This window comes from Allobosea sp. NPDC003192, from assembly GCF_050275675.1.
In the GTDB taxonomy this organism is placed as follows: domain Bacteria; phylum Pseudomonadota; class Alphaproteobacteria; order Rhizobiales; family Beijerinckiaceae; genus Allobosea.
In genome coordinates this window covers 1-226,575 of record NZ_JBNNPK010000007.1, presented here as the reverse complement: position 1 = coordinate 226,575, position 226,575 = coordinate 1, and the positions used below count along the sequence as shown (strand labels likewise).

At 66.1% G+C, this 226,575-nt stretch carries 200 protein-coding genes, 6 tRNA genes and 1 pseudogene (1 of these 207 only partly in view); 96 read left to right on the top strand and 111 right to left on the bottom strand.

From position 1 onward, the window contains the following. The 4 genes from ACQKLX_RS12385 to ACQKLX_RS12370 all read right to left on the bottom strand — a co-directional run. Positions 1-566 carry the beginning of an ABC transporter substrate-binding protein gene (locus ACQKLX_RS12385; RefSeq protein WP_427361871.1) on the bottom strand. Its footprint begins 973 nt before the window's first position, so the window shows 566 of its 1,539 coding nt (coding positions 1-566); the start codon lies at positions 564-566; its stop codon lies beyond the left edge, outside the window. 35 nt (positions 567-601) lie between these two features. Beyond that, entirely contained in the window at positions 602-2,110 is a 1,509-nt protein-coding gene (locus ACQKLX_RS12380) for a M81 family metallopeptidase (RefSeq protein WP_427361870.1), read from the bottom strand. Positions 2,111-2,296: 186 nt separating this feature from the next. After that, complete coding sequence (locus ACQKLX_RS12375; protein WP_427361869.1) at positions 2,297-3,601, bottom strand: alanine racemase; 1,305 nt, start codon at positions 3,599-3,601, stop codon at positions 2,297-2,299. After that, the gene (locus tag ACQKLX_RS12370; RefSeq protein WP_427361868.1) at positions 3,592-5,052 is read right to left on the bottom strand and encodes a M81 family metallopeptidase; all 1,461 of its coding nucleotides are present in this window, start codon (positions 5,050-5,052) and stop codon (positions 3,592-3,594) included. Before ACQKLX_RS12370 ends, ACQKLX_RS12375 begins: the two co-directional genes overlap by 10 nt. Before the next feature lie 184 nt (positions 5,053-5,236). Between ACQKLX_RS12370 and ACQKLX_RS12365 the strand changes: the two genes are divergently transcribed. Continuing rightward, positions 5,237-6,736 carry a M81 family metallopeptidase gene (locus ACQKLX_RS12365; RefSeq protein WP_427361867.1) on the top strand — a complete coding sequence of 500 codons (1,500 nt, stop codon included), beginning with the start codon at positions 5,237-5,239 and terminating at the stop codon, positions 6,734-6,736. A 120-nt stretch (positions 6,737-6,856) separates the two neighbouring features. Here ACQKLX_RS12365 and ACQKLX_RS12360 read toward each other — a convergent pair. Beyond that, a tRNA-Asp gene (locus ACQKLX_RS12360) sits at positions 6,857-6,933 on the bottom strand. A 313-nt stretch (positions 6,934-7,246) separates the two neighbouring features. Here ACQKLX_RS12360 and ACQKLX_RS12355 point away from each other — a divergent pair. After that, a tRNA-Val gene (locus ACQKLX_RS12355) sits at positions 7,247-7,322 on the top strand. Positions 7,323-7,436: 114 nt separating this feature from the next. Here ACQKLX_RS12355 and lon read toward each other — a convergent pair. The 5 genes from lon to ACQKLX_RS12330 all read right to left on the bottom strand — a co-directional run bounded on the left by lon (position 7,437) and on the right by ACQKLX_RS12330 (position 14,159). After that, positions 7,437-9,863, bottom strand: a complete 2,427-nt coding sequence (lon, locus tag ACQKLX_RS12350) for an endopeptidase La (RefSeq protein WP_427361866.1) — start codon at positions 9,861-9,863, stop codon at positions 7,437-7,439. A 336-nt stretch (positions 9,864-10,199) separates the two neighbouring features. Continuing rightward, positions 10,200-11,468: an ATP-dependent Clp protease ATP-binding subunit ClpX gene (clpX, locus tag ACQKLX_RS12345; RefSeq protein WP_427361865.1), complete on the bottom strand. Its 1,269-nt coding sequence runs from the start codon at positions 11,466-11,468 to the stop codon at positions 10,200-10,202. Between the two features lie 324 nt (positions 11,469-11,792). Next, positions 11,793-12,413, bottom strand: coding sequence for an ATP-dependent Clp protease proteolytic subunit (locus ACQKLX_RS12340; protein ID WP_346363876.1), 621 nt, complete (start codon positions 12,411-12,413; stop codon positions 11,793-11,795). 143 nt (positions 12,414-12,556) lie between these two features. After that, on the bottom strand, positions 12,557-13,990 hold the full coding sequence (tig, locus tag ACQKLX_RS12335; protein WP_427361864.1) for a trigger factor: 1,434 nt from the start codon (positions 13,988-13,990) through the stop codon (positions 12,557-12,559). 84 nt (positions 13,991-14,074) lie between these two features. Next, positions 14,075-14,159, bottom strand: a tRNA-Leu gene (locus tag ACQKLX_RS12330). 167 nt (positions 14,160-14,326) lie between these two features. On the opposite strand from ACQKLX_RS12330, the gene ACQKLX_RS12325 reads away from it, so the two are divergent. The 3 genes from ACQKLX_RS12325 (at position 14,327) to ACQKLX_RS12315 (ending at position 17,909) form a co-directional block, all read left to right on the top strand. Beyond that, positions 14,327-15,760 carry a multicopper oxidase family protein gene (locus ACQKLX_RS12325; protein ID WP_427361863.1) on the top strand — a complete coding sequence of 478 codons (1,434 nt, stop codon included), beginning with the start codon at positions 14,327-14,329 and terminating at the stop codon, positions 15,758-15,760. Between the two features lie 66 nt (positions 15,761-15,826). Next, the gene (gene kdsA, locus ACQKLX_RS12320; RefSeq protein ID WP_427361862.1) at positions 15,827-16,696 is read left to right on the top strand and encodes a 3-deoxy-8-phosphooctulonate synthase; all 870 of its coding nucleotides are present in this window, start codon (positions 15,827-15,829) and stop codon (positions 16,694-16,696) included. Further along, a complete protein-coding gene (locus ACQKLX_RS12315; protein WP_427361861.1) occupies positions 16,689-17,909 on the top strand; it encodes an MFS transporter in 1,221 nt (406 codons plus the stop codon). The genes kdsA and ACQKLX_RS12315 overlap by 8 nt, the downstream gene beginning before the upstream one ends. A gap of 59 nt (positions 17,910-17,968) precedes the next feature. Here the strand turns inward: ACQKLX_RS12315 and queF are convergent, their stop codons facing one another. Then, on the bottom strand, positions 17,969-18,424 hold the full coding sequence (queF, locus tag ACQKLX_RS12310; RefSeq protein WP_092154312.1) for a preQ(1) synthase: 456 nt from the start codon (positions 18,422-18,424) through the stop codon (positions 17,969-17,971). Between the two features lie 157 nt (positions 18,425-18,581). Here queF and eno point away from each other — a divergent pair, with 157 nt between their 5' ends. After that, positions 18,582-19,865, top strand: a complete 1,284-nt coding sequence (gene eno / locus ACQKLX_RS12305; RefSeq protein WP_427361860.1) for a phosphopyruvate hydratase — start codon at positions 18,582-18,584, stop codon at positions 19,863-19,865. Between the two features lie 78 nt (positions 19,866-19,943). Then, positions 19,944-20,867, top strand: coding sequence for a DMT family transporter (locus tag ACQKLX_RS12300; RefSeq protein ID WP_427361859.1), 924 nt, complete (start codon positions 19,944-19,946; stop codon positions 20,865-20,867). Here ACQKLX_RS12300 and ACQKLX_RS12295 read toward each other — a convergent pair. From ACQKLX_RS12295 to ACQKLX_RS12285, 3 genes are all read right to left on the bottom strand, one after another. Next, positions 20,838-21,632, bottom strand: a complete 795-nt coding sequence (locus ACQKLX_RS12295; protein WP_427361858.1) for a hypothetical protein — start codon at positions 21,630-21,632, stop codon at positions 20,838-20,840. The genes ACQKLX_RS12300 and ACQKLX_RS12295 overlap by 30 nt on opposite strands. Then, entirely contained in the window at positions 21,629-22,753 is a 1,125-nt protein-coding gene (gene tgt / locus ACQKLX_RS12290; protein WP_427361857.1) for a tRNA guanosine(34) transglycosylase Tgt, read from the bottom strand. The genes ACQKLX_RS12295 and tgt overlap by 4 nt, the downstream gene beginning before the upstream one ends. Before the next feature lie 71 nt (positions 22,754-22,824). Then, positions 22,825-23,175 carry an ArsC family reductase gene (locus ACQKLX_RS12285; protein ID WP_427361856.1) on the bottom strand — a complete coding sequence of 117 codons (351 nt, stop codon included), beginning with the start codon at positions 23,173-23,175 and terminating at the stop codon, positions 22,825-22,827. 236 nt (positions 23,176-23,411) lie between these two features. Here ACQKLX_RS12285 and ACQKLX_RS12280 point away from each other — a divergent pair, with 236 nt between their 5' ends. Beyond that, complete coding sequence (locus ACQKLX_RS12280; RefSeq protein WP_427361855.1) at positions 23,412-23,996, top strand: phosphoribosyltransferase family protein; 585 nt, start codon at positions 23,412-23,414, stop codon at positions 23,994-23,996. Here the strand turns inward: ACQKLX_RS12280 and ACQKLX_RS12275 are convergent. Continuing rightward, positions 23,993-24,640 (bottom strand): 2'-5' RNA ligase family protein, encoded by a 648-nt coding sequence (locus ACQKLX_RS12275; RefSeq protein WP_427361854.1) that lies wholly within the window; start codon positions 24,638-24,640, stop codon positions 23,993-23,995. The genes ACQKLX_RS12280 and ACQKLX_RS12275 overlap by 4 nt on opposite strands. 40 nt (positions 24,641-24,680) lie before the next feature. Further along, a complete protein-coding gene (locus tag ACQKLX_RS12270) occupies positions 24,681-25,556 on the bottom strand; it encodes a helix-turn-helix domain-containing protein (RefSeq protein WP_427361853.1) in 876 nt (291 codons plus the stop codon). A gap of 127 nt (positions 25,557-25,683) precedes the next feature. Here ACQKLX_RS12270 and pobA point away from each other — a divergent pair, with 127 nt between their 5' ends. Continuing rightward, on the top strand, positions 25,684-26,853 hold the full coding sequence (gene pobA / locus ACQKLX_RS12265; protein ID WP_427361852.1) for a 4-hydroxybenzoate 3-monooxygenase: 1,170 nt from the start codon (positions 25,684-25,686) through the stop codon (positions 26,851-26,853). A gap of 39 nt (positions 26,854-26,892) precedes the next feature. Here pobA and ACQKLX_RS12260 read toward each other — a convergent pair whose 3' ends face one another. From ACQKLX_RS12260 to ACQKLX_RS12215, 10 genes are all read right to left on the bottom strand, one after another. After that, a complete protein-coding gene (locus tag ACQKLX_RS12260) occupies positions 26,893-28,293 on the bottom strand; it encodes a mannose-1-phosphate guanylyltransferase/mannose-6-phosphate isomerase (protein WP_427361851.1) in 1,401 nt (466 codons plus the stop codon). Positions 28,294-28,447: 154 nt separating this feature from the next. Continuing rightward, positions 28,448-29,860, bottom strand: coding sequence for an HlyD family type I secretion periplasmic adaptor subunit (locus ACQKLX_RS12255; protein WP_427361850.1), 1,413 nt, complete (start codon positions 29,858-29,860; stop codon positions 28,448-28,450). 8 nt (positions 29,861-29,868) lie between these two features. After that, positions 29,869-31,608 (bottom strand): type I secretion system permease/ATPase, encoded by a 1,740-nt coding sequence (locus ACQKLX_RS12250; protein ID WP_427361849.1) that lies wholly within the window; start codon positions 31,606-31,608, stop codon positions 29,869-29,871. Between the two features lie 233 nt (positions 31,609-31,841). After that, entirely contained in the window at positions 31,842-34,112 is a 2,271-nt protein-coding gene (locus tag ACQKLX_RS12245; protein WP_427361848.1) for a right-handed parallel beta-helix repeat-containing protein, read from the bottom strand. A gap of 431 nt (positions 34,113-34,543) precedes the next feature. Beyond that, a complete protein-coding gene (locus ACQKLX_RS12240) occupies positions 34,544-34,843 on the bottom strand; it encodes a hypothetical protein (RefSeq protein WP_427361847.1) in 300 nt (99 codons plus the stop codon). Further along, positions 34,840-37,002, bottom strand: coding sequence for a GumC family protein (locus ACQKLX_RS12235; protein WP_427361846.1), 2,163 nt, complete (start codon positions 37,000-37,002; stop codon positions 34,840-34,842). Before ACQKLX_RS12235 ends, ACQKLX_RS12240 begins: the two co-directional genes overlap by 4 nt. 112 nt (positions 37,003-37,114) lie before the next feature. Beyond that, entirely contained in the window at positions 37,115-38,590 is a 1,476-nt protein-coding gene (locus tag ACQKLX_RS12230) for an exopolysaccharide biosynthesis polyprenyl glycosylphosphotransferase (RefSeq protein WP_427361845.1), read from the bottom strand. A 46-nt stretch (positions 38,591-38,636) separates the two neighbouring features. Further along, positions 38,637-39,647 carry an NAD-dependent epimerase/dehydratase family protein gene (locus ACQKLX_RS12225; RefSeq protein WP_427361844.1) on the bottom strand — a complete coding sequence of 337 codons (1,011 nt, stop codon included), beginning with the start codon at positions 39,645-39,647 and terminating at the stop codon, positions 38,637-38,639. A gap of 106 nt (positions 39,648-39,753) precedes the next feature. Continuing rightward, positions 39,754-40,551, bottom strand: a complete 798-nt coding sequence (locus ACQKLX_RS12220) for a WecB/TagA/CpsF family glycosyltransferase (protein ID WP_427361843.1) — start codon at positions 40,549-40,551, stop codon at positions 39,754-39,756. Beyond that, complete coding sequence (locus ACQKLX_RS12215) at positions 40,551-41,534, bottom strand: UDP-glucuronic acid decarboxylase family protein (RefSeq protein WP_427361842.1); 984 nt, start codon at positions 41,532-41,534, stop codon at positions 40,551-40,553. Before ACQKLX_RS12215 ends, ACQKLX_RS12220 begins: the two co-directional genes overlap by 1 nt. A gap of 290 nt (positions 41,535-41,824) precedes the next feature. Here ACQKLX_RS12215 and ACQKLX_RS12210 point away from each other — a divergent pair, with 290 nt between their 5' ends. The 7 genes from ACQKLX_RS12210 to ACQKLX_RS12180 all read left to right on the top strand — a co-directional run bounded on the left by ACQKLX_RS12210 (position 41,825) and on the right by ACQKLX_RS12180 (position 58,440). Then, on the top strand, positions 41,825-43,156 hold the full coding sequence (locus tag ACQKLX_RS12210) for a polysaccharide biosynthesis/export family protein (protein WP_427361841.1): 1,332 nt from the start codon (positions 41,825-41,827) through the stop codon (positions 43,154-43,156). 31 nt (positions 43,157-43,187) lie between these two features. After that, positions 43,188-44,597, top strand: a complete 1,410-nt coding sequence (locus ACQKLX_RS12205; RefSeq protein WP_427361840.1) for a mannose-1-phosphate guanylyltransferase/mannose-6-phosphate isomerase — start codon at positions 43,188-43,190, stop codon at positions 44,595-44,597. 65 nt (positions 44,598-44,662) lie between these two features. Then, the gene (locus ACQKLX_RS12200) at positions 44,663-45,094 is read left to right on the top strand and encodes a hypothetical protein (protein WP_427361839.1); all 432 of its coding nucleotides are present in this window, start codon (positions 44,663-44,665) and stop codon (positions 45,092-45,094) included. 39 nt (positions 45,095-45,133) lie between these two features. Then, positions 45,134-45,955: a methyltransferase, TIGR04325 family gene (locus ACQKLX_RS12195; protein ID WP_427361838.1), complete on the top strand. Its 822-nt coding sequence runs from the start codon at positions 45,134-45,136 to the stop codon at positions 45,953-45,955. A 268-nt stretch (positions 45,956-46,223) separates the two neighbouring features. After that, positions 46,224-48,233: an amino acid adenylation domain-containing protein gene (locus tag ACQKLX_RS12190; RefSeq protein WP_427361837.1), complete on the top strand. Its 2,010-nt coding sequence runs from the start codon at positions 46,224-46,226 to the stop codon at positions 48,231-48,233. Then, entirely contained in the window at positions 48,226-56,178 is a 7,953-nt protein-coding gene (locus ACQKLX_RS12185) for a hybrid non-ribosomal peptide synthetase/type I polyketide synthase (RefSeq protein WP_427361836.1), read from the top strand. Before ACQKLX_RS12190 ends, ACQKLX_RS12185 begins: the two co-directional genes overlap by 8 nt. 6 nt (positions 56,179-56,184) lie before the next feature. Continuing rightward, positions 56,185-58,440: a condensation domain-containing protein gene (locus ACQKLX_RS12180; RefSeq protein ID WP_427361835.1), complete on the top strand. Its 2,256-nt coding sequence runs from the start codon at positions 56,185-56,187 to the stop codon at positions 58,438-58,440. 25 nt (positions 58,441-58,465) lie between these two features. On the opposite strand, the gene ACQKLX_RS12175 is transcribed toward ACQKLX_RS12180, so the two are convergent. Together ACQKLX_RS12175 and ACQKLX_RS12170 are read right to left on the bottom strand one after the other, a co-directional pair. Continuing rightward, positions 58,466-59,164 carry a 4'-phosphopantetheinyl transferase family protein gene (locus ACQKLX_RS12175; protein ID WP_427361834.1) on the bottom strand — a complete coding sequence of 233 codons (699 nt, stop codon included), beginning with the start codon at positions 59,162-59,164 and terminating at the stop codon, positions 58,466-58,468. Then, complete coding sequence (locus ACQKLX_RS12170; protein WP_427361833.1) at positions 59,161-60,456, bottom strand: lipopolysaccharide biosynthesis protein; 1,296 nt, start codon at positions 60,454-60,456, stop codon at positions 59,161-59,163. Before ACQKLX_RS12170 ends, ACQKLX_RS12175 begins: the two co-directional genes overlap by 4 nt. Before the next feature lie 198 nt (positions 60,457-60,654). Here ACQKLX_RS12170 and ACQKLX_RS12165 point away from each other — a divergent pair, with 198 nt between their 5' ends. The 9 genes from ACQKLX_RS12165 (at position 60,655) to ACQKLX_RS12125 (ending at position 71,570) form a co-directional block, all read left to right on the top strand. Then, complete coding sequence (locus tag ACQKLX_RS12165; protein WP_427361832.1) at positions 60,655-63,594, top strand: right-handed parallel beta-helix repeat-containing protein; 2,940 nt, start codon at positions 60,655-60,657, stop codon at positions 63,592-63,594. Positions 63,595-63,725: 131 nt separating this feature from the next. Further along, positions 63,726-64,376, top strand: a complete 651-nt coding sequence (locus tag ACQKLX_RS12160; RefSeq protein ID WP_427361831.1) for a class I SAM-dependent methyltransferase — start codon at positions 63,726-63,728, stop codon at positions 64,374-64,376. Continuing rightward, entirely contained in the window at positions 64,373-65,251 is an 879-nt protein-coding gene (locus ACQKLX_RS12155) for a glycosyltransferase family 2 protein (protein ID WP_427361830.1), read from the top strand. Before ACQKLX_RS12160 ends, ACQKLX_RS12155 begins: the two co-directional genes overlap by 4 nt. 961 nt (positions 65,252-66,212) lie before the next feature. After that, a complete protein-coding gene (locus ACQKLX_RS12150; RefSeq protein ID WP_427361829.1) occupies positions 66,213-66,770 on the top strand; it encodes a methanogen output domain 1-containing protein in 558 nt (185 codons plus the stop codon). After that, complete coding sequence (locus ACQKLX_RS12145) at positions 66,745-67,926, top strand: sensor histidine kinase (protein ID WP_427361828.1); 1,182 nt, start codon at positions 66,745-66,747, stop codon at positions 67,924-67,926. Before ACQKLX_RS12150 ends, ACQKLX_RS12145 begins: the two co-directional genes overlap by 26 nt. Then, positions 67,923-68,582, top strand: coding sequence for a response regulator transcription factor (locus tag ACQKLX_RS12140; protein ID WP_427361827.1), 660 nt, complete (start codon positions 67,923-67,925; stop codon positions 68,580-68,582). Before ACQKLX_RS12145 ends, ACQKLX_RS12140 begins: the two co-directional genes overlap by 4 nt. 256 nt (positions 68,583-68,838) lie before the next feature. Continuing rightward, positions 68,839-69,519, top strand: coding sequence for a LuxR C-terminal-related transcriptional regulator (locus tag ACQKLX_RS12135; RefSeq protein WP_427361826.1), 681 nt, complete (start codon positions 68,839-68,841; stop codon positions 69,517-69,519). A gap of 454 nt (positions 69,520-69,973) precedes the next feature. Continuing rightward, complete coding sequence (locus ACQKLX_RS12130) at positions 69,974-70,726, top strand: LuxR C-terminal-related transcriptional regulator (RefSeq protein ID WP_427361825.1); 753 nt, start codon at positions 69,974-69,976, stop codon at positions 70,724-70,726. A gap of 31 nt (positions 70,727-70,757) precedes the next feature. Beyond that, complete coding sequence (locus ACQKLX_RS12125) at positions 70,758-71,570, top strand: glycosyltransferase family 2 protein (protein ID WP_427361824.1); 813 nt, start codon at positions 70,758-70,760, stop codon at positions 71,568-71,570. Positions 71,571-71,707: 137 nt separating this feature from the next. Here ACQKLX_RS12125 and ACQKLX_RS12120 read toward each other — a convergent pair whose 3' ends face one another. The 6 genes from ACQKLX_RS12120 to ACQKLX_RS12095 form a co-directional block, all read right to left on the bottom strand. Next, positions 71,708-71,935, bottom strand: a complete 228-nt coding sequence (locus ACQKLX_RS12120) for a hypothetical protein (protein WP_427361823.1) — start codon at positions 71,933-71,935, stop codon at positions 71,708-71,710. Between the two features lie 149 nt (positions 71,936-72,084). Continuing rightward, positions 72,085-72,633 carry a hypothetical protein gene (locus ACQKLX_RS12115; protein WP_427361822.1) on the bottom strand — a complete coding sequence of 183 codons (549 nt, stop codon included), beginning with the start codon at positions 72,631-72,633 and terminating at the stop codon, positions 72,085-72,087. 11 nt (positions 72,634-72,644) lie between these two features. Then, entirely contained in the window at positions 72,645-72,953 is a 309-nt protein-coding gene (locus ACQKLX_RS12110) for an I78 family peptidase inhibitor (RefSeq protein WP_427361821.1), read from the bottom strand. Between the two features lie 137 nt (positions 72,954-73,090). Continuing rightward, entirely contained in the window at positions 73,091-74,668 is a 1,578-nt protein-coding gene (guaA, locus tag ACQKLX_RS12105) for a glutamine-hydrolyzing GMP synthase (protein ID WP_427361820.1), read from the bottom strand. 74 nt (positions 74,669-74,742) lie between these two features. Continuing rightward, positions 74,743-75,054: a putative quinol monooxygenase gene (locus tag ACQKLX_RS12100; protein WP_427361819.1), complete on the bottom strand. Its 312-nt coding sequence runs from the start codon at positions 75,052-75,054 to the stop codon at positions 74,743-74,745. Positions 75,055-75,176: 122 nt separating this feature from the next. Next, positions 75,177-76,475, bottom strand: coding sequence for an RsmB/NOP family class I SAM-dependent RNA methyltransferase (locus ACQKLX_RS12095; protein WP_427361818.1), 1,299 nt, complete (start codon positions 76,473-76,475; stop codon positions 75,177-75,179). Between the two features lie 156 nt (positions 76,476-76,631). Between ACQKLX_RS12095 and ACQKLX_RS12090 the strand changes: the two genes are divergently transcribed. Continuing rightward, a complete protein-coding gene (locus ACQKLX_RS12090) occupies positions 76,632-76,769 on the top strand; it encodes a hypothetical protein (protein WP_171019471.1) in 138 nt (45 codons plus the stop codon). Between the two features lie 155 nt (positions 76,770-76,924). Here ACQKLX_RS12090 and ACQKLX_RS12085 read toward each other — a convergent pair whose 3' ends face one another. Continuing rightward, complete coding sequence (locus ACQKLX_RS12085; RefSeq protein WP_427361817.1) at positions 76,925-77,641, bottom strand: pentapeptide repeat-containing protein; 717 nt, start codon at positions 77,639-77,641, stop codon at positions 76,925-76,927. A gap of 133 nt (positions 77,642-77,774) precedes the next feature. Between ACQKLX_RS12085 and ACQKLX_RS12080 the strand changes: the two genes are divergently transcribed. Continuing rightward, positions 77,775-78,938: a glycerophosphodiester phosphodiesterase gene (locus ACQKLX_RS12080; protein WP_427361816.1), complete on the top strand. Its 1,164-nt coding sequence runs from the start codon at positions 77,775-77,777 to the stop codon at positions 78,936-78,938. Positions 78,939-79,080: 142 nt separating this feature from the next. Here the strand turns inward: ACQKLX_RS12080 and ACQKLX_RS12075 are convergent, their stop codons facing one another. The 8 genes from ACQKLX_RS12075 to ACQKLX_RS12040 all read right to left on the bottom strand — a co-directional run bounded on the left by ACQKLX_RS12075 (position 79,081) and on the right by ACQKLX_RS12040 (position 87,297). Next, the gene (locus tag ACQKLX_RS12075) at positions 79,081-79,350 is read right to left on the bottom strand and encodes a hypothetical protein (RefSeq protein WP_126112072.1); all 270 of its coding nucleotides are present in this window, start codon (positions 79,348-79,350) and stop codon (positions 79,081-79,083) included. A gap of 128 nt (positions 79,351-79,478) precedes the next feature. Then, positions 79,479-80,177 carry a hypothetical protein gene (locus ACQKLX_RS12070; protein ID WP_427361815.1) on the bottom strand — a complete coding sequence of 233 codons (699 nt, stop codon included), beginning with the start codon at positions 80,175-80,177 and terminating at the stop codon, positions 79,479-79,481. Between the two features lie 222 nt (positions 80,178-80,399). Continuing rightward, a complete protein-coding gene (locus tag ACQKLX_RS12065; protein ID WP_427361919.1) occupies positions 80,400-81,188 on the bottom strand; it encodes an amino acid ABC transporter ATP-binding protein in 789 nt (262 codons plus the stop codon). A gap of 18 nt (positions 81,189-81,206) precedes the next feature. Continuing rightward, positions 81,207-82,586, bottom strand: a complete 1,380-nt coding sequence (locus ACQKLX_RS12060) for an amino acid ABC transporter permease (protein ID WP_427361814.1) — start codon at positions 82,584-82,586, stop codon at positions 81,207-81,209. A 10-nt stretch (positions 82,587-82,596) separates the two neighbouring features. Beyond that, positions 82,597-83,787: an amino acid ABC transporter permease gene (locus tag ACQKLX_RS12055; RefSeq protein ID WP_427361813.1), complete on the bottom strand. Its 1,191-nt coding sequence runs from the start codon at positions 83,785-83,787 to the stop codon at positions 82,597-82,599. A gap of 144 nt (positions 83,788-83,931) precedes the next feature. Continuing rightward, on the bottom strand, positions 83,932-84,954 hold the full coding sequence (locus tag ACQKLX_RS12050) for an amino acid ABC transporter substrate-binding protein (RefSeq protein WP_427361812.1): 1,023 nt from the start codon (positions 84,952-84,954) through the stop codon (positions 83,932-83,934). A gap of 151 nt (positions 84,955-85,105) precedes the next feature. Beyond that, entirely contained in the window at positions 85,106-86,125 is a 1,020-nt protein-coding gene (locus ACQKLX_RS12045; RefSeq protein ID WP_427361811.1) for an amino acid ABC transporter substrate-binding protein, read from the bottom strand. Positions 86,126-86,271: 146 nt separating this feature from the next. Continuing rightward, positions 86,272-87,297 (bottom strand): amino acid ABC transporter substrate-binding protein, encoded by a 1,026-nt coding sequence (locus tag ACQKLX_RS12040; protein WP_427361810.1) that lies wholly within the window; start codon positions 87,295-87,297, stop codon positions 86,272-86,274. 273 nt (positions 87,298-87,570) lie between these two features. Here ACQKLX_RS12040 and metC point away from each other — a divergent pair, with 273 nt between their 5' ends. Next, on the top strand, positions 87,571-88,761 hold the full coding sequence (gene metC, locus ACQKLX_RS12035; protein ID WP_427361809.1) for a cystathionine beta-lyase: 1,191 nt from the start codon (positions 87,571-87,573) through the stop codon (positions 88,759-88,761). Positions 88,762-88,788: 27 nt separating this feature from the next. Here the strand turns inward: metC and ACQKLX_RS12030 are convergent, their stop codons facing one another. The 3 genes from ACQKLX_RS12030 to ACQKLX_RS12020 form a co-directional block, all read right to left on the bottom strand. After that, a complete protein-coding gene (locus ACQKLX_RS12030) occupies positions 88,789-89,133 on the bottom strand; it encodes a lipid-A-disaccharide synthase N-terminal domain-containing protein (protein WP_427361808.1) in 345 nt (114 codons plus the stop codon). Next, positions 89,133-89,885 carry a glycosyltransferase family 2 protein gene (locus ACQKLX_RS12025; protein WP_427361918.1) on the bottom strand — a complete coding sequence of 251 codons (753 nt, stop codon included), beginning with the start codon at positions 89,883-89,885 and terminating at the stop codon, positions 89,133-89,135. Before ACQKLX_RS12025 ends, ACQKLX_RS12030 begins: the two co-directional genes overlap by 1 nt. A gap of 67 nt (positions 89,886-89,952) precedes the next feature. Further along, positions 89,953-91,641, bottom strand: a complete 1,689-nt coding sequence (locus ACQKLX_RS12020) for an ArnT family glycosyltransferase (protein WP_427361807.1) — start codon at positions 91,639-91,641, stop codon at positions 89,953-89,955. A 231-nt stretch (positions 91,642-91,872) separates the two neighbouring features. Here ACQKLX_RS12020 and ACQKLX_RS12015 point away from each other — a divergent pair, with 231 nt between their 5' ends. The 4 genes from ACQKLX_RS12015 to ACQKLX_RS12000 all read left to right on the top strand — a co-directional run bounded on the left by ACQKLX_RS12015 (position 91,873) and on the right by ACQKLX_RS12000 (position 94,728). Continuing rightward, entirely contained in the window at positions 91,873-92,154 is a 282-nt protein-coding gene (locus tag ACQKLX_RS12015; RefSeq protein WP_427361806.1) for a hypothetical protein, read from the top strand. A 106-nt stretch (positions 92,155-92,260) separates the two neighbouring features. After that, positions 92,261-92,428: a hypothetical protein gene (locus ACQKLX_RS12010; protein ID WP_427361805.1), complete on the top strand. Its 168-nt coding sequence runs from the start codon at positions 92,261-92,263 to the stop codon at positions 92,426-92,428. Positions 92,429-92,691: 263 nt separating this feature from the next. Further along, positions 92,692-94,317 (top strand): caspase family protein, encoded by a 1,626-nt coding sequence (locus tag ACQKLX_RS12005; protein ID WP_427361804.1) that lies wholly within the window; start codon positions 92,692-92,694, stop codon positions 94,315-94,317. 162 nt (positions 94,318-94,479) lie between these two features. Beyond that, the gene (locus ACQKLX_RS12000; protein ID WP_427361803.1) at positions 94,480-94,728 is read left to right on the top strand and encodes a hypothetical protein; all 249 of its coding nucleotides are present in this window, start codon (positions 94,480-94,482) and stop codon (positions 94,726-94,728) included. 175 nt (positions 94,729-94,903) lie between these two features. Here the strand turns inward: ACQKLX_RS12000 and ACQKLX_RS11995 are convergent. From ACQKLX_RS11995 to ACQKLX_RS11975, 5 genes are all read right to left on the bottom strand, one after another. Continuing rightward, positions 94,904-94,980, bottom strand: a tRNA-Arg gene (locus ACQKLX_RS11995). 50 nt (positions 94,981-95,030) lie between these two features. After that, the gene (locus tag ACQKLX_RS11990) at positions 95,031-95,336 is read right to left on the bottom strand and encodes an ETC complex I subunit (RefSeq protein WP_326873943.1); all 306 of its coding nucleotides are present in this window, start codon (positions 95,334-95,336) and stop codon (positions 95,031-95,033) included. Positions 95,337-95,372: 36 nt separating this feature from the next. Beyond that, positions 95,373-95,449 (bottom strand) — tRNA-Pro (locus ACQKLX_RS11985). 122 nt (positions 95,450-95,571) lie between these two features. Continuing rightward, a complete protein-coding gene (locus ACQKLX_RS11980; protein ID WP_427361802.1) occupies positions 95,572-96,723 on the bottom strand; it encodes a M24 family metallopeptidase in 1,152 nt (383 codons plus the stop codon). Between the two features lie 10 nt (positions 96,724-96,733). After that, complete coding sequence (locus ACQKLX_RS11975; RefSeq protein ID WP_427361801.1) at positions 96,734-97,528, bottom strand: transporter substrate-binding domain-containing protein; 795 nt, start codon at positions 97,526-97,528, stop codon at positions 96,734-96,736. 157 nt (positions 97,529-97,685) lie between these two features. Here ACQKLX_RS11975 and ACQKLX_RS11970 point away from each other — a divergent pair, with 157 nt between their 5' ends. After that, positions 97,686-98,402 (top strand): IclR family transcriptional regulator, encoded by a 717-nt coding sequence (locus ACQKLX_RS11970; protein WP_427361800.1) that lies wholly within the window; start codon positions 97,686-97,688, stop codon positions 98,400-98,402. 24 nt (positions 98,403-98,426) lie between these two features. Here ACQKLX_RS11970 and ACQKLX_RS11965 read toward each other — a convergent pair whose 3' ends face one another. After that, a complete protein-coding gene (locus ACQKLX_RS11965) occupies positions 98,427-98,915 on the bottom strand; it encodes a DUF192 domain-containing protein (protein ID WP_427361799.1) in 489 nt (162 codons plus the stop codon). A gap of 290 nt (positions 98,916-99,205) precedes the next feature. Between ACQKLX_RS11965 and ACQKLX_RS11960 the strand changes: the two genes are divergently transcribed. The 3 genes from ACQKLX_RS11960 to ACQKLX_RS11950 all read left to right on the top strand — a co-directional run bounded on the left by ACQKLX_RS11960 (position 99,206) and on the right by ACQKLX_RS11950 (position 102,703). Beyond that, complete coding sequence (locus tag ACQKLX_RS11960) at positions 99,206-101,110, top strand: hypothetical protein (RefSeq protein ID WP_427361798.1); 1,905 nt, start codon at positions 99,206-99,208, stop codon at positions 101,108-101,110. Positions 101,111-101,198: 88 nt separating this feature from the next. Next, positions 101,199-101,804 carry a CatB-related O-acetyltransferase gene (locus ACQKLX_RS11955; protein ID WP_427361917.1) on the top strand — a complete coding sequence of 202 codons (606 nt, stop codon included), beginning with the start codon at positions 101,199-101,201 and terminating at the stop codon, positions 101,802-101,804. Between the two features lie 80 nt (positions 101,805-101,884). Continuing rightward, complete coding sequence (locus ACQKLX_RS11950) at positions 101,885-102,703, top strand: class I SAM-dependent methyltransferase (RefSeq protein ID WP_427361797.1); 819 nt, start codon at positions 101,885-101,887, stop codon at positions 102,701-102,703. On the opposite strand, the gene ACQKLX_RS11945 is transcribed toward ACQKLX_RS11950, so the two are convergent. From ACQKLX_RS11945 to aspS, 4 genes are read right to left on the bottom strand one after another with little or no spacing between them, the layout of a single operon-like run. Further along, entirely contained in the window at positions 102,669-103,592 is a 924-nt protein-coding gene (locus tag ACQKLX_RS11945) for a glycosyltransferase family 2 protein (protein WP_427361796.1), read from the bottom strand. The genes ACQKLX_RS11950 and ACQKLX_RS11945 overlap by 35 nt on opposite strands. 43 nt (positions 103,593-103,635) lie before the next feature. Beyond that, positions 103,636-103,935 (bottom strand): hypothetical protein, encoded by a 300-nt coding sequence (locus ACQKLX_RS11940; RefSeq protein ID WP_427361795.1) that lies wholly within the window; start codon positions 103,933-103,935, stop codon positions 103,636-103,638. 6 nt (positions 103,936-103,941) lie between these two features. After that, positions 103,942-104,313, bottom strand: coding sequence for a hypothetical protein (locus tag ACQKLX_RS11935; protein ID WP_427361794.1), 372 nt, complete (start codon positions 104,311-104,313; stop codon positions 103,942-103,944). 6 nt (positions 104,314-104,319) lie between these two features. Further along, positions 104,320-106,098, bottom strand: coding sequence for an aspartate--tRNA ligase (gene aspS, locus ACQKLX_RS11930; protein ID WP_427361916.1), 1,779 nt, complete (start codon positions 106,096-106,098; stop codon positions 104,320-104,322). Positions 106,099-106,238: 140 nt separating this feature from the next. Between aspS and rnd the strand changes: the two genes are divergently transcribed. Next, positions 106,239-107,378 carry a ribonuclease D gene (gene rnd / locus ACQKLX_RS11925; protein WP_427361793.1) on the top strand — a complete coding sequence of 380 codons (1,140 nt, stop codon included), beginning with the start codon at positions 106,239-106,241 and terminating at the stop codon, positions 107,376-107,378. A gap of 113 nt (positions 107,379-107,491) precedes the next feature. Continuing rightward, complete coding sequence (locus ACQKLX_RS11920; RefSeq protein WP_427361792.1) at positions 107,492-108,268, top strand: bestrophin-like domain; 777 nt, start codon at positions 107,492-107,494, stop codon at positions 108,266-108,268. A gap of 53 nt (positions 108,269-108,321) precedes the next feature. Here ACQKLX_RS11920 and ppx read toward each other — a convergent pair whose 3' ends face one another. Further along, positions 108,322-109,884 (bottom strand): exopolyphosphatase, encoded by a 1,563-nt coding sequence (gene ppx, locus ACQKLX_RS11915; RefSeq protein ID WP_427361791.1) that lies wholly within the window; start codon positions 109,882-109,884, stop codon positions 108,322-108,324. Then, positions 109,820-112,036, bottom strand: a complete 2,217-nt coding sequence (locus ACQKLX_RS11910; RefSeq protein WP_427361790.1) for an RNA degradosome polyphosphate kinase — start codon at positions 112,034-112,036, stop codon at positions 109,820-109,822. Before ACQKLX_RS11910 ends, ppx begins: the two co-directional genes overlap by 65 nt. Before the next feature lie 248 nt (positions 112,037-112,284). On the opposite strand from ACQKLX_RS11910, the gene ACQKLX_RS11905 reads away from it, so the two are divergent. Further along, a complete protein-coding gene (locus ACQKLX_RS11905; RefSeq protein WP_427361789.1) occupies positions 112,285-113,520 on the top strand; it encodes an acyl-CoA desaturase in 1,236 nt (411 codons plus the stop codon). Between the two features lie 4 nt (positions 113,521-113,524). On the opposite strand, the gene ACQKLX_RS11900 is transcribed toward ACQKLX_RS11905, so the two are convergent. From ACQKLX_RS11900 to ACQKLX_RS11890, 3 genes are all read right to left on the bottom strand, one after another. Then, positions 113,525-114,223 (bottom strand): P-loop NTPase family protein, encoded by a 699-nt coding sequence (locus tag ACQKLX_RS11900; RefSeq protein ID WP_427361788.1) that lies wholly within the window; start codon positions 114,221-114,223, stop codon positions 113,525-113,527. Beyond that, positions 114,210-115,304, bottom strand: coding sequence for an AI-2E family transporter (locus ACQKLX_RS11895; protein ID WP_427361787.1), 1,095 nt, complete (start codon positions 115,302-115,304; stop codon positions 114,210-114,212). Before ACQKLX_RS11895 ends, ACQKLX_RS11900 begins: the two co-directional genes overlap by 14 nt. Positions 115,305-115,377: 73 nt before the next feature. Beyond that, entirely contained in the window at positions 115,378-115,908 is a 531-nt protein-coding gene (locus ACQKLX_RS11890; RefSeq protein WP_427361786.1) for a CDP-alcohol phosphatidyltransferase family protein, read from the bottom strand. Between the two features lie 135 nt (positions 115,909-116,043). Between ACQKLX_RS11890 and purM the strand changes: the two genes are divergently transcribed. Together purM and purN are read left to right on the top strand one after the other, a co-directional pair. Beyond that, positions 116,044-117,114 (top strand): phosphoribosylformylglycinamidine cyclo-ligase, encoded by a 1,071-nt coding sequence (gene purM / locus ACQKLX_RS11885; protein ID WP_427361785.1) that lies wholly within the window; start codon positions 116,044-116,046, stop codon positions 117,112-117,114. After that, positions 117,111-117,731 carry a phosphoribosylglycinamide formyltransferase gene (gene purN, locus ACQKLX_RS11880; RefSeq protein ID WP_427361784.1) on the top strand — a complete coding sequence of 207 codons (621 nt, stop codon included), beginning with the start codon at positions 117,111-117,113 and terminating at the stop codon, positions 117,729-117,731. Before purM ends, purN begins: the two co-directional genes overlap by 4 nt. 129 nt (positions 117,732-117,860) lie before the next feature. On the opposite strand, the gene ACQKLX_RS11875 is transcribed toward purN, so the two are convergent. After that, complete coding sequence (locus ACQKLX_RS11875; protein ID WP_427361783.1) at positions 117,861-118,598, bottom strand: helix-turn-helix transcriptional regulator; 738 nt, start codon at positions 118,596-118,598, stop codon at positions 117,861-117,863. Positions 118,599-118,721: 123 nt separating this feature from the next. Between ACQKLX_RS11875 and ACQKLX_RS11870 the strand changes: the two genes are divergently transcribed. Then, positions 118,722-119,438 carry a glutathione S-transferase family protein gene (locus ACQKLX_RS11870; RefSeq protein ID WP_427361782.1) on the top strand — a complete coding sequence of 239 codons (717 nt, stop codon included), beginning with the start codon at positions 118,722-118,724 and terminating at the stop codon, positions 119,436-119,438. Between the two features lie 12 nt (positions 119,439-119,450). On the opposite strand, the gene ACQKLX_RS11865 is transcribed toward ACQKLX_RS11870, so the two are convergent. Together ACQKLX_RS11865 and ACQKLX_RS11860 are read right to left on the bottom strand one after the other, a co-directional pair. Continuing rightward, a complete protein-coding gene (locus tag ACQKLX_RS11865) occupies positions 119,451-119,741 on the bottom strand; it encodes a hypothetical protein (RefSeq protein ID WP_427361781.1) in 291 nt (96 codons plus the stop codon). A gap of 193 nt (positions 119,742-119,934) precedes the next feature. Continuing rightward, positions 119,935-122,025 carry a molybdopterin-containing oxidoreductase family protein gene (locus tag ACQKLX_RS11860; RefSeq protein WP_427361780.1) on the bottom strand — a complete coding sequence of 697 codons (2,091 nt, stop codon included), beginning with the start codon at positions 122,023-122,025 and terminating at the stop codon, positions 119,935-119,937. Between the two features lie 226 nt (positions 122,026-122,251). Between ACQKLX_RS11860 and ACQKLX_RS11855 the strand changes: the two genes are divergently transcribed. Continuing rightward, a complete protein-coding gene (locus ACQKLX_RS11855) occupies positions 122,252-123,076 on the top strand; it encodes a MipA/OmpV family protein (RefSeq protein WP_427361779.1) in 825 nt (274 codons plus the stop codon). 81 nt (positions 123,077-123,157) lie between these two features. Here ACQKLX_RS11855 and ndk read toward each other — a convergent pair whose 3' ends face one another. Further along, the gene (gene ndk, locus ACQKLX_RS11850) at positions 123,158-123,580 is read right to left on the bottom strand and encodes a nucleoside-diphosphate kinase (RefSeq protein ID WP_326873968.1); all 423 of its coding nucleotides are present in this window, start codon (positions 123,578-123,580) and stop codon (positions 123,158-123,160) included. Between the two features lie 90 nt (positions 123,581-123,670). Beyond that, entirely contained in the window at positions 123,671-123,940 is a 270-nt protein-coding gene (locus ACQKLX_RS11845; RefSeq protein WP_082613718.1) for an SEL1-like repeat protein, read from the bottom strand. A gap of 362 nt (positions 123,941-124,302) precedes the next feature. Between ACQKLX_RS11845 and ACQKLX_RS11840 the strand changes: the two genes are divergently transcribed. After that, positions 124,303-124,677, top strand: coding sequence for a DUF2147 domain-containing protein (locus ACQKLX_RS11840; protein WP_427361778.1), 375 nt, complete (start codon positions 124,303-124,305; stop codon positions 124,675-124,677). A 96-nt stretch (positions 124,678-124,773) separates the two neighbouring features. On the opposite strand, the gene ACQKLX_RS11835 is transcribed toward ACQKLX_RS11840, so the two are convergent. The 4 genes from ACQKLX_RS11835 to gatB all read right to left on the bottom strand — a co-directional run bounded on the left by ACQKLX_RS11835 (position 124,774) and on the right by gatB (position 128,241). Beyond that, on the bottom strand, positions 124,774-125,481 hold the full coding sequence (locus ACQKLX_RS11835; RefSeq protein WP_427361777.1) for a glutathione S-transferase N-terminal domain-containing protein: 708 nt from the start codon (positions 125,479-125,481) through the stop codon (positions 124,774-124,776). 106 nt (positions 125,482-125,587) lie between these two features. Then, a complete protein-coding gene (locus ACQKLX_RS11830) occupies positions 125,588-126,073 on the bottom strand; it encodes a GNAT family N-acetyltransferase (protein WP_427361776.1) in 486 nt (161 codons plus the stop codon). 183 nt (positions 126,074-126,256) lie between these two features. Beyond that, a complete protein-coding gene (locus ACQKLX_RS11825) occupies positions 126,257-126,763 on the bottom strand; it encodes a GNAT family N-acetyltransferase (protein WP_427361775.1) in 507 nt (168 codons plus the stop codon). Further along, on the bottom strand, positions 126,760-128,241 hold the full coding sequence (gatB, locus tag ACQKLX_RS11820) for an Asp-tRNA(Asn)/Glu-tRNA(Gln) amidotransferase subunit GatB (RefSeq protein WP_427361774.1): 1,482 nt from the start codon (positions 128,239-128,241) through the stop codon (positions 126,760-126,762). Before gatB ends, ACQKLX_RS11825 begins: the two co-directional genes overlap by 4 nt. Before the next feature lie 250 nt (positions 128,242-128,491). On the opposite strand from gatB, the gene ACQKLX_RS11815 reads away from it, so the two are divergent. The 3 genes from ACQKLX_RS11815 to ACQKLX_RS11805 all read left to right on the top strand — a co-directional run bounded on the left by ACQKLX_RS11815 (position 128,492) and on the right by ACQKLX_RS11805 (position 133,622). Continuing rightward, positions 128,492-129,625 (top strand): efflux RND transporter periplasmic adaptor subunit, encoded by a 1,134-nt coding sequence (locus ACQKLX_RS11815; protein ID WP_427361773.1) that lies wholly within the window; start codon positions 128,492-128,494, stop codon positions 129,623-129,625. A 73-nt stretch (positions 129,626-129,698) separates the two neighbouring features. Continuing rightward, a complete protein-coding gene (locus ACQKLX_RS11810; RefSeq protein ID WP_427361772.1) occupies positions 129,699-132,884 on the top strand; it encodes an efflux RND transporter permease subunit in 3,186 nt (1,061 codons plus the stop codon). A gap of 12 nt (positions 132,885-132,896) precedes the next feature. After that, positions 132,897-133,622: a glycine-rich domain-containing protein gene (locus ACQKLX_RS11805; RefSeq protein ID WP_427361771.1), complete on the top strand. Its 726-nt coding sequence runs from the start codon at positions 132,897-132,899 to the stop codon at positions 133,620-133,622. An 8-nt stretch (positions 133,623-133,630) separates the two neighbouring features. Here the strand turns inward: ACQKLX_RS11805 and ACQKLX_RS11800 are convergent, their stop codons facing one another. Next, positions 133,631-134,221 (bottom strand): hypothetical protein, encoded by a 591-nt coding sequence (locus ACQKLX_RS11800; protein WP_427361770.1) that lies wholly within the window; start codon positions 134,219-134,221, stop codon positions 133,631-133,633. 143 nt (positions 134,222-134,364) lie between these two features. Here ACQKLX_RS11800 and ACQKLX_RS11795 point away from each other — a divergent pair, with 143 nt between their 5' ends. Continuing rightward, positions 134,365-135,822 carry a cryptochrome/photolyase family protein gene (locus tag ACQKLX_RS11795; protein ID WP_427361769.1) on the top strand — a complete coding sequence of 486 codons (1,458 nt, stop codon included), beginning with the start codon at positions 134,365-134,367 and terminating at the stop codon, positions 135,820-135,822. A gap of 9 nt (positions 135,823-135,831) precedes the next feature. Continuing rightward, on the top strand, positions 135,832-136,644 hold the full coding sequence (aac(3), locus tag ACQKLX_RS11790; RefSeq protein WP_427361768.1) for an aminoglycoside 3-N-acetyltransferase: 813 nt from the start codon (positions 135,832-135,834) through the stop codon (positions 136,642-136,644). 52 nt (positions 136,645-136,696) lie between these two features. On the opposite strand, the gene ACQKLX_RS11785 is transcribed toward aac(3), so the two are convergent. Next, positions 136,697-137,506, bottom strand: coding sequence for an SDR family NAD(P)-dependent oxidoreductase (locus ACQKLX_RS11785; protein WP_427361767.1), 810 nt, complete (start codon positions 137,504-137,506; stop codon positions 136,697-136,699). 158 nt (positions 137,507-137,664) lie between these two features. On the opposite strand from ACQKLX_RS11785, the gene ACQKLX_RS11780 reads away from it, so the two are divergent. Continuing rightward, a complete protein-coding gene (locus ACQKLX_RS11780) occupies positions 137,665-138,381 on the top strand; it encodes an alanyl-tRNA editing protein (RefSeq protein WP_427361766.1) in 717 nt (238 codons plus the stop codon). Between the two features lie 48 nt (positions 138,382-138,429). After that, positions 138,430-139,284: a 3-mercaptopyruvate sulfurtransferase gene (gene sseA, locus ACQKLX_RS11775; protein ID WP_427361765.1), complete on the top strand. Its 855-nt coding sequence runs from the start codon at positions 138,430-138,432 to the stop codon at positions 139,282-139,284. A 59-nt stretch (positions 139,285-139,343) separates the two neighbouring features. Here the strand turns inward: sseA and ACQKLX_RS11770 are convergent, their stop codons facing one another. After that, positions 139,344-140,267, bottom strand: coding sequence for a glutaminase (locus tag ACQKLX_RS11770; RefSeq protein WP_427361764.1), 924 nt, complete (start codon positions 140,265-140,267; stop codon positions 139,344-139,346). 128 nt (positions 140,268-140,395) lie between these two features. Here ACQKLX_RS11770 and ACQKLX_RS11765 point away from each other — a divergent pair, with 128 nt between their 5' ends. Beyond that, entirely contained in the window at positions 140,396-141,145 is a 750-nt protein-coding gene (locus ACQKLX_RS11765) for a proteasome-type protease (protein ID WP_427361763.1), read from the top strand. On the opposite strand, the gene ACQKLX_RS11760 is transcribed toward ACQKLX_RS11765, so the two are convergent. Both ACQKLX_RS11760 and ACQKLX_RS11755 read right to left on the bottom strand, forming a co-directional pair. Beyond that, positions 141,146-141,781, bottom strand: a complete 636-nt coding sequence (locus tag ACQKLX_RS11760) for an ankyrin repeat domain-containing protein (RefSeq protein WP_427361762.1) — start codon at positions 141,779-141,781, stop codon at positions 141,146-141,148. Positions 141,782-142,097: 316 nt separating this feature from the next. Next, positions 142,098-142,304 carry a TOBE domain-containing protein gene (locus tag ACQKLX_RS11755; protein ID WP_427361761.1) on the bottom strand — a complete coding sequence of 69 codons (207 nt, stop codon included), beginning with the start codon at positions 142,302-142,304 and terminating at the stop codon, positions 142,098-142,100. 116 nt (positions 142,305-142,420) lie between these two features. Here ACQKLX_RS11755 and modA point away from each other — a divergent pair, with 116 nt between their 5' ends. The 3 genes from modA (at position 142,421) to modC (ending at position 145,269) form a co-directional block, all read left to right on the top strand. Further along, positions 142,421-143,239 (top strand): molybdate ABC transporter substrate-binding protein, encoded by an 819-nt coding sequence (gene modA, locus ACQKLX_RS11750; RefSeq protein ID WP_427361760.1) that lies wholly within the window; start codon positions 142,421-142,423, stop codon positions 143,237-143,239. 243 nt (positions 143,240-143,482) lie between these two features. Then, a complete protein-coding gene (gene modB / locus ACQKLX_RS11745) occupies positions 143,483-144,181 on the top strand; it encodes a molybdate ABC transporter permease subunit (RefSeq protein WP_427361759.1) in 699 nt (232 codons plus the stop codon). Continuing rightward, a complete protein-coding gene (gene modC, locus ACQKLX_RS11740) occupies positions 144,178-145,269 on the top strand; it encodes a molybdenum ABC transporter ATP-binding protein (protein ID WP_427361758.1) in 1,092 nt (363 codons plus the stop codon). Before modB ends, modC begins: the two co-directional genes overlap by 4 nt. Before the next feature lie 4 nt (positions 145,270-145,273). Here the strand turns inward: modC and ACQKLX_RS11735 are convergent, their stop codons facing one another. From ACQKLX_RS11735 to ACQKLX_RS11725, 3 genes are all read right to left on the bottom strand, one after another. Then, positions 145,274-145,672 (bottom strand): winged helix-turn-helix domain-containing protein, encoded by a 399-nt coding sequence (locus tag ACQKLX_RS11735; RefSeq protein ID WP_427361757.1) that lies wholly within the window; start codon positions 145,670-145,672, stop codon positions 145,274-145,276. 26 nt (positions 145,673-145,698) lie between these two features. Beyond that, positions 145,699-146,334: a pyridoxamine 5'-phosphate oxidase family protein gene (locus tag ACQKLX_RS11730; protein ID WP_427361756.1), complete on the bottom strand. Its 636-nt coding sequence runs from the start codon at positions 146,332-146,334 to the stop codon at positions 145,699-145,701. Between the two features lie 84 nt (positions 146,335-146,418). Then, on the bottom strand, positions 146,419-147,246 hold the full coding sequence (locus ACQKLX_RS11725) for a phosphogluconate dehydrogenase C-terminal domain-containing protein (RefSeq protein ID WP_427361755.1): 828 nt from the start codon (positions 147,244-147,246) through the stop codon (positions 146,419-146,421). Between the two features lie 220 nt (positions 147,247-147,466). Between ACQKLX_RS11725 and ACQKLX_RS11720 the strand changes: the two genes are divergently transcribed. From ACQKLX_RS11720 to ACQKLX_RS11710, 3 genes are read left to right on the top strand one after another with little or no spacing between them, the layout of a single operon-like run. Next, the gene (locus ACQKLX_RS11720; RefSeq protein ID WP_427361915.1) at positions 147,467-148,660 is read left to right on the top strand and encodes a CaiB/BaiF CoA transferase family protein; all 1,194 of its coding nucleotides are present in this window, start codon (positions 147,467-147,469) and stop codon (positions 148,658-148,660) included. Positions 148,661-148,670: 10 nt separating this feature from the next. Further along, positions 148,671-149,453: an enoyl-CoA hydratase/isomerase family protein gene (locus ACQKLX_RS11715; RefSeq protein ID WP_427361754.1), complete on the top strand. Its 783-nt coding sequence runs from the start codon at positions 148,671-148,673 to the stop codon at positions 149,451-149,453. Further along, entirely contained in the window at positions 149,450-150,331 is an 882-nt protein-coding gene (locus ACQKLX_RS11710; RefSeq protein ID WP_427361753.1) for an NAD(P)-dependent oxidoreductase, read from the top strand. The genes ACQKLX_RS11715 and ACQKLX_RS11710 overlap by 4 nt, the downstream gene beginning before the upstream one ends. Positions 150,332-150,527: 196 nt before the next feature. On the opposite strand, the gene ACQKLX_RS11705 is transcribed toward ACQKLX_RS11710, so the two are convergent. Next, positions 150,528-151,256, bottom strand: coding sequence for a GntR family transcriptional regulator (locus tag ACQKLX_RS11705; RefSeq protein WP_427361752.1), 729 nt, complete (start codon positions 151,254-151,256; stop codon positions 150,528-150,530). A 117-nt stretch (positions 151,257-151,373) separates the two neighbouring features. Here ACQKLX_RS11705 and ACQKLX_RS11700 point away from each other — a divergent pair, with 117 nt between their 5' ends. The 8 genes from ACQKLX_RS11700 to ACQKLX_RS11665 all read left to right on the top strand — a co-directional run bounded on the left by ACQKLX_RS11700 (position 151,374) and on the right by ACQKLX_RS11665 (position 159,988). Then, on the top strand, positions 151,374-152,045 hold the full coding sequence (locus ACQKLX_RS11700) for a cyclase family protein (protein ID WP_427361751.1): 672 nt from the start codon (positions 151,374-151,376) through the stop codon (positions 152,043-152,045). A 39-nt stretch (positions 152,046-152,084) separates the two neighbouring features. After that, positions 152,085-153,482 (top strand): flagellar biosynthesis protein FlgA, encoded by a 1,398-nt coding sequence (locus tag ACQKLX_RS11695; protein WP_427361750.1) that lies wholly within the window; start codon positions 152,085-152,087, stop codon positions 153,480-153,482. Positions 153,483-153,647: 165 nt separating this feature from the next. Then, positions 153,648-154,613: an amidohydrolase family protein gene (locus ACQKLX_RS11690; protein ID WP_427361749.1), complete on the top strand. Its 966-nt coding sequence runs from the start codon at positions 153,648-153,650 to the stop codon at positions 154,611-154,613. Beyond that, positions 154,613-155,155, top strand: coding sequence for a TRAP transporter small permease (locus ACQKLX_RS11685; protein WP_427361748.1), 543 nt, complete (start codon positions 154,613-154,615; stop codon positions 155,153-155,155). The genes ACQKLX_RS11690 and ACQKLX_RS11685 overlap by 1 nt, the downstream gene beginning before the upstream one ends. Then, the gene (locus tag ACQKLX_RS11680) at positions 155,155-156,438 is read left to right on the top strand and encodes a TRAP transporter large permease subunit (protein ID WP_427361747.1); all 1,284 of its coding nucleotides are present in this window, start codon (positions 155,155-155,157) and stop codon (positions 156,436-156,438) included. Before ACQKLX_RS11685 ends, ACQKLX_RS11680 begins: the two co-directional genes overlap by 1 nt. Positions 156,439-156,476: 38 nt before the next feature. Next, positions 156,477-157,472: a TRAP transporter substrate-binding protein gene (locus tag ACQKLX_RS11675; protein WP_427361746.1), complete on the top strand. Its 996-nt coding sequence runs from the start codon at positions 156,477-156,479 to the stop codon at positions 157,470-157,472. Positions 157,473-157,758: 286 nt separating this feature from the next. After that, positions 157,759-159,084 (top strand): LLM class flavin-dependent oxidoreductase, encoded by a 1,326-nt coding sequence (locus ACQKLX_RS11670; protein WP_427361745.1) that lies wholly within the window; start codon positions 157,759-157,761, stop codon positions 159,082-159,084. 412 nt (positions 159,085-159,496) lie between these two features. Further along, the gene (locus ACQKLX_RS11665) at positions 159,497-159,988 is read left to right on the top strand and encodes a GAF domain-containing protein (protein ID WP_427361744.1); all 492 of its coding nucleotides are present in this window, start codon (positions 159,497-159,499) and stop codon (positions 159,986-159,988) included. A gap of 190 nt (positions 159,989-160,178) precedes the next feature. Here ACQKLX_RS11665 and ACQKLX_RS11660 read toward each other — a convergent pair whose 3' ends face one another. Together ACQKLX_RS11660 and ACQKLX_RS11655 are read right to left on the bottom strand one after the other, a co-directional pair. Then, the gene (locus tag ACQKLX_RS11660) at positions 160,179-161,225 is read right to left on the bottom strand and encodes an aldo/keto reductase (RefSeq protein WP_427361743.1); all 1,047 of its coding nucleotides are present in this window, start codon (positions 161,223-161,225) and stop codon (positions 160,179-160,181) included. A gap of 137 nt (positions 161,226-161,362) precedes the next feature. Further along, complete coding sequence (locus ACQKLX_RS11655; protein WP_427361742.1) at positions 161,363-162,133, bottom strand: DeoR/GlpR family DNA-binding transcription regulator; 771 nt, start codon at positions 162,131-162,133, stop codon at positions 161,363-161,365. Positions 162,134-162,422: 289 nt separating this feature from the next. On the opposite strand from ACQKLX_RS11655, the gene ACQKLX_RS11650 reads away from it, so the two are divergent. From ACQKLX_RS11650 to ACQKLX_RS11630, 5 genes are all read left to right on the top strand, one after another. Next, on the top strand, positions 162,423-163,337 hold the full coding sequence (locus ACQKLX_RS11650; protein WP_427361741.1) for a PfkB family carbohydrate kinase: 915 nt from the start codon (positions 162,423-162,425) through the stop codon (positions 163,335-163,337). A 189-nt stretch (positions 163,338-163,526) separates the two neighbouring features. Continuing rightward, the gene (locus ACQKLX_RS11645; RefSeq protein WP_427361740.1) at positions 163,527-164,933 is read left to right on the top strand and encodes a class II fructose-bisphosphate aldolase; all 1,407 of its coding nucleotides are present in this window, start codon (positions 163,527-163,529) and stop codon (positions 164,931-164,933) included. Between the two features lie 86 nt (positions 164,934-165,019). Then, entirely contained in the window at positions 165,020-166,300 is a 1,281-nt protein-coding gene (locus tag ACQKLX_RS11640; RefSeq protein ID WP_427361739.1) for an ABC transporter substrate-binding protein, read from the top strand. A gap of 111 nt (positions 166,301-166,411) precedes the next feature. Continuing rightward, entirely contained in the window at positions 166,412-167,305 is an 894-nt protein-coding gene (locus tag ACQKLX_RS11635) for a carbohydrate ABC transporter permease (protein WP_427361738.1), read from the top strand. After that, the gene (locus ACQKLX_RS11630; protein WP_427361737.1) at positions 167,302-168,195 is read left to right on the top strand and encodes a carbohydrate ABC transporter permease; all 894 of its coding nucleotides are present in this window, start codon (positions 167,302-167,304) and stop codon (positions 168,193-168,195) included. Before ACQKLX_RS11635 ends, ACQKLX_RS11630 begins: the two co-directional genes overlap by 4 nt. A 131-nt stretch (positions 168,196-168,326) precedes the next feature. Here the strand turns inward: ACQKLX_RS11630 and ACQKLX_RS11625 are convergent, their stop codons facing one another. Continuing rightward, complete coding sequence (locus tag ACQKLX_RS11625) at positions 168,327-168,806, bottom strand: Lrp/AsnC family transcriptional regulator (protein ID WP_427361736.1); 480 nt, start codon at positions 168,804-168,806, stop codon at positions 168,327-168,329. 117 nt (positions 168,807-168,923) lie between these two features. On the opposite strand from ACQKLX_RS11625, the gene ACQKLX_RS11620 reads away from it, so the two are divergent. Both ACQKLX_RS11620 and ACQKLX_RS11615 read left to right on the top strand, forming a co-directional pair. Next, entirely contained in the window at positions 168,924-170,120 is a 1,197-nt protein-coding gene (locus ACQKLX_RS11620) for a diaminopropionate ammonia-lyase (RefSeq protein ID WP_427361735.1), read from the top strand. Continuing rightward, a complete protein-coding gene (locus ACQKLX_RS11615; protein ID WP_427361734.1) occupies positions 170,120-170,749 on the top strand; it encodes a glutathione S-transferase family protein in 630 nt (209 codons plus the stop codon). Before ACQKLX_RS11620 ends, ACQKLX_RS11615 begins: the two co-directional genes overlap by 1 nt. 3 nt (positions 170,750-170,752) lie before the next feature. Here the strand turns inward: ACQKLX_RS11615 and ACQKLX_RS11610 are convergent, their stop codons facing one another. Further along, entirely contained in the window at positions 170,753-171,382 is a 630-nt protein-coding gene (locus tag ACQKLX_RS11610; protein ID WP_427361733.1) for an FMN-binding negative transcriptional regulator, read from the bottom strand. 50 nt (positions 171,383-171,432) lie between these two features. On the opposite strand from ACQKLX_RS11610, the gene pdxR reads away from it, so the two are divergent. Beyond that, entirely contained in the window at positions 171,433-172,899 is a 1,467-nt protein-coding gene (gene pdxR / locus ACQKLX_RS11605) for a MocR-like pyridoxine biosynthesis transcription factor PdxR (protein ID WP_427361732.1), read from the top strand. 2 nt (positions 172,900-172,901) lie between these two features. Here pdxR and ACQKLX_RS11600 read toward each other — a convergent pair whose 3' ends face one another. The 3 genes from ACQKLX_RS11600 to ACQKLX_RS11590 all read right to left on the bottom strand — a co-directional run bounded on the left by ACQKLX_RS11600 (position 172,902) and on the right by ACQKLX_RS11590 (position 175,990). Then, on the bottom strand, positions 172,902-173,702 hold the full coding sequence (locus ACQKLX_RS11600) for an aldolase (RefSeq protein ID WP_427361731.1): 801 nt from the start codon (positions 173,700-173,702) through the stop codon (positions 172,902-172,904). Positions 173,703-173,771: 69 nt separating this feature from the next. Then, positions 173,772-175,166, bottom strand: a complete 1,395-nt coding sequence (locus tag ACQKLX_RS11595; protein WP_427361730.1) for an ATP-binding protein — start codon at positions 175,164-175,166, stop codon at positions 173,772-173,774. Then, positions 175,163-175,990, bottom strand: coding sequence for a response regulator (locus ACQKLX_RS11590; protein WP_427361729.1), 828 nt, complete (start codon positions 175,988-175,990; stop codon positions 175,163-175,165). The genes ACQKLX_RS11595 and ACQKLX_RS11590 overlap by 4 nt, the downstream gene beginning before the upstream one ends. A 111-nt stretch (positions 175,991-176,101) precedes the next feature. Between ACQKLX_RS11590 and ACQKLX_RS11585 the strand changes: the two genes are divergently transcribed. Genes ACQKLX_RS11585 through ACQKLX_RS11565 form a run of 5 tightly spaced genes read left to right on the top strand, consistent with a single transcriptional unit; the run spans position 176,102 to position 180,104 of the window. Next, positions 176,102-176,317 (top strand): hypothetical protein, encoded by a 216-nt coding sequence (locus ACQKLX_RS11585; protein WP_427361728.1) that lies wholly within the window; start codon positions 176,102-176,104, stop codon positions 176,315-176,317. 53 nt (positions 176,318-176,370) lie between these two features. Beyond that, entirely contained in the window at positions 176,371-177,837 is a 1,467-nt protein-coding gene (locus tag ACQKLX_RS11580; protein ID WP_427361727.1) for a TolC family protein, read from the top strand. Positions 177,838-177,858: 21 nt separating this feature from the next. Then, entirely contained in the window at positions 177,859-179,295 is a 1,437-nt protein-coding gene (locus tag ACQKLX_RS11575; protein WP_427361726.1) for a multicopper oxidase family protein, read from the top strand. Positions 179,296-179,323: 28 nt separating this feature from the next. After that, positions 179,324-179,803 (top strand): cupredoxin domain-containing protein, encoded by a 480-nt coding sequence (locus ACQKLX_RS11570; RefSeq protein ID WP_427361725.1) that lies wholly within the window; start codon positions 179,324-179,326, stop codon positions 179,801-179,803. Between the two features lie 22 nt (positions 179,804-179,825). Then, positions 179,826-180,104 (top strand): copper-binding protein, encoded by a 279-nt coding sequence (locus ACQKLX_RS11565; RefSeq protein ID WP_427361724.1) that lies wholly within the window; start codon positions 179,826-179,828, stop codon positions 180,102-180,104. A 277-nt stretch (positions 180,105-180,381) separates the two neighbouring features. Here ACQKLX_RS11565 and ACQKLX_RS11560 read toward each other — a convergent pair whose 3' ends face one another. The 3 genes from ACQKLX_RS11560 to ACQKLX_RS11550 all read right to left on the bottom strand — a co-directional run bounded on the left by ACQKLX_RS11560 (position 180,382) and on the right by ACQKLX_RS11550 (position 184,669). Continuing rightward, positions 180,382-181,479 (bottom strand): ABC transporter ATP-binding protein, encoded by a 1,098-nt coding sequence (locus ACQKLX_RS11560; protein ID WP_427361723.1) that lies wholly within the window; start codon positions 181,477-181,479, stop codon positions 180,382-180,384. A gap of 2 nt (positions 181,480-181,481) precedes the next feature. Further along, positions 181,482-183,197 (bottom strand): ABC transporter permease, encoded by a 1,716-nt coding sequence (locus tag ACQKLX_RS11555; RefSeq protein ID WP_427361722.1) that lies wholly within the window; start codon positions 183,195-183,197, stop codon positions 181,482-181,484. Between the two features lie 143 nt (positions 183,198-183,340). Beyond that, positions 183,341-184,669: an ABC transporter substrate-binding protein gene (locus ACQKLX_RS11550; protein ID WP_427361721.1), complete on the bottom strand. Its 1,329-nt coding sequence runs from the start codon at positions 184,667-184,669 to the stop codon at positions 183,341-183,343. 161 nt (positions 184,670-184,830) lie between these two features. Here ACQKLX_RS11550 and ACQKLX_RS11545 point away from each other — a divergent pair, with 161 nt between their 5' ends. Beyond that, positions 184,831-185,475, top strand: a complete 645-nt coding sequence (locus ACQKLX_RS11545; protein ID WP_427361720.1) for a DUF47 domain-containing protein — start codon at positions 184,831-184,833, stop codon at positions 185,473-185,475. A 17-nt stretch (positions 185,476-185,492) separates the two neighbouring features. Then, positions 185,493-186,506, top strand: a complete 1,014-nt coding sequence (locus ACQKLX_RS11540; protein ID WP_427361719.1) for an inorganic phosphate transporter — start codon at positions 185,493-185,495, stop codon at positions 186,504-186,506. Positions 186,507-186,518: 12 nt separating this feature from the next. On the opposite strand, the gene ACQKLX_RS11535 is transcribed toward ACQKLX_RS11540, so the two are convergent. Beyond that, entirely contained in the window at positions 186,519-187,349 is an 831-nt protein-coding gene (locus ACQKLX_RS11535) for a TIGR01459 family HAD-type hydrolase (RefSeq protein WP_427361718.1), read from the bottom strand. A gap of 197 nt (positions 187,350-187,546) precedes the next feature. Here ACQKLX_RS11535 and phnD point away from each other — a divergent pair, with 197 nt between their 5' ends. The 4 genes from phnD (at position 187,547) to ACQKLX_RS11515 (ending at position 192,704) form a co-directional block, all read left to right on the top strand. Further along, positions 187,547-188,593 (top strand): phosphate/phosphite/phosphonate ABC transporter substrate-binding protein, encoded by a 1,047-nt coding sequence (gene phnD / locus ACQKLX_RS11530; protein WP_427361717.1) that lies wholly within the window; start codon positions 187,547-187,549, stop codon positions 188,591-188,593. Positions 188,594-188,613: 20 nt separating this feature from the next. After that, on the top strand, positions 188,614-189,405 hold the full coding sequence (gene phnC / locus ACQKLX_RS11525) for a phosphonate ABC transporter ATP-binding protein (protein WP_427361716.1): 792 nt from the start codon (positions 188,614-188,616) through the stop codon (positions 189,403-189,405). Next, the gene (gene phnE, locus ACQKLX_RS11520; protein WP_427361715.1) at positions 189,402-191,033 is read left to right on the top strand and encodes a phosphonate ABC transporter, permease protein PhnE; all 1,632 of its coding nucleotides are present in this window, start codon (positions 189,402-189,404) and stop codon (positions 191,031-191,033) included. Before phnC ends, phnE begins: the two co-directional genes overlap by 4 nt. Positions 191,034-191,354: 321 nt before the next feature. Continuing rightward, the gene (locus ACQKLX_RS11515; RefSeq protein WP_427361714.1) at positions 191,355-192,704 is read left to right on the top strand and encodes a tyrosine-type recombinase/integrase; all 1,350 of its coding nucleotides are present in this window, start codon (positions 191,355-191,357) and stop codon (positions 192,702-192,704) included. A gap of 96 nt (positions 192,705-192,800) precedes the next feature. On the opposite strand, the gene ACQKLX_RS11510 is transcribed toward ACQKLX_RS11515, so the two are convergent. Both ACQKLX_RS11510 and ACQKLX_RS11505 read right to left on the bottom strand, forming a co-directional pair. Then, entirely contained in the window at positions 192,801-193,925 is a 1,125-nt protein-coding gene (locus ACQKLX_RS11510) for a response regulator (RefSeq protein ID WP_427361713.1), read from the bottom strand. Next, positions 193,922-196,114: a sensor histidine kinase gene (locus ACQKLX_RS11505; protein ID WP_427361712.1), complete on the bottom strand. Its 2,193-nt coding sequence runs from the start codon at positions 196,112-196,114 to the stop codon at positions 193,922-193,924. The genes ACQKLX_RS11510 and ACQKLX_RS11505 overlap by 4 nt, the downstream gene beginning before the upstream one ends. A 396-nt stretch (positions 196,115-196,510) precedes the next feature. On the opposite strand from ACQKLX_RS11505, the gene ACQKLX_RS11500 reads away from it, so the two are divergent. From ACQKLX_RS11500 to ACQKLX_RS11485, 4 genes are all read left to right on the top strand, one after another. Further along, positions 196,511-197,080, top strand: coding sequence for a recombinase family protein (locus tag ACQKLX_RS11500; protein WP_427361711.1), 570 nt, complete (start codon positions 196,511-196,513; stop codon positions 197,078-197,080). Between the two features lie 1,076 nt (positions 197,081-198,156). After that, complete coding sequence (locus ACQKLX_RS11495; RefSeq protein ID WP_427361710.1) at positions 198,157-198,519, top strand: hypothetical protein; 363 nt, start codon at positions 198,157-198,159, stop codon at positions 198,517-198,519. A gap of 20 nt (positions 198,520-198,539) precedes the next feature. After that, a complete protein-coding gene (locus tag ACQKLX_RS11490; protein ID WP_427361709.1) occupies positions 198,540-198,914 on the top strand; it encodes a BRO family protein in 375 nt (124 codons plus the stop codon). 461 nt (positions 198,915-199,375) lie between these two features. Continuing rightward, positions 199,376-200,332 (top strand): HNH endonuclease, encoded by a 957-nt coding sequence (locus ACQKLX_RS11485; protein WP_427361708.1) that lies wholly within the window; start codon positions 199,376-199,378, stop codon positions 200,330-200,332. Here ACQKLX_RS11485 and ACQKLX_RS11480 read toward each other — a convergent pair. From ACQKLX_RS11480 to glpK, 5 genes are all read right to left on the bottom strand, one after another. Beyond that, positions 200,323-201,540: a type II restriction endonuclease gene (locus ACQKLX_RS11480; protein ID WP_427361707.1), complete on the bottom strand. Its 1,218-nt coding sequence runs from the start codon at positions 201,538-201,540 to the stop codon at positions 200,323-200,325. The genes ACQKLX_RS11485 and ACQKLX_RS11480 overlap by 10 nt on opposite strands. Further along, positions 201,518-201,982: a very short patch repair endonuclease gene (locus ACQKLX_RS11475; protein WP_427361914.1), complete on the bottom strand. Its 465-nt coding sequence runs from the start codon at positions 201,980-201,982 to the stop codon at positions 201,518-201,520. The genes ACQKLX_RS11480 and ACQKLX_RS11475 overlap by 23 nt, the downstream gene beginning before the upstream one ends. Positions 201,983-201,986: 4 nt before the next feature. Continuing rightward, positions 201,987-203,198 carry a DNA (cytosine-5-)-methyltransferase gene (gene dcm / locus ACQKLX_RS11470; RefSeq protein WP_427361706.1) on the bottom strand — a complete coding sequence of 404 codons (1,212 nt, stop codon included), beginning with the start codon at positions 203,196-203,198 and terminating at the stop codon, positions 201,987-201,989. 632 nt (positions 203,199-203,830) lie between these two features. Further along, positions 203,831-203,904, bottom strand: a tRNA-Gln gene (locus ACQKLX_RS11465). Between the two features lie 168 nt (positions 203,905-204,072). After that, the gene (glpK, locus tag ACQKLX_RS11460; protein WP_427361705.1) at positions 204,073-205,575 is read right to left on the bottom strand and encodes a glycerol kinase GlpK; all 1,503 of its coding nucleotides are present in this window, start codon (positions 205,573-205,575) and stop codon (positions 204,073-204,075) included. A gap of 234 nt (positions 205,576-205,809) precedes the next feature. Here glpK and ACQKLX_RS11455 point away from each other — a divergent pair, with 234 nt between their 5' ends. Both ACQKLX_RS11455 and ACQKLX_RS11450 read left to right on the top strand, forming a co-directional pair. After that, positions 205,810-206,910: a Ppx/GppA phosphatase family protein gene (locus ACQKLX_RS11455; RefSeq protein ID WP_427361704.1), complete on the top strand. Its 1,101-nt coding sequence runs from the start codon at positions 205,810-205,812 to the stop codon at positions 206,908-206,910. Continuing rightward, positions 206,907-207,623 carry an RlmE family RNA methyltransferase gene (locus ACQKLX_RS11450; RefSeq protein ID WP_427361913.1) on the top strand — a complete coding sequence of 239 codons (717 nt, stop codon included), beginning with the start codon at positions 206,907-206,909 and terminating at the stop codon, positions 207,621-207,623. Before ACQKLX_RS11455 ends, ACQKLX_RS11450 begins: the two co-directional genes overlap by 4 nt. A gap of 7 nt (positions 207,624-207,630) precedes the next feature. Here ACQKLX_RS11450 and ACQKLX_RS11445 read toward each other — a convergent pair whose 3' ends face one another. The 3 genes from ACQKLX_RS11445 to ACQKLX_RS11435 are packed head-to-tail and all read right to left on the bottom strand — an operon-like array spanning position 207,631 to position 210,575. After that, on the bottom strand, positions 207,631-208,308 hold the full coding sequence (locus ACQKLX_RS11445; RefSeq protein ID WP_427361703.1) for an ABC transporter ATP-binding protein: 678 nt from the start codon (positions 208,306-208,308) through the stop codon (positions 207,631-207,633). Then, positions 208,305-209,552 (bottom strand): ABC transporter permease, encoded by a 1,248-nt coding sequence (locus ACQKLX_RS11440; protein ID WP_427361702.1) that lies wholly within the window; start codon positions 209,550-209,552, stop codon positions 208,305-208,307. The genes ACQKLX_RS11445 and ACQKLX_RS11440 overlap by 4 nt, the downstream gene beginning before the upstream one ends. A 3-nt stretch (positions 209,553-209,555) precedes the next feature. Then, on the bottom strand, positions 209,556-210,575 hold the full coding sequence (locus ACQKLX_RS11435; protein WP_427361912.1) for an efflux RND transporter periplasmic adaptor subunit: 1,020 nt from the start codon (positions 210,573-210,575) through the stop codon (positions 209,556-209,558). Positions 210,576-210,713: 138 nt separating this feature from the next. Between ACQKLX_RS11435 and ACQKLX_RS11430 the strand changes: the two genes are divergently transcribed. Continuing rightward, on the top strand, positions 210,714-211,403 hold the full coding sequence (locus ACQKLX_RS11430; RefSeq protein ID WP_427361701.1) for a TetR/AcrR family transcriptional regulator: 690 nt from the start codon (positions 210,714-210,716) through the stop codon (positions 211,401-211,403). Positions 211,404-211,409: 6 nt separating this feature from the next. On the opposite strand, the gene ACQKLX_RS11425 is transcribed toward ACQKLX_RS11430, so the two are convergent. The 4 genes from ACQKLX_RS11425 to dctP form a co-directional block, all read right to left on the bottom strand. Then, positions 211,410-211,850: a type II 3-dehydroquinate dehydratase gene (locus ACQKLX_RS11425; protein ID WP_427361700.1), complete on the bottom strand. Its 441-nt coding sequence runs from the start codon at positions 211,848-211,850 to the stop codon at positions 211,410-211,412. 17 nt (positions 211,851-211,867) lie between these two features. Then, positions 211,868-213,163, bottom strand: a complete 1,296-nt coding sequence (locus ACQKLX_RS11420; protein WP_427361699.1) for a TRAP transporter large permease — start codon at positions 213,161-213,163, stop codon at positions 211,868-211,870. Next, entirely contained in the window at positions 213,160-213,678 is a 519-nt protein-coding gene (locus tag ACQKLX_RS11415) for a TRAP transporter small permease (protein ID WP_427361698.1), read from the bottom strand. The genes ACQKLX_RS11420 and ACQKLX_RS11415 overlap by 4 nt, the downstream gene beginning before the upstream one ends. A gap of 102 nt (positions 213,679-213,780) precedes the next feature. Then, the gene (gene dctP, locus ACQKLX_RS11410; protein WP_427361697.1) at positions 213,781-214,764 is read right to left on the bottom strand and encodes a TRAP transporter substrate-binding protein DctP; all 984 of its coding nucleotides are present in this window, start codon (positions 214,762-214,764) and stop codon (positions 213,781-213,783) included. A gap of 177 nt (positions 214,765-214,941) precedes the next feature. On the opposite strand from dctP, the gene ACQKLX_RS11405 reads away from it, so the two are divergent. Further along, positions 214,942-215,616 carry a GntR family transcriptional regulator gene (locus ACQKLX_RS11405; protein ID WP_427361696.1) on the top strand — a complete coding sequence of 225 codons (675 nt, stop codon included), beginning with the start codon at positions 214,942-214,944 and terminating at the stop codon, positions 215,614-215,616. 75 nt (positions 215,617-215,691) lie between these two features. Here ACQKLX_RS11405 and glpX read toward each other — a convergent pair whose 3' ends face one another. Next, positions 215,692-216,690 (bottom strand): class II fructose-bisphosphatase, encoded by a 999-nt coding sequence (gene glpX, locus ACQKLX_RS11400; RefSeq protein WP_137880319.1) that lies wholly within the window; start codon positions 216,688-216,690, stop codon positions 215,692-215,694. Between the two features lie 96 nt (positions 216,691-216,786). Then, entirely contained in the window at positions 216,787-218,127 is a 1,341-nt protein-coding gene (locus tag ACQKLX_RS11395; RefSeq protein WP_427361695.1) for a homoserine dehydrogenase, read from the bottom strand. A gap of 106 nt (positions 218,128-218,233) precedes the next feature. On the opposite strand from ACQKLX_RS11395, the pseudogene ACQKLX_RS11390 reads away from it, so the two are divergent. After that, positions 218,234-218,359 (top strand): annotated as a pseudogene (locus ACQKLX_RS11390) (VOC family protein); the annotation flags it as partial. On the opposite strand, the gene ACQKLX_RS11385 reads toward ACQKLX_RS11390, so the two are convergent. From ACQKLX_RS11385 to ACQKLX_RS11370, 4 genes are all read right to left on the bottom strand, one after another. Continuing rightward, positions 218,360-218,791 carry a hypothetical protein gene (locus ACQKLX_RS11385; RefSeq protein WP_427361694.1) on the bottom strand — a complete coding sequence of 144 codons (432 nt, stop codon included), beginning with the start codon at positions 218,789-218,791 and terminating at the stop codon, positions 218,360-218,362. 345 nt (positions 218,792-219,136) lie between these two features. Next, positions 219,137-220,357, bottom strand: a complete 1,221-nt coding sequence (locus tag ACQKLX_RS11380) for an LL-diaminopimelate aminotransferase (protein WP_427361693.1) — start codon at positions 220,355-220,357, stop codon at positions 219,137-219,139. 150 nt (positions 220,358-220,507) lie between these two features. After that, positions 220,508-221,134 (bottom strand): glutathione S-transferase family protein, encoded by a 627-nt coding sequence (locus ACQKLX_RS11375; RefSeq protein ID WP_427361692.1) that lies wholly within the window; start codon positions 221,132-221,134, stop codon positions 220,508-220,510. A gap of 79 nt (positions 221,135-221,213) precedes the next feature. Next, positions 221,214-221,579 (bottom strand): hypothetical protein, encoded by a 366-nt coding sequence (locus ACQKLX_RS11370; protein ID WP_427361691.1) that lies wholly within the window; start codon positions 221,577-221,579, stop codon positions 221,214-221,216. A 182-nt stretch (positions 221,580-221,761) separates the two neighbouring features. Here ACQKLX_RS11370 and ACQKLX_RS11365 point away from each other — a divergent pair, with 182 nt between their 5' ends. Next, positions 221,762-223,528 (top strand): PHA/PHB synthase family protein, encoded by a 1,767-nt coding sequence (locus ACQKLX_RS11365; protein WP_427361911.1) that lies wholly within the window; start codon positions 221,762-221,764, stop codon positions 223,526-223,528. Between the two features lie 142 nt (positions 223,529-223,670). Here the strand turns inward: ACQKLX_RS11365 and ACQKLX_RS11360 are convergent, their stop codons facing one another. After that, on the bottom strand, positions 223,671-224,999 hold the full coding sequence (locus ACQKLX_RS11360) for an OmpP1/FadL family transporter (RefSeq protein ID WP_427361690.1): 1,329 nt from the start codon (positions 224,997-224,999) through the stop codon (positions 223,671-223,673). 576 nt (positions 225,000-225,575) lie between these two features. Between ACQKLX_RS11360 and ACQKLX_RS11355 the strand changes: the two genes are divergently transcribed. Beyond that, positions 225,576-226,424, top strand: coding sequence for a fumarylacetoacetate hydrolase family protein (locus ACQKLX_RS11355; RefSeq protein WP_427361689.1), 849 nt, complete (start codon positions 225,576-225,578; stop codon positions 226,422-226,424). The last annotated feature ends 151 nt before the right edge of the window (positions 226,425-226,575 follow it).

Genomic DNA, 226,575 nt, shown 5'->3' with positions numbered 1-226,575 from the left:
GGGCCGGTGCCGGCCGGCACCGTCTCGACCGTGTCGATGCCCTTGGCCTCGATCGGGATCAGGAACTGCAGGAGATCGAGGATCTGGCGCTCGGGCGCCGGGGCCTTGAAATTGATCACCACCGTGCGCTCGTCCGGCGCCGACCAGTCCTTCACAATCGACATGGTCGAAAAGACGTTCTTGCCACGCTTGGGATCGGCGCCCTTCTGCAACGTCGCCAGCACGGAATCGGACTTGAACGGCGCGCCGCTATGGAAGGTGACCCCGTCGCGCAAGGTCAGGCTGACCGAGGTCTTGTCCGGCGCGATCTTCCATTCGGTCGCGAGGCTCGGCTGCGGCTTTCCCTCCGGCGTGTACTCGATCAGGCTGTCATAGAGGTTCTTGATGACGTGGAAATTGACCGTCGAGAGCTGCTGCGGGTCGAAATTGGCGAGTTCGCTGAGCACCGCGACACGCAAGGTGCCGCCCTTGAGCTGCTGGGCGGAGACCGGGCCGGTGGCCAGCAGCGGCGCTGCTCCAGCCAGAGCGAGACCGGTCATGCAGAATTGACGTCGCGACAGCTTCATCATCGCTCTCCCCTCGTTTTTTGTCAGGTCGACAATCAGCCCGTTCCCACTCCCGGCTGGGACGAATGCGCCCGCCAGTCGCTTATTGTTTCCAGTGGATAGACCGGCCGCGGAATGCGCTGCCACGGCAGGGTGAAGACATCGGATTGCCCCGGCCCGCGCGTGTCGGCGCGGATCACATGCGAGGTGATTGGGGCGAAATACTGGAAGTTCGAGGCCGTCTTGAGCACCGCCATCTTGTAGTCGGCGAGATCGATGCCGAAGGCCTCGTAGACACCCGGCACATTGCCGGCGACGCCGCGCAGTTCGCTGATCAGCAAGGTCACCGGCCCGACATCGAAGATGACGACCCGGCCCATGTCGACCTCGGGCTGGTGGTTGTAGTCCAACTTGACCGGGCCGCCGCCGATCTTGCGCACCTGCCCGGTCACGGTCAGCGGCCTGAAGAAGGCGATCGCCGCGTCGCCGCCGAGCGGCAGGGTCACCTCGGCACCCTCGCCGGCCGCGACCAGCGTCGCGACCGCCTGAGGCGAGATCAGCGGGATCAGAGTCCGGCTGGTCGTGCCCTGCCGCAGGATCGACTCCAGAATCAGGTTGCTGTCGCCGGCGGCGCCGCCGAAGACGGTGTCGCCGGTGTCGCTCAGCACGATCATACCCCGATCGGCAGCGTCGCCGGCTCGCACGGCCTCGTCGACCGAGACCGCCTCCCGCACCTGGAAATCGTCGCGCATCGACCAGGCTAGGTCGGCGAGCTCATCCGCCAATCGCTCGGCGAGCGCCCGGTCGCCATCGGTGACGACGATGGTCGACCAGCCACCCTCGGCAACGTCGAGCCAGGGCTGCATCGGATAGTTCGAGGCCTGCAGCACGCGCGGGTCGGCCTCCAGCGCTCTTGCCCGGTCGAACCAGCGCTTCATCGGGCCCTTCGAGGTCAGGAACTGCTCCTGATGCGAAAGCAGCGGGATCTTGCGCCAGGCCATCATCGGTTTCAGCTTTCCGGTCAGGATGCGCAGCAGCACCTGCGTGCCGACCTTGCCCGTGTCGAAGACGTCGTGCGGCTGGGTCCGATGCCCGACGATCGCCGTGCAATTGGCCATGATCTTGTGGGTGACATTGGCGTGATGATCGAGCCCGAGCAGGATCGGGACATCAGGTCCCAGGATCTGCCGGCAGAGCTCGGCCTGCTCGCCCTCGACATCGTCGATGCCCTCGGCGGCGCAGGCGCCGTGCAGATGCAGGACGAGTCCGTCGATCGGCCCGATCGCTTCGAGGCCGATCCGGATCTTCTCCTGGAAGAAGTCGAAGGCCTCGCGCGAGATCCGGCCGCCCGCCACCGCCCAGGCGCGAATGATCGGGATCGTCTCGATGGCGAGACCCGACTCCCGGACGGCGGCATAGTGGCCACCGATCTGGCCGATCTCGCCGAAATGCCGGGCGATCTCCTCGCCTTCATAGAGGCCGAAGGCCTGGAAATCCGCGAGCGTCGTCAGCACCGGATTGAAGTCGTTGGTCTCCTGGACAATGTGGATCAGGGCCAGACGCACATCGACCTCCCGGACATCGGCTACCGCCGCCGGACCACCGATCACATGCGGTGGTCCGCAACCTCTCCAATCTCGCTTTGGCAAAGCCCATTCGCCGAGACGGGAGGCTCGCAACCTGGCCAAAAGCGTAGTTGCCGCGGTTATTTCGCGTCAAGGATCGCCGGTTTCACGACAAGAAACATAGGTTCAGAAGAAGGTCCGGATCGCTCCCGTGACGCGATAGTCATCGTCGACCAGCATCAGCAGCCCCCATTTGTCGAAGGTCGTGCAGGGATGGCCGATGCCGAAGGCGACGATGTCGCCGACTTGCAGCGGGCTCTCCAGCGGCGTGCCGAGATGGCAGTGCTGGTCGTTGAGCGCGAGGACCGTGTGCCCGGCCGGCATCGGCTCGGGCCGCACCATCGCGCCGCCCGGGCGATACCAGCGCAGCGGCACCGGAAAGCCGGAATCGAAGCTGATGTCGCGCTTGCCGACGGTGAGCAGGCTGCGGCCGCGCTCGGGCCGCGACTGGACATAGGCCCAGACTTCCAGCGCCGGCTCCAGCCCGCCCGGCGGCAGCGCCAGGCTGGTCTCCATGGTGATCCGACGGAACGAGGCCGTATAGGTCGTCGAGTCATGAGTGAGATAGCAGCCGGAGCGCAGCAGCTTGAGGATCGGCCGCGTAAATGACGCGGCGTTGAAGCACTCGCCGGCGCGGTCGAACAGCGAAGTGCCGCCGGCACTCAGCACCATCGACTCGGGGCCGAGCAGCCCCTCGGCTTCCGCCGCCGCAGCCGTCGCGACCACTTCGTCGAGCAAACGATCGACGGCCTTGGGCTCGCTGAGCAGCCCCTCGAAGCATTCGAAGCCGGAGAGCCGCAGGCCGGGCGACGCGGCGATGACGCGCGCCACCGCCAGCGCCTCCTCGCGGCTGCGCGCACCGGTGCGCCCACCCATGAAGCCGATCTCGACGAGAATGCGCAGCGGGTTGGCGTTGCGATGCCTTGCGGCCGCCTCCGCCAGCAACGCGACGCCAGCGGTGCTGTCAGCAAGGCAGTAGAGCTCGAAGCCCGGCTCCCTCAGGGCCTCGAAGCAGGCCGTGATCTCCTGCCTGCCGACCGGCTGGTTGGCGAGAATGACGCGCTTGACGCCATAACGTCGGCAGACGGCGAGCTGCTGCACGGTCGCGACCGTGATCGCCCAGGCGCCATCGGCGATCTGCAGGTCGAAGAGCTGCGGCGCCATCGTGGTCTTGCCGTGCGGCGCGATCAGCAGGTCGTTGGCGGCGGTGAAAGCGCCCATCCAGGCGCTGTTCGCCTTGAGCACGCTCTCGCGGATGACGGCGAGCGGCAGCGGCATGTCGCCGGCGAGGACGTTCCAGCCCTGCTTGCCGACATCGGACAACCGCAGGGATGCTCCGAACGGCAGGCCCTTGCTCGTCCCGTCGAGATGCAGATCCTCGATTTCGCCCAGCGACAGACGTGGCAGGGAGGCGGAAGCAGTCAGAGCCATGGGTTCGGATCCAGCGGTGAGAAGGGGCGCTTGACCTTGGTATAGGGGATCTTGCTGGCGTCGGGCGGATAGGGCCCGCCGCTGTCGAGATAGAGCACGCTCGCGGCGATTGGCGCGAAGGCGGCGTGGAAATGGTTGGAGGATTTGACCACGACCAGCGTCTTCGCGGCGAGGTCGATGCCGAGATCGGTGAAGACCGGCGGGCTGAAGGTCTGGGCGCGCGCCGAGGCCAGGACGATGTCGAGAAGGCCGATGCGGATGGCCGCCGCCGGGCCGAGCGAGACCCAGCTCTGCTCGAACGGGATCAGCAAATCCGCCGTCGTCCCGATCACCTGCACCACGGCATCGATCGGCCGGCCGGAGGACGGCGCAGCCTTGCCGGCAAAGCGCAGCGCAATCTCGGCGCCGACGCCGGCGGCCCGGCAGAGGCTGACCGCGACCGGATCCCAGAGCGCGCCGATCGCCGCCGGAATTTCGGGATGACGCAGCAAAGCCTCGACCATCACCGAGGAATCGCCGGCGACGCCGCCGCCGGGATTGTCCCAGCGATCGGCGAGGACGACAGGCTTGCCCGGCTCGGCCAGTTCGATCGCCGCCGCGATGCCCTCTGCCGGCTTGTAGTGCCTGGGCGAAGCGCCCTGCCCCCAGCCGAGGATTTCGAGCCCGAGCCGCTTCGCCAGCGCCGCAGCTTTGGCCGCGTCGCCATCGGCGATGACCAGCACCTTGCTGCCGACATCGGCGACATCGGCCGCCTGGAAGCCATGCGCGACGGAGATGCTGAGGATGCCATCGCGGCCTTCCACCGCCTTGATGCGATCGACGAAGCCGCGGCCGGGTTCGCGGCTGGTCATGAAGGCGGCGAGGCCGCGACAGTCGAAGACGGCGCTCACCGGCTTCACCTCGCCACGTGCCGTCCGAAGGCAGAGCTCGAGCAAATCCTCGGCCCGGGCCAGGAAATCGGTGTGCGGGAATTCCTTGAAGGCGACGATGATGTCGGCGCCCTCGACCATCTCGGCGCTGAGATGGCAGTGCATGTCGAGTTCGGCGCCGATGACGCAGTCCGGCCCGGCGAGGGCTCGCACCTTCGCGATCAGGTCGCCTTCGCAATCGTCATAGCCCTGCGCCACCATGGCGCCGTGCAGGCCGAGGAGCACGATGTCGACCGGCAGCGCCGCCCGGAGCTGGCCCAGGATTTCGTCACGCAGGCTCTCATAGCCGTCGCGCGAGACGAGGCCCGCCGGCTCGGCCCAGGTCGCCGTTCCCTCGACCAGCTCATAGCCCTCGCTGGCGGCGCGGCGGCGCGCCGCGATGATCGGGGCCGAGCACAATGTCGGCGTGTCCGGATGCGTGCCGGGCGGGCAGTAGAAGGCGCTCTCGAAGGCGCTGCGGTCGACATAGAGCGGCGCGAAAGTGTTGGTTTCCGTCGCCAGCGAGGCGGTAAAGACGCGCATGCGAATATCGTCCCGAGCAGCGCCGGCGCCTGCCCCTCCGGCTGCCGGCGCGATCATGAAACCGGGAGTGGGCTTCGCCTGTCAAAGGACCCACGTTCCCTGCAATGGAACAATGCAGGCTTGATCCAGAACGAACGAGCCGCCGAGATGCTGCTGCTTCGCCCGCAGGGAGCTTGCCGGGACCATGTCGCAACGCCGCCGCATCCTGCTCGGGGCACTCTTCCACGAGACGCACAGCTTCGTCGACGAGATCACCGGCCTCGCCGACTTCACCGTCCGCCGGGGCGAGGAGCTGCGGCGGCGGCGGGGCGACGGTTCGACCGTGGACGGTTTCCTTGAGGTCGCAGCGGCGGAAGGCTGGGAGGTCGTGCCGACAATCGACTACACCGCCCTGCCCGCTGGCACCGTCGATCACGCCGTGTTCGCGGACTTCCTCGATGAGTTCGATGCAGGGCTGAAAAGCGCACTTGCCTCCGGCGGCCTCGACGGCATCTGGCTGGCGCTGCACGGCGCCATGGTCACGACCGAGCGTCCCGATCCCGAGGGCGCATTGCTCGCCCATATCCGCAAAGTGCCGGGCTGCGAGACGCTCCCGGTCTTCGGCGTCTTCGACCTGCACGCCAACTTCACCGCCGCCATGGCTGAGCATGCCAATGCCCTCGTCGCCTATCGCAAGAACCCGCACATCGACGCACGCGACTCCGCTATGCGCTCGGCAGGACTGCTGGCGCGTGCCCTGAACGAAAGCGAGCTGCCGCGCATGGTCTCATGCAATGCGCCGGTGATGTGGCCGCCAACCGGCACCGGCACGGCCGACCGGCCGATGCAGGACCTGGAAGCGCTGGCGCGCCGGATCGAGCAGGAGAATCCGGCGATCTGGGTCGCGAACGTCGTCGGCGGCTACTCCTTCTCGGACGTTCCCGAAGCCGGCGTCGCCTTCGCAGTGGCCTTCACCGGGCCGGAAGCGCCAGCCCTCGATGCACTCGCCCGCTTGAGCGCTATGGCGACGGAACTGCGCGAACTCGGCCGGCCGGCGGAATGGGACATCGACCAGGCCATCGCCGAGATCCTGCGCTCGCCGGGCGGGCCCTACATCGTTGTGGAGCCGGCCGACAATATCGGCGGCGGCGCGCCCGGCGACGGCACCTCGGTGCTGCGCGCCTTCCTGCGACACGGCGTCGAGAACTGCGCGGTCGCCATCGCCGATCCAGCCGCCGTCGCAGCGATGTCCGGTGCCGGGCCAGGCGAGGTCCGCACACTCTCTATCGGCGGCAAGGGCAGCGCGATCGCCGAGGGGCCGGTCGAAATCGAGGCCGCCTTCGTCAGCGCCAGCGATGGCGAATTCGCGCTCGAGGACCTGAACAGCCATCTTGCGGCATCGCAGGGCTCGCGCTTCAGCATGGGGCCGAGCGTGGTGGTGCAGGCTGGCGGCGTCACCATCCTGCTGACCAGCCGCAAGACGCCGCCTTTCGATCTCGGGCAATTGCGCTCGCAAGGCATCGAACCGGAGAAGCTCAAGGCCATCGGCGTCAAGGCAGCCGTGGCGCATCGGCGCGCCTATGACAGAATAGCCAAGGGCAGCTTCACCGTGGCGACACCCGGCTCTTGCACCAGCCGCATCGAGACCTTGCCCTTCAAGCGGCTGCGGCCTGGCGTCTTTCCTATCGACGACACGTCTGCCTGACGACCTGTGGCAAACGACAGGAACACGTTCTCAACGTGGGGAGGAAGCAAAGCTGCATCGAGACAGCTTCGACACAACATGAAGATGCTACTTCAAGATACTGAAACTGTTTGTTGAAAATGGCGCGGGCGACGGGGCTCGAACCCGCGACCTCCGGCGTGACAGGCCGGCACTCTAACCAACTGAGCTACGCCCGCGCGGGCGGCGGAGGAACTCGTCCCCGGCGGCGTTGGGATTATGGCCCCCGGCCCTGACTGTCAAGCACCGAAGCCGTCAAAATGTCGATCAATGCCGAAGTGCTGTGAAAAGGGCAGAAATCGCGCAATCTCCGGCTCCCAAGCCGATGCGCTACACGAGCGCCTCTCACGAGCTTGCCCATCGACGGCGAATCTCGGCGCCATTTCGGGCAAGTGATTTCCGATCCTGTGCGCAGGTAACCGCTGACAGAATGGTGGGCGAAACCGCCCTCCGGCTTGCGAAGACCCCCGCATGGCCTTAAACGGCGGACAAGGGCGGTTAGCTCAGTCGGTAGAGCATCTCGTTTACACCGAGAGGGTCGGCGGTTCGAGCCCGTCACCGCCCACCAGCGCGCCAGGCCTGGCGCGGCATAGCTGCCCACAGGGCGCGCATATCTTCCGAACCGGAATAAAAAAGGCCGCCGGGGATACCGGCGGCCCCTTTATCTTCGCGAGCGCTGGGCTCAGTGGGCGACGACGCCTGCGGCGGCATCGTCCTCGGCGGCCTTGGGGGTCGCCTTGAGGTCCTCTTCCCAAACGATCGGCGTCGGCTGGCGCACCAGCGCGTGCTGCAGCACCTGGTCCATCCGCGAGACCGGGACGATCTCGAGCCCGTTCTTCACGGACTGGGGCAGATCGACCAGATCCTTGGCGTTGTCCTCGGGGATCAGCACCTTCTTGATGCCGCCGCGAAGCGCCGCCAACAGCTTCTCCTTCAGGCCGCCGATCGGCAGAGCCCTGCCCCGCAACGTGACCTCGCCGGTCATGGCGACGTCACGACGGACCGGGATGCCCGTCATGACCGAGACGATCGCCGTCGCCATGCCGATGCCGGCCGACGGACCGTCCTTCGGGGTTGCCCCTTCGGGAAGGTGGACGTGGATGTCGCGCCGGTCGAACAGCGGCGGCTCGATGCCGAAATCGATGGCGCGGGAGCGGACATAGGACGCCGCCGCCGAGATCGATTCCTTCATCACGTCGCGCAGATTGCCGGTGACGGTCATCTTGCCCTTGCCGGGCATCATCACGCCTTCGATCGTCAGCATCTCGCCGCCGACCTCGGTCCAGGCCAGGCCGGTGACGACACCGACCTGATCCTCGGTCTCCGCCATGCCATAGCGATAGCGCGGCGGGCCGAGATAGTCCTCCAGCACCGCCGGCGTGACCGCGACCTTCTTCTTCTTGGTCAGCACGATCTCCTTCACCGCCTTGCGGACGGTGTTGGCGATCTCGCGCTCGAGGTTACGGACACCGGCCTCGCGGGTATAGCGCCGGACCAGCGTCGTCAGGGCCTCGTCGTCGATCGACCATTCCTTGGACTGCAGGCCGTGCTTGGCGATCGCCCCCGGGATCAGGTGGCGGCGCGCGATCTCGGCCTTCTCGTCCTCGGTGTAGCCGGCGATACGGATCACCTCCATCCGGTCCAGCAGGGCCGGCGGGATGTTCAGCGTGTTCGCCGTGGTCACGAACATCACGTTCGACAAGTCATAGTCGACCTCGAGGTAATGGTCGTTGAAGGTCGAGTTCTGCTCGGGATCGAGCACCTCGAGCAGGGCCGCCGACGGGTCGCCGCGGAAGTCCTGGCCCATCTTGTCGATCTCGTCGAGCAGGATGAGCGGGTTCGAGGTCTTGGCCTTCTTCATCGACTGGATGATCTTGCCGGGCATCGAGCCGATATAGGTGCGGCGGTGACCGCGGATCTCGGCCTCGTCACGCACGCCGCCCAGCGACATGCGCACGAACTCGCGGCCGGTCGCCTTGGCGATCGACTTGCCGAGCGAGGTCTTGCCGACGCCCGGAGGGCCGACGAGGCACAGGATCGGGCCAGCGAGCCGGTTGGCGCGCTGCTGCACGGCGAGATATTCGACGATGCGGTCCTTGACCTTGTCGAGGCCGAAGTGATCGTCGTCGAGCACCTGCTGGGCCGCGGCGAGGTCCTTCTTGATCTTCGACTTCTTGCCCCAGGGTATGCCGAGCAGCCAGTCGAGATAGTTGCGCACGACCGTGGCCTCGGCCGACATCGGCGACATCTGCCGGAGCTTTTTGACCTCGGCCAGCGCCTTGTCGCGCGCTTCCTTGGTCAGCTTGGTCTTGGCGATGCGCTCTTCCAGCTCGGCCAGCTCGTCGCGGCCTTCCTCGCCGTCGCCCAGCTCCTTCTGGATCGCCTTCATCTGCTCGTTGAGATAGTACTCGCGCTGGGTCTTCTCCATCTGGCGCTTGACGCGCGAGCGGATGCGCTTCTCGACCTGCAGCACCGACATTTCGCTCTCCATCAGGGAGAGCACCTTCTCGAGCCGGTGGGCGACGTTCATCACCTCGAGCACGGCCTGCCGGTCGGCGATCTTGACCGCGAGATGCGAGGCGACCGTGTCGGCGAGCTTGGCCGGCTCGTCGATCTGGGAGACCGCCGCGACGATCTCGGGCGAGATCTTCTTGTTGAGCTTCACATAGTTCTCGAACTCGCTGACGACCGAGCGGGCGAGCGCCTCGACCTCGACCTTCTTGCCAGCCTCCTCGGCCAGCGCCTCGGCCTGAGCCTCGTAGAAGTTGTCGGTCGCGGTATAGGTCGTCGCCTTGGCCCGGCCGATGCCCTCGACGAGCACCTTCACGGTCGAGTCGGGCAGCTTGAGCAGCTGCAGCACGCGGGCGAGCGTGCCGATTTCATAGATGTCGCCGGTTTCCGGATCATCATCGCCGGCGTTCTTCTGCGTGGCGAGCAGGATCAGGCCATCGTTCTTGACCACCTCCTCGAGCGCGCGAATGGACTTCTCGCGGCCGACGAAGAGCGGCACGATCATGTGCGGAAAGACGACGATGTCGCGCAGCGGCAGGACCGGATAGGTGTCGGTCGTGCCGGGGACGAGCGGAGCGCGGGGCGTCGAGCCAGTCATGTCTAGTCCTTCAAGTTTTCGCCCGGCCGACCCCTGGAAAGGCAATCGAGCGGACGTACCGCGCGGCGCGACCATTCGCGCCAGGCGCCCCCGCGAACCGCGCCCTCGACAGGCACGCGAGTCTCGCAGGTGATCCTAAGGTGGATGTTTCGACGCCGGCTTTCAAGCGACGGCGACGCGAAGTCCACCACAGCTTCCGCCGCCGCCGGCACACGAGGCCGTGAGGGATCCGGCAAGGCGAAAACAATGTCCGGGCAGTCGTATCCACCAAGGCTCACAACGCAAAACGCGCGCCAACAGGCGCGCGTTCCGAATTGAACCAGAATCCGGCTTCGCTCAGGCCGAGGCCGACTTGGCCTCTTCTTCGCGGTCCGCATAGATGAACAGCGGGCGCGACTTGGATTCGACCGCCTCGGGTCCGATGACGACCTGCTCGACGCCTTCCAGCCCCGGCAGTTCGTACATGGTCTCGAGCAGGATGCCTTCCATGATCGAGCGCAGGCCGCGGGCGCCGGTCTTGCGCTCGATCGCCTTGCGGGCGATCAGGCTGACCGCCTCGTCGGTGAAGGTGAGCTCGGTGTCCTCCATCTCGAACAGGCGCTGATACTGCTTGACCAGCGCGTTCTTCGGCTCGGTGAGGATGGTCTTGAGCGCGGCTTCGTCGAGATCCTCCAGCGTCGCCAGTACCGGCAGGCGGCCGACGAATTCCGGGATCAGGCCGAACTTGAGCAGGTCCTCCGGCTCGACCTCGCGGAAGATCGCACCGGTGCGCCGGTCGTCGGGAGCCTTCACGGTCGCGCCGAAGCCGATCGAGGTGCCCTTGCCGCGGCCGGAAATGATCTTGTCCAGCCCGGCGAAGGCGCCGCCGCAGATGAACAGGATGTTGGTGGTGTCGACCTGCAGGAACTCCTGCTGCGGATGCTTGCGCCCGCCCTGCGGCGGCACGGAGGCGACGGTGCCCTCCATGATCTTCAGCAGCGCCTGCTGCACGCCCTCGCCTGAGACGTCGCGGGTGATCGAGGGATTGTCCGACTTGCGGCTGATCTTGTCGATCTCGTCGATGTAGACGATGCCGCGCTGGGCCCGCTCGACATTGTAGTCGGAGGCCTGGAGCAGCTTCAGGATGATGTTCTCGACGTCTTCGCCGACATAGCCGGCCTCGGTCAGCGTTGTCGCATCGGCCATGGTGAACGGGACGTCGAGGATGCGGGCGAGCGTCTGCGCGAGCAGCGTCTTGCCCGAGCCGGTCGGCCCGATCAGCAGGATGTTCGACTTCGCCAGCTCGACGTCGTTGTGCTTCGTCGCGTGGCTGAGCCGCTTGTAGTGGTTGTGGACCGCGACCGAGAGGACCTTCTTGGCGTGGTCCTGACCGATGACGTAATCGTCGAGAACCTTGCGGATCTCCTTCGGGGTCGGCACGCCGTCCTTGGACTTCACCAGCGCGGACTTCGACTCCTCGCGGATAATGTCCATGCAGAGCTCGACGCATTCATCGCAGATGAACACGGTCGGGCCCGCGATCAGCTTGCGGACCTCGTGCTGGCTCTTGCCGCAGAAGGAGCAGTAGAGCGTGCTCTTGGAATCGCCGCCGCTGGCCTTACTCATCGTGATTCTCCATCTCGGAGGTCGAAATCCGCCACCGAAAAACGGCGGGCTGATGTCGTCTCCCCGTCATAATAGGCGCTCAGATCACGATTATTAGGTTAACGCGTCGCTCTGGCGCAGGCGGCGACGAAACTGACCCAAAATCGGACCGCTCGAGCGCCTTACCGCGCCCTTCAGATGCCCCATGCAAACATGGGGCCTAGTCTCAAGGCAATATGGCCCTTCGGGAGCCGCTCGCCAACCCACAGGCGCGTGTACCTTTGGGCGGCCTTTGTGGGGCATCGGCTTTGTCCGAAAACCGGTGCCCACTTTTCGGGCCGATGCTCAGGCCGCCTCGTCCGCGCGCTTGTCGATGACCTTGTCGATCAGCCCGAACTCCTTGGCCTGGTCGGCGGTCATGAAATTGTCGCGCTCCAGCGCCCCCTCGATGTCCTCGTAGGAGCGGCCGGTGTGCTTGACGTAGATTTCGTTCAGGCGCCGCTTCAGGCTCTCGACCTCGCGAGCATGGATCAGGATGTCGGTGACCTGGCCCTGGAAGCCGCCGGAGGGCTGGTGGACCATGATGCGGGCGTTCGGCAGCGCAAAGCGCATGTCCTTGGCGCCGGCGGTCAGCAGCAGCGAGCCCATCGAGGCCGCCTGGCCGACGCAGAGCGTCGTCACCGGGCAGCGGATGAACTGCATGGTGTCGTAGATCGACAGGCCCGAGGTGACCACGCCGCCGGGCGAGTTGATGTAGAAGGAGATTTCCTTCTTCGGGTTCTCGGCTTCGAGGAACAGGAGCTGCGCCACGATCAGCGATGCCGAGTAGTCCTCGACAGGACCGGTCAGGAAGATGATGCGCTCGCGCAGCAGGCGCGAATAGATGTCGAAGGCGCGCTCGCCGCGGCTCGACTGCTCGACCACCATCGGGACGAGATTGTTATAGGTCTCGATCGGGTCACGCATCATCGTCGGTCCTTGAGGTCAAAGCGGGCGGGAATCAGCCGGGATCGGCGAAACCCCACATAAGCATGCCGGCGGCAGCTGAAAAGGGAAACGCCGCCAGCAGAGTGCAGGCGGCGCCGACATCCTGGATCAGGTGGTGAGGATCAGGCCGAAGCCTCGTCCGCCGCCTCAGTCGCAGCCTTCTTGGCCTTCTTCGCCTTGGCGGCCTTCGGCTTGGCCTCGGCGGCGCCCTCGTCCTCGTCATCGGCGAAGAGCGCCTCGCGCGAGACCGACTTGTCGGAGACCTTCACCTGGCCGAGCAGGTGGTCGACGACCTTCTCCTCGAAGATCGGGGCGCGGATCTCGGCGAGCGCCTGCGGGTTCTTGCGGTAGAACTCCCAGACTTCCTTCTCCTGGCCCGGGAACTGGCGGGCGCGCTGGATCAGGGCCTGCGTCACCTCGTCATCCGAGATCTGGACCTTGGCCTGCTCGCCGATCTCGGCCAGCACCAGGCCGAGGCGGACGCGGCGCTCGGCGATCTTGCGATACTCGGCGCGAGCCTCGTCCTCGGTGGTGTTCTCGTCGGCGAAGGTCTTGTTGGCGTTCTTCATGTCCGCCTCGACCTGGCTCCAGACAGCGGCGAACTCCTGCTCGACCAGGGTCGGCGGCAGCTCGAAGCTGTACTTGCCGTCGAGGGCATCGAGCAGCGCCTTCTTGACCTTGCGGCGTGACTGCTCGCCGAACTCGCGGCCGATCTGCTCGCGGATCGCGGTCTTGAGCGCCTCGAGCGACTCCATGCCGAAGCCCTTGGCGAGCTCGTCGTCGATCTTCAGCGCGCCGGGAGCCTGGACGTCGTCGACCGTGACGGCGAACTCGGCCGGCTTACCGGCGAGATGGGTCGCGGTGTAGTTCTCGGGGAAGGTCACCGATACGGTGCGCTGCTCGCCCTTCTTGACGCCCTCGAGCTGTTCCTCGAAGCCCGGGATGAACTGGCCGGCGCCGAGCTCGAGCGGGATTTCCGAGCCGGTGCCGCCATCGAAAGGCTTGCCCTCGAGCGTGCCGACGAAGGAGATCAGCAGGCGGTCGCCCTTGGCGGCCTTGGCGCCGTCCTTCTTCGACTCGAAGCTGCGGTTCTGCGAGGCCATGCGCTCCAGCGCGGCGTCGACATCGGCCTCAGGGACCTCGGCGACCGGCTTGTCGAGCGCGACATCGGAGACGTCGACGACCTCGATCTTCGGCAGCACCTCGAGCGCAACGGTGAAGGCGAGATCGCCCTTGGCCTCCATCGCGGCCTCGATCTCGTCCTTGTCCTCGGGGAACTTGATCTGCGGCTCGAAGGCGAGCTTCAGGCCGTTATCCGTGACGATCTTCTGGTTCGCCTCGTTGACGGCGTTCTGGACGACATCGGCCATGACCGAGCGGCCATAGAGCCGGCGCAGATGGCCGACCGGGACCTTGCCGGGGCGGAAGCCGTTGATGCGGGCCTTGCCCTGCAGGCCGGCAAGGCCGTCATCCAGCCTGGTCTTGAGGTCGGTGGCGTTCAGCACCACCTGAAATTCGCGCTTGAGGCCCTGGGACAGGGTTTCGGTCACGTTCATCGTTCTGATCCGCCAACAGCTCTTTACTTCAATGTCCAAAGCGCGACGCCGGGGATCCGCCGCCGCGCTCACGAAACTCGATCCTGGTGCGGGCGAAGGGACTCGAACCCCCACGACTTGCGCCGGCGGAACCTAAATCCGCTGCGTCTACCAATTCCGCCACGCCCGCCGACCTGGTGCGCCGCACCGCGGTCGTCGCGACAGCAGCACCGTTAGGCCGCGCCGCTATAGCATTTCGGGCGCGTCATGCAGCAAAAAAATGCGACATTTCTGCGAAGGCCGCTCCCGCATGCCTTTGCGCTCGCCAGAAACGCCCCGTCCAGCTATGTCCCGAGCATGAGCAAAGACGCTTCGCCGACGCCTTCGAGCCCTCATCCCAGCCGCCGCCGGGTCATCGCGCAGGGCGCCGGGTTCGCGACCTTGCTCTCGCCGCTGTCCGCCCTGGCACAACAGGCGCCGGCGGCTTCGGCCGGCGCTGCGCGTGAACTCGTCGCGGCGTCCTCGAAACTACGCCTGCGGCCGGCGCCGGCGCCCGAAACCGAGATCTGGGCCTTCGACGGCGCGGCCCCTGGCCCCGTGCTCAAGGTGAAACACGGCGAGACCCTGAAGCTCAATCTGCAGAATCGCACCGACAAGCCGCTCTCGCTGCACTGGCATGGCCTGCGCGCCGACCACGCCATGGACGGCGTCGGCGGCTTCAGCCAGGAGCCGGTGCCGCCAGGTGGGCAGTTCGAATACCGCCTGACGCCGCCCGATTCCGGCACCTTCCTCTACCGACCGATGCTGCTCGGCGGCTCGTCCGAGCCGGCCGGGCGCGGGCTTTCCGGCGTGTTGATCGTCGAGGAGAAGGAACCTCCCGCGGTCGATCTCGATCTGCCGACCCTGATCGGCGACTGGCTGCTCAGCGACGACCAGAAGCTCCTGCCTTTCGCGGCCGACGGGCAGGACGGCGCTGCCGCCGGCCGCCTCGGCAGCTGGCTGACCGTCAACGGCAAGCCACCGCCGCTGCCAATCAGGCTGCCGCCGAGCTCCCGCGTCCGCCTGCGGCTCGCCAATGCCTGCAATGCCCGGATCATGCGGCTGCGCTTCGACGAGATGAAGGCCTTCGTCGCGGCGGTCGACGGCCAGCCGACCGACACCTTCGAGCCGGTCCGGGCACAACTGCCCTTCGCACCGGGCACGCGCTACGACGTGATCTTCGATATGCCGGAGACGGCCGGCGCCGCCGCAAGCGTCACCGCCCTGATCGGCCCCGGCGTGCCGCTGGTGCGCTTTGTCAGCGAGGGCATGGCCAAGTCGGCGCGCCCGGCGATCACCGGAATGCCGCTCAATCCGGCGCTGCCCGCAGCGGTGCGGCTCCAGGACGCCCGGCGCAGCGAAATGATCATCGAGGGCGGCGCGAAAATCACACCGGACAACAAGCTCGATCTCACGGGGCTCGACCTTGCGAAGCCCTGGACGATCAATGGCGGCCAGGGCGACCCAAGGGCTAAGCCGCTGTTCAGCGTCAAGCGCGGATCGCCGGTGGTGATCGCCATCACCAACAAGACCGCCTTCCTGCAGCCGCTGCATGTCCACGGCCACAGCTTCCGCCTGCTGCACCCGCTCGACGACGGCTGGGAGCCCTATTTCCTCGACACGGTGCAGATTCCCGAGGGCAAGCGCCTGCACGTCGCCTTCATCGCCGACAATCCCGGGCGCTGGCTGATCTCCTCGACCGTGCTGGAGCGCTTCGACCGCGGCTTGTGGAGCTGGTTCGAGGTGACGTGACGCAACGTCGGCTTGTCACGACGGCGGGCCGCTTCTAAATCGGCGGCCTTGAGCAAGGAGCCCGCCATGACTGCCAACGCCATCGTCACCGTGGGTGCCGACCTCGCCAAGCCCGTCCGCTTCGGCAACGGGCTGCCGCTCGCCTTGATCGCCGGCCCCTGCCAGATGGAGAGCCGCGACCACGCGCTCGAGGTCGCGCTGGCGCTGAAGGAGGTTTCCGACAAACTCGGCATCGGCCTCGTCTTCAAGACCTCCTTCGACAAGGCCAACCGCACCAGCGTGAAGGGCCAGCGCGGCGTGGGGCTGGACGCCGCCCTGCCCGTCTTCGCGGAAATCCGCGAACGCACCGGCCTGCCCGTGCTGACCGATGTGCATGACGCCAGCCAGTGCGCGCCGGTGGCCGAGGTGGTCGACGTGCTGCAGATCCCGGCCTTCCTGTGCCGGCAGACCGACCTGCTCGTCGCAGCCGCCAGGACCGGCCGCGTCGTCAACGTCAAGAAGGGCCAGTTCCTGGCTCCCTGGGACATGGTCAACGTCGCCGCCAAGGTGACCGAGAGCGGCAATCCCAATGTGATGCTGACCGAGCGCGGCGTCTCCTTCGGCTACAACACGCAAGTCACCGACATGCGTGCCCTGCCGATCATGGCCGAGATCGGCGCTCCCGTGATCTTCGACGCCACCCATTCGGTGCAGCAACCCGGCGGCAAGGGCGCCTCCAGCGGCGGCCAGCGCGAATTCGTGCCGGTGCTGGCGCGTGCTGCGGTCGCGGTCGGCGTCGCAGGCGTCTTCATCGAGACCCATCCCGACCCCGACAATGCCCCCTCAGACGGGCCGAACATGGTGCCGCTGCGCGACTTCCATGCGCTGATTGCAGAGCTGCAAGAGTTCGATCGGCTTGCCAAGCGCAAGGCGCATTCTACGCTGGCGTATGTCTGAGACGCCCACCAGTCCGATTCCTCCCGCTGCGCCACCGCAAAGCTCGCTGAAGTCGCTCATCCTCGTGCTCGGGGCGTGCGGCTTCGCCTCGACCTTCACCATGCGCCTGCTCGATCCGCTGGTGCCGACACTGGCGGTGGAGTTCACGCGCAGCATCGCCCAGGTCGCCGCGGTCGCGACAGCCTTCGCTTTCGCCTATGCCGTCGGTCAGCCCTTCCTCGGCCCTATCGCCGATTCGATCGGCAAGCTCAGGACGATCGCGATCTGCCTCGGCGCGCTAGCCCTGCTATCGCTCGTCGCCGGCCTCGCCGGCTCGTTCGAGATACTGACGGGGGTCCGCACGATCGCCGGCGTCGCGGCCGGCGGCGTCATTCCCGTCGCGATGGCGGCGATCGGCGACCGCGCCCCCATGGCCGAGCGGCAGATCATGCTCGGCCGCTTCCTCGTGTTGATGATCGTCGGGCAGATGGTCGGCGCCGCCTGCTCCGGGCTGATCGCCGAGCATCTCGGCTGGCGCTATGTCTTCGTGATGGCGGGCGCGATCGCCGGAATCGCCGCGATCCTGGTCGTGCTGGTGCTGAAGCCGAGACCAAACGCGCTGCGGCCGCCGCTCAGCTTCAAGACCGCGCTGGCGAGCTATGCCGCCGTCTTCGCCAATCCGCGTTCGAAGCTGCTTTATGGCCTCGTCGTGGTCGAGGGCAGCCTGATCTTCGGCATGCCGCCCTATATCGCCGCGATCCTGCGGGAGCGCGCCGATGTTGGCCCGTCGCAGGCCGGCCTCGTCATCGCCGGCACCGGGCTCGGCGGCATCATCTATGGCGTGCTGACCCGCATCCTGGTCGAGCGGCTCGGCCCGACCCGGATGACCACCCTGGGCGGCATCGTCATGGGCCTGGCCTACGCCTTGTTCTCGCTGCACTTCCTGCCCTGGTGGAGCGCCATCGCGATCTTCACGCTGAGCGGATTCGGCTTCTTCCTGATGCACGGCACCTTCCAGGCACAGGCGACCGAGCTCGCGCCGACCGCGCGCGGCTCGGCCGTCGCGCTGTTCGCCTGTGCGCTGTTCTGCGGCCATGCGCTCGGGCCGGTGCTGATGGGCGCCGCCTTGCACCTGTTCGGCACCAGCGGCGCCATCCTGATCTTCGCGGCCGGCATCGCGGTACTTGGCGTGCTGGCACCGCGCATCATGCCGCTCTCCGGCAGCAGAACCTGAGTTGCTCTTGAGCGTGCCGTAGTCCGAAAACCGCTTCGCACTTTTCGGCGGCAAGCTCCTCAGCGCCCGCGATAGGGCGCCACACCTTGGTCGGGCAGCCACAGGCCCTTGGGCGGCTCGCCAGTCTGGAAAAAGACGTCGATCGGGATGCCACCGCGCGGATACCAGTAGCCGCCGATGCGGAACCATTTCGGCTCTAGCAGCTCGACCAGCGTCTTGCCGATCCCGACGGTGCAGTCCTCGTGGAAGGCTCCGTGGTTACGGAAGGCACCGAGATAGAGCTTGAGCGACTTCGATTCGACCAGCCAGTCACCCGGCAGATAGTCGATCACCAGGATGCCGAAATCGGGCTGGCCGGTGACCGGGCAGATCGAGGTGAATTCCGGGCAGGTGAAGCGGGCGAGATAGTCTGTACCGGCATGCGGGTTCGGCACGCGGTCGAGGCGGGCTTCCTCCGGCGAGCGTGGCAGTTCGCTTGCCTTGCCGAGCTGGAGGGTCGAGGCGTCGATGGTCATGGCGTCATCCTGAACAAGTGGCGCCCGTCGATGACGGGCGCTGAGTTGCCGCGGCTTTTAATGCCGGGCCCGGATAAACGCCACCGCCCCTTCCCGTCGCCGCCTGTCTTGTCTAGAAGCGCGGCATCGCTTGCCCACTTCAGCTCCGGAGCCTGACATGACCGCGATCATCGACATCATCGGCCGCCAGATCCTCGATTCCCGCGGCAACCCGACGGTCGAGGTCGATGTCGTGCTCGAAGACGGCTCGATGGGCCGTGCCGCCGTCCCGTCCGGCGCCTCGACCGGCGCGCATGAGGCGGTCGAGCTGCGCGATGGCGACAAGAGCCGCTATCTCGGCAAGGGCGTGCAGAAGGCGGTCGAGGCCGTCAATGTCGCAATCGCCGAGGCGCTGGTTGCGATGGACGCCGAGGACCAGACCGCGATCGACCAGGCGATGATCGAGCTCGACGGCACGCCGAACAAGAGCAAGCTCGGCGCCAACGCCATTCTGGGCGTCTCGCTCGCCGTCGCCAAGGCGGCCGCCGAATGCTCCGGCCTGCCGCTGTATCGCTATGTCGGCGGCACCTCTGCTCGCGTCCTGCCCGTGCCGATGATGAACATCGTCAATGGCGGCGCCCATGCCGACAACCCGATCGACTTCCAGGAATTCATGGTGATGCCGATCGGCGCGCCCTCCTTCGCCGAGGGGCTCCGCATGGGCGCGGAGATCTTCCACACGCTGAAGAAGGCGCTGCACGACGCCGGCCATAACACCAATGTCGGCGACGAGGGCGGCTTCGCGCCCAACATCAAGTCGGCGGAAGCAGCGCTCGACTTCGTCATGCAGGCGGTGGAGAAGGCCGGCTACAAGCCCGGCGAGGACGTCGCGCTGGCGCTCGATTGCGCTACGACCGAATTCTTCAAGGACGGCTCCTATGTCTATGAAGGCGAACGCAAAACCCGCGATCCGAAGGCGCAGGCCAAGTACCTCGCCAAGCTGGTCGCCGGCTATCCGATCGTCTCGATCGAGGACGGCATGGCCGAGGATGACTGGGAGGGCTGGAAGGCGCTGACCGATCTCGTCGGCAACAAGTGCCAGCTCGTCGGCGACGACCTCTTCGTCACCAACGTCACCCGCCTGTCGCAGGGCATCAAGGCGAAGACGGCCAACTCGATCCTGGTCAAGGTCAACCAGATCGGCACCCTGACCGAGACGCTCGCCGCCGTGGAGATGGCCCAGCGCGCCGGCTACACTGCGGTGATGTCGCACCGTTCGGGCGAGACCGAGGACGCGACCATCGCCGACCTCGCCGTCGCGACCAATTGCGGGCAGATCAAGACCGGCTCGCTCGCCCGTTCCGACCGGACGGCGAAGTACAACCAGCTGCTGCGCATCGAGGAAGAGCTCGGCACCCAGGCGATCTATGCCGGTCGCTCGGCGCTGAAGGCCCTCGCCTGACGCCATGCTGCGCCGCAATAGGCGGCGCCATGCGGTTTGGCCCCTAACGGCAGCTCCGGCATCACGCTAAGCCGGAGCATGCATCAAGCCGTTCCGCTTTCCGACGAGAAGCTGCGCCGGCGCCGGCAACTCGCCTTCGCCGGCATGGCTTTCGCCATGGTGATCTTCGGCGCGAACTTCGTCGTCAGCCGCCATGCGGTGCTGAACGGCCTCTCCTCGCACGACATGCTGGCGCTGCGCTTCGTCACCGCCGGCTTCCTGCTGCTGCCCAGCTTCATGCTGGCGGGAGGCCTACGCGACTGCGCCGGCCTCGGCTGGAAGCGTGGCCTCGTCCTGGCGGTGATGAGCGGCTTTCCGATGAGCTTCCTGCTCATGACAGGCCTGACCTTCGCCCCCGCCGCCCATGGCGCGGTGATCGGCCCCGGCACCGTCACGGTGATCGGCATCGTCGGCAGCGTCGTCCTGTTCGGCGCGATGCTGACCCGACAACTCGTGCTCGGCGTCGCGGCCGTACTCATCGGCCTCGCCTGCCTCGGCATCGCCGGCACCACCCACGCCAATCCGGGCATCGTCTTCGGCGATCTCTGCTTCCTCGGAGTCGGGCTGGTCTGGGGCGGCTATCCGCTCCTGATCCAGCTCTGGCGCGTCGACGCGCTCAAGGCGACCGCCGTCGTCTCCGTGCTGTCCATGGTCTATCTGCCGATCTACTTCGCCTTCTATTTCCGCGGCTTCGACGTCGCGCCCTGGTGGGTGCTGCTGCTGCACGCGATCAATCAGGGCGTGCTCAACGTCATCGTCGGCCTGTGGATCTGGAGCTGGTCGACGCCGGTGCTCGGTCCCTCGGTCGCCGGGCGCTTCCCGCCGATGATCCCAGTGGTCGGCACGCTACTCGCCATCCCGGTGCTCGGCGAGATCCCGAGCGGATTGCAGATCGGCGGCATCGCGCTGATCATCGGCGGATTGTTCATCGCCTCATGGCGCCGTGCGGCGACGGCGCGCTAATCCCATCAGGCCGAGATTCCAGACGATACAGACCAGCAGGCCGAGGCCGAGCGCCGGCCAGGAGCCGAGCGGCACGGCCGCGACATGGACCAGCGCAATCGCCAGGCCGAAGCCGAGCAGCCCGAGCAGGCCATTGGCGATGACCGCGGCGCTGGCCGGTCCGCCGATGCGCGGCTGCAGGATCGCGATCAGGCTCGACAGCACAATCGGGAAGGTCGCCAGCACGCCCGACCAGGCCGGGCCGACGCGGGCGCTGATGGTGGTGACGGTGCCGGCCAAGGCTGCAACCGCAGCGGCGCGCAGGGGAATCGCATACCAGGGTCGCCGCGGCGTGATCGCAGGACGCGCCGCGAGGTAAGGACGGACGATGCGGTGCAGGACCAGGAAGACGACCGGCGTCGCCGGCAGAAGCACGGCGAAGGGCAAGGCCAGCGCCTGCAGGCTCGAAACCATCAGGAAGAAGGTCAGCAGCGCAAAGGCGAGGCAGATCACCGTGCCGAAGCGCTGGGCCAGCAGCACGTAGACCAGCGACAGCCCGGCATTGGAGAGGTTGGAGCTCATGCTGCCGAGCGCACTCGCCGAGATAAAGGCGGCGTCGTGGTCGAGCGCAAGGAAGACATAGACCGGCCCAGCCGATATCGGCAGCGTTGCAATCATCGCCGCGAGCAGCGGCCCGCTTCGCTCCGCCAGCAGCGAGCAACTGACGACGATAGCGGCGGCAACCGCCATCTTCATCAGCAGCAGGCCGAGGCCGGGGTCGATCACGCCGGCTCGCCCTTGGCCCAGCCCTCTTTCGTTTCGGCGATGAAGTCTTCCAGGCGGCCGGCGGCAATGGCGGCGCGCAGGCCGGCCGTCAGATCCTGGTAGTAGGCGAGGTTCACCCAGGTCAGCAGCATCTTGCCGAGCATCTCCTCGGCCTTGACCAGGTGATGAAGATAGGCGCGCGAATAGGTGTTGGCCGCCGGGCAGGTAGATTGCGGGTCGATCGGCCGGGCATCCTCGGCGTGCTTGGCGTTCTTGAGGTTCATCCGGCCGAAGCGGGTGAAGATCTGGCCGTGGCGGCCAGCCCGCGTCGGCATCACGCAGTCGAACATGTCGACGCCGCGCCGGACCGCCTCGACGATATCGTCCGGCGTGCCGACCCCCATCAGATAGCGCGGCTTTTCCTGCGGCAGATGCGGCTCGACCGTCCCGATCATCGCCAGCATCACGTCCTGCGGCTCGCCGACCGCCAGGCCGCCGATGGCGTAGCCCTTGAGGTCCATGGCGGCGAGCTCGCGGGCGCTTTCGACACGCAGGGCGGGCACGGCGCCACCTTGCACAATGCCGAACAGCGCCCTCCCCGCCGGATCGCCAAAAGCCTTCCTGCAGCGCTCGGCCCAGCGCAGCGACAAATGCATCGCCTTCTGCGCGACCTTGTCCTCGCAGGGCAGCGAGACGCATTCGTCGAGCTGCATGACGATGTCGGAGCCGAGCAGGTTCTGGATCTCGACCGAACGCTCCGGCGTCAGCACATGCTTCGAGCCGTCGATATGCGACTGGAAGGTGACGCCCTCTTCGGTCAGCTTGCGCAGATTGGCGAGCGACATCACCTGGAAGCCGCCGGAATCGGTCAGGATCGGATGCGGCCAGTTCATGAATTTATGCAGGCCGCCGAGCTTCGCGACGCGCTCGGCGCCCGGCCGCAGCATCAGGTGATAGGTGTTGCCGAGCACGACATCGGCGCCGAGCGCCTTGACCTGCTCGGGATACATGCCCTTGACCGTGGCTGCGGTGCCGACCGGCATGAACGCCGGCGTGCGGATCACGCCGCGCGGCATGCGGACCTCGCCGGTACGGGCTGAGCCGTCCCGGCCGAGGAGATGGAAGCTGAAATCCGTCGTCATGGACGCCGGCCTAACCCAGCGCTGGCTTGGGCGGAAGAGCCTTGCGCGCCGGGCGGGGCTGTGCCGGCAGCTCAGCGCTTGGCGAAAGCGGCCTCGTAGACATCCGGCTTGAAGGCGAGGATGCGGCGGTCGCCGAGATCGAGCACCGGGCGCTTGATCATCGTCGGCTGCGCCAGCATCAGCGCGATCGCCTTCTTCTCGTCGAGGCCCTGTCTGTCGGCCTCGGGCAACTCGCGGAAGGTCGTGCTTCCCTTGTTCAGGACCTTCTCCCAGCCGAGCTCCCGGCACCAGGCCTCGAGGTTCGCCTTGTCGATGCCGGAGACGCGATAATCATGGAAGGCGTATGGAATCTTGTGCGCGTCGAGCCAGCTCCAGGCCTTCTTCATCGTGTCGCAGTTCTTGATGCCGTAGAGCGTGACCATCGTCCCGACCGATCGCTTGAGTATCGTCGGCGCCGGGGGTGGCATGGGGCCGAGCGGAGATCAAGCGCCCCCACCGCTTGGCACCAGACTGCGGCGAAGAAAGCTGAGTGTTTCGAGCAGGCATGCGTTGCCATTGCCGATCGCAGCGCGGACAATCGGGGCGTCTCTTGCGTTCTGTCATCCGGCCGGCAAGCGCGGCGCGTATCGGGCGAGCAGGGAATCGGGTGGGCCGCGCCATGATCGATCAATTGCAGCAGGCCGCGACGAACGACGATGAGCTCGAAATCCCCTTCCGCCCCTGGAAGGACCATACCGCAGCCGGCGTGGACTTTCCCGATATCTCGATCACGACCAGCGAAGCAGCCCTGACCCGCCCCATCATCGATGCGCTAGCATCGCGGATTCCCGCCGATATCGAAGTACTAGCCGGCATCGATATCGGCGGGCTCGGCCTCGCCGGGGCGCTGGCCTATCGCAACGGCCTCGGCTTCATCGATGTCCGCAAGGTCGATTCGCTGCGCAACGGCGTGATGCGCAGCATCATGGCGAATTACGAACTCGGCGAAGGCGTGGTGATCTCGAAGGGCTCGCGGCTGGCGGAGCGCAAGGTCGCGATCGTCGACGATTGCCTGATCTCCGGTGGCACGGCGCTAGCGGCGGCGCGGCTGATCCGTCGGCTCGGCGGCTATTGCCGCTTCGCGCTTTTCGTCTTCGATATCGAGGGCATGGGTGGGCGCGAGCGCCTCGCCCAGGCTGGCATCACCGCGGAAGTGTTGCGTACCGTTCCGCGGATAGCGTCGGAGAATGCAGAGGGCGTCTAGGCTACGTCGGCATGATCGCGCAGCGGCCAGCGAGCGAGATGGTCGTGATGGCTTGCGCCATGGACACTGCGGATGAGCACGAACTCCCGGACTGGAAAGCTCGCAGGTGGAATTATCGGCTTGTCGAATGGGCATTCATCGTAGAGCAGCGTTACGTGGGGTCGAAATTTGGATGGCGTCCGAAAGCCTCTCGCCCGCATCTCGCGACGCAGGCTCTTTTGAAGCCTGTCGAGGATTGGGAATGTCTGGCTCGTTTCCAGAAAGATCGCTTGTCGATCGCCAAGGCTGCCATGCCCCGCGACGTGATCGAAGGCGACGGTGAATCTCGTCGCGACCACGGAAGCGGCAACCTTCTCCAGGGCCGCGATCTCCTCGCTAGCAGATCCACCGTATCGCTCGATGCCGCACAAGGTGAGGTGATAGCGCTCCGGTCCGATTGGCCACCCGCGCAGGCCGTGCGATCTGCGCAGACCATGCGCGAAATCATGGATTGCCGCGGCATGCTCAATCGGCGGCGCCAGCGCGAAGAAGTATCTGACCCAACCGGGTGCAATGAGGGTTTTCGACCAGTCGCTGTCCGCCGCGATCCCATACCGGGGACCCCAGCCGAACAGATCTGGTTGATCTGGAGAGGGCCTTCCCATCTCCAGTATCTGGAACAAATAAAGAACAAATACAATCCCCCTACCCCGCAGCCCGGTACTCCGACGGCGACATTCCCGTCCGCGCCGCGAAGAAGCGGGAGAAATAGGCCGGGTCGGAAAAGCCTAGTCGGAAGGCGATCTGCGAGACCGGCGAGCGCGTGTAGACGAGGTCGCGGCGGGCTTCGATCATCAGCCGGCCCTGGATCACCCGCATAGCGGAATGGCCGAGGAGCTCGCGGCAGACGCGGGTCAGATGCGGGCCGGTAACCCCAAGCGCCTCCGCATAGGCATCGAGTGGCTCGTGCGTATGGAAATGACTCTCGACGCGCTCGATGAAGCGCCGGACCAGTAGAGCGCGCGCATCGTTCGAGCCGCTGTTCGCCACCGCATGCGAGCGTGCGGTACGCGCGAACCAGATCGCGATCAGTCGCGCATGGGCGGCTAGCGCGAGCTCGCGGCTGCCCCGGTTGCGGCCGAACTCGACCAGCGCCGCTTCCATGCTCGCCGCAAGTTCGGCGATGCCGGCGTCGCCCGGCCCTAGCCTGTCGACGAAGGCCTCGCTCAGCACGGCCCCGAGCGCGGGCTCGGCCTCGATCAACGGCGTCAGCGTCGAGGTCGTGACGCTGGCGACGAAGCCCTCGGTGTCCGGATTGAACCGGAACTCGTGGATCGCCAGCGGTGGCAGCAGCAGGACCGTTCCAGGAATCAGGCGGTGCTCCACACCGTCGATCCGCACCAGTCCGCCGCCCGAGGCGATCAGGAAGAACTGGGCCATGTCCTGATGGCGATGCGGCTCGATCCGCCAGTCGCGCGGGGCGCTGCGGGCGCTGATCCGCTCGATATGCAGCGGATCCGGGAAACGCTGCTCGCGCGGCTCGTCATAGAGCCAGTAGGCGGGCACCGAAGCGAGTGTCATCGCACAACCCAATGTTCGTTTTGTCCAAGAGGTTGGGTGAAAGCTCCATTCCGGTCAAGCAGATTGGATGGCAGATTCGCGTGAAAGTACCGGGCCCCACGCCCGCATTGAATCATGGGAGGGCGCCATGCGCACGCAGGTCGTCATCGTCGGCGCCGGGCCGTCGGGCCTCTTGCTCGGCCAGCTGCTGAGCCGCCAGGGCATCGACAACATCATCCTCGAGCGCAAGAGCGCCGACTATGTCCTCTCGCGCATCCGCGCCGGCGTGCTCGAGCGGGGCACGGTCGATCTGCTGCACGAAGCCGGAGTGGGCGCACGGCTCGCCGAAGAGGGCCTGCCGCATGACGGCTTCTCGCTTGCCTTCGAGGGACGCCTGCAGCGCGTCGACCTCAAGCGCCTGACCGGCCAACAGGTCACGGTCTATGGTCAGACCGAGGTGACGCAGGACCTGATGGAGGCAAGGCAAGCCGCCGGCACCACCACCTTCTACGAGGCTGAGGACGTCGAGCTGCATGATTTCGACGGTACTTCGCCGCGCGTCAGCTTCACATTCGAGGGCAAGCGGCGCGAGATCGCCTGCGACTTCATCGCCGGCTGCGACGGCTTCCACGGCATCTGCCGCGCCTCGGCACCACCAGGTGCGATCAAGACCTTCGAGCGCGTCTATCCGTTCGGCTGGCTCGGCCTGCTGGTCGACCAACCGCCGGCGGCGCATGAGCTGGTCTATGCCAGTTCGCCTTTCGGCTTCGCGCTCTGCTCGATGCGCTCGCAGACCCGCAGCCGCTACTATGTCCAGGTGCCGCTCGACGAGAAGGTCGAGGCCTGGTCGGATGCCCGCTTCTTCGACGAGTTGCGCCGGCGCGTGCCGGACGAGGTCGCCGCGGCGGTGACGGCTGGGCCGTCGCTGGAGAAGAGCATCGCCCCGCTGCGCAGCTTCGTCGCCGAGCCGCTACGCTTCGGCCGGTTGTTCCTCGCCGGCGATGCCGGGCACATCGTGCCGCCGACCGGCGCCAAGGGGCTGAACCTCGCCGCCAGCGACGTGCACTACCTGTTCGAGGCGCTGCGCGAGCACTATGCCGAGCGTTCGAATGCCGGGCTCGACGCCTATTCCAGCCGGGCGCTGGCGCGGGTCTGGAAGGCGGTGCGCTTCTCCTGGTCGATGACCAACCTGCTCCACCTTTTCCCCGGGGCGAGCGCCTTCGACCAGCGCATCAGGCGCGCCGAATTCGACTATCTGGCAAGCTCGCAGGCCGCGCTCACCAGCGTGGCGGAGAACTATGTCGGCCTGCCCTATTGAGGCACCTTCGCGGCCATGTGAATCCCGATCAGGCCCATCTCAGCAGCGCTGGTAGATGTCCTCGATGCGAATGATGTCGTCCTCGCCGAGATAGGAGCCGACCTGCACCTCGATGATCTCGAGCGGGATCTTGCCCGGATTGGCCATGCGGTGGACGCAGCCGATCGGCAGGTAGATCGCTTCGTTCTCATGCACCAGAATGGTCTCGTCGTCGCGTGTCACCTGCGCTGTGCCGCGGACCACGACCCAGTGCTCGGCACGATGATGGTGCTTCTGCAAGGACAGGACGCCGTTCGGCTTGACCGTGATACGCTTCACCTGATGGCGATCGTCGAGATCGACGGAGAGGTATTTGCCCCAGGGCCGGTGGATCTCGCAGTGACTGGCGGCTTCCGGCTCGTGGTTCGCCGCGATCACCGCGACGACGTCCTTGACCTTGTCTGCCTTCGCCTTCGGCGTCACCAGGATGGCGTCGCGGGTGGCGATGACAGCGACATCGTCCAATCCGACGACGGCGACGACTGCGCCCTCGGAGCGGACCAGGTTGTTGGCACCATCGAGCACGTAGCCGCGGCCCTGGACGACATTGCCGTCCGCGCCCTTCTCGGAGAGCTGCCAGACCGCGCTCCAGTCGCTGACATCCGACCAGCCGAAATGGCCGGCGATCACCGCAGCCGTCTCGGCGTGCTTCGGGGGAGGCGGCTCTACCGCCAGCGCCGGAAGACCGGCGAGACCATCGGCTTCGAGCATGCGGATCCCGAGATGGGCCATCATCGTCGCGGCGTTGCCGATCGCACCCATGGCAGCCGCCCGGAGCCTGGCCTGCATCGTCGCCGCATCGAAGACGACATTGCCCGAATTCCAGAGGTAGCCGTCGGCGAGATAGCGCGCCGCCAGCGCCGCATCTGGCCTCGCCGCGACCTCCTCGACCTCGCGCACGCCCTCGCCGATCTCCACCCCCGGGCGGATATAGCCATAGGCGGTCGCCGGATGGCATGGCGGTATTCCGATCGCGACGATGCGCCCCTGCGCCGCGACGGCTGCGGCCCTGGCGCAGGTCTCGACGAAGAGCCTGCCATCCTGCACGACATGATCGGCCGGGAAGATGCCGACAAGCGCGGCAGCGCTGCGCGCCAGGCCAAGCTCGGCCGCGATCGCGGCCGCGGAATGTGCGCCATGTCCGGCAGGCTCCGGCACGATCTCGGCGCGCAGGTCGATCGCCTGCAACTGGTCGGCCACGGTGAAGCGATGCTCGGCGCTCACCACCACGATCGGCGCCTCGAACACGTCGGTGTCGGACAAGAGCCGGAGCGTGCGCTGGAAGGTAGAGTCGCGTCCGAACAGTGGGATGAACTGCTTGGGCATGGTGTCGCGGGCGGCCGGCCACAGGGCAGCACCATGTCCCGTGCACATCACGACGGGGATGATCTTGGACGGCATGGGGCGGCTCCCGAAAACGGCTGCTGATCGCGCCGCAATTCTGGAAAAGAATCGAGCGCGCTCAAGCGGCCATCTCGGCTGATCTCCGAAGCGAAGAGACCGTCCCTTTCGGCGGGCGGCCCACTCCCTCGGCCTACCCCATCCGCGCCCGGTTTCATTCCTCCCTGAAGCTGGAGCGCATCGAGTCGGCCAGCGGTTGCATCAGATAGGCGATGGCGGTGCGCTCGCCGGTCGGCACATAGACCTCGGCCGGCATGCCAGGCCGGAGCTTGGCCCTGACCTTGGGCGGGAAGCCCGAGGCGGAGACGCTGACCCGCAGCTCGTAGACCATCTGCTGCAGGACCTCGTCGCGCAGCGCGTCGGCGGCGACCGATTTGACCTCGCCGACGGTAAAGGGCGTCGCCCGGCCCTTGAAGGACGGCAGGCGCACTTCGGCGACCATGCCCGGATGGAGGTTGTTCACATCCATCGGGGAGACCTTGGCGGTGACGATCAGGTCGTCGTCCTGCGGCACGATCTCCATCAGGGTCTCGCCGGGCTTGACCACCGCTCCGACGGTATGGACCTTCGAGGCCACGACCCGCCCGGCGCGTGGCGCCCGAACCTCGGCGCGCGCCAGCACGTCCTCGGCGATGCGCAGCTTCTCCCTCGCGTCGGCGAGCTTCACCCGGCATTCGGCGAGCCTGGTCGAGGCCTCTTCCGTGGCGCGCAAGCCGATCTGGTTCATCTGCAGCCGGATCTCGTCATTGGCGACCGATAATCGCGCCATGTCGGCCTCCAGCGAGCCCATGCGGCCCTGCAAGTCGGTCAGCGATCGCTTGAGCGGGTTGATCCGCGTCGCGGCGACATAGCCCTTGTCGGCAAGAGGCCGCAGGTTGCTGAGCTCGTCATTGATGCTCGCCGCCTGCCCGATCGCAGCCTCGCGCTGCGCCTCGCTCGACTGGTACTGCTTCTCGGACTGCGTCAGCCGCTCCTTGAGGATGGAGACTTCCAGCTTCTGGGCGGATTGGCGTTCCTTGAACAGGCGTTCCTGGTCGAGCATGATCCGGCGCGCCTCCTTGCTCTCGGCCGCCTCCACCAGCTCGCTCGGGAAGGTGATGTGGTCGAGCCGGTCGATCTCGGCGATGAAGCGCGCCTCCTCGCCCAAGGCTTGCAGCACACCGAGCCGCGCCACGCTGCGCTGGGCTGCCGCATGGGTCGAATCGAGCCGCAGCAGGATTTCCCCCGCCTTGACGTCGGCGCCGTCCCGCACCGCGATTGCCTCGACGAGGCCGCCTTCGAGATGCTGGACCGCCTTGCGGTCGCTCTCGACGACGACGCTGCCATGCGCCACGACGGCGCTGTCGAGACGCGCGGTCACCGACCAGAGCCCGCCGGCCCCGAGCACGAGCACGACGACGATGTAGCCGCTCCGGACCGGCGCGCGCCAGTCGCCACCCTCGACAGGCGCGCCGGTACGGCTGAGCCATCGTCTCGCAACCGCCCGCAGGACCGCGACACGCCGGCGCCAGGCCGGGCTGTTCAGGGCGAGCTTCATCTTGTCGAGGAGAGGCTTCATCGTGCTCATGAAGGAGTTCATCGCCGCGCCCACCTTGCTGCCGAAAGCGGCTCGACCTGGCCCGTCTGGCCGCGCTGCGGCGGGTGGATGCGTGCGCCGCTGCCCGGCTGCAGCAGCACCGGCAGAATCTCGTCGCGCCCGCCGACCCTGACCGCCTGGCCCTTCTGCATCAGGATGATCTTGTCGACCTGGGAGAGCAGTTGCGGACGATGGGTGATCACGACCACGATCGCGCCGGCCTCGCGCAGGCCCGAGAGAGCACGCGCCAGCGCGGCATCGCCATCCATGTCGAGATTGGCGTTCGGCTCGTCGAGCACGACCAGCGCCGGCTGTCCGTAAAGCGCCCGCGCCAGCCCGATGCGCTGGCGCTGCCCGCCGGACAGGGTCGCTCCGCCCTCCCCGATCTGCGTCGCATAGCCGTCCGGGAAGCCCTGGATCAATTCATGCGCGGAGGCGGCCGAGGCGGCGGCAACCGCGGCCTCATCCGTCGCGTCGGGGTCGAAGCGGGTGACGTTGTCGCGCACGCTGCCGGCAAACAGCTCCACATCCTGCGGCAGATAGCCGAGAATGCGGCCGCGCTGCTCGTCGGGGAAATGCCGGATGTCGTTGCCATCGAGCCGCACGACGCCCTGGACCGGCTGCCAGACCCCTACCAACGAGCGCGCGAGCGAGGACTTGCCGGAACCGGTCAATCCGACCACCGCCGCGATCTCGCCAGGTTCCACCTCGAACGAGACATTGTGCAACAGCAGGGCGTTCCCGCTCGGGGCACGCACGCTCAGCCCCTCGACACGCAGCGCGCCGGCCGGCTGCGGCAGCGTCATCGGCCCGGCGTCCTGCGACGGCGCCTTCAGGGTGGTGCTCAGCCGCTGGAAGGCACTGCGAGCCGAGACGAAGCTCTTCCACTGGCCGACGGCGCCCTCGATCGGCGCGAGCGCCCGGCCCATGATCAGGGACGCGGCGAACATCGCGCCCGCGGCCATGCTCTGATGGATCGCAAGATAGGCACCGACGCCCAGGACCGCGCATTGCAGCGCGAGCCGCAGCAGTTTCGTCACCGCCAGCAGGGTCCCGCCCCGGTCCGCGGCAGCGGTATGGTGGATCAGCGCCTGCCCGCGCTGGCGCTGCCATTCGCCGCGGATCGGTTGGCCCATGCCGAGAGCCTTGATGACCTCGGCATTGCGCAGCGAGGCAGTCAGTCGCTCGTTCGCGCCATGGCCGAGCTCGGAGGCCCGGATCAGGGAACCCTTGGTGATGCGTTCGTTGAGCAAGGCGACGCCCAGGATCGCGATGGCGCCGAGCGTGGCGACCGCGCCGATCGCGGGATGCAGGATGAAGCAGAGGCCGAGATAGATCGGGATCCAGGGCGCATCCATCAGCGCCGGCACGAGGCTGCCGGAGAGCGTCGCCCGCAAGGTCTCGACATCGCGGATCGGCAGGGTCGGCGAACCCTTCGCGTCAAGCGCACCGCGAAAGGCGGCTTCGAACGCCGGTTCGGACAATGCCCGGTCGACGCACAGGCCGAGCTGGACGAGTGCGCGGCTGCGGAAATGCTCGAGCGCGGCATAGGCCGCGAACAGCACGAGCACGATCAGCGAGAGCATGGCCAGGGTGGTGCCGTTCCGACTCGTCAGCACCCGGTCGTAGATCTGCATCGTGTAGAGGGGGGACACGAAGACGAAGAGATTGAGGACGAAGGAAAGCCCGAAGAGCGAGGCAAATGCGGGCGTCAGTTTGCGGACCGTTTGCGAGAGCATTCGTCGGTTTCCATGCGCGATCGCGACCGGCAGCAGAGCCGACATCGCGCGGGTCGATCGTGGGATGGGTTCGAGACGCGACGCGACTGACCCTGGACGGCGGCAACCCGGCCGCGAAGGCCGGGTTGCCTCTGAGCCCGTTCCGATCGGCTCGTGCCGCAAGCCGATCGGTAAGACGGTCTCCGAGTTGAGGATGAGGGCCGGTTTCCGGCTCTCCAGGCAGCTCCCGAAGGCTACCAGTGCCAGTGCGAGAACCGGTGACTGTGGTCGTTGTCGCCATCGTCATGGCGCCATTGGTTGCCACGCCAGTCGCCGCGGCCACCCACCTGGTTGCCGGTGTCGTCATCGACCGCCAGGGTCTCGCGTTGAGCGTCCCGCGACCCGTTGCGACCGCCCCGATCATCATCGTCGTCGCGCCGCGCCCAGATCTCCTGGAACCAGTTGCGACCGCCGCCGTGACCGCCCCAGCCATGGTGGCCGCCCCAGCCCGAGCCCTGGCCCGGATTCGACGGAGTACCCGGTTCGGGCTCCGGCAGTGACGGGACCTCCGGGATCGTGATCACATCCGGGTCTTCCCCCGGATTCGTCACGGGGATTTCGGTCGATGGCGTCTCGGGTTCTGCCGTGACCGGCGGGGTCTCCGTCGTGGGCTCGTCCGGTCCCGCCGTGACCGGAGGCGTCACCGGCGTTTCGGGCTCGGCGGTGACCGGAGGTGTGACAGGCGTTTCCGGCTCGGCAGTGACCGGCGGCGTCACCGGTGTCTCCGGCTCCGGCGTGACCGGCGGCGTCACAGGGGTGTCGACGTCAGGCACGGTGCCGGCGAGGGACGATCCGATCGAGCCGAACGGCGCGGATTCGACACCATGCGCCTGCGCCGCCGATCCGGAGACGAAGCTGTAGTTGCCGCCCGCGGCATCGGCGAAGCCGGCCTGGCTGGTCATGACGCTGCCGGCATCGCCACCACGCTGCTGGAAGCCGGCCAGCGAGAGATCGGCGACCGTCAGCTCCCCGCCATTGGGATTGTAGTAGACGTTGTCGTGGATCAGGCGCGGATCGGTCTGATCGGTATCGATCGTGTTGCTGCCATCTCCCGAGACTTCGATGAAGTTCTGGTAGGTCTGGTTGCCCGTGATCGGATGGTCGTCGGCAACGATCGTCGAGATGCCGTACTTCCCGTTGTCCAGCAGCGTGTTGTCGTGGATCTGGTTGTTTGACCCGCCATGGATGAGAATGCCGCTGAACGTCGTTCCCTGGACGAAGTTGCCGTAGATCTGGGCGTTGCTCGCCATGTTGTCGAGATAGATGCCGGAGCTCCAGTTCTCGGCGAAGCCGCCGTCCTTGGTGTTCAGGCCGCCGGTGTCGACGATGTTGTTGTAGCGGATGATGTCCCCCGCCGCCCCGGAATCATCGGCCGAGAACAGGTAGATGGCGCCGACATCCGGCGTCTGCTGCCCGGAATGGCGGATATCGTTGTACTCGATGACATTGCCGCCCGACGGATTGCCAGGATCGTAGTTGATCTCCGCGATGCCGAAGCGCGGCACATTGGTGATCGTGTTGTGATCGATCTGGTTGCGGGCCGACTCCTCCATGGAGATCGAGCCGTGCTGAACGAAGGCCTCGTTCGAGCGGTCGATGACGTTGTTCGAGATCTGATTGCCGCTGGTTCCCGGCGTCAGCGCGATGGCACTCGACCAAGTATGCTCGAACCTGTTGTCCGAGATCACATTTCCGCTGCTGCTGCCGTGCAGCGCCACGCCGACGCCGACATTGACGAAGTGGTTGCCTTCGATCTTCAGCCCGGCCGCGTCATGCGCCTCGATCGCCGCAGTCTCGGGGTCTCCGGTCTTCGCCGCGGTATCCGCGAAGGTCAGCCCCTTGAAGCTGACATTCTTCGCGCCGTCGACGACGAACAGGCTGTGGTCGTCGGAGACGACGGCGCCCTCACCGGTAAAGCCCTCGGGAGCCTTGTAGCGGACAGTCTGCGTCGCACTGTCGTAGGACCACTCGCCGACATCGTCCGGTGTCTTCTCAGAGACATAGAAGCGGCTTGCAGGACCGAGGTCGTAATTGGCTTCCGAGGTGAAGGTGACCACATTACCCTGCACCGAGGCGATGGTCAGCTTGTCGTTGGCATAGCCGTTTTCCGAGAAAACGGTGATCGTCTGGCCGACTTGCGGGGCATGGCCCGCCGGAAAGTCCGAAGGATCGAACGCCATCGACTTCTGCGGGTCGTACCCGTTCGGCAGATCCTGCCCCCAGAGCCAGCCGCCCTTGACCGGATCGTTGGGATCGACGTCGGGGAAGCGGCTCTGGGTCTGCTGCACGCCATTGACCGTGAGCTGCTGAACCTGGTCGGCATCGACATGGGCCGTCCAGATGCCGTCGGCACCCTTGGTCCAGCCAGTCACCGGCGTGCCGCCGCTGATGACGACCTCCTGCCCGGACATCGCCAGGAAGGAAGACCCTGAATCGGCGGAAGTCAGCTTGAGGGCGTCGTCCACATGGTAGGTCCCTCCAGCAAGGTAGACCGTGTCCGCTCCATTGCTCTGGTGCATGGCTTGGATCGCCCGCTCCAGCGTTTGGAAAGATGACGTCCCATCTAATCCTGTATTGTTGTCGTTTCCAGTTGCCGAGACGTAAAATGTGGCCATAAAGGGGCTCCTTTTTTGGCTGGAACACTCTAAGTGATCGCAGCCTAGATACCCTTCCGGCGTGATTCGGTTCTACCCAGCCCAATGAATCCTTACTCTGAGGGATTAGTTCATTCGGACTAATCGTCTTTTTTTGGCACAATATATCAATGGATTGTTTCTTGCTCGCGGCAGCGCCAGCCCTGTTGATGAAACCGCATCGCCAGCCGAATCCGTCCGCAGGCGCCGCGAATCGAGCCACCAAACAGCCTCAATCCTGAAACCTGAGGTTGGCCTGACGATCAACTCGACACGGCCTGATCGTGTCCACCCTCCGAGTCGGAGTGGCAGACCGTCAGGTGATGGTCGCAGAACCGGGCGCTCGCAGCGAGCCGATCGACATAGGCCCGGAAGGCGGCCAGGGTCGCGACCGGGCGCTGGCAACCATCGCAGATGACGAGCGCCTCGGCCGACAGATCGCTCGGCAGATGGACGGCGGGCGAGCCGCAGGCCTGGCAGCTGAACCCACCGCTCGGCGGTGCCGGCGCGCCAAGGTCCGGGGCCGCGAGCAGCGCCGCATAGCGATGCAAACGACTGCTCATGCCGAGGCCTGATAGAAGGACTTGTAGTTGCGATAGACGCGGCCGCGGTCGGAGACGTCGTAGCGGCCCTGCTCTTCGAGATCGACGCCGTTGAGAACGACACCCGCGACGTCCAGCCCCAGCCTGGCGAGGTGGTCGAGCGTCGCGGAGACCGTGCTCTTCAGCGTGTCGTTCCATCTGACGACGTGCAGCACCGTATCGGCGTGCTCCCGCAGCAGGGCGCTGTCGGCCGAGAGCAGCACGGGCGCCACCTCGAACAGGATGACGTCGTAGCGCGCCCGCGCCTCGCGCAGCATCGCCTCGAAAGCCGGATTCGAATAGACGTTCTGGCTGTCGCGCAGGCCGGAAGCGCGCCGAACCGTGGCGACCGGGCTGGTGCCCGGACCACCGGCGTCGCCGACCTGGGGCAGGCACTGGTCGAGCAACGCCTCGTGCGGGAAATTCTGGCCTAGCAGCAGGCGCCGGGGCGAGCCGTCGACCACCAGCACGCGCTGTCCCATCATCGCCAGCACGCGCGCCATGGCGGAAGCGACGAAGGACTTGCCCTCCCCCGGCGCGGACGAGGTGATCAGCACGAATTTGGGCGGATTGCTCGGCGGGAACAGCTCAGCCACCATCGAGCGCACCGCCTCGGCGAAAACCAGGCTCTCCAGCCCGCCTGGGTAGTGCTCCAGATTCGGGAGGAGCCCGACGCAGTTGGTCCGTGTTTCCGCGGCGAACTCGTTCTCGCTGCGGAAGCCGCGATCGCGCTTCTCCAGCAGATAGGAGAGTCCGGCCCCGGCCATCAGCCCGCCGACCGTGGCGAGACCGAGTACCAGCGAGGGCTTGGCCGAGCTCGGCAGCGAAGGGACATCGGCCGGCGCCACGATCTGGGCGATGATCGGCCGCAGCTCGCTCACGGCGCTGGCCTGCTGATGGGCGTCGGAGAGCTGCTTCAGCCGGTCGCGCGCCGCCGTCGCTTCAGCCTGCAAGGTGCGCAGCTGGCCCTCGAGCCCCCTCGCCTCGATCGACTTGGTCTGCAGCGCCGCGACGCGATCGCGCAGCGCCGACTCGGCGGCGCGCGCGGCCTGGACGTCGGTCTCGATATTGGCGACGGATTGCGCCAGCTGCTTCTGCAGCCGCTCCTGCACGGCGGCAAGCGACAGCCGCAGCCGCTGCACGGCGGGATGACGCTCGCCGGAGACCGCCACCATCTCGTCGAGAGCCCGGCGCGCCTTGCCCTCCTCGTCGAGGAGCTGCTGAACCACCGGCGAGCCGCCTAGGTCGCTGGTCTGCGGGATGTTGCCCGCGGCGAGGGAGACCTGCGCGCGCTGCAGGCGGGTCTCCTCGGCGAGCCGCGTGGCGGAGGTCGCGTTGAGCTGGGTCAGCATGTCGCGAAGCTGCTGCTGCTGGATATCGGCACCGTCCTGTCCCAGCTCGACGAAGCCAGTCCGGACCCGGAAGGCCTCGATCTCCTTCTCGATCCGTCCGAGATTGGCGCGGGCCTCCTGGGCCTGTGCGCCATACCACTGGCTGGAGCGCTGCGAGGCGCTGGTGGTCGCCTCCATCTTGCGGCGCAGATATTCGTTGCCGAAGGCGTTGACGATCAGCGCCGCGCGATCGGGATCGGTGTCGCGATAGGTCAGCGTCACCAGATAGGCCTTGGCATCGTTGCTGACGCCGAGCGCGCCGAGCAGTTTCTGGGCGGCGACATCACGTGCGGTCGGCTCTGCCGATCCGCCGCCGAAGCCGGAGAGATTGCGCAGCGTATGGCGTACCGAGGAGGGAAACACGAGTTCGGCGGCGCCCGTGAACAGCCTGGAGACCGCCGATGGCTGGCTCGGTGTCGCCTGGTCGAGACCGAGGCGCGCGGCGACCGCGCGAGCCGTGGCGAGCGAGCGCATGATCCGCGCTTCGCTTTCCACAAGCGTGGACGCTTCGAGCGCGACGCTGCTGACCTTGCCGCCGCCGCCGTTGTCTTCCCGCGTGAAATCGAACTGCAGCACCAGGTCGGCGGTGTAGCGCGGCGGGGTCACCGTCAAATAGAGCGCGGCCGCCAGTGCCGTTGCGCAGGTTACGGCGAGGATCAGCAGCCGCCGCCGCCAGAGCATGGAGAGGAAATCGAAGGTCACCGCATCGTAATGCTTGGCGAGCGTCGCCGGAGGACGGTGGCTTCGCATGTCACTGAAGAGATCCATGATCCCGTGCCTCGCCTGCTGATTGAGCCGAGATGACGATCGGGGCTGGCCGGCGCTGCGCGGACGACCAGCTCGAACGGAATTGGCCTGCGCGCTATTTCGCGCCCCGCCCGTGGAGAACGGCGGGAACGGTCTGCAGCAGGACGTAGAAATCGAGCCAGAACGACCAGTTGTGGATGTAGAAACTGTCCTGGCGCTTCTGGACCGCGAGGTCACCGTCGCTGCGATCCGTCACCTGCCAGAGACCGGTCAGACCGGGCGGCACGCTGGTCCGCAGCGCCTGGAAGGCGGTGTCGAAGCATTGATTGTGATAGGCCGGGAACGGTCGCGGTCCGACGATGCTCATATCGCCGCGCAGGACGTTCCAGAGCTGTGGCAGCTCGTCGAGGCTGGAGTGGCGGATGAACTGCCCTATCCTCGGCAGGATCCGCGGATCGTCCGAGAGCTTGAAGAAGCGCTCCCATTCCTGCCGTGCCGCGCTGTCGGCCTCCAGATGCGCGGCGAGCCGCGCCTCGGCATCGGCATACATGCTGCGCAGCTTGTAGACCTTGAAGACGTGGCCGTTACGGCCGATCCGCGGCTGGGCGTAGAAGGCCGGCCCGTTGTCGACCGCCTTCACCGCGAGCGCGAGCAGCGCGACCACCGGCACGGCCGCAAGGGCGATCGGAACCGCGACGATCAGATCGAGCATCCGCTTCAGGCGCAGATTGCGCGGCCTGTGGATGGCGCTGCATAGCTCGAGCCCGAGCAATCCACCCATGGCCCGCAGCTGCGGATTGAGGACCTGGAGCGTCGAGGCGTCGTGGACGACGAAGATCTGGCGCAGGGGCAGGCGCGCCAGCCAGTCCGCCTTCTCGACGTGCAGGTCGCCAGAGGCGCACAGCGCAACCTCGATCCCCGGCGAGATGATGTTGGCCTGGCCGCGGGTGATCACCGGGAGGTCGGCGATCTCCGGAGCATCCGAGAGCGTATCGTCCTCATCGTCGGTGAGGATCGCGACCGGCTTCAGGCCGAGCTCCGGCCGCGAGGCCAGATCGCGCGCCAGGGCCAGGCACGCCGGCATCGTGCCGTAGAGCACGGTGGGAGCGGACCACAGGTCGCGCCGCACCAGCGAACCGCGGATCAGCGCCTCGACATAGTAGCCGAGCAGTACCGTCAGACCCGCGCCGGCAATCACGAGGCCCCAGAGATGATTGGACGGCCTGGCGACGAGAAGCCAGGCGAGCACGACGGCAGCGGCGACGACATTGCCGAGCGTACGCCGGCGCAGGCGGTCAACCGGTTCGGCCCGTTCCGAACCGTACAGACCATAGCCGGCCAAGGAGCAGCACAAGGCCAGCGCCCAGACCAGGACCAGGCTCGCCATGTCGGTGTCCGTATCGGACGCTGCGACGACCGCGCCGAGCTGCAGGACGCCGGCGACGATCGTCAAGGTGACGAGATCCCCCACCAGCAACGCGGCGGCGACCAGCCGCCTCCGCGTCGCCGGATTGACGTTGGCGCCGGGCCGCCGGCCCGGCTTTGCCATGCCGATCGAAACGGGCACGACAGTCGTGATGACATCCGGCATGGCAAGCTCCCGGGATCTCGGTCGGCTACGGCGAAGTGCGGACGCGCTACTGCGCCGCGATCGTGGGGATCGTCTCGATGCCAGCCTCGCGCTCGGCCCTCGCCTTCACCTCGCCCGCGATCCAGGCATAGGTCGGGATCAGGCCTTGGCCGAGATGGATCGATGGCTCCCAGCCGAGCACTTCGCGCAGGCGGTTGTTGTCGCTGTTGCGCCCGCGGACGCCTTGCGGGCGATTGGTGTTGAAGCGCTTGTGGATCGTCTTGCCGGCGATCCCGGCGATGATGTCGACCAGCCCGCTGACATCGACCAGTTCGTCCGTGCCGAGATTGAGCGGCTTGGAATAATCCGAGCGCATGATGCGGTAGATGCCCTCGACGCAGTCGTCGATGTACATGAACGAGCGGGTCTGCTTGCCGTCGCCCCAGACCTCGATCGCATCGCCCGATTTCGCCATAGCGACCTTGCGGCAGATGGCGGCCGGCGCCTTCTCCTTGCCGCCGTCCCAGGTGCCGAGCGGCCCGTAGACATTATGGAAGCGGACCAGTCGGGTCTGGAAGCCGTAGTCCTCGGTGAAGTACTCGCACAGCTTCTCGGTGTAGAGCTTCTCCAGCCCGTATCCCGGCTCGGGATCGGCGGGAAAGGCATCATCCTCCTTCAGTGGCACGACCGAGGGCACATCCTGGAGATATTGCGGATAGACGCAGGCCGAGGAGGAGAACAGGAAGCGCTGGACCTTGGCGTCATGGGCCGCCTTCAGCATGAGCGCGCTGATCATCGTGTTGTTGAAGGTGATCGAGGCGTGCGCGCCGGAGATGTAGCCGATGCCGCCCATGTCCGCGGCGAGATTGTAGACCTCGTCCATACCGCGGACGGCCTCGCGACAATCGTCCATCTCGCGCAGGTCCAGAATGCGGAATTCATCTGCCGAGCTGGCTTGGTACTCCGGATCCTTGATATCGACGCCTCGGACCCAATAGCCTCGATCCTTGAGGTAATTCACAAGATGGAAGCCGATAAAGCCACCAGCGCCTGTAACCAGCACAGATTTTCTGGACATTACTTCGCTCCACTGAAGAATGGAGCTCAGTGATAGCGTTTTTATCTTTTTAAATCAGGTGGTTAAACCGAACTATACCCCTTTTGAGACGACCTGTCTCTTGGGGTTAGGCCTCCCTCTTGGGGGCAACCGCGAGCGCTGTCTTCTGCCGGAGCAGTTGCAGGCTGGCGCCGACCATGAACTGCGGCACGATCTTGCCATAGCGCCGCCAGAGCCGGCGTGGCTCCGACAGCAGCCTGAACAGCCATTCGAGGCCACGCTTCTGCATCCAGGCCGGGGCCTGGCGCTTGGTGCCGGCCAGGAAATCGAAGGCCGCGCCGACGCCGATCATGACCGGCGCCTCGATCCGGTCGAGATGTCCGGCCATCCAGTATTCCTGCTTCGGCGTGCTGAGGCCGACCCAGACGATGTCCGGCCGGGCCGCGTTGATCATCCGCACGATCTCCTCGTCCTCCTGCGCCGACGAAGGCCGGAACGGCGGCGAGAAGGTGCCCGCAACGGCAAGGCCCGGAAAGCGCGTGGTGAGGCGATCGCGCAGACGCTCGGCTAGGCCGGGCGCACCGCCGAAATAGTACTGGCGGTACCCCTTCTCGGCCGACAGCTCCGTGAGGCGCAACATCAGATCCGGGCCATAGACCCGTTCAGTCTGGCCATGGCCGAGCTTGCGCGTCATCCAGACCAACGGCATGCCGTCCGGCGTCACCATCCCGGCACGCTCGTGGATCGCCATGAGCCGGGCATCCGACTGGCTCTCGATCACGCCATGGACGCCGGTGATGCAGACATAGTTGCGCGCCCTTCGGCCGATCCAGTCCTCGACCGTGCGCAGGGCGTCCGCCATGGTGATAGCGCTGACATTGACGCCCATGATGCGTGCGCGGGGAAGCGGGTCTGCCGGCGCCATCAGCTCGCCCTCGCGACCTCGACCCGCCGCACGGGGTCGTGCATCGCCGACAGGACGCCGTCGAAATAGGCGATCGTCCGCTCGAGCCCCTCCTGCAGCGGCACTTTCGGTACCCAATGCAGCAATTCCTGCGCCTTGCTGATGTCGGGGCAGCGCTGGCGCGGATCGTCCTGCGGCAGCGGCCGGTAGACGATCTGCGAGCGCGAGCCAGTCAGCGTGACGATCAGCTCGGCGATCTCGGCCATGGAGGTCTCCACCGGGTTGCCGAGATTGACCGCGCCGTCCAGCGGCCGGGTCGCGTTCATCAGGCGCATCAGTCCCTCGACCAGGTCGTCGACGAAGCAGAAGGCGCGGGTCTGGCGGCCATCGCCATAGAGCGTGATCGGCTCGTTGCGCAGCGCCTGGACGATGAAGTTCGAGACGACGCGGCCATCCTCGAGATTCATGCGCGGCCCGTAGGTGTTGAAGATGCGGGCGATGCGGATCTCGACGCCATGGCGCCGCTGGTAATCGTAGAAGAGCGTCTCGGCGCAGCGCTTGCCTTCGTCATAGCAGGCGCGCGGACCGCTGATGCTGACCAGTCCGCGATAGTTCTCGACCTGCGGATGTACATCCGGATCGCCGTAGATTTCGCTGGTCGAGGCCTGCAGGATCGGGATGCCGAGCCGCTTGGCCATGCCCAGCATGTTGATCGCGCCGAGCACGCTGGTCTTCGTCGTCTGCACGGGATCGCGCTGGTAGTGCACTGGCGAGGCCGGGCAGGCGAGATTGTAGATCTCGTCGACCTCCAGATAGAGCGGGAAGGTCACATCGTGCCGCAGCACCTCGAAATTGGGCTGGCCCAGCAGCGCGCTCAGATTCTCGCGGCGCCCAGTATAGTAGTTGTCGACCGCCAGGACCTGATGCCCTTCGGCGACCAGGCGCTCGCAGAGATGGCAGCCGAGGAAGCCGGCGCCGCCTGTGACGAGGATACGCTTCTGCATGTCTGAGCTCCGCCGGATCGTGCACGGGAAGGAGCCGAAAGCTTTGCTGCAAGCGCCGCATTCTCAAAGGACGCTTTGGGAGGTGAGCGCCGCGGCGACAACAAGGAAGGGCTACTTCCCACGCGACGCGAGGCGGCACCCCGGCGCGGCGACGGCTGCCGGGCTCGACTATGGGATTAATCCGGTGGCGACGCGCCTTGGCCCGAATGCCGAAGCGGAAAACGCCGCTGGTCCTGACATCCTGCCCGCATCGCAGCGCCATGCTTTGGGCAGGACGGTCGGAGCTAGCCTTGGACGCGTCAATTCAATCCCGCAACTTTCGCCCCGCATCCGGAACCCTGGCGCTTGCCGCGCCCTCGGAACGACGTCGGCTCGGGCCATTCGTCCTGGCGCTGATCGCCTGCGTACTGGTCCTGATCGCGACGGCCTCGGCCGCAGAGCGCGAGGCCGCCGACACGCTCTCGATCGGCGACAAGGTGACGATCTCGGTGTTCGGCCAGACCGACCTTTCCGGAGACTTCGTCCTGGACGGGTCGGGCGCGGTCAACATGCCGCTGGCCGGCCGGATCAGGATCGCCGGGCTCTCGGCGCCTGAAGCGGAAGCCCGCATCCGCAGCGCGCTGATGGACGGCTATCTGCGCGATGCCGTGGTCAGCCTGCGGGTCGCGGAGCTGAAGCCGGTCTACATCATGGGCGAGGTGCGGTCGCCGGGAACCTATCCGTTCCGGCACGGCCTCAACGTTCTCGGCGCGGTGGCGCTCGCCGGCGGCTACCGGGTCGGCGACGAGTCGCTCGCCGTGCTCAAATCCGAGCTCCTGCTCGCCGACGAGCGCGAGCAGTTGCTGAACGCCTCGCTGCAGACGCTGATGGCAAGGCGCATGCGACTGGAAGCCGAGCGCGATGGCGTGAAGCAGCTCGTACCCGACGCGCGCATCTCGGGCAGCGCCCAGATCTTGGCCGGCGAGCAGGAGATCCTCGACTTCCAGCGCCGGGCTCGCGAAGGCGAGCGCGACTTGCTGAGTCAGCAAGTCGCGCGTCTCCAATCCGAAAAAGCCGCTCTGACCGAGCAGGCCCGACTGGTCGAGCGCCAGGTCGAGCTGACGCGCGAGCAGTCGAGCGAATACAACAAGCTGGCGACGACAGGCCATGGCCTGCGCACCGTCCAGGTCGAGCGCGAGCGCGACTATGCCCGCACGCAGGGCGAAGCCGCGCGCCTGCGGGCGGAACTGGCCAAGAGCGAGACGGCGCTGGGCGAGCTGATGCTGCGGCTCCGCGAGCTCGACACCACCTATATGCGCCGCGTCGTCCTGGAGCTCCAGGAAACCAGGCAGAAGATCCTCGAGGTCGAGCGCAGCCTCCCGACCGCGCGCGAGATCGCCGAAAGCCGGCGCCGCAGGGTGGTCGCGAGCCAGGGCTCCAGCGTGGCAGCGGATTGGGACATCCAGATCACGCGGCAGGCCGGGCTCACGCCGGTGACACTCCAGGCGAAGTTCGAAACACCGCTGCAGCCAGGCGACATCGTCCAGATCGCTCCGAAGGCGAGGTCGATCGAGGGCGCGCTCCCCGGAGACCAGGCGAAGCCGCCGATGCGCCAGATCACGGGTCTCGCCAGCCAGCAGTGACTCCGTTGCAGCTCACGCCGAGAGGGTCGACATGCCCGCGAAGATACGTCCGATCATCATGTGCGGCGGCGCTGGGACGCGGCTGTGGCCGACCTCGCGCAACTCCCTGCCGAAGCAGTTCGCCATGCTGCTCGGCGAGCGCTCGACCTTCCAGGACACGGTCCTGCGCCTGCGTCACAAGCTGTTCGATCCGCCGCTCGTCCTGACCAACCGCAATCACCGCGTCCTGGCCGAGCGGCAACTGGCGGATATCAGCGCCGAGGCCGAGATCGTGCTCGAGCCCGACCGGCGCGATTCCGGCCCCGCCATCCTCGCCGGCTGCCTGCTCGCGGAACGTCGCGAGGCGGAGAGCACCGTCCTCGTCGTCGCCTCCGATCATCTCGTGACCAATCGCGCAGCCTTCCGGCACGCCGTCGTCAGCGGCCTTCCGGCCGCCCGCGCCGGGCGCCTCGTGACTTTCGGCGTGGCGGCGCAACATGCCTGCACGGATTATGGCTGGATCGAACCCGGGATGGTGCTCGAAGGTGAAGCCCGGCATGTCGATCGCTTCACCGAAAAGCCGGATGGGCACCGCGCCGCCGAATATCTGCGCCGACGCTGGCTGTGGAATTCCGGCAATTTCCTGTTCGGCGCGCGCAGCCTGATCGAGGAGTACCGCACCTTCGAACCGGCGACAGTGAGCGCGGTCGAAGCGGCCGTTGCGAACGGGGCTGACGAGGCCGGCGCCTTTGCACTGGCGTTGGACGGGTTCGTCACGGCGCAGAGGCGCTCGATCGATTTCGCCGTGATGGAACGCACAGACCGGGCCGCTGTCGTCGCCATGGCCTGCGGCTGGTCCGACATCGGCAGCTGGGATGCGCTCTGGGCGCTGAGCGACCATGACGGCAGCGGCAATGCCCGCCGCGGCAATGTCGAATTGGTCGACGCGCACAACTGCCTGGTCTCGACCGACGGGCCGATGACTTCCGTCCTCGGCGTCGAGGACCTGATCGTCGTGGCGAACCGTGATGCTGTGCTGGTCGCCGACCGCAACCGTGCGGGCGAGGTCAAGCAGGTCGTCGAGCTGCTGCGCAGCAAGGGCTGCAGCCAGGCCGAGACGCATGCGAGCGTCCACTGCTCCTGGGGCTCCTACCAGATCGTCGATGCCGGCGACGGCTTCCAGGTCAAGCGCATGATCGTCGCGCCCAAAGGGCGCCTGCTGCTGCAGAAGCACCGCTTCCGTTCGGAACATTGGGTAGTCGTGCGCGGAACCGCCACCGTGACGGTCGGCGAGACCATCGGTCACTTCGGCAAGAACGAGCATATCTTCATCCCGCTCGGAGCGGTGCACCAGCTCGAGAACAGCGGCTCCGGGCCGCTCGAACTGATCGAAGTGCAGAACGGCAGCTATCTCGGCGAGGACGACGTCATTCGCGTCGACGAGGTACGGCCGCAGATCTGAAGGCGATGCCCGAACCCGGCCGAGCGAGGAGAGACGGCTCTCCACCGGCCAAAACGGAGGGATCCTTGACCAGTTCGGAGAAGCACAGCCGGGACGATGGCAGCAATGCCCGTACCGCCCCGTCGCTTCCGGCGGTCCGGCATTCCGCCTTCGCGAAACACTGGCTCGCGGTTGACGACGGCGGCGCCGAGCTGACCAAGGCGGTGTTCGGCGCGCCCGCCCGGCGGGTGCCGCCGCGGCCTGCCCCGAACGAGCCGCCGATCTCCCGTTCCCCGCCAGCCACGGCGCAGGGCGCGTCGGCCCCCGGCCGCCTGCGAGCGACGGTGGCGCTGGTGCTGTTCGTCCTGGCAGTGCTGTTCGCAGAACCCGCTGCCAGGCTGCTGGGGCTGGCGCCGCGGCCGGAAACCTCTGGGACGGCCGACGTCTCGCGGCCGGGCAAAGCACCCGCGTCGAAGCCCGGGGCTCGCCCCGAGGCGAAACGCGCTGGCGAGGCCTGAGCGATGTCGGCCATGGCAACATGGAAACAGAGCCTACGCGTGACGGCCCGCACGGCGTCGACGCGCTGGCCGGGCATCACCCAATTGCGCCGGAAGCTCTACGAGGCCCACTTCCGCGCCGGGAGATATCACTGCGGCTACAGCGGCAGATATGCGAGCTTCGAGGCAGCTGAGCGCTCACTGCCAACCGGGCTTGCCGGCTTCGACCATGACGCAATGGCGGATATCGACCACTACACCACCTTGTCCGGCGGCATCGAGCCGATGCCGGCGACCGAGTACCCGGTGCTGTTCTGGTTGCGTAGAGCGCTCGACGACGGCGCCAGGACACTGCTCGATCTCGGCGGCTATGTCGGGCACGCCTTCCATCAGTACGACCAGTACCTTTCCTTCCCTGATGACTTCCGCTGGACCGTCTTCGACCTTCCGCACATCATCCGGGCCGGACAGGCACTCGCCGCGCAGCAGCCGACGCCGCGCCTGAGCTTCACCAACAGTGTCGACGACGGCTGCGGCATGGACATCCTGCTTGCGGCAGGCTCGTTGCAATACCTGCCCGAACATTACCTGCACGAGCGTTTGAACGCCTGGCGGAGGCGCCCGCGGCACCTGATTGTCCAGCGCCGGCCGCTCCATGCGTGGCATTCCTTCGTGACGATCCAATCGGTGATCACACGAACAGGACAAGTCTCGTTCTGCCCCTACAGCATTCCGGCGCGCACCGAGTTCATCGATGGCCTCGTCGCGCTCGGCTATGAGCTCGTGGATTCCTGGGAGAAGCCACGCAGCCTCGACGTGCCGTTCCATCCCGAATGCCATGTCGAGACCTATTCGGGGCTCTACTTCCGGCTGAGACCCTAGGCAGCCTTGCGCCCGACAGACCAAGATTCGATCCAACATATTGTTATCAAATATGAATTTCTAAAATTCCGACCCTCATTTCGGCCCGAAGCTTTGGCCCCCGCTCACCGCGCTCCACCCGCATCCACAGCTCTTTCGAGCATGCCTCGCCCGGCCAGAAACTCTGACCTTACGTCATCTGCGTGTGGCGCACGGCAATTCTGGGAAGATGGCGTTACTCCAACTGCTCCAATGTTGTCGCGCGGACTTGGCGCATAGCCTTCCCAGCATGACACAGACCATCGACAGGAAAGCTGCCCGTCAGGCCCCGCGTCGTAGCCGGCCTCGGGCGTCCACCGCTCCCGAACCCACCGGAGCCGCCCGCCAACGAGCCGCTCGGAGGGAGGCGCCGCGAACCGCTACGTCAGCGCCGGCGACCCTGGTCGATCTCTTCGCCGCGCAGGTCGCCGCCCAGCCGCGCGCCATCGCGCTGTCGCTGGGCCCGGCCCATCTCTCCTATGCCGAGCTCGACGAGCGCGCCGAACGGTTGGCCGAGCGACTGACCATGATGGGTGCCGGTCCAGGCGCGATCGTCGGGCTGTGCCTGCCGCGTTCGCTCGACCTGGTCGCGGCGCTGCTCGCGATCCTGAAGAGCGGCGCCGCCTATCTGCCGCTCGATCCGGCCTATCCGGGCGAGCGGCTCGCCTTCATGGTCGAGGATGCCGGTGCGTCGATCATCATCGCCTCCGACCACGCCGACTGGCTCCCGCCCGGCCGGCAGCGGCTCGATCCGCATCAGCCTGGAGAGGCGAAGGCGGTACCTGGCTCGCAGGCCCGCCGCGCGGCGGCGGCCAGCGACCTCGCCTATGTGATCTACACCTCCGGTTCGACCGGCAAGCCGAAGGGCGTCGCCATCGAGCATGCCGCCGTGACGCGGCTCTTCAGCGCGACGCAAGCCTGGTTCGGCTTCAGGTCCAGCGATGTCTGGACCTTGTTCCATTCCGTCTCGTTCGACTTCTCGGTCTGGGAAATCTGGGGAGCTCTGCTCCACGGCGGGCGTCTCGTGATCGTGCCGGAGAGCACGACGCGGGACCCCGCCGCTTTTTTGCGCCTGCTCGCCGACGAGGGCGTCACGGTGCTCAACCAGACGCCGTCGGCCTTCGCCGCCCTCGACCGTGCCGATCAGGATCGCGGCGGGCGCGACCGGCTCATCCTGCGGCTCGTCATCTTCGGCGGCGAGGCGCTCGACCCGCGCCGCCTCGCCGGCTGGTACCAGCGCCGCGGTGAGCACGCGCATCTCGTCAACATGTACGGGATCACGGAAACGACGGTGCATGTCACCTATCGCCCCCTCACCCAGGCCGAGACCCACCAACCTTCGAGCCTGATCGGGCGGCCGATCCCGGACCTCAAGCTCCTGCTGCTCGACGGCGAGACCATGCGCCCGGTGCCCCGCGGCGAGATCGGCGAGATCTTCGTCGCGGGAGCCGGGCTCGCCCGCGGTTATCTGAACCGGCCCGAACTCAACGCCGTTCGCTTCGTGCCGCATCCGGACGAGCCCGGCGCCCGGCTCTACCGCTCCGGCGACCTCGCCCGCCAGGTCGACGACGACGATTACGAATATCTCGGCCGCGCCGATCAGCAGGTGAAGATCCGCGGCTTCCGCGTCGAGCTCGGCGAGATCGAGACGGCCCTGATGGCCCATCCCGGGATCAGGCAGGCTGCGGTGCTGCTGCGTTCCGACGACGGTAACGAGCGGCTCGTCGGCTATCTGGTGGCTGATGGCGCGGACCGCCCCTCCCCCGCGGCGCTGAAAGCCCGCCTCGCGGAGACCCTGCCGGCGCATATGGTGCCGGCCGCCTTCGTCTTCGTGCCCGACATCCCGCTGACCGTGAACGGCAAGCTCGACCGCGCCGCGCTGCCGGCGCCCGGCCGGGCACGGCCGGAGGCGGCGGCACCCTATGCTGCCCCGCGCAGCGCACTGGAGCGCCGGTTCGCAGAGGCCGTCGCCGATGTCTTCCAGATCGACCTCGTCGGCATCGACGACAACTTCTTCGACCTCGGCGGCAATTCCCTGCTCGTCGCCGAGCTACACCGGCGCCTCGTCCGAGACCTGCCCTGGTTCGCCCTGGTCGACCTCTACCGCTTCCCGAATGTGCGGGCGCTGGCCGGCCATCTGACGCCGCAGAAGCCTGGCGCGCTCGGCAGCCTGGCCGCGGCGCGCGAGCGCGGCCTGCGCTCGCGCGGGTTGCCCGCATCCTTCCCCGAAAGCGCGTCGATAGGCGGCTCCCATGACTGACCCCCTCCCCGAGCGCGCCGTCGCGATCGTCGGTCTGGCCGGCCGCTTCCCCGGCGCACCGACCATCGGCACGTTCTGGCGGAACCTGCTCGAGGGCGTGGAATCGATCACCTCCTTCGCGCCTGCAGAGCTTGAGGACAGCTTCGACGCGGCGACCCGCGCACTCCCGAACTTCGTTTCGATGAAGCCGGTCCTCGACGGCGTCGATCTGTTCGATGCGCCGTTCTTCGGCATGCTGCCGCGCGAGGCGGCGCTCACCGATCCGCAGCAGCGCCTGCTGCTGGAATGCGCCTGGGAAGCGCTCGAGGATGCCGGCTACGACCCCGCCGCGCCCGGCCAGTGCATCGGCGTCTTCGCCGGCGCCACCTCCAGCACTTATCTGCTGCAGAACCTGCTGCACGACCGCTCGGCCATCGCCGACTACACCTCGGGCTTCCAGATCGGCAATCTGCCGCTGCTGGTCGGCTCCGCCGCCGATTTCACGGCGACACGGATCGGCTACAAGCTCGGTCTCACCGGCCCCTGCGTCGCCGTCCAGTCGGCGTGCTCGACCTCGCTGCTGGCCGTCGCCCAGGCCGTGCAGAACCTGCTCTGCCACGGCTGCGACATGGCCCTGGCGGGCGGCGTCTCGATCACCTTCCCGCAACGGCGCGGCTATCTTGCCCAGGAGGGTGGCATCGTCTCGGCGGACGGCCATTGCCGTGCCTTCGATGCCAGCGCCAGCGGCACGATCTTCGGCAGCGGCGCCGGCCTCGTCGTCCTGAAGCGGCTGGAGGATGCGGTTGCGGATCGCGACCAGATCTACGCCGTCATTCGCGGTGTCGGCGTCAACAATGACGGCGCCGGCAAGGTCGGTTTCACCGCGCCGAGCGTCGACGGCCAGGCCGCGGCGATCGCCATGGCGCATGCGGCCGCCGACGTCGATGCGCGCTCGATCGGCTATGTCGAATGCCACGGCACCGGCACGCCGATGGGCGACCCGATCGAGGTCGCCGGCCTCACCGCCGCCTTCCGGCTGACGACCGAGGATCGCGGCTTTTGCGCGCTCGGCTCGGTCAAATCCAATATCGGCCATCTCGACGCCGCCGCCGGCGTCACCGGGCTGATCAAGGCGTCGCTCGCGGTGAAGAGCGGGATACTGCCGGCGAGCCTGCACGTCACGCGGCCGAACCCGGCGCTGGAGTTGCCGGAAAGCCCGTTCTTCATCGCTGACCACAGGCAGGAATGGCCAGGGCATGAAGGGCCGCGCCGCGCCGGCGTCAGCGCCTTCGGATTCGGCGGGACCAATGTCCATCTCGTGCTGGAGCAGGCCCCCGCGAGCGAAACCGTGGCACCAGCCCGCCGCAACCAGCTCCTGACGCTCTCCGCCCGCAGCGCCGCAGCGCTCGGCACGGCGCGGGACCGGCTGGTGGAGCATCTCGAAACCCAGCCCGAACAGAGCCTCGCCGACATCGCCTTCACCTTGCAGACCGGGCGACGGCCTTTCCCCTACCGCCTCGCCGTGGCCACCGGCAGCCATGCCGAGGCGGCTGCCGCCCTGCGCAAGCAGAACACCGAACGCGCCGCCGCGGTGACCGGCGTCGGCGATCTCATCTTCATGTTCCCCGGCCAGGGCTCGCAATATCCGCAGATGGCGCGGGAGCTTTATGCCGGCGAGCCGGTCTTCCGCCGGACGGTCGATCTGTGCTGCGAGTTGCTGAAGCCCGAGCTCGGGCTCGACCTACGCAGCCTGCTCTATCCGAGCAATGGCGGCGACCCGGAGAAGCTCTCGGCGACGCTGCTCGCGCAGCCGGCGATCTTCACGGTCGAATACGCGCTGGCGCAGCTGCTGCTGAGCTGGGGCCTGCAGCCATCGGCCATGATCGGCCACAGCGTCGGCGAGTTCGCCGCCGCCTGCCTCGCCGGCGTGTTCTCGCTCGAGGACGCGCTCTCGCTCGTCGCCAGGCGCGGCCGGATGATGCAGGAATTGCCCGGCGGCGCGATGCTGGCCGTGCGCCTGCCCGATGCCGAGACCGCGGCGCTGGTGCGCAATGGCGTCAGTGTAGCGGCGGTCAACGCGCCCGGCATGAGCGTGCTGGCCGGGCCGTTCGAGGCGGTCGAGGCGCTAGAAGCCGAGCTCGCGCAGCGCGGCGTCACGCATCGCCGCCTGCAGACCTCGCACGCCTTCCACTCCGCCATGATCGACCCGCTGGTCGCGCCTTTTACCGAGGCAGTCGCGGCCATCCGCCTCAATGCGCCGGAGCTGCCCTACATCTCCGGCGTGACCGGCGACTGGGCCAGCGCCGAACAGACCACCGATCCCTCCTATTGGGCGCGGCATGCGCGCGAGCCGGTGCGCTTTGCCGACGGCATCGCGACGCTGGCGCGCAGCCTCTCGCCCATCCTGCTCGAAGTGGGACCCGGCGCCGCGCTGGCCAGTTTCGCGTTGCAAGGCGCTGGCGCGGGCCGGGCCGCCATCTCCTGCCTGCCTGATGCGCAGGGCGATGCCGAGAGCATGCTGGCCACAGCCCTTGGCCGCCTCTGGACCGCTGGCATTGCGCCGGACTGGTCGGCCTATCAGGCCGGCGGCCAGCCGCGCCGCGTCTCGCTGCCGACCTATCCATTCGAGCGCAGCCGGCATTGGGTCGAGACGCCAGTCGCCTCTGTCGCCGCCCCTGCGGTCGCCCCCGTTCAACCTCTTCCCACTCAACCCGAGCAGGAACCGGCCATGCCTCCCCATGCTGACACCGACATTCCCCTGGGCCGTTCGGACCTCGGCGGCCGGGTCGCAGCGATCTTCGAGAACCTGTCGGGACGGCCCTTCGGCGCGGACGAGACCGGCGCGAGCTTCCTCGAGCTCGGCTTCGACTCGCTCCTGCTGACCCAGGCCGCACAAGGCCTGCAGACGGCCTTCGGTGTCCAGATCCGCTTCCGCCAGCTGCTCGACGATCTGCCGAGCGTCGACGACGTCACGCGCCATATCGCCGAGCTGTGCCCGCAGGAAACGGCGAAGCCGGCTCCGGTGGTTCCGGCGGCGGCGCGGGTCGCGCCCGCGCCTGTCACGCCGGCGCCCGTCTCGGCCGCGCCCCCAGTCGCCAGCGCGCAGCCGGCCGGCTCGGGCCTGGACGTGCTGATGCGCGAGCAGCTCGACGTGATGTCGCGGCTGATGGAGCGCCAGCTCCAGGCCCTGAGCGGCCAGGCGGCAGCGCCAGCCAATGCAACCATAGCGCCGGCCTCGCAGCCCTCGCCCGCCCCTCAGCCGCTGGCGGCCGTGCAGCCTCAGCCAGCCTCAGCTTCCCCGGCCGCCACGAGCAGTGCCGCCGGCTCGACGGCGCGCTTCAAGCCCTTGATCCGGACCGGGAACGAGAGCCTGACCGAAGCCCAGCGCGCTCATATCGCCCGGCTGACGAAGCTTTATGTCGGCAAGACCGCGACCTCGAAGCGGCTCGCCGATCAGCATCGTCCGGTCCTGGCCGATCCGCGCACCGTCTCCGGCTTCGCCGCCGACTGGAAGGAGATGGTCTATCCGATCGTCTCCGCCCGGGCGAAGGGCGCCCGGATCTGGGATGTCGATGGCAACGCCTATATCGACCTGGTCAACGGCTACGGGCAGACCGCCTTCGGCCATGCGCCCGATTTCGTCGTCGAGGCGGTCCAGGCCCAGCTGACGGACGGCTTCGCCATCGGTCCGCAATCGCCGCTCGCGCACGAGGCCTCGACGCTGTTCTGCGAGCTGACCGGCCACGCCCGCGTCGCCTTCTGCAACACCGGCTCCGAAGCGGTGATGGCGGCGATGCGCGTCGCTCGCACCGTCACTGGCCGCGACAGAATCGTCGCGTTCTCAGGTGCTTATCACGGACAGTTCGACGAGGTCCTGGTCCGCGGCGTCGGCGCGCAGCACCGCTCGGTGCCGGCGGCTCCCGGCATCCCGGCCGAGGCCGTCGGGCGCATGACCGTCCTGGATTACGGCACCGACGAGAGCCTCGCCTGGCTGCGCGAGCACGCGCATGAGCTTGCAGCGGTCTTGGTCGAGCCAGTGCAGAGCCGCCGGCCGGGCTATCTGCCCATCGCCTTCCTCAAGGAAGTGCGCGCGATCACTGAGAAGGCCGGCACGGCACTGGTGCTCGACGAGGTCGTCACCGGCTTCCGGGTCCATCCCGCCGGCGTGCAGGCCCTGCTCGGCATCAAGCCGGACATCGCGACCTATGGCAAAGTCGTCGGCGGGGGCCTGCCGGTCGGCCTCTTGGCCGGCACACCACGCTTCATGGATGCGCTCGATGGCGGCGCCTGGCGCTTCGGCGACGACAGCGTGCCCGAGGTCGGCGTCACCTTCTTCGCAGGCACCTTCGTCCGGCACCCGCTTGCTCTGGCGGCGACGGTCGCCGTGCTCAGGCACATCAAGGAGAACGGGCCGGCGCTGACCGGCGCCCTGACGCAGCGCATGCAGGGCCTGGTCGAGGCATTGCGGCGCGCCTTCGCCAAGGTCGGCTGGGACGTGCCGATCGAGAGCTATGGCAGCGTCGCCTATTTCGAGCCGGGCCGCGATCATCGTCTCGGCAGCCTGCTGCACTACCACTTACGCGCCCGCGGCATCTTCATCCAGGAACATTATCCCTGCTTCCTGACGACCCAGCATGGCGATGCCGAGATCGCAGCGATCATCGCCGCCTTCGAGGACAGCCTCGCCTTGATGCGCCGGGACGGGATGTTGCCCGGAACGGCCGCCGAGAGCCTGCCGCCGGACATGCCCGCCGCTCCATCGGAGATCGAGCTGCCCCTGACCGAGGCCCAGACCGAGATCTGGTTGTCGGACCAGACCGGCCCCGAAGCCAGCGCCGCCTTCAACGAATCCGTCAGCCTGACGCTGGACGGCCATATCGATGCGCTGCGCCTCGCCGAGACGGTCAGGCAGGTCGCCGCTAGGCACGCGGTCCTCCACGCACGCTTCTCCGCCGACGGCGAGACGATGCAGCTCTCGACCTCGGGGGTGTTCCCGGTTGCGATCAGCGACCTGCGCGGCGAGCCTGATCCGCAAGCAGCCCTGCAAGCCTTGATCGAGGGTTATGCCAGCCGCCCCTATGATCTCGTGCAGGGACCGGTGGCGGAAGCCGAGATCATCCGGCTCGCCGAGCACAAGCATGTCCTGATCCTGTCGGCGCATCACATCGTCTGCGACGGCTGGTCGACCAACATCCTGCTCGACGAGATCGCAACGGCCTACCGCTCCGGCGTCGACGCCTTGCCGGCAGCAATGCCCTTCGCGGACTACGCCTCGGAAACCCGGCAGGATCCGCGCGCGAAAGAGGCCGCGGCCTACTGGACCAAGATGTTCAAGGAGCTGCCAACCCCGCTCGAGTTGCCGACCGACCGGCAACGGCAGGCGCCGCGCAGCTTCAATGGCGGCACGCGCACGAGCTTCATCGAGGCCGAGCTCTATCGCAAGGTGAAGGCGGCGGGCGCAAAGCAGCGGCGGACATTGTTCGCCACGCTCTTCGCCGCCTTCCAGGTGCTGCTGCTGCGGCTCTCGGGCCAGAGCGACCTCGTCATCGGCGTCCCCGCCGCCGGGCAATCGCAGCTCGAAGGTCCCTCGCCCGTCGGCCATTGCGTCAACTTCCTGCCGATCCGCGGCGGCATCGATCCGGCCGAACCGTTCTCGACCCATCTCGACAAGGTCGGGCGCATGGTCCTCGACGCTTACGACCATCAGAGCTTCACGCTCGGCGCGCTGCTGAAGCGTCTGCGCGTCCCGCCCGTGTCCGGGCGGCTGCCGCTTGTCGAGGTGCAGTTCAATCTCGAAAGGCTGGCCGGCAATCTCGACTTCGGCGCGGGTGTCAAAGCCAGCGCCGAGCCGAACCCCAAGGCCTTCTCGACCTTCGATCTCTATTTCAACATTGGCGAATCCGACGAGGGCCTGCGAATCGACTGCTGCTACGGCGCCGACCTCTTCGATGCGGCAACGATCGACCGCTGGCTCGGCCATTATCGCACGCTGCTCACGGCCTTCGTCGCCAACGCCGACATGGTCATCGCGGCGATGCCGCTGATCGAGGGCGACGAGCGCCAGCGGCTCGTCTCCGACATCAACGACACGCAGGTCGCGCTCCAGAGCGACGACGGTACGATCCAGGCCTTCGAACGCCAGGTCCAGCAGCAGCCCGAGGCGATCGCCGTCTCCTGCGGCGAGCAGCAGATTTCCTACGCCGCGCTGAACGCCTGGGCTGACCGGATCGCGGCGGAGCTCATGGCGCGCATCGACGCTCCCGAAAGCCGCGTCGGCCTGCTGATCGAGCGCTCGCCCGCGCTGATCGCCGGCATGCTCGGCGCGCTCAAGGCGGGCTTCCCCTATGTGCCGCTCGATCCCGTCATGCCGAAGGCGCGCATCCAGCGCATCCTCAGGGATTCCGAAGCCGTCGCGCTCCTGACCGCGGGTCCGCTCGACCCCACCATCGTCGAACCGGACGAGAGCGTCATGCTGATCGATGTCGACCGGACCACGGCGAACCTCGCCGGGATCCGGACGGCGGCGATCGGCCCCGAACAGCTCGCCTATGTGATCTACACCTCCGGCTCGACCGGTGCGCCCAAGGGCGTCGAGGTCACTCACGGCGGGCTGTCGAACCTGCTCTTCGCCATGGCACGCGAGCCAGGCTTCTCCAGCTCCGACACGATGCTTGCCGTCACGACGGTGACCTTCGACATCGCCGCGCTGGAATTGCTGCTGCCGCTGCTCCAGGGCGGCCGGGTCGCGATCGCGACTTCGGACGAAGCCAAGGACGGCGCCGAACTGCTGTCGCGGCTGGAGCAAAGCGGCGCCAACGTGCTGCAGGCTACGCCGATGACCTGGCGCCTGCTGCTCGAAGCCGGCTTCCGCTCGCGGCCAGGCCTGCGCATGCTCTGCGGCGGTGAAGCGTTGCCGCTCGACCTCGCACGCAAGCTGCTCGAAGGCGGCGGCGAACTCTGGAACATGTACGGGCCGACCGAGACGACGATCTGGTCCTCGGTCGCCCGCATCCAGCCGGAGGACGAGGTCATCACGATCGGCCTGCCGATCGCCAACACGCAGTTCTATGTCGTCGACGGCAACAACGAGCCCGTCGGCGTCGGCATTCCCGGCGAACTGCTGATCGCCGGCTCGGGCCTGGCGCGCGGCTACGCCAACAACCCCAGGCTCACCGCCAGGAGCTTCATCGCCAACCCGGTCGATCCCGCCACGAGCGCGAAGGCCTACCGCACCGGAGACCGCGCCAAGTACCTGCCCGACGGCCGCATCCTGCATCTCGGGCGCCTCGACCACCAGGTGAAGCTGCGCGGCTTCCGCATCGAGCCCGGCGAGATCGAGGCCGTCCTCGCCCGCAAGACCGGCATCGTCTCCGCCGTAATCCTGCGCGAGGACGTTCCGGGTGAGCCACGACTGGTCTGCTACTACGTCACCAGCGCGGACAGTCCGCCGCCGGCCGAATTGCGGGCCGCGCTGGCGCAGGAGCTGCCGGACTACATGGTCCCGACCGCCTGGATCGGCCTGCCGGCCTTGCCGCTGAACCAGAGCGGCAAGCTCGACCGAGCCGCGCTGCCGGCGCCGGATACCCAGAGCGCCCCCAAGGTCGAGAAGCCGGACGACAGGACCGCGCCGCGGACACCGGTCGAAGAGACGCTGATCCGGATCTGGAGCGAGGTGCTGCGGCGCGAGGACATCGATGTCCACGACGACCTCTTCGACCTCGGCGCCGATTCCCTCAGCATCTTCCAGATCACCAGTCGCGCCCGCCGCGAGGGGCTCAAGGTCGCCGCGCGCGATTTCTTCCGGAACCGGACGATCGCCGCCGTCGCAGCCGCGCTTTCCGACGACGCCGTCGTGGAAGCCACCGCGCCTGCCGCGACCTTCTGGAAGCGGCCATGGCGACGCCCGCGCGACGGCGCGCAGCAGCCAAACGAGCCGAGCGCCGTCTCGCAGCGCGAGAGAAGGTGAAGGGTCATGGCCAATCAGTTCACCCGTGAACCGGAACAGCATTTCCGCGAGCCAGACCGCATCGTGATGACGGCCAGATGCTCGCCGGCGCAAGAGCGCTACTGGGCGATCGACGGCAGTGATCCCGGCATGCCGGCGCTCAACATCGCCGTCAAATGGAGGATCCGGGGGCACCTCGACGCGCCCCTGGCGCAGGACGCCTTCCAGGCGATCCTGGATCGGCATGAATCGCTGCGGACGGCGATCCGGCTGGCGGATGGGCGGCCCGTCCAGGCGATTGCCGAGCATGTTCCTTTCAAGCTGCCGGAGATCGACCTGTCCGGCCTGCCTGAGGCGGACAGGGCCCGGGAGACCGATCGCATCGCCCAGAGCGAAGCCTGCACGCGCTTCGATCTCGCCGAACCGCCCCTGCTGCGGGCGACGCTGTTGCGCAAGAGCCGCGCCGAGGCCGTGATCCTCGTCGTCGCCCACCACATCGTCAGCGACGGCTGGTCGATGGGGATCATCGCCAGGGATTTCGTCGCGGCCTATCAAGCCCTCGGCCGTGGCCGCGAGCCAGTGCTGCCCGAGCTTTCCCTGCAATATTCCGACTTCGCCGAGGGCAGCCAGGACAGCATGGAAGGCGGCGTGCTCGCGCGCGAGGAAGCCTATTGGCAGCGCAAGCTCGCAGGGCTCCCAATCGTCGAAGTGCCAGGCGATCGCCCGCGCCCCGCGACGCGCAGCACCCATGGCGCTTCGCTGTCGCGGCTGCTTTCCCGCTCGCTGACCGCCGGGCTTTCCGATCTGGCACGCAAGGAAGGTACGACTTTCTTTTCAGTTGCTTACGCCGTTCTTCTGACCTTGATTCGGCAACGCACCGGTGCCAACGACATCGTGCTCAGCACGCAGATGGCGAACCGCGACGATGTCGAGCTGGAAGGGCTCGTCGGCCCCTTCGTCAACACGCTCGTGTTGCGCACCGCAATCTCGGACGATCAGAATTTCCTCGATCTGTGCCAGGCCGCGCGCGACACCTTCGAGGAAGCCGTCGATCATCACCAATGGCCGTTCGACAGGCTGGTGGCACTGTTGCCGAGCAACGGCGATGCCAGCCGGCCGCCGGTCTCGATCAATTTCATCGTCCAGCGCGCCTTCATCGGCGAGCTCGCCAATGACAGTTTTCAGCTATCAGGAATTCCATCGCCTTTGCCCGGCGCGCTCTATGACCTCAACTTCATCCTGGTCGAGCGCGAGGAAGGCTGGCGCCTGACCTGCGAATACCATCGCGATCTTTATGACCAGGAGACCGCGAGCGAGCTGGCAGCGCAGTTCGAGAGCCTGGCGGGAGCGCTCGTCGCCAACCCGGCCGCACATCTGCCGCGGCCGGTGCCGACCTCCCTGCCAATCGCATCGCCGCTTTGGCTGCCGGCCACCCCGGCGCTGCCGCCGGTGATCGACGCAACGTCGCTGCGCCGGACCTGGCTGCAGAAGACCGGCACGCAGCCGACCCTGTTCGCGCTCAACCACACCGCCCATAACCTGCGCCTGTATCGGCCGCTGTCGCAGGAGCTCGGCCCCGACCAGCCTTTCGCCGCGCTGCAACTGCTCGACCCGATGGTGAACGGGGTTGCGCCGAACTCGATCGAACAGCTCGCAGCGGCCTATTGCGAGGCGATCGTCGCGACGAAGCCCGATGGCCGCTACCGGCTCGCGGGTTTCTGCCGCTCCGGCGTGATCACCCTGGAGGTCGCCAGGCAATTGGAGGCGAGCGGCAGGCAGGTCGATCTGGTGATGCTGATCGATTGCTGGGCGCCGGGTTACTTCCTGCGGCAGCCCTATGTCACGCGCCTACGCTTCAGACTGAAGCGCGCGGGCCGATTCGCCCGCCGGTTCTGGCAGGCCGGCCCGCGCAGCTTCGTGACGCGGATGTCGTTCTGGCTGCAATCGACCGCCGCCGTCCGGCAAGCGAAGCGCCTGATCTTCTGGCGCCCGGCCGAGGAAGCAGCCGACGAGGCCGATTTCTGGCGGACGACCGACGAGCTCGAGGCGCTGGTCCAGCGCTATGCGCTGCCGAACTATGACGGGCGCGTCCTGATCTTCCGGAGCGGCGCGATCCCGGCCGGCTGGCCGCCCGATGCCACCCTCGGCTGGGCTGGACATCTCAGGCCCGACACGCCCTGCTTTTCGGTCGATGGCGAGGGCCATGAAGGCGCCTTCTCCGAGGCAGGCTCGCGGACGATGGCCGAGCGGATCCTCGAGGCCACGGCGCAGACCCGGAGCTGACCCGGACACCGTTCCGCCGGCGAGGCTATGGCCGGGCCATCCAGACCGGGGACCAGCCGCGATGACGCGCGGCCAGCGTGCCGCAATAGCCCGGTGCCGGCTCGATATCGGCGAGCTGCCAGAGATCGGCTTCGGCCTGGTCGGATTCGACCGCCAGGAGCCGCGCCCTGAACGGATCGAGCGAGACCTCGAAGCTCGATGGCGAGCCGTTCAGGCCGACGCCGATCGCCTTCAGGCACGCTTCCTTCCGTGTCCAGCAACGGATGAAGGATTCCTCGCGCAGCTCCGGCGTCAGAGCCGCGAGCATGGCGAATTCCCGCGGCGCGAGACACCCGGCCAGGAGATCGGCCGAGACCGGCCTGATACGCTCGATATCGACGCCGACAGACATGTCTTCCGCGACCGCGACGATCGCGAGATCGCCGGAGTGGCTGAGATTGAAGGCGATGGGCCGTCCGCCATACTCGTTCGCGAGGAACGGCTTGCCGAATGCGGTCTCGCCGAAGCGAAGCTGCGGCGGCACGATCGGGATGTAGAGCGCCAGGACGCGCCGCAGCCAGTTCCGGGCCACGATGAATGCGATCCGCGCCTTCGCGTCGTGGAAGCGGTCGGCACGTGCGCGTTCCTCGTCCGACAGGATCCCGCGCCGCCCGGCCGCCTCGGTCGCACTGAGATCGAGGCGGCAGCACCAGAGGTGCACCTGCGAGGATGGCAGTGGCATCATGGCGAGGGCACCGTCATCATGTGCCCGGCAACCGGTGCGGCCGGCGGGCTCGCGAGCAGGCCGGGGACCCGGAGCGCGAGCATGACCAGCACGATCAGGGCCGCGAGCTCCGACAGGAGCGTGACCGCGATCAGCCCGGCCACGCCGAAGACGAGCGCCGCCGGATAGACCGCCAGCAGGTTGAGGCAGCCGCCGACGAGCGCCGCGACGAAGACCGGCCGCGTGCGCTCGAGCGCCCGGAAGGCGCAGCCGAGAACCAGGCTCAGCAGCGCCATCGGGAAGGCGAAGGCGTACCAGATGATCACCCAGTCGAATTCGAGGATCTCGCCACCATAGAGGCGATGCAGCAGCCAGGGACCGAACAGCCCCAGGCCGAGAACGGCCACGGCTCCCGTCAGCCCTGCGAACAGCATGGCGCGGCTCAGCATCCGGTGAAGGCCTTGGATGCCACCCTCGGCAAGCGCCTTGCCTGCCAACGGCGGGACGATGTTCTCCAGCGCCTCGCGCACCACGTTGAGCACCGCGAGCAGGCTCTGCGCCGCCCGGAGGGCGCCGAGCACCTTCGGCCCGAACAGGCCGGCCGTCACCAGGAGGCCGCTATAGCTGAGCACCCACTGGACCGAGCCGGTGAGGACGAGCCATCGCGCCGAGCGCCACTGCCGCCCAGTGACGCTGGTCAGGATCTGTCGCCGCCACAGCAGTGGCCCGGACATGCCCAGGCCGCAAAGCGTCGAGACCGCCGCGGCACCAGCGACGGCCCATAGCGCGGTGGTGACGTCGAGCGTCCCCGCCCGCCAGAGGATGGCGAGCGTGCCGAGCTTGAGGAGCTGATTGATCGCGTCGATCAGCAGGATGCCGGCCGGCCGGCGGCGGGCGAAGAGGTAACGGCGCAGGAAATCCTGTGTTAGATAGGAGGCCGCTGCCATCGAGCCCGGCAAGGCCGCATCGGCAAGCGGCGAGTGCGTGCCCGTCGCAAGCATCAGGACGGCGAAGATCGCAATGGTCGCGACGACGACGAAGCCGGCCTGGTGCAGGAATACGACGGTGTAGTAGGCCTCGGCCTCGGTCCCCTGCTCCTTGGTGCCGATGCTCATCATCGGGCTGACGATGAGGCCGAGCTGCAGGCTCATCGCGAAATAGAGCGCAAGCCAGACCATCGTGTAGAGGCCGAAGGCTTCGAGGCCCAGCGCCCTTGCGAGCAGGATCGTCGTCAGGAAATTGCAGGCGCTGGACAGCGCCTGGTCACCGAAGGACAGCGCCGGATCGCGCATGGCGCGGAGCCGCCCCCTCATGCCCGTCCATGCCCCGCCCCCGGGCCGGAACACCCAGCCGATCTTGCCCGCGCGCTGCATTCCATCGTGCCTCAGCTGGCGATCGCCCGGCCACATCTTCAGCCGAAGTCTAGCGTCCTCCTTGCGCGGGCCCCGCTGGGCATCGGGACTGCCCAGAAGGAAGATGGGCCGGCGGCCTCGCCGGCATGGCTACCCCGGATGCCCAGCCCGCCCGGGCCGGTCCGGGCGGTAAGCTCCTCGCACAACGGCTTTGCAGCACGGACCGAGGTGGCGGTGAAGGGACGATCACGAGCACCGACTGGCGCCTCGACCGACCGGCGGGCGACCGATCGCTATCTCCCGCTCCTGGCGCTGGGCTTTGCCGGGTACGTTATCTTCGGCAAGAGCTTCGCCTATCTCGGCCTGCCACCGCTTTTCGTCGGCGAGATCCTGTTCGCGCTCGGCCTGCTCGCCTTCCTCGCCTCAGGCAGCACGACGGCGCTGCTCACCACGATACCGGCGATCAGCGCGGCCCTGCTGATGGGCTGGGTGCTGCTGCGGACACTGCAAGGCATCGGAGCCTATGGGGTCGACGCGCTGCGGGACGGCGCGGTCGCGCTCTATGCCGGCTTCGCCTTCATCGTGGCCGCCCTGGTGGTCGAGCGCCCGATCCGCATCGCCGAGATCGTCGGCTATTTCAGGGTGCATGCGCGCGTGCTGATCCCGATCGCGATCATCCTCTATCTGATCGCACGGTTCTTCGGCGCCTCGATCCCCAAGCTGCCCGGTCAGAATGTCGAGATCATCTCGGTGCGCTCGGGCGAGCTGGCCGCGCATCTGTGCGGCGCGCTCGTGCTCGTCCTGGTCGGCCTGTGCAAGGTCAGCCGGACCTGGCTCGTCGGCGCTCTCGGCGCGGCACTGCTCGTCGCCAGCCAGAGCCGCGGCGGCATGCTCGCCTTGCTGGTGCCGCTGGTCCTCGCCATGGTCCTGACCGGCCAGGTCGGCCGCCTCGCCTCCATCACGGCCGGGCTCACGCTGGCCCTGCTCGTGGCCTACGCAGTGGGTTTCGAGATCGACCTGCCCCGAGGCGAGCGACCAATCAGCGCCGTCGCCGTCGTCGAGAACCTCGCCAGCATCGCCGGATCGAGCGATGCCAACAATCTCGACGGCACCAAGCTCTGGCGGTTGAGCTGGTGGCAGGCGATCCGCGACTACACCATCCACGGCCCCTATTTCTGGACCGGCAAGGGCTTCGGCATGAACCTGGCGGAGGCGGACGGTTTCGTCGTCGGCCTCGAGCGCGGTGGACCGACGGTCCGCAGCCCCCATAGCGTGCACATGACCTATCTCGCCCGTGGCGGCGTCACCGGTCTCGCCCTCTGGCTCGTCACCATCGGTAGCTGGACCCTGGCGCTACTGCGGGCCGCCCATCTCGCCTGGCGGCGCGGCGACCACGATTGGGCGCGCTACTTCGTCTTCCTGGTCTGCTATCTCGCCTCGATCGTCATCGATGCGTCCTTCGACGTCGCGCTCGAGGGACCGATGCTCGGCATTCCCTTCTGGATCCTGTTCGGAATCGGCTTCGGTTCGTTGATGATCTACCGCGCCTGGCATCTGGTCGAGACACCCCCTCGCTTCGGGCGGATGGCGCGCAGTGGCGCACGCATCGCCGGCGCCACTCTCCTGGGGGCGATGATGCTGCTGGGCAGCCCGCGCTCCGAGGCCGCCGAGACCGCCCCCTGCCCGCCCGGTGCGATTCCGGTTCCGGTCGGGGCCGCGATTCAGGCGATCGTCGAGAAGGCGCCTCCGGGTGCGAGCTTCTGCCTCGCCGCCGGCGTCCACCGGGCCCAGCTTATCGCCCCCAAGGACAGACAGGTCTTCATTGGCCAGCCCGGCGCGGTGCTGAACGGCGCCGAGCTGGTCACAGATATTCGCCGGAAAGGCGCCTTCTGGGCGACAGCCACATCGAAACTCGAGATTCGGCCGTTCGGGACCTGCCTGCCCCATCGCGCGCGCTGCAACGATCCGCGGCGCTTCTTTCTCGACGGACGACCGCTGGAGCCGGTCGCCGACCGCGCCGACCTGCAAGCCGGGCGCGTCTATTCCGACGCCGCCACCGGAATGAGCTATTTCGCCGACGATCCGCGCGGGCGGACTCTGGAGAGGACGCGACAGCTCTATGCCTTCAACAACGAGGGCGCGCGCGGCATCACCGTCAAAGGCCTGATCGTCGAGAAATACGCGACGCCCGCCCAGCAGGGCGCGATCTTCGGCGACGAGAATGCGCGTGCCACCGATTGGCTGATCGAAGGCAACGAAGTCCGCTTCAACAGCGGGTCAGGCATCGCGACCGGCGACAGGAGCATCGTGCGCGGCAACAAGGTCCACAACAACGGCCAGCTCGGGATTTCGCCCAACGGCACCGACGTCCTGATCGAGAACAACGAGATCTACGAGAACAACACCCATGGCTTCGATGCCGGCTGGGAGGCCGGCGGTGTCAAGGCGGGCAAGGTCGAGCGCCTGACGCTGCGCGGCAACCATGTGCACGACAATTACGGCTCGGGACTGTGGTGTGACGTCGACTGTCGCAACGTCGTGTTCGAGAACAACCTCGTCGAGCGTAATTCAGACGCCGGCATCTTCTACGAGATCAGCTTCGACGCCATCATCCGCAACAATACCGTGCGCCTGAACGGAACGGGGCGCGGCGGCCAGCAGGGCAGCTTCTGGGTCTGGGGCGCCGGCATCCAGATCGCTGCGTCCGAAGGCGTGCATGTTTACGGCAACACGGTCACCGTGGCCGAAGGCAGCACCGGGATCGTCATCGTCGACCAGGGGCGCGAGCGGGTCGATCAACCCAGGCGGAAAGGCGGCGAGGGAAAGCTACTCTACAGGACAGCTCGCAACACAGTGCACGACAACGAGATCGTCTACGAGGGCGACACGGGCCTCTCCGGCGGGGCCAGCGACGTTCCCGCGTCGAATCCGAACTTCAGGATCATCGAAACGGGCGGGAACCGGTTCGATCGCAATACCTATGTCCTGCGCCGGCCGACCGATGCGCCCCTCTTCATCTGGGGGCAGGAGCCGATCTCCTACGACATCTTCCGCAGTCTCGGCCAGGAGGCCGGTGGCCGGATCGTGCAGCCCGACTAGCTCTCTCCCGAACGGCTTAGTCCGCAAGCTCTAGGCGCTCAGTCCTCGGACCAGGCTGCCGGCCGGACGACCATCGCTAGGATCGTCTCGTCACAACCGGCACGGCATCGCGAGGCCAAGAGCTCATGAACATGATCCCGCGATCGTTCCGCCGCTCGCAATTCCGCGAGGAACGCTTCAGGACCTATGTCCGCCCGATCATCGACGCGCTGGTCAGCAAACGGGGATCGTGCCGGATTCTCGATCTGGGCGGAGATGCCGACTACTGGCGGTTCGACCTCCCCGCTTCGGGGGTCGAGATCTGGCTCCTGAACATCGAGGCCAAGCCGCCATCGCCCGACCCGCGCTTCCACGTCGTCCAAGGGGACGCGCGCGACGTCCGTGAGTTCGACGATCTCAGCTTCGACTTCGTCCACTCCAACTCACTGATCGAGCATGTCGGTCGCTGGGCCGACATGAAGCGCGTCGCAGCCGAAATCCGGCGGCTCGCTCCAGCCTACTACGTGCAGACGCCGAACTTCTGGTTTCCGCTCGATCCGCATAGCAATGCGCCGATGATGCATTGGCTGCCGCAGCCGCTGCAGCGGAAGATGGTGTCGAGCAAGGCGCGGGGCTTCTACGCCAAGGCAGCCTCCCTCGACCAGGCCATGCAGATCGTCGAAGGCACCTCGATGCTCGATCGGGCCCAGCTTGCCGAGCTCTTTCCGGATGCGGAGATCCTGACCGAGAATGTCCTGTTCCTGCCGAAATCATTGATCGCCATCAGGACGCCGGAGCGGTGAGGCAGGAGGAGACCGCACAGCCGGATTTCGCCTTCCTGGCTCTGGCCAGGGACTGCGCGGGCACGATCCCGCGTTTCCTCGAACTGCTGGAGACGCTGAGGCATAGCGGCTCGCGCATCACCGCCTTCGTCGGCGAAAACGGTTCGCGCGACGGAACGCGCGCGCTGCTTCAACGCGCAGAGGCGCGCGGAGAGATCGCCGTCGTTCCGACCGATTTCATGGCCGGCGAGCCCGATCGGCTCAGGCGGATGGCGCTGGGCCGCGAGCGGCTCAAGAGCGAGCTCGAATGCTCGGGCATTTCTCCGCGCTTCGTCTGCGTTCTCGACATCGACAACGTCATCGCGGCACCGCCCGCAGTCACCGCCCTGCTCGGCGCAGCCGAGAAACTCGATCGGCCCGGCATTTTCGGCGTGTCGGCGACCTCGCGCCCGCACTATTACGATCTTCTGGCCTTCGAGGACGGGCAGCGATCCTTCGTGACATTGCTCGATGATCTCGCGACAAGCCGGACCGGCATCGTGAGATATTACCGGTTCTTCTGTTCGCGGATCTATCCGGACCAGAGGGCGCTGACGAGCGATCACGAGATCAGATGCGCCTCGACCTTCAATGGCCTGTGCCTCTACCGCGCCGACAGCTATCGCCTCGGCAGCTACCTTCAGGCTGGCCCCGCGCTCTGCGAACACCTCGTCTTCAATCGCCGCCTCGCCGCGCTGACTGGCGAGACGATGCTGATCGATCCAGACCTGGTGTTGCGCACGCCCGTAGACCATGCCGCGCAGAGCTTTCTGCCCTTTGCCTGGCGTCGGCTTCGCAAGCTGCTCGCTTTACCCTTCCCTCGCCGGATTCAGCGGCCAAACCTGTTCGCCAAATGACTGCTGCCGGGAGTCTGCCGCAGCCCCAAGAATGTGAACAGCCGTCAACAATGACCTTTGGTCAAGCCTTCGATTTAAGCACGCCCTGCGCGCGCTCGACGACAATGCGTCGGCCGATACAGACGATCACGAATTTATGACCAAGACACCGATTACATAGCCGGCGATTTGTTCGCGTACATACGAGAGGTTTTTTATCGACCAGAACGAATGTTTGAATTCATCTTGCAATTTCATATGGACTAAAATTAACAAGAGCTGCCACCTTCAACTCAGCATTAACAATTTGAATCTTGTTTCAAATATTATAATCACCGCACTACAAATACACCTCTTCCATAAAATTTTATAAAACTGCCAAATCTCCCGTACGAGTTAAGGGCCCGTCGAATCCAGCGAAACAAGGCCGCGCAATGACTACAACTTATATTAGAATTTCGATTTCAAAAAAGCCAATTAAGACAGGGCAACTCAATTTCAGGCGGACAATTCGCGGTAATGTGCTATTATCGCGGGGAAGGTATGCATTTTGAGGTGGGAGATCGCACTCTACTTGGCCTCTGACTACCCGGCCTATCAGCGTTCTTTTTTACGTACCGCGCCTATCAATCTTTGTGGAGACCGAAGAAGACCGAAATCAACAGAAAACGTAAAAATCTCCATTTCCTTCTCTACCACTTCCTTAATATCAAATACGATAATCCGTAACTTGCCATATTATCGTATTGCTCATAATATAAGTCCTTAATGCACATATATAAAACAGACCATTTTTTTGAATATTCAACGAACAACAAGCTCAAACAACAAAAAACAACACACAGTCTGAACCGAAACCGGACGGCCAAGAGCCGACATCGAGAAGGATTTCGATAACACACCGAACAGCCTTGTACGAGTTCCACGCCGGGCCGGTAGACTTCCGATCGACGCGGCGATCAACCCAGGAGGGCTAGCCAGCGTGACTCCATCCGTTGCCAATGCAGCACTGCCGAATATCGGCGCGCTCGACATCGATTTCGACCACGATGGGCTTTTCAACACCTTGGTGGCGGACATGGCCGAGCTGCTCGAAACCATCGCCGGCGTCGACGATGCATGCGCCTATGTCAGCAGCATCGCCGCGCGCCTGGGAACGGATATAGAGAAGCAGTACAAGACGGCGCTGGGTCTCCAACATCTCAACCGTAATCAGTTGATCGAGATCCTGGTCGACCTGAAGAATCGCGCCGGCGGCGCGTTCTCCGTCATCGAGCAGGACGAGGACCGGGTCGTTTTCGGCAATTGTACATGTCCGCTCGGACAGGCGGCCGCGAACCACCCCTCCCTCTGCATGCTGACATCGAACATCTTCGGCCGCCTCGCCGCCAATGCGGTTGGGTACGCAGCTGTTGATCTGGAGGAAACGATCGCCAGAGGAGCGGCCGGGTGCCGCGTGATTCTCCATCTGAAGCGAACAGAAGTCGGACCGGATACGAGGGAATACTTCCGCGATGATGCATCTGCAGCTCCGGCATGAGCTAGACCTCGAAACCTATTTCGAGCCTGCCATCATCGCCCTGAGCGACGGAAGCATCCACGCGCTCAACCGCGCCGCAAGCCAAGTTCTCGTCGCCAGCGGCTCGCTATCGTCGCTGCTCGACCTGTGTACGAGCCAGATCGAAACCTTCCGGACCTATCTCCTCGCCTGCTCCGGCTCGCGCCAGCCATTGATCGAAAAGGTTCGGTTCGACAGCCCCAGCGGCACCACCGATTATCGCTGCTTCGGCAATGTCCTGGTTCCACGGCGCAAAAGCCGGCCCGCCACCCTGCTGCTACGTCTGTTTCCCGCGCTCGACGCACGTTTCTCCGCCACAGCCGAACGCATGAAGCGCTTGACGGCGGAGCGGCAGCGCCGCTTCGCCATGCAGCAATTCGACGAACTGCGCAGCGACCGTTTCAGATTGGTCGAGCAATACTGCTGCGTCGCCGAGGCGTTGCGCGTCGTGGAAGCACGTACGCATGAGCTTCAGGACGAGCTCAGCCATATCCGCGCCGACGAGCGCGAGCGCATCGCCCAGGACTTGCACGATCATGCAGGGCAAGAGATGGCTCTCGTGCTGGTCGAGCTGAGAGAGCTGCAGGAGCGCGCGCGAGGACTGACGAGACGGCGCCTCGACGAGATCGTCGCGCATGTCGCCGGGGTCGGACGCAAGATCCACCACGCCGTCGTCAGCGGCCGGCCGCGCATCATCGAAGAGCTCGGATTCAGCCGTGCTATCCAAACCCTGGCGGCCTCCTTCGCCGCGGATGGAAGGCTTGGCCTCATCTTCAGGAAGAGGGGGGCCGAACCCGGGTTGCTGCCCGTCGCCGTCGAGAGCGCGCTATATCGTGTGGCGCAGGAAGCGCTGACCAACGTGCTCAAGCACGCGCGGGGCGCGCGGAAGCTCGATGTCACCCTGGAGTTCGCGGGCAAGTCGATCTCACTCACGATCGCCGATGACGGGGCCGGCTTCCCGCCCGACGAAAAGCCATTGGACGACGCTGGCCCTTGCGGCATCGGACTTCGCGGAATGCATCAGCGCATGAACGATATCGGCGGGACGCTGAAGGTCGGTCCGCGTGCGAGCAAAGGCATCGTCATAACGGCCGTAGCCCCCCTCTCCTGCGAGCCACCACGGAGCATCCCGCCGTGACGGCTCGGATCGTCCTGGTCGACGATCATCCGGTCGTGCTGGCGGGGCTGCAGGCCCTGGTGCTCGGCTTGCCGGATCTCGAACTGGCCGGGCTGGCGAGTTGTGCGGCGGAAGCGCTCGCGCTCGTGCGCGGGGAGCGCCCGGATATCGTCGTCCTCGACATGGGGCTGCCGGGCATGAGCGGCCTGACGCTGGCCGAGCGCATCCTCGAGGAGAGGCCCGCCACCCGGATCGTCATGCTCACCCATTACGAAGAGCCCAGCTACGTCCAGAAGGCCTTGCGGATCGGCATTCGCGGCTATGTCCTCAAGGCTTCGGCCGGGGAGAAGGTGGCGCAGGCGATCCGGTCGGTCCTGAGCGGCGGGGTCTATATCGATTCCGAGCTAGAGGACTTCCGCTCGGAATGGATTCGCAAGCTTTGCCCGATCGCCGGCGTGACCACGGCGACGGCGAGCGACACGCTGACCTATCGCGAGATGCAGGTCCTGCGCCTGGCCGCTGTCGGTCATTCCAACAAGGAGATCGCCCGGCGCACGGGTCTCGGCATCAAGTCGGTCGAAACCTACCGCTACAGGGCCTGCAAGAAACTGATGCTGCACTCGCGCCTCGACATCATCAGATACGGCGCCAGCCATGGCTGGATTCTCGACGTCTGACGGCCTGACTAAGCCGTTGGCGCGCTGAACTGCGGCACCTGGCCCTGTGCGGAGTACTCAGCTTGGCGTGACCGGCACAATAATGGCCACCCTCCCCTAACGACATCTCCCGAAGAGCGTCGCGACTTGAGGGGCCGTTCCCGTTACCACAATCGCCGGGGATAGGAGGTTGCACTCGCAGCCCGTCAGCAATGACGGAGCCCGACAACGCGGTCGCATCCCCCACCGAAAAGGCGATCAGAGCGGCGGCACGACCATGGCAAGGATTCTCGTTGCCGACGAACATGCGCTCTACCGCACCGGGCTGCGCACGATCCTGCAGGCCGCGCTGCCCGATGCCGAGCTTCTCGAAGCGGAAGATTTCGACGGCCTGATGCGCAACCTGATGGAGGAACAGCCGGTCCATCTCGTTCTGGTCAGTCTCAGCCTGGCGGGCTCCACCGATCCGCAGATCATCTGGGACTTCAAGCGGGCCTCCGCGACGACGCGCTATGTCGTCATCTCCGGAAACGGCACCTTCGACCAGGTCCTCCATTATATCGCGGAGGGGTTCCATGGCTTCATTTCGAAGCTGCAGCGGGATGACGAGATCGTCGAAGCAGTTCAGGAAGTGCTCGCCGGGCGCCTTGCGGTCCCGCGCGGCCTGACGCCGTTCGGCTCGACCAGCGAGGCCCATCGCGCTCGCGAACTGCCACTGCGTCGGATCGGCTCGCAGCAGGACCCGTTCGGGCTGACGCGCCGGCAGCGGGACGTCCTGACGTTGCTGGCGGACGGGCTTTCGAACCGCGAGATCGCCCAGGCGCTCCACATCGCGGAGCCAACGGCGAAGATCCATGTCTCCGCGCTGATGCGCACGCTCAATGTCCGCAACCGCACGGAAGCGGCCGTGCTCGCCAAGGATCTGATCCGGATCCTCAAGGCCGACCCGAACGCCTGAAGCGGCCCTGGTCGGGAGGCCGAGCCTCAGAACCTGTTTCCGGATTCAGTCCTCATCCAGAGCAGTCGGGCCAGCGGCATTTCGACAATTGCCTCCGTTAGCTTCCGACCAGACCGGCCGCCCCGCAAGACACCATTCCTCCCGGAATGACCCTTTGGGATGAGAGCGAAGGAAAACGGGACGATTGAGCTCCAAATCAGATCGTTGCTTGTCAGGTTTTCCCTGACAGGATCGTATTTTTCCTGACAAGACGACTACATCCGAATGAACTAATTATTAACCATCGAGCTGAGGGTAGCGGCATCCCTTCTCGTCTTTTGATGCCCAGAAGTGATTAACCGACACGCACTACGTCACGCTCGTATCAATCAACAATAAATCACCCAAAACGCAGAGCCTAAGCCTCTTGTCGCGTTCGCGGCACCGGTCTTGTTTTGAGTAAAGGGGAGTAACAATGGCTGACATCATCGAAACTGCAGTGTTGAGCGACAACGCACTGCTCCGGGAGGGTATCACCAAGTTGCTGGACGGGGCGCGCTTCCATGTAAGCCAGCGAAGCACCAGCCTCGAGCTTCAAAGATACGAAAGCAGCCAACAGGCGCCCGATCTCTTCATCGTCGTGATCGACGACATGTCCTGCTCGATCGTCGGCGACATCAAGAGGCAGTTCAAGAGCGCGAAGATCGTGGCGCTCGCCCTTCGCGACAGCCAGGAATTGATGCGTCGCGCCATGCAGCTCGGCGCGGTCGGCTATCTCGTCGAGTCCGTCTCGGCGCAGGATCTCATCACCTCGCTGGAAGTGGTGATCGCCAATGGCGCCGTGTTCCCGCCCGAACTCCTCTCGCAGCTTTCCGAGGTCGCGGTAGAGCCGCAGCGCCTGCTTCAAGGCGTGCAGCGCAGGGCCGACGGTTCGCCGTTCCAGGGGCTTTCGGCCCGGGAGGTCAGCATCCTGGAAGGGCTCATGCTCGGAGAATCCAACAAGGTGATCGCGCGCAAGCTGGAGATCGCCGAGGCGACGGTGAAGGTCCACGTCAAGGCGATCCTGCGGAAGGTGCGCGTCAGGAATCGCACCCAGGCGGCGATGTGGGCCATGCAGAACGCTGTGACCCGGATTCCGGTCATCGAAGAGGCCGATGCGGTGGAGGACGATCCCCTGCCGATGATCGCCGCCAGGCCGGATATGGCGGCATCGCCCCGGCTCGTCTGATCGGACCGTCTCCAGCCCCGGAAACCGCGCCATGATCGTGACCATCGTGACCCCGACGCTGAATGCGGTCGACTATCTCAAGGAATGCATCGAGTCCGCGCGCCGCAATGCGACGCGCGGGATCGAGATCGAACACATCATCGTCGATGGCGGCAGCAGCGACGGTACCGTCGAACTCGCCCTCAGCTACGGGCTGAAAGTGATGCAGGGCAAGGACAGCGGCATCTTCGACGCCATCAACAAGGGCTCCTTCAACTCCTCCGGCGAGTTGCTGGGCTTTCTCGGCGCCGACGACGTGATGCTCCCCGGAGCCGCTGCGGCGGTCGTGGACGCTTACCGCCAAAGCCGCCGGCGTTGGGTGGTCGGCGCCATCCGCTGGATCGATTCCAGCGGGCACGGGCTCGGCGGGCTCGCGGCACCACCCAACTGGATGACGCCAGCCATGCTCGTCTGCCTGGGCTGGAATCCGATCATGCACATGGCGACCTATTTCTCCCGGACCTTCTTCGAGGAACTGGGCGGCTTCGACATCGCCTACCGGGATGCTGGCGACTACGACATGTTCTGCCGGGCGCTGGCGAAGGAGCCCTATGACCGGATCGCCCGACCAATCGCCTGCTTCCGGCGGACGGGTGTCAACAACAGCGCGATCCACGGCAGCCGCACCGTCGCCGAATGCGCGAAGATCTATGCGCAGCACGGGCCTTCGTCGCAGGCCGAACGCCTGTTCTGGCGTTTCCTGCTGAAGGCCTATTTCAATCTCGGCAACCCCGACTGGTTGCTGTCGAAGATGGCGGATACGACACGCACGACGCTGAAGCTCCAGCCGAAGGCGCATTTCTGATCCCGGCTCAGCCGGCTACCGATTTCCAAGGAACGGCATGGATCCCCGGTCGGCACGGGACCCATGCCGAAACTATTTTCAGCTCAAGGATCGAGGCCACCAGGATGATCCGCGGGGCTGTGAAAGCGTAGTGCGTTCTAACGCACCATGCGCAGGAATGCCCGTTTCCCAGGAACGAGCGTCCGGTAGATCTGCGCCGCCAGCAGAACGCAGCCAATGGCTGGCCAGGCCGCGCCGACCAGCGCGATGATCAGGATGTCTTTCGCGGCAAACCGGTCGCGCTCGGCTTCGAGAATCGAATTGAGCGCGACAAAGCTCGCGATCACGAGATGCGCCGCGGCGATGATGACGAGCGCGATAAGCATCCGAACGGCCCTCCACGGGCTTGCGATCCGAGACGGCCTTCACGCTAGCGCCGGCAGACGTATCGGCAAGGACGCATGGAGCTGTCCCTGCGGGCCATTGGAGCTACCGCATCGAGCCAGCGGCGCGATGCGCTTCACCCGCGATCATCTCAACGCAGCCGCAGCCTGACGGTCGACACGGCCAGGTCGCAGGCCGGGGCGAACTCCGCCGCCTTGTCGACGCGGTAAAGGCAAATGAAGCTGTATTCCCTGCCGTCGACGACCGTCACCACATAGCGGTTGACACTCGGCCGGCCGAAGCGCCGGTTCTCGAACACCATGTCGACGGCCGGCTTGCCCAGCATCGTCGTCATCGTCGCAGACTTGAACCCGATCGACGGCACGATTGCGACGGTCTTGATGTAGTCGTCGACGATGGCCTGGCGCGTCTGCGCACTGACGTACCTGACCGTGTTCGCAGGGCGGGAATGGAACCTGATCACGACATCGCCATTTTGCGGCGTAGAGGCTTTTACTCCCGTCCGCTCACCGCTCCCGTCGGCGAACTCGGTGTCGAACCAGAAGCTGAGCGGGTACTGGAACGCATAGGAACCATCGGTTGCCCGGAAGGTCCGGGCATCCTGCGCGAGCGCGCTCGCTGCCCCTGTGACAGAGAGCGCCAGCAAGCCGGCGCGCACGGTCGTCGACAGTCCATTCACGATCGCCGGGCCTATCCGCAATAGGCGCGGACGATCCTGCCGCTCTTCGGATCGGCCTCGACGGTCACGCGCTCCTGCCGGAAATCCATCGTCACGCCCTGCCCGGGCCGGATCTGTCGGACAAGGGAGGCGCCGGTGAGTTGGCGCGCCTCGGCATCGGTGATGTGGTTCTTGCCCGCCAGGGCCTCGGCCGCATCGCGTCGGCAGCTGGCGCTCTCACCGCTCGCCTGCGCCTGGCGCCTCTCGCTTTGGCAGGCTGCTATCGTGAGAGCAGCAAGCGTCAGGGTTCCGGCGGCGAACAGCTTGGCATGGGACTTCAAAGCAATTCCCTTCCGTGATCGACCGACGACCAGTCCGCCCTGGCAAGGATGCGGCACAACCGAGGAAAGTCACCGGCCGGCTAGGACAAGGATGCGGCTACCCGACCTCGCTTCGAAAACGCCCAGCCAGGCGCGGCTCACTCCCACTCGATCGTGCCGGGCGGCTTGCTGGTGACGTCGTAGACTACCCGGTTGATGCCCTTGACCTCGTTGATGATGCGGGTCGCGGTGCGGCCGAGGAAGGCCATGTCGTAGGGGTAGAAATCCGCCGTCATGCCGTCGACCGAGGTCACGGCGCGCAGCGCGCAGACATGGTCGTAGGTGCGGTAGTCGCCCATCACGCCGACGGTACGCACCGGCAGCAGCACGGCGAAGGCCTGCCAGATCACGTCGTAGAGGCCGGCCTTGCGGATCTCATCGAGATAGATCGCATCGGCCTTGCGCAGAATGTCGAGCTTCTCCTTGGTGATCTCGCCGGGGCAGCGGATGGCGAGGCCCGGCCCCGGGAAGGGATGGCGGCCGACAAAGGCCTCGGGCAGGCCAAGCTCGCGGCCAAGCACGCGGACCTCATCCTTGAACAATTCGCGCAGCGGCTCGACGAGCTTCATCTTCATGCGCTCGGGCAGGCCGCCGACATTGTGGTGGCTCTTGATCGTCACCGAAGGTCCGCCCGAGAACGAGACGCTCTCGATCACGTCGGGATAGAGCGTGCCCTGGGCGAGGAAATCGGCGCCACCCAGCTTGGCCGCCTCGGCATCGAAGACGTCGATGAAGAGCCGGCCGATGGTCTTGCGCTTGGCTTCCGGATCGGCGCCGCACTTGGCGAGTTCCGAAAGGAAAAGCTCTTCGGCTTCAACATGGACCAGCGGGATGTTGTAGTGGTCACGGAACAGGCGGACCACCTCCTCGGCCTCGTTCATCCGCATCAGGCCATGGTCGACGAAGACGCATGTGAGCTGGTCGCCGATCGCCTCGTGGATCAGCACGGCAGCGACGGCCGAGTCGACGCCGCCGGAGAGCCCGCAGATCACCCGGCCCGTGCCGACCTGGTCGCGGATCTTCTTCTGCATCTCGGCGCGATAGGCCGACATGCTCCAGTCCGGCTTGCAGCCGCAGATGTCGACGACGAAGTTGCGCAGCAGCTTGCCGCCATCCGGGGTGTGCACCACCTCGGGGTGGAACATGGTCGAGTAGAAGCGCCTGTCCTCGTCGCTCGCCACAGCATAGGGCGCGTTCTCCGAGGTCGCCTTGACGGTGAAACCGGCGGGCAGCTGGGTGACGCGGTCGCCATGGCTCATCCAGACCGGATAGCGTCCGCCCTGCTCCCAGATGCCTTCGAACAGGGCCGAGGGCGTGACGATCTCGACATCGGCGCGGCCGAATTCGGCGGCATGGCCGCCCTCGACCTTGCCGCCGAGCTGATGCGCCATGGTCTGCTGGCCGTAGCAGATGCCGAGCAGCGGCAAGCCGGAAGAGAACACCTCCTGCGGTGCCCGTGGCGAATTGGCGTCGGGCACCGAGGCAGGGCCGCCGGAGAAGATGACGCCCTTTGGCTTCAGGCGCTGGAACGCGTCGGAGGCAGACTGGAACGGCGCGATCTCGCAATAGACCCCGATTTCGCGTACGCGACGCGCGATCAGCTGCGTCACCTGACTGCCGAAATCGATGATCAGGATGGAGTCGTGAAGGGCGGGGTTCTGGGGCTGAGCGCTCATCGCGCCCGGTTACGCCATCGCGCGCGAGCACGCAACGGCGCTGAGAGCGGATCAGGCCGGCACAGCAAGACGGCTCAGAACGAGACCCTGTCGAGGACGACCAGCTTCAGCGGCTCGGCCAGCAGGTCTCCGGCCCGGGCCTTGAACGCCTGGAAATGCGGCGTCGCCTTGTGGACTTCGAGCGCAGCCACATTGGTGAACGCCTCACGCATGTAGAAAGTGCCCGGCTCGTCCCGCAGTTCGAACAGCACATAGTCGAGACAGCCAGCCTCGGCCCGCGTCGGCTCGATCAGCGCCAGCAGACTCTGGCGCAACGCTTCCCGCTGGCCGGGTTTCGCTTTTAGGACAGCGATGGGAACAAGGGTCTCGTCGGCGGTCTGCGTCATGGTCGGCACCTGTGCTGATGAAAGTGCCTACGAGATGTCGGCACGCCCAAGATCTCACAAGACGCACAAATCGCGCCCTTAGGGACAAAACTGATACCGCCGACCCCGGATTGCGACGAGGTTCAGCCCGGCGCCGAAAGGCAGCTCAGATAAAACCCGTCCGTCCCGGTCCGGCGCGGCGAGAGCTGCAAGCCGAAGCGGGTGGCGAAACGGGCGAGCAGGCCGAAATCGACCTCGCCGGTATCGAGCAGGGAGCGCGTCGCGACCGGCTCGAAACGTTGATGCCGGGCCAGGAAGGCCTCGACCGCGCCGTCGTTCTCCTCCGGCAGCATCGAGCAGGTGATGTAGGCGATGCGACCACCCGGCTTCGCCAGGCCGGCGGCACGGTCGAGCACCTGGGCCTGTTCCTTGACGCGCTCGGCCAGCGCGCCCGGGCGAACCCGCCACTTCGCATCCGGATTGCGCCGCCAGGTGCCCGAGCCGGTGCAGGGCGCGTCGACGAGCACGAGATCGACCGAGCCTGCGAGATCGGCGAGCGCGTCATGGCCGCGGCTCTTGGGCACGCGGACCTCGACATTGCTGGCACCAGAACGGGCGAGCCGATCGTGCAGCGGCGCCAGACGGCGGCTGTCGAGGTCGGTGGCGAAGATGCGCCCCTTGCCGCCGAGCACTCCGGCGAGCGCCAGCGTCTTGCCGCCGGCGCCGGCGCAGAGATCGACGACGGTCATGCCCGGCTGCGCCGCGGCGAGCAGGGTCACGAGCTGCGAGCCCTCGTCCTGGATTTCGAATTCGCCGTCGAAGAAGCTAGGCTCGCTCTGCAGCGACGGACCGCGCCCGTCGGGACCGGGCAGGAAGCGAAGCGCGTCGGGCGACCAGGCGCCCGGCTCGGGCTGGAGGTGAGCGAGTGCGGCGCGCAATCGGCCGCGATCGGTCTTCAGCCGGTTGGTGCGAATATCCGTCGGCGCCCTGCCCGCCAGCGCCTGTCCCTCCGCGACCGCATCGTCGCCGAAGCCGGCCATGAAGGAAGGCCAGAGCCAATCCGGCACGTCGGCACGGGCCCAGCCGGGCGCAGCGTTGAGGTCGTAGGCAGCAAGACCTGCCACCTCGAACTCGGTCAGCGGCGCCGGCGCGTGATTTTGTCCGTTGAAGAGCTCCGAAATCTCCTCGACGCCGAGGCCGCGCTGGCTGACCAGCATGCCGAGCACCAGCGCCCGCGGGGTCTCTTCGCCGAGTGCATGAGCCGAGGAAGCGCGCCGGCGCAGCGCGTCATAGACCAGCGAGGCGACGGCAGCGCGATCCTTCGAGCCGGCAAAGCGGCGCGACAGCCCCCAATCCTTCAGCGCATCGGCGGCCGGGCGCCGGCGCTCGATCAGGTCCGTCAGGACCTCGATGGCGGCGCTGAGGCGGGCGGCGGGGGTCATGTCCTTCGGTTCCTGTCACTGCTTGTCGGTACAACTCTCAGGCCAGGCGCGATCTGGAACGATTCCGAAGCGCGACAGCACCCTTGACGCCCTCGTCCCACAGGGCGCAAGACGATACAACTCCTTCCGCAACGCCAACCGCCTGGGAACCCTGCAATGACCGCCCTCTCCCGTCTCGCGCTCGCCGGCCTGTTCTGCCTGTCTCTCGCCGCCTGCGCCACCCAGCCGGTCGACACCACGCCGCCGCCGGCCAAGCGCCTCGACGCCAAGACCACGCTCGAAGGCCGCCGCTGAGATCCACGGGATCGTCCAGGCCGGTGGCGCCGCGACTGGCCCGTCCCGTTCACGTCAGCGACCATGCGAAGCCCATTCCAGCCTCTGGCCGGGGTGGGCTTTCTCTTGGCGGGATTGCAGAGTGGGGAATCTGAGCAAGCGCGCTCAGGCAGTGCTCACTTTCTGCGAACGTCGAGGCCCAAGGCCCTGGCGATGACAATCGTCTGGTCGATCGTGATGATCGCGCCGCCGAGCTGGGTATTGGCGGGCTCCAGCGCACTCAGATCGCTTCCTCGCAGGTCACAGTTCGAAAAATCGGCGCTGTGCAGCCAGGCTCCGGACAAATCGACCTCCCGGATCGAGCCATCCTGGCAGCGCGCGCCGGTCAGGTCTGCCTCCCGCATGCGGGTGCCGCGGAAGCGCGCTTTCCGCAAATCCGCTCCGGGCAGGCCGACGAAGGACCAGTCTCCATCGACGACCTGCATGCTGTCGAACTGACAGCCGTCGAACATGCTTCCTACGAGTTTGCATTCCGTGAAGCTCGCGTCGAAGAAATTGCACGCGATGAAGGTGCAATTCACGAACGCCGCGCTGTGATGCTTGGAGCCGTTGAAGCGCGCCCGGCGAAAGGTGCAGTCCTTGAAAACGCAGCCGGTGTCCCGGGCCTCGCTCAGATCGAGCTCGGCAAACAGCGTGCTTTGAAAGCGTCGCCGGTCGAGCTCGTCGCCATACCAGTCCGCGCCGGCAATCGTTTCGACCGTCTCGGGGACAGGTTCGCCATATCGTCGTTCAGCCATGATCTCTCTGCTCGTTCGAAACCCGGCCAGCCTGCGGAAGGTGTCGGTCTGCTTCTGTTTGCAGCGCCGAAATTCGAGTGGCGTACGAACCGGCACCTTACCTGATTCCGGCCTCCTCAATCCGGGCGAGAGCCACGACACTTTCCTCGAATCCGAGCGCGGGTTTTCATGGCCGTGTCATATCCGGTGCCTTAAGGTCGCGCGCATTTCCGCGAGACTAGGTCAAATCATGATAAAGAACCTCCTTCTCTCGACATCGCTTCTCACCGCATTGGCTCTCCAGGCTCCGGCCGTACAGGCGCAGAGCCCGGCCCCCACCCTCGACGGCAAGCCGGCCTTGATCGTTGCCCACCGCGGCGCCAGCGGCTACCTGCCCGAGCACACGCTCGAAGGCTACAAGCTCGCGATCGAGCAGGGCGCCGACTTCATCGAGCCCGACCTCGTCTCGACCAGGGACGGCCACCTCGTCGTCCGCCACGAGCCGATGCTATCGGGCACCACCGACGTCTCGACCCGCCCCGAATTCGCCGCGCGCAAGACCACACGCAAGGTCGACGGCGTCGACACCAGCGACTGGTTCGCCTCCGATTTCACGCTCGCCGAGCTCAAGACGCTGCGCGCCAAGCAGGCTTTCGCCGACCGCGACCAGTCGCATAACGGCAAATATGAGATTCCGACGCTGCAGCAGGTGATCGACCTCGCCAAGGCCGAGAGCGCCCGCACCGGCCGCACGATCGGCATCTACCCCGAGATCAAGCACTCGACCTATCATTCGGCCTTAGGCCTTGCGATCGAGGACAAGCTGCTCGACCAATTGAAGGCGGCCGGCTGGAGCGAAAAGACCTCGCCGGTATTCATCCAGAGCTTCGAGACGGCGAACCTCAAATATCTGCGCGGCAAGACGCAGCTTCGCCTGATCCAGCTCGTCGACGCCGACGATGTCGATAAGGATGGCGGCATCGTGCTCGCCGCTCCGTTCGACAAGCCCTATGATTTCGTCGTCACCGGCGACAAGCGCACTTTCAAGGATCTCGTCACGGCCGAGGGGCTGAAAGAGATCAAGACCTATGCCGACGGCGTCGGCCCCTGGAAGCCCTATCTGATGCCGGCCAAGCAGATGCTTGGCGACGACGGCAAGCCGCGCGATCTCAACGGCGATGGCGCGATCGACGAGCGCGACCGGGTGCTGCTGCCGCCGACCGACGTTGTCAAGAACGCCCATGCGGCCGGGCTTTTCGTCCACACCTGGACCTTCCGCAGCGAGCCCAAGCGCCTCGTCTCCGATTTCAAGGGTGACTCGGCAGCCGAGTACAAGGCCTATCTGGCGCTCGGCATCGACGGATTGTTCTCCGATTTTCCAGACCAGGCCGTGAAGGCGCGCAACGCCAAGTGACCCTGCCGGCAAAACAAGACCGCCACACCGACTGGGTGCGGCGGTCTCGCAGACACGACTAGACTGAACTCAACTCACGGATAGACCATCGTTTATCGCATTTTCTTCACGGGAACCGGTGTCCACTTCGCTTGAAAATGCTCTAGTCGCAGACGCGTACCGTGCGACGGATTTCCCCGCGCGGGGTCTCGCGAATCCGCGTTTCGGTGCGGCAATCGCGCTCGGCGCGATAGGCCCGGCGGCGCTCCCAGCGATCACGCTCGCGCCAGCGATCCTCGCGATCCATCGCGCGCTGATGCGGCGTGCGCGGGTCGATCCTGACGCCGCCCGGCCCGATATCCACGGACTGCGCGAAAGCGCCGGAGCCGGCGAGCAGCAGGCCCGCAGCGAGGGTCGAAGCAAGCAGTTTCATCGGGTTTTCCTCCATTGTTGGGGAAAGCAACGATGCGGGCCGGCAAAGGTTCCGTCCTTTGTGAGCGCGAGCCGACTTCAATCCACGCCGATGGAAGCGCACACTCCCGCACAGTCAGGGCTGCGCTCCTACCCGAAGAGAACGTCGATGCCGTATCCGGGCCCCTGATTGTTCTCGAACTGCTGGTAGGAACCCCAGTGCTGGATCGTGCTGAGGTCGGTTCCGTCACGATCGGCCGCAGCGTCGCCGCCGATGCCGTAGACGGTGACCTTTCCGCCCTCGGTGTTGGTGAAGACGCTGTTCGAGCTTGTCGACTGGTTGCGGTCATAGGACCAGTTGCCGCCCCAGAACTCGAGCTTGTCGATGCCCTTGTCGAAGCCCCAGACCTCGCCGGTGCCGGTGAACTCGTCGCCGAAGACGAAGACGTCGCGCTCGTCGCTGTAGTCCTGCATCTTCACGAAGGAGCCCTTCTCGGCGATGAGCTTGTCCGCGCCGGCGCCGCCGTCCATCTCGAAGCTGCCGCCCTTGTTGAGATGGCCGCCCTGGGCGCTCCTCTCGATCACGAGCAGGTCGTTGCCGTTGCCGCCGGCGAGATAGGTATTGTTGCCCTGGCTGCTGCCGGAGCCGCCGGCCCAGGTGCCATTGTTGCCGCCGGCCCTGACGGTGTCGTTGCCTTCGCCGCCGCGCAATTGGTCGATGCCGCCGTTGCCCTGGATGAGATTGTCGAGGACGGAATTGCGCTGACCGCCGATCCAGTCGCCATCGATCGAATCATTGCCGGCGGTGCCGTTCAGCAGCTTGCCGTAGGGATACCAGATGACCTGCATTGTCGCCTCCTAGAGTCGACCGAACGCCCCATGCGTCCGCTCTGATCAGGAAAACGGAAACGGCGCGAGAATCCGGACACCGCGATTTCGACGATTTGCGTGGGTCGGCCGCACCGTTCATGGGCACAGCCTCGACCAACCCAACGGCTCGCGTCCGGCGGACCGCCTAAACGCAAACGGCGCCCGCGAGGGGCGCCGTCGCAGAAGGATAACTCGATCTGATCAGTGCAGGATCTGGCTGAGGAAGAGCTTGGTGCGCTCGTGCTGCGGGTTCTTGAAGAACTCGTTCGGCTCGTTCATCTCGACGATCTGGCCGGCGTCCATGAAGATCACCCGGTCGGCAACCTGGCGGGCGAAGCCCATCTCGTGGGTGACGCAGAGCATGGTCATGCCCTCGTCGGCCAGCGAGACCATGGTGTCGAGCACCTCCTTGACCATTTCCGGGTCGAGCGCCGAGGTCGGCTCGTCGAACAGCATGATCTTCGGGCTCATGCACAACGAGCGGGCAATCGCCACGCGCTGCTGTTGGCCGCCAGAGAGCTGGCCGGGGTATTTACTCGCCTGCTCGGGGATCTTGACGCGCTTGAGATAGTGCATCGCGATCTCCTCGGCATCCTTCTTGGGCATCTTCTTCACCCAGATCGGCGCCAGCGTCAGGTTTTCGAGAATGGTCAGGTGCGGGAACAGGTTGAAGTGCTGGAAGACCATGCCGACGTCGCGGCGGATCTCGTCGATCTTCTTGAGGTCGTTGGTCAGCTCGGTTCCGTCTACGACGATCTGGCCCTTCTGGTGCTCCTCAAGCCGGTTGATGCAGCGGATCATCGTCGACTTGCCCGAACCGGACGGGCCGCAGATGACCAGCTTCTCGCCGCGCGAGACCTTGAGGTTCACGTCGCGCAGCACATGGAATTCGCCATACCACTTGTTGACGCCGATCATCTCGACGGCGGTGGCGGTGTTGAGCGCTGTCGGTTTCAGGGCCGCCGGACGCGAGCTGGTGGTTTCTGCCATGGACATCTTTTTATCCCCTCAACGCTTCTGGCCGGCGGCGAGCCGCTTCTCGACAGCGATCGAGTAGCGCGACATGCCCCAGCAACACAGGAAATAGAAAATCGCAGCGAAAGCATAGCCCGTCGAGCGGGTCGTCGGCGTCGCCCAGGTCGGATCGACCAGCGTCGCCTCGATGGTGCGCAGGAAGTCGAAGATGCCGACGATGGTGACCAGCGTCGTATCCTTGAACAGCCCGATGAAGGTGTTGACGATGCCCGGGATCACGATGCGCAGCGCCTGCGGCAGGATGATCAGCCGCATCATGCTCCAGTAACCGAGGCCGAGCGACATCGCGCCCTCGTACTGACCCTTCGGCATCGCCTGCAGACCGCCGCGCACCACCTCCGCCATATAGGCGGCGGCGAAGAGCGCGACGCCGACAAGCGGACGCAGCAACCGGTCCGGCGAATACTCCTGCGGCACGAACAGCGGCAGCATGGTGTTGGCCATGAACAGCACAGTGATCAGCGGCACGCCGCGGACGAACTCGATGAAGATCACCGAGAGCAGCTGGATGATCGGCAGCTTGGAGCGTCGGCCCAGCGCCAGGACCACGCCCAGCGGCAACGAGAAGACGATGCCGACAGCCGCGATCAGGAAGGTCACGGTCACGCCGCCCCAGAGGCCGGTGTCGACCCGGGGCAAGCCGGGACCGTTCGCCAGCAGGGTGAGGAAGCCGAAAACGACGAGGGCGAACAGGACGAGCTGCTTCGGCCCGAAGAAACGTTTCCAGACCGGAAGCTGTTCGACGACGCCGAGCGCGGCCTCACCGATATAGAAACGGACGAGCTGCGGCACGAAGGACAGGATGACGTAGAGCGCCGCGAGCGCCAGGGTCAGCGTCATGCAGATGCCGAGGAAGCGCTCGGCGCCCGGGCCGCCGAGCAGCAGCACATAGGCCGAGATCGGCAGCAGCACGAAGAAGAAGAAGATGCCGAGTTTCTTCTTCGGCGCATTCGTCCACAGCAGCCAGGCAACGCCGAGCGCGAACATCACGAAGACGATGTTGACCCGCCAGCGCTGGTTGATGGGATAGGAGCCGTAGATGAAGTACTGGAAGCGGTCGGCGATATAGGCCCAGCAGGCGCCGACCGGCCGGCCGACCTTGTCGGCAAGGCAGGCGTCGCGGTTGGCGCCGGTCCACACCGCGTCCAGGAAATAGAAGCGGATCATCCCCGGGACGGTGTCGACCACGAGGTACACGCAGACCAGCGTCAGCGCGATGTTGAGCGGGCTGGAGAGCAGGTGCTGCCTGACCCAGGCGAGCGGTCCGGCGACCGAGAGCGGCGCCGGCTGCTGTTCCAGAGTTTCCTTGCGGACGAAGGCGTAGGGAGCCATTTCGGTGGTTGCGTCGGTCATCGGGGCGCCCTCACCGTTCCACCAGCGCCATGCGCTTGTTGTAGATGTTCATGAACAGAGACGTGACCAACGAGATGGTCAGGTAGACCGCCATGGTGATGGCGACGACCTCGACGGCCTGGCCGGTCTGATTCAGCACGGTTCCCGTGAAAACCTGGACCAGGTCGGGGTAGCCGATCGCGACCGCGAGCGAAGAGTTCTTGGTCAGGTTGAGATAGTTCGAGGTCAGCGGCGGGATGATCACGCGCATCGCCTGAGGGATGACCACGAGCTTCAGCGTCGGCCCGGCCCTCAGGCCGAGCGCATTGGCCGCCTCGGTCTGCCCCTTCGAAACGGCGAGGATGCCGGCACGGACCACTTCGGCGATGAAGCCGGCGGTGTAGGTCGTGAGGCCGATCAGCAGCGCGACGAACTCCGGGAAGATCTGGATGCCGCCGCGCAGGTTGAAGCCGGCAAGCTCGGGATAGACGAAGGTGATCGGCCGGCCGGTGACGAAGTAGACCAGCGTCGGCAGGATCACGATCAGGCCGAAAGCCACCCAGCCGATCGGGTATTGCCTGCCGGTCGCGGCCTGCTGCTTGCGGGCCCAGGAGCGGAAGACGAAGGTCGCGACGAGACCGATCAGGAACGCCCAGATGATCAGGTTGCCGCCGGGACCGAATTGCGGGTCGGGGATGTAGAGGCCGCGATTGTTGAGCAGCGCGCCGGCCGGCAGCTCGATCGACTGGCGCGGATTGGGCAGCGGCTTCAGCACCGCATTGTACCAGAAGAACAGCTGCAGCAGCAGCGGCACGTTGCGAATGACCTCGACATAGATCATCGCGATCTTCGACACGATCCAGTTGCTCGATAGCCGCGCGACGCCGACAAAGAAGCCGAGGAAGGTCGAGAGCACGATGCCGATCGAGGCGACGAGCAGCGTGTTGAGCAGGCCGACCCAGAAGGCACGGCCATAGGTGCCGCTCGAGGCGTCGTAGGGGATCAGCTTCTGGTTGATATCGAATCCGGAAGCGTTGTGCCAGAAGCCGAAGCCGGAGGCGATCTTCTGAGCCCGCAGGTTCTCGATCGCGTTCGAGGCCGCGGACCAGATCAGGAAGCCTACCACTGCGAGCAGCAGGATCTGATAGAAATAGCCCCGGATTTTCGGGTCGTAGAGCAGCGAGGCTTTGCCCGGCTTGACCTCTGCGGAAGTAGTCGACACGTCTGACGCCCTTCTGAGTGTTGGCGACCGCGGGTCCGGCAGCGACCCTGAACGAAGCGCTGCCGGCCGGTATTGTTATCCGGTTCGCCGGAACAAGACAGCTTCAATGAATGATGCGCGGCCCCGGCCGTGCATCGGCGTTTCTCAACGGATCGGCGGCGCGTATTGCAGCCCGCCCTTGCTCCAGAGCGCATTCTGGCCGCGCGCAATCTTGAGGAGCGAGCCAGAGCCGACATTGCGCTCGAAACTCTCGCCGTAATTGCCGACATGCTTGATGATCCGGTAGGCCCAATCGTTGGTCAGGCCCATCGGCTCGCCGAACTTGCCTTCCGTCCCGACGAAACGCTTGATCTCGGGATTCTCGGATTTGAGCATCTGATCGGCATTCGCCTTCGTGATGCCCAGCTCCTCGGCATTGATCATGGCGAAGAGCGACCATTTGACGATATCGAGCCAGACATCGTCGCCGTGGCGGACAACGGGGCCGAGCGGCTCCTTCGAGATGATCTCCGGCAACACCATGTGATCTTCGGGATTCGAGAGCGTCAGGCGCTCGGCATAGAGGCCCGAGGCGTCGGTGGTGAATGCGTCACAGCGGCCGGACTCATAGGCTTTGACCGTTTCCTGGTTGGAGGCGAAGGCGACAACCTCGTACTTGATGTTGTTGCTGCGAAAATAGTCGGCGAGGTTGAGCTCGGTCGTGGTCCCCTGCTGGGTGCAGATCGAAGCGCCGGCGAGCTTCAGCACGGAATCGATACCGAGCTTCTTGCGCACCATGAAGCCCTGGCCGTCATAGTAGTTGACGCCAGCAAAATTCAACCCCAGCGCGGTATCGCGCGAGATCGTCCAAGTCGTCGTACGCGAGAGAAGATCGACCTCGCCCGATTGCAGCGAGGTGAAGCGGTCCTTGGCCGAGAGCGGAATGAATTTGACCTTGGCCGGATCGTTGAAGATCGCCGAGGCGACGGCGCGGCAGACGTCCACGTCCATGCCGGTCCAGTTGCCCTGCTGATCGGGGATACCGAACCCGGCGAGACCGGTTCCCGAGCCGCAGTGCAAGATACCGCGGTTCTTGACCTGTGCCAGAGTAGGCGACTGAGCCGATGCTCCGCTTGCGCATATGGCAGCCGTGACGGCGATGAACGCCGCGCCAATGACTTGTTTCATGGTTGTTCTGTCCCCTGTTTGGCGGAGCGGTTCTCCCGCTCTCGATTAGCTAGCAAGCCCTAGGCCAGTCCCCACCGGCCGCCATCTCCTCTCTCTTTCTCGCCGACAAAAGCCGCTGGCCCGACACGTCAGCGCTTACCGCGCCGGAACCTCACCGGATCGGAGGCGCGTACTGCAATCCCCCCTTGGTCCAGAGCGCGTTCTGGCCACGCGACATCCTCAGCACCGAGCGGCTGCCGACGGTGCGCTCGAAGCTCTCGCCGTAATTGCCGACATGCTTGACGATCCTGTAGGCCCAGTCATTGCTCAGGCCGAGCCCCTCTCCGAACTTGCCGTCGACGCCGAGCAGGCGCTTGATCTCCGGATTGGTCGATCCCCGCATCTGGTCGACATTCGCCTTGGTCACGCCGAGTTCCTCGGCGTTCAGCATGGCGAAATGGACCCAGCGCACCAACTTGAACCATTGCGGGTCATTGTCACGGGTGAGCGGGCCGAGCGGCTCCTTCGAGATGATCTCGACGAGAACCATATGATCGTCCGGCGTGGTCAGCTTCAGGCGCTCGGAATAGAGGGACGAGGCGTCCGTGGTGAAGGCGTCGCAGCGGCCGGCATCGTAGGCCTTCAGCGTCTCGGGCCCGGTATCGAAAGCGACGATGGTGTGCCTGAGATTGTTGATTTTGAAATAGTCGACGACGTTGAGCTCGGTCGTGGTGCCGCGCTGCACGCAGATCGAGGCGCCGGCCAGCTGCATCACCGACATGACGCCGAGCTTTCGGCGCACCATCAGGCCCTGGCCGTCATAATAGTTGACGTTGGTGAAGAGCAGGCCGGGCGGCGTGTCGTTCGTGATGGTCCAGGTCGAGTTGCGCACGAGCACGTCGACGTCACCGGCCAGCAGCGCCTTGAAGCGGTCATTGGCCGAGAGCGGGGCGAACTTGACCTTGGCCGGATCGTTGAAGATCGCCGCGGCGATGGCACGGCAATACTCGACGTCGAGGCCGCTCCAGTTGCCCTGCGCGTCGGGGGCGCCGAAACCGATCAGGCCGGTATTCGAGCCGCAGTTCAGAACGCCCCTGCTCTTGATCTGAGCGAGGGTCTGCTGCGCCTGCGCGTTCGCGGAGCCGAATACCGCCGCGACGGCGAAGAGCGCCGCGCTGATGATCCTGATCATGCGTATCCCCTGTCTGGCGGAACGGGTTCGTCCCGTTCTCGGTCGGTGGGCGAGCGCGCGACCGGATGCAGCCCTACGAACCCACCTTGTCCAGTTTCCCGGAAAGAATCGGGGCGGACGCCGCCGGCGCCCGCCCCGCTCAATGTTTAGCGAACCGGCGGGGCGTATTGCAGCCCGCCCTTGGTCCACAGCGCGTTCTGGCCGCGAGCGATCTTCAGCAGCGAGCCCTGGCCGACATTGCTTTCGAAGCTCTCGCCGTAATTGCCGACGTGCTTGATGATCCGGTAGGCCCAATCGGCGGTCAGACCGACGCTCTCGCCGAACTTGCCCTCGGTTCCGAGCAGGCGCTTGATCTCCGGATTGCTCGACTTCAGCATCTCGTCGACATTCGCCTTGGTCACGCCGAGCTCCTCGGCGTTCAGCATGGCGTAGTGGACCCACTTCACCAGACCGAACCACTGGGAGTCGTTGTTGCGGGTCGACGGGCCGAGCGGCTCCTTCGAGATGATCTCGGGCAGGACCATATGGTCGTCCGGCGCGGTCAGCTTCAGGCGCTCGGCATAGAGGCCCGAAGCGTCGGTGGTGAAGGCGTCGCAGCGGCCGGAATCATAGGCCTTGACCGTCTCGTCCGAGGTCGCAAAGGCGACGACTTCGTACTTCAGGTTGTTGGCGCGGAAGAAGTCGGCGAGGTTGAGCTCGGTGGTGGTGCCCTGCTGGGTGCAGACCGAGGCGCCGTTGAGCTGCAGAGCCGAGGTCACGCCGAGCTTCTTGCGGACCATGAAGCCCTGGCCGTCATAGTAGTTCACGCCGGTGAACTGCAGGCCGAGCGCCGTGTCGCGCGACATCGTCCAGGTCGAGTTGCGCACGAGCACGTCGACCTCGCCCGACTGCAGGGCCGTGAAGCGGTCCTTGGCCGAGAGCGGGATGAACTTCACCTTGGTCGGATCGTTGAACACCGTCGCCGCGATGGCGCGGCAGAAATCGACGTCGAGACCCTTCCAGTTGCCCTGCGCATCCGGCACGCCGAAGCCGGCGAGGCCGGTATTCGAGCCGCAGTTCAGAATGCCGCGGCTCTTCACCTGATTGAGCGTCTGCGGCGCCTGCGCCTGTGCGCTCGCCGTAGCCAGCGCGAAGCCGAACCCGGCGATCGCGGCTGCCATGAATTTCTTCATCTTGATGTCTCCCGTTGATGGCCCCGCCGGCGCCTGCCGGCCGGAACGTGCCGGTCCCCTCGCATCGTCGCGACTTGCTGCCCCGTTCGATGCCCAAAACTTATGCGAAGTTCGGCGCTGGCCGATTGCCAGAGCCATGCATGAGCGTCAAGCAAGGGCGACTGGTATATCTGCCTCTTTTCACGATCAGCATCACATGCGACTTTCGGGGGGTGGTCAAGTGCGGCCACAACCCGCGCCACCCTGATCTCGCCTGCACACGTCTCCCGGCCCATGAAAAAGCTGTCCAAGCCCGAATTCGCGCGGCTGCGCGAGAAGACCCGTCTTGCCCTCGCCGGCCGCGATCCGACCGACAGCTACGGCTTCGTCAACCCGCCGATCGTCCGCGGCTCGACGGTGGTCTATCCGAACACGCAGGACTTTCTGGTCCGCAAGGCGCGCTACACCTATGGCACGCAAGGCAACCCGACGATCGACGCGCTGCTGGCGGCGGTCAACACGATGGAGGGCGGCGCCGGCTCCGTCGTGGTGCCCTCCGGCCTGCTCGCCTGCACCCTGCCGATGCTGGCGATGCTCTCCGCCGGCGATCACCTTCTGGTGACGGACAGCGTCTATCGCCCGACGCGGATCTTCTGCGACAGGATGCTGCCCCGCTACGGCATCGAGGTCAGCTACTACGATCCGGCGGTCGGCGCCGACATCGCCGCGCTGTTCAAGCCCAACACCAAAGCCGTGTGGACGGAGGCTCCGGGTTCCCAGACCTTCGAGATGCAGGACATTCCGGCGATCGTCGCGGCGGCGCATGCGCGAGACGTGCTGGTGATGATGGACAACACCTGGGCGACGCCGCTCTTCTTCGACGCACACGCGTTCGGCGTCGACCTCTCGGTCCAGGCCGGCACCAAGTACTATGCCGGCCATTCCGACGTACTGATCGGCACCGTCTCTGCCCGCACGCCCGAGCTGTACAAACGTCTGCGCGAGAGCTGGGAGACGCTCGGGCTGATCATCGCGCCGGAAGACGCATTTCTGACGCTGCGCGGCATCCGCACCATGGCGGTCAGGCTGAAGGAGCAGATGCCGGCTGGGATCGAGATGGCGAACTGGCTCGCCGCCCGTCCCGAGGTCGCCCGCGTGCTGCATCCGGCGCTGCCGAGCGATCCCGGCCACGCCATCTGGAAGCGTGACTTCACCGGCGCCTCCTCGCTCTTCGCGATCGAATTGCATCCGGTGGCGATGAAGGCGGTCGCCGCCATGCTCGACGAGCTCGCCCTGTTCGGCATGGGCGCCTCCTGGGGCGGCTATGAGAGCCTGGTGCTGCCGTTCGACTGCACGCCCTACCGCACCGCGACCAAGCCCGGCTTCAAGGGCCCGACGATCCGCCTGCATATCGGGCTCGAGGATCTCGAGGACCTGAAGGAGGATCTCGACGCCGGGTTCGCCCGGCTCAGAGCAGCGAGCTAAATCCCGAGGCGTCGGGCGAAGACCGCCTCAGCCCGGACCCGAGTTCGTGTCCTCGCCGCGCGCCCTCGCCCGCAGCACGAACTGCAAGTTGCGCAGGTAGACGAACACGCCGAAGCCCTGGCCGAGGATGAAGACCGGATCGCGGCGGTAGAGCGCATAGATCAGAAGCAGCATGCCGCCGCCGATCGAGAACCACCAGAAGGTCATCGGCACGACCGAGCGCTGCGCCTTCTCGCTGGCGAGCCACTGCACCACGAAGCGCATGGTGAAGAGGCCCTGCGCGACCACGCCGAGCAGCACCCACCAGTCGACATTGTTGACGAAGACGTCGTGGAAATAATTCCCGATCATGTTCTGCAGATCGATGAGCATCAGCGCGCCTCCGTCGCGATCTGCGGCACGCGCTTGCGGCGCCGGATCAGCCACCAGACACCGGCGAGATCGAGGATCCCGACCCAGAGCCGGTCGAAGAAACCGTAATTCGAGACGCCGGTCAGGCGCTGGCGATCGCGCACGTCGTGATGCAGCACGGCGAGGCCCTCGCGCACCATGAGCGCCGGCATGAAGCGGTGCAGCGCGTCGAAATAGGGCAACGCCAGATAGGCATCGCGGCGGAAACATTTCAGGCCGCAGCCGGTATCGCGCGTGCCGTCCTTCAGGATCGCGCCGCGGACCTTGTTGGCGATGCGCGACTGCATGCGCTTGAAGCCGGTATCCTTGCGCCCGACCCGCTGGCCCTGGACCAGGCCGACCGAAGCCCCTGCCGCCTCGAGCTGCACCAGCATCGCCGGGATGAAGGCGGGGTCGTTCTGGCCGTCGCCGTCGAGGGTCGCGACGATCGGCGCCCTCGCCGCCCTCACCCCGCTGCGCACAGCCGCCGACTGGCCGCAGGACTGGGCATGACGCACGACCCGCAGCCAGGGCCGCGTCACGGCGAGGTCGGCGAGCGCCGCGGCGGTGCCGTCGCTCGATCCGTCATCGACATAGACCAGCTCGAAGACGCCGATATCGGCGCAGGCGACCTCGATGTCGCGGACGAGCGGGGCGATGTTGCCCTGTTCGTTGCGCACCGGCACGACGATGCTGAGCCGGGGCTGACCGTCTGAAGGCACGATTTCGGTCACGGATTCCAAGTCTTTCTGCATTGCGGCGCGCAAACTGCGTCAAGCGCCGCGGCGGAGCAAGCGTCGATCACTCGCGGACATAGACGCTCATCTCGAGGCGCCTGCCGCCATTGAGGTTGAAACCGGAGATCGTGGTCAGCAGCCGCGGTGTCGCCCCCGAGGCGGCGAGCCCCTGGCGGAAGCCGTCGAGGAAGCGGCTCTCGACCAGCGCGACGCGGCAGCCGGGCTCGCGCAGGAAGCCGGCCGCGGCACTGCCGTCCGCGCCCATGCGCAGATCGGTGCCGACCAGGAAGACGAGGCTCGGCTCGCGATAACCGACGGTCATCACCTGTGGATTCCGGCAGCTCACGGCCTGCACCGCCTCGGCCAGCCGCGGCGACAGCTTGAGGCCGCGCAGGCTCGGCGAAGCCAGGCCGTAGACGCCGGCGCCGAGTAGCAGGCTCGCGACCACGCCGCGCCAGAGCGCGCCCTCGAACGCGCCCTTCCGGAAGGCCAGGAAGCTGCGGAAAGCGACGAGGAGCGCGAGCGCCAGCAGCGGCAGAGCGAGCCAGGGCAAGGTCCTGTCGAGCGTCCAGGTGCCGTAGAGCAGCACGCCGACGAGCGCCGCCGGCACCAGCACCACGAGGAAGGCGGTCAGGTCCGATCCACGGCGGAAGCGGTCGATCCCGCCATTGACCAGAGCGAGCAGGAGCAGTGCGGTGATCGCGGGATAAAGCGGCAGCACGTAGTGCGGCAGCTTGGTCGGCACGGCCTCGAAGACGAGCCAGGACGGCACGATCCAGGCTAGCAGGAACAGGATCTGCGGCTCGCGGCGCTTCACCCAGGCGAAGGGGATCGCCATCGCGGCAAGCGCCGCCGAAGGCCAATAGGTGCCGAAGAACAGCAGCAGATAAAGGCCGGGCGGCCCCCAGTGCTTCTCCTGCCCCTCCCCGACCTTGGCGAGCATGTCCTTGCCGACGCTCTCGGCAAAGAAATCGCCGCCGGTCTTCACCGCGATGGCGACGAACCAGGGCAGCACGACGACGAGACAGAGCAGCAGGCCGAAGCCGGGACGGAGCGGCGCGAACCAGCGCAGCGAGCGCTCGCGGATAGCGAGAACGAGCGTCGCCAGCCCCCAGACCATCGGCACGATCGGCCCCTTGAGCAGCAGTCCGAGCGCCGTCGCCGACCAGAACACCAGCCAGTTCCAGCGGCTCGGCACGAAGGCGAGCGAGCGCGTCCAGTCGAGCCAGGCACGGGCGAGCGCGCCCATGGTCGCGACCGCGCAGGCGGCGAGCAAGGCATCGGTCTTGGCGAAGCGGGCCTCGACGCCGAGCAGCACCGCAGCCGCCATCAGGGCCCCGCCGAGCAAGGCGAGGCGCGTACCGACGAAGGCGAGCAGCGCCCAATAGGTCAAGAGAACGGTCGCGATCGCGCCGATCAGCGAGGGCAATCGATAGAGCCACATCGTCGTGCGCGCCTGCGGCACGCCGAGCGCCTCACCGGCGGCAACGCTCGCCGCCTGCAGCCAGTAGATGCCGACCGGCTTCTTGTGCCTGGCCTCGTCCTGGAACCGGATATCGACGAAGTCACGCGTCTCCAGCATCTGCTTGCTCGCCTGGGCGAAGCGCGGCTCATCGCGATCGAAGGGTTGCAGGCTGGCAAAGCCGGGCAGGAAGGCGGCAAGCGACAAAAGGACCAGCAGCAGGCACGCGCGCCGATGGCTCGCCGAGGCGAAGCTAGCGAGCCGGTCGAGACCGGAGCCGAGCGAGATCATCGATACTCCTTGCCGCGGCAGGGCTGGAACGCGGAGGTTGCGGGCAGTGACCAGGGAGCGGGCGCTTCACGAACCGGATGCGGCCGGGCCCATGCCCCGCCTTTCGGGCGCGATCATGACCGATCCAGCCGCGGGGCGTTTACGACTTCGCGCCCAACGGGGCAAGATGCGCCCCTGCCCTGTGGCGACGAAGCGCTGGCTTCTGCCATGGCACAGGGCCGGGAGATCGTCATGGTGAGGATTCTGCTGCGGGCGATCTGGATCGGTTGCCTCGGCATGCTGCTTTCCATGCTGGCTGCCTTAGCCATCGTGGCGGCCGTCCTGCTGTTCGATCCGAAATGCGGTCCGGGCGATTCCGGCGGCTGCGCCATGGGGTTGGTCACGGTCACGCTCGGGGCTGCCCTCCCCGGCTTCATCATCGGTTTCGCCGGCCATCTCGCCCTGACTTTCTGGCGCAGGCGCCCGACCCTGCCGACGATCCGCCAACTGCGCAATTGGGGGCGAGAGGGGTGAAGACCACGGCGTCGCTGGCGGCCGGGGAAGCGGAACCCTATCTCGGATGGAGGGTTGACGCTCCGGTTGCACGGAAACGTCGGTGCAGGCCGAAAGGAACAGGATCATGAAGAACCCGATCGCGGTTCATACCGATGAGGACTACGAGCAGGCGCAGCAGCGCGTGGCCGAACTCAATGCCGCCCCTGACAGCAGGGAGAAGGACCGCGAACTCGAGGCATTGGCGGAAGCCATGCTGGCTTTCGAGCTGCGCCGCGACGAGGCACAGGAATGAGCCGGCAGGGCGGGCCTGGCTGACGCCAGATCATCGAAGCTATCCAAGTTTGGCCGCGCGAGCCTTACTCGCGTCGCAATCCAGCCTACCCAAGCTCGCCAAAGCAGAATTTGCGGCCTAGTATCGGCGGTGTTCGTCTTCACAATAGCCTACCCTGCCTCGACCAATGTGGCAGCCGAGCCGAGGTGATCCAGGACGCGATGAGCAGGTGCCACCGTCATTCGAGATCGATCGCGGCTCGAATCCTCAGTATCCTTGCGCTGATGCTGGGCCTGATCGTGCCGGCGGCCGCAGCCCAACCGTCACGCATCCTCGACGACAATGCGGATTCGATCGCGGTGGTGATCGGCAACCGCGACTACAAGCAGACGACGCCGGTCGACTTCGCCCATAACGACGCCGAAGCGATCCGCGACTACCTCGTCCGCGGCCTGCGCTTCCGCGAGCAGAACGTCCTCCTCCTGAAGGACGCGACGCTCGGCGAGCTCACCCAGATGTTCGGCAGCGAGGCCAATCCGCAAGGCGGCCGGCTCTGGCGCAGCGTGACGGAGGGCCGCTCCAACGTCTTCGTCTATTATTCCGGCCATGGCGTGCCGGATCTCGCGACGCGCCAGCCCTTCCTGCTGCCACAGGACGGCAACCCGAACGCCAGCGAGAGTGGCTACGCGCTGCAGACGCTCTACCGGAACCTCGAACTGGTCCGGCAGAAAATCGGGGCGCAGCGCCAGCTGATCGTGATGATCGACGCCTGCTTCACCGGCGAAACCGGGCGCAAGGGCGAGAGCCTGCTCGCGGTCTCAGCGCCGGGCTTCACACCTGCCAGACCGCGCGGCGGCGGCGACATCGTCAAGCTGATCGCGACCTCCGGCGCCACGCCGGCGAACTGGGATGAAAACCAGAAGCTCGGTCTGTTCACCAGCCGCTTCCTGATGGGCGCTGCCGGCTTGGCGCAAGTCGACAACGACAAGCGGATCGGCTGGCCGGAGCTGCAAGCCTATGTCGTCAGCGAGGTCGAAGCGGCAGCGCGACGCGACAGCGGTCGCGAGCAGAAGCCCGAATTCGATACGGCCAGCCTGTCGCTGCCGATCGTCGCCCCGTCTGCTGCCATCCGCCGCAGCTTCGAGAGCGCCCAGGACGACGCACGCTGGCGCGCCGCGACGACGGACGGATCGCGCGAAGCACTGGAGCGCTATGTCGCACAATGCACGGGCCCCTGCACCTATCGACAGCAGGCGATGGACCGGCTGCTGCAGCGACAGCGCGATGCCGAGGCAACCAAGGACGACGAGAGCTGGCGGCGGTTCGGCGCCGAGGGCAAGTACCAGGCCTATCTCGACGCATGCAACCGGGTCTGCGCCTATCGCCAGCTTGCGCTCGGCTATCTCGGCAAGGCTCCTGCGGTAGCCGCCGAGCCGAAGGACGCGCAACCGAAGCCGCAGCCCCCTTCCCCGCAGCCGCCTGCCGAGACCAATGACCCGGCCCGCGCGCTCGCCGAGGCGAAGGCGGCGGGAACGGTCGCAGCGCTCGATCGCTTCCTCAAGGCCCACCCGAAAGGCAAGCTCGCGACCGAGGCGCGGGCCGCCCGGGCGACGCTGGTCAAACCGGCCAAACCCGCCCGCACCGCATACGAGCCGACAGCCGCCGAGATGCGCGATTTCAAGCCCACCGCAGCAGAGAAAGCGCGCTACACTCCGACCGCGGCGCAGATGGAAGTCTGGTCGCGGCGGTATCGCCCCGAATACGAACGCCGCGTGATGCGCGACGGCAAGGCTTCCGCGGACCAATGGCTGAAGCAGGCCGCGTTCGAGCTCGGACTGCGGAAAGCCCAGGAGGCCAAGCGCCAAACCCTGATCGACCGGCACAAGGCCCGGCAAGCGGCAGAGCGTTAGGACCTGGCACTCGCAGGCAAACGAAAGCCTCACATAGCCGATCGGATCGCCAACGCGAGCGACCCCAGCTCTTTTTTTTGCGCTCGGCCATCCCGTATTCGAAGGACGAAGCCGAGCGGATCACCGTCCATCCTTGCGTGCATCGCACGAAGGAGAGAAGCGATGAACCGCAGGCAATTTCTGATGGGATTGATCGGAGCGTCCGCCGCCTCGGTGGCGCTCGTCGAGGCGGCCCGGGCGGCTGCGCTGTCCGAAGCGGCCGAAGCCTTTCCGAACCCGGCCGCCTTGTCCGAGACCGATGCGGAGTATTCGATCCTGATGCGAGCCATGGTCCGCAGAGGCATGTTCCCCGCGCCCGGCCGCAAATGGCGGCGCAAGCCCCGCATCGGCCGGCGTTATTACCGGCGCTGAGCGAGGCCCCGGCCGGGCTGAGAACGCCATCCCCAAATCATGGGCAACCGCCTTTCGGCAGCGGCGGGAAACGTAGCAGTCTTTGGAAGGACGTGGGGGCCGCGAGCGTGGTGATGGCCACGCCGTCACTGATGACCGCTCTCGAACATCGAGAGCGACTCAACAGGCAGAGGAATGGCGAGCCCGACAGGATTCGAACCTGTGACCAGCAGCTTAGAAGGCTGCTGCTCTATCCAGCTGAGCTACGGGCCCTTTAAGAAATAAGAAAAGGGCGGACTTGGTATCCGCCGTTCACTTGAACTTCAATGCGTCCACTGGCCGACGCGGTTGAACTTGAAATTGTCCGAGTAGGCCATGCCACGGCGCTTGGGCGCGTGCGGCTGCTCCAGGCGATAGGCGATGCCGTTGCGCGTCGCATAGGCGACGGCCTCCTCGGCCGTGTCGAACCAGAGCCGGAGCTGGCTCTTCATGTCGCCCGACGAGGTCCAGCCCATCAGCGGCTCGATCTCGCGCGGTCGCTCGGGCTCGTATTCCAGCAACCAGCGGCCGGTCTTGGCCGTGCCGGACTGCATCGCGTTGCGGGCCGGCGAATAGATGCGTGCCGTCATGCTTCCCCTCGCCTTCCGGCAAAGCCCTGTCGAAATTGGTCGGGGCACCAGGATTCGAACCTGGGACCCTCTGCTCCCAAAGCAGATGCGCTACCGGGCTGCGCTATACCCCGAACATCCTGCAAGTGCATGGAATCACTTGCCGAACTGCCGCAACACCTCGACGAGGCGAAGCGACGCGCTACGCCATAGCATCGAACTCGCAGGATGGGAACAGCTCGTCGCGCCGCAAAGCCTAGACGATCATGAGATCGCGCGCGCTCCGTGTCAGCAATTCACAGCCGTCGCGGGTGACGAGGACGTTGTCGATGATGCGTGCCCCCAGCCCCTCCTCATGGAGGAAGACCGGCGGCTCGACGCTGACGACCATGCCGGCGCGCAGCGTGTAGCGGCTGCCGCCGATCATGTGCATCGGCTCGCCCCAGCTCGGCGGGAAGCCGGGCGCCAGCCCGTAGCCTGAGGTGTGGACGCGGCCATGTTCGAGACCGGCCTCGCCGATCACGCGCTTGGCCGCCTCGTGTGGGGCGGTTGCGGGGGCACCATCGCGAATCTCGGCGATGGAGGCATCGCAGGCACGACGGACGATCTCGTAGAGCTCGCGCATTCTGGCGGTCGGCTGGCCAAGGCAGAATTGCCGGCCGAGCGTCGCGGTATAGCGCCGGAAGGTCGCGCCATATTCGACGCTGCCATAATCGCCGGGCCGCAGCCGGCGTTCGGTCGGCGCGCCGTGGCTGTAGCAGGAGCGCTCGCCGGAGACGAGGTTGATCGGGCTCGCTGCGAGGCCGCTGCCGCGAGCCAACAGCGCGCCGTAGACCTCGCCGGCGACCTCCAACTCGCTGCGGCCGGGGCGCAACGCCGCGCCGAAGATGGTCAACGTCTCGTCCGCGATCGCCGCCGCCCGCCTGATGTAGCCGAGCTCGGCCGGCGATTTCACCAGGCTGAGATCATGGATAAAATTGGTCGCCTCGACGAAGGCCGAGCCGAAGAGGTCGCGGACCGCGATGTGGTGATGTGGGTGCAGGTAGTAGGCCGGCACCTCGACGCCGACGCGCCCCACCAGCAGGCCGAGCTCGTCGGCAAGACCGGCGAATCGCGGCAGCGGGTCCTCGTTCTCGCCGCCGCCGAAGGTCTCCAGCCGGTCGACCAGCGCATCGTCCAGTATCTCGGCGCGCTCACCCTCGCGCGCCATCATCGTCAGCGGCCCATCCGCTGCGGGGACCAGCAGGCACTGGAATTCCTGATAGCTCTTGGCGTCCGATCCGGTCAGCCAGCGGATCGAGACGGGGTGGAAGAGCACGAGCCAGTCCAGCCCCTGCTCCGCCATCGCACGCCGGACGTGGGCGCGGCGTTCGGCGAACTCGTCCGCTGCGAAGTCGTGCCTCGACATCGCCCCGCCTTCAGAGCGCCGGCAGCGGCTGCATCGGCCCGCCCAGCCACTTCTTGTGGAGCTCGTCGAGATCGCCGTTCAGCGTGCTCTGGAAGATCAGCGTGTCGAGCCAGCGCAGCAGGTCATGTTCGCCGCGCCGGATGGTGATGTGAGCCGGGGCACGGCGCAGCGCGAACTTGAAATCGAACTCCTTGGTGGGGTTCTGCTTGGCGAGCTCGACCACGACGACACTGTTGGCGGCGAGCAATTGCGCATGGCCGGAGAGATAGGCCTGCACGGCTGTCGCATTGTCCTCGGTGCGCATGATCTCGGCGGAGGGAGCCAATGCCGACAGGACGAGGTCCTCGGTCGTGCCCTTGGCGACGGCGATGCGGTTCTTGGCGAGATCGGCGCCCGACTTCACCGCCAGCGCCTTGGCGCCGTAGACGGCGAGCGAGGTGTCGGCATAGGGCGCGCTGAACATCACCTGGCGCGCCCGTTCGGCGGTGATCGACATCGCCGCGATGTTCATGTCGGACTTGTCGGTGAGCAGGAACGGAATGCGGCTCGCCGCCGGCACCGGCACGAGCTCCAGCTTCACCCCGAGCGACTTGGCGACGAGCTTGGCCATGTCGACATCGAAGCCTTCGAGCTCGCGATTGGCGTTCATCATGCCGAAGGGCGGCACGTCGGCGAAGACGGTGATGCGCACCACGCCCTTGGACAGGATGTCGCTGAGCTTGTCGGCATGGGCTTCGAGGCTGGCGACCAGCCCCACGAACAGGCCAAGGGCGGCAAACAACGTCGATCTGAAACCGCGTGCCATGATGCTCCCCCGATATGTCGTTGGCGCCGGTCGCTTCTGCGACCGGGTGGCCCTGTCGCACCCGCTCTCCCGACCGGCACAACGATGACCTAGCGGAATGCTATCGGTTTCGTATATGCAGTCAAGCTTCGCTAATAAATCAAACCGGAGACGTCAGATGACGCCCGAACCCGCTGCCGGTGCCCCCGCCCGCCCCTATCCGGCGCCCGCTCTGGAAAAAGGCCTGGAGATCATCGAGTTGCTGGCGATGGCCCAGACGCCGCTTTCGGCGCGCGCGATCGCAGAGCGCCTGGGCCGCTCGAAGAACGAGATCTTCCGGATGCTGTTCGTGCTGATCGAGCGCGGCTATCTCGACCGCGATCCGGTTACCGACGAGATCGCGCTCAGCAACCGGCTCTTCGAGCTCGGCATGCGGGTGCCGCGCGCCCGCGACCTGGTCGAGGTGGCGACGCCCGCGCTCGAAGCGCTGAGCGAACGAATCGGCCAATCCTCCCATCTGGTCGTGCTGAGCAAAGGCGAGACCGTGGTCATCGTCAGCGCCGCCGGACCGGGCGACATCAATTTCACGTTGAGACTGGGCTATCGCCGGCCCGCCGCCGCCTCGACCTCCGGCCAGGTCATCCTTGCCTTCCGCGACGGCGCCGCTTCCGATCCCGCCCTGGCGGCGATCGCGGCGGACGGCTTCCTGATCGCCGACAGCCACGACGTCGTCGGCGTGACCGACATCAGCGCACCGATCCTCGACCGCAAGAGCCAGCCGATCGCGAGCATCGTCGTGCCCTATCTCAACCGGCGCGAGGCCCGCCCGCAGCATCGCGAGGCGCTGACGGCGCTGCTCGCCACTTGCCGCGACATCGCTGCAGAACTGGGTTGAGCCGAAGGCCCAGGCCGACCCGGTTCAACGCTTGAACAGCGGATGCTCGATCTTGTCGCCCGGCTTGATGCCGAGTTTTTCGGCGATACCGGCATTGAGCTCCAGCACCGAGAGCACCGGCTCGCCGGAGGGAATCGTCCGGGTCGAGAGCGGCTCGGCCCGCTCGGCGATGCGGGCGACCGTGCCGTCGGCGCGGATGAACAGCATGTCGAGCGAGATGTAGGTGTTCTGCATCCACATCGCGACCGGCTCGACCTGCTTGAAGTCGAAGAGCATGCCGCGATCGACCGGCATGAACTGGCGGTGCATCAGCCCCCGCGCCCTCTGGTCCGGCGTGCGCATGACCTCGACCTGAAAGGCATGGCGGCCCGATGACGTGACGATGGTGAGCGGTTCCAGGCCCGAGGACGCCGGCGCGTTCTGCGCTTGGACGGCCGTGGGCAGCATGGCGAAGGTGCCGACGACCAGCGCGACGGCGAGAACACCCCGCCGCAAACATTCCACAACAGACATCATCGCGATCGCGCCTCACGCCCGACAGGCCACCTTGGACGCAAGCCTTGCCGCGGCCTCGTGGCGGTTCTGCGGCCAATGGCACGAAGCGGTGCCGTTTCGTCAAGCATTTCACCGAACTCCCAAGGGCCCCATCTTTCTTTCGTCATCGCCTTGCGGCAGGGTCTGCGCCGACTTTCAGTCAGGGACGGATCGGCTGCTGCGTCAGCGAATCCGTCTCTGACGCCGACAATCGGAGCTTGGCCCGGACTATGCGCTCTCGGGCTTCGACGACGCTTCAGGAGACCATCATGACGATTTCGCTCGGCCGACGCCTCGCCAGCTCCCGGCCGCTGTCTGCGGCGGGGCTTTTGCTGCTCCTTCTGGCGGGACCTGCCTCCGCCGACGACTTCCAGCTCGACAATCTGAAGCTCGATTTCGGCAAGTTCGTCCTGTCGATCCCGAAGCTCGACGTGAAGGGCGCCCCGCTCGACCGCGAGAGCTTCCGGGCGCTCCTGATGTCGAGCACGAGCGGCGCCCCGGCGGGCGGCGTAGCGGGTGCCATCGCCGGCGCGAGCCAGGCGGTCCAGCCCGGCGAGAGCGCGATCGCCCGTCTCGGCAAGCTCAACGCCGCCGAGATCAGCGCGCCGACCCTGGTGATGGAGCAGACCTTCGGCCCGCAGAAGCAGGTCACGACCTATCGCAACATCAAATTCTCCGACATCCGCGAAGGCCGGATCGGACGCGGCGAATCGAGCGACGGCACGATCAAGGTCGAAGGCGCCGCCACCGGCCCGATGAACGGCGAGATCAAGCGCACCAGCTTCGAAGTGCTGGACCTGATGCAGATCGCGCGCGTCTTCGGCGAGAAGGCGAAATCCGGCGAGACCACCCCACTTCAGCCGATCCTCGGCAAGATCGACCAGGACGGCTACGTCCTCGACCTCGGCGAGCAGGGCAAGATCACCGCCGGCAAAGCCTCGATGCGCGGTTTCAAGGCGCGCGTCGCCTCCGAGCCGATGGGCGAGCTCCTCGCCCGGATCGCCGAGCTGAGCGATGAGTCGGAGAAGGCGGCGCGCAACCTCAACAGCAAGGAAGACCCGGCGATCAGCGAGGCACGCGACCGCAAGCTGCTCGTCGCCATGGCCGAGCTTTTCGACGCCGTCGACTATGGCAGCGGCGAGATCCGCGACATCGTGATGTCGCTGAAGACGCCGCCCAAGCCCGGCGCCAAACCCGAACCGGTCGACATGCGCTTCTCGCGCATCGCCTTCGGCGAGGACGCGCCCGAGAAGTCGGGCGTCGCCATCGAGGGGCTGCAGTTCGAGGGCGGCGGCGCCAAGGGCGTGGTCGGCCTGATCGGCTATTCCGGCTTCTCGCTGGAAGGCGTCATCCGCGAGGTCAAGGCCGTCGCCGCTTCGGCGGTCGACATCAAGACGCTCGACTTCCGCCGCTTCATCCCGAAGCTCGGCACGGTCAAGATGAGCGGCGTGCAGATGACAGTCCCGCAGGAGGGCAAGCGCGGCCGCCCGGCCGGCCCGCCGATGCAGGTCGGCCTCGGCAGCTTCGAACTCAAGGCCGGCGAGCAGCTCAACGGCATCCCGACCGACATGACGCTGACGCTCGACAAGATCACCTTCCCGATCATCGAGAGCGCCGACAACCCCGCCGCCAAGGACCTGCTGGCGATGGGCTATCGCAATATCGACCTGTCGGCGAAGCTCTCCCTCGCCTGGCAGGAGGCGAGCAAGGAGTTCGCGATCCGCACGCTCTCGCTCGGCGGCGCCGGCATGGCCAAGCTCGACGCCACCGGCACGCTCGGCAATATCGGCAAGGAGGTCTTCACCGGAGACCTCGCTTTGGCGCAGGTCGCGCTGCTCGGCGCCACCGCCAAGAACGTCGAGCTGAAGCTGCAGAATCTCGGTCTCGCCGAGAAGCTGATCGAGAACGAGGCGAAGAAGTCGAAGCGCAAGGTCGAGGACGTCCGGCGCGAATATGGGATGATGGCCAGCCTCGGCCTCGCCGCCATCCTCGGTCCGTCGGACGGCGCCAAGACTCTGGCGAACGCGGTCGCCCGCTTCGTCGCCAAGCCCGGCACGCTGACCGTCAAGGCCACGGCCAAGACACCGAGCGGCCTCGGCCTCGCCGACGTGATCGCGCTTGGCGAGCCGACGGAAATCTTCGAGAAGATCGACGTCAACGCCATAGCGGAGTGAGGTTGCCGCATTGAGTTCGTCGAATTCGCCAGCCCCGGACGCCGATTGGCGTCCGGGTGCCCTTGCTGTCTGGTGGGCCGGTCTCCCGATCGGCCCACGCAGCTTTCTGCGGCGCTGGTTCAACCCGCACAACCAGACCCGTCTCTATCTCGCCGACCTGATCGCGCGCCGGCCGGGCCAGATCATTGTCGGCGCCTATACCTATGGCCGGCCGAAGGTGCGCTTTGCGGTCAGCGGCTCGAATCTCTCGATCGGCCGCTATGGCTCGATCGCGGACGGGGTCGAGATCATGCTAGGCGGCAATCACCGCACCGAATGGGTGACGACCTACCCCTTCCCCGCCTTGCCCCGCCTCTGGCCGGAATCCGTCGGCCTCGACGGCAGCCATGTCTCGCGCGGCGACACCGTCATCGGCCATGACGTCTGGCTCGGCTCGCAGGCGATGATTCTGTCCGGCGTCACCATCGGCCATGGCGCGGTGGTGGCGGCCCGCGCAGTGGTGACCAAGGATGTGCCGCCCTATGCGATCGTCGCCGGCAATCCGGCCCGCGTGGTGCGCTACCGGATGAGCGAAGAGCGCATCGCCGCGCTGCTGCGCAGCGAATGGTGGCTGCTGCCGGAAGCCGAGGTCCGGCGCCTCATTCCGACGCTCCTGTCGGAGCGGATCGAGGATCTGCCGGGCGCGGCGCCGTAAAATCCGCTGGAGAAGGCCGGACGCCTCGGCTAGAGGCTACCGAGCTTCCAAGCAACACCTCTCCCGATCTGGACGGTTTCATGCACGCTTCCGCGAACGACAAGGCGCGGGTCTTCCGCAAGGCCTATCTCGCCGATGTCGAGACGACCCCTCTCACCGTGCTCGATGTCGGTTCCGCCATCGTCGACGGCCAGTCGCTGTCCAATCGGAACGTGATGGGCAATCCGGCCTGGACGCTGGTCGGCATGGACATCGAGCCGGGGCTGAACGTCGACGTCGCCGTCGCCGACCCCTACGACTGGAAGGAGATCGCCACCGGCTCCGTCGACGTCGTCACCTGTTCCGAGGTCTTCGAGCACGCCGAGTATTTCTGGATCACCATCCTGGAGATCTCCCGCGTGCTGAAGGGCAATGGCCTCGCCTTCATTACCTCACCCGGCGGCGGGCCGCGCCATCGCTTCCCGGTCGATTGCTGGCGCTTCTATGACGACGCCTTCCCGGCGCTCGCCCGCTATGCCGGGCTGAACCTGCTCGAGGCGCAGGTGCAATGGGTGCCGGCCTATCGCAAGGGCATCCAGTGGCGCGATTCGAGCGCGGTGATGCAGAAGCCGGTGCTCGACGCCGGCCAGAGCCGCCTCGACGCGGCGCGGATCGCGATCGGCAAGAGCCTGCGCGGGTCCGAGCCGGCCCTGGCCGAGATCAACGCCGCCGGCCTCGCCGATGCGCCGGTCCCACTCAGCCCGATCCCGGCCCAGACCGGCAAGGCAGCTTTTGCGGCGCGCGAGGCGGAACTGCTGGCCGGGTCGAGCACCTTCATGCGCAAGGGCCGGCTCGTCATGCGTCAGCTGCGCGAGATCCGGCGGATCATCGCGACGCCGATGAAGGACCTGCATCTCTGAGCAGCGGCTGCTCGCTCAGCCCTTGCCGCACCAGCGCGCTGCGGCCGGCGCGGCCGGCGAGTGCGCCCAGGGCTGAACCGGCATGGGCGTACATCTTCTCCTGATTCAAGATCAGGCCGTAACCCACTGCCTTGGCGAGGTTTTCTGCGACCTTACCGAGACCGGGAAACGGCAGCCCCCATTTGCGCGCAACGTGGTATTGCGACCAGGCAAGATGCCAACGCGCCGTGAAACGGCGCTGCGGCGACGGCGCGCTCGACTTGCCGCGGGCGTGGCGGGCATTCGCCGCATCGACATGAACCAGCGCATGGCCGGCCTCACGCAGGCGGCGGCAGAGATCGTCATCCTCGTAGAACAGGAAGATCGCCGGATCGAAACCGCCGAGCGCCAGGAAGACCTCGCGCCGCAGCAACAGACAAGCGCCCGACAGGAAGGGCAAGCAGGCATCCCCTTCCGGCAGGACGATCCGGCGCGCCCGGTTGAGATGACCCGGCGAGAGCAGCGAGCGCGGCTGCAGGAAGACACGGCCTGACGGCTCGACCAGGCGCGGGGCGAAGGCGGCCGCGTCGGGATAGGCCTCCGCCGCCGCCAGCAGGGCCGCGACCGCGCCGGGCTGGACTTCGAGATCGGGGTTGACGATCAGGACGAAGGGCGTCGCCGCCGCCCATGCGCCCTGGTTGTTGGCCCGGCCATAGCCCTCATTGCGCTCGTTGCGCAGGACTCGGGCTCCGTGCCGCTCCGCGACCTCGGCCGAGGCGTCGCCGCTGGCATTGTCGACGACGATCGCGCCGACCCCTTCGCCGGCCAGTGCCGACAAGCAGGCCGGCAGCACCTGCGCGCTGTCGAAGCTGACGACGACGGCGGTGACATCTGCGGAAGAATGGCTCATGGCCTGCTTCTGCGCGAGATGAGCCGCTTTCGGCAAGGGCCGATCAGCGCCGCGCTCCGAGACGCAGCTCCTGCTGGAGCCGTTCGCGCTCCTGCGCCTCGCAGCGACGGGGCGCATTGTAGGACTTCACCGCATAGCTCGCATTGGCGGTGACGAAGCGGCCGCGCTGCTCGGCGGGCAGGCGCGCGATGATGCCGCCGCGATCGACCCGTAGCCCGCAATCATAGGCGCGCGAAACCTGCGCGGCCGTGAATTCGGGCGTGCCGGGCACAGGCCCTGCGGCGACGCAGCCGGCGAGGCTCGCAGCCGCAAGTGCGGCAAGGCAGAGCTTCAGGGCAGTCATCGATGCTCAGAGCGCCTCGAAGCGGCCAGCGCGGACATCCTGCATCTTGCCCCGCAATGTCGCCCGCTCCTCGGCGGTGCAAGGCTGCGGGCGGATGTCCTGGTTGATCGTCTCGGCTTCGGAGACCGAGATATAGGCCGAGCGGGCCGCCGCGAGCTGATCGTCGCTCGCCCCGCGTGCCTTCTCGGCGGCGAGGAAGCGGTCCAGCGTGGTGCGCTGCGGCGAGCCGGCCTTGCAGGCGATGGCGCGCGACACCGTCGTGGCCAGCAGGGAGGCGCGCCCGGCGGCGGTATCGGCATGGCCGGCGACACAGGCACCGAGCGGCAGCACGACGAAGCAGACGAGCAACAAGGCTCGCCCGGCAGGCAGGAAGGCCATGGTCGCTCAGCCTTCCTTTTCGGGCAGGTTGACGCGCAGATGCGCCTCGCGCAGCTGCTTCGGGCTCGCAGGCGACGGCGCGCCCATCAAAAGGTCGACAGCCTGCTGGTTCATCGGGAACAGCGCGACCTCGCGCAGGTTCGTCGCGCCGGCGAGCAGCATGATGATGCGGTCGACGCCGGCGGCCATGCCGCCATGCGGCGGCGCGCCGTACTGGAAGGCGCGGTACATGCCGCCGAAGCGCTCGATCACCGTCTCCTCGCCATAGCCGGCGATCTCGAAGGCCTTCACCATCGCTTCGGGGCGATGGTTGCGGATGCCCCCGGAAGCGAGCTCGTAGCCGTTGCAGGCGATGTCGTACTGGAAGGCCTTGATCGCCAGCGGATCGTCTTCCATCAGCGACTTCAGGCCGCCCTGAGGCATCGAGAACGGGTTGTGCGAGAAGTCGACCTTCTTCTCGTCCTCGTTGTACTCGAACATCGGGAAGTCGACGATCCAGGCGAAGGCGAAGGCGTTCTCGTCGATCAGCCCGAGCTCGGAACCGACCTTGTTGCGGGCGCTGCCAGCGAACTTGTAGAACTTGTCGGGATCGCCCGCGACGAAGAAGCAGGCGTCACCGGCATTCAGGCCCATCTGGGCGACGATCGCCGCGACACGCTCGGGGCCGATGTTGTTGGCGATCGGGCCCTGCCCCTCGCCGCCTTCCTTGACCATCAGGTAGCCGAGGCCCGGCTGCCCCTCGCCCTGCGCCCAGGAGTTCATCCGGTCGCAGAAGGCACGGCTGCCACCGCCCGGCGCGGGAATCGCCCAGACGCGGTTCTTCTCGCCCTCGAGGATACGGGCGAAGACCTTGAAGCCCGAGCCGCGGAAATGCTCGGAGACGTCCTGCATCTCGATCGGGTTGCGCAGGTCCGGCTTGTCCGAGCCATACTTCCGAAGCGCTTCGGCATAGGGGATGCGCGGCCAGTTCTTGGTGACGGACTTGCCCTCGCCGAATTCCTCGAAGACGCCGGCGATCACCGGCTCCATCGTGGCGAACACGTCCTCCTGCTCGACGAAGCTCATCTCGACGTCGAGCTGGTAGAACTCGCCCGGCAGGCGGTCGGCGCGCGGATCCTCGTCGCGGAAGCAGGGCGCGATCTGGAAGTAGCGGTCGAAGCCCGCCATCATCAGGAGCTGCTTGTACTGCTGCGGCGCCTGCGGCAGGGCGTAGAACTTGCCCGGATGCAGGCGGCTCGGCACCAGGAAGTCGCGCGCGCCTTCGGGGCTCGACGCAGTCAGGATCGGCGTCTGGAACTCGGAGAAGCCGGAGGCCTGCATGCGCCGGCGCAGCGAGTCGATCACCTTGGTGCGCAGCATGATGTTGCTGTGCAGCTTGTCGCGGCGCAGGTCGAGGAAGCGGTATTTGAGGCGGGTATCCTCGGGATATTCGAGATCGCCGAAGACCGGCAGCGGCAGCTCGGCCGATGGCCCCAGCACTTCGAGCGCGGTGGCGAAGACCTCGACTGCGCCCGTGGCAAGATTGGCGTTCTCGGTGCCGGCGAGGCGCGGCTTGACCTTGCCGTCGATGCGGATGACCCATTCGGAGCGCGCCTTCTCGGCATCGGCAAAGGCCGGCGAGTCCGGATCGACCACGACCTGGGTCAGGCCGTAATGGTCGCGCAGGTCGATGAAGAGCACGCCGCCATGGTCGCGGATGCGATGGCACCAGCCGGAGAGGCGCACGGAGGCGCCGATGTCGCTCTCGCGGAGCGCGCCACAGGTGTGGGAACGGTAGCGGTGCAAGGTCACGGGTTCAGCTTTCCGGGCGTCCATGCGGCCCAAGCGGGCACGCAAGCGATTTGGCGCCGTAACCACACGCGCGCGGCTTGCTTGTCAAGAACGCCCGCGACATGGCGCGCTTTCATCTGCTAAGAGCGCGCTCCATGAACCTGATCTCCACGACCGAAGAGCTGGCCTCCGCCTGCTCCCGCCTCGCCACGCACCCGTTCGTCACTGTCGACACCGAGTTCCTGCGCGAGACGACCTATTATCCGAAGCTCTGCCTGATCCAGATGGCCTCGCCGGACGAGGCTGTGATGGTCGATCCGCTGGCCGAGGGGCTCGATCTCGCCCCCTTCATGGCGCTGATGACCGACCAGAACGTGGTCAAGGTCTTCCATGCCGCCCGACAGGACCTCGAAATCGTCTGGATGCTCGGCCGGGTGCTGCCGACGCCGCTGTTCGACACGCAGGTCGCGGCCATGGTCTGCGGCTATGGCGACTCGGTCGGCTACGAGCAGCTGGTCAACGACCTCGCCAAGGCGCGCATCGACAAGTCCTCGCGCTTCACCGACTGGTCGCGGCGTCCGCTCAGCGAGGCGCAGCTGGTCTATGCCGAATCGGACGTGACGCATTTGCGCGACATCTACCTCGCGCTACAGGCCGACCTCGCCGCGAGCGGTCGCGAAAGCTGGGTCGCCGAGGAAATGGCGGTGCTGAATTCGCCCGGCACCTACGAGGTCAAGCCCGAGAACGCCTGGCAGCGCCTCAAGGGCCGCCTGCGCAAGCCGAAGGAGCTGGCTGTGCTGATGGAGCTCGCAGCCTGGCGCGAGCGTGAGGCTCAGCATCGCGACGTGCCGCGCCAGCGCGTGCTCAAGGACGATGCGCTGATGGACATCGTCCAGCGCGCCCCGCGCTCGGCCGACGCGCTCGGCGAGTTGCGCTCGGTTCCGAACGGCTTCGAGCGCTCGCGTGCCGGCGGCGAGGTGCTGGCCGCGGTCGAGCGCGCCCTGGCGATCGACCCGCGCAACCTGCCCCGGCTGGAGCGCGAACGCGGCCGGCCGGGCAACGGCGCGGTGCTCGACCTGCTCAAGGTGCTGCTCAAGGCGACGGCAGACGCCGAACGCGTCGCGCCGAAGATCATCGCCTCCAGCGATGACCTCGAAGAGATCGCCAGCAATGACGAGGCCGATGTGCCGGCGCTGCACGGCTGGCGCCGCGAAATCTTCGGCGAGAAGGCGCTGGCGCTGAAGAACGGCTCGCTTTCGCTCAAGATCGTGCGCGGGCGCGTCACGGTCGGTTGAGAAAACGCCCCGGAAAGCTTGTTTTCGGCTATTCGCAGAGCGGGGCTTGTCCGGCGCGACCGAACTGAGGTCTGCTGCCGCCATTCGATCGCTGGCAGATTCTCGGGGGCGACGTGTTCATCCTGTTCCATCAATTGCCGCTGGCGGGGATGTTCTTCGCCGTGCTGGCGCTGGGCCTTGCGGCCTGCTGGCTCCTGATCGGCCTCGTCCGCTTTGCCATTCCCCGTGTCGGCTTCCGGCTGGACCACCAGCTGCCGATCCGTGATTCGATCATCAATGCCTGCGGAGCGCTGTTCGCGCTGATCGTCGCGTTCTCCGCGGTGGGGATCTGGAACGACGCCGTCTCGGCCCGGACCGCAGTGCAGCGCGAAGCCGATGCGGTGGAGACGGCGCTCGCCCTATCCGTGGTGCTACCGGAAGAAACGCGGTCCGAGCTGGCCAAGGGACTGCAGGACTATATGCGCGAAGTCGTCGCGATCGACTGGCCGGCCATGGCCAAGAGCATGCCGCTTACCGATCCGGTCTTCGACCAGTCGGAGAAGCACCTGCTCGGCGCGATCCATCTGGTGTCGCGGCTGAACGCCGCAGCAGCCTACTCGCCGCTGCTCAACCAGCTGCTGGAGATCCGTCACGCCCGGCTAGCGCGGCTCTCCGCCTCGATCGCCGGCGTCACCTGGGCGCAATGGTGTGCGATGTGGCTGATCTCGACAACGACCCTCCTCGCGATCGTCATCTGCAACAGCCACAGTTTCCGCATGCAGATCGTGGCCGCGCATCTCTACGTGCTGGTCGTCTCAGCCGCCTATTTCGTCATTCTGGCGCATGACCGGCCCTTTATCGGCCGAATATCGATCCAGCCGACCGCTTTCCAGCAGCTCCTGCCCCGCTAGAGCACGCGTGCTCTAGCATCAGGTGAATCCGGCTCTAGGTCGGGGCTTTCCGCTCAGCGGATATCGACCTCGCGCCCGAGCAGCTTGGCGAGCTGCTTCAGACGCCCGGTCACGCGCTCGCTCGCCAGCGATTTCAGATCGTCCGGCAGGCGCAGGACGAGCCGGCTGTCGATGCAGGTCAGTGGCGCCCGCGGCAGGATTCCGGGCATGCCAGCCGAGATCAGATAGGCGACCCGGAAAGCGGCAGCGAGGATGTGGACACGCTCGAGCGTGCGCGTCGCCAGCAGCCGCCGTAGCCCCTCGACAGCCGGCGCCGAGGCTTTCAGGCCGGCATAGCGATAGAACGCCGTCAGCGCGAGGAAGGCGCGGCCGGCATGCTCGACGCCACTGAACGAGGCATGGGCGATGACGTTGAGCGTCTGCTCGCCGCGATAATCGGGATGGGCGCGCCAGCCGATATCCGAGAGCAGGCAGGCCGCGAGCTGAAGCCGCCGCAGCGCCGGATCGTCATTGGGATAGGCGCTGGCGACGAGCTTGTCGGTCCAGGCGATCAGGTCGGCTGCGTGGCGCGGATCGCGAGCGCGCAATTGGTTGTAGTCTTCGGCGCCGCGCAGCAGCGCATCGGCGGAGCGCTCGGCCTCGTCGAGCTGCTCGTGCAGCAGCCCTTCGCGCACGCCATTGGCGGAGATCACGACATTGCGCGGGCGGCCGCGCTTGATGATCTGGTCGAGCACCAGTGCGCCATAGGCGAGCAGCGGACGCCGGGCCGAAGAGACCGCCTCGATCGCCTCCAGCATCGAGGCATCGGCGCGCTCGACCAGCCGGACGAAGTCGCTCGCCTCGCGGGCCGGCACGATATAGCCGTGCATGACGTTGAGCGGGTAGCCGGACTGGCGCTGGTGCAGGGTCGCGAGCGCGCGCCAGGTGCCGCCGACGGCGTAGAAATCGCGCCCGCGCATGGCGCCGAGCTGCGGGTGATGGTCGAGATCGTCGCGGACGATCTTCTCGGCCGCCTTCATCGAGTTCTTCGAGCGGTCGATGAGCGCCAGGCCGCCGAGCGGCAGGCTAATCCCCTCCCCGACCTTGTCGCCATCCACGGAAATCAGTTCGAGCGAACCACCGCCGAGGTCGCCGACGACGCCGTGTGGCTGGTCGAAGCCCGAGATCACGCCGAGTGCCGAGAGATAGGCCTCGCGGTCGCCGGAGATCAGCTCGATCGGCTGACCGACGGCCGCTTCGGCCCGTGCGATGAAATCGGGGCCGTTCGAAGCATAGCGGGCCGCCGCCGTGGCGATGACCCTGAGCTGCCCGACATGCATCGCCTCGCAGAGGATGCGGAAGCGCACCAGCGCCGAGAGCGCCTTGTCGATCGCGTCCTGCGCCAGCATCCCGGTCGTGGCGACCTGCCGGCCGAGACCCGCCATCTCCTTCTCGTTGAAGACCTGCGCGGGAGCCCGCGACAGGTTCTCGTAGACGACGAGACGAACCGAGTTCGAGCCGATATCGATGATCGCGATGGTGTCGTCGACGCTCAGCCGGCCCGAAGCCTGCTCAGGCCTTCTTGCCGGCGCGGCGGGAGAGGCTGCGCGGGCTTGAGCTCGAAAGAGATTTTCCACGACCAGACAGGCTCGGATTCGTCATGAAATACTTATGGGCGTTGAACGACTCTTCGGCCGATGGCGGGACAATGCGTCGCGAGCCGCCATCCGGCAAGATGGTCCAGCTCTGTTCGTTGTCGAGAAAGTTCGCCAGCATGATCTGTTCGAGCAGCTGCTGGTGGACCGTGCCGTTCTGGATCGGCGTCAGCGCCTCGACACGGCGATCGAGATTGCGCGGCATCAGGTCGGCCGAGGAGATGTAGAGCTTGGCCTTGGCCGAGGGCATGCCGTGGCCAGCGCCGAAGGCATAGACGCGGGTGTGCTCGAGGAAGCGCCCGACGATCGACTTGACGCGGATATTGTCGGAGAGCCCCGGCACGCCGGGCCGCAGGCAGCAGATGCCGCGCACGACGAAGTCGATCTGCACGCCGGCCTGGCTGGCGTCGTAGAGCGCATCGATGATCTCGGGATCGACCAGCGAGTTGCACTTGCCCCAGATCGCGCCCTTGCGGCCGGCCTTCACATGGGCGACCTCCTCGGCGATGTCGTCGAGCAGGCGCTTCTTCAGATTGACCGGCGAGACGGCCATGCGCTCCAGCTCGGCCGGCTCGGCATAGCCAGTGATGAAATTGAAGATGCGCGCGACATCCTGCGCCATCACCGGATCGGCGGTGAAGAAGGAGACATCGGTGTAGATGCGTGCCGTGATCGGGTGGTAGTTGCCGGTGGCGATGTGGCAGTAGGTCACAAACTGCCCGGCCTCGCGGCGCACCACCATCGAGAGCTTGGCATGGGTCTTGAGCTCGATGAAACCATAGACGACCTGGACGCCGGCGCGCTCCAGATCCTTGGCCCAGCGGATGTTCGCCTCTTCGTCGAAGCGCGCCTTGAGCTCGACCAGCGCGGTCACCGACTTGCCGGCCTCGGCCGCTTCAGCCAGCGCCTGGACGATCGGCGAGTTCGAGGACGTCCGGTAGAGCGTCTGCTTGATCGCGACGACGTTGGGATCGCGTGCCGCCTGCTGCAGGAACTGCACCACGACATCGAAGCTCTCATAGGGGTGGTGGACGATCAGGTCCTTCTGGCGGATGGCGGCGAAGCAGTCGCCGCCATGCTCGCGGATGCGCTCCGGAAAACGGGCGTTGTAGGGCTTGAACTTCAGGTCCGGCCGGTCGACGCCGACGAGCTGGGAGAGCTCGTTCAGGCCGATCATGCCGTCGACGACCACGATCTCGTCAGGGTCGACCTTGAGCTCGCGGATGATCAGGTCGCGCAGATGCGCGGGCATGTCGGCATGGAGCTCGAGGCGGATCACGACGCCGCGGCGGCGCTGCTTCAGCATGGTCTCGAAGACGCGGACCAGGTCCTCAGCTTCCTCCTCGATGTCGAGATCGGAGTCTCGGATGATGCGGAAGGAGCCGGTGCCCTTGACCTCGTAACCGGGGAAGAGCTTGCCGATGAACAGCGCGACCAGGTCCTCCAGCATGATGAAGCGCTGGACGCCCTCGCGGGCGAGGTCGGGCAGTTCGATGAAGCGGTCCATCTTCACCGGCACGCGGATCAGCGCGTCGAGCGCTCGCCCATCGCTGACGCGCTCCAGCGCCAGCGCGATGGTGAAGCCGAGATTGGGGATGAACGGGAACGGGTGGGCCGGGTCGATCGCCAGCGGCGTCAGCACCGGGAAGACATAGTGCAGGAAGCGGTCTTCCAGCCAGATCCGGTCCTGCGCGCCGATATCGGCCGGGCGCAGCAGCACGATCCGGTTCGCCTCGAGGTCCTGCTTCAGCTCGGTCCAGCGGATCTGCTGGTCGCGGGTCAGGGCGGAAACCGCCTCGCCCAGGGCCGCGAGCTGCTCGGCCGGGCTGAGGCCATCCTGGCTCGGCGTCACCACACCCGCCTTGAGCTGCTCGCGCAGGCCGGAGACGCGAACCATGAAGAACTCGTCGAGATTGTTCGCCGAGATCGAGAGGAAGCGCAGCTGCTCGAGCAGCGGATGGTTGCGGTTGGAGGCCTCCTCCATCACCCGCCGGTTGAACTGCAGCCAGGACAGCTCCCGGTTCATGAAGCGCTTGGGCGACTGCCTGAGCTCCTCGTCGAGATGAAGAACCGTATCCGTCGCCACCAAGGCCGCAGCCTTCGGGGCCGGCGCTTCCGCCACATCCTGGGTCATTCGCTTTGCTCTCGCTGTCGACGCCGCTCGTGCCACTGCCGGTCCTGTAGCTGTGCTGTGTGTCGTTTTGCTTGCAGCCGCAGTTGCTGCCTTCGCCTTGAAGCCACCGTAGCGTGACGCTTCGATGACAGGCGAGGCCAAACGTCACATTTCATCAACGCATACGACGCTTGCGCCAGCCCCGCTGCTGCTGTTTGGTCGGCATGCGAATCCCGCATGCCTTCAGAACGTAAGTCCAGAGAGCGAACTTGTCAGAGCAGCAGCACGCCGACGATCACGGCGACATCGTCTACCCCTCAGCCATACCCTTCGTTCTGGCGCATCTGGCCTGCTTCGGTGCGCTCTGGAGCGGCGTCAGCGCGACCTCGCTCTGGCTAGCCTTCGGCCTCTACTGGCTGCGCATGTTCGCAGTGACCGGCGGCTATCACCGCTATTTCTCGCACCGGACCTACAAGACCAGCCGGGCCGGCCAGTTCGTCCTCGCCCTCCTCGCCCAGTCGACGGCGCAGAAGAGCGTGATCTGGTGGGCCTCGAAGCACCGGCACCATCACCGCTTCTCCGACACCGAGCACGATGTCCATTCGCCGGTGCTGACCTCGTTCTTCTACTCCCATGTCGGCTGGATCTTCAGCAACGGCCATGACCGCTGCGACACCTCGACCGTCACCGACCTGACGCGCTTTCCCGAGCTCGCCTTCCTGCATCGGTTCGAATTGCTGCCGGCCTTCGCGCTCGCGCTGATCTGCTTTGCCATCGACGGCTGGAGCGGGCTGTTCGTCGGCTTCTTCTGGTCGACGGTCGCGGTCTACCACGGCACCTTCTGCATCAACTCGCTGGCGCATGTGCATGGCGACAAGGACTATGTCACCGGCGACGAGAGCCGGAACAACTGGTGGCTGGCGATCATCACCATGGGCGAAGGCTGGCACAACAACCACCACGCCTATCAGTACAGCGTCCGCCAGGGGTTTCGCTGGTGGCAGTGGGATCCGACCTATTACCTGATCCTCGGCCTGTCGAAGCTGCGCCTGGTCTGGGACCTGAGGGCGCCGCCGCAGGCCGTCATCGAGCGCTCGCAGGCGCTGCCGCCGCGCGTGATCGAGCGTTCGGCCGAGCGGCTCGCGGCTTCCGTGCCGGTCGAGCGCATCGTCCAGGCCTTCCGCGACGCCTATGCCAATGCGCCCGGCCTGCCGGAGCTGCATCTGCCCGAGCTGCACCTGCCGACGCTGACGCTGCCCGAATTCCGCGAAGCCCTGGCCGCAATGCAGGCCCGCGCCGGCGAGCGCCTGCACGCCGTCCAGGCGCAAGCGCAGGACGCGATCGCCCATTGGCACATGCCGAGCCGCGAGGAACTGAGCGAGAAGGCCGCGGCGATGTTCGTCAAGACGCCCTCGCTCGACGCGATCGCCGCTCGCGCGCACGAGCTGCTGATCGAGACGGTCCATGCCCGCCTGACCGGCACGGCCGCTGCAGCCAAGGCCTAAGACCTCACTCCTCCGGGAAGAGCGAGGCGACGACCTCGGTGGCCATGGCGCGGGTGACGCGCCGGCCACGCTCCAGCGAGAGCTTGTCGATGGCGTCGACGAGGTCGCGCGCCGCGGCGAAGGAGCGCTCCATCCTGAGCGCCAGCGCCTCGATCGTGCCGGTGTCGACGATGAGCTGGCGGTCGACGAAGAGCTTGACCAGGAGCGCCCGCAGCAGTGCATCGTCCGGCGGCGCGATCTCGGCCTGCGGCGCCAGGCGCAGACGCGAGAGCAGGTCCGGCACCTTCAGGCCCCATTGGCCCGGCTCGGTCCGCGCGGTCAGCAGCACCGAGGCGCCGCGCGCCTTGGTGGCGTTGAGCAGATGGAACAAGGCTGGCTCGTCGAGCGGGGCGCGGTCGCAATCCTCGATCACCAGCGCGCCGCCGGACGCCAGATGTGGCACCTTGGCTTCGTCCAGCTCGGCGGCGGGCAGCGTCCAGGCATGGGCACGCGCCGCCCAGATCGCGGCGAGATGGGTCTTGCCTGCCCCTTCCGGCCCGACCAGGCGCAGCCAGGAGGCCGGCCAGCCCGGCCAGCTCTCGATCAGCCCATAGGCCTGCTCGTTCGAGGGGCCGACGAGGAAATCCTCGACCCCGTGGCGACTGTCGACCGGCAGATCGAAGGCAAGCTGGCGCGGCTTCACCGGCGGCTCACGGCTCGGCATGAAGCTTCGGGGCCTGGCCGGTGCGGCCACGATAATAGGGGCTGGCGAGGTATTGCCGCAGCACGAAGCGGGCGAGCACGCCGATGATCGCCGCCAGCGGCACGGCGAGCAGCAGGCCGACGAAGCCGAAGAGCGAGCCGAAGGCGAGCAGCGCGAACATCAGCCAGACCGGATGCACGCCGATGGAGTCGCCGACGAGCTTGGGCTGCAGGATGTTGCCCTCGATGAACTGGCCGGTGGCGAAGACGGCGAGCGTCAACAGCGGCATCGTCCAGTCCGGCCAGAACTGCACGGTGGCGACGCCGACCGAGAGCACGAGCCCGGTCAGCGAGCCGACATAGGGAATGAAGGAGAGGAAGCCGCTGATGATGCCGATCAGCGCGCCGAAATTGACGCCGACCAGCGACAGCCCGATCGCATAGAACGTCCCGAGCAGCAGGCAGACCAGCGCCTGGCCGCGCAGGAAGCCGGCGATGGCGACGTCCATCTCGTGCAGCAGGCCGCGGATCGTGTCGCGATGATCGAGCGGCAGCCAGCTGTCGACCGTCGCGACCATGCGGTCCCAGTCGGCGAGCAGGTAGAAGGCGATGACGGGCGTCAGCACCAGGAGCGAGAACACGCCGATGATCGCGGTGCCGCCGGACCAGAGCGAGCCCAGCAGCTTGCCGACCCAGCTCGTTGCTTCGCCGACGAGGTTGCCGAGCGAGCTCTGGGCATCCTGCGCCAGCTTGGCGCCGCCGAAGCGCTCGATCAGCGGCGCACCGCGTTCCATGATCAGCGCCTGCAACTTGGCGGCGTCGCCCGGCAGGCGCGCCACCAGCCCGGCGAGCTGCTGGCTGAGCAGCGGGGCGAGCAACACCAGCCCGGCGATGAAGATGAGCAGGAACAGGCAGAGGATCGCGATCGTCGCGGTCAGTCGGCTGAGGCCCCAGCGCTCCAGCCGGTCGGCCAGCGGATCGAGCAGATAGGCCAGCGCCAGCGCCGCGATGAAAGGCAGCAGCACGTCCCGGAACAGCATCAACGCGAGCACGAGGACGGCAAGGGCGAGCAGCCAGAAGAGCAGTTGACGCTGAAGACTCATGCACTCGCCTCTAGAGCCGGGTGTCCGGCGTCCTGATTATGGTGATCCGCCCCGGGCCATCCAAGGTGGCGGCTCAGCTCGCCATATGCCGCAGCCAGAGGGCGAGGTAGGCGCCCATGGAGGCGAGCGTCAAGGTCGCGACGACGATCTGCACCGCCGGCATCACAGCGCCGGCATCGATCTCGAAGGATTTCGAGCCGAGCACCAGCGCCGCAAAGACGAGCTGGGCCGCCGTGTTGAGCTTGCTGACGACGATCGGCGCGATCGTCACCGGCTTTTCCATCACCCATGACAGGATCACCGCCGTGACGATCATCAGGTCGCGCGAGACGACGACGATCACCAGCCAGACCGGAATGATACCGACGATGGCGAGCGTGATGTAGATCGAGACGATCAGCGCCTTATCGGCGAGCGGGTCGAGATAGGCGCCGAGCTCGCTCTTCATGTCGAAGCGCTTGGCGATAAAACCGTCGATCGCGTCGGAGACGCCGGCCGCGACGAACAGGAAGAAGGCCTCGTCCCAGCGGGCATTGACGATCATGACGATCACCAGCGGCACCAGGATCAGCCGGGCGATAGTGATCAGGTTCGGTAGCGTCATCGCGGGAGACCTGCCGAAAGAATCGCACCTCAAGGTAGAACATGGGCGGGAGAAGTGCGAAACGCTTTCGCGGAAGGGCTTGCCCCCCGCCCTGCCCTTGCCTATTCGCTCGCGAAGCAAAAGGAGCGAGTACCGATGACGAAACCGGGCGCCAACGGGCTGACCTATGCGCAGGCGGGCGTCGACATCGATGCCGGCAACGCCATGGTCGACGCGATCAAGCCGCTGGTGCGCTCGACGCGCCGGCCCGGCGCCGACGCGGAGATCGGCGGCTTCGGCGGGCTGTTCGACCTCAAGGCCGCCGGCTTCACCGATCCGATCCTGGTCGCCGCCAATGACGGCGTCGGCACCAAGGTCAAGATCGCGATCGAGAGCGGCCGGCATTCGACCATCGGCATCGACCTCGTCGCCATGTGCGTCAACGACCTCGTCGTCCAGGGCGCCGAGCCGCTGCTCTTCCTCGACTACTACGCCACCGGCAAGCTCGATCCGAAGGCCGGCGTCGAGATCGTACGCGGCATCGCCGAGGGCTGCCGCCAGGCCGGCTGCGCCCTAATCGGCGGCGAGACCGCCGAAATGCCGGGCATGTATGCCGGCAACGACTACGATCTCGCGGGCTTCGCCGTCGGCGCCGCCGAACGTGGCACGCTGCTGCCGCGCGCCGATGTCGTCGCCGGCGACGTCGTGCTCGGCCTGCCCTCCTCCGGCGTGCATTCGAACGGCTATTCTCTGGTCCGCCGCATCGTCGCCCTCTCGGGCCTGGCCTGGGACGCCCCTGCCCCCTTCGCTTCGGACAAGACGCTGGCCGAGGCGCTGCTGGAGCCGACCCGAATCTATGTGAAGAGCCTGCTGCAGGCGCTGAAGGCGGCGCCCGGCATCAAGGCCCTCGCCCACATCACCGGCGGCGGCTTCCCCGACAACATCCCGCGCGTGCTGCCGGACGATCTCGGCGTCGCGATCGACCTGCCGGCGATTTCCGTGCCGCCGGTGTTCGGCTGGCTCGCCCAGGTCGGCGGCGTCGCCGAGCGCGAGATGCTGCGCACCTTCAATTGCGGCATCGGCATGATCGTCGTCGCCGAGGCCGCTCAGGCCGAGGCCGTCATGGCGGCGCTGACCGAGGCCGGTGAGAAGCCGGTTAGGCTCGGCGAGGTCACGGCCCGCGGCACCGAAGAGGCCGTAACCTATCGCGGGAAGCTCGCCCTGTGAGCACGGCCAAGCGGGTGCGGACCGCGATCCTGATCTCCGGGCGCGGCTCGAACATGGTCGCGCTGATCGAGGCGGCCAGGGCCGCCGATTTCCCGGCCGAGATCGCGCTGGTCGCGGCCAACCTGCCGGATGCCGGCGGGCTGGAGCGGGCGGCGGCGGCCGGCATCGCCACGGCAAGCGTCGATCACCGCCCCTTCGGCAAGGATCGCGAGGCCTTCGAGCGGGCCCTCGACGCAGAGCTGCAGGCTCACGGCATCGAGCTCGTCGTGCTCGCCGGCTTCATGCGGGTGCTGACGCCCTGGTTCGTGACGCGCTGGCAGGGCCGGCTGATCAACATCCATCCCTCGCTGCTACCCGATTTCCGCGGCACACACACCCATGCCCGCGCGCTGGAAGCCGGCGTCACCGAACATGGCTGCACGGTGCATTTCGTCGTGCCCGAGCTCGACGCCGGCCCGACGATCCTGCAGGCGAAAGTGCCCGTGCTGCCCGGCGACGACGAGGCCAGCCTGTCGGCCCGCGTGCTCGAGCAGGAGCACCAGATCTACCCGCAGGCGCTGGCGCTGGTGGCGTCCGGGGCTGTGAAGCTCGAAGATGGGGTGGCAGTGGGCTCTTGAAGCCTGCCGTCATTCTCGGGCGAAGCGAAGCGCAGACCCGAGAATCTCATGACAAGAGGATGCTGGCCGGAGCCTCCACCGGGCTGAGATGCTCGGGTCGAGCCCGAGCATGACGCGAACGCCCCCTCGCTACTGCACCGTCACCGCTTCCCCCTGCTGCTCCATCGCGCGGCCGGCGGCAGCCTCCTGCTCCTCCTTCTGCCAGCGCCGGAACAGGTCGGCACGGCGGGCGGGATAGCGTTCCTCGCGAGCAGTGAGCTCGGCGATGCGGTCGGTACGGAAATGGCGGAAGGCCTGCCGGAGCTCGCACCAAGCGATGACGACGCGGACCCGGTCGAAGAAGGTCATGCCGATCGGCCAGATCATCCGCCGCGATTCGGCCCCGGCCTCGTCGCGATAGGCGATGTCGAGCTTGCGGCCATTGCGGATCGCGGCGCGGATCGCGGCGGCGTCGACCTGATCGACAACAGCCGAATCCTTGCAATAGGCCGGCGCGAACAGTGCCCCGTCGAGCAGGATGGGCCTGAGATGTGGCGGCAGCACCGCCGCGACCTTGGCGACGACATCCTCGGCAGCGCGCGCCAAGGTCGGGTCGGCGCGCTCGGAGAGCCAGCGCATGCCGACGAGCACGGCCTCGATCTCGTCGGGCGAGAACATCAAGGGCGGCAGGTCGAAGCCGGCATCGAGGACATAGCCGATGCCGGCCTCGCCGCGCACCGGCACGCCCTGGCGCAACAGCGCGGCGATGTCGCGGTAGACGGTGCGGACGGAGACGTCGAGCTCGGAGGCGAGCGTCTCGGCGGTGACGGGGCGACGCCGGCGGCGCAACCCCTGAATCAGATCGAGCAAACGTTCAGCACGCTGCATGGCGTAGTTCCGCTGATAGGAAGATGGCGTAAGCTCATCCTGCTCTACTCGCCCTGACACAAATTGTCAGGAGCGTGGCAGCAGCGCATGCTGCATACCGAATGCATCGGCCGGGGAGGAAACATGCTGGAGCTTCACGTATTCGGGCCTGCCTTCGGCCAGCCCGACCCGAGCCCGTTCTGCATGAAGGGCATCATCCTGATGGAGATGTCCGGCCTGCCCTATACCCGTGTGCGCGGCAATTTGCAGAAGGCGCCGAAAGGCAAGTTCCCGATGCTGCGCGACGGCGATAGGATCGTCCCCGACACGACCTTCATCCGCATGCACCTCGAACAGGCGCATGGGATCGACTTCGACAAGGGCCTCTCCGCCGAGCAGCGCGGCACCGCCTGGGCCGTCGAGAAAATGCTCGAGGACCACATGTACTGGCTGGTGGTGCAGGAGCGCTGGGCCAATCCCGCCAATTTCGATCGCGGGCCGCGCCGCTTCTTCGACGCCGTGCCGGCGCCGCTGCGGCCGCTGGTGGTTGCCGTGGTCAAGCGCCAGATCCGGCGCAACCTGCACGGCCACGGCATCGGCCGGCACAGCGACGCCGAGCGGCTGGAGCTGGCGCGGCGGGCGCTCGATGCGCTCGCCGGCATCCTCGGCGGCAACCCCTATCTCACCGGACCCGACCCATGCGGCGGCGATGCGACGCTCGGCGCCTTCACGATCGCCGGGCTGTGCGAGATCTTCGACTCGCCGCTGCGCGAGGCCCTGGTGAAGCACCCCAATCTGGTCGCTTATGCCGGCCGGATGCGCGAGCGCTATTTCAAGGACGAGAAGGCGAAGGCGGCCTGAGCCGCCTTCGCGTCAAGGCCGCTTCAGCTTGCAGCGGTCGATGAAGTCGTAGCCCTTGTCGCGGGCTGAATCATTGAAGTAGCCGGTGTCGCGGAAGGCCTGGAGCTCGTCCTTGGTCATGGCGTTGACCGTGCCCTTGGCGTAGCAGCTGCACGGGCTGTGCACCGCCTCGCGCGTCGTGTTCATCAGGCGCGACTGGGTGACCAGACAGGCGTCGAAGGCGCGCAGCTGGATCATATAGGGGGTCAGGTTCTTCGCCGTCGGATCCGGCGGCGGCAGCGCGCTCGTGCTGCCGGCGGCCATCGCCGCACCAGCGGACACCAACAGGGACAACCCAGCGGCCCAGACGACCGCACCAACCCGCCGCTTGATCATTGTTCGCACTGTCCGTTTCCGCGGCTCAAGCCCGGGAGACCCGAATCTCCCCTTGACAGGCCATGCCGTCGCCCGGGCGCGGATGGTCCATAGCGCCAGCGAAAAAGCAATGGCGCAAAGGTCACACCGCCTTGCGAATCCAGACCTTGTTGTCGTGGAAGGCCGCGCCGCCATAGGGCGCCGGCGAGTCGGCGCCGGTGATGGTGTTGATGCCTCGCCCGCCGCGATGGGCGCCGTTCGGCCAGATCGATTCGGCGATCGCGACGCCGCGCACCAGCCCGTCGAACAGCACAGCGTCGAGCTCGACCGTGCCGCGCCGGTTGCCGACGGTGACATGATCGCCCGCGGCGATACCGAGTGCAGCCGCATCGAGCGGATGCAGCATCAGCGTCGGCGCACCCTCCTTCTTCTGCGAGGTCGGCGTCTCGGTGAAGCTGGAGTTCAGGAAGTTGCGCGCCGGGCTGGTGGCGAGGCGGAACGGGTGCTCGGCGTCAGCCGCTTCGATCACGCCCCAATGATCGGGCAACGAGGGCAAGGTCTCATGCGGGCCGACCAGGCCGGCATTGCTGTTCGGCACTTTGGTCCAGTCCGGCTTGAAGCGGAACTTGCCGTCGCGCCAGCCGAAACCCTTGAGATAATGCGCCGTCTCGAAATCCGGCTGGATGTCGATGAAATCATTGGCGACCAGCTCTTCGAGCGTGCCGCGGCCGGTCTCCTGCAAGGTCCAGTCGACGAGCTCGCGCGGCGTCATCGTGAAGCCGCGATGCTCGGCGCCGAGGCGCTGTGCCAACGCGCAGATCACCTCGTGGTTCGAGCGACATTCGCCCGGCGGGTCGACGAGCTTGCCGCCCCACATGATGTGCTGGTGGCCGCCGCCCTGATAAAGGTCGTCATGCTCCATGAACTGCGTCGCCGGCAGCACGATGTCGGCCATCGCAGCAGTCTCGGTCATGAACTGCTCGTGCACGACGGTGAAAAGGTCATCGCGGGCAAAACCGCGTTTCACCAGCTCCTGCTCGGGCGCGACGGTGACCGGGTTGGTGTTCTGGATGAACAGCGCCTTGACCGGCCCGCCCTGGCGCAGCGCCTCGGCATCGCCGGTGAGCACCCGGCCGATCTGCGACTGGTCGAGCTGGCGGACAGTGCGGTCGATCTTGTCGAGGCCCTCGATCAGGCCCTTGCGCCACTTGTAGATGCCGCTGTTCGAGTGGAAGGCGCCGCCGCCCTCATACTGCCAGGCGCCGGTCACGGTCGGGACGCAGGAGGCGGCGTGGATGTTGACCGCGCCATTGCGCTGGCGGGCGAAGCCATAGCCGAGCCGGAAGAAGCTCTTCTTGCGCGTGCCGACGAGGGTGGCGAATTCCTCGATCTCGCCAACGCTGAGGCCGGTGATCGCCGCCGCCCATTCCGGCGTGCGGGTGACGAGGTGCGCCTCCAGCTCCTCCGGGGCGTCGGCGAAGCGGGCGAGATAGTCGCGGTCGGCAAGGCCGTCGCGGAAGAGCACATGCATGACGGCGCAGGCGAGCGCGCCGTCGGTGCCGGGCTTAAGCACCAGCGGCAGGTCCGCCTGGTCGAGCGTCGCGTTGCGGTAGATGTCGATCGCGACGATCTTGGCGCCGCGCTCTTTCCGCGCCTTCACCGCGTGGTGCATGACGTTGACCTGGGTGTGCACCGGGTTGGTGCCCCAGATCACGACGCAGTCCGACTTCGCCATCTCGCGCGGATCGGGCCCGGCGAGCTTGCCGGTGCCGGCGATGAAGCCGGTCCAGGCCGTGGTGGTGCAGATCGTCGAGTACTGGCCGGAATAACGCTTGGCGTGGCGCAGGCGGTTGATGCCGTCGCGCATCACCAGCCCCATCGTGCCGGCATAGTAGTACGGCCAGACCGCTTCCGGCCCGTGCTCGGCCTCGATCGCCAGGAAACGCCGGGCGATCTCGTCGAGCGCCTCGCTCCAGGAGATGCGCTCGAAGGCGCCCGAGCCCTTGGGTCCGGTGCGGCGCAGCGGATGGAGCAGCCGGTCGGGATGATGGATGCGCTCGGCGTAGCGGGCGACCTTGGCGCAGATCACGCCGTCAGTGTAGCTCTGGCGCTTGTTGCCGCGGACCCGGCCGATCGTCCTGCCGTCGATGACCTCGACCTCGAGCGAGCAGGCGGAAGGGCAATCATGCGGGCAGACCGAAGGCAGGCGCGCGATACGGGGAAGCTCTGTCATGCTCCCTTCCTAGAACAGGTCCAGGGTCGGCGGAAGCGCACGGTTGCATTGCCAGGCTGCGGCGGGGCAAGGTGCCCAGCATCCGGCGGCTGGGGATTCGGCCGGGCCATCAGCCAAACGTGCAGCGTTGTCGCAGACAGCCGCGCGTCAACTCCGGGTTAAGACTAATGATTCAGTTTGACCGCATCCGAGTAGTCCAAGGCGCTGCTGCGCCGGAGTTCTGACGATGCGTTGCGTTGTGTTCCTTGCCGGCCTTGCGGCCGCCTGCCTGTCCCTGGCGCTGGGTGCGCCGGCCAAGGCGCAGTCCTCGCAGTACAGCCAGTACACCTCGCCGGAGCCGGTGCAGAACTGGCACCTGACGCTCGGCGCCGGCCTGCGCTACCAGCCCGACTATATGGGCTCGAACGACTATGTCTTCCGGCCGCGTCCGATCATCTCGCTGGCGCGCGGCACCAAGAGCACCTGGTGGACCTCCGAGGACGACGCGATCAGCATCGGCGTCTTCTCGGGCAAAGCCTGGCGCGTCGGCTTCTCTGGCAATCTGCTCTGGGAGCGCAAGGCCGACACCAATATCGCGCTCCGCGTCATGGGCGTGCCGGACACCAAGTTCGGTGCCGAGGCCGGTGCCTTCGTCGAGTTCTACCCGACGTCCTGGCTGCGCGCCCGTGTCGACCTTCGCCGCGGCATCGTCGCCCATGACGCGCTGATGGCCGAGGCCAAGCTCGACGTCTTCCAGCGTATCGGCCCCTGGTCGCTCGGCATCGGTCCGCGCATGAGCATCGCCGGCGCCGACTACATCCGCACCTATTTCGGCGGCACGACGGCCGGCAATGGCGGCATCCTGCAGCGCTTCAATGCCGGAGTGTATTCGGTCGGCGCAATCGCGCAGGCGACCTACAACTGGACCGACAAGTTCCAGACCACGACCTATATCGAATACAAGCGCCTGATGGGCGACGCCGCCAAGGCGCCGATCGTCAAGGCCTTCGGCGACCGCGACTCGCTCACCTTCGGCATCTCGGCGAGCTACGCCATCGATCTCGGATTCTGAGCCGCGCCATCATCGCGAGCAGACAAAAAAGGCGGGTCCAACGGACCCGCCCTTCATCGTTTCCGGGGTATAAAAACCGGCTCAGCCGACGATCTCGTTGCCCGAGAAGAACTGCGCGATCTCGATCGCCGCGGTCTCCGGCGCGTCCGAGCCGTGGACGGTGTTCTCGCCGACGGACTGGGCGAAGAGCTTGCGGACGGTGCCCTCGGCGGCATTGGCCGGGTTGGTGGCGCCCATCACTTCGCGGTACTTGGCGATCGCGTCCTCGCCCTCGAGGACCTGCACGACGACCGGGCCGGAGGTCATGAACTCGACGAGCTCGCCGAAGAAGGGGCGCTCCTTATGGACGGCGTAGAAGGTCTGGGCCTGCGCCGTGGTCATCTGGATGCGCTTCTGCGCGACGATGCGCAGGCCGGCCTTCTCGATGACCGCGTTGACCGCGCCGGTGAGGTTGCGCTTCGTCGCGTCGGGCTTGAGGATGGAGAAGGTACGCTGGACAGCCATCGTTATTATCCTTGCGGGAAAATCGGGGAATGCGGCGCGCTTATAGCGGCGCCCTCCCCGGGCCACAAGGCTGGATGGCCTGCTTGAACCTCAGTGCCGGGTCAGGAACCTGCGCGCCTCGCGCAGCGCCTCGGCAACCTCGTCGCGGCTCATCTCCAGCGCCAGCTCGCTGCGATGCGAGGCAGCTCGGGCGCAGCCCTTGGCGAAGGCGACGTTGAACCAGGTCTGCGCCGCAACCAGATCGACCGGACCGGAGCGGCCGGACGCATGCATCAGGCCGAGCTCGTAATAGGCGTCGGCGGAGGCTTCCATCGGGATCGCCAGCGAGGCCGGGATCGCGCTCATTTCCATGCGTGCCATGACAACTCTCCCTGTTTTCCTTCGATTCCGGCCCGTTCGAAGGCCGCGGCTTGTGAGGAGAAATTCAGGCCGGGCGGTAAAACACTCCGCTAAATTTTGAGATGAATCGAAGCTCAACGAGTCGCAAACGAGCGGTTAAAGCAAGATTCGATTCAGGATCGAACGCCGAATACGCCAATGATTTCAATCGGCTCCGAAATCCGATCCAATGAGCACGTCAACTTGGGATTCACCTTGCCCCATGGTCAGGCCGGCGGCCGAGCCTTCATCAAGTGCCATCTTGGAAACCGGCGCGGCTTCAGATATGGTTTACATCTAAACCATCTGAGCGACGAAGATCGCCAGCAACGAGGAGGAACGCCATGGCTATCCGTTCGACCATCACCGCTGCGGGCCTACTGCTCGCTCTCGCCGTGCCGGCTTCGGCCCAGGACGTCAGCGGCACCTGGCTGCGCGACAGCGGCGCCTCCAAGGTGCGGTTCAGCAAATGCGGCGAGGCGATGTGCGGCTCGATCTCCTGGCTGAAGGAGGCCGGCGGCCCGGCCAAGGTCGGCCAGCGCATCTTCTACGACATGAAGCCGTCCGGCGCCGGCAAATGGAGCGGCAGCGCCTTCAATCCCGAGGACGGCAAGACCTATTCCGGCACGATGTCGCTCTCCGGCGACACGCTGACCACCGCCGGCTGCGTTTTCGGCGGCATGATCTGCCGCTCGGTGAAGTGGTCGCGCAGCAATTGATCGCGTAGGATCGTCATCCTCGGGCGAAGCGGAGCGCAGACCCGAGGATCTCTTGTCGAGAGATGCTCGGGTCAAGCCCGAGCATGACGCTTGCCCCTAGCGCGCCTTCTGGCCGAACAGAACTGCCTTTTCCTCGGGCGTCGAGATACCGGCCGGGTTGCGCAACTCTTCGGCGACCTTGAGCCCGCGCTGAACCGCCGGGCGCGCCTGCATCGTCTCGAGCCAGCGTCCCACATTGGGGAACTGCTCGATGTTCTGGCCCTGGCGCTTCCAGCCGCGAGCCCAGCCGACGCAGGCCATGTCTGCGATCGAATAGTCGTCACAGATATAGTCGCGGCCTTCTAGGCGCTTGTTCAGCACGCCGTAGAGGCGGTTGGCCTCGTTGGTGTAGCGGTCGATCGCATAGGGCACCTGCTCCGGCGCGTAGATGCGGAAATGGTGGGTCTGGCCGAGCATCGGGCCGAAGCCGCCCATCTGCCAGAACAGCCATTCGTCGACGGCGACGCGACCGCGCTCGTCCTTGGGGTAGAACTTTCCGGTCTTGCGGCCGAGATATTGCAGGATGGCGCCGGATTCGAAGACCGAGATCGGCTTGCCGTCCGGTCCATCGGGATCGACGATCGCCGGCATGCGGTTGTTCGGCGAGATCGCCAGGAACTCGGGCTTGAACTGGTCGCCCTTGCCGATGTTCACCGGAATGACGTTGTAGGGCAGCCCGGCTTCCTCGAGCATGATGGTGATCTTCCAGCCGTTCGGCGTCGGCCAGTAGTGGAGATCGATCGGCTTGCCCTGCACTGCTGCCATGTCCCAGTCCTCGCGGGTTGTTGCGGGTCGACAGGACATCTAGGTCGCGAGCCCGGCCAGCGTAAGCGCCGGGGCTTGCGCCAGGAGCGGGCGCGGCATGCGGCGCTCACAGCACCAGCTTGAAGCCTTCATGGCTCTGATTGAAGCCGATGCGAAGGTAGAAGCGATGTGCCGCCTCGCGCGCCTTGTCCGAGGTCAGCTCGACCAGGCCGGCACCCCTCTGGCGGGCGACTTCGACGGCATGGGCGACCATGGCCTCGCCGACGCGCCGGCCACGCAGGTCGGGGTGGACATGGACGCTCTCGAGCTTGGCGCGCTTGCGGCCGCGATAGGCCAGGCCCGGGATCAGCGTGAGTTGCAAGGTGCCGACGACCTTGCCGTCGAGCTCGGCGACGAAGAGCGTGTTGTAGGGGCTGGCGGCGACCTCGTCGAAGGCGGAGAGATAGGCCGGATGCTGCGCCTCCTCCTCGATCTCAGCGAGCGTGCGCGTCTGCACGGCGGCGCCCAGCATGATCAGGGCGGCGATGCGCGGGACATCGTCACGGCGCGCTTCGCGCATGGTCACGGCGGCAAGATCGGCTGCCTCGGTCATCGTCGTCTCCATCGAGAATTCGCCAAGTACATTCCTAGAGCTTGTTTGGAAACTCAGCCCTCGTCCTGAGGAGGCCCGAAGGGCCGTCTCGAAGGGCGCTCCAGTTGTCTCTGGAACCTCCTGGAGCATCCTTCGAGACGCGCTCTGCGAGCGCTCCTCAGGATGAGGGCTCAGGGGTTTCTCTCAGATCATCACCAGGCGCTTGGCCATGATCAGCGTGTTGGGCGTGTCTTCGCGCCCGTCGAAGCGGGCCTGGCGCTGCAGGAAGAAGCCCATGCGCTCGTAGAAGGCGATGGCGAGCTCGTTCTGGCTCTCGACCTCCAGCCGCGCCACCGGCGCGTCCGGGAAGCAGGCGAGCGCGACCTGTAGCAGCGTGCGCCCGATGCCTTCGCCCTGACGGGTCGGCGTGACATAGAGCCGCGTCAGCATGGCGGCGCGGTCCTGCTCCTGGCGGGCGGAAGCCGTGCCGACGACCTCCTCGCCCAGCAGCGCTATCAGGAAGACGCCGCTGTCGCGGCCGAGCTGGGCCGCAAGCGCATCGAGCGAATGCCAGGCATTGGTGATCTCGGCGACGCGGCGCCAGCCATAGATGCCGTCATAGGTGTCGTGCCAGGTCTCGACCAACAACGAGCGGACCGCCGGCAGATCGGCGGCGAGCGCATCGCGGATGATCAAGTCCTGTGGCGTCACTCGATACCCAGCTTCTTCTTCAGGATCTCGTTCAGCGCCTGCGGATTGGCCTTGCCGCCCGAGGCCTTCATCGCCTGGCCGACGAACCAGCCCAGCATGGTCGGCTTCGCCTTGACCTGCTCGACCTTTTCCGGGTTGGCGGCGATGATCTCATCGACCGCCTTCTCGATCGCGCCGGTGTCGGTGACCTGCTTCATGCCGCGGGCCTCGACGATGTCGCGCGGGTCGCCGCCCTCGGTCCAGACGATCTCGAACAGGTCCTTGGCGATCTTGCCGGAAATGACGCCCTCGCCGATCAGATCGACGAGGCCGCCGAGCTGCGCGGCCGAGACCGGCGAGGCCGAGACGTCCTTGCCTTCCTTGTTGAGACGGCCGAACAATTCGTTGATCACCCAGTTGGCCGCAGCCTTGCCGTCGCGGCCTTTCGCCACGGCCTCGAAATAGTCGGCCTGCTCGCGCTCGGCGACGAGCACCGAGGCGTCATAGGGCGAGAGCCCGTACTGCGCGATGAAGCGACCCTTCTTGGCGTCGGGGAGCTCCGGCAGATGCGCCTTCAGGTCAGCGACGAAGGCGTCGTCGAATTCGAGCGGCAGCAGGTCCGGATCGGGGAAATAGCGGTAGTCGTGCGCCTCCTCCTTGGAGCGCAGGGAACGGGTCTCGCCCTTGCCGGGATCGTAAAGGCGGGTCTCCTGGTCGATCGTGCCGCCATCCTCGAGGATGCCGATCTGGCGGCGGGCCTCGACCTCGATCGCCTGGCCGATGAAGCGGATCGAGTTGACGTTCTTGATCTCGCAGCGCGTGCCGAAGGGCGCCCCGGGCTTGCGCACGGAGACGTTGACGTCGGCGCGCAGATTGCCCTTCTCCATGTCGCCGTCACAAGAGCCGATATAGCGCAGGATGGTGCGCAGCTTGGAGACATAGGCCTTGGCCTCGTCGGCCGAGCGCAGATCCGGCTTGGAGACGATCTCCATCAACGCCACGCCCGAACGATTGAGGTCGACGAAGCTCATGGTCGGGTGCTGGTCGTGCATCGACTTGCCGGCATCCTGCTCGAGATGCAGGCGCTCGATGCCGACGCTGATCTGCTCAGTCGGCGACATGTCGACCGCGATCTCGCCCTCGCCGACGACCGGGTGCTTGTACTGGCTGATCTGGTAGCCCTGCGGCAGGTCGGGATAGAAATAGTTCTTGCGGTCGAAGACCGAGCGGTTGTTGATCTTGGCGTTGAGGCCGAGGCCGGTGCGGACCGCCTGACGGACGCACTCCTCGTTGATCACCGGCAGCATGCCCGGCATCGCGGCGTCGACCAGGCTGACATGGGCGTTCGGCTCGCCGCCGAAGGCGGTCGAGGATCCCGAGAACAGCTTGGCGTTGGAGGTGACCTGCGCATGGATCTCGAGGCCGATCACGATCTCCCAGTCGCCGGTCGCACCCTTGATCAGCTTCTTGGGGTCGGCGGGACGGACATGCGCATTCATGAGATGACTTCCATGCGGTGTTGCTGCTGACGCGGGCGCGCGCGTCCTTCAGGTAGAGCCTCGGCCCGTCGCCAGCAAGCATCTGTTGCTCCGTTTAGTCCCACTCCGGGGCGGCAATGACCGGTGGAGATGAAAATATCGTCGAAATTGTCGAGTGAAGAAACTTGACAATCGTCAGTCCGATGGAGTTGTTGCGCATTCGGCCGGAAACCGTGAAGGTTGCGCCGCGCCCGCATTCTCGGAGTTTCACATGATCCGCCGCTCCAGCCGGGCCCTCGCCGCCCTGGCGGTCCTGCTCCCGGCCCTGTCCGCGGAGGCCCTCGCGCAAGGCGCTCCGCCGGCACCGCCGGTGACCGTCGCCAATCCGCTCGCCAAGCGCGTCACCAACTGGGACGAGTTCACCGGCCGCTTCGAGGCCAGTGACCAGGTCGAGGTTCGCGCCCGCGTCTCCGGGTTCCTCGATTCGGTCCATTTCCGCGACGGCGACTTGGTCAAGTCGGGCGACCTGCTCTTCACCATCGACCAGCGTCCGTACAAGCTCGCCGTCGATGCGGCGCGGGCCGAAGTCGCACGCGCCAAGGCGCAGGTCGACCTCAACCAGAACGAGGTCGAGCGCGCCGAGGCGCTGACGCAGAACCGCACCATCACCGCCCGCGACATCGACCAGCGCCGCGCCAACCTCAACGGCGCGATCGCCAGCCAGCAGGCGGCCGAGGCCAATCTGAAGACGGCCGAGCTCAACCTCGAATGGACGCAGGTGCGGGCACCGCTTGCCGGCCGCGTCTCGAACCGCCGCGTCGACCAGGGCAACCTGATCGCCGGCGGCCAGTCGGGCGCGACGCTGCTGACCACAATCGTCGCCGTCGATCCGATCAAGTTCGTCTTCGACGCCTCCGAAGCCGACTACCTGCGCTATACGCAGTCGCAGGATCTGCGGAAGCCCGGCACGCCGGTGCGCGTGCGGCTTTCGAGCGAAACCAAGTGGGACCGCGAAGGCAAGATCGACTTCGTCGACAACGCGCTCAACGCCCGTTCGGCGACGATCCGCACCCGTGCCGTCTTCCCGAACCCGGACGGGTTGCTGACACCCGGCACGTTCGGCCGGCTGCGCCTGTTCGCTGGTGAGGCCGACGCCTTGCTGGTGCCGGACGCGGTGATCGTCTCCGACCAGGCCAACAAGATCGTGCTGACGGTCGGCGCCGATAACAAGGTGGTGCCGAAACCGGTTCAGCTCGGCGCGATCAGCGACGGGCTGCGCGTCATTACCAAGGGACTGACCCCGGCCGACAAGGTGATCGTGACCGGCATCGCCAATCCGATGGTGCGGCCGGGCGTGGCCGTGACCCCGCAGCCGACCGAGATCAAGGCCGCCGCCGCCAACTGACGACCTCCGCAGGTCGTAACGAGCGCGGACGGTATCCTCCGTCCGCCCTGCCCTTTTTGGCCAGGACCAAAGCATGTTCCGCTTCGCCCATTTCTTCATCGACAGGCCGATCTTCGCGACCGTGCTCTCGGTGCTGCTGACGATCGCAGGCGCCATCACGTTGCGCACCCTGCCGATCGCCGAATATCCCGAGATCGCGCCGCCGACCGTCACGATCACCGCCAACTATCCGGGCGCCTCGGCCGAGGTCGTCGCTTCGACCGTCGCCGCGCCGATCGAGCAGGAAGTCAACGGCGTCGACGACATGCTCTACATCTCGTCGCAGTCCACCGGCGACGGGCGCGTGACGATCAACGTCGTCTTCAAGGCCGGCACCGACGTCGACCAAGCGCAGGTCCTGGTGCAGAACCGCGTCTCGGCGGCCGAGCCGCGCCTGCCCCAGGAAGTGCGCACGCTCGGCCTGCAGGTCCGCAAGGCCTCGCCGGACTTCCTGATGGTCATCCATATGCTGTCCCCGGACGGCTCGCGCGACCAGCAATACGTCTCGAACTACACCACGCTGAACGTCAAGGACGTGCTGACCCGCGTCGAGGGCGTCGGCGACGTGCAGGTCTTCGGTGCCCGCGACTATTCGATGCGCGTCTGGCTCGACCCGGCCAAGGTCGCGGCCCGCAACCTGACCGCCGGCGACGTCGTCGCGGCGATCCGCGCCGCCAACATCCAGGTCGCGGCGGGGGCGATCAATCAGCCGCCGGCGAAGTCGGACGGAGCATTCCAGCTTTCGGTCAACACGCTCGGGCGCCTGACCAGCATCGACGAGTTCTACAACATCGTCGTCCGCTCGGACGCCGATGGCGGGACGATCCGCGTCCGCGACGTCGCGCGCGTCGAACTCGGGGCGCAGGACTACCTGTCGAACTCCTATCTCGACAACAAGGAGGCAGTCGCGATCGGCGTCTTCCAGCGCCCCGGGACGAATGCGCTGGCTGCCTCCGAGGCGCTCATCAAGACGATGCAGGAGCTGTCGAAGAGCTTCCCGGCCGGCGTCGAGCACACCATCGTCTACAATCCGACGGAGTTCATCAGGGAATCCGTCTCGGCCGTCGTCGCGACCCTGCTGGAAGCGATCGTGCTCGTCGTGATCGTGGTGATCCTGTTCCTGCAGACCTGGCGCGCCGCGATCATCCCGATCATCGCGATCCCGGTCTCGCTGGTCGGCACCTTCCTGATCATGAGTGCGGTCGGAATCTCCTTCAACACGATCTCGCTGCTGGCGCTCGTCCTGGCGATCGGCATCGTCGTCGACGACGCGATCGTCGTGGTCGAGAACGTCGAGCGCTATCTGGCGCAGGGAATGAGCGCGGTCGACGCAGCACACAAGACGATGGACGAGGTCGGCGGCGCGCTGCTGGCGATCGCCCTCGTGCTCTGCGCCGTGTTCATCCCGACTGCCTTCATCACCGGCCTGCAAGGCACCTTCTATCAGCAGTTCGCGGTCACGATCGCGGCCTCGACGGCGATCTCGTGCTTCGTCTCGCTGACCCTGTCGCCGGCCCTGGCGGCGATCCTGCTGAAGCCGCACAGCCATGAAGAGCCGAAGGGCTTCCTGGCGATGCTCAGCGCGCCGCTGCGCTGGTTCTTCAAGTACTTCAACAAGGCCTTCGACTGGCTTTCACACGCTTACGGCTCGGTGACCTCGCGCCTGATCCGCTTCGGCGTGATCATGCTGCTGGTCTATGCGGGCCTGATCGCGGTCGCCGGCCAGCGGCTCGCGGCCATCCCGACCGGCCTCGTCCCGCAGCTCGACCGCGGCTACTTCATCGCGGTCTTCCAGCTGCCGCCCGGCTCCTCCCTGCCCCGAACAGACGCGGTCATCCGCAAGGCGACCGATGTCCTGCTGTCGCGGCCGGGCGTCGCGCATGCCGTCGCCTTCGCCGGCCTCGACGGCGCGACCTTCACGCTCGCCCCCAATGCCGGCGTCGCCTTCGTCACGCTCACCGACTTCAAGGAACGGGCCAAGCAGGGTCTCACCACCCAGGGCATCCTCAATGACCTGCGCACCCAGTTATTCGGGATCGGCGAGGCCTTCGCCCTGATCATCGAGCCCCCGGCGGTGCCCGGCATCGGCAATGGCGGCGGTCTCAAGGGCTATGTCCAGGATCGTGGCGGCAAGGGCCTGGCGGCGCTGGAAGGCGCGACCTGGGCCGTGGCCGGGACAGCCGGCCAGACGCCCGGCATCCAGCAGCCCTTCACGCTGTTCTCGACCAGGACGCCGCAGATCTATGCCGATATCGACCGCACCAAGGCGGAGATGCTCGGCGTCCCCGTGACGCGCGTGTTCGAGACGCTGTCGATCTATATGGGCTCCGCCTATGTGAACGACTTCAACATCCTCGGCCGCACCTTCCGGGTGACGGCCCAGGCCGACAACCCGCATCGGCTCGACATCCGCGACGTCGCCGACCTGAAGACGCGCAATGCCGATGGCGAGATGGTGCCGATCGGCTCGGTCGCGACCTTCTCGGATACGACCGGCGCCTATCGCGTGCCGCGCTACAACCTCTATCCGGCGGCTGAAGTGCAGATGTCGATGGCGCGCGGGTACTCGACCGGCCAGGGCATCGCGGCGGTCGAGAAAATCGCGAGCCAGGTGCTGCCGGCCGGCTTCGGCTTCGAATGGACCGAGATCGCGCTGCAGGAGAAGCTCGCCGGCAATACCGCGATCATCGCCTTCGGCCTCGCCGTCGTCTTCGTCTTCCTCTTGCTGGCGGCGCTGTACGAAAGCTGGACCCTGCCGCTGGCGGTCATCCTGATCGTGCCGATGTGTATCCTCGCGGCGATGATCGGCGTCGGCTACAAGGACTTCGACCGTAACGTCCTCGTCGATATCGGCCTCGTCGTGCTCGTCGGCCTCGCAGCGAAGAACGCGATCCTGATCGTCGAGTTCGCCAAGCAGGCCGAGGACGAAGGCATGAGCCGGCGCGATGCGGCGATCGCGGCGGCCCGGACCCGGCTGCGGCCGATCCTGATGACCTCGCTCGCCTTCATCCTTGGCGTGCTGCCGCTGACGACCTCGGTCGGCGCCGGCGCGGAGATGCGCCAGGTGCTCGGCATCGCGGTGTTCTCCGGCATGATCGGCGTCACGCTGTTCGGCCTGTTGTTCACCCCGGTGTTCTATGTCGTCGTACGCTGGCTCGCCGCGCTCGGCGGCAAGAAGAAGCCGGCCGAGCCGAAGCAGGCCGCGCCGCACGCGCACTGACGAGGTAACGCGATGAACGCCGCCGCCATCATCATCGGCATGGTGGTGGCGGTCGTTCTCCTGCTCGTCGCGGGCAACGCGCTCGCTTCATATAAGCGCCTGCGCCGGGCGGAGTTCATCCGGCGCTATCCCTGGCCGCGCGGGTTGCTCGACCAACTGGCGGCCCATCATCCCGGCTTCACCCGCAAGGAGACGGCGCTGGTTTCCGAGGGCCTGCGGCAATTCTTCCTGGCCTATCTCAATTCCGGCCGGCGCGAGGTGGCGATGCCCTCGCAAATCGCGGACGATCTCTGGCACGAGTTCATCCTCTACACCCGCGACTACGGCCGCTTCTGCAGCCGGGCCTTCGGGCGCTTCCTGCATCATACGCCAGCGGTGGCCCTGCGAGAGGGCGCTCCCCGCGACAATTCTGCACTGCGCCGCGTCTGGTGGCAGTGCTGCCGCGACGAGAACATCGACCCGGTCCGGCCGACGCGACTGCCGCTGCTCTTCGCCCTCGATAGCAAGCTCAAGATCGCCAACGGCTTCGTCTATACGCCCGATTGCGCGGCGCTGCGGCGCAATGGCGACCGCGGCACGCAATGCGGCGGCGACTTTTCCAGCTCGTCCTTCGACGGCAGCACCGACGGCTTCGGCGACAGCGGCAATGCCTCCGACAGCAGCAGTTCCGATGGCAGCGGCTCCGACAGCGGCGGAGGCGACAGCGGCGGGGGGTGCGGCGGCGGCGGTGGCGACTGAACGGCGGCTCAGTTCTGCTTGATCTTCGAGCCCTTGATCACGACGTCCGAGGTCGCCGTCGCGTTGATCTTCCCGCTCGCCCGGATCGTCACGTCCTTGCCCTTGAGATCGATGGAGCCGTCCTTCTTGAGGTTGAGGTCGGCCGCGCCAGCGTCGAACACCATGCCGTCGGCCGCCTGGACCGCCAGAACCTTGCCGCTCGCAATCGAAAAGTCCTTGCTGCTGTCGAGGTCGATGCTGACGGCGGCCGCGACCTCAAAGGCGCGTGTCGCCAGGCTGATCTCGCGATTGGCAGCCATACTGAGTGCGGTACCGGCGGTGAGATTGATGCTGGTACCCGCGGTCGTCCGTATCCCGGTGCCGACATTGACAACATAGGCCGCCCCCACCGCCGTCCGGAAGCTGCCGCCGACCGTGAGAGCCAGTTCGGCCCCGACATTGATGGTGCAGGGACCGCCGGCGGTGATCGACAGTCCGAGCGGAGCGTTGATCGCGACCATGCCGCCGCGCCCGACATTGACCGCCTGCAGCAGGGCTGCGAGTTGCGCCTCCAGCGCCGCGATCCGTCGGCTCAAGGCCTCGACTTCCGGCGTCGCCATGACCTCATCCCCCTCCTTCTGCGCGCATCCGATCCTATCTATCACGAACCGGGGCGGCGCGCGGCGCCACTATCCCTTTGCGCCATGCAACCAAACCGGCTCCATCGGCGTATCGGAGCATCGAATCGACAAGGCCTCACCGAGTGACCGCACGCCCTGCCCTGATCTGGTTCCGCGACGATCTGCGCCTGTCCGACAATCCGGCCCTGAGAGCGGCGATCGAGCGTGGGCCGCTGATCTGCCTCTACATCCTCGACACATCGCCTGATCGCCGACCGCTCGGCGGGGCGGCGCGCTGGTGGCTGTCGCGCTCGCTGACGGCGCTATCGGAAGCGATCGCGGCGAAGGGCGGCGAGTTGCTGATCCTGCGCGGCGATCCCGCGGAACTGCTGCCGCGCATCGCTCATGAGGCCGATATCGGCTATGTCGCCTGGAATCGCCGCTATGACGCTGCTGCGATCGATCTCGACAAGTCGCTCAAAGCTATGCTTACCGACAGCAGCATTGAGGTCGAGAGCTTCAATGCCAACCTGCTCAACGAGCCTTGGCAGGTGGCGACCAAGGCGGACGGCCCGTTCAAGGTGTTCACACCCTATTGGCGCGCCGTGCGCGAAGGCGGCGAGCCTGCGCCTCCGCTTCCTGCGCCGACCGAGCTCAGCAAGGCACCGCTGCCGGCAGCTTTGCGCAAGCAGATACTCACGGTCGCAGATCTCGCTTTGGAGCCGACGAGGCCCGACTGGGCCGGCGGGCTGCGCGAAACCTGGACGCCGGGCGAGGCTGGAGCCCTGGAGCGACTGGGCACTTTCCTCGACGAGACGCTTGCCGGCTATCGCGAAGCGCGCGACCTGCCCGATCGACCGTCGACCTCGCGGCTGTCGCCGCATCTGCGCTTCGGCGAGATCGGCCCGCGCCAGATCTGGCATGCGACCAAGGCAGCGCTGGAGGCAGGCGACACGCCGGGCTCGGCCGCTGATGTCGAAAAATTCTTCAGCGAGATCGGCTGGCGCGAGTTCTCCTATCACCTGCTCTTCCACAATCCGGGCCTCGCCAGCGTCAACTATGATCGCCGCTTCGACGCGATGGCCTGGGAGAAGGACGAAGCCGGCCTGAAGGCCTGGCAGAAGGGGCTGACCGGCTATCCGATCGTCGATGCCGGCCTGCGCGAGCTCTGGCAGACCGGGTGGATGCATAATCGCGTACGGATGATCACGGCCTCTTTCCTGATCAAGCATCTGCTGACCGATTGGCGCGCCGGCGAGGCCTGGTTCTGGGACACGTTGGTCGATGCCGATCCGGCGAACAACCCGGCGAGCTGGCAATGGGTCGCGGGCTCCGGCGCCGACGCCGCTCCCTATTTCCGTGTCTTCAATCCGGTCACCCAGGGCGAGAAGTTCGATCCGAAAGGAACCTATGTCCGGCACTTCATCCCGGAGCTGGCGGAACTTGGCGACAAGTTCATTCATCGCCCCTGGGAAGCGCCCGCGACCGAGCTGAAGAAGGCGGGTATCGCTCTCGGCCGAGACTATCCGAAGCCGGTCATCGCGCTCGACTTCGGCCGTCGACGTGCGCTCGACGCCTTTGCTGCAATTCGATCGGAATAACCGACTGCCATGCTCCCCGCCTCCTTCGTCACGCGCGCCTCGGTCGCCGCTGATCTCGCCGCCCTCGGCCTCGCTCCCGGCGACGCCGTCATGATCCACGCAGCGGTCAGCAAGGCCGGCCGCCTGCTCGACGGCCCCGACACCATCATCGCTGCCCTGTGCGACGCCGTCGGCCCGAGCGGCACGGTGCTCGCCTATGCCGATTGGGAAGCGCGCTACGAGGACCTGGTCGACGAGGGCGGGCGCGTGCCGCTTGAATGGCGCGAGCACATCCCGCCCTTCGATCCGAAGCGCTCGCGCGCGATTCGCGACAATGGCGTGCTGCCCGAGTTCCTGCGCACGACTCCCGGCGCACTGCGCAGCGGCAATCCCGGCGCCTCTGTCGTGGCGCTCGGGGCGAAGGCAGAGTGGTTCACCGCCGATCATCCGCTCGACTATGGCTATGGCGAGGGCTCGCCGCTGGCCAGGCTCGTCGCCGCCGGCGGCAAGGTGCTGATGCTCGGCGCACCGCTCGACACGCTTACCCTGCTGCACCATGCCGAGCATCTGGCCGACATCCCCGGCAAGCGCATTCGGCGGATCGAGGTTCCGCTGGCGACGCCGGCCGGCACGCAATGGCGCATGATCGAGGAGTTCGACACCGGCGATCCGATCGTCGACGGGCTGGCCGAGGATTATTTTGCCGAGGTCGTGACCGAGTTCCTGGCTGGCGGACAAGGCCGGCAAGGCCTGATCGGCGCTGCCCCATCCGTGCTGGTCGATGCGGCAGCGATCGCCGCATTCGGCGTGAACTGGCTCGAAGCGCGGTTCCGCTCAGCCTAATCCTGCATCTGAACTCAATCTTCCAAGCTGTTGGGCAAAGAGTCTTCTCCGGCTACACCGCCCCGTCGCGCCGGCCGCCGCGATGCTCGCCGGCAAGCTTGCGCATCGCCCAGAAATAGGCCGGGTAAGGTAAGAGCCGCATGCCCTTCATCAGCCAGGCAAGGCGACGTGGGAAGGTGATCTCGAAGCCGCCGCGGGCAAAGCCGTCGACGATGCGCGCCGCGGCCTCTTCGAGCGACACCATGAATGGCATCGGGAAGCTGTTGCGCTGGGTCATCGCGGTGTCGACGAAGCCGGGATTGACCAATTGCAAGCGGATGCCCTGCCGCTCGCAATCGAAGCGCAGCGCCTCGCAAAGATGGATCGCGGCCGCTTTCGAAGCGCCGTAAGCAGCTGCGCCTGGCAGCCCGCGATAGCCCGCCAGTGAGGCGTTGACCGCGATCTGGCCTTTGCCCCGCGCCGCCATCCGCTCGGCGACAGCCGCCGTGCCGCGTACGACGCCGATCAGATTGACTGCGAAGATCTGCTCGAAGGCGGCGACATCGACCAGGCCCGGCCCATTACGCGGGGCGATGCCGGCATTGAGGAAGGCGAGCGCGATCGGCCCATGCACGCTCTCGATGCCCTCGACCACAGCCGCCATCGCCATCGGATCGGCGACATCGCCGCAATGGGCGACAATCCGGCCCGGCAAACCATCCGCGCTCAGAGCCAGCGTTTCGAGCTTGTCGAGCCGGCGCGCCGTCGCCGCGACCGTCCAGCCGCGCCGCGCCAACTCCAGAGCCACGGCCGCGCCGATGCCGGAGCTCGCCCCCGTCACCCAGGCGACGCCATCCTGCGGCTCGATGCGCGGCATGGTCATGTTGCAGTCGGGCCTCCATGCCACGGCAGTCCTGTACCGGACCGTAGTGATGAGAGGCCCACAGCGGAAGCCCTGCCGATGAGGGAGCCTCTTGGCCTCCACCGGCTTTTCCAGCTCGCCCCCGCCTGCGATAAGCTGACGGAATGAAGGAGATCGCGATGCCGACCGAATTGCTATTCCGAGATGATGCCTACCTCGCAGAGACTCCCGCGACCGTCGTTGCGATCAACGAGCGCGGCGGCATCGAGCTCGACCGGACCGTATTCTACGCCACCGGAGGCGGCCAGCCGGGCGATTCCGGCGTCCTCGTCCGCAGCGACGGCTCCGAAATCGCTATCGGCGCCGCGATCTACAATCCCGAGGACAAGAGCCGCATCCTGCATGTCCCGCTCGAAGGCCAAACGGCGCCCGCCATCGGCGACAAGGTGACGGCGAAGCTCGATTGGGAGCGCCGGCTGAAGCGCATGCGCATCCATACGGCGCTGCATCTGCTCAGCGTCGTCCTGCCCTATCCCGTCACCGGCGGCGCGATCGGCGATGGCGACGGGCGGCTCGATTTCGACATCCCCGAGGGCGGGCTCGACAAGGCCGAGCTGACCGAGAAGCTCAACGCGCTGGTGGCGAAGAACGCCGCGATCAACGAGCGCTGGATTACCGACGAGGAGCTCGACGCCAATCCCGGCCTGGTCAAGACCATGTCGGTCAAGCCGCCGCGCGGCTCCGGCCGGGTCCGGCTGGTCTCGATCGAGGGCATCGACCTGCAGCCCTGCGGCGGCACGCATGTCCGCAACACCTCGGAGATCGGCGCGGTCGCCGTCACCGATATCGAGAAGAAGGGCAAGCAGAACAGGCGCGTGCGCATCGCACTCGCGTGAAGTTTCCCTCATAACATCCTGAGAACAGACTCTTTCGAGGAAGCGCGCATGGCCCGCAACGACATCTTCGTCTCCACACAATGGCTGGCCGAGCGGCTCGACGCGCCCGACATCGTCGTGGTCGAGGGCTCGTACTACCTGCCGGCCCAGAAGCGCGACGCCAACGCCGAATATGCGCAGCAGCGCATACCCGGCGCGGTGCGCTTCGACATCGACGTGGTGAAGGACAAGGATTCGAACCTGCCGCACATGCTGCCGCGGCCGGATGCCTTTGCCGCCGCAGTCGGCGCCATGGGTATCGGAGACGGCATGCGCATCGTCGTCTATGACGGCCTCGGCCTGTTCTCGGCGCCGCGCGTGCGCTGGACCTTCCAGACCTTCGGCGCCAAGGACGTGGTGATCCTCGAAGGCGGCATGCCGCAATGGCTGGCAGAAGGCCGGCCGGTCGAGGACGGCGCACCGCGACCACGCGCACCGCGCAGCTTCACCGCCAGGCTCGACCATTCAGCCGTTGCCGACGCCGGCGACATCGCGCGCGCCATCGAGACCAATTCAGCCCAGGTGATAGATGCGCGCGCCGCCGATCGCTTCCGGGGCGAGGCGCCGGAGCCACGCGCCGGCCTGCGTTCCGGCCATATCCCTGGCTCGCTCAACGTGCCGTCTTCGGCGCTCGTGGCGGACGGCAAGCTCAGGTCGCCTGGAGAGATCGTCGCCGCCTTCAAGAGCGCCGGCGTCGATCTCGACCGGCCGCTGATGACCACCTGCGGCTCCGGCGTCTCCGCCGTGATCCTGTCGACGGCACTGGAATCGATCGGCAAGTCGACCCGTGCCGTCTATGACGGCTCCTGGTCCGAATGGGGCGCGAGCGATCGCCCCATCGCGACCGGGCCTGCCAAGGGCTGACCAGCATGATCTGACGCGAATTCTGATCGTTCGACCGTGCCGGTCGAACGGAATGCGCGCTAGAACACCGACCAGCCGGTGCGCTCGACAAGACGCTCGAGCGCCAGCGCGCCGACATGCGAGGTGCCGGCGGCGTTGAGACCGGGCGACCAGACCGCGATCGCCGCCTGCTTCGGCACGATGGCGAGGATGCCGCCGCCGACGCCGCTCTTGCCGGGCAGCCCGACCTTGAAGGCGAACTCGCCGGAGGCATCGTAGTGGCCACAGGTCATCATCAGCGCCTTGACGCGGCGGGCCCGCGCCGGGCGGCAGATCATGTCACCGGTCAACGGATCGACGCCGTCGCCGGCGAGGAACAGGCCGGCGCGGGCGAGCTGGGCGCAGCTCAAGCTCAATGCGCATTGATGGAAATAGACGTCCAGGACCTCGGCGACCGGGTTCTTCAGATTGCCGAAGGCGCGGATGAAATTGGCGAGGCTGGCATTGCGGAAACCGGTCTGCGCCTCCGAGCCCGCGACCTCCTTGTCGATCGCAACCGTACGGTCGCCCGAGCACTTGCGCAGGAAGGCGAGGATCTCGGCGGCCGTCTTCTTCGGCGTCCGTCCGGTCAGCAGCGCATCGGTAACGACGAGCGCGCCGGCATTGATGAACGGGTTGCGCGGCACGCCGCGCTCCTGCTCGAGCTGGACGATCGAGTTGAAGGGCGAGCCGGAAGGCTCGCGACCGACCCTGTGCCAGAGCCGGGCGCCGACCCGCTCCAGCGCCAGCGTCAGGGTGAAGACCTTGGAGATGCTCTGGATCGAGAACGGGACGTCGGCATCGCCGACCTGCGCACGTTCACCGTTGCAGGTGACGATGGCGAGGCCGAAACGGCGCGGATCGACCCGCGACAGCGCCGGAATGTAGTCGGCGACCTTGCCGGCGCCGATATGCTCGGCCATGTTGTCGTGAACGGAAGCGACAATGTCCGACAGATTGCGCATGCCCGAACTCCGCCACGGCCTGGTCGAGGCGACCTTGGCATTCGCCCGAACGTGCCGCAATCGCGTCGAGGAGAGCTTGGCAAAGTCGCCGCTGCTACGCATGCTGCGCCCGTGCTGGGGAGCCGCCCATGACCTATTGCCTCGGGATTCTGCTGCCGTCGGGCCTGGTCCTCGCCTCCGATTCCCGCTCCAGCGCAGGGGTCGACCAGATCGCGGTCGTCAAGAAGCTCGCGCTGTTCGAGGTGCCGGGCGAGCGTGTGATCGCAATCCTCTCGGCGGGAAACCTGGCGACGACGCAGGCCGTGATCACCATGATCCGGCAATACACCAAGCATAAGCAGGATCTTTCGACCGGGGCGGAGAACCGCGACATCCTGGCGGCGCGCACCATGTTCGATGTCGCGCAGATCGTCGGCGGCGTCCTGCGCGAGGTCGTGCGCGCCAACCGCGCCTTCGTCGAGCCCTATGGCGACCCGAACGGCTCGTTTCTGGTCGCTGGACAGATCGCCGGCGAGCCGCACCGGCTCTTCCAGGTCTATTCGGCCGGCAATTTCGTCGAAGCCTCCGGGCGCACGCAGTTCCTCCAGCTCGGCGAGACCAAATACGGCAAGCCCATCCTCGACCGGGCGCTGCAGGAGGCGAGCGGGCTCGACGAAGCCGCCAAGCTCGCGCTGCTTTCCTTCGATGCGACGGTGCGCTCGAACCTCTCGGTCGCGCCGCCGATCGACCTCTTGCGCTACGAGGCCGACAGCTTCTCGACCCGGCACCTCGCCAAATATGACAGCCATCACCCCTATTGGGCCGATCTGCGCCAGCGCTACAGCGACGGGCTCAGCGCGCTGGTCGCAAGCCTGCCGGCGCCGGACTTCCCCGCCTGACTACTGCAGCAGCGCGACCATCGCCGCATAGCCGCGGCGGCGCGCGTGTTCGAGCGGCGTGGTCCCCTCGCGATCGGCGAGGTCGCGGCGTGCGCCGGCCGCGACCAGCGCCCGTACCGTCTCGACATGGCGCGGCCCGCCATTCCCAAGGATCACCGCCTCGATCAGGGCGGTCCAGCCGAGATTGTTGACATGGTCGAGCGGCGCGCCGGCGGCGATCAGGTCGCGCACCACGCCGTCATGGCCGAGATGAGCCGCCGCGATCAGCGCCGTGCCGAGATAGGGGCTGGTGATTGCGCGCGGATCGCCGCCGATGGCGAGCGCGGTGCGCATGGTCTCGATATCGTCGGCGACCGCCGCGATAGTGATCGCGTCATAGGCGCGGCCGTCGAGCGCACGCGCATCGGCGCCCGCCTTCGCTAGCTCGCGCATCGCCTCGCGCTGGCGGGCGTGAGTCGCGACATGCAGCGCGGTGCGACCCTGGCCGTCGCGGACTTCAAGGCCGCGCCCAGCCGCAACCGCTTGCCGGAGGGCCGGAAGATCGCCGCGATAGGCCGCCAGATGCAGCCCGTCATAGGCGGAGATCTCAGCCGGCGACGGCGGAACCTGGGCGCCGGCAGTCCCACCCGGGCTCATCGTCAGAGCGATAAGCAGCGCCGAAAATCCATTTCGGCAAACGTTCGCCCCGCGTCGTTTCGTCTCAGGCATCTGGTTACAGCCTCCATTTTCGCGCAAACGGCGCGAAAAATCGCACTCTGCCCAAATTAAGGTCAGCCTTGCTGCCCCTTCCCCCTTGCAGGCCAAGCCGGAGCGCCCTATCTCCTGTGCACCGCAGCAGAGATGTTGCGGCGCCCTCCTTGGGCGTTTCCTCCCTAGACTTGGGCCTGCGCTCCGGCGTGGGCCTTTTTCTTTGCGCGGAAGGCTAGCGCGGCCGGCAGCGGCCGCGCAACGATCAGTCGATCGCGATCATCACATCGGAGGCCTTCACGACGGCGTAGGCCTTCTGCCCGACGGCGAGCCTGAGCTCGTCGACCGCGGCATTGGTGATGGCCGAAGTGACGATGGCGCCGCCGACATCGAGCTTCACATGAGCGGTGGTCGCGCCCTTCACGATCTCGATGATGGTGCCCTTGAGCTGGTTGCGGGCAGAAATCTTCATGCTGGTCTCCTCGACCTGACATCCTCGCGAGACCGCATCAGGCGGACTCGACCTTTGGTCACTCACCGTTATATTCGGCTGCACATAGCGACAGCAACCGCAGCGAGGATCGCCCTATGCCATCGAACCGCCGAAACGTGTGCTCCGGTTTCCTGGGCTTCACCGCCGCACTGCTGATCGGCGTCGCCTCCTTCACCGGCCCGGCCCTCGCCCAGAGCAAGGAACTGGTGATCTTCGCCGCCGCGAGCCTGAAGAACGCGCTCGACGAGGCAGCGGCCAACTGGGTCAAGGAAAGCGGCAAGCCGGCGCCGAAGATCTCCTATGCGGCGAGCAACGCACTGGCGAAGCAGCTCGAGCAGGGCGCGCCGGCGGATCTCTTCCTCTCGGCCGATCTCGACTGGATGGACTACGCCCAGCAGAAGAACCTGATCGTCAAGGACAGCCGAGTCAGCCTGCTCGCCAACCGGATCGCGCTGATCGCGCCGTCCGATGCCAAGACCACCGCGACGCTTGCACCGGGCGTCGACCTCTCTGCCGCGCTCGGCCAGGGCCGGCTCGCCATGGGCAATGTCGATTCGGTTCCGGCCGGCAAATACGGCAAGGCGGCGCTGGAGAAGCTCGGCGGCTGGGACAAGGTGAAGGACAAGGTGGCTCAGGCCGACAATGTCCGCGCCGCCTTGCTCCTGGTCTCGCGCGGCGAGGCGCCGCTCGGCATCGTCTACACCACCGACGCCGCCGCCGATCCGAAGGTCAAGGTGATCGCGACCTTCCCGGAGGATACCCATCCGCCGATCATCTACCCGGTCGCGATCACCAAGGATTCCACGAATCCTGACGCACAGGGCTTCCTGACCTATCTGCGCGGCAACGGCGCCAAGGCCAGCTTCGAGAAACAGGGCTTTACGGTCCTGAACAAGCCCGCCTCTTCTTCGTGAGACCTCCTCCGCAAAAGGCCGGTCGCCTGGGCTCCTCCCTTCCCCCTTGTGGGGAAGGGTTGGAGATGGGGGCGGTGCCGCTTGGTGACTGGCGGCAGAAATGGGGCTCGGCAGCAGCGATAGCGCTATCTCGTTCCGCCGATCGTCCCGGCTTTGCGCCCCCCACCCCTGCCCCTCCCCACAAGGGGGAGGGGTTTCCTGCGCCTCGTCCAGTTTCGCAGAGGATTCCGTGAGGAATTGCCCGTGAGCGACTGGCTGACGCCGGAGGAATGGACGGCCGTCCGCCTCAGCCTGATCGTCGCCACCACAGCCATGCTGGCGAGCCTCCCTCTGGGGCTCGCCGTGGCCTGGCTGCTGGCGCGCGGGCGCTTCTGGGGCAAGTCGCTGCTCGACGCCGTCATCCACCTGCCGCTGATCCTGCCGCCGGTCGTCACCGGCTATCTGCTGCTGATCGGCTTCGGCCGGCGCGGACCGATCGGCCAGTTCCTCTATGACTGGTTCGGCATCGTCCTCTCCTTTCGCTGGACGGGCGCGGCGCTGGCCTGCGCCGTGATGGGCTTTCCGCTGATGGTCCGCGCGATCCGGCTCTCGATCGAGGCGATCGACCGCAAGCTCGAGGATGCGGCGGGAACGCTCGGCGCCGGCCCGTTCTGGGTCTTCCTGACGGTGACGCTGCCGCTCGCTCTACCCGGCATCCTCGCCGGCATGATCCTGTGCTTCGCCAAGGCAATGGGCGAGTTCGGCGCGACCATCACCTTCGTCTCCAACATCCCCGGCGAGACGCAGACCCTGCCCTCGGCGATCTACACCTTCACGCAGGTGCCCAACGGCGATGCCGGGGCGATGCGGCTGACTCTGATCTCGATCACGATCTCCGTCGCGGCGCTGTTCGCCTCGGAATTCCTGGCGCGGCTGGTCGGCCGGCGGATCGCCGTCGAATGAGCGCGGTCATCGAGGTTTCCGTGGCGCACCGGCTGGGCGCCTTTTCGCTCGATGCCGAATTCGCTTCGGACGGGCGGCTGACGGCGCTGTTCGGCCGCTCCGGCTCGGGCAAGACCTCGCTGGTCAACGTCATCTCCGGCCTGATCCGGCCGCAGGCAGGCCGCGTCGTCATCGACGGGCGGGTGATGCTCGACAGCGCCGCCGGCATCTTCGTGCCCAAGCACAAGCGCCGCATCGGCTATGTCTTCCAGGAGGCGCGGCTCTTCCCGCATCTCTCCGTCAGGCAGAACCTGCTTTATGGCCGCTGGTTCGCGCCGAAAGCGGAGGATGGCGGCAGCAAGCTCGACGACGTGCTCGATTTGCTCGGCATCGGCCACCTCCTGCAACGGCAGCCGGGCGCGCTTTCCGGCGGCGAGAAGCAGCGCGTCGCGATCGGCCGCGCTCTGCTCGCCAAGCCACGTCTCCTGCTGATGGACGAACCGCTCGCCTCGCTCGACGAGGAGCGCAAGGCCGAGATCCAGCCCTATATCGAGCGCCTGCGCGACGGCTTCGGCATTCCGATCATCTATGTCTCGCATTCGATCGCGGAGGTGGCGCGGCTGGCGACACATCTCGTCATCCTCGACCAGGGCAAGGTCTCAATGAGCGGCCCGACCGCCGAATTGATGTCCCGCCCCGACGTGCCGATCCTCTCCGCCTCGGCGGAGGCCGGCGCCATCCTCGACGCGCGCGTGCTGCGCCACGAGCCGGAGCACGGCCTGACGATCCTGGAGACCGCAGCCGGGCCATTGCAGATCGCGCGCCGCAAAGTGCCGGAAGGGGCGGCGCTGCGCGTGCGCATCCTCGCCAGCGACGTGATGCTCAGCTTGAAGCCGCTCGACGGGATCAGCGCGCTCAACGTCCTGCCCGGAACGGTCTCGGCGCTCGGCGCCCGGTATGGCGATGGCGGGGCGCTGGAAGTGAGGCTCGATTGCAATGGCGCCGGCCTGCTCGCCCGCCTCACCGTGAAATCGGTCGAGCAATTGCAGCTGAAGCCCGGCAGCCCGGTCTATGCGGTGATCAAGAGCGTCTCGATCGATACGCCCTAGGCGCTCAGGCCTTCTCGCTGGGCTCGCGCACTGGAGCCTTCGGCGAGACTGCCGCACGCAGCGCAGCGATCTCCGCCGCCCCTGCCCCCAGCGCCTTCGCCTCGATGGCGCGATAATTCGCGACGATCTCGCGACCGAGCGGCGTCAGATGCGCGCCGCCGCCCTTTGCTCCGCCGGGCTGGGCCTCGACCAGTGGCGAGCGAAAGATGCGATTGAGATCGTCTACCAGGAGCCAAGCACGGCGATAGGACATCTTCATCGAACGGCCGGCGGCGGAGATCGAGCCGGTCTCACCGATCGCCTCCAGCAGCTGCACCTTGCCGGGGCCGAGGCGTCCGCCCGGCGTAAAGTCGAGCCGGAAGCTGAAGCGCGTCGCCGGCAGGGACTGGTCAGCCTTCGACAAGGGCAGCCCTCCGATGCCGCGCGCGCTCAGTAGAGCCGCGTGCGATAGGCCTCTTCCAGATTGGCGTCGGCCTCGGCGGCGTCGACCGCCCTGGTCTGCTCGGCGACGATGCGGCCAAGAGTCGGGAAGCTGGAGCGCTCGACCTGCGCCTCCTGCGCCCAGAGCTTCGAGCGGAGCAATGCCTTGCCGCAATGGAAATAGGCCTCGTCGACCTCGACGATCAGGCCGAGCTTCGGCGCCTTCTCCTGCATGGCCATCGGCTCCAGCAGCGCGGCGTCGGTCGTCATCCGCGCTCTGCCATTGACGCGCAGGGTCTCGGTGATCCCCGGCACGAAGAAGACCAGGCCGACGCCCGGCGAACTCAGCACGTTGCGGAAGGAATCGATCCGGTTGTTGCCGCGGCGATCCGGGATCAGCAGCGTCCGCTCGTCGAGCACCTCGACGAAGCCCGGCCCGTCGCCACGCGGACTGGCATCGACCCCGCCCTCGCGGTCGGCGGTGGCCAGCACGAGAAAGGGCGAAAGCGCAATGAAGTCGCGGCAGAACCTGTCGAGCCGGTCGAGCACTTTCTTCTGCACGACCAGGGATTCCTCGCCGACGATCGCACGCAGCTGGGTTGCATCATCGACCGTGGTGCCGGGCTTCTGGCTGATCGCGCTCATCTCAAGTCTCCAAAGGCGTGCCGACCCAGCCGGCGAAGCAGCCATAACATGGCTTCGAAATCGGTCGAAGCCTCGGCACAACCTTCAGGTGATGCGCCGGACGCTGTCGGCGATCTCGTCCGGCTCGAACAGGCGCTTCCAGTCCGGCCGGAGGATCGTCTCCTTGCCGAAGACGATCGCCTTGTTGCAGGCGTCGGAGAACACGCCCTGGACCTCGCCGAAGGTCACCGCTGCCAGGATGTTCATGTGCCCAAGAAGGAAGTCGCGCGCCGCCTCGCGCGGCACGCCGCGGGCGATCGCCTCCTCCATCGCCTCGCGCATCGCGTCGAGCAATGTGGCACAGACGGTTTCGGAGAGGCCCGGCTCGAGAATCGCCATCTGCTCGACGGTGACGCGGTGCGAGCGCATCACCGGCGCCCAGATCGCCCGCGCGACCTCCTCGCCAACAGCGTAGTGCGCCTCCGGCCCCTGCATCAGCGCATTGACGATGTGCTGCTTCGCCGCGATGCCACCGAAATGGTCGGCGCGCGCCGCCTCCTCCGTTTCATCGTTGAAGATCGGCGGATGGCAGGGATGGGTGACGAAATAGGTGATGTCGGCTCGCTCGGGCAGATGGCCGGCATGAGGCGCCGCGGCGTCGAGGATGACGACGATCGTCCCGGCTGCCAGCTTCGGCACGAGGCCGGCCGCGACAGCGCCAACGGCGGTATCCGGCACCGCCAGGATCACGACATCCGCCCCCGCGATCGCGGTATCCGGCTCGATGCAGGCCGCACCGAAGGCTTCGCGGATGCGGTCCTGGCCGGCCGGGCTGATCTCGACATGGCGCGTCTCGAAGCGCGAGCGGGCGAGATTGCGGCCGAGCCGCATGCCCATCTTGCCGCCGGCACCGAACAGTGCGACCACCGTCATCGTTGTCCTCCCGCATCCGCGCGTCCGCTGCCGACGCTCTCCGACAAGCTCGCAGGGCTTTCCACTGGACGTCAACGCCGGCGTTCCCCTGCTTGCATGCTGCCGTTGTCCTGCTGGCGCATGGGTCGCCCCTCAATCTTGCATGCAAGATGATGCTTTAGATTGACGCCCCCGAACGATGACGGGATAGTCGGCGCCCTTGTCACGCATCCGGATCACCATGCCCCGTCCGACGCCGTCCACCGCCCTCGAACGCCTGCGCGTGCTCGATTTGACGCGCGTGCGCGCCGGACCGACCTGCGCCCGCATCTTCGCCGACTTCGGCGCCGACGTGATCAAGATCGAAAGCCCGCCGGGTGTCGACCCCAACGAGAACATGAGCGGACCGCGGCATGGCTATGACATGCAGAACCTGCACCGGAACAAGCGCTCGCTGACTCTCAACCTGAAGAAGGAACCGGCCAAGGCGATCCTGCGCAAGCTGATCGCCGATGCCGACCTCCTGGTCGAGAACTTCCGGCCGGATGTGAAGGAGCGGCTTGGCCTCGATTTCGAGACGCTGCACGCCCTCAATCCGCGCCTGATCCTGGTCTCGATCTCCGGCTTCGGCCAGAGCGGGCCGTACCGGTTGCGCGCCGGCTTCGACCAGATCGCCCAAGGCATGGGCGGGATGATGTCGGTCACGGGCCTGCCCGGCCAGGGTCCGGTGCGCGCCGGCATCGCCGTAGCCGATTCCGCTGCCGGGCTCTATGGCGCGATCGGGGCGCTGGTCGCGCTGCAGGAGCGCGCTGTCTCCGGCAAGGGACAGTGGGTCCAGACTTCGCTGCTCGAAGCGCAGATCGGCATGATGGACTTCCAGGTCGCGCGCTATCTGGTCGAGGGCAAGGTGCCGCCGCAGGCCGGCAACGACCATCCCTATGCGACGCCGATGGGCGTCTACGCGACCCGCGACGGCCACATCAATCTCGGCGTCGGCGCCGAGGGGCACTGGCGCTCCTTCTGCGGCGCGATTGGCCGGCCCGAGCTCGCGACCGATCCGCGCTATGACAATATGGAGAAGCGCTTCGCGGCGCGGCCGGAGCTGCGCGTGCTGCTCGAGGAGATCATGTCGACGCAGGACAGCGCCTACTGGCTCGACGCCTGCGAGAAGGCTTCGGTGCCGGCCGGGCCGATCTATGCGGTCGATGCCGTCTTCGACGATCCGCAGGTGCAGCACCTCGGTATCGCGCAGCCGGTCAATCACCCCGCGATCGGCGACATCCGCGTCGTCGGCCAGCCCGTCAGCCTGTCGCGCACGCCCTCCAGCATCGCGACGCCGACGCCGGACGCCGGCGACCACAACCTCGAAATCCTCACCGAGCTCGGCTTCGACGAGGCGGCCATTGCCGGCCTCAAGGCCGAAGGCGCGATCTGAAAGGCATCCGATGAACGACGAGATTCTCTACGACGTCGCCGATGGCGTCGGCACGGTCACGCTCAACCGGCCGCAGGCGCGCAACGCCTTGACCTTCGCCATGTATGAGGGGCTGGCCGAAATCCTCGGCAATCCCGAAAAGCACGGCGCACCGAAGGTGTTCGTCGTCACCGGCGCCGGCGAGAAGGCCTTCGCCGCCGGCACCGACATCTCCCAGTTCCGCCAGTTCAAGACGGCGGAGGACGCCCTCGCCTATGAGAACCGGATCGAGCGGGTGATCACCACGATCGAGAGCTGCCCGGTGCCGACCATCGCGGCGATCGCTGGCGCGGTCACCGGCGGCGGCGCGGCGATCGCCTGCGCCTGCGACCTCCGGATCGCGACGCAATCGGCCCGCTTCGGCTTCCCGGTGGCGCGCACGCTCGGCAACTGCCTGTCGATGGCGAACTATGCCCGCCTCGCCAGCCTGCTCGGCCCGGCCCGCGTCAAGGACATCATCTTCACCGCAAGGCTGGTCGAGGCAGATGAAGGCCATCGCATCGGCCTTTATAACGAGCTCGTCGCCGACCATGCCGCCCTGATGGCGCGGGTGAAAGAGTTGGCCGAGACGATCCGCGGCCACGCGCCATTGACCATGCGCGCCACCAAGGAGGCGCTGCGCCGGCTGACAGTGGCGGCAAGCGCCGATGTCGACGGCGATGACCTCGTCACCCTCTGCTACACCAGCGCCGATTTCCGCGAGGGCATGGAAGCCTTCCTCGGCAAGCGCACGCCGAACTGGCAGGGCAAATGAGCGAGACCATCGGCTTCATCGGCCTCGGGCTGATGGGCGCGGGCTTCTGCAAGCGCCTGATCGCGACGGGTCGCAGCGTCATCGGCTACGATCTCGATCCGGCCCGGCGGGCTGAAGCCGAGGCGCTCGGCGTCGCGCTTGCCGCCTCCCCGGCGGAGGTGGCCGAGCGCGCCAATCCCGTCTGCATCGCCGTGACCACCACCAAGGCGGTGCAGGCGGTGGTAACAGGCGAAGGCGGCATCCTCTCTGCCAAGACGCGGCCCGGCGCGGTCGTCATCGACTTCTCGACCACCGAGATCGCCGTGACCAAGGCGCTCGCGGCGAAGCTGGCGCAAGCCGGCATCGGCTTCATCGACGCGCCCGTCTCAGGCGGCCCGCCGGCAGCCGAAGCCGGCAAGCTCGCGATCATGGCTGGCGGTGCGCCGGAGGCGATCGAGGCGGTACGGCCGCTGGCCGAGAGCCTCGGCCTCTTCACCCATATGGGCGCGGTCGGCGCCGGCCAGGCGACCAAACTGGTCAACCAGGCGCTGTGCCTGACCAATTATGTCGTCGTGGCGGAATCGCTGCGGCTCGCGGAAGCCTATGGCGTCGACGCCGACAAGATCCCGGCGGCGCTGGCGCCCGGCCTCGGCAACTCGGCGGTGCTGCAGGCGATGATGCCGCGCATGGTCGCGCGCGATTTCGCGCCGAAGGGCTATGCCCGGCAGGTGCTGAAAGACCTGGAGATGCTGATGGAAGCCGGGCGCGAGCAGCATCTCGCCATGCCCATGGTCGCCCAGGCGACGACGCTCTACCGGATGCTGGTCGCGCAGGGCCATAGCGAGCTCGACGCGATCGCTGTGCTGAAGATGCTGCCGGAGGTTGGGCAGGCGCACTGACGAGACGCTACTCTCGCATAGGCAACGACAGATTGGACATCCGCGGGATCCCCTCTCCCGGGTGGGAGAGGGGTAGGGGTGAGGGACCGCCGCCGGTAGTTAGGGCGAAGCGGGACGACGGCGCCTTATACGGTTGGGGCAGGCCCTCATCCCTGCCCTTCTCCCACACGGGAGAAGGGTTCCCCGCTCCCTTCATCTAGGCTCCCGCCTCTCCCCTCTCTTTCAGCGCCGCGACGAGCCCGGACAGTCCATTGCGGACATGCTCGCGCAGACGCTGGCTCGCCAATGCGGCATCGCCAGCGGTGAGCGCCGCCAGGATCTGCTCATGCTCCTGGATCGCCATCTTCCAGCGCTTCGGCCAGAGATTCGAGGAATAGCGGGCCCGGTCGACCCGGAGCGCCAGCAATTCCCAGATCCAGAGCAGCACGGGGTTGCCCGCGAGCTCGATGATGCGGCGATGGAAGGCCTTGTTCGCCTCGAAATAGCCGGGCAGCTCGTCGCGGGTGTGATGCAGCATCATCCGGTAGTGCAGCATGCCGATCTCGGCGACGGCCTCGTCGGTGGCGCGCGCGGCCGCGAGCTCTCCAGCCAGCCCCTCGATCGTCGAAACGACGTCGATCAACGCCTCGATTTCGCCGACATCGAGCTCGGCAACCACTGACGATTTGTTAGGCAGCGCACGCAGCAGGCCATCCTGGGTCAAAGTCTTGATCGCTTCGCGCACCGGAGTGCGCGAGACGCCGAGCTGCAGGCAGAGCTCGCGCTCGTTCAGCTTGGCGCCGGGCGCCAGCGCGCCGGTGACGATCAGGTTGCGCAGCTTCGCGACCGTGCTGCCATGCAGAGCGCCCTTGCGCCGGCCCGGTTCGGGTTGCGGAACCTGAGCGAGAAGCGCTGCGAGCGGGGTCGTGTCGGCCGGACTATCCATGGCTCCTGTATATCGCGCCGCCAGCCCGCTGTCGAAAAATTCTTGCATGCAAGAATTCAGCCCCCTAGAACGGAGCCGCCGGATAGCCGGCATCCTTTCCGCAATCCGGACAGCGCCATGCACATCGTCGACCTCTCCATGCCGATCGCGCCGCATTTCCGCTGGCCGGTGGAGCTTTCGATCAAGGGCGACATCGCGGCGGGCGACCAGTTCAGGGTCTCGAAGATCAACGGCCCCTGCCACGGCTTCTCGCATGTCGACGCACCCGCCCATTTCGTCGCCGGCGCGCCGACGATCGAAGCGACGCCGCTCAGCCAAGTCGTCGGGCCCTGCCGCGTGCTCGACCTCAGCGGGCGCCCGGCCAATGAGCCGATCGGCCCCGAGCACCTCGCCGCTGCCGATCCCGGCGGCGCTGACGGCGAGATCCTGCTGCTGGCGACCCAGTGGAACGACCGGCGCGATTACAACGACAAGAGCTTCTGGACCGAAGCGCCCTGGCTGACGCTGGAGGCCGCGCAATGGCTGGCGGAGCGCAAGCCGACAGCCGTCGCCTTTGATTTCCCGCAGGACTACCCGATCCGCCTCCTGCTCGAAGGCAAGGAGGTGCCCAAGCCCGAGCATGTGACGCACCACGTCCTGCTCAGCCATGGCGTCACGCTGATCGAATACGTCGTCAACACCAGCAAGCTTGAGGCGCCGCGCAACCTGTTCTCGGCGGCGCCGCTGCTGATCCCGAATGCCGACGGCGCCCCCGCCCGCATCTACGTCATCGAAGGCCTGCCGGTCTGACGACCGCCGCCCTGCCCTGTCCAAACGAAAGCGACTCCAGTGAACATCGAGAACCTGTTCGCGCTGAAGCCCAGCGCGCCCGATCGCGTGATCTCCGCTGCGCTGGTCGGCGCCGGCGAGTTCGGCGCGAGCTTCATCGGCCAGGCCCGGCGCGCGCCGCATATCGAGCCGCGCGTCGTCTGCGATCTCGATATCGGCCGCGCCCGCAAGGCGGCGCTTGCCGGCGGCCTGAGCGAGACCGAGATCGTCGATTGCCATAGTGCCGCCGAGGCCAAGGCCGCGCTCGGGCGCGGGCTGGTCGCGCTGATCGGCGATGCTGCCCATCTCGAAGGGCTGCCCGTCGATGTCGTCGTCGAGGCGACCGGCGATCCGGAAGGGGCGGCGATGACCGCGCTCGCGGCGATCGAGGCCGGGCGCCATCTCGTCATGGTGACCAAGGAGGCCGAGTGCATCATCGGCCCGATCCTGGCCCATCGCGCCAGGCAGAACGGCGTCGTGCATACCCCGGTCGACGGCGACCAGCCGAGCCTGCTGATCGGCCTGATCGGCTGGGCCCGCCTGCTCGGCCTGCCGATCGTCGCCGCTGGCAAGTCGTCCGAATCCGATTTCGTCTGGGACCCCGAGGCCGGCACCGTCACCGCCTGGGAAAAGGCCGTGCCGGCAGCCGATTTCGCCGCGGCTTTCGGCAAGCTCGGCAGCGACCCGCTCAGCCTGCTCGACACCCGCGCCAAGCTGCCCTTCCCGCGCGCTACCGTACCCGATCTCTGCGAGATGGGGATCGTCGCCAACCATACCGGGCTGATGCCTGACGTGGCTGCGATGCATGCACCGATCGCGCGCACGACCGAACTGCCGAGCCTGTTCCGCCCTGCGTCCGAGGGCGGACTGCTCGCCGGCACGGGCCGGGTCGACATGTTCAACTGTCTGCGTCGGCCGGACGAGCTCTCCTTCGCCGGCGGCGTCTTCGTCATCGCCGAGACGCCTGATCTCGCGACCGGCAAGCTCTTTGCCGGCAAAGGCATCCCGTGCTCGCCGGATGGCCGCTATGTCCTGCTGCACAATCCCGTGCACCTGCTCGGGGCGGAAGCGCCGATGTCGGCGCTCTCGGCCGCACTGCTCGGCCAGTCGACCGGCGGCGCCGAGGTGCTGCCGCGCGTCGACCTGACGGCGCGGGCAAGCCGCGATCTCAAGCCCGGCGAGACGCTGACGATGGGCTATCGCCACGTCATCGAAGGGCTGGAGCCGCAATTGACACCCGCCCGCCCGCTCGGGCCGAGCGAGCCCGTCCCCTACTACCTCACTGCCGGCCGACCGGTTGTACGCAAGGTGGCGCGCGGCGCCGTCGTCACCTGCGCCGACATCGCACTCGACGAGAGCACGACGCTGGTTCGCCTGCGCCGCGAGCAGGACGCGCTGTTCAACCCCGGCGCGCTTTGACTTTGCGGCAACATTCTGTATGCAGCATACAACACTCAGACAGAACTAATCGCAGGCGGGCAACCGCTGAGGAAACGATCGGGAGGCAGGATGACGGGCGCGAGCACCGGACCGGCCGGGCACGGCCCGAACCACACCTGCCTTCCAGCGCAGCGGAGCTGAGCCATGGTGGCAAGCTCCGACCAGCGCGATCGCTTCCTCGCCTCCGGCGTCGATGACGATCTGCCGATCATCGACGCCCACCACCACTTCTTCGATCTTGCCCGCAATTATCACCCCTGGCTGAGCGACCACCCGGTCGCCTTTCGCTATGGCGACTACAGCGCGATCAAGCGCGACTTCATGCCGGCCGACTACCAACAAGCCATCGCCGGGCACCTCATCGTCGGCAGCGTGCTGATGGAAGGCGAATGGGACCCGCGCGATCCGATCGGCGAGATGCGCTGGGCTTCCGAGGTCGCGCGCGAGCATGGCCTGCCGAATGCCGCGATCGGCCAGATCTGGCTCGACCGCGACGATGTCGGTGAGGTCGTCGCGGCTTATCGCGACATGCCCCTGGTCCGCAGCGTCCGACACAAGCCCAAGGCCGTCGCCCGCGCGGATCACCGCCCGGACTTCGCCGCGCCTGGCTCGATGCGCGATGTCAGATGGCGTGACGGCTATGCCCTGCTGGCGAAAGCGGGACTCAGCTTCGACCTGCAAACGCCGTGGTGGCATCTGGACGAAGCCGCCGAGCTCGCCCGCGATTTCCCCGAGACCACCATCATCCTGAACCATGCCGGCCTGCCGGCCGACCGCAGTGCCGAGGGTCTTGCCGCCTGGCGCGCGGTGCTGGACCGGCTGGCACGCGAGCCCAATGTGGTCGCCAAGATCTCCGGCATCGGCGTGCCCGGACAGGCCTGGACGCTTGAGTTGCAGGCGCCGGTGATCGCAGGCGTGATTGCGGCCTTCGGCGCCGAGCGCTGCGCCTTCGCCAGCAATTTCCCGGTCGATAGCCTCTGTGCCTCGTTCGGCACGATCTTCGACGTGTTCAAGGCCGCCGTCCGCGAGCGGCCGGCGACCGAACGCCTCGCTCTGTTCCATGACAACGCCGCGCGCTGGTACGGGCTCGCCGCCGAGGGAGCCGCCTGATGAAACTCCGCGCCTTGCTCCTGCGCCTGACCGAGGATGTGCTGATCGCCGGCTTCGTCGTGATGATCGCCATGGTCTTCGGCAATGTCGTGCTGCGCTACGCCTTCAGTTCCGGCATCATCTCCTCGGAGGAATTGTCGCGGCTGATCTTCGTCTGGCTGACCTTCGGCGGCGCCTTCCTGGTGGCGAAGGACGGCCAGCATCTCGGCATGACCACCGTCGTCACCATGCTCGGCCGCAATGGCCGCTGGTGGAGCCGCCTGGCGGTCGAGGCGCTCTCGCTGCTCTGCATGGGCATGCTGGTCGTCGGTTGCTGGCAGCAGGGCGTCATCAATATCGAGAACCACCAGCCGGTCACCGGCGTGCCCGTCGCCGTGACCTATCTCGCCGGCCTCGTCGGCGGCATGGGCATCGGCGCGCTTAACCTGATCGCGCTCATGCGGCTGCTGACCGGCCGCATGCCGGATGACGAGCTCGTCGTCGGGGCGGAATCGGAAGAGCTCACCGCCTTCGAGAACCAGCAGGCGGCGGAGAAGCGCTGATGACCGTCTTCATCTTCCTGGGGTCGCTGATCGGCGCGATGATGCTCGGCATGCCGATCGCGATGGCGCTGCTGGTCTGCGGCGTCGCGCTGATGCTGCAGCTCGGCACCTTCGACTCGCAGATCCTGGCGCAGAACCTGATCGGCGGCGCCGATTCCTTCCCGCTGATGGCGGTGCCGTTCTTCATGCTGGCCGGCGAGCTGATGAACGCTGGCGGCCTGTCGCGCCGGATCATCGCGCTGGCGGTAACACTGATCGGCCATGTCCGTGGCGGCCTCGGCTATGTCGCGGTGCTGGCCGCCCTGGTGATGGCGAGCATTTCCGGCTCGGCCGTCGCCGACACCGCCGCGCTCGCGGCGATCCTGCTGCCGATGATGAAGCAAGCCGGCTACAACCTGCCGCGCGCTGCCGGGCTGATCTCGGCCGGCGGCATCATCGCGCCGGTGATCCCGCCCTCGATCGGCTTCGTCGTCTTCGGCGTCGCCGCGGGCGTCTCGATCACGCGGCTGTTTCTGGCCGGTGTCGTGCCCGGCATCCTGATGGGCCTCGCCCTGATCCTCACCTGGTACATCGTCGCCCGCGACGAGCCGGCCGCCCGCGTCAAGCGCGCGAGCCTGCGGGAGATCGGCCAGGCCGTGCTCGACGGGCTCTGGGCGCTGGGCCTGCCCGTCCTGATCATCGGCGGCATGAAGGCCGGCGTCTTCACGCCGACCGAGGCTGCGGTGGTCGCTGCGGTCTATGCCGCCTTCGTCGGCGGCTTCATATATCGCGAGCTGAAGTTCGGCGATCTGCGCCCGGCTCTGCTCGCGGCGCTGAAGACCTCGGCGGCGGTGATGTTCCTGGTCGCGGCGGCGATGGTCTCGGCCTGGCTGATCACCATCGCCGACATCCCAGGCCAGGTTTCGGCCCTGCTCGGCCCGCTGATCGAATACAAGACGCTGCTGATGCTGGCGATGATGTTCCTCGTCGTCATCGTCGGCACCGCGCTCGACTTCATCCCGACCGTGCTGATCCTGACGCCGGTGCTGATGCCGATCGTCAAGCAGGCCGGCATCGACCCGGTCTATTTCGGCGTGATGTTCATCATCAACAACGCCATCGGCCTGCTGACCCCGCCGGTCGGCACGGTGCTCAACGTCGTCTGCGCCGTCGGCCGTATCCCGATGGACAAGGTCATTCGCGGCGTCATGCCGTTCCTGCTGGCACAGCTCGCCGTGCTGCTGCTGCTGATCTTCGTGCCCGAGATCGTCACGGTCCCGGCGCGCTGGCTCTACGGGCGCTGACGCGCCCGTCCGAACAACAACACAGGGAGGAGACGCTCATGACCATCACCCGCAGGACTGCCCTCACCGGCGCGAGCGCCGGCATCGCCCTCTTCGCCATTGGCCGCCCGGCTCTGGCGCAGGCTACGAAGCTGCGCTTCGCCCATCCGCACCCGGAGGCCGACAGTTGGCACAAGGCGGCGCTGCTCTTTGCCGAGCAGGTCAAGGCCAAGAGCCAGGGCCGCTACGAGGTCCAGGTCTTCCCGAATGGCGCGCTCGGCTCGGACGCGCAGACGATCAGCGCGGTGCGCGGTGGCTCGCTCGACATCTGCCTGACCGGCAACCCGTTCTTCACCGGGCTCGCACCCAAGCTCAACGTGCTCGACCTGCCCTTCCTGATCCAGAGCCGCAAGCATGCGGCGGCCGTGATGGACGGCCCGATCGGCGACGGCCTGCGCAAGGAGCTCGAAGGCTCGAATCTCAAGGCGCTCGCCACCTGGGAGATCGGCTGGCGCAACCTGACCAACAACCGCCGCCCGGTCGCGACCGCTGCCGACCTCAAGGGCCTGAAGATCCGCACCACGCCGAACCCGGCCCATATCAAGGCCTTCCAATTGCTCGGCGCGATCCCGACCCCGATGGCCTTCACCGAGCTCTTCACCGCGCTGGAGACCGGCACGGTCGACGGCCAGGAGAATCCGGTGACGCTCATCCTCAACGCCAAGTTCAACGAGGTGCAGAAGCATCTCTCACTGACGCGCCACGCCTTCACCACCGGCCCGCTGGTGATGAACAAGACCAAATTCGACGCGATGCCGGCCGACATCCAGCAGCTGCTCGCCGCCATCGCGCTCGAATGCGCCGGCATCCAGCGCAAGATGAACGAGGACACCGAAGGATCGAGCCTCGATGCGCTGAAGAAGGCCGGCATGCAGGCAGTCGAGAACCCCGATCGCGACTCCCTGGCCAAGGTCGTCACCGCCGAGGTCGAGAAGGAGTTCGTCGGCAAATACGGCAGCGACGTGCTAGACGCGATCAAGAAGGCGGCGGTCTGACGCTGCGGCTCCCAAACCGTCATGCTCGCCCTTGTGGCGAGCATCCACGTCTTGAACACCGCGTTACATCGGGAAAGACGTGGATGGTCGGGACAAGCCCGACCATGACGGGAAGGGCGTATCAGTCCAGAACCGAATTTCTCCGGTTCATGGGCAAGCTGAGACGAACCCTCTCCATCGGCCGCTATCAAGAGACGATTCTTGGCTTTTTGCGGTGCGCCATGGCGCACCGCCCGACGCAGGCATAGCTCAGCAGGCTCTGAGCAACCGCCTGCCGAGGCCAGCCATGACAACCGCGCGCCAGCTTCACTTGGGGGCCTTCATGCGCCCCGTCAGCATCCATACCGGCGCCTGGCGCTATCCCGGCGCCTACCCCGATGCGAACTTCAATTTCGGCCATCTGAAGCGCTTCGCCAGGAAGCTCGAGGCCGGCAAGTTCGACGCCTTCTTCATGGCCGACCATCTCGCCGTGCTGAACATGCCGGTCGAGGCGCTGAAGCGCAGCCATACGGTGACCTCGTTCGAGCCGTTCACCCTGCTCTCGGCATTAGCCGGCGCGACCGAGCGCATCGGCCTCGTCGCCACCGCCTCGACCACTTTCGACGCGCCCTATCACATCGCACGGCGCTTCGCCTCGCTCGACCATATCAGCGGCGGCCGCGCCGGCTGGAACATCGTCACCACCTCGAACCCGGATGCGGCACTGAATTTCGGCCTCGACGCCCATGTCGACCATGGCGAGCGCTATGACCGGGCGCGCGAATTCTACGATGTCGTCACCGGCCTGTGGGATTCCTTCGCCGACGACGCCTTCATCCGCGATCGCGAGAGCGGGCTCTATTTCAATCCGGATAAAATGCGGCGGCTCGATCACAAGGGCGAGCATCTCTCGGTGCGCGGGCCGCTCAACATCGCAAGACCGCCGCAGGGCTGGCCGGTGATCGTCCAGGCCGGCGCCTCCGAGCCCGGCCGCCAGCTCGCCGCCGAGACGGCCGAGGTCGTCTTCGCGGCGCATGGCACGCTCGCAGCCGGCCAGGCCTTCTATGCCGATGTGAAGGGCCGGATGGAGGCGATCGGCCGCAATCCCGACCATCTCAAGATCCTGCCGGGCGTGCTGACCGTGGTCGGCGACAGCGTCGAGGAAGCGCGCGAGAAGCGGGCGCTGCTCGATTCCTTCGTGCACTATGACAGCGCCATCGCCTCGCTCTCGATCGCGCTTGGCCATGACGCCACCGGCTTCGACCCGGACGGCCCCCTGCCCGACATCCCCGAGACCAATCAGAGCAAGAGCGGCCGCGAGCGGACGATCGCGCTCGCTCGCCGCGAGAACCTGACCGTGCGCCAGCTCGCCCAGCGGCTCGGCGGCTATGGCGGGCTCGCCTTCGTCGGCACGCCGAAGACGATCGCCGACGAGATGGAGCAATGGCTCACCGAGCGCGGCAGCGACGGCTTCAACGTGATGTTCCCCTATCTGCCGGAGGGGCTCGACGATTTCGTCGACAAGGTCGTGCCGGAACTGCAGCGGCGTGGCCTGTTCCGGCGGGAGTATCAGGGGCCGACGCTGCGCGACCATCTCGGCCTGCCGCGGCCGGCCAACCGGCATTTCACCTGAACCAACTTCGACGGCCCTTGTGGCAGGCGGGAAATGCGTCTGTCGCGACAGCCTGTAATCGTGGACGATTTTACCTAGTGTCATCAAACCTTTGGAAAGCCGTTTCATTGACCTCGGAGCGGCGATTGCGAATGATCTGAACATCGGACCGCAGCGATGCGGGCCGGTCGCGGGATTTGCCGGAGCAGCTTGCACCGCGTCACCAAAGCTAAAAGCGCCACGATGCTGTCGTGGGCTCCCGATCGGAGACGCATGATGGTCTACGTGCTCTATTTCGCCACCCGGCAATTGCGGCGGCTCTCCGCCTTCCTGCTCTGGACGCGCAGCTGCCCCCCGCCCTCCGGCCGGCAATAGCCCTCGCAAAATCCGCTTGGGCGGCGCATATCCAGCCTCGACTCTATGGAGGCGAGCCATGTTCCAGGCGGCAACGATCTCGGCCAGCGACAAGCCGGGCTTCTACAGGGAGCTCGTCCAGCAGCTCGAAGGCCTGCTGCATGGCGAGCGCGACGCGATCGCCAACGCCGCCAACCTCTCGGCCCTGCTCTATGACGCGATGCCGCGGCTGAACTGGGCCGGGTTCTATCTGATGCGCGGCGGCGAGCTGGTGCTCGGCCCGTTCCAGGGCAAACCGGCCTGCGTGCGCATCCCGGTCGGGCGCGGCGTCTGCGGCACGGCTGTGGCGCGGCGCGAGTCGGTGCTGGTCGAGGACGTGCACGCCTTCCCCGGCCACATCGCCTGCGACGCCGCCTCGCGCTCCGAGCTGGTCGTGCCACTGATCCGCGACGGCGAGGTCATCGGCGTGATCGACCTCGACAGTCCGGAGCCCGGCCGTTTCGACGCCGACGACCAGGCAGGCATCGAATCGATCGCCAGCCTCTATCTCGAAGCCAGCGACCGCTTCTGACCGGACTCCCGTCATTCCGGGGCAGGCCGTAGGCCTGAGCCCGGAACCCATGAACACCAGTACTTCGGACGAGCCGCGGATCGGTCGGCGCCTCCTTCGCGGAGCGTGGTGTTCATGGATTCCGGGCTCTTTGCTACGCAAAGCCCCGGAAAGACGCGAAGGTCGCCGATCCCACTCGCGCTGCCGACGCTCAGCCCACCCGGCGCGGGTCGGGCTTCGTCCGGTTGGCGCCCTGGCGCTCCAGCATCCAGCCCGGATACTCCTTCGGCAGCGCGCTGACGGCGTCGAGCGCTGCCAGCTCGTCGGCAGTGAACGAGAGCTCGGTCGCGGCGATATTCTCGCTGAGCTGCTCGGGCCGCTTGGCGCCGATAATGACGCTGGTCACCGCCGGCTGGTGCAGCAGCCAGGCGAGCGCCACCTGCGCGACCGAGGCCTTGTGCGCCTCGGCGATCGGCCGCATCACGTCGATGACGTCATAGCCGCGCTCGCGATCGACCGGCGGGAAGTCGAAGCTGGCCCGCCTGCCCTCGCCGCCCTGCTCGTTGCGGCGGTCGTATTTGCCCGAGAGCAGGCCGCCGGCGAGCGGGCTCCAGACCATCAGCCCGACCCGCTCCGAGAGCAGCATCGGCGCAATCTCGCGCTCGAGGTCACGGCCGGCGATGGTGTAATAGGCCTGCAGCGAAGCGATGCGGGCGAGGTGCCGGCGCTCGCAGATGCCGAGCGCCTTGGCGACCTGCCAGGCCGCCCAGTTCGAGACGCCGACATAGCGCACCAGCCCCTGCCGGACGAGCGCATCGAGCGCCTCGAGCGTCTCCTCCATCGGCGTGACGCTGTCGAAAGCGTGGATCTGGTAGAGGTCGACATGGTCGAGCTGGAGCCGCTTCAGGCTGGCCTTGGCCTGTTCGAGGATGTGGTAGCGGCTGGCGCCGGAGCCGTTCGGCCCCTGCCCCATCCGGCCATAGACCTTGGTGGCGACGACGACCTCGTCGCGGGCAATACCGAGATTGCGCAGGGCCTGGCCGGTGATCAGCTCGGAATTGCCCTCGGCATAGACATTGGCGGTGTCGATGAAATTGATGCCGGCATCGAGCGCGGTCTTCACCAGCCCATCGGCCTCCTGCTGATCGAGCCGGCCGATATTGCCCCAGATGCCGGCATCGCCACCTCCGAAGGTCATGGTGCCCAGGCACAGTTCGGAGACGAGCAGGCCGGTCTGGCCAAGCGTTTGATAGCGCATGACGTGTCTCTTTCGACGATAGGATTTTTCGACTGACGCGGCCGCGGCGGGAGCGCCCATATGGCGCGGGCGGCCTCTTCGGAGGATAGGAGCCTGACCCCGCGACGCGCAACGCGTCGGCGCTCACCGTTGCGTGATCAGCCGGCGACGATCAGCTCGCAACGTGCATCGCGGATCACCTGCGCCGTCGCGGCCGGCGGTTGGCGGTCGGTCACCAAGGTCGAGATCTCGCTGAGATGGGCGAGGCGCGCCATGGCGACGCGGCTGAACTTGGTGTGGTCGGCGAGCAGGACCGAACGGCGGGCATTGCGCAGCATGGTGCGCCCGACCACCGCCTCGTCGTCACGGTATTCGAGCAGGTTCCCGGCGGCGTCGATGCCGCCGATGCTGGTCATGTGCAGGTCGCAGCGATAATTCTCGATGAAGGCGGCGGCATGCATGCCGCCGCAGGCTCGGTTCGGCCCGAGCCAGTGGCCGCCGGTGATCAGGATCGAGATCTCCGGGCATTTGTCGAGGATCGCCGCCGCGGCCGTGCTGTTGGTGACGACGCGCAGGCCGCGCGGGCGGCGCTCGGCGACCGCCTTGGCGAAAGCATCCATGGTCGTGCCTGGCGTCATGAACAGCGAAGTTCCCGGCGTCACCAGCTCGGCGGCGGCGCGGGCGATCGCGGCCTTCTCCGTCGCGGTCTCGACCACACGCAGGCCGTAGTCGGTATTCGCCGTCGAGAGATTGGCGCTCGCTCCGCCGTGATGACGTCGCAGCAGGCCACGATCGGCGAGGTCCTGCAGATCGCGCCGGACGGTCTGTGGCGTGACGTTGAAGGCCGAGACGATCTCCTCGATCGCGACATAGCCGCGCTTGCCGAGGATATCGAGAATGTCGGAGTGGCGTTTGCTCAGCGGTTCCATTGCAGGCCTGCTTCAGAGCCGAACCCGGATGGGTTGTATCAACCTATCGATGAAACCGTCTCTACGACCAGTCGCACTGTTTGCGCAATGCGCGTTTGCGAAAATGATGTTGCGAAAGTGAAAGCGTCGGGCATCATCTCCTTCGCCGCGCAACCGGATCCTGCCGGCACGACAGAGAACGAGATCCGGCGGGACGGAATATGCTGACCACGCGGCCAGGGAGCCGGCGGATATCCCGCCATGCGCGCTTCATCCAATCGATCACCCTTTCCGCCCGGGCGGGACAGGCATGAGCGGCCGCAGGATCGTCTGCGTCGGCAACCTCGTCCAGGACGAGGTCTTCGAGGTCGAGGCCCTGCCCTCGGCCGGCATCAAGACCGGCGTGCTTGCTTACGTCGAGCGCTTCGGCGGGCCGGCCGCGACCGCCGCGGTGGCGATCTGCCATCTCGGCGGGCAAGCCGCTTATTGGGGCCGGGTCGGCGCCGATGCGGCCGGCGAGACGGGCCTGCGGCTGCTGCGCGGCCATGGCGTCGACTGCAGCGGCGTCGCGATCCTATCGGAGGGGCGCACGCTGCGGGCAATCGTGCTGGTCGACCGGCGCGGTGAGCGCAGCATCGTCTCAAACCGGCGCAGCCTCTCGCAGGATGCGAGCGTGCTGCCGCAGGACAGGCTGGACCAGGCTGGCGCCGTGCTGGCCGATACGCGGTGGCCGGGCGGTGCAGGAATCGTCCTGGACCGCGCCCATCAAGCCGGCATCCCGAGCGTGCTCGATGTCGATGGCGGCACACCGGAGGACAACCAACGCCTGATCGCCAAGGCCGATCACATCGTCTTCTCGGCCGAGGGCCTGCGCGACTACGCCGGCGACGGGCCGGCCGAGGAGCTGCTCCGGCGCTGCGCCAACGGCTCCGGCAAGGTCTTCGCCGTGACGCGCGGCAGCGCCGGCAGCCTCTGGCTGATCGATGGCAAACTCGTCAGCGTCCCCGCCTTCAAGGTCGAAGCGAAGGACACCACCGGCTGCGGCGACGTCTTCCATGGCGCCTATGCACTCGGGCTCTGCGAGGGACAGAGCCCGGTCGAGGCGGCGCGCATGGCGGCGGCCGTCGCGGCGCTCAAGGCCGAGCGCGCCAATGGCTGGGACGGCATGCCCGATCGCACCGCCGTCCAGGCCTTGCTGGCAACCGGTAAAACACATCCGAACTGAGGTTATGTCGATTGCGCATTGCAACATGGCTTATGTTGCAATGCGCGAAAACGATAATATGACTTGCGATAACGAAAACACCATGCATTGATTGCGAACGTGACGAGGCAGCGGTCCGACCCGCCTCGCCGGAAGCCCGGAGCCCCGCCGGCGCTGTCCGTTTCGAAGCCGTTTTCGAAGGTATGACCCATGGCATGCGCCTCGCTCGCTGAGCTCACCGACGACCTCAAGACGATCGGCGTCGATCTCGCCGGCTCCTCGCCCGACTTCAGCAAGAGCAAGCGTCCGCCGGATGCGATGATCGACCGCTGGGCCGAGACGGCGGCGCTGGCCGAGCCGGAGGCACGCTCGGTCGCGATCTGGGCGATCCGCGAGGCCGCCCATGCCGCCGGCATCGTGCCCGCTTCGATCCAGGAGCTTTATCTCGCCTGCGCTGCCGGCAAATGGTCGGGCAAGACCGTGCCGGCGATGAACCTGCGCGGCTGGAGCTATCACACCTGCCGCGCCGTCTTCCGCGCCGGCCAAGAGCTCGATTCCAAGCTCTTCATCTTCGAGCAGGCGGTGGGCGAAGCGCTCTATGCCCAGCAGCCGCCGCTGGAATACGCCGCGGCGGTGCTCGCCGCAGCGCTGCGCGAGGGCCACACCGGCCCGGTCTTCCTGCAGGCCGACCATGACCAGATCAATGCCAAGGCCTACCTCGCCGACCCGAAGGCCGAGGTGCGCAAGCTCGAAAACATCATGCGCGAGCAGGTTGCCGCCGGCATGTACAGCATCGACATCGACGCCTCGACGGTGGTCGACCTGTCGCTGGCGACGGTCGAGGACCAGCAGCGCGTCAATGCCGAGCTGACCGCGCATTTCACGCAGTTCGTACGCGGCATCGAGCCCAAGGGCGTCTCGATCTCGCTCGGCGCCGAGATCGGCGAGGTCGGCCATGAGAACACCACACCGGAAGAGCTGCGCGCCTTCATGAAGGTCTATCTCGAGGAGATGGCCAAGCGCAGCGCCAAGCTGCCGATCGTCAGCAAAATCTCGATCAACTCCGGCACCTATCACGGCGGCAAGGTGCTGCCCGACGGCACGCTCGCCGACGTCAACGTCGACTACGACCTGCTGAAGACAATCTCGACGATCTGCCGCAAGGAGTACAACATGGCCGGCGCGGTCCAGCACGGCGCCTCGACCCTGCCCGGCACGCAGCTCGCCAAGCTTCCGAAGGCGGAGGCGGTCGAGGTCCATCTCGCACTCGGCTTCAACAACCTGATCTTCGACCACCCGGCCCTGCCGCAGGCCTTGAAGGACCAGATCCGGGAGTACACCTTCGCCAACCATCTCTCCGAAAAGGGAGCGGGCGAGACCGACGCGCAGTTCTTCTACAACACCCGCAAGAAGTCCTGGAAGGTGATGAAGAAGCCGTTCTGGGAGATGCCCAAGGAGGCGGAGACCGCGATCATGGCCTCGCTGCAGGAGATGTTCCGCAACATGTTCACCTGGATGAATGTCGGCGGGACGAGCAAGCTGGTCGACGAGAACACCACGCTGGTCAAGGTCGCGCCGCCCGTGCCCGAGGCCCTGCAAAAGGCTCGCGCGGCCTGAGCCGCGCCTGTTCCGGCGCCCGCAACGACGGATGCGCCGCTGATCAAGAAGACTGCCAAAGGGACAATCAACGGGAGGAAACGCATATGGATCAGCACCGCAGGTCTTCCTTGCTGACGCTCGCGGCGATGGCGCTCGCCTCGGCGATCAGCCTGCCGACGCTCGCGCTAGCCCAGCAGAAAGAGGTTCGCTGGGGCCAGTGGAAGGGCACCGAGGTCGGCGAGAAGTTCATGGGCGAGCTCAAGGCCGCCTTCGAGAAGGACCATCCCGACATCAAGCTGACGCCGGTCGACTCGCCGTTCACCGGCTTCCATGACCGCGCCATCGTGCTGCACCAGGCCAAGAAGCTGCCGGACGTGTTGCTGGTCCAGGTCGACTGGGTCGCCGAATTCGCCGATCTCGGCATGATCGAGCCGATCGACGCGCGCATCGCCAAGGAGCCGAAGGAGTTCTTCGCGAACATCCCCGAGACCTTCCATGCCAAGTGGAAGGGCAAGCAGTACTACCTGCCGATCGAGAGCGGCGCGGTGGCGCTGTTCTGGAACACCGACCGGTTCAAGGAAGCCGGTCTCTCCGGTCCGCCGAAGACCTGGGACGAGTTCGCCGAGTACTCGCGCAAGCTGACCAATCCCGACAAGCGCCAGTTCGCGGTCACCGGCACGCTCCAGGCCGAGCCGCCGACCAACATGACCTACGACATCTACCCCCTGCTGCTGCAGGGCGGCGCGACGATCATGGACCCGGCGACCAACAAGGCCGTGTTCAACAGCCCCGAAGGCGTCGCCGCGATCGAGTGGTACATCGAGCGGATGAACAAGGACAAAGTCTCGGTGCCGGGCGTGCTGAGCAATGGCGAGAAGGAAAAGCGCGCCAACTTCGCCTCCGGCAATGTCGCGATGATGTTCGAAGGGCCGTGGGGCGTCGCCATCCAGAAGCAGCTCAACCCGAACCTCAACTACGACATCGCGCCGCTGCCGAAAGGCAAGAGCACCGGCACAATGGTGCGCGGCTCGCTCAACACCATCAGCAGCCAGGCGCAGGACAAGGATGCGGCCTGGACCTTCATGAAGTGGCTCTCGGGCCCGAAGGGCATCGAGATGTGGGCGAAGGGCACCGGCGGCTTCCCGGCCCGCACCGATGTCTCCAGCCAGGACTGGTTCAAGGAGCGCAAGCTGTTCCAGGCCTTCGTCACGCAGATGGCGCAGCCGAACGCGCAATCGCCGTTCCTGTCGATGCCGAACGCCGTGCAGATGAACAAGGTGATGACCACCGAAATCCAGAACGCGGTGCAGGGCAAGAAGACCGCCAAGCAGGCGCTCGATGACGCGGCGGCCGAGTGGAACAAGGTCCTGGCCGCGGCGAAGTGATCGCCTGACACCATCATTCCCGGCCGGAGATGTTCCGGCCGGTCCCTCTCCCCTCGCTCAGAGCCGGATGCTTGCCTAGCAGGCAGCCAACTCCGCAACGATCGGCGAGTCATGCTGCTGACGCTCAAACGCAAATACCGCGAGGAATTCCTGGCCGCGTCCTTCCTGTGGCCGTCGCTGCTGATCCTCGTCGCGCTCCTGATCTATCCGCTGATCGACGTGATCCGCCTGAGCTTCCACGACAGCAACCTCCAGCGCGAGGTCTGGGTCGGCTTCGGCAACTACATCGCGCTCGCCAATGATCCGCTGTTCTGGCGCGCCTTCTGGCAGACCGTCGTCTTCACCTTCTTCAGCGTGGTGCTGCACCTTGTGATCGGGCTTGGCCTCGCGCTGCTGCTCAACATGAATCTCGACCCGGCCTTCCGCACCCTCGCGCGTGGCCTGCTGATCGTGCCCTGGCTGCTGGCGCCGACCGTAGCAGGCATGATCTGGGTGCTGATGCTGCAGCCCTTCGGCGTGCTCAACGGCCTGCTCGCCTCGCTCGGCATCATCGACGCCAACTTCACCATCTCCTGGCTCGGCGATCCCTCGACGGCGCTCGGCTCGGTGACGGCGATGAATGTCTGGCGTGCCTTCCCCTTCTTCATGGTGATGCTGCTCGCCGGCCTGCAGGCGATCCCTAAGCAGCTCTACGAGGCGGCCGAGATCGACGGCGCCTCGCTGTTCCGGCAGTTCTGGCACATCACCCTGCCGCAACTGCGCGGCGTCATCACCACGATCGTCCTGCTCGACTCGATCTGGACCTTCCGCGCCTTCGACCCGGTCTATGTGATGACCGGCGGCGGGCCGGCGCACTCTTCGGAAGTGCTGGCGACGGCGATCTATTTCGACGGCTTCCAGAAGCTGAAATTCGGCTACGCCTCGGCCGAGGCCGTGGTCATGTTCATCGTGCTGTTCATCGTCAGCGCCATCTATGTCCGCCGAACCATGAGCAACCAGCAATGACCGTCGCCCAGCTCGGCGCTGCCGCGCATACACGCCCCTATCTCGGCAAGATCGGCATTCGCGGGCGCGAGCGCCTGATCAACGCCGCCTCTTACCTCCTGCTGCTGGTCGCGATCGCGATCGTGTTCTTCCCGCTCGCCTGGATGCTGACGGTCTCGGTGCGTCCGAACATCGAGGTGATGCGAATGCCGCCGGAGTGGCTGCCGCAGGTCTTCACGCTGGAAGGCTACCGCAAGATCTTCGCGAGCCCGCGCTATCTCCTCGTCTTCGCCAACACGATGGTGATTTCGCTACTGGTGACCGTGCTTTCGCTGATCCTCGGGGCGATGGCGGCCTATGCGCTGGCGCGCTTCAAATTCGCCGGCCAGCGGGCCGTGCTGATGTTCCTGATCACCACGCAGATGTTCCCGCTGGTGCTGCTCTGCATCCCCTATTTCCGGATCTTCATCACGCTCGGGCTCTACGATACCCGCACCTCGCTGGTGATCGTCTACCTGACCTTCACCCTGCCCTTCTGCATCCTGATGCTGCGCAGCTACTTCATCAACATACCCCGCGACATCGAGGAGGCGGCGATGGTCGACGGCTGCTCGCGGCTGGGCGCGATCTTCCGGACGCTGGTGCCGATGTCCTATCCCGCCTTCATCGGCGCCGGGCTCTACACCTTCCTGCTCGCCTGGAACGAGTTCCTGTTCGCGGTGGTGCTGATCGAATCCTGGGAGAACCGGGTGCTGACCATGGCGATCTACAGCCTCATGGCCGAATTCGTCACCGACTGGAACACGATGATGGCCTTCTCGGTGCTGGCGAGCCTGCCTCTGGTGATGGCCTTCATCTTTCTGCAGAAGTTCATGGTCCAGGGCATGACGGCAGGGGCGCTGACGTCTTAGCGGAGGCTCGCCGTCATTCCTGTCCGTCATGCTCGCCCTTGTGGCGAGCATCCACGTCTTGAACACCGCACTGCTCGAAGGAAGACGTGGATGGTCGGGACAAGCCCGACCATGACGGGAGAGGCTGCGTCTTACCCCACCGGCACCGTCAGCCCCGCCTTGACCCGGTCCATCGCGACGAAGGTGCGGAACTTGCGGATGTTGGCGTCGGCGAAGAAGAGCCGGCGGGTCAGCGCCTCATAGGCCGTCATGCTCGGCACCAGCACGACCAGCATGAAGTCGACCTCGCCGGTGACGTAGTAGCATTGCTGCACCTCGGGCGCGGCGAGGAAGGCACGCTTGGCGGCGTCTATATCCCTGGCCGTCTCGCTGACCAGCTCGATCTCGACGAAGATGGTGATCGGGTGGCCGAGCGCCGCCGGCTCGACGACCGCGACATTGGCGGTGATGACGCCGTCCTTCTCCATCCGGCGGATGCGGCGTTGCACGGCCGGAGCCGACAGCTTGACCTTCTCGCCGATCACGCGCTGCGGCGTGGTGTTGTCCTGCTGCAGGATGGCGAGGATCGCCCGGTCGAAGGCGTCGAGGGCGGCAGCGGTCGGTTCGCTCAAGCACAGCTCCAAGGGCAATGATGGTGAAACAAACTTGCAAGGTTGGCGTGCGATTGCAGCGCCTTTTTCAGGGCGCTTGCAATATCTCTTCACCTGGACATCTCAAAGAGGCAAGCCGTGCTCCTGCTCAACCAGCTCCCGGACTTCCGCCAGCCCCTCCATCCGACCGACGCTGAGACGCTCGGCCCCGCGGGAGCAGACACGATCGCGCGGCATCTCGCCGGCAGAGCCGAATATGCGCCGACGCCGCTCTGCGCCCTGCCAAGCCTGGCCAAGGAGCTCGGCATCGGCGCGCTGCATCTCAAGGATGAGGGCCAGAGGCTCGGCCTCGGCAGCTTCAAGGCGCTCGGCGGCGCTTACGCCGTGACGCGCCTCGTCCTGGAAGCGGCGAGCGAGCGGCTCGGCCGCACGCTCGACGAAGCCGATCTGACCTCGCCCGAAGTCCGCGCCATCGCGGCCGGGATGACCTTCGCCTGCGCCACCGACGGCAATCATGGCCGCTCGGTCGCGCAGGGCGCACAGCTCGTCGGCGCAAAGTCGGTGATCTTTATGCATGCCGGCGTCAGCGAGCCCCGCGCCGCCGCGATCGCCCGCTTCGGCGCGCAGATCATTCGCGTCCCCGGCACCTATGACGATTCCATCGTGGAAGCTGCCCGCGTCGCCGATGAGCGCGGCTGGACGACCGTCTCCGACACCTCCTGGGACGGCTATGAGCGCATCCCCGGCCTCGTCATGCAGGGCTATACCGCGATCATCCGCGAGGCGCTGCGCCAGCTGCCGGAGCCGCCGACCCATGTCTTCGTCCAGGCCGGCGTCGGCGGCATCGCCGCGGCGATCGCAGCGCAGCTGTCGCTGGAGTTCGGCGAGAACCGGCCGGTCTTCACTGTCGTCGATCCGGCTCGCGCTGCCTGCCTGTTCGAGAGCGCCCGCGCCGGACGGCCAACCAAGATCGCCCATGGCGCGCCGACGGTGATGGCGATGCTGGAATGCTATGATCCCTCGCCGCTCGCCTGGCGCGTGCTGTCGCGTGCGGCCGACGCCTTCATGACGGTCGAGGATGCGGTCGCAGTCGAGGCGATGAACCGGCTGGCGCGCCCGGCCGGCAGCGACCCGGCGATCGTCGCCGGCGAGAGCGGCGCGGCCGGCTTCGCCGGTCTGCTCGCCGCGCTGCGCGATCCGCAGGCGCGGGCGGCGCTGAAGCTCGATGGCACCTCGCGCGTCTTCGCCGTCGTCACCGAGGGCGCAACCGATCCGGAGCGCTATGCCGAGCTGGTCGGGCTGACGCCGGCCGAGGTCGCCGGGACGGCAGCGTGATGGCGGACAAGCTCACCCTGCTCTACCAGAGCCATTCGCCCTATGCCCGCAAGGTGCTGGTCTGCGCCCATGAACTCGGGCTGGCCGACCGCCTCGACGTCGTCCATCACGAGACCAGTCCGACCAACCGCAACGATGCCGTCTTCGCGCAGAATCCGCTCGGCAAGGTGCCAGTGCTGCTGACGCCCGATGCCGGCGCGCTCTTTGATTCCGTGGTGATCTGCGATTATCTCGACCGGCTCGCCGGAGTGGGCTCGCTGATCCCGCGCGAGGGTCCGGAGCGCTATTCAGCCCTGCGCTTGCAAGCACTGGCGCAAGGCCTGTGCGATGCCGGCATCGCCGTGCGCTGGGAGACCGAGCGCCGCCCCGAGGCTTTGCGATACCCGCCGCTCGCAACCGGACAAACGACGAAGCTGCTCGAAGCCTATGACTATCTGGAGACGCAAGCCGATCTCGACGGGCGAGTGACGGTCGGCCAGATCGGGCTGGCGACGGCCCTCGCCTGGCTCAGCTTCCGGCGCTTGGCGGATTTCCGCCAACGGGCGCCGAAGCTCGCCGGCTGGTACGACCGCTTCAACCAGCGCCCGTCGATGCGCGCCACGCCCTATGAGGGCGAGACGCAGGACTGAGCCTCAGCTCTCGACCGGCACCATCGCGGCGACGGCCAGGTCGCTGGCGCGCTCGCTCGCGCCCAGCCCTTCGGCGACGCCGAGGCGGTCCGCCAGCGGGCGGTTCTGGCTCATCTTGCGCTTGCCTTCGAGCCGGGTGATCGGGATGCGCAGGCCGACGATGCCGCGCAGCTGCGCCCGCACGAACTCTGGCGGCGCGTCATCGACCGCCCAGCGCTGCGCCCGCGTGCCCTCATGCAGATTGGTCAGGCGCGTCACCGCATCGAGCAGGCGCTCGGGATCGTCGAAGAACTCGGCCGGGCCATAGGCGTGTACCGCCTGGTAGTTCCAGGTCGGCACCACCTTGCCGGTCTCGCGCTTGGTCTCGTACCAGGACGGCGTGACATAGGCGTCGGGGCCGTTGAACAGCACCATCGCCTCGCCGATCGCCGCCTTCTGCCATTGCGGATTGGCACGGGCGAGATGGCCGTGGAGCACGCCGAACTCACCCTCCTCTTCCGAGAGGATCAGCGGCAGCGGCGTCGCGAGCAGCCCCTCGGCCGTAGCGGTCACAAGCGTGGCCAGCCGGCAGGCACGCATCATCGCGTGGATCTCGGCGCGGTCGTCGACGCGGAAGGCCGGCGGCGTGTACATGGTAAGGGTCTCCTTGCAGTTGCCGCCCTCATGCCGCTAATCTGGCCTGCATGGAACGGCCAGTTTCAAGCATTCTCACTGGACCAGTTGAGAACGATCTCGGCGCCCAACGCCGGGTCGTCGCGGCAATCAAGCGCGAGATCGCGGCCGGGGTCCACGCCCCCGGTTCGCGCCTGCCGTCGACGCGCGCTCTCGCGGCCGAATGGGGTCTGTCGCGCACCACCGTCACGGCCGCCTTCGAGCAATTGGCGGCCGAGGGCTATCTCGAAACCCGGCCGGGCGCGCGGGCTCGGGTTGCCGCCGGGCTGGCGCGGCCAGATGCGACATCAGGAAGCGCGCCGGTCTCACGCCCGACCGAACTTTCCGCTTATGGCCAGCGGCTGGCATCGGCCGCGCCAATCCTCTGGACCCCGCAGCCCTTCGCGCTCGATTTCCGTTACGGCGAGCTTGCCGGCGGCGACTTCCCGACGCTGGCCTGGCGGCGAGCGCTGGCTGGTGCTGTGACGAGGCGGCCGGCTCGCCTGCGCTATGGCGATCCGCGCGGCCTGCCGGAACTGCGCACGGCGCTGCAAGGCTATCTCTGGCGCGCCCGCGGCCTGCGCTGCGAGGCCGACGACATCCTCGTCGTCAACGGCTCGCAGCAGGGCTTCGACCTCTGCACGCGTCTGCTGCTCGACCCCGGCGACCGCGTCGTGATCGAGGATCCCGGCTACAATCTGGCGCGCCAGGCCTTCCTGACGGCGGGGGCAGAGCTTTCGCCGCAGCCGGTCGATCGCGAGGGCATGCAGATAGCCGCCCTACCGCCGGCGCGGCTCGCCTTCGTCACACCCTCGCACCAATTGCCGCTCGGCAGCATTCTATCGGCACCGCGCCGGCAGGAACTGCTCGCCTGGGCGGCCCGGCATGGGGCGGCGATCATCGAGGATGATTACGACGCCGAGTACCGCCACGGCGTCGGCCCGGTGCCGCCCTTGCGCTCGCTCGACCAGACCGGCAGCGTCATCTATCTCGGCACCGTCTCGAAGACGCTCTCGCCGACCTTGCGGCTCGGCTATCTCGTGCTGCCGCCGGCGCTGCGCGAGGTCTTTGCCCGGGCCAAGCGCATGGTCGACCGGCATACGCCCGAGCTGGAACAGGCGGCTCTGGCCGAGCTGATCGCGAACGGCGCCTATGAGCGGCATGTGCGCCGCATCCGGCGCCGCAATGGCGAGCGGCGGGTCGCCTTGTTGAAGGCAATGCGCGAGCGGCTGGGCGAGCGCGTCACCATCGCCGGCACCGATGCCGGCCTGCATGTTCTCGCCTGGATCAACGGGCTGCCGCAAACGCGCGAAGCCGAACTGACGGAGCGGGCCGCAGCGGCCTCGCTCGGCCTTTATGGCGTCAGCGGGCTCTATGACCGGCCGGACGATCCCGAGCGCCACGCCGGCCTCGTCATCGGTTACGCAGCGCTCGACGAGGCGCAGATCGCAGCCGGCATCGCGCGGCTGGATGGGTTGCTGCGCGAACTCGGCGTCTAGCCTCAATCCCGATAGACCGGCTCCTCGGCGTCGAGCTGGCGGCGGATCGAGGCCAGGTGCAGGCGGGCCGATTCCGGATCGCCCTCGCGCATCTGCTGGTAGGCCGCCTCGGCGATCGCCGGCTTCACCGGTAACACCTGCCGGCCGGTCGAGAGTGCCAGCGCCTGCACCTCGCAGGCGCGTTCGAGATAATAGAGATCGTCCCAGGCCTCGGCGATGGTCGGGCCGAGCACCATGACACCGTGGTGTTTCATAAAGACGATGTCGGCCTCGCCGACCGCGCCGGCGATGCGGTCGCCCTCGCGCTCGTCGAGGGCGAGGCCGTTATAGTCGCGGTCGAACGCGGTACGGCCATAGAATTTCAGCGCCGTCTGCCCGGCGAAGATCAGAGGATCGCCCTCGGTCATCGAGAGCGCCGTCGCATAGGGCATATGGGTATGGAAGGCGACACGGGCGCGCGGCAGGTTCTTGTGAACGCGGGCGTGGATGTAGAAGGCGGTCGCCTCGGGCTGGCCTTCGCCGGCGACGACATTGCCGTGGAAGTCGCAGATCAGCAGCTTCGAGGCGGTGAGCTCGCGGAAGGCCCAGCCATAGGGATTGACGATGAAGAGGTCGTCATAGCCCGGCACCAGCGCCGAGAAATGATTGCAGATGCCCTCCTCGAAGCCATAGCGCGCCGCCATGCGGAAGCAGGCGGCGAGATCGCGCCGCGCCTCCCAGACCGCATCGGAATCTAGCTTCGGCTGGTTGGGGCCGGCGGAAGCGGTCGCCGGCGTCGCGCCGGCCTTGAGGGAATGTGCCATGAGGCCAGTCTAGGGCCGCTCCGACACGAGGCAAGCGAGCCGCCCTGCGCCCGGCGAAGAGGCCGGCGGTCATACCCGCATATCGGCCGCTGGCTGGGCCGTCCGATCGAGCTTCGGCAGTGACAGCGTCACCCGCAGTCCGCCCTCGGTGCGGTTATCCAACACGATCGAGCCGTCATGCGAGCGGACGATGGCGAGCGCGATGGTCAGGCCGAGGCCCGAGCCGCCGGTCTGGCGGCCGCGCGATTCCTCCAGCCGCACGAAGGGGTGGAACACCCGCTCACGATCGGCCTCGGCAATGCCCGGTCCCTGGTCCTCGACCAGGACGGCGAAGCTGTCGCCGGCATCAGCGATGTTGACCGTGACCGTCTGACCGTACTTCACCGCATTGCCGATGATGTTGGACGCCGCACGCTTCAGCGAGAGCACCCTGCCTTGCACCGGAGCGGAGTTCAGCCCGACCAATGAGACGCGGTGGCCCTGGTCGACATGCTCGTCGACGATCGTCTCGATCACCGAGGCGAGATCGACCGGGCGCAGCGGCTCGCTCGAGGTTCCGCCGCGCAAATAGTCGAGGGTCGAGTCGATCATCGCCTCCATCTCGCCGAGATCGGCGTCGATCAGGCTGCGGGTCGCCTCATCCTCCAGGAATTCGGAGCGGAGCCGCAGGCGCGTGATCGGCGTGCGCAGATCATGCGAGACCGCCGCCATCGCCTGCATGCGCTCGGTGACCAGACTCCGGATACGCTCCCGCATCGTGTTGAAGGCGCGTGCGGCGCGGCGCACCTCCGCTGGGCCGGTTTCGGGAAGGGGCTGTGGCGTCTGATCGAGGCTGAAGCGCTCGGCCGCCAGGGCGAGATCGCGCAGGGGCCGCGTCGCCCAGCGTAGCAGCAGCAGCGCCACCACGACGATGGCGACGGCGAAGCAGATCATGATCGCGGTCAGGCCCCAGTCGAGATGCTGCGAGGCACCGAGCGCGGAGGAGGAGAAGTTGACCCAGGAGCCGTCTTCGAGCTGCACCGAAACCAGCATCATGTGCTTGTAGGCATTGGCCTCGCCGGCGCCGAGCGCGCCATCGTCGGCAAAGCCGACCCGGAAGGATTCCGCCGCCAGCTCCGGTGCAAGGGCCTTGAGCCGCACCTCCATCGCCCGGGTGCGCTCGGTCATCGGGGCAGTGCCGAGGACGAGGCTGACCTTGCTCCAGTGCACTTCGAGGCTGGCGCTCGACAGGTCATGCGCGACGCGGTCGCGTTCCGGCGCCTGCGGCAGGCTGGCGATCGCCCGCTTGATCGAGACGATGCGCTCGGCGAGGCCGCGGTCCTGACCTGCCGTGGCGAGGTTCTCGACGCCGACGCGGTAGGCCCAGTAGCCGAGCAGATGGAAGGCGAGCAGCGCTGCGACCAGGATCAGGATGGCGCGGCTGGCGACCGTATCGGGCCAGAGCCGCTTGGCGAGGTTCGTCAAGCGGGCTGTCCTTGCTGGTGGTCGACCTGCGAGGCGAAGAGGTAGCCGGCGCCGCGAACCGTCTTGATCAACTGGCCCCCGCGCGCATCGGCCTCGAGCTTGCGGCGCAAACGGCTGATCTGGACGTCGATGGTGCGGTCGAACGGGTCGTCGCTCATCCGCGCCTTGGCGAATTGCATCAGTGCCTCGCGCGACAGCACCCGGTTGGCGTGCTCGACAAAGGCGACGAGCAGGTCGAACTCGCCGGTCGAGAGGTCTATCAGCGTCCCCGAAGGCGATTGCAGCTCGCGCCGCCGCAGGTCCATGCGCCAGCCGTCGAAGCTCACGATTGCATTCGTCTGCGTTGTGGTGGCGCCCTGTCTCGCCCTTACCCGACGCAGCAGCGCCCGAATGCGAGCCAGGAGCTCGCGCGGGCTGAATGGCTTGGTGACATAGTCGTCCGCCCCGCCCTCCAGCCCGGTGATGCGATCGCTCTCCTCGGTCCGGGCCGTCAGCATCACGATCGGCACCTGCGAGGTCGTGCGCACGTCGCGGCAGAGCTCGACCCCGGAACGGCCGGGCAGCATCAGGTCGAGCACGATCAGGTCGATGGCGCTGTGCGCCAGCGCCTCCAGCATGGCGCGCCCATCAGGCGCGCCGGTGACCTGATAGCCATGCCGCTGCAGGAAGCGCGCGACGAGCAGCCTGATCTGCGGATCGTCGTCGACCACCAGGATATGGCCGTGGTCGTCGGCGGTCGTCGCGTCGGGACCCGTCTCTGCCTGTGTTTCGGTCGGAATGTCCGTGCTCCCGCGAACGGGCTCCTGCCATCTGATCGCCGGCACAATAGCGCGCCTGCGGTCCGGCCGCCCGCGCCGCTTTGAAACAATTTGTAACGGACGCCCGCAAAACGCCGCTGCTACCCCTGTCGCATCGAAACAGGGGGATGCCGAATCGTGACTTTGGTGAAGGTGCCGTTGCTGATGGCCGTCGCTCTGGTGCTTGGCGCCTGCGCCGCCACGGTCCCAGACCATCTGGCGCGACCGGCCGATCCGAACGTCCGCGTTCCGGCCGTCGGCTACCGTAGCGTGACGGCCGGCGCGGCCAGCTTCCGCCCTGCCGAGCCCAAGGATTGGCGCGAGCTCAACCGCCAGGTCGGGCCGAAATCATGATGCCGCCCGCCGCTCCGACCGCCTTGCTTGCTCCCTCGATTGAAAGGCCTGTCTTGCTCGCTTCGACCAAGCCGAATGTCCGCCGCCTGCTGCGCTGGGGCCTGCTCGCCGGGACCGCGGCCCTGCTCGGTGGCTGCGCCGGCTTCTCGCCGGATGGCGGCATGGCGCCGATCCAGGCCGCAGCCTATGCCGAGATCGGCAAGGAGGTCGTCAAGATCAACGACGACCAGGTCGCGTTGACCGCGAAGGCGCGGGTCGACCAGCTTCTGCGCAAGCCGTTGACGGCGGACGGCGCCGTCCAGGTCGCGCTGCTCAGCAATCGCGGCCTGCAGGCCTCCTTCAACGAGCTCGGCATCGCCGAGGCGCAGATGGTCGCCGCCAGCCTGCCGCCCAATCCGCGCTTCGGCATCTCCAAGCTCTCGGGTCGCTTCGAGGTCGAGGTCGAGCGCCAGATCGTCGGCAGCCTGCTCGCGCTCATCACCTTGCCGGCCAGGGCCGAGATCGCCGGCGATCGTTTCGCGACCGCGCAGTTGCGGGCGGTTGAGGCGGTGCTGCGGCTCGCCGCCGATGCCCGGCGCCAGTACTACCGGGCCGTCGCCGCCAATGCGCAGGTCACCTTCTACCAGGAGGCCAAGGCCTCCGCCGACGCCGCTTCCGAGTTGTTCAAGCGGCTCGGCGAATCCGGCGGCGTCAACAAGATCGACCAGGCTCGCGAATTCGCCTTCGAGGCCGAGTTGACTGTGCAGCTCGCCCAGGCGCGCCAGCTGCAACGCCAGGAGCGCGAGCGGCTGGTGCGCCAGCTCGGGCTCTGGGGCGACGAACTCAAATTCAGGCTGCCCGGAACCTTGCCGCCGCTGCCGCGACTGCAATCGGTCAAGGCGATCGAGGCCGAGGCGCTGCGCAAGCGCATCGACATCCAGATCGCCCGCGCCGAGCTCGACTCCCTCGCGAAGTCGCTCGGCCTCGCCAATGCCACCCGCTTCGTCAACGACATCGACCTGCTCGGACGCCGCACCTATGACCGCGGCCGCAGCATCAACGACCATGGCCATGTCGAGCGCGAATCCAGCCGCAGCAGGACGCTGGAGCTCGAGATCGACATTCCGATCTATGATTTCGGCCAGTCCAAGGTCGCGCTCGCCGAGCAGACCTACATGCAGGCCGCCAACAGGCTGGCGGAGAAGGCGGTCAATGCCCGCTCCGAGGCGCGCGAGGCCTATACCGCCTACCGCGCCAATTACGACATCACCCGGCAGTACCAGAACAACGTCCTGCCGCTGCGCAAGATCATCCAGGAGCAGTCGCTGCTGCAGTACAGCGGCATGCTCAACGACGTCACCGATCTCATCACCGATGCGCGCAATCGCATCCTCTCGAATGTCGCGGCGATCAATGCCCGGCGCGATTTCTGGATCGCCCATACCGACTTCAAGCATGCGCTGATCGGCGGCGGCAGCGGAGGCGGTGGCTCGGCCACGGTCGCAGCCACAGGCGGCGATGCCGGCGGCGGCGGACACTGAGCGAGCGGAAGGAGCGAAACAATGACCACGCTATCGCGCAGAGGCTTCATCGGCACCTCCGGCCTCGTCGTCGCCGCAGCCGGCGCCGTCTCCGGGCGCACGGCCTTCGCCGCCGTGCCCGAGGCTCCGACCATGACCGAGGCGACCATGCAGGCGCCGCTGGTGCCAACGACGGGACCGGACTACCAGCCGGTCGCCACGCTCAACGGCTGGACCTTGCCCTGGCGGATGAACGGCGACTGGAAGGAATTCCATCTCGTCGCCGAGCCGGTGGTGCGCGAATTCGCGCCCGGGATGAAGGGCTATCTCTGGGGCTATAACGGCCAGTCACCGGGGCCGACCATCGAGGCGGTCGAGGGCGACAAGGTCCGCATCTACGTCACCAACAAGCTGCCCGAGAGCACGGCGGTGCATTGGCATGGCCAGCGCCTGCCCAACGGCATGGACGGCGTCGGCGGGCTGACGCAGCCGCATATCCCGTCGGGCAAGACCTTCGTCTACGAGTTCCTGCTGCGGCGCTCGGGCACCTACATGTACCACCCGCATTCGGACGAGATGGTCCAGATGGCGATGGGCATGATGGGCTTCTTCGTCGTCCATCCCAAGGACCCGGCCTTCCGCCGCGTCGATCGCGACTTCGTCTTCCTGCTCAACGCCTTCGACATCGAGCCCGGCTCCTATGTGCCGCGCGTCGCCGAGATGACCGAGTTCAACATGTGGTGCTGGAACAGCCGCGTGTTCCCGGGCATCGACCCGCTCGTGGTGGCTAAGAACGACAAGGTCCGGATCCGCTTCGGCAACCTGACCATGACCAACCACCCGATCCACATGCACGGCTACGAGTTCAAGGTCTCGTGCACCGATGGCGGCTGGGTCGATCCGGCGGCCGCCTGGGACGAGGTCTCGATCGACTGCGCCGTCGGCCAGATGCGCGCCTTCGACTTCGTGGCCGACGAGCCCGGCGACTGGGCGATCCACTGCCACAAATCGCACCACACCATGAATGCGATGGGCCATTCGGTGAAGAACTATATCGGCGTGAACAAGAAGGACCTGGCTAAGCGCATCGCCAGGATCGCGCCCGGCTACATGCCGATGGGCTCGAACGGCATGGGCGAGATGGGCTCGATGGAGATGCCGCTGCCCGACAACACCTTGCCGATGATGACGGGCTTCGCCCAGTTCGGCCCGGTCGAGATGGGCGGCATGTTCTCGGTGGTGAAGGTCCGCGAGGGCCTTGCCAGGAACGACTACAAGGATCCTGGCTGGTTCAAGCACCCGGAAGGCACCGTCGCCTTCGAATACAAGGGCCAGAAGCTTGCCGAGGCGCCGCGAGGCACCTCCCCGGACAGCGGCGTCGAGCCGACCGAATGGCGGGTCAAGGACCCGCGCAAGCCGAGCCTCGGGCCGGACGGTAAGCCCCGGCCGGCAGCCAAGAACCCGCATTCCAAGCACTGAAGACGCCAACCTCCAGCAGGAGAGCCTCATGAAGACAGCATTCAAGCTCGCCGCAATCGCAGTCCTGTTCTCAGCCAGCGCCGCACTGGCAGGCCCGGGCGGAGCCGGCCACGGCCATGGCGACGAGACCGCCTATGGCAAGCCGGGCGATCCGAAGAAGCCGGCCCGCATCATCGCCGTGGCAATGGCCGAGCGCGACGGCAAGATGTCGTTCATTCCCGACCGGATCGAGGTGCGCCGCGGCGAGCAGATCCGCTTCCAGTTGCGCAACAATGGCGAGCTCGACCATGAGCTCGTGCTGGCGACGCTGGAGGAGAACCTCAAGCATGCCGTCGAGATGCAGAAGAATCCCGACATGGAGCATGACGATCCGAACGCCAAGCGGCTTCAGCCGAAGAAGACGGGCGAGATCGTCTGGGCCTTCACCAAGGCGGGCGAATTCGACTTCTCCTGCCTGATCCCCGGTCACCGCGAAGCCGGCATGACCGGCAAGATCATCGTCAAGTAATTCTCAGAGAAAGGAGCATCCCGTGCTCAGGACGACAGCCACCCTCGCTCTTCTCCTCCTCGCCTTCCCGGCCGCGGCTCAGTCGGTCAGCGGCACGGTCACCAAGGTCGACGAGCCGCAAGGCAAGCTCACCATCAATCACGGCGCGATCAAGAACCTCGACATGGACGCCATGACCATGGTGTTCCGCGCCGGCGACCCCGCCATGCTGAAAGGGCTGAAGGCCGGCGACAAGATCAAGTTCGACGCCGACCGGGTCAACGGCCAGATCACCGTCACCAAGCTCCAGAAAGCGAAGTGACCCGCCATCGCGAGGCTGGACCGCGCCGGTCCATCCTCCTGCGCCGGGGCAGCGCCCCGGCGTTGATCCTCCTGGGCGGCCTGTCCACCGCCTTCGCCTCCGATGGCGATTTGCAGCGCGTCCTGCTTGAGCAGGGCTGCGTCAAGCCCCGGATCGAGACCGTGCTGAAGCAAGGCTCGCTGACCGCCTATCGGGCCAATTGCCTCGGCACCTCCCACAAGGTGATCGACATCGTCTGCACCGACCATGGTTGCAGCGCCGCTGCTCCAAGGCGTCCTCAGGCGGAGAGCCAGTGGAGCGAACCCGGGGACAGCTTCAAGCTGGCCTCGCTGCCAACCTCGAACAGCTCGCGCCCGGACTGGAACGGCATGTCGACTGCTACCTCGGCAGAGCCGATCCGGGCGCCGTAGCGGACGCTCGCGCCGAGGAACTCGCGGTTGGCGATGACGCAGGGCAAGGATAGCGCACCGTCCTGCGAGCTGGCCCGATCGGCGAGGCTGGCATGCTGCGGGCGGAAGACCAGCGCCGCGCCATCGGGAACGGCGGCCCCCTCGCCGATCGGAAACTTTGCGCCGCCATCGATCTCGAAGCAGCGATCGGCACCGCTGCCGACGACACGCCCCTGCAGGATGTTGGCCGTGCCGAGGAAACCGGCGACGAAGAGGTTGGCCGGGCGCTCATAGAGCTCCATCGGCGTGCCGACCTGCTGCACGATCCCGTCATTCATCACGGCGATGCGGTCGCAAATCGAATTCGCCTCCTCCTGGTCGTGGGTGACGAAGATCGTGGTCAGGCCGAGCCGCTGCTGCAGGTCGCGCAATTCGCGCCGGACCTGCACCCGCATCTTGGCGTCGAGATTGGAGAGCGGCTCGTCGAGCAGCAGCACCTTGGGTTCGACCGCGACGGTGCGCGCCACGGCGACGCGCTGCTGCTGGCCGCCGGAGAGCTGCGAAGGCCGGCGCTCGGCGAGATGACCAAGCCCCACCAGCCCGAGCGCGGCCTCGACCCGCCGCTCGATCTCGGCGCGCTTCACGCCGCGCTCCTCCAGCCCGAAGGCGACGTTGCGGCGCACGCTCATATGCGGCCAGAGCGCATAGGACTGGAAGACCATGCCGACATCGCGCTTCCACGGCGGCAAGCCGGAGATGTCCTGCCCGCCGATCGCGACGCGGCCGGTATCGGCCCGGTTGAAGCCGGCGATCAGCCGCAGCAGCGTGGTCTTGCCGCAGCCGGAGGGGCCGAGGAAGGCGAAGAACTCGCCGGGCTCGATCGCAAGGCTCACGTCCTTCAGGACGTGATTGTCGCCATAGGACAGGTTGACGCCCTCGATCGCGACCGAGACGGCCGGCGTGGTCAGGGAGACGTTTGCGTTCATGGTCAGTGGCCCATTCCCTTGGCCTTCTGGCTGCGTTCGACGATGAGGTGCGACAGGAAGGTGCAGGCGGCGACGAGCACGACCGCGACGACGCCGAGCGCCGCGCCGGGCCCGCGCCCGGCAGCCGACTGCATGAAGACATAGAGCCCATAGGCCAGCGGCGCGTCAGAATTGGACTGCACCAGCATCAGGGTTGCCGAGAGCTCGACGGCCGCCGTCGCGAAGGAGGTGACGAAGCCGGCGAGGATGCCGCCGGTCATCAAGGGCACGACGATGCGGCGCACCGTGCGGGCCTTGGTGGCGCCGAGGTTCTCGGCCGCCTCCTCCAGCGAAACCGAGATCTGCTGGAGCGCGGCATGGCAGGCGCGCAGCGCATAGGGCAGACGGCGGATCGCCAGTGCCATGACGATGGTGATCCAGAGCGCCGCGAGCGGCGTCCCGTCCGGCAGGGTGACGCCGTAGAAGGTCCTGAGGTACCCGATCCCGAGCACGACGCCGGGAATGGCGAGCGCGGCCGTCGCCATCCAGTCGAGCCATTCGCGGCCGACGAGCCTGGTGCGCAGCACGAGATAGGCGATCGCGACGCCGAGCACGATGTCGATGACGCCGGCGAGCGTGGCGTAGATCAACGTGTTCTTGATGTAGAGCGAGCTCTCGCCGAAGACGCGGCCGTAATGGGCGATCGTGTAGGCGTCCGGCAGCGGCGAGAACGACCAGATCGTCGCGAAGGAGAGCAGCAGCAGAGCCAGATGCGGCGCCAGCACCAGCGCCAGGATCAGGATGACGACGCCATAGCCGAGCACCGCCTCGTGCGGTCGCATGACGCGCCGCGCCAGCCCGCCGCCACCGCGCTGTGTCGTGGCGTAGTCGCGTCCTTTCAACGCCCGCGCCGAGAGCCACATCGCCAGCACCGAGGCGACGATCAGCACAACCGAGATGACGTAGCCCATCGGGTCGGCGATGCCGATCGAAGTGACGCGCAAATAGGCCTGCGGCGCCAGCATGTCCTTGACGTTGAGCAGCAGCGGCGTGGCGAGATCGTCGAAGACCTTGACGAAGACCAGCGAGGCCCCGGCGAGATAGCCCGGCAGCGCCAGCGGGAAGACGATGCGGCGGAACAGCCGGAAGCCCGAGGAGCCGAGGTTCTGCGCGGCTTCCTCCATGGCGCGATCGATATTGCGCAGCGCCGCCGAGAGATTGATCAGGATGAACGGGAAATAGTGGACCGACTGGACGAAGATGACGCCGTTCAGCCCCTCCATGAAGTCGATCTTGAAGCCGAACCAGTCGTCGAGCAGCAGGTTGATCGAGCCGTTGCGGCCGAAGAAGAGCTGCATCGCCACGGCACCGACGAAGGGCGGCATGATCAGCGGCAGGAAGCCGAGCGTCTGCACGATCGCGGCGCCCCGGAAGGCGAAACGCGTGGTGAGATAGGCGAGCGGCAGCGCCAGCACCGAGGCCCAGACCACCGACATCGCAGAGACATAGAAGGAGTTCCACAGCGAGCGCATGAACAGCTCGGTGCGGACGAAGTCGTAGAAGTTGACCAGGGTGAAGGTCGACGTGCCCTTCTCGGTGAAGGCGACGTAGATCACCGTCGCCACCGGCAGCACCAGGAAGACGAGCAGGAAGGCCGCGATGGCGAGCGCCAGCGCGATCTGGCCAGGGGTGGCGGAGAAGGCGCGGGCGCGGGACGGGGTGGCGGGGACGGCGGTCATCGTGATCCTGATCGTCGACAGACGGGTGAGCCGTCATCCCGGCCGCAGCGAAGCGGAGCGCCGAGATCCATCGTAGAGCGCAACACCCTTCGATGGATCCCGGATCGGCGCGACTGCATCGCTTGTCCGGGATGACGCTCGCGCTACTTCGCCGCCTTCAGCGCCTCCTCGGCCTTGGCCTTGGCCTTGGCGTAGTTGTCGCGGGCGAAGCTCGCCCATTGCGCCTCGACCTCGGCCTGGCGCGCGCCCTTCTCCTTGCCGCCGGTGAAGGCGCCGCGCAGTTCGGGGCTCGCGGCTTGTGCCTCCGTCACCGGCAGCGCGGCGATCAGGTTGCGCGCCTCGTCGGCGAGCGCCTTGGCCTGGGCATTCGGCTTCTTGGCCAGCGCCGCATCGACCTCGTGCAGCGTCTTGGTGACGCCCTTCAGCGCATCGAGCTGGAAGGAGATCAACTGGTCGAACAGCGTGTCGACGACAGCGGTGCGCGCTTCCGACTTGTCGACGTCGAAGCCGATCATCTTCTGGAAGCGCGGATCGGTGAAGGGGTTGGGATAGTCGGCGCCGGCCTTGGCATAGACGGCCGGGTTGACCGGCAGGCGGCGGATGCCGGGTTCGAGCAGCACCTCCTGGCCGGTCGGCGAGAGCAGGAACTCGATGAAGGCCTCGGCCGCCGCCTTGTTCGGCGGATTGGCGATGATGCCGACATTGGCGGGGACGACCGTGGTCACGGTCGGATAGACGAACTTGACCGGGAAGCCCGAGGCCTGCGCCGAGAAGGCAAAGAAGTCGATGACGATGCCGACGCCGACCTGTCCGGAATTCACCGCCTCCGGCACGCCGAAGGAGCGCTCGGTGATCGAGTGGAAATTGCCGGACATCTCCTTCAGGGTGCGCCAGCCCTTCTCCCAGCCCTCGCCCTGCAGGATGGTCTCGACGGTGAGATGCGTCGTGCCCGAACGTGCGGGCGAGGCGATCGAGACATGGCCGTAGAAGGCCGGCTTGGCGAGGTCCTGCCAGTCCTTGGGTTCTGGCAGCTTGTTGGCCTTGGCATAGCGCTCGTTCCACATGATGCCGTAGCCAGACGCCGCGAAGCCGAAATAGAAGCCCTGCGGATCATTGATCGGATAGGAGCCGATCTTCTCGGGAATGCCGGTCGCCTTGGGCTTATGGGCGGTGAGCAGCTGCTTGCCCTTCAGCACTTCGAAGGCATCGGGCGCCGAGGCCCAGAACAGGTCGACCTGGTTGTTGGCCTTGGTCTCCTCGACATATTTCACGCCGGCATTGGTGTTGCGGTTCTGGACCTCCAGCGTGACGCCGGGCACCGCCTTCTCGAAAGCCTTCTTGATCGGGTCGGTGACGTCCTTCGAGAACGAGGTGACGACAGTGACCTTCCCTGATGGCGCCTGCGCCTGGACGGCCGAGGCGGCCAGAGCCAAGCCAAGCGCCGAAACCAGCGCGATCCTGCGTGTAAACATATCAGTCCTCCCTGTCGTGTTCTGCGCACGCCGGCGTCGAGGCCAACGGGGGCAAAGCCGGAATCCGGATTGCCGTTGTCGCAAAACTGTCACAAAAGGCGCAGGCATGTCATCCCGCTCATTTGCCGCGGGCCGGACTAAGTTGGTGAGAGGCCGTTCCGATGCTGGGCTGGTTCCAGAAGCTGCTGCCGAAGGAAGACAAGTTCTTCGTGCTGTTCGAGCGCCATGCGCAGACGCTGAAGGCCGGAGCGGCAGCGCTCGACGGCCTGCTCAGCGGAGCGACGCCGATCGAGGCAGGCTGCGCCGAGATCTTCGCTGAAGAGAACCGGGCCGATGCGATCGCCGGCGAGGTCATGCTCGAGGTCGGCCGCACCTTCATCACCCCCTTCGACCGCGGCGACATCGAGGAACTGATCGGCTCGATGGACGATGCCATCGACCAGATGCAGAAGACCGCCAAGGCGATCCGGCTCTTCGAGGTCGAGAGCTTCACGCCCAGCATGCAGGAGCTCGGCAAGACCGTCGTCGCCGCGGCGATCAAGGTCGGCGAGCTGCTCCCCATGCTGCGCGACATCAAGAAGCATGCGGTCGGCATCGGCGCGCTCGCCAAGGAGATCGGTGCGATCGAGGAGCGCTCCGACGTGCTGTACGACCAGGGGCTGAAGGAGCTGTTCAAGGCGCATCGCGGCACCGATGCCATGGGCTTCATCGTCGGCGCCGAGATCTACGACCACTTGGAAAAGGTCGTCGACCGCTTCGAGGATGTCGCCAAGCGCGTCAGCCGCATCGTCCTCGAACACCTCTGAGAAGTCAGGGCTCCCCCGTGGACTTCGCCAGCCTCGCCCCCGCCCTGCTCTTCCTGATCGCCGTCGCGCTGCTGTTCGATTTCCTGAACGGCCTGCACGACGCCGCCAACTCGATCGCGACCATCGTCTCGACGAGGGTGCTGGCGCCGCAATGGGCGGTGTTCTGGGCCGCCTTCTTCAACTTCATCGCCTTCCTGTTCTTCGGCCTGCACGTCGCCCAGACGGTCGGCTCCGGCATCATCCAGGCGACGATCGTCGACGACCGGGTGATCTTCGGCGCGCTGACCGGCGCGATCGTCTGGAACGTCGTGACCTGGATCGCCGGCATCCCGTCGAGCTCCTCGCATGCGCTGATCGGCGGGCTGGTCGGCGCCGGCCTGTCGAAGGTCGGCCTCTCGTCGATCGTCTGGTGGGGGCTCGGCAAGACCTTCCTGGCGATCTTCATGTCACCGGCGATCGGCTTCGCGCTGGCGCTGCTGCTGGTCCTGATCGTCTCCTGGACCTTCCTCAAGGTCGCGCCGATCAAGGTCGATTCGACCTTCCGCCTCCTGCAATTCGTCTCGGCCTCGCTCTATTCGCTGGGGCACGGCGCCAATGACGCGCAGAAGACCATGGGCATCATCGCCGTGCTGCTGTTCTCGCATGGCATGATGGGCGACACCTTCTCGGTGCCGTTCTGGGTGGTGATCTCCTGCCAGGCGGCGATGGCACTCGGCACGCTCTGCGGCGGCTGGCGCATCGTCCACACCATGGGCTCGAAGATCACCCGGCTCTCGCCGCAGCAGGGCTTCTGTGCCGAGACCGGCGGCGCCATCACCCTGTTCATGGCGACCTATCTCGGCGTCCCCGTCTCGACCACGCACACCATCACCGGCGCGATCATCGGCGTCGGGGCGGCCAGGCGGGTCACGGCCGTGCGCTGGGGTGTCGCCCGCGGCATCGTCTTCGCCTGGATTGTCACCATGCCCGCAGCCGGCCTGATCTCGGCGCTGGCCTATTTCCTCTCGGGCCTGTTCCTGACCGGGCGCTGAGCCGGTCCTACCTCAGCCGAGCAGCGGCAGCGCGTAGGTCGGGCTACGTCCGGCGCTGGCGAAGAGTGCGAGGCAGCTCGCCGGGTCCAACGCCGCGCCGTCCCAGCCGATCTCGCCGCGATGGATGCCGCCGGCGATGAAGACGCTATCGATGCCGGCGCCTTGGGCACCGGCAATGTCGTGCTCCAGCGAGTCGCCGATCGCGACGACACGGCTGCGGTCGAGCCCGAGCTTCGCCAGACAGGTGCGATAAATCCGCGGCTGCGGCTTGCCGTGATAGCGCACCGTGCCGCCGAGCTGCTCATAGGCGCGCGCGACGAGGCCCGGCGCCTCCTGCAGGCCGCCGGTGGGACTGGCACGATGCAGGTCCGGATTGGCGCAGATCATCGGTAGGCGCCGCACGCTGGCTGCCTTGAGCAGATCCATCCAGCTGGCGACCGACTGCCGGGGTGGGTCCATCGTCATCAACAGGATGAAGTCGGCCGTCTCGACGTTCTCGACCAAGTCGAGCCCGAGCCCCTCGGCCAGATGTTGCTCGCCCTCGCGCGCCAGCAACAGGCAGCGCCGGCCGAGCGCTTGGTGGAACGGCTCGTCGCGCGCCGCCAATGCATCGCGGGCGTCATCTCCGGCCGAGACGACCTCGTCATAGAGTTCCGGCGCAAAGCCGAATTTCGCCAGTTGCCTGGCGTTCTCGGCTCCGCTGCGCCCCGAATTCGAGAGGATGATCACGCGCTTGGCCGCCCGGTGCAGCATCTCCAGCGCAGCCACTGCAGCTGGATAAGGCCGGACGCCGTCATGCAGCACGCCCCACTGGTCGAGCAGGAAGCCGTCATATCGCGGCATCAGCGCCGCCAGATTATCCGGAAAGGTTGTAGAGGGGGGATTTTGCATCGTCTGGGTTGGCGTGGGGGCCAACCGTCGCGGTGGACAAGGCCACTATAGTCGTAAGACGAGGCGTCTCGCCCGGCTGGAATGTGACAGTTTTATGTCACATACTCTAGCCGGCTTACAACAACGATCGCCCGGGAGAGACGCCGCAAATGACCAAGACGCTGACTTGCCTGACCGCCACGACCTCGCTGCTCCTGGGCCTCGGGCTCGCCGGTGCGGCGCAGGCGCAGGACGCCTGCTCCAATCGCGGCCAGCTCGACACGATGTATTGCGACGCCAACAAGGACCTGGTCGCCGACGTGCCGACCGAGGCCTCGAAACTGAAGGACCCGTCGGCGCTGGTCTGGGCCTATACGCCGGTCGAGGACCCGGCCGTCTACGCCAACATCTTCAAGCCGCTGACCGACCATCTCGCCGCCTGCACCGGCAAGCGCATCGTCTACTACCCCGTTCAGTCGAACTCGGCCGAGATCGAGGCGATGCGCTCGGGTCGCCTGCACTTCGCCGGATTCTCGACCGGCCCGACCGGTTTTGCCGTCAATCTCGCCGGCGCGATTCCCTTCGCGGCCAAGGGCTCGGCGGCCGGCGTGCGCGGCTACAATCTCGTCGCCGTCGTCAAGGCCTCCAGCCCCTACCAGAAGCTGTCGGACCTCAAGGACAAGAAGGTCGCCCACACTTCGCCCTCGTCCAACTCCGGCAACCTCGCTCCGCGCGTGCTCTTCCCCGAGCATGGACTCGAGGCCGACAAGGACTACAAGCCGCTGATGTCGGGCGGCCACGACAAGTCCATCCTCGGTGTCGTCTCGGGCGACTACGACATGGGCGCCGTCGCCGGCGACGTCTATGAACGCATGATCGTGCGCGGCACGATCAAGAAGGAGGACACGCGCGAGATCTATCGCAGCGCGATCTTCCCGACCTCGTCCTTCGCCTATGCGCATGACCTGAAGCCCGAGCTCGCCAAGAAGCTGACCGACTGCTTCTTCTCCTTCCGCTTCACCCCGGAAATGACCAAGGAGTTCAACGGCGACGACCGCTTCCTGCCGATCACCTACCAGAAGGACTGGGCGATCGTGCGAGACGTCGCCGAGAAGTCCGGCACGCCCTACAACAAGTCGGCCTACGACACCGAGGCCAAGCGCGAGGCGGACGAGCTCGCCAAGAAGAAGGCGCAGCCGGCGCCGGCCAAGCCCTGATCGAAGGCCCGACGCAGCCCATGAGCGCCCTCCCCGTCGCAGAGGCGCCCGGCCATGGCCGGGCGCTCGTCATCCGCAATCTCGTCAAGGAGTATCGCAAGGGCCAGCCGGTCCTGCGCGACATCTCGCTCAGCGTCTCCGAGCCCGGCATCGTCGCGATCATCGGCCCGTCCGGCACCGGCAAGTCGACGCTGATCCGCTGCATCAACCGACTGGTCGACCCGACCTCAGGCTCGATCATGCTGGGCGGAACCGATCTGGCGAAGCTGCAGGGCGAGCCTCTCAGGGCGGCGCGCCGGCGCCTCGGCATGGTCTTCCAGGAATACAACCTGGTCGAGCGGCTGACGGTGATCGAGAACGTGCTTTGCGGCCGGCTCGGCTATGTCCCGGTCTGGCGCGCCTGGACCCGGCGTTTCCCGGAGGAGGACATCGCCCGTGCCTTCGCGCTGCTGGAATCGGTCGGTCTCGGCGACTTCGCCACCCGCCGCGCCGACCAGCTCTCCGGCGGCCAGCGCCAGCGCGTCGGCATCGCCCGGGCGGTGATGCAGGAGCCCGACCTGATCCTGGCCGACGAGCCGACCTCTTCGCTCGATCCCAAGACCTCTGTCGAGATCATGGAGCTGCTCGCCAAGGTCGGGCGCGAGCGCAACATCCCGGTGTTGGTCAACATCCACAACGTGGCGTTGGCCCGCCGCTATGCGCTGCGGATGATCGGCATGTCGAAGGGCCTCGTGGTCTATGACGGGCCGCCGGCCGGGCTGCAGGACAGCCATCTCGCCGAGATCTATGGCGGCGAAGGCTGGATGGAATGAGCGCCCCTCCTATGAGCGCCGGCGCCAGCCTGCGCAACCGTGCCTTCCCGCCGAACTGGCCGCTGCGCCTCGGCGCGTTGCTCTTCGTCGCCTATGTGATCTATGCGGCGGGGATCGTCGACATCCGCTGGGAGCGCTTCGTCCAGGGGCTCGGCAACGGTGCGCGCTTCCTAGGCCGGATGTTCCCGCCGAACCTGGCGCATGACAAACTGCAGCTGCTCGCGCAGGGCATGCTGGAATCGCTGCAGATCGCCATCATCGCGACCGGCGCCGGCGTGCTCCTCGCCTTGCCGGTCGGTCTCTGCGCCGCCCGCAATCTGATGCCCCTGCCGGTGACGGTGCTGGCGCGCGGGCTGATCGCGCTCTGCCGGACCTTCCACCCGGTCATCGTCGCCATCCTCTTCGTCAAGGCCGTCGGCTTCGGCGCACTCGCCGGCATCCTCGCCCTGATCGTCGCCACCATCGGCTTCATCGCCAAGCTGATCGCCGAGGCGATCGAGGAAATGTCGATGAAGCCGATCGAGGCGCTGCGCGCCGCCGGCTCGCCCTTTCTCTCAGTCGTCACCATGGGCGTGGTGCCACAGGTGCTGCCGCGCTTCATCGGCTTCGCGGCCTATCAGCTCGATTCGAACCTGCGTAACTCAGCCCTGGTCGGTCTGGTCGGCGGCGGCGGCATCGGCGCAACCCTGTTCACCGCCTTCCAGCGCTTCGACTACGACTTCGTGCTGACCATCATCATCGCGATCATCCTGGCGGTGATGGCCGGCGAGGTCCTCTCTGCCTTCATGCGCCGGGTCTATCAGGACGAGGCGCCGAGCGGCGAGGTCAAGCAAGGCGCCTCCGGCCCGGTCTGGCATCGCTTCACCGCGGCCGAGCGCAGCATGCGCCTCGCGTTCTGGGCGGTGGCGGCGCTGGCGCTGGGCTGGTCGGTCCAGACCATCGAGATCATCCCCGAATTCCTCTACGACGCGCCGGCGCAGACGGTCGACCTCTTCGCGCGGATGTGGCCGATCGACTGGGCCTACTTCCCCAAGACCGTTCAGCAGGCGCTGATCGAGACGCTGCACACCGCGACGCTTGGCACGGTGCTGGCGATCCTCATGGCGACGCCGGTCGCGCTGATGTGCGCCCGCAACATCTCGTCGTCGATCTGGATCAACACGCTCGGCCGCTTCATCCTTGTCGCGACCCGCTCGGTGCACACGCTGGTCTGGGCGTTGCTCTTCGTCGCGGTGTTCGGCCCCGGCGCGCTCGCCGGCGTGATGGCGGTGGCGGTGCATTCGATCGGCTTCACCGGCAAGTTCCTGGCCGAGGCGATCGAGGAGGCCAAGCCCGGCCCGATCGAGGCGCTGCGGGCCGCAGGTGCGCCCTGGCGCTCGGTGCTGCTCAAGGGCTTCTGGCCGCAGGTGAAGCCGGCCTTCCTCGCCGTCAGCCTGTTCCGCTGGGACATCAATGTGCGCGAGAGCGCCGTGCTCGGCCTGGTCGGCGCCGGCGGCCTCGGCGTCGCCCTGCAGGCGGCGATGGACAATCTCTACTGGGATCAGGTCGGGCTCGTGCTCGTCGTGATCTTCGCGGTCGTGGTCGTCACCGAGATCGTCACCGCGACCCTGCGCGCCAAGGTGATCTGAGCGCGACGCTACTTGGCATGGGGCGCTGGTCCGAACCGCGCCGGATGGGCGCCCCCTGATGACCAGCAGATATCATGGCATTCGAGGACAGCGCCGTGCCGACACACGGTCCAGCCTGTCGCTGGCCAAACTCAGGCATCCGCAAATCGCATAAATTGCCGAATGAACAGAAAGCCACCGAGGAGTGGCTGGGGGACTAGGAACCTCACTTCGGGTTTCTATAATGTTATTAAATACCTGCAAATTCGAGCAAATATGGCCTTGCCATGGGCTACCAGAATGGGCTACCGGTGGGCTACCGCTCTGGATAGAAGTCGCGATATGGCCTTTGATCGGCGCTACCTCAAGAAGCACGGCAACCAGTGGATTGTCGTGATCAAAGTTCCCGAACGGCTCCGCAAGCACATAGGGAAGGCGCACCTCAAGCACCCCCTCCATACCGATAGCCTTGCTGTTGCTAACCGTGAGAAGTTCCGCATCGTCGCAATGCTCAAAGACGAATTGTTGAAGGCCGAGGCCGAGCTGCGTCGCAAGGCCAAGGAAGGACCGGACCCGCTGGCGGATGAAGCCATGCAGTGGCGGGAGGCCGTGGAGCAGTCGGAAACAGACCCCAGCTTCTATGCCTATGAGGACGAAGAGGGGAACCTGATCGAGGACGGCCACAGCCTCACCCTTTCCCTTGTCCGCGACCGCGCAGATGAGATCGCTGTGAAGGAAGGCGTCGCCCGCGCAAAGGACTTCCATGATGTTGCCGTTGGGCAGGCAACCCCCATCACTCGCTTGATAGCCAAGTGGCTGGCCGAGCGTCCGATGAAGCCCAGGCAGCAAGTGGACTACCGCCGTGCCGTCGAGAGGTTCTCCGGGTGGCTCGCGGCTCAACGCCTGCCAACGTCCATTGAGGCGGTGACCCGCAAGGTCGCCGGACGATACGTCACAGATGTCTTCGTGGAGACGGGCGCCCATCCCAAGACCGCCAACAAGGACATCTCATGCCTGTCCAGCCTTTGGAAATGGGCCGAGCGGAAGGGCTTCGTGGAAGAGAACATATGGCGCGGCCAGTCCTTGGCGAAGCCGGAACCCGACAAGGACACGCAGAAGCGGCCTTACACCGACGGTGAGATGAAGAAGCTATTCGGTGGCAAGCCCGGAGAGCTGCTTTCGGACTTCATGCACATCGCCGCGCTATCTGGCATGCGTGTAGACGAGATTGCCCGGTTGAGTGCCGAGAACATCGTGGATGATTGCTTCGACATCACGGTAGCGAAGACGAAGTCCGGCATCCGTATGGTGCCGATCCACTCCGCCCTGAAGGCCATCGTCACCCGCCGTATTCAGGGAAAAGAGGCGAAAGACCCTCTATTCCCCGAGCTGCCCGTACCCAAAAAGGGCTCCGCCGTTGAGCGGTCGCAGAAGGTCGTGAAAACCTTTACCGCCTACCGGCGGAAGCTGGAGCTGGATGATGTGCCGGACGGTGCCCGCCAGTCTCGCGTAGACTTTCACAGCTTTCGCCGCTGGTTCATCACTAAGGCAGAGCAAGCCGAACAGCCGCCGCACTTTATCGAGGCCGTTGTTGGGCACAAGCGCCTCGGTATGAGCCTTGGTGGGTATTCAGGCGGACCTCTGCGGGAACAGTTCCTGCGCGTAATAGAGTCCGTGAAGCTACCGCAATAGCGGGCATGGCCGGGGCGCACTAAGTGTGGCTCGAGTTGTCAAATGAGCCGTGGTTTGATCCACCGAGCGGCACCCAAACGAAAGCCATACAGTCAACTAATCGATGAAGCGATTGACATCTATGTTTGGTTGACCCGTTCTGCTGATATGTGCGCCAAATCGTTGAACAATATTAGACAGGAAGGGGCTTGCTATAGTTGCAACTCTTGCCCCAAGATTACCGTTCAAATCCTTAATCCCAATCGTCATGATGTTAGAGAATTGAACAATCAGAGGTTCACTCTCTCCCGGCAAGGGTGGGAGGAAGTGTTTTGCTGATCCGATATTTTGATTAACATGATCACGAAAGAACAGCTGCGCATCCTTTTTTTTCGATTTGCTTTCAGCCTCTCGAAGCATTTTAATATTATCTGCCCATTTTTCCGCTCCGCGAGCGCATTTCGCGAGCAGTATATTAGGGACTTTGCCAGTCGCCATATCACATTGCGGTGTCAGTACCACCCAGAGTTCTTCATTCATCAAAAATATGTCGCCCGTATGAGCTCGATCCGTAATTAGAGCGGGATGGACATAGTTCTCGAATGGATGCCACGTCACATTCTCAGGTTTATCTAAACCAAGATGATCTGCAATGTGGCTGGCGTATTGACGCGCTATGATTTCAATCAAAGCTCGCCCATCGTCGCCTTGCATGTCGGTAAACAGCTCCCACCGTGGCCAGAGGCGCTTCAGAAAAATGTCAGCTGCCAGTCCCTCGATCTTCAATCGAGAGCTTCTAAGTACGTCCATCATCGTCCAATGAGTAGAAAACCACTCTATTGCGTTATCGTAGGGATTTCCTCTCTCGTTGTTGGCGGCATTCTTATCGAAAACCTCAACTTTTCCTGTCTCGCGAATATCTTTTTCAAGAGCGGTCTCATCCGCCGTAATAATTGCGACAGGAATGCCTCGCTCGCGCAGGGCGATTCTGGCCAGCTCATTGCCCGCAGGCTCAGCCCTGCCGCCGTTAGCTGCGGAGCGCTTGACGCGGAGATCGAACAACGCTCCATCGAAGCGCTTATAAGCTAACGCCTCTTCGGCTTGCTCAACATCGCCAGCAAGCTCGTATCTGAATTCTCGCCCGGATCCGTGATTTCGCGCATTCCAGTCTTGTACGGCAGACTCAAAAAGGTCCTGCTGCCCAGCTTCATCGTCGACGAACAGCAAGCTCATCTTCTTCATCGCTTGTCTCGGACCCTTGGAAAGCCAATTTTAAATCGAGCGCCACTCGTGAAGCTCGAATCGTAAGCCAGAGTAGCCCCTGACCGTGCTAAAGCTTCGCGTGCGATATTCAACCCTAATCCAGTTCCGCCCGACTTAAGGGTAAAGCCCACATCAAAAATTAGATCGACATAGTCCTCGTTGATGCCTGGGCCGTTATCTTCAATTGCTACAATAGCGTCATCCGCTGTTGCTTCAACAGATACGCGGATATGGGGAGATGCATTTCCATTTTCTTCAATCCAATGAAGAGAGTTGGCGATCAGATTTACCAGCGCGGTGCTTAGGTCATCCTTGTAGCCAATAAGATAATTTATTTTATCAGGATTTATTACCTCAATTTGAGCTTGATGGGCCTTAAAGAGCTCGACGGCGCCAGTTATGACGTTAGCCAAGCTAAACACCTCCGGCGGCCCACGTCTTCCGCCTGCGAGAGGCTTGAGGTTACGAAATAAGCCAGACAATTTTATGCCGGACTCCGAAATGAGCGGCAGCTTCTTATCGAACTCAGCCTTTGCACGTTCTGAGAGATTGCGATTAGCGCCTAAAAGATCAGGGTATAGCGATTTTAGGCGGGCAGCAGTATTCGCGATGTACGCAGCCGGCTGAGCACCTTCATGCAGAATCTCACTGACGATGGCACCCAATGAAGATTTCGCTTCTAAAATCCGCTGCCTCTCTTCAAGCTGATCGATCCGACCAGTGAGCAATGAGGATTGAGCGTCGATCAACAATTCGGCTTCAACCCGTTCGGCTGGCGCCAGCCTCGTTATGACCGCTCGCAGTTTTTCGAGTTCAGATAGCTTGCGAACCTCTGCGAAGGTGACGCCCCGGGATCGAGAGATCCCAGCCTTGGCTCGAAACTGATACCGTTTTGGCTCAACTACCTTGATCAAAAGCTCATCGATCAAGTGTACCAAGCGGCGAAAAGCTCCGTTCTGCTCAAACCCCTCTCTGCTGCTGCGCTCCTCAAGGTTTGAGCTGTGTTGATCGGCAACCGAAATGAAGCCTGCTACTTGGTTGTGCCCGATGTGAAGCGACGGGTTTTGAACGCGGCGCTTATCTAAAGTGAGCCAGTCATTTTCGGGGTCGCCATACGGTCGAATCCTAAACCCGCTTCTGTAAATCGCAACTCCAGCAATGTTATCAAGTATCTTGCGGGCTTCAGAGACGTTAATATTCCCAAGCCCGGCATTCCTCATATTGCTTTTGAGGGCATCAGCCTCTCGATCAAAAACGAAGAGGCGGATCTCTACAGGGCCGCAGCTGTCCTCTTCTTCGCGAAGCGGCACTTCGAACTTAACTTCCTCATCTTTTGTTTCGGCGCGGTTGTTTTTGAAAGTTCCCGTAAAATTTCCAAGATCATCGAAGGATCCGGAAACATCATAGTCACAAGACGTTAAAAGCGGAAATGGCGCAATATGGATGCGGCCTTGGTCAGAATCGAAACCAGAATCGGTGGCAATGGATGCGCCATCAAAGCCCGCATTAGCAATAGTGCATGCCGATATATCGAGATATATGTCAAAATGATCGCCATCTTCTCCGCTTCTGAGAGGGGATAAGAGGCGCCTTAACTCTAATATCAGGCGATTTACTTTAGATTCGGGCCAGCTTTCGTTAAGATCGAGTACTTCAATCAGAGTCCCTGTTGGAGATTCTGTCTCCTGTACATAGTAATCAATCGCAATATCGGAGAGATACGTCTCGCCGTTGAAATCTGACCAATTGATTTCCGGAATGAGCACCTCGACATAGGAATTTGCCTGACGCGTTATGGAATTCAGCGCCATTCGCGCACCGAGTTTGGCGGCCGCAAAGCGCCCGATACCCTTCGATCCCATCATCACACGCTGTCGACTCGGCGAGCGACGGTTTGTCTGCTTCGAAGTGGTAGCCGGCTCCATCCACTTCTCTTGAATGTCCGACAAAGCCATACCGTGGCCATCGTCTTGAACCGTGATGCGTCCGACACCTGCATCAAGCGGCGGCGTAAAAGTTATGGTGACATTTGACGCGTCTGCATCATAGGCGTTCTTTACGAGCTCGATTACAGCGGCCTCGGGCCCGCTGATAAGCTGGTCACCAATCGTTCTAATGATGCGGGCACGGGGTTTGAACCGTAGCTTGTCCGAATCAACCCCGAGCATTTACCCAACCCTTCCTTTTGAGCAGTTACCCAAATTTCTGGCCGGAAGTCGATGACGATATTCATTTGAACGAACTGACATCGCGTGCCGTAGAGCGAGGATCGCGAACCAGAATGTTCGCCGCAAAAATTCGAGACGGCTCTCTCTACCGGTGAGCAACGGAATCCCCCCCGCCCATCCACCAAGGACCGCTTCAGCTGAACATGACGGCTGTCTACCCGCGTCACTGGCAATCTGCCCGCGCCATCAATTGATCGATGTACTTGCGTTCCACAGGGCAAGGTCTAACGGACCGTTCCAAGAGGCGGCATGATCGTTCCACATGAGTGGTCCATTGACATTCCACGCAAGGTCTAAGAGTCTTGTGGAACGAAAGCGCTCTTGGAGACCGCGCCCATGCTCATCGGATACGCCAGAACCTCGACCCTCGACCAGACAGCCGGTCTGGACGCGCAAGAGCGAGACCTCGCGTCGGCAGGATGCGAGCGGGTATATGTCGAGCAGGTGTCCTCAGTGGACGTCGGGGAGCGACAAGAGCTTGCCCGCGCCCTCGACAATCTCCGGCAAGGGGATGCCCTCGTAGTCACCAAGCTGGACCGACTCGCCCGCTCCATGACTCACCTCATGGGCCTCCTCGGGGCCATTGAGGCCAAGGCAGCTACCCTCCGCATCCTCGACATGAACCTCGACACGGGGACGCCTACGGGCCGCCTCATGCTCAACGTGCTCGGGAGTGTGGCGCAGTTTGAGCGAGAAATCATGTTGGAACGCCAGCGAGAGGGCATCGCGAAGGCGAAAGCCGCCGGCAAGTACAAAGGCCGGGCTCCCACAGCCAAAGCGAAGGAGGCGGAGGTTGTTCGACTGGCAGATCAGGGCATCAGCATGTCCGAGATTGCCCGACAGCTTGATATCGGCAAGGCGAGCGTCCACCGGATACTGAAAGCGCGGAAGGATATGGTGGCGTAGACGTACCTGCCTCTCTTCGATAATCTATCAACGCGGTATCTCATGGACGGCCGAACGACGAAAAGCGGTTACTGGACGCTATGACTCTTGAAGCTGCATGAACGGGGTGGGTCGATTGTGTCAGGGCATCCAGCCCCGTTGGCCTGTGAATGGCCTCCCGTCATGAACCGCTACGCCTCCCTCTCCGTCCCCTTCCACGGCCAAGTCACGGCCATGCGGTGGGCATCCAATCACGGCCTCGGGGTGGATTGCGACTGGAAGACCGGGACGCGGTGTAGCTTCGGAGGTGGGAGGTGAGCGCCGACAACGGCACTCTCCCCGTCCGGACAATCCTTGTTCCGCTGGCGATGCTGGTAGCGATGACTGCATCCGCAATTACCAGCCACCATAGGTAATAGGACGCTGTGGTGCAGTCGCACTGCACTTAATTACCTGCCATCTTAACATAGAGCAGGCGGGACGCGCCCTCTTGCTGGGGGCTCTGTCGCGACAATCGACCCCCTATCTCCCATGACGATCTTGGGGGGTAGGGGGGCTTGTCTGTTACTTTGAAGATGATCCTTTAAAGGGCGCTGTGGGGTTTCCTCTAACTCCTGCCTTCCATCATCCCCTCCATCTCCATCTTACTCATGGTGTTGATAGGGGAACAGTGTCGTGGTGCTCCAGCATCGAGACGACTTCCCGTGATGTCGTCGGTGCAGTCCACTCCACCTGTCGTACCCGTCCTCCCATCGTCGTTATCTTGTTAGTGCCTTCCACAGCTCCGGCCCTCTTCGTTCGGCTCGAAGAGCGTCAGGCCCGGCCATCCTCCGCAGATTGTCCCCTCCTGACAGGCTGTCGAGCAGTGGGGAGGTCGGTGAGCGGGATACACCCAAGGCTCGCGGCGCCTGCCCGAAAATTACCCACCCCCATAGGCGAGAGTCGCGCCCGGGGGGGCCTCGCTGCATCCCGGAATTACCGGCCGTCTTAACCCCATACAGGCCACAGGCCGGGGTCTCCTCCGCAGGGAGCTGCACGGGCTTCCCGTGTCTGTCTCCCAATCTGTTCAACATCAGGACATCAGCAACGCAATCATCATGACCTACAATCCCCTTCGCACTCCCCGTTACGGGACCGATGATCGCGGCCTTCCCGTGGTCCGCGTCCCTCTCGCCAATCTCGACGCTCACGCCATCGTCGACGTGGCCGATTACGACACTCTTTTGGCCCTTGGGGTCTCCCCTAACTGGTCCTTCGACGGGCGCATCGTCCGAGTCGGATTCCGGCCCGGCAACACCCGCCGTGTCGCCCGACTCATCATGGACCCACCGGATGGGAACTATCAGGTGAGGCACCGCAATCGGAACGCTCTCGACCTTCGCCGGGACAACCTGTTCCTCAAGAAGATCAACCGGCAGCCCAAGCCGGACTTCGGCACGGCCCGGCACAAGCCCCTATAATGTCTCCTACGGAGCACATCATGACTTTCAACAAACCCGAAACACGCAAGTTCAGGGGCCACGATATCCGATCCTTCACCATTGAGGGTAAGGACTGGATCGTCTCCTATGACATCGTCGACGCCATCGAATATAGGGAAACGTCTCGCTGGAGCATCGGACGCAAGATGCGAGCGAAGGTAGATCCCGCAGAAAAGGGTGTTTATCCGATCCAGACGGAACACGGATCGCGAGCGCCGATCATCGTTACAGTGGCGGGGGCTCGCCAGATGATCGCCGGGAGCAGGCAGCCGCTTGCGGCGGCATTCTGCACTTGGCTGGACGAAACCTTCTCTCAGAGCCCCCCCTTCTCGCCGGCCACGGCAATAAGCTCGACCTCCGCGGGGATAACCTGACCGCCAATCCTGCTATGCCATCACTGCACCGCCTCAAGGTGGCTACCGTTCACCCGCTACCGTGACGGCCTGCAGTGATGTTGCAGAAGAGCAGGCCCCGGGGCGGGGAGAGGGAATGGCCAGTATCCGCCATCACGGCAACCCGGATGCACTGATCCGGTCCTCCCAAGCTCAAAGCCCCGACGTTAGGCATTGGCGTTGCGGGTATTGCCGGAATGGCGCGAGCCATGACCGTGATCCACGCCACTGTGCCGTCAAAAACGAAGGAAGCGGAGTATCTGTCTGCATCAGCGGCCGGTTTCACCCGAGTCCATAGGCGGAGAATCGGGAGGTCTGACACCCCAATATCAAACCGGGTGTCCTTCAGATTTGTAGAGACGTTGGACCTGGGGAGGCCAACTAACGAAGCGGATGCGTGTCCGCTCCGAATCATCCTACCGTCCCTTCAGAGGGGCGTTTCGATGGACGATTCCGAATTCGACAGGCCGATTTTCAAGGTTCTGCCCAAGAATGACAGTGGAAAGGCGGGTAGCCACCAAGCTGGCTTCGTCGTGCCAAAACCGCTCGCAAAGTATTTTCCGGAACTGGGACCTACATCGGCGGCAAACCCCAGTGTCTATCAGGACATCAAGGCAGCCCTGTTTCTGGGATCGAAGCCTCTGGGCGTGGTGACGACGCGCTACCAGTACCAGACGTGGAAGGGGACACGCCTCGAACGGCGGGTGACCAACAACCTGTCGGAATGGCAGAAGGGAATCGACATCGATGATCTGCTCATCATCGAACAGAGCCTGACCGATCCGCTGTTCTACCGGTTTACGGCCTACGATAGCGAGTCGAAGGAGGCCAAAAGCCTCGCGCCGCTGATAGCGGGGCGGCGCTGGGGCGTTCTTGATCTCGCGGAGCTACCGGTCTCCACCGCAGACGTAGACAAGGAAGAGGCCCTTCAGATCGCGCGTGAAGCAGCGCCGTTCCAGATGTTTGACCCGACTGCCACTCCCAAGGAAAAGACCGTTAAGAAGGTCTCCCGGTCACGCGCTTTCCAGAAACGGGTGATGAAGGAATACGGCGGACAGTGCTGCCTGTGCGGAAAGGGCCTGAAGAATGCCTCGAATGTCACCGAAGGTGAGGCCGCTCACATCATTCCAAGAAGCCAGATGGGCTCCGATGACGTTCGGAACGGCCTGCTTCTCTGCAGGGCTCACCATTGGGCCTTCGATCAGGGCATGTACGGCATAAAGCCTGACTCAACAATTACGGTTCACAGCCTCGTCAGCGGATTCTTGGAGAACAAGGACCTCGCGGGTTTTGACGGGAAAAAGCTGGCTCTGCCCGCCACAGCTACGCTGGCGCCGGACAAATCGGCCTTCGCTTGGCATCTGGAAAAAATCTTCAACAAGAGCACGATTCAGCCCTGACGGGCGGTGACCACCCCGATGAAGGCATCCACATTCATCAGCCACGCCTGCTGGGCGGGCCGGTAGGTCGCGTGGATGGCTTGCGGCAGAACCAGCTGAAGGCTCTTGCTGCGCATCTCGTCCGTCTGGTTCTCGGAGATTCCGGGTTCCAGTGTCAGCAGGTGCTTGTCGGGAATCCGGGCAGCTTCGGAGAGAACCTGCCGCCAGCGGTCCTTGCAGGTGGACTTGGCGCCCAGCATGGTCAGGCGCTCGGCGGGGAATGCCGGGTCCTTGTAAGGGGCCGGGCCGGGGAACAGAAAGTCGGGCTTGTTGCGGTTCTCGGTCTCGACGCCGCGAGCGAACTGGAGACCTCGGGCGGCGAATATCTGCTCCAGATGGTTCTCCAGCGACTGCCCGGCGCGAGATTTCCGGCGGTTCTGGACGCTCAGCGAGAAAGCTAAAAAGCCGTCCACGTCGGCGTCCTTTCCGGCCATGAACCCGGATTGCAGCCGCTCCGCCACCAGATGCCTTTCCAGCCGCCGGAACAGCATCTCCTCACGCTCGATCCACGCCATCAGCACGGCGTCGGCGCCGTCCTTCGGGTTCACCTCGGGAAGCGTGTCACGGGCGAACTGGGAGAATTCCCGCGTCGTTGGGAAGCGCATGCCGAATTTCGCCAGCAACTCGTCCAGCCGGTCGGCCTCGGGCTCAACCTGCTCGATGCCCAGTTCGTCCAGAATGAACCGGGCGGCGAAGTCCAGCTCGGCTGATCCGTCGCCCTCCAGCGGCTTCGTATCGAGCCTCAGTGTTGGCTGGTCCTCGATGCCGAACAGCCACATCAGCTGGTTCTGCATCGTGCTTTCGGCGGGCGTGATGATAACCATCACCGTGCCGTCCGTCCGCTTCGCGAAGAATATCGGGTCTCCTGCGCGGGCCAGCTCGGAAACCGCTGTGGTCGGGAAATAGAGCCGGTATTCCGAGCGGGTTGGGTGCTTCGCTCGTGAATCGTACCAGGTGAGAATGCCGTCCTCGGTGACGGCCTCTTGCTCGTCGCCCAGCCAGACGAACCGGGTGGGGAACTTCACCGGCTGGTTCTCGCCCAGAATGGATTTCAGGCGATCGACGCCGTTGTACTCGTGCTGGTTGGAGCGTGAGGTGTCTGCCTCGACCGCACTGAGCCTTTTGACAGCTACTCCCTCAAAATAGTCAGAGAGGTGCCCCCGCTTCATTATCAGCCCCCCGGATCGTCAGACTCGCTTCTTCCGAGCGCAGCCACGCCGCACACTGGCCGATAACAACCTCCAGCGGCAATCGCGTGCGGCCTTTCAGGGCACATTCCCACACAGCCGCCACCCGCCAGCCTGCCGCGAGAAGGGCCGCTTCTGCAGCTGCGTCGATCTCGCGGTTCCTGAATATCTTGGCCTGCCAGAACTCCACACGGGAAGAGGGCCATTTGAACAGGTTGCAGTCATGGCCGTGCCAGAAGCACCCGTGAATGAAGATGACGGCCTTCCGGCCGGGAAAAACCAAATCGGGTTTTCCGGGCAACTTCTTCTCGTGAAGCCGGAAACGAAAACCGAGGGCGTGAAGCCCCCGGCGGATAATCATCTCGGGCTTCGTGTTCTTGCCCCGGATACCGGACATCATCCGGCTCCGGACCTCAGGCGACACGATATCAGGCAACCTGCCGGGTCTCTTCTTCTGCCATTGCGGCCTCGATATAGGGCTTCATACCCTCGGCGATGAACTTCACCACCGGCACCACTACTGCGTTGCCGAACTGGCGATACGCCTGCGTGTCAGACACCTCGATACGGAAAGGTTTCCCGCCCTTCTCCTCGAAGCCCATCAGCCTCGCGCACTCGCGCGGGGTGAGACGGCGGGGGCGGTTGCCCGGCTGGGCCACCAGAACCTCGGAGCCGTCCTTGTAATAGCGGGCTGATAGGGTGCGGGTCACATCATTCGGCCCGAACAGACCAAAGCCAAAGCCGTTTCCGGCCTTGTTGTGCTTTTCCTTGTAGGCCTGAAGATACTCCCACAGGCGGGGCGTCAGGGTGTATTTCGGATCAACGCTGTCTTCCAGAATGGTGCCGAGTTTCGGGCCGGGAAGCGAAGGAGGGACAAGGGCGTCGATATCGAAGCCATTCTCCTTTCTGAAGCCGACGATAAAGATACGCTCGCGCTTCTGTGGAACCCAAGGCTCCGAGCTGAGAACACGCTTCTGTACGAAGTAGCCCAGCTCGTTCTCAAGCACGTTCATGATGGTGGCGAAGGTCTTGCCACCGTCATGGCTTTCGAGGTTCTTCACGTTCTCAAGCAGGAACGCCTTCGGCTTGTGATGAGCGATGATCTGCGCTGTATCAAAGAAGAGGGTGCCCTGTGTGTCGCAGAGAAATCCGTGGGGGCGACCCAGCGCATTCTTTTTGGAAACCCCGGCAATCGAGAACGGCTGGCAAGGAAAACCCGCCAGCAGAACGTCAAACGGCGGAATAAGGTCGGGCTTTTCCGAGAACTGCCGCACATCCCCTTCAACCTCGTGGTTGTCGGGGTAATTCAGGGCATAGGTCTTCTGTGAATGCGGGTCCCACTCGGACGTAAAGACGCAACGCCCGCCAATGCTCTCAAAGCCTTTCCTCAGACCTCCGATACCGGCAAAAAGGTCGATGAACCGGAATGCAGGACCATCGTACGGCGCGGCAGGCTTGGCGCAGCGATCTGCGACTGCCTTCTTCAGCGTCTTGATGGCGAGCCGTCTCGGTTCTCGCTTGCCGCTTGTGAAGGCTGACGCTGTCCGGGGCGCAACCTCGATCAGTTCACAAGCTTCTTCGAAAGTGAGGCCTGCCTGCTCGTGCAGTCGCGTGAATTCGGTCTTGCCATGGGCACGCATGCGGGACCTGATCCTGATAGGCTGAGTCATTTACGGCCACAGTGGCAGAAGGATTCCCGCCGGGCAATCGATTTGTTCGTTGTATGTTCTCTTTCCGCATCAATTTCGACTGCGGGAAAGAGGGGGCACGCTTTGACGGCAGGCGTAGGGGGCAGAAGCCGGTATGCTTCACCGACTGCCGCCGGCATGTTGACCCTCACACAGCCCCGCTTCGGCCCGGGGAGCCTCAAACGTGGAGCGTGTGGTTAGTGGGCAGGATGACCAATCACTCGCAGCCGCGTTGCTGAAGCCGATCGCTGCCGCGTCCTGCTGGCGAGAGGGATCACCACACTGTGTGGCTTCATCCACGCCGATGGAAAGCAGAGCAACAATGCTACCATCGAGTGACACTTGGACGGGGTGTTAGAAAGCCGAACTCCTTCCCACCGTTTGTGGCGGAAAGAATTGTGAACTTCGGGAGCGATGATCCACGGCCGGTCAGCAAATGCGCCCTTCCGGATATCGTGGCCGCCCAACTTGAACTTGCAGCTACCGCCAGAGGCTACCAGATTGGGCTACCACTGGGCTACCAGAGCAATTTTCGGTATCCGCAAGCGCTTGATTTCATTGCGCTTTACAGCGCCACCGAGAAGTGGCTGGGGGACTAGGATTCGAACCTAGACAACCAGAGTCAGAGTCTGGGGTCCTACCGTTAGACGATCCCCCAACGGGCGCGTTGTCTGCGACGCGTCGGATGGGGGCGATCTAAACAACCTCGCGCCGGGTTGCAAGCCTTCTATGACGATTTCGACATGCAAGCTGGTCACAGCACGCTGTACAGCAGCTCAACCGGTCGCCGGAGCCCAGCGCGTCGCGACATTTGCATGCGTGCCCGTCAGCTTCCGCTCAATGTGCGCCTGACCGCGTCACGCCACCCGGCGACGTGGTTGCGGCGCGTCTCCTCGGCCAGGCCCGGCGAGAATCGCCGCTCCAGCCGCCAGCGATCGGCGAATTGGGCCGGCTCGGGCAGAAGGCCGGCGTCGAGGCCGGCGAGATAGGCAGCGCCCAGCGCCGTCGTCTCCAGCACCTGCGGCCGGTCGACCGGCGCGGCGAGGATGTCGGCGAGGCGCTGCATCGTCCAGTCGGAGGCGACCATGCCGCCATCGACGCGCAGCACCGTCTCGGCGCCGTCGGCCTCCGGCCAGTCGGAGCGCATCGCCTCCAGCAGATCGAGCGTCTGGAAGCAGACCGAATCGAGCGCGGCGCGGGCGAATTCGCGCGGGCCGGTATTGCGTGTCAGGCCGAACATCGCGCCGCGGGCATTGGCGTCCCAATGCGGCGCACCGAGGCCGGTGAAGGCCGGCACCAGATAGACCTGCTGGCCGGAATCGGCTTGGGCGGCGAGAGGGCCGCTGTCCGAGGCCTTCTCGATGACGCCGAGCCCGTCACGCAGCCATTGCACGGCGGCGCCGGCGATGAAGATCGAGCCTTCCAGCGCGTAATGGCGTACGCCCTTGAGCTGGTAGGCCACGGTCGAGAGCAGGCGATTCTGCGAGGTGACGGCCTTGGTCCCCGTATTGAGCAAGGCGAAGCAGCCGGTGCCATAGGTCGATTTCAGCATGCCCGGCTCGAAGCAGGCCTGGCCGACGGTCGCCGCCTGCTGGTCGCCGGCAATGCCGCGAATCGCGATGGCGCCGCCAAACAGGCCGGGCTCGCTGTCGCCGAAATGGGCGGCGCAATCGCGCACCTCGGGCAGCATCGCCGAGGGAATGTCGAGCAGCGCCAAAAGCTCCTCGTCCCACTGCCCCTTGTGGATGTCGAACAGCATGGTGCGCGAGGCGTTGGTCGCGTCGGTGGCGTGGACGCGACCGCCGGTCAGCCGCCAGAGCAGGAAGCAATCGACGGTGCCGAAGGCGAGTTCGCCGCGCCTCGCCCGCTCACGGGCGCCGGGGACATGGTCGAGGATCCAGGCGATCTTGGTACCGGAAAAATAAGGATCGATGCGCAAGCCGGTGCGCGCGGCGACGAGCTTGCCATGGCCCTCGGCTTCCAGCGCAGCGCAGCGCTCAGCGGTGCGCCGGTCCTGCCAGACGATGGCGCGGTGGATCGCCTGGCCGGTCTTCCTGTCCCAAACCAGGGTCGTCTCGCGCTGGTTGGTGATGCCGATCGCGGCGACCTCCCCTGCCCGCGCCTCGGCCCGTGCCAGCGCCTGCCGGCAGACCGAGAGCGTGCTGTCCCAGAGATCCTCCGCCTCGTGCTCGACCCAGCCCGAGGCCGGGTAATGCTGCGGGAACTCCTGCTGGGCGCTGGCGACCGGCTGCAGATTCTCGTCGAACAGGATGGCGCGGGAGGACGTCGTGCCCTGGTCGATCGCCAGAATCATGCGCCGCGCCGCCATGCCGTTTCTCCCGATTGGTCGCCGCCGGGTTCAAAAAGACCGGCCGGCGCCGAGCTTTGCCGCGAAGGCCGAGTCTAGGCAAGCTCGGCCGAACCTCGCCGCGATTTCGCCACAGGTTCTGCTTGGCAGGGGGCGCGTGCTGTTGTTACGCTGCCCATCGAATGGAAACGTTCCAGCGTCATGCTGGACTCCGGCAGGCCACCATCACGGTCCTGACCGGCGAAGGGTTAGCAAGTGACGGTCGAAGACCGCCAGGATTCCGACCGCCCCCTCGTGGCGGCGGTCCCACTACCGGGCGAGCGGCCCGCGCCGCCGGACGCGGTTCGATTTGCTCCGGCCCCATTCCAGCGCCCTCATCCGACCACCTATGCCGCGCTCGACCTCGGCACCAACAACTGCCGCCTCTTGATCGCGCGGCCGGCACAGCATGGCTTCCGGGTCGTCGACGCCTTCTCGCGGATCGTGCGGCTCGGCGAGGGCCTCACCGCCAGCGGCCGGCTCTGCGACGACGCGATGGACCGCGCCGTCGAGGCGCTCAAGGTCTGCAAGAGCAAGATGGACCATCGCGGCGTCACCCGCGCCCGCCTGATCACCACTGAAGCCTGCCGCGCGGCGACCAACGGCGTCGAGTTCGTGCGCCGTGTCGGCGAGGAGGCGCGGCTGGACCTCGAAATCGTCGACCAGCGCACGGAAGCCTCGCTCGCCGTCACCGGCTGCGCCGCGCTGGCGGCGCCCGAAGCGGGCGCGGTGATCGTCTTCGACATCGGCGGTGGCTCGACCGAGATCGTCTGGCTCGGCGGGCGCGAAGCCGGGCGCGATCCGGCCTCGCGCATCCGCGAATGGGCCTCGCTGCCGATCGGCGTCGTCTCAGTGGCGGAGCGCTATGGCGGCGTCGAGGTCGGGCGCGAAAAATTCGAGCGGATGGTCGCCGATTGCAGCGAGGCGCTGGCGCCGTTCGCGACGAAGGCCGCGGCGGCGCGGAACGCCCCCAATTTCCACCTGCTCGGCACCTCCGGCACGGTCACCACCGTGGCCGGCATCCATTTGCGGCTGCCGCGCTATGACCGGCGACAGGTCGACGGTCTGTGGATGCAGGACCGCGACATCTGCAGCGTCATCGACGAGCTCGTCGCGATGGACTATGCCCAGCGTCAGGCCAATGCCTGCATCGGCCGCGAGCGGGCCGATCTGGTGCTCGCCGGTTGCGCCATCTTCGAAGCGATCCGGCGCGCCTTCCCGAGCCCGAAGGTGCGCATCGCCGATCGCGGCCTGCGCGAGGGCATCCTGCTCAGGATGATGCATGAGGACCGCGCCTGGTGGCGCCGAAGACAATGACGACGACGAAATCAGGCGGCGGCGCGCGCGACCTGCGCATCAAGGTCAAGAAGCCCGCCAAGCGCAGCCATTCCTCGCAACTCTGGCTCGAGCGCCAGCTCAACGACCCCTATGTGAAGCGGGCGCGCGAGATGGGCTATCGCTCGCGCGCGGCCTTCAAGCTCGCCGAGATGGACGAGCGCTACAAGTTCCTGAAGCCCGGCCAGAAGCTGGTCGATCTCGGCTGCGCGCCGGGCGGCTGGTGCCAGGTCGCCGGCGCCAAGGTCGGGCTCGACAAGGGCAAGGGCAAGATCATCGGCATCGACCTCCTGCCGGTCGACCCGATCCCGCATGTCGAGCTGATCCAGCTCGACTTCATGGCGGAGGAAGCCCCTGCCCTGCTGATGGAGAAGCTTGGCGGCAAGGCCGACGGCGTGATGTCCGACATGGCCGCCAACACCACCGGCCACAAGAAGACCGACCACCTCAGGATCATTGGCCTCGCCGAAGCGGCGATCGAATTCGCCAACGACGTGCTGGCGCCCGGTGGCTTCTTCCTCGCCAAGCTGTTCCAGGGCGGCGACTCGGCCGGGCTGCTGGCAGAGCTCAAGCGCGACTTCACCCTGGTACGCAATATCAAGCCGGCGGCGAGCCGAGCCGATTCCTCCGAGCTCTACGTGCTGGCGACAGGGTTCAGGCGGAAGGCCGAAGCCGAGCCGGACGCGGAAGACTGAGACCGCCTCAAGGGTCGGCCAGCCGGCCATCGACCAGATGGATGCGACGGCTCGCCTTGGCCGCCATCTCGGTGTCGTGGGTCACGGCGATCACCGTCTTGCCGCGCTCGCGCACCAGCGCGTCGAGAATGGCAAAGACCTGCTCGGAATTCTTGCTGTCGAGGCTGCCCGTCGGCTCGTCGGCGAGGATGAGCGGCGGATCGTTGGCGAGCGAACGGGCAACGGCGACGCGCTGGCGCTGGCCGCCCGAGAGCTGGTCCGGCCGCTTATCGAGATGGTCGGCGAGGCCGAGCGCGCTGAGCAGCTCGGTCGAACGCTCGCGCATGGCGGCCGCACTGAGCCGGCCGAGCCGGCGCATCGGGATCTCGACATTCTCCCGCACCGTGAATTCCGGCAGCAGGAAATGGAACTGGAAGACGAAGCCGAGCGTCGCCAGCCGGATGCCGGCGCGCTCCCGTTCGCTGAGCCCGGCTGTATCCCTGCCCTCGATCATGAGCGCGCCGGCGCTCGGCTTGTCGAGCAATCCTAGCAGATAGAGCAGCGAGGATTTGCCCGAGCCGGAGGGGCCGGTGATCGCGACGAACTCGCCGGCGCCGATCGCCAAGCTGATGTCCTCGACCAGCGTCACCGGCACAGCGGCAGGCAGGACGCGGGTCAGCGCCCTGGTTTCGATCAGCGCGCTCATGTCGCGCCCCGGATGATGTCGACCGGGTTGAGCCGCGCCGCCTGCCGCGCCGGCAGGTAGCCGGCGACGCCGGCCGAGACGAGGGCGAAGCCGGCGGCGATCAGATAGTGCCAGATGCTCCAGGCCAGCGGCAGGCGCGTGATTTCCTGCGCTACGTTCGCGCCCGACAATTCGAAGCGGACCAGCGAAAGCATGAAGCAGAGGAGGAAGCCGAACGCCCAGCCGAGCAGCGAGCCAGCGGCGCCGAGCGCCAGTCCCTCCAGCAGGAAGAGGCGGCGCATATCGGTCTCTGTGAAGCCGAGCGACTTCAGGATGGCGATGTCGCGCGCCTTCTCATGGGTGATGGTCGAGATGATGTTGAAGATGCCGAAGCCGGCCACCAGCAGGATCGCGCCGACGACCGTGTACATGATGACATTGCGGATCACGAGTGCCTCCAGCAGCGACTCGTTCGCCTCCTGCCAGGCCATCGCCTTGTAGCCGAGCTGCGCCTCAGCCCGGCGCGCCACCTGCGGCGCGGCGTTGGGATCGTCGAGCTTCAGCCTGATCTCGTTGATCGCATTCGGGCGTTCGCTGAGGATCTGGGCGTTCTTGAGCAGGACATAGCCCTCGCCCTCGTCGCGGGCGGTGGTGCCGGTGTGGAACAGGCCGACGATCTTGAAGGCGCGGCTTTGGCCGGTGGAGGAGACAACGGTGACGGTGGTGCCGAGATCGGCGCCGAGACGCTGCGCCAGCTTGTCGCCGACGACGATGTTGTTGCCGCCGGCGATCAGCGAGGTGAAGCTGCCCTGGCGGAAATCCTTGGCGAGCGAGGAGACCTGCATCTCGGCCTGCGGCTCGATGCCGATGATGGCGATGCCGACATCGCGCCCGGAATAGCGCACCACGCCTTGTGTCTTCAGGCTGAGCGCCAGCCGCCCCGGCACCCAGGCCCTGAGCATCGCCACCGCCTCGGTCGGGTTGAGGATGCCGCGCCGGTCGTCCTTCGGCCGCAGGCCGGCGATGTGAACGGCGGCGAAGGCGTCCTGCGCCGGCTGACGGCGGGCGCTGCGATACTCGTCGGTGATGTCGACATGCGGCATGGTGTCGACGAGGCGCGCGACGAAATCGTCCTCGCCGCCCTGCATCAACGACGCCATCGCGATCGAGAAGCCGACGCCGAGCGCGACGCCGATGATCGCGACCAGCGTCTGCCGGCCGCGACCGCGGATATGCGTCAGGGCCAATGCGAGGATCAGACGCATGGCTCAGCCCCCTCGGGCGGTGACGCGAGCGCCATCGGGGAGCTTGTCCGGAAATGGCGTGATGACGCGCGCCTGCTCAGGCAATCCCGAGAGCACCTCGACATCGCCGGTGCCGCGAATGCCGATCGACAGCTCGTGGCGGCGGGCGCGATCACCGTCGAGGACGAAGACGGCATTGCCCTGCACGGCGGCGACCGGCAGCAGCAACACCTCCTTTGCCACGCGCACGATGATGTTGAGCTCGACGGTCATGCCGATCAACAGCGGTGTGTCATCCGGCAGAGCGAGATAGACGCGGTAGGTCTTGGCGACGGGATCGCCCTTGGGCGTGATGCTGTCGACGGTTCCCTCAAGCGTCTTGCCCGGGAAGGCGTCAGCGCGGATCAAGGCGCGCTGCCCGGCCTTGACCTGCGGGATATCCTCCTCGTTGACCTCGGCGACGACGCGCAGCGGCCTGGCCTCTCCGATCCAGAACAGCACCGTGCCGGGCTCGGCGATCTCGCCGACCTCGCCGTCGCGACGCAGCACCGTGCCGCGCATCGGGGCGCGCAGGACGTAATTCTCGAGGCGAGCGGTCTGACCGGCGATCAAGGCCGAGGCCTGGCCCATCTCGCTGCGGGCGCGGTCGAGCGCCTGCTGGCTCCCCACATTGCGCTCGACCAGCACAGCGAGCCGGTCATGTTCGGCAGCGGCGAGCTTCTGGCGGGCCTTCAGCTCGGCCAGGGTCGCCTCGGCCTGGGCGCTGTCGAGACGAGCGAGGATCTGCCCCTGCTCTACCCTCTGCCCTTCGCAGTCGCAGCGCTCGACGATACGCTCGCGCACCAGCGCGGTGACCTTGGCCCAGTTACGCGGCTCGACCGTGCCGGTGGCGTAGACGATCTCGGCCGCATCGCCGCGCCTGGGCGCGATGGTGACCACCGCCGCCGGCTTGGTCAGGAACCAATACCCACCTCCGGCAGCGACGAGCACCGCAGCGGCGAGAAAACTGCGAACGAACTTCACGGCATCCTCCACAGGAGCCATCACGCCGGCCGCTTCGACCCAGGATGATCACGGGCCAGAAAGCGTTGCGCCAGCTGCGTCTTGCGCGCACAATCGCGAAAGACCGACCGTCGGTCATTTTACAGACCGACGGTCGGTCGTCAAGAGAAAGCACGTAGCATGCCTCGTATCGTGAAGTCCGCCGATGATCGCAGGAACGAGATCCTCGACGGCGCGCAGGCGCTGTTCTTCGAACGCGGCTATGAGCGCACCACGGTCAACGACGTCATCGCCAGGGTCGGTATCTCGAAGGGCGGCTTCTACCACCACTTCACGGCCAAGGAGGATTTGCTGGAAGGGATCACCGCCCGGCTGGCGCAGGATGCGGTCGCGCGCGTCCGCGACATCCTCGATGACCCCACGCTCGGTGCGTTGGAACGGCTGAACGCATTCCTGGCCCGCTCGCGCCAGATGAAGCTTGAGGACGCACCGAAGCTGCGCGCTGCCTTTGACGTCATCTTCCGGCCCGAGAACCTCCTGCTCTACCACCGCATCAACGCGGCCTCGATCGCGGTGATGCGGCCGGTGCTGACCCGCGTCATCGTCGAGGGCACGACGGAAGGCGTGTTCGCCGTGCCGGAGCCCGAAGCGGCCGCGGACATCATCCTGCATATCGGCGCAAGCACGCATGACATCATGGCACGCACCATCGCCGCATCAGGCACGGCCGAGGAGGACGCCGCGATCGAGGAGCTCGACCGACGCCTTGGCTTCTACGGCATCGCGGTCGACCGCATCCTCGGCCTGCCCGACGGCAGCGTCCCCTTCGTCGAGCCCGGCTTCACGCGGGCGGTAATGAAGGCGCGCTGATTGGTGTCAGCCAGCGCGGCCCGCCAGGTCGATCGCCGCTTTGACCGCCACGGCATAGCCCTGGGGCCCAAGTCCGGCGATGACCGCCGTTGCGGCCAGCGAGACATAGGATTTGTGGTAATGCGCCTCGCGCCGGTGGATGTTCGAGATGTGGAGCTCGACGATCGGCCCCGGGAACATCTTGAGCGCATCGAGGATCGCGATCGAAGTGAACGAATAGGCGGCGGGATTGATGATGATCGCCGCGCCCTGGTCGATCGCCTCGTGGATCCAGTCGATCAATTCGTATTCGCGATTGCTCTGGCGGAAGACGATCTCGCGCCCGCCGGCAGCCTCAACGCACATCGTCTCGACCTCTGCGAGCGTGGTCGAACCGTAGATCTGCGGCTCGCGCGTGCCGAGCCGGTTCAGATTGGGACCGTTCAGGACATAGATCGGCTTGCTCAAGGGTCGGTCCTCTCCTGTCAGCCCTGGTAGCCCATCAGGCGCGGCAGCCAGAGCACGAGGCTTGGGAAGAAGGTGATCAGCGCCAGCGCCACCAGCATGGCGCCGAGAAAGGGCATGCATTCGCGCACGATCTGGCGCAGTGGCACCTCGGCGATATTGGTCATGATGAAGAGCAGGAGCCCGTAGGGCGGCGTGATCAGCCCCAGCATGATGTTGACCACGACGACGACGCCGAAATGCACCATGTCGATGCCCAGCGCCTTGGCGGTCGGGATCAGCACCGGCACGACGATGAGCAGGATCGCGGTGCCCTCGAGCAGGCAGCCGAGCACCAGCAGCAGCAGGTTGACGAGGATCAGGAAGCCGAGCGGCGACAGGTTCCAGCCGGCCAGCAGCAGGCGCAGGCTGTCGGGAATGTTCTCGATGGTGACGACGTAGTTGAAGACGAGAGCACCGGCGATCAGCATGCCGATCGAGGCGGTGGTACGGGCGCTGTAGGCGAGCGAACTGTAGAAGGCGCGGAAGCTGACGCTGCGATAGAGCAGCACCGAGACGGCGAGCGCATAGGCGGCTGCAACCGCCGCTGCCTCGGTCGGCGTGGTCGCCCCGCCATAGATGCCGCCGAGCAGCACGACCGGCATCATCAGCGCCGGGAAAGCGCGCCAGGTGATGCCGGGCAATCGGCGCAAGGGGATCGGCGGCTCGACCGGGAAATTGCGGCGCTTCGCCGCCGAGGCGACGATCGCCATCTGCGCCAGCGCCATCAGCAGGCCGGGGATGACACCGCCGAGGAAAAGGAAGCCGATCGAAGCGTCCGAGACCAGCGCGTAGAGCACCATCGGGATCGAGGGCGGGATGATCGGCCCGATCACCGAGGATGCCGCCGTCAGCGCCGCGGCGAAGGCCGGCGGGTACTTGCCGTCCTTGGTCATCATCGCCTGCATCATCCGCCCGGTGCCGGCCGCGTCGGCAATGGCGGAGCCGGACATGCCGGCGAAGATCACGCTCTGGACGATATTGACATGGGCGAGCCCGCCCCTGAAGCGGCCGACCAGCGCATCGCAGAAGCGCAGCAGCCGTTCCGTCATCGAGCCGATGTTCATCAGTTCCGCCGCCAGGATGAAGAGCGGCACGGCGAGGATGACGTAGTTGGTGTACATGCCGTTGAGCAATTGCTCGGCGGCGATCGAGAGATCCTGTCCGGCGACGAGCAGATAGAGGATCGAGCCGGCGATCATCGCATGGCCGATCGGCAGGCCGAGCAGCGACAGCGTGACGATGGCGAGGATGGCGAGGGAGAACGGCGTGCTCATACGCCCGAGCCCGCCTTGGTCGGATCGAAAGCCTCAGGCGCCTTGCCGCGCAAGGCGCTGAAGCCGAGCCAGAGGTAGCGGATGATCGCGCCGACCGCGAAGGCGATATAGATCGCGTAGACCCAGTTGAACGGGATCTTCAGATAGGCGGTACGCTCGACCTTCATGAAGGCGACGTAGTCGACCATCGCCGGCAGCGAGATCACATAGAGCACGACGAGCGCCGTCGCGGTGATCAGTGCCATGACACGGCGCGGGCCGGGCCCGACCGCGCCATAGATGATGTCGAAGCGGATCTCCTCGCTCTCGCGCAGGACGAAGCCGGCGCCGAACAGCACGAGCCAGAGCCAGAGGATGACGCTGATCTCGTGCGTCCAGCCGATCGGGAAATTGAGCAGATAGCGGAAGACGATCTGCACCAGGAAGACGAGGAACATCGCGCCGAGCATCAGCGCGAGCAGGTTCTCGGCCCGGCGCGCCATGAAGGCGCCGAGTGCTTTCAGCGAGTTCGGCATCGCCCCTCCGATGAAATTCGGCCCGCCGGCCCCTCCCGCGGCGGGCCACGCCAGCCCCGAAGGACCAGCGCTAGACCTCGGTCACTCCCGCGTAACGATACGCTAGAGCGCGTTGATCTTGTCGAGCATGCCGGGCACCCAGCCCTTGGCCAGCTCGGATTCCAGGTATTTCTTCTGCGCGAAGTCGCGGAAGGCCTTGAGATCGGGCGTATAGACCTCGAGCCCCTGCTTCTTGAAGAAATCGACCAGCTCGGCCTCCTTGGCGAGGTGCTCCTTGGTGCTCCAGTCGATCGCAGCGTCGGCCGCGGCCTGGAAGGCCGCCTGCTTCTTGACATCCATCCCGTCCCAGACGCGCTTGGTGACGCAGAGCAGGTCGAAGCCGACGAGATGCGAGGTCAGCACGATCTGCGAGGAGACCTCGTAGAACTTCATGTTCTGGACGTTGGGCAGCGGGTTGTCCTGCCCGTCGATCGCGCCGCTCTGCAGGCCGGTATAGACCTCGGCATAGGCCATCGGCGTCGGATTGGCGCCGAGCGACTGGCCGAGGAACTGCCAGGCGTCGCCGCCCGGCATACGCAGCTTGACGCCGGCGAGATCGGCCGGAGTGTTGACCTTCTTCTTCGGCTTCAAGCCGACCTGGCGGGCGCCGAAATAGGTCGGCCCGAGGATTTTGATGTTGAGCTTGTCCTCGGCCATCTTCTTGAGCTCGGCGCCGACCGGGCTGGCGAAGACCTTCTTGAGATGGGCGGCGTCGCGGAAGAGATAGGCCGAGGTGACGATCGACCAGGCCGGGATCTGGTTCGAGACGTCCTGCGGCGCGATGTTCCCCATTTCGAGGTTGTTGCGCTGCATGGCGACCAGCTCGGTGCCCTGCTTGAACAGGTTGCCGCCGTAATAGGGTTGCAGCGTGAAGTCGTCTTTGATGGCCTCGCCGAAGCGCTTCATCATCTCGGCGCGGATGTCCTGCTCCGAGAACACCGCCGAGAAGCGCAGATTGGGTTTGGCCTGCGCGAAGGCCCCTCCGCCCGTCAGTGCGAGTGCGCCACCGGCCGCGAGCAGAGCGCGCCTGTCGATTCCCTGTTTCATGCCGTTCCTCCCTGCGGGTTGGCCCCGCTTCGTGGCAGACCATGCCCAACGGCAATTCAGCAATCAACTGGTATTTTTATTTTCCTCTGATGATTTCGATTTCACCAGAGCAATTGTGCCTCCCCTGCTCCGCCGCTAAGCTCGTGTCGTCAGCCGCAGTTCCGGACGGACCCACCTATGTTGAATTACGCGCCGCCGACCGCCTCGATCGGAGAGCTCGCCTATCGGCGCATCCGGGCGGACATCGTCTTCGGCCGGCTGGCGCCGGCGCAGCGCCTCAAGCTCGACGATCTGCGCGAGACCTATGGCACCAGCATCAGCACGTTGCGCGAGATCCTGAACAGGCTCTCGTCGGAGGGGCTGGTCGAGGCCGAGGGCCAGAAGGGCTTCATGGTTGCGGCGGTCTCGGCCAGGAATCTCAGCGAGATCGCGGCACTACGTCTCCTGCTGGAAGGGCACGCCCTCGCCCAATCCTTCGCGGCCGGTGACATGGAATGGGAAGGCCGCGTCGTCGCCGCCCATCACAAGCTGGCGCTGATGGAAAAGCGCATGCTCGACAATGACCGGGCCGATCCCGAACTGTGGAAGCGCTATGACTGGGAGTTCCATCATGCGCTGATCTCGGCCTGCGGCTCGCAGGTGCTGATGGAGACGCATGCCTCGGTCTATGACCGCTATCTGCGCTACCAGATGGTCGCCGTGATCTTCCGCGGCGAAATCGCGGCGCAGGAGCATCAGACCCTGCTCGACTGCGCGATGCGCCGCGACATCGCACGCGCCACCGAGATTCTGACGACGCATATCAACGCCTGCGTCGAGCACACGCTCGCCGGCGACATGCTGCAAGGCTGAGCAAGTCAGCTCAAACGACAAAGCCCGCCCCGCATCTCCGCGGAACGGGCCTTGCTGTCGCAGCAGGCGATGTTGTCAGTCGAGCTTGAACTTCGAGAGTTCGCGGTGCTCGCCATAGATGCGGCGGACGGTGCCAGTGATCGAGCGATAGACGATCGTCTCGGTCTCGATCACCTCGGGCCCGAAGCGCACGCCCGAGAGCATGCCGCCATCGGTGACGCCGGTGGCGCAGACGATGACGTCGCCCGAGGCCATCTCGGCCATGTCGTACTTCTTGTTCGGGTCCTTGACGCCCATGGTCGCGGCGCGCTTGCGCTTTTCCTCGGTGTCGAGGATCAAGCGGCCCTGCATCTGGCCGCCGACGCAGCGCAGCGCCGCCGCGGCGAGCACGCCCTCGGGCGCGCCGCCGATGCCGAGATAGAGGTCGATGCCGGTCTTCTCCGGCTCGGTGCAGAAGATCACGCCGGCGACGTCGCCATCGGTGATCAGGCGGATCGAAGCACCGGTCTTGCGGACTTCCGCGATCAGCTTCTCGTGGCGCGGCCGATCCATGATCAGCGTGTTGATCTCATGCGGCTTGACGCCCTTGGCCCGAGCGAGCGCGTTGATGTTGTCGGCAGCCGAAGCGTCGAGATCGACGATCCCTTGCGGATAGCCGGGGCCGATCGCGATCTTGTTCATGTAGACGTCGGGGGCGTAGAGCAGCTGGCCGGCGCCGGCCATCGCCATCACCGCGATCGAACCCGGCATGTCTTTGGCGCAGAGCGTCGTGCCCTCGAGCGGGTCGACGGCGATGTGGACCTTGGGGCCCTGCTTGTTGCCGACCTTCTCGCCGATGAAGAGCATCGGCGCCTCGTCGCGCTCGCCCTCGCCGATGACGATCTCACCGTCGATCGGCAAGCGGTTGAGCTCGCGCCGCATCGCATCGACCGCGGCCTGGTCGGCCGCCTTCTCGTCGCCATGGCCGCGCAGACGGGCGGCGGCGACGGCGGCACGCTCGGTGACACGCACCAGTTCCATCGAGAGATAGCGCTCGATGATCTGGTCGGGCGAGATGCGGAGATCGACGGACATGGGGACTCCCTGAGCGCGATTAGCGGATGGCAGAGGTAAATAGCGAACGGATTGGCGAGGATATGGCGAAGCCGTATGCGACCGCGCCGACCATGCTCATTCCCGCTCGATGCGGATGACTTGCGGCGCTTCGGCGATATGGCCGTCGGCGCTGACCTTCTCCAGCGCGCCGCGGATGGCCTGCTCGCTGGTGGCATAGGTGATCAGCACGACGGGAACCGGCGCGCCGGAGCGCCCGCCGGGGTCCTGCTGGGCAGCAATCTCGGAGCGACGCTGGACGATGCTCTCGAGCGAGATATCGGCCTCGGCCATCCGGGTCGCGATCGCGGCCGCGGCGCCGGGACGGTCGGCAACAGCGAGGCGGATGTAGTAGCCGCCCTCATGGCGCTGCATCGGCGCGCGCGTCGGCTGCTCCAGCCGGGCGACCGGCATGCCGAAAGGCTGGCCGGCCGTGCCGCGGGCGACGTCGGCGATGTCGGCGATCACCGCCGAAGCGGTCGGGCCGCCGCCGGCACCGGGGCCGACCAGAGTGATCTCGCGGACCGCATCGGCGTCGATGGTGACCGCGTTGGTGACGCCCATGACCTGCGCGATCGCGGACGACTTCGGCACCATGGTCGGGTGTACGCGCTGCTCGATGCCGGTCTTGGTGCGCTCGGCGACGCCGAGCAGCTTGATCCGGTAGCCGAGCTCGTCGGCCATCTTCAAGTCGAGCGGCGTGATCGAGGAAATGCCTTCGACATGAATCGCTTCCGCGTCGATCTTCGTACCGAAGGCGAGGCTGGTCAGGATGGCGAGCTTGTGGGCGGTGTCGAAGCCCTCGACGTCGAAGGTCGGGTCGGCTTCGGCATAGCCGAGGCGCTGCGCGTCCTTCAGGCAGGCCTCGAAGGTCAGGCCCTCCAGCTCCATGCGCGAGAGGATGTAATTGCAGGTGCCGTTGAGGATGCCGTAGAGCCGGCTGACATTGTTGCCCGAGAGCGCCTCGCGCAGCGTCTTCACCACCGGGATGCCACCGGCCGAGGACGCCTCGAAGGCGAGCGCCGCCCCCTTGCTCTCGGCGAGCTCGGCGAGCGCGACGCCATGGGCCGCGAGCAGCGCCTTGTTGGCGGTGACGACATGCTTGCCGGCGGACAGCGCGGTCTCGACCGCCTTCTTGGCCGGGCCGTCCGAGCCGCCGATCAGCTCGATCAGGCAATCGATCTCGGGCGAGGCGGCGAGCGCGACCGGATCGTCGAACCAGGCGAAGCCGGAGATGTCGATGCCGCGATCGCGGTTGCGATCACGCGCGGAGACCGCCGTCACCCGCACCGGCCGGCCGCAGCGGGCGGCGAGCGCGTTCTCCTGGCGCTTGAGAATGCCGGCGACCGCCGCGCCGACTGTTCCCAGGCCGGCGATGCCGACGCGCAGGGGCCTGATCTCGGAGGGAGCAGCGTGCATGGTCATGATCGGCGGGGTCGCATGAGGCGCGCGGGGAGTCAACGGCGAAGGGGTGGAGGGAACCTGTCCGCAAACGCTGGATTGAGTACGCAATGCGGAGGTATCCGATGCTGAAGATCGGCTCGATCGTCTGGGGCGTGCGGAACGTGCCGAGTGGCGCTACCCGGAAGGCGCCGACTACATCGTTCTGGAAGATCCAGACGGGAACCGCTTCTGCGTCATCGAGAAGTGACTACTCGAAGCGGCAGACGACCTCGGCGGCGAGCTTGTTGACCTTACCACCCTCGAAGCCGAGATAGAGCCGCAACAGCTGGTTGCCGAAGGCAGTGATCTTGATGGTGCGCAGCGCCTCGATGCTGTCGCCGTCCGCCTGGGTCGAATTCTCGTCGACCGGCTTCCAGAACCAGGGCTTCGGCGCCCGGATCACGGCCTGCGCCAGCAATTGCTCGGCTTCGGCGCGTCCCATTCCAGTCGGGAAATATCTGGCGGCGATCTCGGTCGCGTCGCGGCCGCACTCCTTGGCCCGCGATGCGGTCAGGACGTCGGCGATCAGGGCCGAGTCGGTGTCGGTATTGCGGCCGCGCGAGAAATCATAGGTCGCGAACAGGCAGACCAGCGCGAACAGGCCGAACACGATCCCGATCAACCGGCCCTTCGAGACCATGATGCGCGCTCAGTCCTTGCTATCCGCCCCGCCTCTTGGGTTCCCATGTTTCGGCGGTTCGGTCCAGTGCCGGCGCGCAACACTGACGGCCGTCTTTCCGGGGCAGCCCAAAGGGCTGAGCCCGGAACCCATGAACACGATCGTTCCGAGCAGGGCTCCGTCATTCCGGCTGCAGCGAAGCGGAACGCCGGAATCCATCATGAGGCACTGTACTCTACGATGGATTCCGGAGCTGCACGCCTTCGGCGCTTGTCCGGAATGACGGTGCCTTTGGATGCGGTCTTCGTGTTCATGGTTTCCGGGCTCGCTGCTGCGCAACGCCCCGGAATGACGGCTCGCCTCGCCCTACCCCGCCTTCGGCATCTGGATGACGTTGTGCAGGGTCTGGTCAGCGCTCTTGAGGAAGCGGCCGATATTGCGGGCGGCCTGGCGGATGCGCTGCTCGTTCTCGACGATGGCGATGCGGACATAGTCGTCGCCATGCTCGCCGAAACCGATGCCGGGCGCGACTGCGACCTCGGCCTTCTCGATCAGCAGCTTGGAGAACTCCAGCGAACCGAGATGGCGGAACTTCTCCGGGATCGGCACCCAGGCGAACATCGAGGCCTGCGGCGCCGGGAACTCCCAGCCGGCCTTGCCGAAGCTCTCGACCAGCGCGTCGCGGCGCTTGCGATAGACGTCGCGCATCTCGCGGATGCAGTCGTCCGGGCCGTTCAGCGCCGCCGCCGCCGCGACCTGGATCGGCGTATAGGCACCGTAGTCAAGATAGGACTTCACCCGCGCCAGCGCCGCCAGCAGCTTCTCGTTGCCGACGGCGAAGCCCATGCGCCAGCCGGCCATGGAGAAGGTCTTCGACATCGAGGTGAACTCGACGGCGACGTCGATCGCGCCCGGCACCTGCAGCATCGAGGGCGGCGGGTCGTTCTCGTCGAAATAGACCTCGGCATAGGCGAGATCGGAGAGCAGGATCAGCTCGTGCCTCTTCGCGAAGGCGACGAGGTCGCGATAGAAATCGAGCGAGGCAGTGTAGGCGGTCGGGTTCGCGGGATAGCAGGTGACGAGCGCGATCGGCTTCGGCACCGAATGCGCCATCGCCCGCTCCACCGCCGGGAAGAAGGCCGGTGTCGGCTCGGCCGGAACCGAGCGGATGACACCGCCCGCCATCAGGAAGCCGAAGGCGTGGATCGGATAGCTCGGATTGGGCACGAGCACGACGTCGCCCGGGCCGGTGATGGCCTGCGCCATATTGGCGAAGCCTTCCTTAGAGCCCAGCGTCGCGACGATCTGCGTGTCGGGGTTGAGCGTCACCCCGAAGCGGCGCTGGTAGTAATGCGCCTGGGCGCGGCGCAGACCGGCGATGCCCTTGGAGGCGGAATAGCGGTCGGTGCGCGGCTTGCCGGCAGTCTCGACCAGCTTCTCGATGACGTGCTTGGGCGCGGGCAGATCGGGATTGCCCATGCCGAGATCGATGATGTCGACGCCCTTGGCGCGCTCGGCTGCCTTGATCTTGTTGACCTGTTCGAAAACATAGGGCGGCAGGCGCTTGATGCGGTGGAAATCGGTCATCTCGACAACAGGTCCTTGCGGATCGCCGCACGATGGCGCGGCAAATCACATTCTTGCGTTACGCTGCCTTACCACCGCAGCTTTCGCCCTGACAGCGCAAAAAACGCAAGATTCATCGAAAGGCACAGCATGCCTCTTCGGAGCAACGTTTCAGGCCGGCGGAATGAAAGGCTGGCTGATGGTCCGGAACACGTCGAGCGCCTCGCAGCGGGCTGAGTGCGCCTCCAGCGCCGGATAATCGCCGAGGGCGACCAGGTCGGGATGCGCATCACTGGCGAAGCGCAGCGCGCAGGCGAGCGCGATGTCGGCATGGCCGATCCGCTCGCTGAACCACCAGTCGCCGCCCCGTTCGGCCCGCTCCCGTTCCAATGCCGCGACGGTGCCCGCGATCTGGCTGCGGCAGCGCCCGGCCCAGGTCTCGGAGATCTGGTCGTGCAGCTTCAACTCGTAGAACAGGCTCACCGCCTTCTCGGCCAACCCCATCGCCAGCCCGGCAAGGCGCAGCGCGCGATGACGGGCCGGCTCCTCGCGAGGAAACAGGGCTCTCTCGGTCGGCATCAAGCCGTCGAGATAATCGAGCATGGCATGGCTCTCGACCAGCACGAGCCCGTCATCGAGTTGGAGCGTCGGCACGCGGACCAGCGGGTTGAGCGGCCCGATCTTCTCGCCATTCCCGAAGACCGACCAGGGCCGGTGCTCGAAGGGCAGTTCGTACAGCGTCAGCGCGATGCCGACGCGGCGCACGAAGGGCGAATCATACTGGCCGATCAGGATCATTGCGGCAGCTCCGGCGCGAGGACCGCGATTGGAGCCGCCTGACCAGCGTCAGGCAAGCGAACTCACGCGCGCCGCCCACTCATTCCTTTGGTAGCGGCGGTGGGGCGGGAGGCGGCGCCGGCGGCGGCAGGACCTTGCCCAGGCTTTGCGCCTGCGTGCCTGCCGCCTCGTTGGAGATTCGCTTGGCGTCGAGCTCCGCCTCGAGCTTCTTGAACTCGTCCACGGTCTTGCGCTTGGCCTGTCGCGAGACGGTCGTGCCGATGGGGATGTATTTCGGATCCTGCGGCCTGGTCTCGACCACGAAGGGCTTGGGTTCGCCCGGTGTCGTGGCGAAATCGGTCATTTCGGCCACGCCACGAGCAGCCTGGCAGCCACCGAGCGCAGCCCCGGCGAGCAGGACCAGCCCGGCCGCCTTGAGCGAGATTTGAGTCCGCCTGTCAGCCATCGCCCTGCTTCCGCAAAATTTCTTTGTCACTCATACCGGTTAGGTCCTTAATGGGTCCAAAATGGGGAGTGCAACTCCTGCGTAAGGCTACCAAGGGGAGCGCCATCATGTGTCCGCCTGCTGACGAGAAGGGCAAAGCCCACCGGAAACCGGCAGAAGCGCCGTCGGCGGAGCTGCCGGTGATGCCCGATTTCGAAGCGATGGCGCAGAACATGGGCAAGCTGGTCGAGCAGGCCGGCAAGGTGACGGCCGCCTATATGAAGCCGATCGAGCGGGGCGAGGCGAAGACCGGCCAGGCCGACGAAGCGAGCGAGATGGTCAAGGTGCTCGGCCGCGTCGCGGAACGCTGGGTCAGCGATCCCCAGAAGATCATCGAGGCCCAAGGCGCGATCACCAGCGATTTCCTCAATCTGTGGAGTTCGACGCTGAAGCGCCTCGGCGGCGAGCAGGTCGAGCCTGTGATAGCGCCCGAGAAACGGGATGCCCGCTTCGCCGATCCCGAATGGAACAGCCATCCGGTCTTCGACTTCGTCAAGCAGGCCTATCTGCTGACGACGCGCTGGGCCGAAGGCATGGTCGAGCAGGCCGACGATCTCGATGCGCATACGCGCGACAAGGCGCGCTTCTACGTCAAGCAGATCGCGGGGGCGCTGGCCCCGTCGAATTTCGTCGCGACCAATCCCGAGCTGCTGCGCGAAACCATGGCGCAGAACGGCGAGAACCTCGTGCGCGGCATGAAGATGCTGGCCGAGGACATCGAGGCTGGCGGCGGCGAGCTCAAGATCCGGCAATCCGATGCCGGCGCCTTCCAGATCGGCGTCAACATCGCGACGACGCCGGGCAAGGTCATCTACCGCAACGACATCATCGAGTTGATCCAATACGCGCCGGCGACAGAAACCGTGCTGAAGCGCCCGCTGCTGATCGTGCCGCCATGGATCAACAAGTTCTATATCCTCGACCTCAACGCCGAGAAGAGCTTCATCCGCTGGTGCGTCTCGCAGGGCTTGAGCGTCTTCTGCATCTCCTGGGTCAATCCCGACCACCGGCATGCGCTCAAGGATTTCGAGAGCTACATGCGCGAAGGCATCTTCGCCGCCCTTGAAGCGATCGAGCAGGTGACCGGCGAGAAGCAGGTGTCTTCGATCGGCTATTGCGTCGGCGGCACGCTGCTCGGCGTCACCCTCGCCTACATGGCCGCAACGAAGGACAAGCGCATCGCCAGCGCGACCTTCTTCACCACACAGGTTGACTTCGCCCATGCCGGCGAGCTCTCGGTCTTCGTCGACGAGGAGCAGATCCGCGCCGTCGAGGAGCAGATGGCCGAGCGCGGCTATCTCGACGGCGCCCGGATGTCGGGCGCCTTCAACATGCTCAGGCCGAACGACCTGATCTGGTCCTACGCGGTCAACAACTACCTGAAGGGCAAGGCGCCGACCCCGTTCGACCTGCTCTACTGGAATTCGGATTCGACCCGGATGCCGGCGGCGAACCACTCCTTCTACCTGCGCAACTGCTATCTCGAGAACAAGCTGAGCAAGGGCGAGATGCGCCTCGGCGGCAAGCTGCTCGACCTGAAGAAGGTGACGATCCCGATCTACAATCTGGCGACGCGCGAGGATCATATCGCCCCGGCCAAGTCGGTATTCGTGGGGTCGCAGACCTTCGGCGGCCCGGTCGACTATGTCATGGCCGGCTCCGGCCATATCGCCGGCGTGGTCAACCCGCCAACCAAGGTGAAGTACCAGTACTGGACCGGCCCGAAACCCGCGGGCGCCTTCGAGGACTGGATCAAGCAGACCGAGGAGCATCCGGGCTCCTGGTGGCCGCACTGGCTTGCCTGGGTGGAGAAGCAGGCGCCAAAGCGCGTCAAGCCGCGCATCCCCGGCGAAGGCCCCCTGCCCGCGCTGGAGGATGCGCCGGGCAGTTATGTGAAGATCAAGGCTTAGGCGGCGGCTCCGATCGCAGGCCCGCGCTCTTGGCCGCTCACCTTGGCGGCGTGAGTTTTGCGCCACGCCTGGTCCCCGATCCATTCATGACAACAAAAAAGCCGGCCCGAAGGCCGGCTTTTCAATGTCGCGGAAGCTCCGCTCAGTTCTTGCGGACGACCGGGCGAACCGGGATCGTCTCGACGGGGTTGTCCCAGCGATAAGTGAGCGCGGCCGAAACGATGTGGATATAGGGCTTGGCATCGGCGGTGTAGAGCACCGCGGACTGCTGCGGATGCGTGCCCGTGTACCGCACCGAGGCTTCCTTCACGTGGATATAGGTGTAGCCGACGTCGAGCTTGAGCTTGTCGGTGACCTGATAGCTACCACCGGCCGAGAGCCAGAGACGGTCGTTGTCGGAGATGAACAGCGTCCGGTTGCGATCGTTGACCGCGGAGAGCTCATAACCAATACCGGCGCGCAGAGTCAGGTCGCGATTATACTTGTATTCGGCACCGGCGGAGAAATACCAGGCGTCGTCATACTGGAAGTTCAGGCTGGTCGCCGGCCGGCCAGTGATCGTGCTGACGATCGGGATGTTGCGGAAGCGGCTCCAATTGGTCCATTCGACGCCGGCATGAATCTGCCACTGGTCGTTGATTTCCTGCGACAGGCCGAAGACCACGGAGTCGGGCAGGTTCAGGCTCGCCTTGACCGGCTGGCCGCCCAGCGGCGTACGCAAGCTGCCCGTCAGGGTCTGGCGTACGGGAGAGCGGTAAGCGAGGCCGATCGTCGTGCCCTTGAACGGAGTCAGGTTCACACCGAACCGGTAGCCGAAGTCGATCGTATCGCCCTCGATGATGACCGGTGCCGAGGTCGGCGCCGGCGTCGCGGCGGTCTTGAGGGAGGCGTTGAAGTACTGGACCTGCAAGGCCGCACCGACCGAGATCCAGTCATTGACCTGGTAGCCGATGGTCGGCGAGACGTTGATCGTCTGGACCTTGGCCGAGCGGCTGTAGACCTGCCCCGCATTGATCTGGTTGTCGGGCTTCGAACGCAGGCCATAGGGAGCGCCCGTGGTCAGGCCGATCCAGAAGCGGTCGGTCAGCTGCCAGGCGGAGTAGGAGGCCGGAACGAAGGCGCCGTTGCCACCGATGTTGCCCGTGCCGTTCTGCAGCGGACTCGGCGTGCCCAATGGCGCGAAGGGCGGAGCCAAACGCGTCGTCGAGGTCGGATCATAGCTGGCGTTGGCGTAGATATAGGTGAAGTTCCACTGGCTGTTGCGGCCCGGGAACATGGTGATCGTCGCCGGGTTCCAGGCCATCGCGCCCATGCCGATGCCGCCCGAGGCCGCGCCGGCATAGGCCATGCCGAGACCTTCGGCGCTCTGGCCAGAGCGGATCGCGAAGGAGCTCGCCGAAGCCGCGCCGGCTGCCAGCAGCGCCGAAAGCGAGACGGTGGCGGCGGCGGTGAGTTTCAGAAGGCTCTTCATCGCGGCGTCTTCCCCAGGCTGAGGTTCTTGTTGTGGCGGTTGCGGCGAAGCATGCCGCGGAATCTGTCATCACAATGCCGCCTGCCGGTTTGTGCCGCAATCCCGCCTTGATCGCCTTCAAATCGCCATGCTCGGCCGGGTTTCCGCATCGGCATGGCAAAAAAAGTGCAAAAATGACGCATTTCGCGCATCCCGCATCAAAGCCGGCGTCAGAAAAGATGGTTTAGATACGAACTATCGTGGATTTTGCCATTGTGCGCCGCAACATAACCCTATCCACGGGTTCGAAACGACGGCGCGCTTTAGCGAAGAGCGTTGCATAAGCGCCACAATCCCGGGAGCCCTTTCTGTCGGCTTGCAGCGCGAACCGGCCGACAAACGGTCTCGACATCGAAAATCGGGGACTGATTCACCATCGGAGCTGCGGAAGCCCGGTCGAATCCGGCTCTCGCATGCCCGCAGGCGTGGCATGCGTCGGTGCGGGCTTGCATCAGACGGGCAGTCCGCACAGAATCACCACGACCTTCGGTCTTGCCTTTCAACCCTATTGAAACGATTGAAAAAGGGGGAAACGACGTGAAATTGGTTCGTTACGGCGCATTCGGCCAGGAGAAGCCCGGTCTGATCGACGCCGCTGGCAAGCTGCGCGACCTCTCGGCGCATGTCTCCGACTTCGCCGGCGCGACGCTGAAGTCGGCCTCCCTCGCCAAGCTGAAGGCGCTGTCCCCCGAATCGCTGCCGCTGGTCGATGGCTCGCCGCGTATCGGCGCCTGCGTCGGCGATGTCCGCAACTTCATCGCCGTCGGCCTCAACTTCGCCGACCACGCCGCCGAGACCGGCGCGCCGATCCCGGCCGAGCCGATCCTGTTCAACAAGGCGCCGAACTGCATCGTCGGCCCCAATGACGACGTGATCATTCCGAAGAACTCGAAGAAGACCGACTGGGAAGTCGAGCTCGCCATCGTGATCGGCGACGGCGGCTCCTATATCGCGGAGAAGGACGCGATGGCGGCGATCGCCGGCTTCTGCGTCTGCAACGACGTCTCCGAGCGCGAATTCCAGACCGAGCGCGGCGGCCAATGGGCCAAGGGCAAGGGCTGCCCGACCTTCGGCCCGCTCGGCCCCTGGCTGGTGACGCCGGACGAGATCGCCGACGTGCAGAACCTAGCGATGTGGCTCGAGGTCGACGGCGAGCGCGTCCAGAACGGCTCGACCAAGACGATGATCTTCGGCGCCGCCTATCTCGTCCACTATATCAGCCAGTTCATGCAGCTCGATCCGGGCGACGTCATCACCACCGGCACCCCGCCGGGTGTCGGCCTTGGCTTCAAGCCGCCGCGCTTCCTCAAGGGCGGCGAGACCGTCGCCCTCGGCATCGAGGGCCTCGGCACGCAGAAGCAGCTCTTCAAGCCCTACGCGGGCTGACGATATCCTGCGCAGATGTGAAGGGCGCTGCCGGGCCTCCGGCCGCGCCCGTTTTTAAAACCCGCACGCCGCGCGCCAACAGCGTCTGCAGCCCGGGGGGGTTCCGGTCCAGGTGTATACGACCTCACCGGGGTTCGTGTAGACCGTAATC

What these genes read in the sequence shown, in the direction of transcription:
- ACQKLX_RS12375 (WP_427361869.1), bottom strand. Translation starts at nt 3,601, where the DNA reads ATGGCTCTGACTGCTTCCGCCTCCCTGCCACGTCTGTCGCTGGGCGAA.
- ACQKLX_RS12370 (WP_427361868.1), bottom strand. Translation starts at nt 5,052, where the DNA reads ATGCGCGTCTTTACCGCCTCGCTGGCGACGGAAACCAACACTTTCGCG.
- ACQKLX_RS12365 (WP_427361867.1), top strand. Translation starts at nt 5,237, where the DNA reads ATGTCGCAACGCCGCCGCATCCTGCTCGGGGCACTCTTCCACGAGACG.
- lon (WP_427361866.1), bottom strand. Translation starts at nt 9,863, where the DNA reads ATGACTGGCTCGACGCCCCGCGCTCCGCTCGTCCCCGGCACGACCGAC.
- clpX (WP_427361865.1), bottom strand. Translation starts at nt 11,468, where the DNA reads ATGAGTAAGGCCAGCGGCGGCGATTCCAAGAGCACGCTCTACTGCTCC.
- ACQKLX_RS12340 (WP_346363876.1), bottom strand. Translation starts at nt 12,413, where the DNA reads ATGCGTGACCCGATCGAGACCTATAACAATCTCGTCCCGATGGTGGTC.
- tig (WP_427361864.1), bottom strand. Translation starts at nt 13,990, where the DNA reads ATGAACGTGACCGAAACCCTGTCCCAGGGCCTCAAGCGCGAATTTCAG.
- ACQKLX_RS12325 (WP_427361863.1), top strand. Translation starts at nt 14,327, where the DNA reads ATGAGCAAAGACGCTTCGCCGACGCCTTCGAGCCCTCATCCCAGCCGC.
- kdsA (WP_427361862.1), top strand. Translation starts at nt 15,827, where the DNA reads ATGACTGCCAACGCCATCGTCACCGTGGGTGCCGACCTCGCCAAGCCC.
- ACQKLX_RS12315 (WP_427361861.1), top strand. Translation starts at nt 16,689, where the DNA reads ATGTCTGAGACGCCCACCAGTCCGATTCCTCCCGCTGCGCCACCGCAA.
- queF (WP_092154312.1), bottom strand. Translation starts at nt 18,424, where the DNA reads ATGACCATCGACGCCTCGACCCTCCAGCTCGGCAAGGCAAGCGAACTG.
- eno (WP_427361860.1), top strand. Translation starts at nt 18,582, where the DNA reads ATGACCGCGATCATCGACATCATCGGCCGCCAGATCCTCGATTCCCGC.
- ACQKLX_RS12300 (WP_427361859.1), top strand. Translation starts at nt 19,944, where the DNA reads ATGCATCAAGCCGTTCCGCTTTCCGACGAGAAGCTGCGCCGGCGCCGG.
- tgt (WP_427361857.1), bottom strand. Translation starts at nt 22,753, where the DNA reads ATGACGACGGATTTCAGCTTCCATCTCCTCGGCCGGGACGGCTCAGCC.
- ACQKLX_RS12285 (WP_427361856.1), bottom strand. Translation starts at nt 23,175, where the DNA reads ATGGTCACGCTCTACGGCATCAAGAACTGCGACACGATGAAGAAGGCC.
- ACQKLX_RS12280 (WP_427361855.1), top strand. Translation starts at nt 23,412, where the DNA reads ATGATCGATCAATTGCAGCAGGCCGCGACGAACGACGATGAGCTCGAA.
- ACQKLX_RS12275 (WP_427361854.1), bottom strand. Translation starts at nt 24,640, where the DNA reads ATGGGAAGGCCCTCTCCAGATCAACCAGATCTGTTCGGCTGGGGTCCC.
- ACQKLX_RS12270 (WP_427361853.1), bottom strand. Translation starts at nt 25,556, where the DNA reads ATGACACTCGCTTCGGTGCCCGCCTACTGGCTCTATGACGAGCCGCGC.
- pobA (WP_427361852.1), top strand. Translation starts at nt 25,684, where the DNA reads ATGCGCACGCAGGTCGTCATCGTCGGCGCCGGGCCGTCGGGCCTCTTG.
- ACQKLX_RS12260 (WP_427361851.1), bottom strand. Translation starts at nt 28,293, where the DNA reads ATGCCGTCCAAGATCATCCCCGTCGTGATGTGCACGGGACATGGTGCT.
- ACQKLX_RS12255 (WP_427361850.1), bottom strand. Translation starts at nt 29,860, where the DNA reads ATGAGCACGATGAAGCCTCTCCTCGACAAGATGAAGCTCGCCCTGAAC.
- ACQKLX_RS12250 (WP_427361849.1), bottom strand. Translation starts at nt 31,608, where the DNA reads ATGCTCTCGCAAACGGTCCGCAAACTGACGCCCGCATTTGCCTCGCTC.
- ACQKLX_RS12240 (WP_427361847.1), bottom strand. Translation starts at nt 34,843, where the DNA reads ATGAGCAGTCGTTTGCATCGCTATGCGGCGCTGCTCGCGGCCCCGGAC.
- ACQKLX_RS12235 (WP_427361846.1), bottom strand. Translation starts at nt 37,002, where the DNA reads ATGCGAAGCCACCGTCCTCCGGCGACGCTCGCCAAGCATTACGATGCG.
- ACQKLX_RS12230 (WP_427361845.1), bottom strand. Translation starts at nt 38,590, where the DNA reads ATGCCGGATGTCATCACGACTGTCGTGCCCGTTTCGATCGGCATGGCA.
- ACQKLX_RS12225 (WP_427361844.1), bottom strand. Translation starts at nt 39,647, where the DNA reads ATGTCCAGAAAATCTGTGCTGGTTACAGGCGCTGGTGGCTTTATCGGC.
- ACQKLX_RS12220 (WP_427361843.1), bottom strand. Translation starts at nt 40,551, where the DNA reads ATGGCGCCGGCAGACCCGCTTCCCCGCGCACGCATCATGGGCGTCAAT.
- ACQKLX_RS12215 (WP_427361842.1), bottom strand. Translation starts at nt 41,534, where the DNA reads ATGCAGAAGCGTATCCTCGTCACAGGCGGCGCCGGCTTCCTCGGCTGC.
- ACQKLX_RS12205 (WP_427361840.1), top strand. Translation starts at nt 43,188, where the DNA reads ATGCCCGCGAAGATACGTCCGATCATCATGTGCGGCGGCGCTGGGACG.
- ACQKLX_RS12190 (WP_427361837.1), top strand. Translation starts at nt 46,224, where the DNA reads ATGACACAGACCATCGACAGGAAAGCTGCCCGTCAGGCCCCGCGTCGT.
- ACQKLX_RS12185 (WP_427361836.1), top strand. Translation starts at nt 48,226, where the DNA reads ATGACTGACCCCCTCCCCGAGCGCGCCGTCGCGATCGTCGGTCTGGCC.
- ACQKLX_RS12180 (WP_427361835.1), top strand. Translation starts at nt 56,185, where the DNA reads ATGGCCAATCAGTTCACCCGTGAACCGGAACAGCATTTCCGCGAGCCA.
- ACQKLX_RS12175 (WP_427361834.1), bottom strand. Translation starts at nt 59,164, where the DNA reads ATGATGCCACTGCCATCCTCGCAGGTGCACCTCTGGTGCTGCCGCCTC.
- ACQKLX_RS12170 (WP_427361833.1), bottom strand. Translation starts at nt 60,456, where the DNA reads ATGAGGGGGCGGCTCCGCGCCATGCGCGATCCGGCGCTGTCCTTCGGT.
- ACQKLX_RS12165 (WP_427361832.1), top strand. Translation starts at nt 60,655, where the DNA reads ATGCCCAGCCCGCCCGGGCCGGTCCGGGCGGTAAGCTCCTCGCACAAC.
- ACQKLX_RS12160 (WP_427361831.1), top strand. Translation starts at nt 63,726, where the DNA reads ATGATCCCGCGATCGTTCCGCCGCTCGCAATTCCGCGAGGAACGCTTC.
- ACQKLX_RS12145 (WP_427361828.1), top strand. Translation starts at nt 66,745, where the DNA reads ATGATGCATCTGCAGCTCCGGCATGAGCTAGACCTCGAAACCTATTTC.
- ACQKLX_RS12135 (WP_427361826.1), top strand. Translation starts at nt 68,839, where the DNA reads ATGGCAAGGATTCTCGTTGCCGACGAACATGCGCTCTACCGCACCGGG.
- ACQKLX_RS12130 (WP_427361825.1), top strand. Translation starts at nt 69,974, where the DNA reads ATGGCTGACATCATCGAAACTGCAGTGTTGAGCGACAACGCACTGCTC.
- ACQKLX_RS12125 (WP_427361824.1), top strand. Translation starts at nt 70,758, where the DNA reads ATGATCGTGACCATCGTGACCCCGACGCTGAATGCGGTCGACTATCTC.
- ACQKLX_RS12120 (WP_427361823.1), bottom strand. Translation starts at nt 71,935, where the DNA reads ATGCTTATCGCGCTCGTCATCATCGCCGCGGCGCATCTCGTGATCGCG.
- guaA (WP_427361820.1), bottom strand. Translation starts at nt 74,668, where the DNA reads ATGAGCGCTCAGCCCCAGAACCCCGCCCTTCACGACTCCATCCTGATC.
- ACQKLX_RS12100 (WP_427361819.1), bottom strand. Translation starts at nt 75,054, where the DNA reads ATGACGCAGACCGCCGACGAGACCCTTGTTCCCATCGCTGTCCTAAAA.
- ACQKLX_RS12095 (WP_427361818.1), bottom strand. Translation starts at nt 76,475, where the DNA reads ATGACCCCCGCCGCCCGCCTCAGCGCCGCCATCGAGGTCCTGACGGAC.
- ACQKLX_RS12090 (WP_171019471.1), top strand. Translation starts at nt 76,632, where the DNA reads ATGACCGCCCTCTCCCGTCTCGCGCTCGCCGGCCTGTTCTGCCTGTCT.
- ACQKLX_RS12080 (WP_427361816.1), top strand. Translation starts at nt 77,775, where the DNA reads ATGATAAAGAACCTCCTTCTCTCGACATCGCTTCTCACCGCATTGGCT.
- ACQKLX_RS12075 (WP_126112072.1), bottom strand. Translation starts at nt 79,350, where the DNA reads ATGAAACTGCTTGCTTCGACCCTCGCTGCGGGCCTGCTGCTCGCCGGC.
- ACQKLX_RS12070 (WP_427361815.1), bottom strand. Translation starts at nt 80,177, where the DNA reads ATGCAGGTCATCTGGTATCCCTACGGCAAGCTGCTGAACGGCACCGCC.
- ACQKLX_RS12065 (WP_427361919.1), bottom strand. Translation starts at nt 81,188, where the DNA reads ATGGCAGAAACCACCAGCTCGCGTCCGGCGGCCCTGAAACCGACAGCG.
- ACQKLX_RS12060 (WP_427361814.1), bottom strand. Translation starts at nt 82,586, where the DNA reads ATGACCGACGCAACCACCGAAATGGCTCCCTACGCCTTCGTCCGCAAG.
- ACQKLX_RS12050 (WP_427361812.1), bottom strand. Translation starts at nt 84,954, where the DNA reads ATGAAACAAGTCATTGGCGCGGCGTTCATCGCCGTCACGGCTGCCATA.
- ACQKLX_RS12045 (WP_427361811.1), bottom strand. Translation starts at nt 86,125, where the DNA reads ATGATCAGGATCATCAGCGCGGCGCTCTTCGCCGTCGCGGCGGTATTC.
- ACQKLX_RS12040 (WP_427361810.1), bottom strand. Translation starts at nt 87,297, where the DNA reads ATGAAGAAATTCATGGCAGCCGCGATCGCCGGGTTCGGCTTCGCGCTG.
- metC (WP_427361809.1), top strand. Translation starts at nt 87,571, where the DNA reads ATGAAAAAGCTGTCCAAGCCCGAATTCGCGCGGCTGCGCGAGAAGACC.
- ACQKLX_RS12030 (WP_427361808.1), bottom strand. Translation starts at nt 89,133, where the DNA reads ATGCTCATCGATCTGCAGAACATGATCGGGAATTATTTCCACGACGTC.
- ACQKLX_RS12020 (WP_427361807.1), bottom strand. Translation starts at nt 91,641, where the DNA reads ATGATCTCGCTCGGCTCCGGTCTCGACCGGCTCGCTAGCTTCGCCTCG.
- ACQKLX_RS12015 (WP_427361806.1), top strand. Translation starts at nt 91,873, where the DNA reads ATGGTGAGGATTCTGCTGCGGGCGATCTGGATCGGTTGCCTCGGCATG.
- ACQKLX_RS12010 (WP_427361805.1), top strand. Translation starts at nt 92,261, where the DNA reads ATGAAGAACCCGATCGCGGTTCATACCGATGAGGACTACGAGCAGGCG.
- ACQKLX_RS12005 (WP_427361804.1), top strand. Translation starts at nt 92,692, where the DNA reads ATGCTGGGCCTGATCGTGCCGGCGGCCGCAGCCCAACCGTCACGCATC.
- ACQKLX_RS12000 (WP_427361803.1), top strand. Translation starts at nt 94,480, where the DNA reads ATGAACCGCAGGCAATTTCTGATGGGATTGATCGGAGCGTCCGCCGCC.
- ACQKLX_RS11990 (WP_326873943.1), bottom strand. Translation starts at nt 95,336, where the DNA reads ATGACGGCACGCATCTATTCGCCGGCCCGCAACGCGATGCAGTCCGGC.
- ACQKLX_RS11980 (WP_427361802.1), bottom strand. Translation starts at nt 96,723, where the DNA reads ATGTCGAGGCACGACTTCGCAGCGGACGAGTTCGCCGAACGCCGCGCC.
- ACQKLX_RS11975 (WP_427361801.1), bottom strand. Translation starts at nt 97,528, where the DNA reads ATGGCACGCGGTTTCAGATCGACGTTGTTTGCCGCCCTTGGCCTGTTC.
- ACQKLX_RS11970 (WP_427361800.1), top strand. Translation starts at nt 97,686, where the DNA reads ATGACGCCCGAACCCGCTGCCGGTGCCCCCGCCCGCCCCTATCCGGCG.
- ACQKLX_RS11965 (WP_427361799.1), bottom strand. Translation starts at nt 98,915, where the DNA reads ATGTCTGTTGTGGAATGTTTGCGGCGGGGTGTTCTCGCCGTCGCGCTG.
- ACQKLX_RS11960 (WP_427361798.1), top strand. Translation starts at nt 99,206, where the DNA reads ATGACGATTTCGCTCGGCCGACGCCTCGCCAGCTCCCGGCCGCTGTCT.
- ACQKLX_RS11950 (WP_427361797.1), top strand. Translation starts at nt 101,885, where the DNA reads ATGCACGCTTCCGCGAACGACAAGGCGCGGGTCTTCCGCAAGGCCTAT.
- ACQKLX_RS11945 (WP_427361796.1), bottom strand. Translation starts at nt 103,592, where the DNA reads ATGAGCCATTCTTCCGCAGATGTCACCGCCGTCGTCGTCAGCTTCGAC.
- ACQKLX_RS11940 (WP_427361795.1), bottom strand. Translation starts at nt 103,935, where the DNA reads ATGACTGCCCTGAAGCTCTGCCTTGCCGCACTTGCGGCTGCGAGCCTC.
- ACQKLX_RS11935 (WP_427361794.1), bottom strand. Translation starts at nt 104,313, where the DNA reads ATGGCCTTCCTGCCTGCCGGGCGAGCCTTGTTGCTCGTCTGCTTCGTC.
- rnd (WP_427361793.1), top strand. Translation starts at nt 106,239, where the DNA reads ATGAACCTGATCTCCACGACCGAAGAGCTGGCCTCCGCCTGCTCCCGC.
- ACQKLX_RS11910 (WP_427361790.1), bottom strand. Translation starts at nt 112,036, where the DNA reads ATGACCCAGGATGTGGCGGAAGCGCCGGCCCCGAAGGCTGCGGCCTTG.
- ACQKLX_RS11900 (WP_427361788.1), bottom strand. Translation starts at nt 114,223, where the DNA reads ATGCCGAGCCGTGAGCCGCCGGTGAAGCCGCGCCAGCTTGCCTTCGAT.
- ACQKLX_RS11895 (WP_427361787.1), bottom strand. Translation starts at nt 115,304, where the DNA reads ATGAGTCTTCAGCGTCAACTGCTCTTCTGGCTGCTCGCCCTTGCCGTC.
- ACQKLX_RS11890 (WP_427361786.1), bottom strand. Translation starts at nt 115,908, where the DNA reads ATGACGCTACCGAACCTGATCACTATCGCCCGGCTGATCCTGGTGCCG.
- purM (WP_427361785.1), top strand. Translation starts at nt 116,044, where the DNA reads ATGACGAAACCGGGCGCCAACGGGCTGACCTATGCGCAGGCGGGCGTC.
- ACQKLX_RS11875 (WP_427361783.1), bottom strand. Translation starts at nt 118,598, where the DNA reads ATGCAGCGTGCTGAACGTTTGCTCGATCTGATTCAGGGGTTGCGCCGC.
- ACQKLX_RS11870 (WP_427361782.1), top strand. Translation starts at nt 118,722, where the DNA reads ATGCTGGAGCTTCACGTATTCGGGCCTGCCTTCGGCCAGCCCGACCCG.
- ACQKLX_RS11865 (WP_427361781.1), bottom strand. Translation starts at nt 119,741, where the DNA reads ATGGCCGCCGGCAGCACGAGCGCGCTGCCGCCGCCGGATCCGACGGCG.
- ACQKLX_RS11860 (WP_427361780.1), bottom strand. Translation starts at nt 122,025, where the DNA reads ATGACAGAGCTTCCCCGTATCGCGCGCCTGCCTTCGGTCTGCCCGCAT.
- ACQKLX_RS11855 (WP_427361779.1), top strand. Translation starts at nt 122,252, where the DNA reads ATGCGTTGCGTTGTGTTCCTTGCCGGCCTTGCGGCCGCCTGCCTGTCC.
- ndk (WP_326873968.1), bottom strand. Translation starts at nt 123,580, where the DNA reads ATGGCTGTCCAGCGTACCTTCTCCATCCTCAAGCCCGACGCGACGAAG.
- ACQKLX_RS11845 (WP_082613718.1), bottom strand. Translation starts at nt 123,940, where the DNA reads ATGGCACGCATGGAAATGAGCGCGATCCCGGCCTCGCTGGCGATCCCG.
- ACQKLX_RS11840 (WP_427361778.1), top strand. Translation starts at nt 124,303, where the DNA reads ATGGCTATCCGTTCGACCATCACCGCTGCGGGCCTACTGCTCGCTCTC.
- ACQKLX_RS11835 (WP_427361777.1), bottom strand. Translation starts at nt 125,481, where the DNA reads ATGGCAGCAGTGCAGGGCAAGCCGATCGATCTCCACTACTGGCCGACG.
- ACQKLX_RS11830 (WP_427361776.1), bottom strand. Translation starts at nt 126,073, where the DNA reads ATGACCGAGGCAGCCGATCTTGCCGCCGTGACCATGCGCGAAGCGCGC.
- gatB (WP_427361774.1), bottom strand. Translation starts at nt 128,241, where the DNA reads ATGAATGCGCATGTCCGTCCCGCCGACCCCAAGAAGCTGATCAAGGGT.
- ACQKLX_RS11815 (WP_427361773.1), top strand. Translation starts at nt 128,492, where the DNA reads ATGATCCGCCGCTCCAGCCGGGCCCTCGCCGCCCTGGCGGTCCTGCTC.
- ACQKLX_RS11810 (WP_427361772.1), top strand. Translation starts at nt 129,699, where the DNA reads ATGTTCCGCTTCGCCCATTTCTTCATCGACAGGCCGATCTTCGCGACC.
- ACQKLX_RS11805 (WP_427361771.1), top strand. Translation starts at nt 132,897, where the DNA reads ATGAACGCCGCCGCCATCATCATCGGCATGGTGGTGGCGGTCGTTCTC.
- ACQKLX_RS11800 (WP_427361770.1), bottom strand. Translation starts at nt 134,221, where the DNA reads ATGGCGACGCCGGAAGTCGAGGCCTTGAGCCGACGGATCGCGGCGCTG.
- ACQKLX_RS11785 (WP_427361767.1), bottom strand. Translation starts at nt 137,506, where the DNA reads ATGACCATGCCGCGCATCGAGCCGCAGGATGGCGTCGCCTGGGTGACG.
- ACQKLX_RS11780 (WP_427361766.1), top strand. Translation starts at nt 137,665, where the DNA reads ATGCCGACCGAATTGCTATTCCGAGATGATGCCTACCTCGCAGAGACT.
- sseA (WP_427361765.1), top strand. Translation starts at nt 138,430, where the DNA reads ATGGCCCGCAACGACATCTTCGTCTCCACACAATGGCTGGCCGAGCGG.
- ACQKLX_RS11770 (WP_427361764.1), bottom strand. Translation starts at nt 140,267, where the DNA reads ATGCGCAATCTGTCGGACATTGTCGCTTCCGTTCACGACAACATGGCC.
- ACQKLX_RS11765 (WP_427361763.1), top strand. Translation starts at nt 140,396, where the DNA reads ATGACCTATTGCCTCGGGATTCTGCTGCCGTCGGGCCTGGTCCTCGCC.
- ACQKLX_RS11760 (WP_427361762.1), bottom strand. Translation starts at nt 141,781, where the DNA reads ATGAGCCCGGGTGGGACTGCCGGCGCCCAGGTTCCGCCGTCGCCGGCT.
- ACQKLX_RS11755 (WP_427361761.1), bottom strand. Translation starts at nt 142,304, where the DNA reads ATGAAGATTTCTGCCCGCAACCAGCTCAAGGGCACCATCATCGAGATC.
- modA (WP_427361760.1), top strand. Translation starts at nt 142,421, where the DNA reads ATGCCATCGAACCGCCGAAACGTGTGCTCCGGTTTCCTGGGCTTCACC.
- modC (WP_427361758.1), top strand. Translation starts at nt 144,178, where the DNA reads ATGAGCGCGGTCATCGAGGTTTCCGTGGCGCACCGGCTGGGCGCCTTT.
- ACQKLX_RS11730 (WP_427361756.1), bottom strand. Translation starts at nt 146,334, where the DNA reads ATGAGCGCGATCAGCCAGAAGCCCGGCACCACGGTCGATGATGCAACC.
- ACQKLX_RS11725 (WP_427361755.1), bottom strand. Translation starts at nt 147,246, where the DNA reads ATGACGGTGGTCGCACTGTTCGGTGCCGGCGGCAAGATGGGCATGCGG.
- ACQKLX_RS11720 (WP_427361915.1), top strand. Translation starts at nt 147,467, where the DNA reads ATGCCCCGTCCGACGCCGTCCACCGCCCTCGAACGCCTGCGCGTGCTC.
- ACQKLX_RS11715 (WP_427361754.1), top strand. Translation starts at nt 148,671, where the DNA reads ATGAACGACGAGATTCTCTACGACGTCGCCGATGGCGTCGGCACGGTC.
- ACQKLX_RS11710 (WP_427361753.1), top strand. Translation starts at nt 149,450, where the DNA reads ATGAGCGAGACCATCGGCTTCATCGGCCTCGGGCTGATGGGCGCGGGC.
- ACQKLX_RS11705 (WP_427361752.1), bottom strand. Translation starts at nt 151,256, where the DNA reads ATGGATAGTCCGGCCGACACGACCCCGCTCGCAGCGCTTCTCGCTCAG.
- ACQKLX_RS11700 (WP_427361751.1), top strand. Translation starts at nt 151,374, where the DNA reads ATGCACATCGTCGACCTCTCCATGCCGATCGCGCCGCATTTCCGCTGG.
- ACQKLX_RS11690 (WP_427361749.1), top strand. Translation starts at nt 153,648, where the DNA reads ATGGTGGCAAGCTCCGACCAGCGCGATCGCTTCCTCGCCTCCGGCGTC.
- ACQKLX_RS11685 (WP_427361748.1), top strand. Translation starts at nt 154,613, where the DNA reads ATGAAACTCCGCGCCTTGCTCCTGCGCCTGACCGAGGATGTGCTGATC.
- ACQKLX_RS11680 (WP_427361747.1), top strand. Translation starts at nt 155,155, where the DNA reads ATGACCGTCTTCATCTTCCTGGGGTCGCTGATCGGCGCGATGATGCTC.
- ACQKLX_RS11675 (WP_427361746.1), top strand. Translation starts at nt 156,477, where the DNA reads ATGACCATCACCCGCAGGACTGCCCTCACCGGCGCGAGCGCCGGCATC.
- ACQKLX_RS11670 (WP_427361745.1), top strand. Translation starts at nt 157,759, where the DNA reads ATGACAACCGCGCGCCAGCTTCACTTGGGGGCCTTCATGCGCCCCGTC.
- ACQKLX_RS11665 (WP_427361744.1), top strand. Translation starts at nt 159,497, where the DNA reads ATGTTCCAGGCGGCAACGATCTCGGCCAGCGACAAGCCGGGCTTCTAC.
- ACQKLX_RS11660 (WP_427361743.1), bottom strand. Translation starts at nt 161,225, where the DNA reads ATGCGCTATCAAACGCTTGGCCAGACCGGCCTGCTCGTCTCCGAACTG.
- ACQKLX_RS11655 (WP_427361742.1), bottom strand. Translation starts at nt 162,133, where the DNA reads ATGGAACCGCTGAGCAAACGCCACTCCGACATTCTCGATATCCTCGGC.
- ACQKLX_RS11650 (WP_427361741.1), top strand. Translation starts at nt 162,423, where the DNA reads ATGAGCGGCCGCAGGATCGTCTGCGTCGGCAACCTCGTCCAGGACGAG.
- ACQKLX_RS11645 (WP_427361740.1), top strand. Translation starts at nt 163,527, where the DNA reads ATGGCATGCGCCTCGCTCGCTGAGCTCACCGACGACCTCAAGACGATC.
- ACQKLX_RS11640 (WP_427361739.1), top strand. Translation starts at nt 165,020, where the DNA reads ATGGATCAGCACCGCAGGTCTTCCTTGCTGACGCTCGCGGCGATGGCG.
- ACQKLX_RS11635 (WP_427361738.1), top strand. Translation starts at nt 166,412, where the DNA reads ATGCTGCTGACGCTCAAACGCAAATACCGCGAGGAATTCCTGGCCGCG.
- ACQKLX_RS11630 (WP_427361737.1), top strand. Translation starts at nt 167,302, where the DNA reads ATGACCGTCGCCCAGCTCGGCGCTGCCGCGCATACACGCCCCTATCTC.
- ACQKLX_RS11615 (WP_427361734.1), top strand. Translation starts at nt 170,120, where the DNA reads ATGGCGGACAAGCTCACCCTGCTCTACCAGAGCCATTCGCCCTATGCC.
- ACQKLX_RS11610 (WP_427361733.1), bottom strand. Translation starts at nt 171,382, where the DNA reads ATGTACACGCCGCCGGCCTTCCGCGTCGACGACCGCGCCGAGATCCAC.
- pdxR (WP_427361732.1), top strand. Translation starts at nt 171,433, where the DNA reads ATGGAACGGCCAGTTTCAAGCATTCTCACTGGACCAGTTGAGAACGAT.
- ACQKLX_RS11600 (WP_427361731.1), bottom strand. Translation starts at nt 173,702, where the DNA reads ATGGCACATTCCCTCAAGGCCGGCGCGACGCCGGCGACCGCTTCCGCC.
- ACQKLX_RS11575 (WP_427361726.1), top strand. Translation starts at nt 177,859, where the DNA reads ATGACCACGCTATCGCGCAGAGGCTTCATCGGCACCTCCGGCCTCGTC.
- ACQKLX_RS11570 (WP_427361725.1), top strand. Translation starts at nt 179,324, where the DNA reads ATGAAGACAGCATTCAAGCTCGCCGCAATCGCAGTCCTGTTCTCAGCC.
- ACQKLX_RS11560 (WP_427361723.1), bottom strand. Translation starts at nt 181,479, where the DNA reads ATGAACGCAAACGTCTCCCTGACCACGCCGGCCGTCTCGGTCGCGATC.
- ACQKLX_RS11555 (WP_427361722.1), bottom strand. Translation starts at nt 183,197, where the DNA reads ATGACCGCCGTCCCCGCCACCCCGTCCCGCGCCCGCGCCTTCTCCGCC.
- ACQKLX_RS11550 (WP_427361721.1), bottom strand. Translation starts at nt 184,669, where the DNA reads ATGTTTACACGCAGGATCGCGCTGGTTTCGGCGCTTGGCTTGGCTCTG.
- ACQKLX_RS11545 (WP_427361720.1), top strand. Translation starts at nt 184,831, where the DNA reads ATGCTGGGCTGGTTCCAGAAGCTGCTGCCGAAGGAAGACAAGTTCTTC.
- ACQKLX_RS11535 (WP_427361718.1), bottom strand. Translation starts at nt 187,349, where the DNA reads ATGCCGCGATATGACGGCTTCCTGCTCGACCAGTGGGGCGTGCTGCAT.
- phnD (WP_427361717.1), top strand. Translation starts at nt 187,547, where the DNA reads ATGACCAAGACGCTGACTTGCCTGACCGCCACGACCTCGCTGCTCCTG.
- phnC (WP_427361716.1), top strand. Translation starts at nt 188,614, where the DNA reads ATGAGCGCCCTCCCCGTCGCAGAGGCGCCCGGCCATGGCCGGGCGCTC.
- phnE (WP_427361715.1), top strand. Translation starts at nt 189,402, where the DNA reads ATGAGCGCCCCTCCTATGAGCGCCGGCGCCAGCCTGCGCAACCGTGCC.
- ACQKLX_RS11515 (WP_427361714.1), top strand. Translation starts at nt 191,355, where the DNA reads ATGGCCTTTGATCGGCGCTACCTCAAGAAGCACGGCAACCAGTGGATT.
- ACQKLX_RS11510 (WP_427361713.1), bottom strand. Translation starts at nt 193,925, where the DNA reads ATGAAGAAGATGAGCTTGCTGTTCGTCGACGATGAAGCTGGGCAGCAG.
- ACQKLX_RS11505 (WP_427361712.1), bottom strand. Translation starts at nt 196,114, where the DNA reads ATGCTCGGGGTTGATTCGGACAAGCTACGGTTCAAACCCCGTGCCCGC.
- ACQKLX_RS11500 (WP_427361711.1), top strand. Translation starts at nt 196,511, where the DNA reads ATGCTCATCGGATACGCCAGAACCTCGACCCTCGACCAGACAGCCGGT.
- ACQKLX_RS11495 (WP_427361710.1), top strand. Translation starts at nt 198,157, where the DNA reads ATGACCTACAATCCCCTTCGCACTCCCCGTTACGGGACCGATGATCGC.
- ACQKLX_RS11490 (WP_427361709.1), top strand. Translation starts at nt 198,540, where the DNA reads ATGACTTTCAACAAACCCGAAACACGCAAGTTCAGGGGCCACGATATC.
- ACQKLX_RS11485 (WP_427361708.1), top strand. Translation starts at nt 199,376, where the DNA reads ATGGACGATTCCGAATTCGACAGGCCGATTTTCAAGGTTCTGCCCAAG.
- ACQKLX_RS11480 (WP_427361707.1), bottom strand. Translation starts at nt 201,540, where the DNA reads ATGAAGCGGGGGCACCTCTCTGACTATTTTGAGGGAGTAGCTGTCAAA.
- dcm (WP_427361706.1), bottom strand. Translation starts at nt 203,198, where the DNA reads ATGCGTGCCCATGGCAAGACCGAATTCACGCGACTGCACGAGCAGGCA.
- glpK (WP_427361705.1), bottom strand. Translation starts at nt 205,575, where the DNA reads ATGGCGGCGCGGCGCATGATTCTGGCGATCGACCAGGGCACGACGTCC.
- ACQKLX_RS11450 (WP_427361913.1), top strand. Translation starts at nt 206,907, where the DNA reads ATGACGACGACGAAATCAGGCGGCGGCGCGCGCGACCTGCGCATCAAG.
- ACQKLX_RS11445 (WP_427361703.1), bottom strand. Translation starts at nt 208,308, where the DNA reads ATGAGCGCGCTGATCGAAACCAGGGCGCTGACCCGCGTCCTGCCTGCC.
- ACQKLX_RS11440 (WP_427361702.1), bottom strand. Translation starts at nt 209,552, where the DNA reads ATGCGTCTGATCCTCGCATTGGCCCTGACGCATATCCGCGGTCGCGGC.
- ACQKLX_RS11435 (WP_427361912.1), bottom strand. Translation starts at nt 210,575, where the DNA reads ATGGCTCCTGTGGAGGATGCCGTGAAGTTCGTTCGCAGTTTTCTCGCC.
- ACQKLX_RS11430 (WP_427361701.1), top strand. Translation starts at nt 210,714, where the DNA reads ATGCCTCGTATCGTGAAGTCCGCCGATGATCGCAGGAACGAGATCCTC.
- ACQKLX_RS11420 (WP_427361699.1), bottom strand. Translation starts at nt 213,163, where the DNA reads ATGAGCACGCCGTTCTCCCTCGCCATCCTCGCCATCGTCACGCTGTCG.
- ACQKLX_RS11415 (WP_427361698.1), bottom strand. Translation starts at nt 213,678, where the DNA reads ATGCCGAACTCGCTGAAAGCACTCGGCGCCTTCATGGCGCGCCGGGCC.
- dctP (WP_427361697.1), bottom strand. Translation starts at nt 214,764, where the DNA reads ATGAAACAGGGAATCGACAGGCGCGCTCTGCTCGCGGCCGGTGGCGCA.
- ACQKLX_RS11405 (WP_427361696.1), top strand. Translation starts at nt 214,942, where the DNA reads ATGTTGAATTACGCGCCGCCGACCGCCTCGATCGGAGAGCTCGCCTAT.
- glpX (WP_137880319.1), bottom strand. Translation starts at nt 216,690, where the DNA reads ATGTCCGTCGATCTCCGCATCTCGCCCGACCAGATCATCGAGCGCTAT.
- ACQKLX_RS11395 (WP_427361695.1), bottom strand. Translation starts at nt 218,127, where the DNA reads ATGCACGCTGCTCCCTCCGAGATCAGGCCCCTGCGCGTCGGCATCGCC.
- ACQKLX_RS11385 (WP_427361694.1), bottom strand. Translation starts at nt 218,791, where the DNA reads ATGGTCTCGAAGGGCCGGTTGATCGGGATCGTGTTCGGCCTGTTCGCG.
- ACQKLX_RS11380 (WP_427361693.1), bottom strand. Translation starts at nt 220,357, where the DNA reads ATGACCGATTTCCACCGCATCAAGCGCCTGCCGCCCTATGTTTTCGAA.
- ACQKLX_RS11375 (WP_427361692.1), bottom strand. Translation starts at nt 221,134, where the DNA reads ATGATCCTGATCGGCCAGTATGATTCGCCCTTCGTGCGCCGCGTCGGC.
- ACQKLX_RS11370 (WP_427361691.1), bottom strand. Translation starts at nt 221,579, where the DNA reads ATGGCTGACAGGCGGACTCAAATCTCGCTCAAGGCGGCCGGGCTGGTC.
- ACQKLX_RS11365 (WP_427361911.1), top strand. Translation starts at nt 221,762, where the DNA reads ATGCCCGATTTCGAAGCGATGGCGCAGAACATGGGCAAGCTGGTCGAG.
- ACQKLX_RS11360 (WP_427361690.1), bottom strand. Translation starts at nt 224,999, where the DNA reads ATGAAGAGCCTTCTGAAACTCACCGCCGCCGCCACCGTCTCGCTTTCG.